This window comes from Pseudomonas sp. R3.Fl, from assembly GCF_023516765.1.
Classification (GTDB): Bacteria; Pseudomonadota; Gammaproteobacteria; order Pseudomonadales; family Pseudomonadaceae; genus Pseudomonas; species Pseudomonas citronellolis.
In genome coordinates this window covers 3428776-3654696 of sequence record NZ_JAMGSO010000001.1, presented here as the reverse complement: position 1 = coordinate 3654696, position 225921 = coordinate 3428776, and the positions used below count along the sequence as shown (strand labels likewise).

Genomic DNA, 225921 nt, shown 5'->3' with positions numbered 1-225921 from the left:
CGTTTATGCGGAAAACGGATTCAGAAACCCGCGCCGGGTCTCAGCGGAAAGACCGCCTCGGGATAACCCGCATCCTCGGGAATACACAGATGACGGATGCCGCCAATTTCCTCCAACCAAGGCTGCACGCTACGCCTTGGGCGCTGGCGGGCCATGTCCAGTGCCTGGGCGAGACTGTCGATGCCCAGCAGCAGACGAAGATTTTGAGCGGTGACAAAGACCAGACTGTGGCGCCCCGCTTCCCCCTCCTCCAGCGCCCGCCGCGGATTGATCCACAGCGAGTCCACCGCCTCGCCGCCGTCGTGGAGAGCAGCCTGTCCCGCCGGCGCCGGAGCGATGAAGAAGCGCGTGTCGAAGCGCTTGTCGAGGAAGGCCGGGGTGATCCAGTGGGCGAAGGGCTCCAGCAGGTCAATGGCCAGGTGCAGCGCTTCATCCTGCAGTAGGTCCAGAAAGCGACCTACGTCGCCCTGGAGGTGACCCTGCCAGCGGCTTTTCAGCTCGACCAGCTCGGCACCGTCGAGCAACTGTTCATTGCCCTTGCGCCGCGCCAGGAGGATGCCGCTCTCCTCGAACAGCTCGCGCAGCCCCGCCACCCGGAAACGCAGTTCGTCATCGTCCAGGGCATCTGCGCCTAGGCAATGCTGACGGAGCCGGGCATGGCCGTCAGCCTGTTCCACCTTGCCGCCGGGGAACACCAGGGCGCCGCCGCAGAAGGCCACCTGGGGATTGCGCAGCAGCATGAAGACTTCCAGCCCCGTGCCCTCCTCCGCTTCGCGCAGAAGCAGGATGGAGGTGGCTGGACGCGGTTCGATCGAAGGCATGGCGAGCGCTCTTCCCTGGGGCCTGCCCTTGAGCTTATAGGCCGCCTGGGACGCGCGTGGAGGGCGTATCGGACAAAATCCAGGGGATGGTTGCCGTAACGCCTTATCGTGCGCCAGAAACGAAAACAGGGCCCTTTGGGCCCTGTTCGCTACAGCTGGGTTATCCGCCTCAGGCCACGTCGGCCTTGGGGGTTGCCTGCGCCGGCAGCTCGCCCATCTCGCGCAGCGTCCGCGCCACCCATTCCTCGGCGCGCTGGTTGAGTTCGGCGATGGCGCGCGGGCCCTCGCCTTCGGCGTGCATCAGCGGGCCGATCACCACTTCGATGGTGCCCGGGTGCTTGGCCCAGCCGTTCTTCGGCCAGCAGTGCCCGGCGTTGTGGGCGATTGGCAGCACCGGCAGGCCGGCGTTCACCGCCAGGGCCGAGCCGCCGCGGGAGAACTTGCCCAGCTCGCCGGTGGGGATGCGCGTGCCTTCCGGGAAGATCAGCACCCAGGCGCCCTGCTGCAGGCGCTCGTGGCCCTGCTTGGCGAGCTGCTTGAGGGCCAGCTTGGGCTGGCTGCGGTCGATGGCGATGGGCCTGAGCAGGGCCAGGGCCCAGCCGAAGAAGGGCACGAACAGCAGTTCGCGCTTGAGCACCTGGCTCAGCGGCTCGAAGTAGCCGGAGAGGAAGAAGGTCTCCCAGGTGCTCTGGTGCTTGGAGAGGATCACGCAGGGCTTCTGCGGGATGTTCTCCAGGCCGCTCAGGCGGTAGCGCACGCCGACCATGTGCCAGGCCAGCCAGACGGCGAAGCGGCACCAGCGCTGGACCACGAAGCGGTAGCGCGCGCGGAACGGCAGGAAGGGCGCGATCAGCAGGCTGAGGGTGCCCCAGAGGAAGGCGCTGGCGGACAGCAGCAGGTAGAAAAGAACGGTTCTGATGGCCTGCACTGTCGACATGGTCAGCGGGTCCTTAGGGCAAGAGGTGGGAGGCGACGGCGGCCAGGTCGTCGAAGACCAGCGTGCCTTCGGGCAGCGGTTTGGCCAGGGTACGTTCGCCCTTGCCGGTTTTCACCAGCACGGGCTGACAGTCGACGGCCAGGGCGGCGTCCAGGTCACCCCGGGTGTCGCCGACGAACCATACGCCCTTGAGCGGAACGTCGTAGTGCGCGGCGATCTGCCTGAGCATACCCGGCTTCGGCTTGCGGCACTCGCAGCCTTCGTCGGGTCCATGGGGGCAATGGACGATCAGGCCCAGCTCACCGCCCTGCTCCGCCACCAGCTCGCGCAGCCGCGCGTGCATGCTTTCCAGCGTCGCCAGGTCGTAGTAGCCGCGGGCGATACCGGACTGGTTGGTGGCCACCGCGACCGTCCAGCCGGCCTTGCTCAGGCGGGCGATGGCGGCGATGGCGCTGGGAATGGGAATCCACTCGTCGAGGGATTTGATGTACGCGTCGGAGTCCAGGTTGATGACGCCGTCGCGGTCGACGATCAATAACTTCATAGCGGCAAGCTCCAGGCCGCAAGCCACAAGACTGCGTGCTTGCAGCTTGGGGCTTGCGGCTTTCGACTGGCTTCAGCCAAGCAGAGAGATATCGGCGACGCCGAGGAACAGCCCACGCAGCTTCGCCAGCAGGGCGTAGCGGTTGGCGCGCACGGCGCTGTCGTCGGCGTTGACCAGGACTTCCTCGAAGAAGGCGTCCACCGGGGCGCGCAGGGCCGCCAGGCGGGCCAGGGCGCTGCGGTAGTCGCGCGCCCGGGCCAACGGCGCCACTTCGCCTTCGGCGGCCGCCACGGCGCTGCCCAGGGCCTTCTCGGCGGCCTCGTTGAGCAGGCCGGCGTTCACGCTCTGCGGCACCTCCCCTTCGGCCTTGGCGAGGATGTTGGACACGCGCTTGTTGGCGGCGGCCAGGGCCTCGGCTTCGGGCAGTTGGCGGAAGGCCTGCACGGCCTGCACGCGCTGGTCGAAGTCCAGCGGCGCGGTCGGCGTCAGGGCGCGCACGGCCTGGTACACGGCGACGTCCACGCCTTCGTCCTCGTAGCGCGCGCGCAGGCGGTCGAAGATGAAGTCCTGCACCTGGGCGGCCAGGCCCTCGGCCTTGACCTTGTCGCCGTACTGGCCGACGGCGAAGGCGATGGCCTCGCCCAGGTCGAGGTCCAGCTGCTTCTCGATGAGGATGCGCAGCACGCCCAGGGCGGCGCGGCGCAAGGCGTACGGGTCCTTGCTGCCGGTGGGCAGCATGCCGATGCCGAAGATGCCGACCAGGGTGTCGAGCTTGTCGGCCACCGCCACCGCCGCACCGGTCAGGGTGCCCGGCAGCTCGGCGCCGGCGCCGCGCGGCATGTACTGCTCGTTCAGCGCCAGGGCGACGTCCTTGGCTTCGCCACCGGCGGTGGCGTAGTAGTAGCCGGCGATGCCCTGCATCTCCGGGAACTCGCCGACCATCTCGGTAGCCAGGTCGCACTTGGAGAGGATGCCGGCGCGGGCGGCGTTCTTCGCGTCACCGCCGATGCGCTCGGCGATGAAGGCGGCCAGGGCGGAGACGCGCTCGGCCTTCTCGAACACGGTGCCGAGCTGGGCCTGGAAGACCACGTTCTTCAGGCGCTCGTTGAAGCGCTCCAGCGGCTGCTTCTGGTCCTGCTTGAAGAAGAATTCGGCGTCGGTCAGGCGCGGACGCACGACCTTCTCGTTGCCCGAGACGATGTGCTCGGGGGCCTTGCTCTGCACGTTGGCCACGGTGATGAAGCGCGGCAGCAGCTTGCCGTTGGCGTCCAGCAGGCAGAAGTACTTCTGGTTGTCCTGCATGGTGGTGATCAGCGCTTCCTGGGGCACGGCGAGGAAGCGCTCCTCGAAGGAGCACACCAGCGGCACCGGCCATTCGACCAGGGCGGTCACTTCGTCCAGCAGGGCCGGCGGCACGATGGCGCTGCCGTTCTGCTCGGCGGCAAGCTCGGCGACGCGCTTGGCGATGATCTCGCGGCGCTCGGCGAAGTCGGCCAGCACGTGGGCGCTGCGCAGGTCTTCCAGGTAGTTGGCGGGGCTGGAGATCAGCACGTTGTCCGGGTTGTGGAAGCGGTGGCCGCGGGATTCACGGCCGGCTTTCTTGGTAAGAATCTCGCACTCCACCACCTCGTCGCCGAACAGCATCACCAGCCACTGCGTCGGACGCACGAACTCTTCACGGCGGGCGGCCCAGCGCATGCGCTTGGGAATCGGCAGCTCGTTCAGCGAGGCCTCGACGATGCCCGGCAGCAGGCCCACGGCCGGCTGGCCGGGGATGCTCTGGCTGAACTTCAGCTTGGGCCCGCTCTTGTCGACCTGCGCCAGGTCCACGCCGCACTTCTTGGCGAAGCCCAGGGCGGCTTGGGTCGGGTTGCCGCTGGCGTCGAAGGCGGCCTGCAGCGGCGGGCCGTCGAGGTTCACGGTGCGGTCGGGCTGCTGCACGGCGAGCTGGTCGATCTGCACGGCCAGGCGGCGCGGCGCGGCATAGCAACGGGCGGCCGAGTAGGTCAGGCCGGCGGCCTTCAGGCCCTTCTCGATGCCGGCCAGGAAGGCTTCACCGAGGCTCTTCAGGGCCTTGGGGGGCAGCTCTTCGGTGCCCAGTTCGACGAGGAAATCCTTCGCGCTCATTATTCGGCCTCCTTCAGCTTGGCCAGTACTTCGTCACGCAGTTCGGGGGTGGCCATCGGGAAGCCGAGGCGCGCGCGCGCCTGCAGGTAGCTCTGTGCCACGGCGCGGGCCAGGGTGCGCACGCGCAGAATGTAGCGCTGGCGCTCGGTCACCGAGATGGCGCGGCGCGCGTCCAGCAGGTTGAAGGTGTGCGAGGCCTTGAGGACCATCTCGTAGGTCGGCAGCGGCAGCTGCAGCTCGATCAGGCGGTTGGCTTCGCTTTCGTAGAAGTCGAACAGCTCGAAGAGCTTCTCGACGTTGGCGTGCTCGAAGTTGTAGGTCGACTGCTCCACCTCGTTCTGGTGGAACACGTCGCCATAGGTGACCTTGCCGAACGGGCCGTCGGCCCACACCAGGTCGTACACCGAGTCGACGCCCTGGATGTACATGGCCAGGCGTTCCAGGCCGTAGGTGATCTCGCCGGTGACCGGGTAGCACTCGATGCCGCCGACCTGCTGGAAGTATGTGAACTGGGTGACTTCCATGCCGTTCAGCCAGATTTCCCAGCCCAGGCCCCAGGCGCCGAGGGTCGGCGATTCCCAGTTGTCCTCGACGAAGCGGATGTCGTGCACCAGCGGGTCGATGCCGATGGCCTTCAGCGAGCCCAGGTAGAGCTCCTGGAAGTTCTCCGGGTTGGGCTTGAGCACCACTTGGAACTGGTAGTAGTGCTGCAGGCGGTTCGGGTTCTCGCCGTAGCGGCCGTCGGTGGGGCGGCGGCTGGGCTGCACGTAGGCGGCGTTCCAGGTCTCCGGGCCGATGGCGCGCAGGAAGGTGGCGGTATGGAAGGTGCCGGCGCCAACTTCCATGTCGTAGGGCTGCAGCACCACGCAGCCCTGGTCGGCCCAGTACTGTTGCAGGGCGAGGATCAGGTCCTGGAAGGTGCGCACGGCGGGCGTAGTCTGGCTCACGAATTTCACCTGTGCTGGGTATGCGACGAAAACCCCGCAGTATACCCGAAGCCGCGCACCGCTTGGGGTGCACGCACGTTTTCGGATGAATTCGCAAACGGCGGGAAGCGGGTATTTGACTGTATTTTCATACAGTGTTCCGGCTATAGTGGGACTTCCCTTCGCCCCGTCAGGACGACCGCCATGCCCCGCTGCTTCTGGTGCAACGACGACCCGCTGTACATCGCCTACCACGACGCCGAGTGGGGCGTGCCGCAGAGAGACCCGCAGGCGCTGTTCGAACTGCTGGTGCTCGAAGGCGCCCAGGCCGGGCTGTCGTGGATCACCGTGCTGCGCAAGCGCGAGCGTTACCGCGAGGTGCTGTTCGGTTTCGACCCCAAGCGCCTGGCGCGCATGAGCGACGAGGAGATCGAGCAGCGCATGCAGGATGCGGGCATCATCCGCAACCTGGCCAAGCTCAAGGCCGCGCGACAGAACGCCCGGGCCTGGCTGGAACTGCCCGAGCCGGTGGAGTTCCTCTGGTCCTTCGTCGGCGGCCAGCCGAAGGTCAACCACTTCAGCGGCCGCGGCGACGTCCCGGCGGTGACGCCCGAGGCCGAGGCCATGAGCAAGGCCCTGAAGAAGGCCGGCTTCACCTTCGTTGGGCCGACCATCTGCTACGCCTTCATGCAGGCCACGGGGATGGTGATGGACCACACCACCGATTGCGACCGCTACGCCGAGCTGTCCTGACGCCCTGCTTCTCGTAGGAGCGAGCTTGCTCGCGAATGGCCCCGCTGCGGCATTCGTTCGCGAGCAAGCTCGCTCCTACGAAGAGAAGAGCAGTGCGAAGGGCTGCTCTATCGCCCTGATCGACAGTCGCCTTTCGCCTTCGCCCATGCCCGCTGGTTAGAATGTGCGCATTCGGCTGAAGGAGCATTCCGTGGAGAAATTCAAAGGTGCCTTGGTGGTGGGTGGGCTGCGCCTGTTCGCCATGCTGCCCTGGCGGGCGGTGCAGGGGCTGGGGGCCGCCATCGGCTGGCTGATGTGGAAGCTGCCCAACCGTTCCCGCGAGGTGGCGCGCATCAACATCTCGCACTGCTTCCCCGAGCTGTCCGCCGCGGAGCTGGACAAGCTGCTGGGCCAGAGCCTGATGGACATCGGCAGGACCCTCACCGAGAGCGCCTGCGCCTGGATCTGGCCGCCGCAGAAGTCGCTGCAGTACATCCGCGAGGTCGAGGGCATGGAGGTGCTGGAAGAGGCCCTGGCCTCCGGCGACGGCCTGGTCGGCATCACCAGCCACCTGGGCAACTGGGAAGTGCTCAACCACTTCTACTGCTCCTACGCCAAGCCGATCATCTTCTACCGCCCGCCGAAGCTGAAGGCGGTGGACGAACTGCTGAAGAAGCAGCGCGTGCAGCTGGGCAACCGCGTGGCGCCGTCCACCCCCGAAGGCATCATCAGCGTGATCAAGGAAGTGCGGCGCGGCGGCTGCGTCGGCATCCCGTGCGACCCGGAGCCGGACCTGGGCTCGGGGCTGTTCGTGCCCTACCTGGGCACCACCGCGCTGACCAGCAAGTTCGTGCCCTCGCTGCTGTCGCGCGGCAAGGCGCGCGGGGTGTTCTTCCACGCGGTGCGCCTGCCCGACGGCAGCGGCTACAAGGTGATCCTCGAAGCCGCGCCGGCGGACATGTACGACAAGGACATGGAAGTCTCGGTCGCCGCCCTGAGCCGCGAGCTGGCCCGCTACGTGCGCGACTACCCGAGCCAGTACATGTGGACCATGAAGCGCTTCAAGAAGCGCCCGGAAGGCGAAGCCAGGTGGTATTGAACTGACATGTGGGGATTGCCGACTACCGCCACCGCGCCCTTCTGCCCTTCCGAGGTCAGGGGCAGCGTCGTCGTTTCGCCCAGCGCGCCGCTGTGGAAGCGCATCCTGCAGTTCGCCGGGCCTGGCCTGCTGGTGTCCATCGGCTACATGGACCCGGGGAACTGGGCCACGGCCATCGAGGCCGGTTCCGGCTTCGGCTACCAGTTGCTCTACGTGGTGCTGCTGTCCAGCCTCGCCGGCATGGTCCTGCAGTGCCTGGCCATGCGCCTGGGCATCGTCACCGGGCAGGACCTGGCGCAGCTCTCGCGGCAGCGCTACAGCCCGGCCATGGCCAAGGTCCAGTGGCTGCTGGCGGAGCTGTCGATCGTCGCCACGGACCTGGCCGAGGTGCTCGGTTGCGCCCTGGCCTTCCACCTGCTGCTGGGCGTGAACCTCACCGGCGGCATCCTTCTCACCGCCCTCGACACCCTGATCGTCCTCGGCCTCAAGGGCCAGCGCTTCCGCCACCTGGAGGCGATCATGCTGGGGCTGATCATCACCATCAGCGCCTGCTACGTGGTCGAGCTGGTGCTGATCAAGCCGTACTGGCCGGACGTCGCCGCCGGCTTCGTGCCCAGCCTGGACACCCTCAGCCAGCGCGAGCCGCTGTACCTGGCCATCGGCATCCTCGGCGCCACCGTGATGCCGCACAACCTCTACCTGCACTCCTCCATCGTGCAGACCCGCGCGGTGGCCGGCAGCCAGGGCAAGGCCTCGGCGATCCGCCTGGCGCGGCTGGACACCGTGGTCTCGCTGAGCCTGGCGCTGCTGATCAACGCCGCCATCCTGATCCTCGCCGCCGCGGCCTTCCACGAGACCGGGCACGCCGACGTCACCGAGATCCAGGACGCCTACCGCCTGCTCGAACCCCTGGTCGGCGCCGGCCTGGCCGCGATCCTCTTCGGCGTCGCCCTGCTCGCCTCCGGGCAGAGTTCCACCTTCACCGGCACCATCGCCGGCCAGGTGATCATGGAAGGCTTCCTGCAGATGAAGATCCCCTGCTGGCAGCGCCGCCTGATCACCCGCGCCCTGGCGCTGATCCCGGCGCTGCTGGGGGTGATGCTGATGGGCGACAGGGCGGTGGGCAAGCTGCTGGTGTTCAGCCAGGTGGTGCTCAGCCTGCAGCTGCCCTTCGCGCTCTGGCCGCTGATCCGCTTCACCAGCGACCGCGCGCTGATGGGCGAATTCGCCAACCGCTGGCCGACCCGCGCGCTGGCCTGGCTGCTGTTCGTGGTCATCAGCGGTGCCAACCTCTGGCTGCTGGGGCAACTGGCCGCTTGACCGGCGGCGGCGGATCGGGCCGACTATGCCGCTGACATTCCGGACGGATGCCGAGCATGGCGAATCAGAGGCAGTACCCGCGTACCCCGATGAAGTGCAGGATCAAGATCGTCCACCCCAGCTTCGGCGAGGTCATCGGCCACACCCGTGACCTCTCCGACGGCGGCGTCTACGTGCGTCACGCGGCGCTGGCCGGGCTTGCTCCCGGCACCCGCGTGCACGGCCAGGTGCAGGACCTGCCCATGGAAGCGCCGGTGCTGGAGATGGAAGTCATGCGCACCGACGCCGAAGGCGCCGGCCTGCGTTTCGTCGACTCCGACTGAAGTTCGCCGCGCCCGCGCTTGCCGCCGGCCCTGGCTGGGCCGTATATTCCGCCGCCACGACGTGAATGATAATTCTTATCAATTGAGCGGATGGGCGGCCCATGTCGGCGGCAACTGGTGCGAAGGAAACCCTGCAGCAGCTCTACCTCGACCACCATGGCTGGTTGCACGGCTGGCTGCGGCGGCGCCTGGGCGACCGCGAGCGCGCCGCCGACATCGCCCATGACACCTTCCTGCGCCTGCTGGTCTCCGGCCGCTACCCGGCCCGCGAGGAAGGCCGCGGCTACCTGGTGCAGATCGCCCGCAACCTGGTGGTCGACCAGTGGCGCCGGCAGCGCATCGAACAGGCCTACCTGGACAGCATCGCCCAGCTGCCCGAGCCGGAAACCCCGTCGCTGGAAACCCGCGCGATCATCGTCGAAACCCTGCTGCGCATCGACGCCATGCTCGAACGCATGCCCGCCAAGGTGCGCGCGGCCTTCCTCATGTCGCAGTTCGAGGGGCTGGGCTACGCGCAGATCGCCGAGCGCCTGGGGGTGAGCCTCAGCTCGGTGCAGAAGTACATGATCCGCGCCATCCAGGCCTGCTACCAGGTGCTCTACGAATGAGGCGGCCCGACGCGCCGGTGGCCCCGGCCGTGGTCGAGCGCGCCAGCGAGTGGCTGATGCTGCACTGGGGCGGCGAACTGGATGCCGGCCAGCGCGAGGCTTTCGCCGCCTGGCATGCCGCCGACCCCGAGCACCGCCGCGCCTGGCAGCGCCTGCAGCAGCTGCAGGGCACCCTGGCCAGCGTGCCCGCCGCCACCGCCCGCCAGGTGCTGGGCGAACTGCCGGACCGCCGCCGCCGCGACCTGCTGAAGACGCTCTGCCTGCTGCTGGCCGTCGGCGGCAGCGCCTACCTGGCCGGCGACCTGCCCTGGCGCGAGACCTTCGCCGACCAGCGCACCGCCAAGGGCGAGCGGCGCCACCTGCGCCTGGCCGACGGCAGCCAGCTGGACCTGAACAGCGACAGCGCCGTGGACATCCGCTTCGACGCCAGCCAAAGGCGCATCTGCCTGCTGGCCGGGGAAATCCTCTGCCAGGCCGTGCAGGAAGCGCGGCCGCTGGTGGTCGAGACCGCCGCCGGCGACATTCGCACCCATGGCGCGCGTTTCGCCGTGCGCGAGCTGGACGGCGGCAGCCGCGTCGACTTGTACCAGGGGCAGCTGGAAATCTTGCCGTGGCATGCCCCTGCCGCGCGCCTGGAAGCCGGCCAGCGCCTGTGGTTCAGCGCCGAGGGCGTCGGCGCGCTGCAGGCCGCCGACAGTAACGCCAGCGCCTGGAGCGAAGGCCGCTTGATCGCCGAGCGGCAGCCGCTGGGGCAGTTCCTCGCCGAACTGAGGCGCCACCGCCCCGGCCTGCTGCGCTGCTCCGACGACGCCGCCGGGCTGCTGCTCACCGGCGTGTTCCCGCTGGCCGACACCCGCCGCGTGCTCGATGCCCTGGAGCGCAGCCTGCCGGTGCGGGTGAGCTACCTCACGCGCTACTGGGTGACGGTGGAACGCCGCGCCTGATACGCCCGCCAGCGGCCTGACGAAAAAACTTCTGCGGCGCTTGTCGGTTTCGCCGGCTCGTCCGGGATACCTCTTGAACCCCCTGCAGCTTCCGCACAAGAGGAACCTCCCGCAATGCCCAGAATGCCCCTCGACCGCCTGGCCGCCGCCCTGCGCCCCGGCACCTTCGCCGCCGCGCTGGCCGTCACCCCGCTGCTCTGCCCGCCGGCCTGGGCGGCCGAGGCGCAGCAGCAGTACGCCATTCCCGCCGGCGGCCTGGACCAGGCCCTGAACCGCTTCGCCAGCCAGGCCGGGGTGCTGCTCTCGGTGGACGCCAACCTCACCGCCGGCAAGCGCAGCCCGGGGCTGCAGGGCGCCTACCCGGTGGAAACCGCCCTGGGCCGCCTGCTCGAAGGCACCGGGCTGCAGGCCGAACGCCAGGTCGACGGCAGCTACACCCTGGTGCCGCGGCCCGATGCGGCGCTGAAGATGGACGACACCGTGGTCTCGGGGCTGGCGCCGGATGCACCCAGTGAAGTCACCCGTTCCTACACCGCCGCCGCCAGCAGCACCGCCACCGGCCTCGGCTTGTCGCTGCGCGAGACGCCGCAATCGGTCAGCGTGATGACCCGCCAGCGCATCGACGACCAGGGCCTGCACAACCTCACCGACGTGCTGGAGCAGACGCCTGGCATTTCGGTGCAGCACTACGACAGCGAGCGCTTCAACATCTGGTCGCGCGGCTACGCGATAGACAGCTTCCAGTACGACGGTGTGCCCACCACCCTCATCCCCAGCACCACCGCCACGCCGCAGAGCCTGTCGGACATGGCCATCTACGACCGCGTGGAAGTGCTGCGCGGCGCCAGCGGCCTGATGACCGGCGCCGGCGACCCCTCGGGCACGGTCAACCTGGTGCGCAAGAAGCCCACCGCCGAATTCCAGGGCCACGTCAGCGCCGGCCTCGGCTCCTGGGACCTGTACCGCACCGAAGCGGACGTCTCCGGGCCGCTGACCGACAACGGCCGCCTGCGCGGGCGCAGCGTGGTCGCCTACCAGCAGAACAACAGCTACGTCGACCACTACCAGCAGGAAAAGCAGGTCTACTACGGCATCCTCGAAGCCGACCTGAGCGACAGCACCCTGCTCACCTTCGGCGTCGACTACCAGAAGTACGCGCCGCGTGGGGTCTCCTTCGGCAGCTTCCCGCTGTTCTACAGCGACGGCAGCCAGACCGACTTCTCCCGCTCGTTCAACCCGGCCTCGCGCTGGAGCCATCGCGACCAGGACACCCTCAGCACCTTCTACACCCTGGAGCAGCGCCTGGCCGGCGACTGGTCGCTGAAGCTCGCGCTCAACCAGCTCTACAGCACCCGCGAGCTGTCCCTGGCCTCGGCCAGCTGGGGCTATCCGGACAAAGTGAGCGGCGACGGCCTGCGTCTGTACGGCGGCGACGGCAGCGGCTGGCAGAGGCAGACCGGCGTCGACCTGATGGCCAAGGGGCCGTTCCAGCTGCTGGGCCGCGAGCACGAGCTGGTGCTCGGCTACAGCTGGTCGAAGTACGAGGACCACAACGACCCCGACCTCGACGACCTCGAAGGCCGCGAGGTGAACATCTACACCTGGGACAACCGCACGCCGCGCCCGGTGTCCGAGGGCCCGCTGATGGACAACGACACCCTGATCTACCAGCACGGCGTCTACCTGGCCACCCGCCTGCGCCCCACCGACGCCCTGTCGGTGATCCTCGGCGCCCGCGCCAGCGACTACAAGTACAGCTACTCGCTGGACTACGTAGTGCCCGCCTTCGCCGACTTCAGCAGCACCACGCGCATGCGCGAGAGCGGCCAGGTGACGCCCTACGCCGGCGTGGTCTACGACCTCACCGAGCAGCACTCGGTGTACCTCAGCTACACCAGCATCTTCCGCCCGCAGAGCGACCGCGACCGCACGGGCCGGCCTCTGGACCCGCGCGAGGGCGACAACTACGAAGTGGGCCTGAAGAGCGAATTCTTCGACGGCCGCCTGAACACCAGCATCGCCTACTACGAGATCAAGCAGGACAACCTGGCCGAGGCCGACCCCGGGCAGATCGTCCTGGGCACCGTCGACGAACCCGCCTACCGCGCCGTGCAGGGCGCCAGGACCAAGGGCTTCGACCTGGAGGCCGGCGGCGAACTGGCGCCGGGCTGGAACCTCACCGCCAGCTACAGCCACAGCGTCACCAAGGATGGCGAGGGCGAGCGCATCAACACGGTGGCGCCGGCGGAGATGTTCAAGCTGTGGACCACCTACCGCCTGCCCGGCGCCTGGAACCGCCTGACCGTCGGCGGCGGCGCCAACTGGCAGAGCGGCATCCACTTCAGCGACACGCCCTGGGACCTGGGCAAGACGGTCAAGGCCAAGCAGGAGCAGTACACGGTGGTCGACCTGATGGCGCGCTACCAGCTCAGCGAGCAGCTGTCGACGACGCTCAACGTCAACAACCTGTTCGACAAGAAGTACCTGAGCGCGCTGGATACCACCTTCTACGGTGGCTACTACGGCGAGCCGCGCAACCTGTTGCTGAGTGCGGAATATCGGTTCTGACACCGCGGGCCCTGCCCGAGAAATCGCGCGCAGGGCGCGCTCCTACAGGGTGGGGCAGCGTAGGAGCGGATCTCATCCGCGAATCGCGCCGGGACGGCCGGCTATCGCGGACAAGGTCCGCTCGGTGTGGGTGGGCATGGCTTTTCGTAGGAGCGAGCTTGCTCGCGAAGGGTGTTCCGTCGGCAGGAATTGGCCGGGGGGCCAAAGAACGCCCTCTCCCTAACCCTCTCCCTGAAGGGAGAGGGGACCGTTCGGCAGAGTTGGGTGTTCTGGAGTTAGCCGGCAACGCCGAAGGTTTCCAGCTGAAACCATATCTTCTCTCGGCACGGACAAGCCCCCTCTCCCTTCAGGGAGAGGGCTGGGGAGAGGGAGCGGAGCTGAGCCAACACACCGAAATCACAGTTGAGCACTGTTCGCGAGCAAGCTCGCTCCTACAAAAACCACCCCCCTCAACTCGCCTCGTTCACCGCGCTCAGGAAACACCGCGTCCGTTCATGCTGCGGGTGCCCGAACAGCTGCTCCGGCGTCCCCTGCTCCAGGATGCTGCCCTGGTGGAAGAAGCACACCCGGTCGGCGAATTCGCGGGCGAAGCCCATCTGGTGGGTGACCATCAGCATGGTCAGGTTGTGCTCGGTGCCGAGCCGGCGCACCACGTTGAGCACCTCGCCGCACAGCTCCGGGTCCAGCGCCGAGGTCACCTCGTCGAACAGCATCACCTTCGGCCGCATGGCCAGGGCGCGGGCGATGGCCACGCGTTGCTGCTGGCCGCCGGAGAGCTGCGAGGGGTAGTGCTCCAGCTTGTTGCCCAGGCCGACCATCTCCAGCAATTCCACGGCGCGCTCGCGGGCCTCGTCGCGGCGCATGCCCAGCACCTGCACCGGCGCTTCCATCACGTTCTTCAGCGCGCTCATGTGCGGGAACAGGTTGAAGCTCTGGAACACCATGCCGATCTTGCCGCGCACGCGGCGCACGTGGGCTTCCGAGGCGCGCACCGGCTCGCCGTTGCGCAGCTGGTGGGTGAGCGGGTCGCCGTCCACCTCGATCACCCCGCTGTCGATGCTCTCCAGGGTCATCAGGGCGCGCAGCAGGGTCGACTTGCCCGAGCCGCTGGGGCCGATGATGGCGACCTTCTCGTTGGCGCCCACCTCCAGGTTCAGGTGGTTCAGCACGCTGAAGCTGCCGTAGCTCTTGCACACGTCGCGGAAGCGCACCATCGGCTGGGCGGTCTGTGCCCGCGGGGCCTCGTCGGCCAGCGGCCGGGTGGTCATGGACAGGACGGTCATGGGGTTTCCTCCGGTGGGCGCTTTCATGGCAGTGCCGTGCGTTTTTCCACCTGGCGGACCACGCCGGCCAGGCTGATGCTGATGAGCAGGAAGAACACCCCGACCAGGGTGATCGGCTCCAGGTAGCGGAAACTGTCGGAACCGATGTTCTTGGCCTGCTGCATGATTTCCACCACGGTGATCGCCGAGAGCACCGGGGTGTCCTTGAACATGGCGATCAGGTAGTTGCCCAGGGCCGGCAGCACCGGGCGGATGGCCTGGGGCAGGATCACCTGGCGGTAGGCCCGCCACGGCGAGAAGTTCAGCGCCGTGACCGCCTCCCACTGCCCGCGCGGCACCGACTCCAGGCCGGCGCGGTAGACCTCGGCGGTGTAGCAGGCGTAGTGCAGGGCGATACCCAGGGTGCCGGCCACCAGCGAGGTCATGTTCAGCCCGTAGCTGGGCAGCACGTAGAACAGGAAGTACACCTGGATCAGCAGCGGCGTGCTGCGGATGAACTCGATCAGCCAGGCCGCCGGCCACGACAGCCAGAAGTGCCGGCTGCGCCGGGCCAGGGCGAAGAGCAGGCCGAAGACCACCGCCAGGGCGAAACCGACCAGGGTGATGCCGATGGTCTTGAGCGAGGCGTGCAGCAGCTGCGGCAGGATCTGCCAGGCGAATTGCCAGTCGAACAACTTCATCACAGGCCTCCCCGGATGCGCCCATGCCCCAGCCGGCGTTCCAGGCGGCGCATGAGGAAGACGATGGCCTGGGCCATGGCGAAGTACAGCACCAGGGTCAGGGTGAAGATCTTCAGCGTCTCGAAGGTCGCCTGGTCCAGCTGGCGGGCGCGGAAGGTCAGGTCCGAGAGGGTGATCAGCGACACCAGCGAGGTGTTCTTCAGCAGCTCGATCAGCAGGTTGGTGCCCGGCGGTATGGCGCACAGCAGCGCCTGCGGCAGGATGATCCGGCGAAAGCGCGTGAACGGCGTCATGTTCAGCGCCAGCGCGGCCTCGTACTGCCCCTTGGGCACCGAGCCGATGGCCCCGCGCATCACTTCCGCGCCATAGGCGCCGATGTGCAGGCCCAGGCCGAGGATGGCCACCGTGTAGGCGCCCAGTTCCAGGTTGAATGGCGGCAGCGGCAGTACGAAGAACAGCCAGAACAGCTGCACCAGCAGCGAGGTGCCGCGGAACAGCTCGATGTAGCCGATGGCCAGCCAGCGCACCGCCGGCCACGGCGCCAGGCGGCCGAGGGCGGCGACGATGGCCAGCGCCACCGCCAGCAGCGAGCCGAAGAAGGTGACCTGGACGGTGACCCAGGCGCCCTCCAGCAGCAGTGGAAGCAATTCACCCATGTTGCGCATCCCGTATCGACAGGTTCGACGGAACGGCCGAGGGGGCGGGGCCCCCTGCGGTCACTGTTTGCAGAGCTCGGCGGCGCTCTTGTCGGTCAGGTTGGACTTGTCGAAGCCGAACGGCTTGACCGTCTGCAGGTGCTCGTCGCTGCCCAGCCACTTCTTCAACTGCTGGTTCACCGCGTCGCGCAGGTCCTTGTCCTCCGGGCGGAAGGCCAGGGCGCCGTAGCCGATGTGCGCCGGGTCGTCCTTGAAGTCGGCGATGGCCTCGACGCTGTCGCCGCCCTTGGCCGCCAGGCCCTTCATGGTCAGCGCGGTGCCGACGCTGGCGTCGGCGCGGCCGGCGCGCACCGCCTGCAGCTGCGCGGTTGTGTCCGGCACCTGGACGATCTGATCGTCGCTCACCCCCTCGGCGCGGGCGTAGCCCAGCTCGGCGGTGCCGGACATGATCGCCAGGCGCACGTCCGGGTTCTTCGCGACGTCAGCGTAGCTGTGCAGGTTCTTCGGGTTGCCCCGCTTCACCAGCAGGGTGTCGGGGATCTGGTAGTGCGGGTCGGTGAAGATCACCTGCTGGCAGCGCGGCGGGGTGATGTACATGCCGGCGGCGATCACGTCGAAGCGCCCGGCGCGCAGCCCGGGGATCAGCGCGCCCCACTCGGTGAGCACCGGCTCGACCTTCTTCACGCCCATGGCGGCGAACACCTTGGTGGCGATCTCCGGCGACTCGCCGGTGACCTTGCCGGAGGTCTCGGTGTAGGCGAAGGGCGCCTCGTTGGCGTAGCCGATGCGCACCGTGCCGGTGCTCTGGATGCGTTCCAGGGTGGTCTCGGCCTGGCTGGCGAAGCTGGCCGCAAGGCCCGCCAGCAGGGTACAGGCCAGGCCCAGGCGATGGAGGGAAAGGGGGGCGGTACTCATCTTCGGATCTCCTGATCTTCTCGTGCCGGCCTTGTTGTGGTGTTGGGACGCGGCGGTGGATGGCAGGTAGCGATGTCGTGCGACTGTTGTTCTTATGTTGGGACCCGCCGGGCGGGCCTTCCGAAGTACTGCCCCGACAGAGGGCATTCGTTGCGTTGCAGACTAAGCCGTCCGGCCTTGCGGCTGTTCCCGATCGGCGCCGTCGCGGCGGAAAAAACCGCCTGTCGCGACGCGCCCATCCATGGCTTTTTTCTGCGCCGGCCCTGTGCCGCGGGGGCGGCGGCATGGGCGGCTGGTCGGCCCGAGCATACAAAAGGCTTTCCGGCGTCGGAATTGCACTAGGACAATCCATGGAAATGCCCTGATCCATCACCCTGTGCCGAGGTCGAAGGGGAATGCCCATCATGCAAAGCTGGCGCCACGCGCTGGCCGGCCTGCGGGTCGGCGAATCCAAGTACAAGACGCTGGTCCAGGCCATCGCCACGGAAATCGAACAGGGCCGCCTGCACGACGGCCAGCGCCTGCCGCCGCAGCGCCAGGTGGCCGACGGCCTGGGCATCAGCGTGCAGACGGTGACCAACGCCTACAAGGAGCTGGAGCGCCAGGGCCTGGTGCGCTGCGAGGTGGGCCGCGGCAGCTTCGTCTCGCGGCGCATGACCGAGGGCGTGTCGCGCTACATGCTCGACCACCCCGAGCGCGCGCTGGTGGACTTCTCCATCGCCAGCATCGTCCACACCGACGAGCACGACCGCCTGTGGCAGGACACCTGCCGCCAGCTGGCGCAGGAGGCGGACCAGCCGTGGATGCGCGCCTGCCGGCCGATCGCCGGTTTCGACGGCCACCGCGAGGCGGCGGCGCAGTGGCTGGCGCAGCAAGGCCTGCGCTGCGAGCGCGACGACCTGCTGATCACCAATGGCGCCGCCCACGCCGTATTCCTCGCCCTCGCCTCCCTGGCCGGGCCGGACGACGTGGTGCTCTGCGAGCAGCTCACCGACCACGGGGTGATCGGCAATTCCCAGGTGCTCGGCTTCACCTTGAAGGGCGTGGAGGTCGACCGCGAGGGCATCGACCCGGAGCACTTCGAGGACCTCTGCGCCAACGAGCGCATCACCGCGCTGGTGTGCACGCCCAACCTGAACAACCCCACCTCCAGCCTGATGAGCGACACCCGGCGCCGGGAGATCGCCACCATCGCCCAGCGCTTCGGCGTCTACGTCATCGAGGACGACGTCTACGGCCCGCTGCTGGGCGAGGACCGCGCGCCGCCGCTGAGCCACTACCTGCCGGAGCTGTCGTTCTACTGCACCAGCTTCACCAAGAGCGTGCTCACCGGCCTGCGCATCGGCTACCTGGTGGTGCCGCGGCGCCTGGCCCTGCGCACCGAGAGCATCCTGCGGGTGAACAGCTGGATGGCCGCGCCGCTGCTGGCCGAGGTGGCCACGCGCTGGATCCACAACGGCAACGCCCAGGCCCTGGTGGAGCGCCAGCGGCGCCTGCTGGCGGCGCGCCAGGCGCTGGTGTCCGAGCGTTTCGCCGAACACCTGCTGGGCCATGCGCCGCAATCCCTGAGCTGCTGGATGGGCATTCCCGAGCACTGGGAGCTGGACAGCCTGGTGCGCGAACTGCGCCACCGGCACATCGCCGTGACCTCGCCGGACCCCTTCATGGTCCGCGGCACGCCCCGCCCGCGCGCAGTGCGCCTGTGCATGGGCGCCGAATGCAGCGACGAACGCATGGCCCAGGCCCTGGACGACATGCGCGAGCTGTTCGAGCAGTACCCGAAGATCCACGATTTCTGAACGGGCCGCCGCCCCGTCCCCTTGTAGGAGCGCGCCCTGCGCGCGAATCGCGGGCAGGGCCCGCTCCTACAAGTTACTGGGAAGTACGGTATTTCTCCCCGTAGGAGCGGACCTTGTCCGCGATAGCCGGACGTCCCGGCGCGATTCGCGGATGAGATCCGCTCCTACAGGTGGGTTCGAGGCCCCGTAGGATGGGTTGAGCGAAGCGATACCCATCGCCCATTACCACGACGAATGACAATCTCCACGACATCGTCCTAGTACATTCATCGCGACAATTTCCCGCTCATACACTCGGCCCGACTGCATTGTCGGGAGGCCGCCATGGCCAACGAGATCCCCCTGATCGAGCTGTACCGCGCCCGCCAGCGCATCCGCGGCCTGGTGCGGCAGACGCCGCTGGAGCATTCGCCCAGCCTCTCCGCGCTGCTGGGCGCGCCGGTGTACCTGAAGCTGGAGTCGCAGCAGGCCACCGGCAGCTTCAAGCTGCGCGGCGCCAGCAACGCCATCGCCCAACTGGACGACGCGCAGAAGGCCCGCGGGGTGGTCGCCGCCTCCACCGGCAACCACGGCCGCGCCCTCGCCCATGCCGCCCGCGTGCTGGGCGTGCCGGCCACCATCTGCCTGTCGCAGTTGGTGCCGGCGAACAAGGTCGAGGCGATCCGCGCCCTCGGCGCCGAGGTGCGCATCGTCGGCAACAGCCAGGACGACGCCCAGGCCGAGGCCGAGCGCATCGCCCGCGAACAGGGCGCGGCGCTGCTGCCGCCCTTCGACCACCCGCAGATCATCGCCGGCCAGGGCACCCTGGGCCTGGAAATCCTCGAACAGTTGCCGCAGGTGCGCCAGGTGCTGGTGCCGCTCTCCGGCGGCGGATTGTTCGGCGGCGTGGCCGTGGCGCTGAAGGCGGCCGACCCGTCGATCCGCCTGCACGGCATCAGCATGCGCCGCGGCGCGGCCATGGCCGCCAGCCTGGAAGCCGGCCAGCCCGTGGAAGTGGAGGAACTGCCGAGCCTCGCCGACTCCCTTGGCGGCGGCATCGGCCTGGACAACCGCTACACCTTCGCCCTCGCCCGCGCTCACTGCGACGAGCTGCACCTGCTCGACGAACCCGCCATCGCCGCCGGCATCCGCCACGCCTACCGCGAGGAACGCCAGGTGGTCGAAGGCGCCGCGGCGGTGGGCATAGCCGCGCTGCTGGAAGGCCGCATCAGCGCCGAAGGGCCGGTGGTGGTGGTCGTCAGCGGCCGCAACATCGCCATCGAACAACACCAACGCATCATCGAGGAAGACCTGCATGGCTGACGTCACCCTGCTCAGCGAAGCCGACCTGCGCGCCTGCGTGGCGCTGGACACTGAAAGCCTCGACGCCGTCGAGCAGGCCTTCCGCCTGCTGGCCACGGCGGCGGTGGCGATGCCGCCGATCCTGCGCCTGGACATCCCCGAGCACAACGGCGAGGTGGACGTGAAGACCGCCTACCTGCCGGGCCTGCCGCGCTTCGCCATCAAGGTCAGCCCGGGCTTCTTCGACAACCCGAAGCTCGGCCTGCCCAGCCTCAACGGCATGATGATGCTGCTGTCCGCGCACACCGGCCTGCTCGACGCCCTGCTGCTGGACAACGGCTACCTCACAGCCGTGCGCACTGCCTGCGCCGGCGCCGTGGCCGCCAAGTGGCTGGCCCGTGAGGACGCCCGCCGGGTGGCCATCCTCGGCGCCGGCGAGCAGGCGCGCCTGCAGCTCAAGGCGCTGTGCCTGGTGCGGCCGATCGAGGGCGCCAGCCTCTGGGCCCGCGACGCGGCCAAGGCGCACCAGTGCGCCGCCGAGCTGAGCACCGCCCTGGGTATCCCGGTGGTCGCCTGTTCCAGCGTCGACGAAGCCCTGGAAGGCGCGGACATCGCCATCACCACCACGCCCAGCCGCGAGCCGCTGATCCAGAAGCGCCACCTGCGCCCGGGCCTGCACATCACCGCCATGGGCTCGGACGCCGAGCACAAGAACGAGATCGCCGCCGACGCGCTGGCGGCGCTGGACTGCTACGTCGCCGACCGCCTGAGCCAGACCCGCGTGCTCGGCGAACTGCACCACGCCATCGCGGCCGGGCTGGTGGAGGCGGGCGCCGACTTCGCCGAGCTCGGCCAGGTCATCGCCGGCCAGCGCCCGGGCCGCCGCAGCCCCCGGGACGTGACCCTCTGCGACCTCACCGGCACCGGCGCCCAGGACACCGCCATCGCCGGCCTGGCCTTCCAGCGCGCGCAGCGCATGGGCAAGGGGTTCAAGTTCCACAGCTGACCGCTTCATACCGGACAAACACCTGTAGGAGCGAGCTTGCTCGCGAACAGATTCTTCGGCCGCGCCGGCGCTGGGCGGATTCGCGAGCAAGCTCGCTCCTACAAGAGCCCCCGTGACACCACTCACCCAGAGGATTTCCGCATGCCCGAAATCGTCGTCAACCTCCCCTTCGCGCGGGAGGAATACGCCCAGCGCCTGGCCAAGGTCCGCGCCAGCATGCAGCAGCGCGGCATCGAGCTGCTGCTGGTCAGCGACCCGTCGAACATGGCCTGGCTCACCGGCTACGATGGCTGGTCCTTCTACGTGCACCAGTGCGTGCTGCTGGCGCTGGACGGCGAGCCGGTGTGGTTCGGCCGCGGCCAGGACGCCAATGGCGCGCGGCGCACCGTGTTCATGCAGGCCGACAACATCGTCGGCTACCCCGACCACTACGTGCAGTCCACCGAGCGCCACCCCATGGACTACCTGGCCCGCGAGGTCATCGCCGCGCGGGGCTGGGAAGCGCTGGCCATCGGCGTGGAGATGGACAACTACTACTTCAGCGCCGCCGCCTTCCGCTCGCTGCAGGCCCACCTGCCGCAGGCGCGCTTCGTCGACGCCACCGCGCTGGTCAACTGGCAGCGCGCGGTGAAATCCCCGCGCGAGATCGAATACATGCGCATCGCCGCGCGCATCGTCGAGAAGATGCACGCGCACATCCTCGAACGTATCGAGCCGGGCATGCGCAAGAACGAGCTGGTGGCGGAGATCTACAGCACCGGCATCCTCGGCGCCGACGGCCACGGCGGCGACTACCCGGCCATCGTCCCGCTGCTGCCCACCGGCGCCGACGCCAGCGCGCCGCACCTGACCTGGGACGACACGCCCTTCCAGCGCGGCGCCGGCACCTTCTTCGAGATCGCCGGCTGCTACAAGCGCTACCACTGCCCGCTGTCGCGCACCGTCTACCTGGGCAAGCCGCCGCAGCACTTCCTCGACGCGGAAAAGGCCGTGGTCGAAGGCATCGCCGCAGGCCTGGAGGCGGCCAAGCCGGGCAACACCACCGGCGACATCGCCCGCGCCTTCTTCGGCGTGCTGCAGAAGTTCGGCATCCACAAGGACAGCCGCTGCGGCTACCCCATCGGCATCAGCTACCCGCCGGACTGGGGCGAACGCACCATGAGCCTGCGCCCCAGCGACGAGAGCGTGCTGCAACCGGGCATGACCTTCCACTTCATGCCCGGCCTGTGGATGGACGACTGGGGCCTGGAGATCACCGAAAGCATCCTGATCACCGACGGCGGCGTGCAGACCTTCTGCGACTACCCGCGCCAGCTGTTCGTCAAGGAGTGAGGCCATGAACCAGTTGCGCGACAACCCCATCGCCGCCAGCGTCGACTTCGAGCGCGACGGCGTGCAGCACGGCCACCTCAAGCTGCCCTATTCCCGCGACGACTCGGCCTGGGGCGCGGTGATGATCCCCGTCTGCGTGGTGAAGAACGGCGCGGGCCCCACCGCGCTGCTCACCGGCGGCAACCACGGCGACGAGTACGAAGGCCCGGTGGCGCTCAGCCGCCTGGCCCAGGAACTGCGCGCCGAGGACATCCGCGGCCGGGTGATCATCGTGCCGTACATGAACACCCCGGCCTTCCTCGCCGGCAAGCGCACCTCGCCGGTCGACGCCGGCAACCTCAACCGCAGCTTCCCCGGCCGCCCGGACGGCACGGTGACGCAGAAGATCGCCGACTACTTCCAGCGCACCCTGCTGCCGCTGGCCGACCTGGTGCTGGACATCCACTCCGGCGGCCGCACCCTCGACTTCCTGCCCTTCGCCGCCTGCCACGTGCTGCCGGACAAGGCCCAGCAGGAAGGCTGCGAGGCGCTGATGCGGGCGTTCTCCGCGCCCTACGCCATGCGCATGCTGGAGCTGGACGCGGTGGGCATGTACGACAGCGCCGCCGAGGAGCAGGGCAAGCTGTTCGTCACCACCGAACTGGGCGGCGGCGGCAGCAGCACCGCGCGCAGCGTGGCCATCGCCCGCCGCGGCGTGCGCAACGTGCTGGTGCAGGCCGGCATCCTGCGCGGCGAGGTCGAGCACGCGCCCTCGGTGATGCTCGACATGCCCGACGGCGACTGCTTCGTCGCCAGCGAACACAATGGCCTGCTGGAGATGTGCCGCGACCTGGGCGAGCGCGTGGAGCGCGGCGAGGTGCTGGCGCGGGTCCACGACCTGCTGCGCACCGGCGCCGCGCCGGTGGAGTACCGCGCCAGGCGCAGCGGCATCCTCGCCGCGCGGCACTTCCCCGGCCTGGTGCAGAGCGGCGACACCCTGGCGGTGGTCGCCGAGGTGCTGGACTGATGCGCGCGCCACGGCGCCGGAGGTGGCGATGACCAAGCTTGACCGCTACGACCTGAAGATCCTGCGCATCCTCGCCGGCGACGGGCGCATCACCAAGTCCAGCCTGGCCGAGGCCATCAACCTCTCGGTCAGCCCGGCCTGGGAGCGCGTGCGCAAGTTGGAGGAGGCCGGCCTGATCAAGGGCTACCGCGCGCAGATCGACTGGCCGGCATTGTTCCGCCAGCAGCAGGTGCTGGTGGAAATCACCCTGGGCCGGCACACGGCCCAGGACATGCGCCGCTTCGAACAGCGCCTGCACCAGGCGCCGGAAGTGGGCTTCTGCTACGCCACCGGCGGCGGGGTGGACTACATCGCGATGATCCAGGCCCGGGATATCGACCATTACCAGCGCTTCATCGACCAGTTGCTGCTGGAGGACCTGGGGATCGAGCGGTATTTCACCTACATCGTTACCAAGGTGATCAAGACATTGGATACGGCGGTACCGGCGGAGGCGCTGGAAGGCGCCTGATGCCGCGCTGTTTTCTTTTCGTAGGAGCGAGCTTGCTCGCGAACAGCGTTTCCCGGCGGCTCTGGTGTGCTGGGTTGACTCCGCCCCCTCTCCCCAGCCCTCTCCCTGAAGGGAGAGGGGGCTTGTCCGTGCCGAGACAGGTCAGGGTTCCAACCTTGAATTACGTGCTTGCCGGCTAACTCCAGAACAGCCGTTTCTGCCCAACGGTCCCCTCTCCCATCAGGGAGAGGGTTAGGGAGAGGGCGCTCTCAATCCCAGCACCCACGACTCCCGGCAAAACTCCATTCGCGAGCAAGCTCGCTCCTACACCAACCCCCCATCCCCCTGCACAAAAAACATCCAAAAAAACCTGACTCCAAGTTCAATCTCCTATAAAATGCGCCCCGCTCGGCACAGGGCCGGGCATGGGTTCCCTCACCCCATCGACGAAAAAGGATCCAGCATGTCGGCGCTTTCCCCGGCGGCTCGGCGCGGCGCATTGGCCGGCCTGGTCGTCTTCCACCTCCTCGTCATCATCGCCAGCAACTACCTGGTGCAACTGCCCATGACCCTGTTCGGCTGGCAGACCACCTGGGGCGCGTTCAGCTTCCCGTTCATCTTCCTGGCCACCGACCTCACCGTGCGCCTGCTCGGCAAGAGCCCGGCGCGGCGCGTCATCGCCCGGGTGATGCTGCCGGCGCTGCTGGCTTCCTACGTGGTCTCGGTGCTGTTCCAGGATGGCGGCTACCGCGGCTTCGCCGCGCTGGGCGAGTTCAACACCTTCGTCGCGCGCATCGCCCTGGCCAGCTTCCTGGCCTACGTGCTCGGCCAGTTCCTCGACATCCAGGTGTTCGACCGCCTGCGCCGGCTGCGCCAGTGGTGGATCGCCCCGGTGGTGTCGACGCTGTTCGGCAACCTGCTGGACACCTTCGCCTTCTTCTCCATCGCCTTCTGGCGCAGCGACAACCCCTTCATGGCGCAGCACTGGGTGGAGATCGCCACGGTGGACTACGGCGTCAAGCTGGCGGTCATGCTGATCCTCTTCGTGCCGCTCTACGGCGTGCTGCTGCGCGCCATCCTCCAGGGCCTGGGCCGGCGCTCCGCCAGCGCCTGCTGAGGCGGGCGAAAAACCCGAAGCCGGCGGCGCATCTGCGGAAAGAATTGCCGCCGCCGCCCCGCCCTTAGGAAAAAAACGCCACGGCGCTCCCCCTAGGATGGTCCCCATGCCACCTGCGAGGAGACGCCGTCATGTCCTACGCCCATCCCCTGCTCTTCAAGTCGCTGTGCTACGTCAACGGCCAGTGGCTGCACAGCGCCAGCGGCGCCAGCATCGCCGTGGAGAACCCGGCCAACCGCGAAATCATCGGCCACGTGCCGCTGCTCGAACGCGAGCAGATAGTCGCCGCGGTGGATGCCGCCGCCGCGGCCTTCCCGGCCTGGCGCAAGCTGTCCCTGGACCGGCGCGCCGCGCCCCTGCTGCGCTGGGCCGAGCTGATCCGCCAGCACCGCGAGGACCTGGCGCAGATCCTTTCCCTGGAACAGGGCAAGCCCCTGGCCGAGGCCCGCGGCGAGATCGACTACGCCGCCAGCTTCATCCCCTGGTTCGCCGAACAGGCCCGGCGCCTGGACGGCCGCAACATCCCCAGCCATATTCCCGGCGCCCACCTGGGCACGGTGATGGAGCCGGTGGGCGTGGCCGTGCTGCTGACGCCCTGGAACTTCCCCTCGGCGATGATCACCCGCAAGGCCGCCGCCGCCCTGGCCGCCGGCTGCACGGTGGTGGTCAAGCCGGCCCACGAGACGCCCTACTCGGCCTTCGCCCTGGCCCAGCTGGCCGAGGAGGCCGGGCTGCCCGCCGGCGCCTTCAACGTGGTGCTGGGCGAGCCGCAGATGGCCATGGAAACCCTGGTGCAGGACAGCCGCGTGCGCGCGGTGAGCTTCACCGGCTCGACCCGCGTCGGCAAGCTGGTGCTGCAGGCCGCCGCCCAGGACGTGAAGAAGGTGGCGCTGGAGCTGGGCGGCAACGCGCCCTTCATCGTGCTGCCCGACGCCGACCTGGAGCAGGCGGTGAAATTCGCCATCGACGCCAAGTTCCAGACCTCCGGCCAGGACTGCTGCGCAGCCAACCGCCTGCTGGTCGCCCGCGAACTCTACGAGCCCTTCCTCAAGCGCTTCGCCGCCGCCGTGCGCGAACTGCGCGTGGGCCCGGCCAGCGACCCGCGCAGCGACATCGGCCCGCTGATGCACCAGGCGGCCTTCGACGCCACCTGCGAGCGCGTGCGCGATGCCATCGACAGCGGCGCGCGCCTGCTGGCCGGCGGCGAGCCCCATGCCCTGGGCGGCTGGTTCCACCAGCCGACGCTGCTGGCCGACGTCACCCCGGCCATGCGCATCTGGCGCGAGGAGAACTTCGCCCCCATCGCCGGGGTGATGGCCTACGACGACCTGGAGCAGGCCGTCGAACTGGCCAACGATAGCGAATACGGCCTGGCCGCCTACATTTGTGGGCAGCGCCTCGACCAGGTGTGGCCGCTGATGCGCCGCCTGGAATTCGCCATGGTCGCGGTGAACGGCGCCAGGTTCACCGGCCACCCCATTCCCTTCGGCGGCATGAAGGCCTCGGGCCTGGGCCGCGAGGGCGGCAGCGAAGGCTTCGAGCCCTTCGTCGAGACCAAGTACTTCTGCCTGCACCACGGCGCCATCTGAGGAGAACACCGCCATGACCGACTACGCCAAGCTGTTCGAACAGGACCGTGCGCACTTCATGCACCCCTCCACCCACGCCCACGACCACGCCAGCGGCGCCCTGCCCGGGCGCATCATCACCGGCGCCTCGGGCGTGCGCATCCGCGACCACCAGGGCCGCGAGCTGCTGGACGCCTTCGCCGGGCTGTACTGCGTGAACATCGGCTACGGCCGCACCGAGGTGGCCGACGCCATCCATGAGCAGGCCAAGCAGTTGGCCTACTACCACACCTACGTCGGCCACGCGTCCGAGGCGATCATCGAGCTGTCCGCGCGGATCATCCGCGACTGGGCGCCGGCGGGCATGAAGAAGGTCTACTACGGCCTCTCCGGCTCCGACGCCAACGAAACCCAGGTCAAGCTGGTGCGCTACTACAACAACGTGCTGGGCCGGCCGCAGAAGAAGAAGATCATCTCGCGCCAGCGCGGCTACCACGGCTCGGGCATCGTCACCGGCAGCCTCACCGGCCTGGCCAGCTTTCACCAGCACTTCGACCTGCCGGTGGAAGGCGTCAAGCACACCCTCTGCCCGCACTTCTACAAGGCCCCGGCGGGCATGGACGAGGCGGCCTTCGTGCGCCACTGCGCCCAGGAGCTGGAGAACCTGATCCTCGCCGAGGGCCCGGACACCGTGGCGGCCTTCATCGGCGAGCCGGTGATGGGCACCGGCGGCATCATCGTCCCGCCCAAGGGCTACTGGGAGGCGATCCAGGCGGTGCTGGCGAAGTACGACGTGCTGCTGATCGCCGACGAGGTGGTCTGCGCCTTCGGCCGCCTCGGCGACAAGATGGGCAGCCAGCGCCATGCCATGCGCCCGGACCTGATCACCACCGCCAAGGGCCTGACCAGCGCCTACGCGCCGCTGTCCGCGGTGATCGTCGGCGAAAAGGTCTGGGACGTGATCGACAGCGCCTCCACCCGCGAAGGCGCCATGGGCCACGGCTGGACCTACTCCGGCCACCCGATCTGCGCGGCGGCGGCGCTGGCCAACCTGGACATCCTCGAGCGCGAGAACATCACCGCCAACGCGGCGGACGTCGGCGGCTACCTCAACCAGCAGCTGCGCCAGGCCTTCGAAGGCCACCCGCTGGTGGGCGAGGTGCGCGGCGACGGCATGCTGGCGGCGCTGGAGTTCATGGCCGACCGCGAGGCGCGCACGCCTTTCGACGCGGCGCTGAAGGTGGGCCCGAAGGTCTCGGCGGCGTGCCTGGAGCGCGGCATGATTGCCCGCGCCATGCCCCACGGCGACATCCTCGGCTTCGCCCCGCCGCTGGTACTGAGCCGCGCCGAGGCCGACGAGGTGGTAGGCATCGCCAAGGCCGCGGTGGATGCGGTGGCGGCGGAGGTGCTTTGAGGCGCAGGAGCGTGTCCCTTGGTAGGAGCGGACCTTGTCCGCGATAGCCGGCCATCCCGGCGCGATTCGCGGATGAGATCCGCTCCTACGCTGCTCCACCCACGCCATTCCATGTAGGAGCGGGCCCTGCGCGCGAATCGCGGGCAGGGCCCGCTCCTACAGGGTGACGCTGAACTTCCCGTTCGTGCCGGACGGCCCCCTCTCCCTTCAGGGCGGGGCGCGCAGCCGAGGGTTGGGGAGAGGGAGCGGAGTCAGGCCATTGCACTGAAGCCGCCGGTAGGCACCGTTCGTGAGCAAGCTCGCTCCTACACAATGCCCAGCTCCGGCTTCACCTGTAGGAGCGCGCCCTGCGCGCGAATCGCGGGCAGGGCCCGCTCCTACAGGGTGACGCTGAACTTCCCGTTCGTGCCGGACGGCCCCCTCTCCCTTCAGGGCGGGGCGCGCAGCCGAGGGTTGGGGAGAGGGAGCGGAGTCAAGCCATTGCACTGAAGCCGCCGGTAGGCACCGTTCGCGAGCAAGCTCGCTCCTACACAATGCCCAGCTCCGGCTTCACCTGTAGGAGCGCGCCCTGCGCGCGAATCGCGGGCAGGGCCCGCTCCTACAAGGTGCCGCGGATTCAGCCGCCCTTGGCCTTGTCCAGCTTGCGCAGGAACACGGTCATTTCCTTCTCCGCCTGCTTGTCGCCATGGGCCTGGGCGGCGGCCAGGCCGTCGGTCCAGGCGGCGCGGGCGCCCTCGAGGTCGCCCTGGGCCTGCAGGGCCTTGCCCAGCAGCTTCCAGGCGGCGGAGTACTTCGCGTCCTGCTCCACGCAGCGGCGCAGGTGTTCGGCGGCCTTCGCCGCATCGCCGGCGTCCAGGTAGCCCTTGCCCAGGCCGAAGCGCAGCAGCGGGTTGTCCATGCCTTTGGCGAGGAGTTTTTCGAGGGATTGAGGATCGGTCATAGGGCTACAGGCTACAGGCTACAGGCTACAGGCTACAGGCTACAGGCTACAGGCTACAGGCTACAGGCGAACAGCATGCGGAGCCGTCGCCGCATGTCAAGCTCTTGCCTGCAGCCTATAGCCTGCCGCCTGCAGCCTAGAAGAACGTCAGACCGGCCTGGAACAGCCGCTCGACGTCACGGATACGCTTCTTGTCGACCACGAAGAGGATCACGTGGTCGCCGGATTCCACCACGGTGTCGCCGTGGGCGATCAGCACTTCCTCGTCGCGGATCACCGCGCCTATGGTGGTGCCCGGCGGCAGGTGCACCTCGCCGATGCGCTTGCCGATCACCTTGCTCGACTTGGCGTCGCCGTGGGCCACCACCTCGATGGCCTCGGCCGCGCCGCGGCGCAGCGAGTGCACGCTCTCGATGTCGCCGCGGCGCACGTGGGTCAGCAGGGTGCCGATGGTGGCCAGCTGCGGGCTGATGGCGATGTCGATCTCGCCGCCCTGCACCAGGTCGACGTAGGCCGGGTTGTTGATCAGCGTCATCACCTTGCGCGCGCCCAGGCGCTTGGCCAGCAGCGAGGACATGATGTTGGCCTCGTCGTCGTTGGTCAGGGCCAGGAACAGGTCGGTCTCGTTGATGTTTTCTTCCAGCAGCAGGTCGCGGTCCGAGGCGCTGCCCTGGAGCACGATGGTGCTGTCGAGGTTGTCCGACAGGTGCCGGCAGCGCGCCGGGTTCATCTCGATGATCTTCACCTGGTAGCGGTTCTCGATGGCCTCGGCCAGGCGCTCGCCGATGTTGCCGCCGCCGGCGATGATGATCCGCTTGTAGTTCTCCTCCAGCCGGCGCATCTCGCCCATCACCGCGCGGATGTGGGCCTTGGCGGCGATGAAGAACACCTCGTCGTCGGCCTCGATCACGGTGTCGCCCTGGGGGATGATCGGCCGGTTGCGCCGGTAGATGGCGGCGACGCGGGTGTCCGCGTTGGGCATGTGCTCGCGCAGCTGACGCAGCTCCTGGCCCACCAGCGGGCCGCCGTAGTGGGCCTTGATGCCCACCAGCTGGGCCTTGCCCTCGGCGAAGTCGATCACCTGCAAGGAGCCGGGGTACTCGACCAGGCGCTTGATGTAGTTGGTCACCACCTGCTCGGGGCTGATCAGCACGTCCACCGGGATGGCCTCGTTGTCGAACAGGCCGGTGCGCGTCAGGTAGGCCGCCTCGCGCACCCGGGCGATGCGCGTCGGCGTGTTGAACAGGGTGTAGGCCACCTGGCAGGCGACCATGTTCACCTCGTCGCTGTTGGTCACCGCCACCAGCATGTCGGCGTCGTCGGCGCCGGCCTGGCGCAGCACGGTGGGGAACGAGGCCTTGCCGTGCACGGTGCGGATGTCCAGGCGGTCGTTGAGGTCGCGCAGGCGCTGGCCGTCGGTGTCGACCACGGTGATGTCGTTGGCTTCGCTGGCCAGGTGCTCGGCCAGGGTGCCGCCGACCTGGCCGGCGCCGAGGATGATGATCTTCATGGGGTCGCGCTCGTCCGTGCAGTGCTAGCGGGCTGAGATCTTGATGAGCTTGGCATAGTAGAAACCGTCGTGCCCGCCCTCTTGCGGCAACAGCTGGCGCCCGTGCGCCTGCTTCAGGCCCCAGGGCCCGGCCAGGTCCAGCTCGCGGGCGCCGGGGGTGCGGGCGAGGAAGGCGGCGATCGACTCGCGGTTCTCCTGGGGCATCACCGAGCAGGTGGCGTAGAGCAGGATGCCGCCGACTTCCAGGGTTGGCCACAGCGCGTCCAATAGCTCGCCCTGCAGTTGCGCCAGGGCCGGGATGTCCTCGGCGGCGCGGGTCAGCTTGATGTCCGGGTGCCGGCGGATGACGCCGGTGGCCGAGCAGGGCGCGTCCAGCAGGATGCGCTGGAACGGCTTGCCGTCCCACCAGGCGACGGTATCGCGGCCGTCGGCGGCGAGCAGCGTGGCATCTAGTCGCAGGCGCTGCAGATTTTCGCGCACGCGCACCAGGCGGCTTTCTTCCAGGTCCACGCCGAGCACGCCAGCCAGGCCCGGCTCGGCCTCCAGCAGGTGGCAGGTCTTGCCGCCGGGGGCGCAGCAGGCGTCGAGCACGCGCTGGCCGGGGGCCAGTTCGAGCAGGTCGGCGGCCAACTGTGCGGCCTCGTCCTGCACGCTCACCCGGCCTTCGGCGAAGCCCGGCAGCTCGCGCACGTCGCAGGGCTGGGTTAGCTGGATGCCGTCGCGGCTGTAGGCGCAGGGCGCGGCCTCGATGCCGGCGGCCTGCAGTTCGGCCAGGTAGGCGTCACGGCTGCCCTGGCGGCGGTTCACCCGCAGGGTCATCGGCGGGTGGGCGTTGTTCGCCGCGCAAACGGCTTCGAACTGCTCCGGCCAGGCCTGCTTCAGCGCCTTCTGCAGCCAGCGCGGGTGGGCCAGGCGCGAGGCCGGGTCGCGGTCGACGTCGGCCAGCAGCACTTCGCCCTCGCGCTGGGCGCGGCGCAGCACGGCGTTGAGCAGGCCCTTGGCCCAGGACTTCTTCAGCTTGTCGGCGCAGCCGACGGTCTCGCCGATGGCCGCGTGGGGCGGAATGCGGGTGTAGAGCAACTGGTACAGGCCGACCAGCAGCAGCGCCTCGACGTCGCGGTCGCCGGCCTTGAACGGCTTCTGCAGCAGGCGCGCGGCCAGGGCCGCCAGGCGTGGTTGCCAGCGCGCGGCGCCGAAGGCCAGCTCCTGGGTCAGGCCGCGGTCGCGCGGGGCGACCAGCTCCAGCTGCGGCGGCAGCGAGCTGCCCAGCGAGGCGCGGCCGGCGAGCACGGCGGCCAGCGCGCGGGCCGCGGCGAGGCGCGGGCTGAGGCTCATTGGCCGAGCACCAGGCCGGTGGCGAACTGCTCGCGGCGGCTGTTGAACAGGTCGGCGAAGGCCAGCGGCTTGCCGCCGGGCAGCTGCACGCGGGTCAGCAGCAGGCTGCCTTCGCCGCAGCCCACCAGCAGGCCGTCACGGCTGGCGCCGAGGATTTTCCCCGGCTCGCCCCTGCTCTCGCCCAGGCGCGCGGCCCAGACCTTCAGCGGCTCGCCGTTCAGGGTGGTGTGGCACACCGGCCAGGGATCGAAGGCGCGCACGGCGCGCTCCAGTTCCACGGCAGGGCGGCTCCAGTCGAGCTTCGCCTCGTCCTTGCTGAGCTTGTGCGCGTAGGTGGCCAGGGCGTCGTCCTGCACTTCTCCCTTCAGCGTGCCGGCGGCCAGGCCGGCGATGGCCTCGACCACCGCCGGCGGGCCCAGGCGCGCCAGGCGGTCGTGCAGGCTGCCGCCGGTGTCCTCGGCGGAAATCGGCGTGCTCACCTTGAGCAGCATCGGCCCGGTGTCCAGGCCCGCTTCCATCTGCATCACGGTCACGCCGCTTTCCGCGTCGCCGGCCTGCACCGCGCGCTGGATCGGCGCCGCGCCGCGCCAGCGCGGCAGCAGCGAGGCATGGCTGTTGATGCAGCCCAGGCGCGGGATGTCCAGCACTGCCTGGGGCAGGATCAGGCCATAGGCGACCACCACCATCAGGTCCGGCTGCAGCGCGGCCAACTCGGCCTGGGCTTCTGGGTTGCGCAGGGTCGGCGGCTGCAGCACCGGCAGACCATGCTGCGCGGCGAGCTGCTTGACCGGGCTGGGCATCAGCTTCTGGCCGCGGCCGGCCGGGCGGTCCGGCTGGGTGTAGACGGCGACGATCTCATGCGGGGTATCGAGCAGGGCCTTGAGGTGCTCGGCGGCGAATTCCGGGGTCCCGGCGAAGACGATGCGCAATGCTTGGCTCATGCGTAGGCTCGCTTAAAGAAAAAAGGCTTGCCGGAGCAAGCCTTTGGGGAGGAGGGTGTCAGGCGCGCTGGCGGTGCTGCTTTTCCAGCTTCTTCTTGATCCGGTCGCGCTTGAGGTTGGACAGGTAGTCGACGAACAGCTTGCCGTTCAGGTGGTCGCACTCATGCTGGATGCACACCGCCAGCAGGCCCTCGGCGATTTCCTCGAAGGCCTTGCCGTCGCGGTCCAGCGCCTTGACGCGCACCCGCAGCGGGCGGTCGACGCTCTCGTAGAAGCCGGGCACCGACAGGCAACCCTCCTGGTACTCGCCCATCTCTTCGGTGAGCGCTTCCAGTTCCGGGTTGATGAACACGCGCGGCTCGGACTTGTCCTCGGACAGGTCCATCACCACGACGCGCTTGTGTACGTTCACCTGGGTGGCGGCCAGGCCGATGCCGGGCGCCTCGTACATGGTTTCGAACATGTCGTCGACCAGTTGGCGCACGTTATCGTCGACCACCTCGACAGGCTTGGCGATCGTGCGCAGGCGCGGATCGGGGAATTCGAGGATGTTCAGAATGGCCATATGCGTTTGTGATGCACTTGTGGAATAAAGTAAAAATCGGCTGCTAATATGCTGAGCAGCATCGAAAAACCCTGGAAGGCCCGGTAGGGGCGGCTTTCCGGCGTTTCATGTGTATACATAATAAAGGGATTCACCGCATGAGGAAAACACTACTCGCCGTGCTGCTGCTGGCGGCAGGAAGCATGGCGCAGGGTGCCGTGGAACTCAGGGACGGCCACCCGGACCGCTATACGGTGGTCAAGGGCGACACCCTCTGGGACATCTCCGGCAAGTTCCTGAGCAAGCCCTGGAAGTGGCCGGAGATCTGGCAGGTGAATCCGCAGATTCGCAACCCGCACCTGATCTACCCCGGCGACGTCCTCAGCCTGGTGTACATCGACGGCCAGCCGCGCCTGGTGCTCAACCGCGGCGCCTCCCACGGCACCATCAAGCTGTCGCCCAAGGTGCGCAGCACGCCCATGGCCGAGGCGGTGCCGACCATCCCGCTGGACAAGATCAACGCCTTCCTGCTGTCCAACCGCATCGTCGACAGCGAGGGTGACTTCAGCAACGCCCCCTACATGGTCGCCGGCGATGCCGAGCGCGTGGTCAGCGGCGCCGGCGACCGCGCCTACGCCCGCGGCGACTCCCTGGCCGAGGAAGGCAGCTACGGCATCTTCCGCCAGGGCAAGATCTACTCCGACCCGGACACCAAGGAAGTCCTCGGCGTCGACGCCATGGACGTCGGCAGTGCCCGGGTGACTGCCAAGGAAGACGACATCGCCACCCTCAACCTGACTCGCACCACCCAGGAAGTGCGGCCGGGCGACCGCCTGTTCCCCACCGAGGAACGCGCGGTGACCTCGATCTTCATGCCCAGCGAGCCGAAGACGCCGATCAAGGGCAGCATCATCGACGTGCCGCGTGGCGTCACCCAGATCGGCAAGTACGACGTGGTGACCATCGACAAGGGCAGCCGTGATGGCCTGGAGGAAGGCAACGTGCTGGCCATCTACAAGCTTGGCGAGACGGTGCGGGATCGTGTCAGTGGTGATCTGGTGAAGATTCCCGATGAGCGTTCCGGGCTGGTGATGATTTTCCGTACCTACAATCGTCTCAGCTATGGCTTGGTGCTTACCGCCAATCGTTCGCTGGAAGTGCAGGACAAGGTGCGCAATCCCTGACTTGCGTGCCTGTGTGAAGAGCCCCGCCATGGTGGGGCTCACTTAAGAAAGAATGCCGTTTCTCTGTATGGGGAAACGGCATTTTTCATATGGGGTGGGGCTTGGGCTTCGCTTGCGGCTCCTGATCCCGCGCTCCGATCCTCACCCCCGTCATTCCCGCGAACGCGGGACGCGGGAATGACGAGGGTGGAGTTAGGCGTTCCAGGATGACTCCAAACTCCCCACCCACTCCGAACAGCCCCCTCTCCCGCTTGCGGGAGAGGGCTGGGGAGAGGGTGCTCTTGAGCCCAGTGCCTAAAGTTCTCGAGAAATCCGTACGGCGTTATCCGCCGAATCGCGGACAGAGTCCGCTCCTACAGTTCCAGGAAGCTCGGGCGTAGGAGCGGACTTTGTCCGCGATTGGATTCACCGACCACGCCGGAAGCCCCGGTGGCACGAACATCCCCCTCTCCCTCCGGGAGAGGGCTGGGGTGAGGGGCGGAGCCAGGCTTGGCCACCTCCGATGAACCAACACATCGCTTGAATCAACAACATTGCTGCCACAGCGGCGTTCTTCGTTTCTGCCGGCCGGATCTTCCGAAGCGTCCGGCAGGCGTCAGCCGGCGGACGCGGCATAGTCGGGGTTCCCGCCAATGCGCCAAGGACTGCCGCCATGCCCCGCCAACCCTCCCCCGCCGAACTGGAAGCCCGCCTGCGCCTGCACGCCCTGCCCGAACTGGGGCCGCGGCGCTTCGCCGCCCTGCTGGCGGCCTTCGGTAGCGCCTCCGCTGCCCTCAGCGCGCCCGCCGCGGCCTGGCGCTCGCTGGGCTTGCCGGCGGCAAGCGCCGAGGCGCGGCGCAGCCAAGCCACCCGCCAGGCGGCGGCCGAGGCTCTGCGCTGGCTGGAAGGGCCCGAGCGGCACCTGCTGATGTGGGACGCCGAGGACTACCCCGCGCTGCTGGCGGAGCTGAGCGATGCGCCGCCGCTGCTGTTCGTCGAGGGCGCCCGCGCGGCCCTGGGCCGGCCGCAACTGGCGGTGGTCGGCAGCCGGCGCGCCAGCCGCCCGGGGCTGGACACCGCCCGCGCCTTCGCCCGCAGCCTGGCCGGCGGCGGCTTCGCCATCACCAGCGGGCTGGCCCTGGGCATCGACGGCGCCGCCCACGAAGGCGCGCTGGAAGCTGGTGGCGTCACCCTGGCGGTGCTCGGCACGGGCCTGCAATGCCTGTATCCCCGACGGCACCTGGGGCTGGCGCGGCGCATCGTCGAGGGCGGCGGCGCGCTGCTGTCCGAACTGCCGCTGGACTGCCCGCCGCGGCCGGACAACTTCCCGCGGCGCAACCGCATCATCAGCGGCCTGTCCCTGGGCGTGCTGGTGGTGGAGGCCAGCCCGGCCAGCGGCTCGCTGATCACCGCGCGGCTGGCCGCCGAGCAGGGCCGCGAGGTCTACGCCATTCCCGGCTCCATCCACCATCCCGGCGCGCGCGGCTGCCACGAGCTGATCCGCCAGGGCGCCACCCTGGTGGAGCGCATCGACGACATCCTCGAAGGCCTGAGCGGCTGGACTGCCGAGGCACCGGTCAGCAAACCGGCCCCGCAGCAGCAGACGCACCCACTGCTGGACCTGCTGCGCGCCGCCCCGCAGGGCAGCGAGGCGCTGGCCGCCGGCAGTGGCTGGGCGCTGCCACAGGTGCTGGCGGCGCTGACCGAGCTGGAACTGGAAGGCAAGGTGGCCTGCGAGGCTGGCGTCTGGGTGCATCGCGGCGGCTGAGCACGTAAACTGCCGCGCAATCGTTATTTCCCCGGAGTTTGCCGATGATCAGCAGCTGGCGTGTGCAGCGTGTGGCCAGGATAGTGCGCGAGGGCGGCGTCATCGCCTACCCGACCGAAGCCGTCTGGGGCCTGGGCTGCGACCCCTGGAACGAGGATGCCGTCTACCGCCTGCTGGCCATCAAGGCGCGGCCGGTGGAGAAGGGCCTGATCCTGGTGGCCGACAACATCCGCCAGTTCGACTTCCTGCTCGCCGACCTGCCGCAGGAATGGCAGGACCGCCTGGGCGCTACCTGGCCGGGCCCGAACACCTGGCTGGTGCCGCACCAGGGGCGCCTGCCGGAGTGGATCACCGGCCAGCACGACAGCGTGGCCCTGCGCGTCAGCGAACACCCGCTGGTGCGCGAACTCTGCGCGCTGACCGGCCCGCTGGTGTCCACCTCGGCCAACCCCGCCGGACGCCCGGCGGCACGCTCGCGGCTGCGGGTGGAGCAGTACTTCCGCGGCGAGCTGGACGGCGTGCTCGACGGCAAGCTCGGCGGCCGGCGCAACCCCAGCGTGATCCGCGACCTGGTCAGCGGCCGGACGGTGCGTCCGGCCTGACCTCGACGCTGCCCCGTACGTAGGGCGTATAACCGTTCGCGGTTATACGCCGCTACACCAACCTGATGCCCGGCTTCTCGGTCGAGCCCGAAGCGCTCTGCAACAGGCGCTCCGTGCCCAGCTCCGAAGCGCGCCCGGACCAAGGCCAAACGGCGTATAACGCGGAGCGTTATACGCCCTACCCAGGCCCGCCCGCCGCTGGTCAAGGCAACAGAATGGTCGACCCCGTGGTCCGCCGCGCCGCCAGTTCGGTCTGCGCCTTGGCCGCGTCGGCCAGGGCATAGCGCTGGTTGATCTCCACCTTGACCTTGCCGCTGGTGAGCATGCCGAACAGGTCCTCGGCCATCGCCTGCAGGCGCTCCGGGGTGTTGGCGTAGCCGAACAGCGTCGGCCGGGTGACGAACAGCGAGCCCTTCTGCGCCAGGATGCCCAGGTTGATGCCGTCCACCGGGCCCGAGGCGTTGCCGAAGCTGACGATCAGCCCGCGCGGCGCGGCGCAGTCCAGGGAGATCGGCCAGGTGTCCTTGCCCACCGAGTCGTAGACCACCGGGCACTTCTTGCCGTCGGTGAGCTGCAGCACGCGCTCCACCACGTTTTCCTGGCTGTAGTCGATGGTCGCCCAGGCGCCGTGGGCCTTGGCCAGCTCCGCCTTGGCGGCCGAGCCGACGGTGCCGATAAGCTTCACCCCCAGGGCCTTGGCCCACTGGCAGGCGATCAGCCCGACGCCGCCGGCGGCCGCGTGCCAGAGCACGGTCTGGCCGGGCTGGGCGTTGTAGGTCTGGCGCAGCAGGTACTGCACGGTCAGGCCCTTGAGCATCACCGCGGCGGCGGTCTCGAAGTCGATGGTGTCGGGCAGTTTCACCACGTTGGCCGCCGGCAGCACGTGCAGTTCGCTGTAGGCGCCCAGCGGGCCGGTGGCGTAGCCGACGCGGTCGCCGACCTTGACGTTGCTCACCTCGCTGCCCACCGCTTCCACCTCGCCGGCGCCCTCGGTGCCCAGCCCGGAGGGCAGCGCCGGGGCGGGATAGAGGCCGCTGCGGAAGTAGTTGTCGATGAAGTTCAGGCCGATGGCGCGGTTGCGTACGCGGACTTCCTTCGGGCCCGGCTCGGCGGGGGTGTAGTCGAGGTATTCGAGGACTTCGGGGCCGCCGGTGCGGGCGAACTGGATGCGCTTGGCCATGTCGATCTCCTGCTGCATGCGGCGTCGGAGGGGTCGGCGCCGCGTTGGGAAAAGTCTTTCATCCAAGCCGCCTTGTTGACCGCCGTCAAGCATGGCATGGCGGCCGGGAATGCTATGCTTGCGCCCCTCTCCCGGCCTGCAGCCCTGGCGCCGCAAGGCTTTCCCGCTCCAAGGTGATCCCGTGACCGACCCTATCCAGGCTGTGAAGGCCTACCTGCTCGACCTGCAAGACCGCATCTGCACCGCACTCGAAGCCGAGGACGGCGGCGCCCGCTTCATCGAGGACGCCTGGGAGCGTCCGGCCGGCGGCGGTGGCCGCACCCGGGTGATCGGCGATGGCGCGCTGATCGAGAAGGGCGGGGTGAACTTCTCCCACGTGTTCGGCGCCGGCCTGCCGCCATCGGCCAGCGCGCACCGTCCGGAACTGGCCGGGCGCGGCTTCCAGGCCCTGGGCGTGTCGCTGGTGATCCATCCGCGCAACCCGCACGTGCCGACTTCCCACGCCAACGTGCGTTTCTTCATCGCCGAGAAGGAAGGCGAGGAGCCGGTGTGGTGGTTCGGCGGCGGCTTCGACCTGACGCCCTACTACGGCAACGAGGAAGACTGCGTGCACTGGCACAAGGTCGCCCGCGAGGCCTGCGCGCCCTTCGGCGAGGACGTCTATCCGCGCTACAAGGAGTGGTGCGACCGCTACTTCCACCTCAAGCACCGCAACGAGCCGCGCGGCATCGGCGGCCTGTTCTTCGACGACCTGAACCAGTGGGACTTCGACACCAGCTTCGCCTTCCTGCGCGCCATCGGCGACGCCTACATCGAGGCCTACCTGCCCATCGTGCGCAAGCGCAAGGCCCAGGCCTGGACCGAGCAGCAGCGCGAGTTCCAGGAGTTCCGCCGCGGCCGCTACGTGGAGTTCAACCTGGTCTACGACCGTGGCACCCTGTTCGGCCTGCAGTCCGGCGGGCGCACCGAGTCGATCCTCATGTCGCTGCCGCCGCAGGTGCGCTGGGGCTACGACTGGAAGCCCGAGCCGGGCAGCGAAGAGGCGCGGCTGACCGAGTATTTCCTCCAGGATCGCGATTGGCTCGCCGGCCATTGATGGGTATCGCCTAGGCTCAACGCCATCCTACGAGTGCGTGCGTAGGATGGCGTTGAGCGCAGCGAAACCCATCGTCACACTCCCCCACAAGAAGAAACTTCCTCCAGGAATTCCCATGGACCGCTATTGCGTCTTCGGCAACCCCATCGGCCACAGCAAGTCGCCGCTGATCCACCGCCTGTTCGCCGAGCAGACCGGCCAGGCGCTCACCTACGACGCCCAGCTGGCGCCGCTGGACGACTTCGCCGGGGCCGCCCGCGCGTTCTTCGCCGAGGGCCTGGGCGCCAACGTCACCGTGCCCTTCAAGGAAGACGCCTACCGCCTGTGCGGTGAACTCACCGAGCGCGCCCGCCGCGCCGGCGCGGTGAACACCCTGAAGAGGCTCGACGACGGCCGCCTGCTGGGCGACAACACCGATGGCGCGGGGCTGACCCGCGACCTGGTGGTGAACAACGGCGTGGCGCTCAAGGGCCGCCGCGTGCTGGTGCTGGGCGCCGGCGGCGCGGTGCGCGGCATCCTCGAACCCTTCCTGGCCGAGGGCCCGGCGGCGCTGGTGGTGCTCAACCGCACCGCGGCCAAGGCCGAGCAGCTGGCCCGCGAGTTCGCCGACCTGGGCACGGTGCGCGCCGGCGGCTTCGACCTGCGCGACGAACCCTTCGACCTGATCGTCAACGGCACCTCGGCCAGCCTGGCCGGCGAACTGCCGCCCATCGACGCGGCGCTGATCCGCCCGGGGCATACCGTCTGCTACGACATGATGTATGGCAAGGAGCCGACCGCCTTCAACCGTTGGGCCGCTGAGCATGGCGCGGCGCGCTGCATCGATGGCCTGGGCATGCTGGTGGAGCAGGCGGCGGAGGCCTTCGTGCTGTGGCGCGGGGTGCGGCCGGATTCGCGGCCGGTGTTGGACGAGTTGCGGCGGCAATTGGCCGGCTAGGCTCTTCGTAGGAGCGAGCTTGCTCGCGAACGGTGCTCACCGGGAACGCTGGTGCTGGGTGGAGCGCCGTCCCCTCTCCCCAACCCTCTCCCTGAAGGGAGAGGGGGCTGTCCGGAGCGTGCTGCTAGCTCGAAGCTCGCCGGTAACGTAGGGCGTATAACCGTTCGCGGTTATACGCCGCTTAACCGGTCTCATCGCTCACTCCGAGGCTGAACTTTGCGCGCTCTGGGGCCACGGCCAATCGGCGCATAACGCCTTAGGCGTTATGCGCCCTACTCCACCCGCAATACCGCGCCTTCGCCCATCTGCCGCGCTAATTCCTCACGCACCCTCGGCCGCGCATGGCGCAGCACCAGGTGCCGCCCCTCGCCGGCCAGCCTGCGGGCTTCCTGCTGCAGCATGTGCGCCCCGGCGAAGTCGATGAAGTTCACGTGCCTGGCATCCAGCACCAGGCGCCGGCCCTGGCTGGCCTGGATCAGGCGCTGCAGGTAGTCGCAGGCGCCGAAGAAGATCGAGCCTTCCACCCGCAGCACTTCCTCCTCGCTGGCCTGCCAGCGTTCCACCCGTGGCTGCGAGGTGCGCCGCAGGTAGAGCAGCAGCGAGGCCAGCACGCCCAGGTAGATGGCGTTCTGCAGCGGTAGCAGCAGGGTCGCCGCGGCGGTCAGGGCCATCACTGCGAACTCGCTGCGGCTGCCACGCCAGAGGGCGCGCAGGGCCGGGCGGTCGACCAGGCCCCAGGCGATCAGCAGGATGCCGCCGGCCATGGCCGGCAGCGGGATGTGGGTGATCAGCCCGGCGCCGGCCACCGCCAGCACGGCGACCCAGGCGGCGGAGAACACCCCGGCCAGCGGTGTGCGCGCGCCGGCTTCGAGGTTGAGCCCGGAGCGGGTGAAGGAGCCCGCCGAGAGGCTGCCGGAGAACCACGGGCCGACCAGGTTGGACAGGCCCTGGGCGCGGATTTCCTGGTTGGCGTCCAGCACCTGCTGGCTGCGCGCGGCCAGGGCGCGGGCGATGGACAGGCTGGTGACCAGGCCGAGCAGGCCGCAGGCCAGGGCCCCGGGCAGCAGCGCGGCGATGCCGGCCGCATCGACTTGCAGCGGGCTGAACGGCGGCAGCGCGCTGGCGAAGGCCTGCACCCGCGCCACGCCGCCGAACCATGCGGGCAGCGCCCAGACCGTCAGGCTGGCCACCAGCAGGCCGAACATCAGCGTCGGCCAGCGCGGCCGCAGCCAGCGGCACAGCAGGCTCGCCGCCAGGCTGAGCAGGCCGATGGCCAGGGACGCCGGCTCGCACTCGCCCAGCCGCGCCAGCAGCAGGCGCGTGCCGTCCAGGGCGCTGCCGCGGCTGTGCACTTCCACGCCGAGCAGGTACGGCAACTGGCCCAGGGCGATGACCAGCGCCGCGCCCAGGGTGAAGCCGAGCATCACCGAGTGCGAGACGAAGTTCAGCAGCACCCCGGCGCGCATCGCCCCCAGGGCCCATTGCAGGATGCCGGCGAGGAAGGTCAGCAGCAGCACGTACTGGATGAAGGTCTCGCTGCCCGGCGGCGCCAGGGGCGCCACCGTGGCGTAGAGCACCACCGAGATGGCCGCGGTGGGCCCGCCGACCATGTGCCTGGAGGAGCCCCACAGGCAGGCCACCACCACCGGCAGCATGGCCGCGTACAGGCCGTACTGCGGCGGCAGCCCGGCGATCAGCGCGTAGGCGATGGACTGCGGCAGGGCCAGCACCGCGCCGGCCAGGCCGACCCAGGCTTCCCGTGCCATCGCCCGCGGGCCTAGGCCCGGCAGCCAGGCGAGGAACGGCAGCAAGCGATACAGGCGCTCCATCGGCGGTCAGAGCTTGGCCTGCACGGCGGCCAGGGCGTCGCTGCCGTCGCGGGTCTTCACCCCGTCCAGCCACTTGCCCAGGGCCTGCGGGTTGGCCCTGATCCAGGCCTTCACCGCGTCGGCGTTCTTCACGTTCTTCTCCAGCACCTCGGCCATGATGGCGTTCTCCATCTTCAGGTCGAAGCTCAGGTTGGCCAGCAGCTTGGCGCTGTTCGGGCACTGCTGGGCGTAGCCGTTGCGGGTGACGGTGTAGACGCTGCCGGTGCTGCCGAAGTACTTCTCGCCGCCGGCCAGGTACTTCATGTCGTACTTCACGTTCATCGGGTGCGGCGTCCAGCCGAGGAAGACGATCCAGCGCTCGCGCTTAACCGCCCGGCTGACCTCGGCGAGCATCGCCTGCTCGCTGGACTCCACCAGCTTCCAGTCGCCCAGGCCGAACTCGTTGCCGCCGATCATCTTCTGGATCGACAGGTTGGCCGGCGCGCCCGAGCCGATGCCGTAGACCTTGTGGTTGAACTGGTCGGCGTGCTTCTGCAGGTCGGCGAAGTTCTTCACCCCGGCGTCGTAGACGTAGGTCGGCACGGCCAGGGTGAACTCGGTGCCCTCCAGGTTCTTCGCCAGTTGCGTGACCTGGCCGCTGGCGATGAACTGGTCGTGGAAGCCCTGCTGCGCTGGCATCCAGTTGCCGAGGAAGGCGTCCACCTGGCCATCGCGCAGGCCGCCGTAGGTGATCGGCACCGAGAGGGTGTCGACCTTGGCCTGGTAGCCGAGGCTATCGAGCAGGAAGCTGGCCACGCCGTTGGTCACGGCGATGTCGGTCCAGCCCGGATCGGCCAGTTTCACCGTGGCGCAGGCTTCGTCCTCGGCCTGCGCGGCCTGGCCGGCCAGCACCATGGTGGTGGCCAGCAGCAATGCACTTAACTTGGTCATGCTTATCTCCCCTCGGCTTTTCTGGTTGTGGTTATCAGGGTCTGGGATAGCGGGCGCGGCGCTCCAGGTCGTCCAGGTCGATGTGGTTGCGCATGTATTGCTGGCTGGCATCGACGAACGGCTGGTGGTCCCAGCTGGTCAGCCTGCCGCGCTGCAAGGCGTCGGCGACGAAGCGCCGGCGGCGCTGGCTGGCCAGCACGCGGGCGGTGATCGCCGGGATGTCCCAACGCTGCCGGGCCTCGGCCAGGAAGGCGTCGAACAGCTCGCGGTGCGCCGCGGAGCCGGCCAGGTTCTCCAGCTCGCGCGGGTCGTTCTTCAGATCGTAGAGCAGGCATGGGTCCTGTTCGGAATAGACGAACTTGTAGTCGCCGCGGCGGATCATCATCAGCGGGCTGAGGGTGCCTTCGGCGGTGTATTCGCCGATCACCTCGTCGTGCCCGCCCTGGCCTTGCAGGTGCGGCAGCAGCGAGCGGCCGTCCAGCTCCAGGTCCGCCGGCAGCTCGCCGCCGGCCAGTTCCACCAGGGTCGGCAGCAGGTCGAGGGTGGACACCGACTCGGCCACATGGCGCGCGGCGAAGCGGCCCGGGGCGTGGATCAGCATGGGCACGCGGGCGGCCATCTCGAACCAGTGCATCTTGTACCAGAGGCCGCGCTCGCCAAGCATGTCGCCATGGTCGCCGGAGAACACCACCAGGGTGTTCTCGGCCAGGTCGCATTCCTCCAGGGTCCTGAGCAGCGCGCCGATCTGCGCGTCGACGTAGCTGCAGGCGCCGAAGTAGGCGCGGCGGGCGTCGCGGATCTTCTCCGGCGGCAGCGGCTTGCCCCACAGGTCGATGACCTTGAGCAGGCGCTGGGAGTGCGGGTCCTGCTCGTGCTGCGCCAGTTCCACCGACGGCAGCGGGATGTCCTCGTCGCGGTACAGGTCCCAGTACTCGCGGGGGATGGTGTAGGGGTCGTGGGGGTGGGTCATGGAGACGGTCAGGCAGAACGGCTGCTCGGCGTGCTCGCGGACGTGGTCGTAGAGGTACTGGCGCGCCTTGAACACCACTTCGTCGTCGAAATCCAGCTGGTTGGTGCGCACGCAGGGCCCGGCCTGCAGCACCGAGGACATGTTGTGGTACCAGCTCGGGCGCACCTCCGGCTCGTCCCAGTTCACCGCCCAGCCGTAGTCGGCGGGGTAGATGTCGCTGGTCAGGCGCTCCTCGTAGCCGTGCAGCTGGTCCGGGCCGCAGAAGTGCATCTTGCCCGACAGCGCCGTGCGGTAGCCCAGGCGGCGCAGGTGGTGGGCGTAGGTGGGGACGTCGGCGGCGAAGTCGGCGGCGTTGTCCCAGGCGCCGATCTTCGTCGGCAGCTGGCCGCTGACCAGGGTGAAGCGCGAGGGCGCGCACAGCGGGCTGTTGCAGTAGGCCGAATCGAACACCACGGCCTGTTCGGCCAGGCGCACCAGGTTGGGCATGCGGATCGGCGAGGCGGCGTCGTGCAGCGGCAGCAGGGGCGCGGCCATCTGGTCGGCCATGATGAAGAGAATGTTCGGACGTGGCATGGCGAGGCTTATCCTATGCACGGTTGTTATGGAATAGTGCGTGACAGCAGTGTCACGCCGCACCGGCAGGGGGTAAACCGCATGGCCATACATGCTTCGGATAATGTCAGCTTATGGGTGGCGAACCCATGAGCCTGCCCCTGGAACTGCTCCGCGTGTTCGAGTGCGCGGCCCGCGAGCAGGGCTTCACCGCGGCGGCCGCCGAACTGGGCAGCAGCCAGCCGGCGGTGAGCCAGCAGATCAAGCGCCTGGAGAAGCTGCTCGGCGCACGTCTGTTCGACCGGGTTCACCGCGGGATCGTTCTGACGGAAAGCGGCCAGTTGCTGCTGCGACACGTGCAGGCCGGGCTGGCGGAGCTGGAGGCCGGCGTCGAGGCGGTCAGCGCCCGGCGCACCCAGGAGGTGCTGCAGGTGGCCACCGACTTCGCCTTCGCCGCCTACTGGCTGATGCCGCGCCTGCCGCGCTTCCGCCAATTGCACCCGGAACTGGACGTCAGCCTGCTGAGCAGCGAGCGCAGCCCCAGCAGCCTGCGCAGCGACGTGGACGTGGCCATCGCCTTCGGCGACGGGCGCTTCAAGCATGGCGAGCCGCTGCTGCTGTTCGGCGAGGAAGTCTTCCCGGTGTGCAGCCCGCGCCTGTTGGGCGAGCGCCAGGCGCCGCTGCCGCTGGAGGAGCTGCAGCGCCTGCCGCTGCTGCACCTGAAGCCCGAGGCCCACAGCCGCTGGTTCGACTGGCCAGGGCTGTTCCGCGCCCTGGAGCTACCGCGCCCGCCGGAGGCTTCCGGGCTACGCTTCGACAACTACACGCTGCTGGTGCAGGCGGCCATCGCCGGCCAGGGCGTGGCCATCGGCTGGCGCCACCTGGTCGACGAACTGCTGGAGCAGGGGTTACTGTGCCGGCCCATCCGCGAGAGCGCCGCCTCGCGCTACGGCTATTACGCCGTGCTGCCCGAGCGCAAGCGCCGCGCCCGCCTGCTGCAGCCCTTCGTCGACTGGCTGCGCGCCGAACTGGAACAGGACCCATGAACGAGATCCACGGCTACCACGCCCACGTCTACTACGATGCCGACAGCCTGGAGCAGGCCCGCCAGCTGTGCGAGGAGGCGGTGCGCCTGTTCGGCGTGAAGATGGGCCGCATGCACCAGCGCCCGGTCGGCCCGCACCCGGACTGGAGCTGCCAGCTGGCCTTCGGCAACGACGCCTTCGCCGCCGTGGTGCCCTGGCTGGCGCTGCACCGCGATGGCCTGGTGGTGTTCATCCACCCGGACACCGGCGACGACCTGCGCGACCATCGCGACCACGCCATCTGGATGGGCGCGGTGCGGCCGCTGGACCTGTCGCTGTTCGGATGAGTTCGATAATGATTCTCGATTCGGTGTATGCTTGCCCGCTTTACCGGCGGCCCGCCCACGGCGGGCCGGTATTCCAGGGTATCGCGGTCATCATGCGGCGTTTCGCCTCCTCCCACCTCCTGCAGAGTTTCCAGGCGCACTATGCGGACCTGCTGCGCTTCCTCGCCCGCCGCCTGGGCGACAACCAGCGCGCCGCCGACGTTGCCCAGGACACCTGGCTGCGCCTGGCCGACCAGGCCCCGGAAGCCGAAGTGCAGGACCCGCGCGCCTACCTGTTCCGCGTGGCCGGCAACCTGGCCATCGACAACCTGCGCCGCGAAGGCCGGCTGGCCGAGCTGCACGTGGAGGAGACTGCGGCCAACGAGGTCAGCGACCCCGGCGCCGGCCTGGAGCGCAACCTGCTGGCCCGCGAGGCCCTGGAACAGCTCGACGCCGCCCTCGACCAGCTGCCGCCCAAGGCCCGCCAGGCGCTGCTGATGAACCGCCTGGACGGCCTGACCCACGCGCAGATCGCCCGCCGCCTCGGCGTTTCCGAAAGCATGGTGGGCAAGTACATCGTCCAGGCCATGCGCCATTGCCGCGACCACCTGCAACAGCGGGAGGCGCAGCCATGAGCCGCCAGGACCTGGAGAACCAGGCCATCGACTGGCTGGTGGAACTGCATTCCGGCCGCGTCGAGGCCGGCCGCCGCAGCGCGTTCGCCCAGTGGCGCGCGCAGAGCCCCGAGCACGAAAGCGCCGCGCGCAGCGCCGAGGCGCTGTGGGGCGCCCTGCCGGCCACCCGCACGGCGCGCCGCCACCGCCTGCTGCGCCCGCGCCGCCTCGTCGCTGTGGCAGCCGCCGCCTGTGTCGCCGCGCTGGCCGTGGCGCTGGCGCTGCCCACGCCGGTGGCGGGCCTGTACGCCGACTATGCCACCCGCACCGGCGAGCGGCGGATGATCGAGCTGGCCGACGGCAGCCGCGTCTGGCTGAACAGCGCCAGCGCGCTGTCGGTGGACTTCTCCGCCAGCCGTCGGAGCCTGCATCTGTATGGCGGCGAAGCGTTGTTCGAGGTGGCCAAGGACGCGCAGCGGCCCTTCGTGGTGCATGCCGGCGACGGCGAAGTCACCGCCGTGGGCACCCGCTTCGACGTCGATAGCCGCGGCCCGGAAGTGCAGGTGGCGGTCAGCGAAGGCGTGGTGCGGGTGGAGGCCGGCGGCAAACCGGCGGTACGCCTGGCCGCCGGCGAGCGCCTGGCCTATCGCGGGGAAGCCGCCCCCGGCCCGGTGCAGCCGCTGGACCTGGACAGCGCCAGCGCCTGGCAGCGCGGCAAGCTGATCTTCAACCAGCGCCCGCTGGGCGAGGTGCTGGCGGAACTGGAGCGCTACCTGCCGGGGCGCATCCTGCTGACCGATGCCAGCTTGCGGCGGCACAAGGTGAGCGGGGTGTTCGACCTGGATGATCCCGATGCGTTGTTGCAGACGTTGCAGCGGTTGCAGCCGGTGCAGATGACGCGGTTGCCTTGGTTGGTGGTGGTTAGGCCGGTTTCTTCGTAGGGCGCTGAAGAGCGCCCTCTCCCTAACCCTCTCCCTGAAGGGAGAGGGGACCGTTCGGAGCCTTTGGATATTCCTGAGTCAGCCGGCAGCGCCGTCGGTTTCCGGCTGAAACCATATCTTCTCTCGGCACGGACTAGCCCCCTCTCCCTTCAGGGAGAGGGCTGGGGAGAGGGTGCGGAGTCAAACCGAAGCACCCAGGCCGCCTGGAAACTCCGTTCGCGAGCAAGCTCGCTCCTACAAAATACAAAACAAAACCCCACGAAAAATTTTTTCCTTCCCCCACTGCAAGATCGCCCACCCCGTTTCGTCGTAGGCATGAACGCGAAGAATTCCCAACAAACGCGCCCTGCCCACAAGAACGGAACCCCCCGCATGCATCACCGCCTCTCCCCGCTGTACCGCGCCCTGGCCCTCGCCGCCCTGCTCGGCGGCGCCAGCCCCCTGGCCCTGGCCGCCGAGGACGTCGAGCTGCACATCGCGCCGCGCAGCCTGGACAGCGCCCTGACGCAGTTCGCCGACCAGGCCGGGCTGCACCTGCTGTTCAACTCCGAGGACGTCCAGGGCCTGAAGAGCCCCGGCCTGGACGGCCGCTACAGCCGCGAGGAGGCGCTGGACAAGCTGCTTTCCGGCAGCGGCATGCGCTGGAGCTTCAGCGACGAGCGCACCGTGCTGCTGCAGCGCGAGAAGGCCGCCGGCGGCGAGCCGCTGAGCATGGCGCCGACGCAGATCAGCGTGGCCGCGCGCACACCCACCGACATCAGCTCCATCCCCGGCACCGTCTGGGTGGTAGACCAGGCCCAGCTGCGCGAACAGCTGGACACCGGCGTCAGCCTCAAGGAAGCCGTGGGCAAGCTGGTCCCCGGCCTCGACCTGGCGCCGGAAGGCCGCACCAACTACGGCCAGAACATGCGCGGGCGCAACGTGCTGGTGATGATCGACGGCGTCAGCCAGAACAGCTCCCGCGGCCTGTCGCGGCAGTTCGACAGCATCTCGCCGTTCAACGTCGAGCGCATCGAAGTGCTCTCCGGCGCCAGCGCCATATACGGCGGCGGCGCCACCGGCGGCATCATCAACATCATCACCAAGAAGGGCGCGCCCGGCAGTGCCCGCTTCGAAAGCCAGCTGGGCGCCAGCAGCGGCTTCAACAACAGCGACGACCTCTCCACCCGCCTGGCCCAGTCGGTCAGCGGCGGCAGCGACCGGCTGAGCGGCCGCCTGGGCGTTTCCGCGGAGAAGAACGAAGCCTTCTACGACGGCGCCGGCAACCAGATCTTCATCGACAACACCCAGACCGACCTGCAGTACAACCGCACGGTCGACGTCATGGGCAACCTCACCGCGCAGTTCACCGACGAGCAGAGCCTGGACCTGCTCGCCCAGTACTACGACTCGGGCAACGACGGCAGCACCGGCATCTACTTTCCGCACCTGAACTACAAGGCGCCCTCGGACCTGGACGACGCGCAGATCCGCAGCGGCATGGACACCGACCTGGAGCCGCAGACGCGCCGCCTGCTGCTCAACGCCAACTACCACCACGCCAATCTGCTGGACCAGGACTTCTACCTGCAGGCCTACTACCGCAAGGAAGACGACAACTTCTACCCCTTCCCCTACTACAACGCCGGCAAGCCGGCCGGCAGCACCGGCGTGTACTTCGCCGCCTCGCAGCAGAACTTCGAGGTCAGCGGCCTCAAGGGCCTGTTCAGCAAGCAGTGGGACAAGCTGAAGCTCACCTACGGCGTGGACCTGGACCACGAGCGCTTCAACGCCGAGCAGAAGACCTTCGACCAGTTGGTCTCCTCGGAAAGCGGCGGCCTCGACCTGAGCACCGCCAGCAGCGCGCCGCGCTACCCCAGCTACGTGGTCGACGGCCTGTCGTTCTACGGCCAGCTGGACTACAAGCTGACCGACGCCCTGACCCTCTCCGGCGGCGCGCGGCACCAGAAGATGGACGTCGAGGTCGACGACTTCAAGGGCGTGCCCGGCGGCAACAACGACTACCAGGTCAACCTGTTCAACCTCGGCGCCATCTACGACTTCCACAACGGCCACCAGCTGTGGGGCAACTACAGCGAGGGCTTCGACCTGCCCGACCCGGCCAAGTACTACGGCAAGCCCGGGCTCTCGGTGGACGACAACCCGCTGGCCGGCATCAAGAGCCGCCAGGTCGAGCTGGGCTGGCGCTACGCGGACATGGACTGGCAGGCGCAGACGGCGGTGTACTACATCTGGTCGGACAAGGTGATCAGCGTCGACCAGGCCACCCTGACCATCGACGTCAACGACCAGAAGAGCCGCGACTTCGGCTTCGAGGGCGCGCTGACGCGCTACTTCCAGAACGGCTGGCAGGGCGGCACCACCCTGCACCTGGTGCGTTCCGAGGAAGAGGACGCCGACGGCGACTGGATCAAGCGCGACGCGCGCTACGCCTCGTTGTCCAAGGCCACCGCCTTCGTCGGCTGGAACGATGAGCTGAACAGCGCGCGCCTGCAGGCCAACCACGCCATGAGCCTGAAGGACGACGCCGACCACGAGATCGACGGCTACACCACCTTCGACCTGATGGGGGAACGCAAGACGGGCTTCGGCACCTTCAGCGCGGGCATCCAGAACCTGCTGGACCGCGAGTACAGCACCGTGTGGGGGCAGCGGGCGACGCTGTTCTATTCGCCGACCTACGGGCCGGCCTACCTGTACGACTACCAGGGCCGCGGGCGCACCTTCACCCTGGGCTGGCGCATGGAGTACTGAGGGGGCTCACGCCGCGCGGGATTCCTCGCGCGGCGCGTCCAGGTGGGTGTGCAGGCTGAGGGCGTGGTGCTGGAGGATTTCCCCCAGCAGTTGTTGCAGCGGCAGTTCCAGGTAGGCCTGCAGGCTTTGCGCATCGGCCCAGCGGCCGCGCAGGCGCCAGAAGTCGCTGCTGGTGGCCGGCAGCAGCACCTCGTAGGACTGGCAGCCGGGCAACTGGTGCGCGGCGCTGATCAGGCGGTCGAGCAGCTGCGCCAGCTCGGCCTCGTGGCCGGGGCGTGAGCGGATCAGCAGGTGGTGTTCGAATGGTTGTCGAATGGCCATGAGCGATTTCCTCCTGTCCCGGGCGCTGGAATGGGGGCTCGGCCCGGTTGTGCCAGAGTAGGAGACGGGCGTCTGCGGGCGGTAGACGGATGCTGTCGGCTTCTTGCCTGATCCTGCGTCATCCTCGCCGCCTTGCCCGAAGCGGCGGATTCCCTGGCCTGGCTGGCATGATGGGGGCTTCCCACGGCGGTTGGCTTGTACGATCCTGCCGATTGCTTGCCCGATCCTCCAGCGTCCGTCGTCCTGTCACACTTCCCGCGTGTGCCCGGGCGTAAGCTGGACGCCGCCACTCTCGGAGGCCCCCGTATGTCGCAGCCCCACGACCCCGTCGCCGCCAGCCGCCAGGAACTGGCCGACATCATCGAGCGCCACTGCAATGGCGTCTCCGGCGTCCACGACACCGCCGTCGAATCGCTGTCGCTGGCGCGCCTGGAGCAGCCCAGCGAAGGCCGCATGCCCACCCTGTACCGCCCGGCGCTGTGCGTCATCGCCCAGGGCAGCAAGGAAATCCGCGTCGGCCCGGAAATCTACCGCTACGACGAACTCAACCTGCTGGTGGTCTCGGTGACCCTGCCGGTGTGCGGCCAGGTGGTCGACGCCTCGCCGGACAAGCCCTACCTGTCGCTGCGCCTGGACATCGACCCGGGCGAACTGACGCGGCTGATCGCCGACGCCGGCCTGGCCGGCAGCACCCCGCGCCCGGCCAGCCGCGGCATCTACCTGCAGCGCCTGGACACCTCGGTGCTCGACGCCCTGCTGCGGCTGATGCGCCTGCTCGACAGCCCGCGCGACATCGCCATGCTGGCGCCGCTGTACATCCGCGAGATTCTCTACCGCCTGCTGCGCGGGCCCCAGGGCCACCTGCTGCACGACCTGGCGATGACCGACAGCCAGACGCACCGGGTGACCCGCGCCATCGAATGGCTCAACCGCAACTTCGACAAGGCCCTGCGCATCGACGACCTGGCCCGCGAGGTCAACCTCAGCGCTTCGACCCTGCACCACCGCTTCAAGGAAGTCACCGCGCTCAGCCCGCTGCAGTACCAGAAGCAGCTGCGCCTGCAGGAGGCGCGCCGGCTGATGCTCTCCGAGGGCCTGGAAGTGGCGGTGGCCGGCCACCGCGTGGGCTACGAGAGCCCCTCGCAGTTCAGCCGCGAATACAGCCGCCTGTTCGGCGCCCCGCCGCTGCGCGACCTGGCCAGCCTGCGCAACGCCCTGGGCGACGCGGCGATGCCGGCCTGACCTTGGCCGAGCCTCGCGCCATGGCGATGGGTATCGCTTCGCTCAACGCCATCCTACGAGAAGCCGTGCCTGCCCGTACGGAGGCGATTCTCGGCTGCTGGCTGGAGGGTCGGTGTCAGGTCTAAGAGCCCCTCTCCCCAGCCCTGGCTGCGCGCCCCGCTCCGAAGGGAGAGGGGGCTAGTCCGTGCCGAGAAGGGATATGGTTTCTGCTGGATACCACCGAGCTTGCCGGCGAGCGTCGAGATAACAGCGCATGCCGAACGGTCCCCTCTCCCTTCAGGGCGGGGCGCGCAGCCGAGGGTTAGGGAGAGGGCGCTCCAAAGCCCAACCCCAAAGTCCCAGGCAAGCACCATTCGCGAGTAAGCCGGCCGCCCTTACGGTAGGAGCGGATTCATCCGCGATTCCGGCCGACAGGCCGGCGGGCATCCATCAACGCTCATACAACTCCAACGGCAACCCATCCGGATCGGCGAAAAAGGTAAAGCGCTTACCGGTCAACCCATCGCAACGAATAGCCTCGCAACGCACCCCCTGCCCCTCCAGCTCGGCCACCGCCGCTTCCAGGTCCTCCACGGCGAAGGCCAGGTGGCGCAGCCCCAGAGCCTCCGGATAGGACGGCCGCGGCGGCGCGCCGGGGAAGGAGAACAGCTCCAGCTGCACCTCGCCCAGGGCCAGGTCGAGCTTCCAGGAATCGCGTTCGGCGCGGTAGGTCTCGGCGACCACCCGCAACCCCAACACCTCGGTGTAGAAGCGTTTTGAGCGTAGGTAATCGGAGCAGATCAGGGCAACGTGGTGAAGGCTGTGCAGGTTCATGGGCTGGGGCCGCTGCGGAAAAACACCCGACCCATTATGCAGCCTGCCCACCGCCCCCCGTAGGATGGCGTTGAGCGAAGCGATACCCATCGCTGGATATCGCCCCGCTCATGCAGCCGGGCCCTCAGCGCGCCTTGCGCACGCCCTCGGCCAGCTCGCGGCACAGGCCCAGCACGCCCTGCACGGCTTCGGCGGAGCTTCCCGCGTTGGCGATCTTGTCCACCAGCGCCGAGCCCACCACCACGCCGTCGGCCAGGCGGGCGACGCTGGCGGCGTGTTCCGGGGTGCGGATGCCGAAGCCGATGGCCACCGGCAGGTCGGTGTGGCGGCGCAGGCGCGCCACGGCCTGCTCGACGTGCTCCAGGGTCGCGGCTCCTGCGCCGGTCACGCCGGCCACCGAGACGTAGTAGACGAAGCCCGAGCTGCCCGCGAGCACCGTGGGCAGGCGCTTGTCGTCGGTGGTCGGGGTGGTCAGGCGGATGAAGTCCAGCCCGGCGGCCTGGGCCGGCTGGCACAGGTCCTCGTTATGTTCCGGCGGCAGGTCGACGATGATCAGGCCGTCGACGCCGGCTTCCTTGGCATCGGCGATGAAGCGCTCGACGCCGTAGTAGTGGATGGGGTTGAAGTAGCCCATCAGCACCAGCGGGGTGCTGTCGTTGCCGGCGCGGAATTCGCGGACCATCTTCAGCGTCCTGGCCAGGTTCTGGCCGTTGCCCAGGGCGCGGATGTTGGCCAGCTGGATCGCCGGGCCGTCGGCCATCGGGTCGGTGAACGGCATGCCCAGCTCGATCACGTCGGCGCCGGCCTCGGGCAGGCCCTTGAGGATGTCCAGCGAGGTGGAGTAGCCCGGGTCGCCGGCGGTGATGAAGGTCACCAGGGCGGCGCGGTTCTGCTGTTTCAGTTCGGCGAAGCGGGTCTGCAGGCGGCTCATGCTTGCGGCTCCTGTTGCATGTGGTGCATGACGGTCTGCATGTCCTTGTCGCCACGACCGGACAGGTTCACCACCATGATGTGGTCCTTGGGCAGGTTCGGCGCGCGCTTGAACACCTCGGCCAGGGCGTGGGAGGACTCCAGCGCCGGGATGATGCCTTCCAGGCGGCAGCAGGTGTGGAAGGCCTGCAGCGCCTCGTGGTCGGTGATCGAGGTGTACTCGACGCGGCCGATGTCGTGCAGCCACGCGTGTTCCGGGCCGATGCCGGGGTAGTCCAGGCCGGCGGAAATGGAGTGGGCGTCGATGATCTGGCCGTCCTCGTCCTGCAGCAGGAAGGTGCGGTTGCCGTGCAGCACGCCGGGCACGCCGCCGTTCAGGCTGGCCGCGTGCTTGCCGGTCTCGATGCCGTGGCCGGCGGCTTCCACGCCGATGATCTTGACGCTGGCGTCATCCAGGAACGGGTGGAACAGGCCCATGGCGTTGGAGCCGCCGCCGATGCAGGCGACCAGGGAATCGGGCAGGCGGCCTTCCTTCTCGGCCAGCTGCTCGCGGGTTTCCTTGCCGATCACCGCCTGGAAGTCGCGGACCATCGCCGGGTAGGGGTGCGGGCCGGCCACGGTGCCGATCAGGTAGAAGGTGTCGTGGACGTTGGTCACCCAGTCGCGCAGGGCTTCGTTCATGGCGTCCTTGAGGGTGCCGGTGCCGGCGGTGACCGGGATCACCTCGGCGCCCAGCAGGCGCATGCGGAAGACGTTGGCCTGCTGGCGGTCGATGTCGGTGGTGCCCATGTAGACCACGCACTTCATGCCGAAGCGCGCCGCCACGGTGGCGGTGGCCACGCCGTGCATGCCGGCGCCGGTCTCGGCGATGATGCGCTGCTTGCCCATGCGCCTGGCCAGGAGGATCTGGCCGATGCAGTTGTTGATCTTGTGCGCGCCGGTGTGGTTCAGCTCTTCGCGCTTGAGGTAGATCTTCGCCCCGCCGCAGTGCTCGGTCAGGCGCTCGGCGAAGTACAGCGGGCTCGGGCGACCGACGTAGTCGCGCTGGAAGTAGGCCAGTTCCTTGTGGAACTCCGGATCCTCCTTGGCCTTGTCGTACTCGCGGGCCAGGTCGTGGATCAGCGGCATCAGCGTCTCGGCGACGTACTGGCCGCCGAAGCTGCCGAACAGGCCCTTGGCGTCGGGACCGGTGCGCAATGTGGACATGGGAAGGCTCCTCTGGTGTCGGTAGGCAGGAGCGCCCCTGGGTGCGAAACACCTCCAGGGAAGCACGGCTTTTCGTAGGATGGCGTTGAGCGAAGCGATACCCATCAGCGCAACCGCATGGGTTTCGCAAGCTCAACCCATCCTACGAAGAGCACCTCGGCGCAAGGCCGTTGCTCCTACGGAATGTGCCGAGGATACGACTGCCGGGCGGGCGGGAAAAGCGATAAGATCGCCCGGACATGTCAGGAAAACTCACAGGTTGAACGCCATGAGCCGCGACCTTCCCCCGCTCAACGCCCTGCGCGCCTTCGATGCCGTCGCCCGTCTCGGCGGCGTAAGCCAGGCGGCAGCCGAGCTGCACGTCACCCACGGTGCGGTGAGCCGGCAGCTGCGGCAACTGGAGGAAGACCTCGGCGTGGCCTTGCTGGCCAAGGACGGGCGCGGCGTAAAACTCACCGATGCCGGGCGCCGCCTGGGCGAGGCCAGCGGCGACGCCTTCGAGCGCCTGCGCCGTGTCTGCGCCGAGCTGCGCCAGGCTGGCGGCGAGGCGCCCTTCGTGCTCGGTTGCCCGGGAAGCCTGCTGGCCCGCTGGTTCATCCCGCGCCTGGACCGCCTGAACCGCGAGCTGCCGGAACTGCGCCTGCAACTCTCGGCCAGCGAGGGCGAACTGGACCCGCGCCGCGGCGGCGTCGACGCCACCCTGCTGTTCGCCGAGCCGCCGTGGCCGGCCGACATGCAGGTGTTCGAACTGGCCGCCGAGCGCATCGGCCCGGTGCTCAGCCCGCGCCACCCGCGCTTCGCCGAACTGCAGCGGGCCGAACCCCGGGCGCTGCTGGGCGAGGCGCTGCTGCACACTACCTCGCGGCCCCAGGCCTGGCCGCAATGGGCGCTCGCCCAGGGCCTGGACGCCGGCGCGCTGCACCTGGGCCAGGGCTTCGAGCACCTGTACTACCTGCTGGAAGCGGCGGTGGCCGGCCTGGGCGTGGCCATCGCTCCCCAGGCGCTGGTGGCCGACGACCTCGCCGCCGGCCGCCTGGCTGCGCCCTGGGGCTTCGCCGAAACCGCCGCGCGCCTGGCGCTGTGGGTGCCGGCCCGGCGCGGCGACGCCCGCGCCGAACGCCTGGCCCGCTGGTTGCGGGGCGAGTTGGCCGGCGCGGCGCGCTGAGGGCTCAGAAGTCGTACTTGGCGGTGAGCATGTAGCTGCGCGGAGTGCCGTAGGTGTCGGTGGAGCCCCAGTAGATGTCGTAGCCGATGGCCGAGTAGTAGGTGCGGTCGAACAGGTTGTCGACGTTCAACTGCAGGTCCAGGTGCTCGTTGGCACGGTAGCCGGCCACCAGGCCCGCGATGGCATAGCTGCCCTGCTCCACCCGGTAGCGGCTGCCTTCGGCGAGGTCCACGTCGTTGTAGATGCGGCTCTGCCAGTAGAGGCTGCCGCCGACGCGCCATTTCTCCAGCGGGCCCTGCAGGTGATAGAGGCTGGTGAGCTTGAACAGCCGCTCGGGGGTATCGGTGCTGAAGCGCTGGCCTTCGTTGGCCGGGTCGGCGTCGTGCTTGTAGCGCGCACGGGTGTAGGTGAAGCCGGCGCCCACCTGCCAGTACTCGCTCAGCGCGCCCTGCAGTTCCAGGTCCAGGCCCTGGCTGCGCACCAGCCCGGCCGCCTCGTAGCAGGACTCGGACGGGAAGGTCGGGCAGGCGCTCTGGTCGTCCAGCAGGCTGGCGCGGTTCTTCTGGTCGATCTGGAAGACCGCGGCGCTGGCGTTGAGTGCGCCGTCGAAGTACTCGCCTTTCACGCCGATCTCGTAGTTCTTGCCCTCGATGGGCGCGAGCAGCGCGCCGCCGGTGTCCTTCTGCGTCTGCGGCTGGAAGATGTCGGTGTAGCTGGCGTAGAGCGAATGGTGTTCGTCCAGGTCGTAGACCAGGCCGGCGTAGCGGGTGACGTTGCGCACCACCTTGTAGTCGGCGTCGCTCTTGCGGTCGTCGTACTCGTACCAGTCCAGGCGGCCGCCGAGGATCAGCTTGAGCGGGTCGGCCAGGCTGAAGCGGCCGGTGAGGTAGCTGCCTTCCTGGGTGGTGACGTCATGCGCCTTGTAGGAACGGATGAAGTCGGGTTTCGCCGCGCCGATGGGGATTATGCCGCCGCCGCTGTAGTTCTGCGTGGTGCGGTCGGTTTCGCGGCGGCTGACGCCGGCGACGATCTCGTGCTCGCGGTCGAACAGCCGCACCGGCCCGCTGGCGTACAGGTCGAAGGCGTTCTGGTCTTCGTCGTAGCGGCCCTGGTAGGCCTGGTGGTAGAGGTCCAGGGCCGTGTCGCGGCGCAGGTAGGTGCCGGAGAACAGCCCGTCCTGCGACGCCGCCATGGCGGCCAGGCGCAGCGTCCAGCCATGGTCCAGGCGGTGCTCGAGGTTGCCGAACAGGGTGTTGGTCCTCTGCTCCTTGTTCTCCCAGTCGCTGCCCGGATAGGTGGAACGCGGCAGGTCCAGGTGATGGCCGTCGACGCCCAGCGGCAGGCCGCCCCAGAACAGGTTGGTCTTGTCCTCCTGGCGCGAGAAGCCCAGGGTCAGGGTGGTGTCCTCGCCCAGGTCCGCCTCGCCGACCGTGTAGAACAGCCCGTGGTCCTGTTCTTCCTCGTCGCGGAAGCTGTCGGCGTCGCGGTAGGAGCCGACCACGCGGCCGCGCAGGGTGCCGCTGTCATTGAGCGGCCCGGAGGCGTCGAGTTCGCCGCGGTAGTCGCCCCAACGGCCGGCGGCGCCGGTCAGGCTGACCTGCGGGGCGCTGGTGGGCCGCTTGCGCACCATGTTGATCGCCGCCGAGGGGTTGCCGCTGCCGGTGACCAGGCCGGTCGCGCCACGGATCACCTCGACGCGGTCGAACATCGCCAGGTTCGGTTGCACCCCGATGGTCCAGCCCTGGTAGGCGCTGGGCAGGCCGTCGTACATCACGTTGTCGATGTCGAAGCCGCGTGCGCTGAACGAAGGGCGGCCGGGGCCGTCGGCATGGCTGAGGAACAGGCCGGGGGTGTACTGCACCACGTCGGTGATGCTGGTCATCGCCTGGTCGTCCATGCGCTGGCGCGTCATCACGGTGACGGCCTGGGGCGTCTCGCGTATCGACAGCGGCAGGCGGGTGGCGGTCTGCATGTCGCCGGTGGTGTAGGAGCCGCTGTGCTCGGTGGTGGCGCCCAGGCCCTGGCCGGTCACGGTGGTGCTGCCCATTTCCAGCGCGCTGTCGGTGGGCGCGGGTTCCACGCTGTAGGCGCCGCTGGCGGTGACCTTCAATTGCAGGCCGCTGCCGCGCAGGGCACGCTCCAGCGCCTGCTCGGCGCTCAGCTCGCCGTGGATGGCCGGAGCGCGCTTGTCGCGGACCAGGGCCGGGTCCAGGGAAATCACCTGTCCGCTCTGCCGGGCGATGGCGTTGAGCGTCTCGGCCAGGCTGGCGGCGGGCAGTTCGAAGTGCAGGCGCTGGCCGTTGGCGGCGAACGACTGCGCACTGGCGACGGCCAGGACGAGGGTGGTGGCGAAGGCGCGGGGCCAGGGTGTGGGCACGGGATTCTCCTGAGAATGTGTCTTGTTTCAGGAGTTAGGTGCGATGGCGCGAAAAAACCGGACAGCCATGCGGCAAATTTTTTCGTCCTTCACTCGCGAAGACCGACCAGGGTCAGCCAGGGGCCATAGCGCTCGATGCGCAGCGGCAGGGTCTCGCCCAGCGCGGCGAGGGCGCGGGCCGGCTGGTCCAGCGGGAACACGCCCTGCACCCGCAGCTGCCGGGCGCGCGGCTCGACGCGGATGTAGCCGCGCAGGTACGGACGCAGTGCGTCGATCACCGCCTCCAGCGGTTCGTCGGCGACGCTCAGCTGGCCGCTGAGCCAGTCGGCGCGGCGTGCCTGGCCGCGCAGCGGCTGGATGCCTTCCGCCTGCAGCAAGGCGCCCTCGCCTTCGCGCAGGTCGCGCCAGTCCTGCCTGCCCGGCAGGCTGACGCGCACCGAATGCTCCAGCACCACCACGCGGGTGTCGGCGGCTTCCTGGCGCACCAGGAAGCGCGTGCCCAGCGCCCGCGCCTCGCCCTGGGCGGTGCGGACCACGAAGGGCCGCGCGGCGTCCGCGGCGACCTGCACGACTAGTTCGCCACGGCGCAGCAGGATCAGCCGCTGGCTGGCGTCGAAGGCGATGTCCACGGCGCTCTCGGCGTTGAGGTAGAGGTGGCTGCCGTCGGCCAGGACGAAGTCGCGGCGCTCGCCGGTGCCGGTGCGCAGGTCGGCCAGCAGGGCGCGCCCGGGGGTGCTGCGTGCGCCCAGCCAGAGGCCCGCGCCGAGCAGGCCGAGGCCGGCCAGGCCGCGCAGCAGGTCGCGGCGGCCGCCGTGCTGGCGCAGCAGCAGCTCGCTGGCGCCGGGCAGCCGGCGCAGTCTGTCGTAGGGGCTGCCAAGGCCGCGTTGCAGGCGCGCCCAGGCTTCGGCGTGGGCCGGGTCGCTGGCCAGCCAGGCGTCCAGCTGGCGTTGCAGTTCGGCGTCGGCGTGGCCGGCGCGCAGCCGCACCATCCAGTCGATGGCCTGCTCGCCGGCCGCATCCAGGCGCATGCCGCTCATGGCACCAGCTCATTGAGGTAGATCTGCCGCAGGGCCTGCTTCATGTAGCGGCCCACGGTGCGTTCCGACACCCCCAGGCGGTGGCCGATCTCGGTGTAGCCCAGGCCGTCGAGCTGGCTGTAGAGGAAGGCCTGCTTGACCTCCTGGGGCAGCCCGCTGAGGCTGCGGTCGACCAGGCTCAGCGCCTCCAGCAGCAGGGCGCGTTCTTCCGGCGATGGCTCCAGGGCCTCGGGCTGGCCGGCCAGGTAGTCGAGGTAGGCCTGCTCCAGGCGCCGGCGGCGGTGGCGGTCGTAGACCAGGCGGCGGGCGATGGTCGACAGGTAGGCGCGCGGTTGCTGGATGCCCTGCGGGTCGACGCGGGCGGCGAGCAGTTGGCAGAAGGTCTCGGCCGCGGTGTCCTCGCTGTCGGCGCGGTTGCCCAGGTAGCGCTGCACGTGCAGCAGCAGCCAGCGGTGGTGATCGCTGAAGAAACATTCCAGCTTGCTGGAGTAGGTGCCGGACACGGGCGTCATCCCAGATATGCGCAAATAAGAATGCTTCGCATTCTATAGATCCCGGGCCCCGGCCGGCAATTGGCCCCTGGCGGCAATTTGCTGCACCTCCAGGGCTCGGCTAGTGTCCTACGAGGACATTCAGCACTGCGCGCCGCCGGGCGCGCCCAAGGAGAAGCCGATGTCGAACCATCACACCTACAAGAAGATCGAGCTGGTCGGGTCCTCGCGCACCAGCATCGAGGACGCCATCAACAACGCCCTGGCCGAGGCCTCGAAGTCGTTGAAGAACCTGGAATGGTTCGAGGTGGTGGACACCCGCGGGCATATCGAGAACGGTGCGGTGGGGCATTACCAGGTGACGCTGAAGGTCGGCTTCAAGATCGCCGACAGCTGACCGGCATTCGCCGCCGCGCGCCCGCGGGCCGGGGCGCCGGGGGCTTTCGGGGGCCGCCGTGGGGCGGCCGTTTCACGGGCCCAGCGGGGCCCTTCGTCCATTCGTTCAACGGAGAGCATCAGCCATGAAGAACCTGTTGTTGGCCGCCGGCCTGCTGGCCATGGCGGGCAGCGTCCTGGCCGCCGGCAAGCCGTGCGAGGAGCTCAAGGCCGAGATCGACGCGAAACTCCAGGCCAAGGGCGTCTCGGGCTACACCCTGGAGATCGTCGACAAGGGCGCGGGTGGTGCTCGTCAGGTGGTCGGCACCTGCGAGGGCGGCAGCAAGGAGATCGTCTATTCGCGGCACTGAAGCCGCCGCGGGACCGCGAAGGGGCGCCATTGGCGCCCCTTCGTCGTTGGGCACTCTGTCGCCGCCGCGCTGTCTCTCGTTAGGATAGGGCGCCCCGTGGTGGGGCTGACGAGGGAATGCCATGACCGTGAGCAAGTTCGCCGTGCTGATGCTGGCCCTGGCCTGCGCGGGCGCCGCCCAGGCGAAGACCAAGCCGTGCGAGGAACTCAAGGCGGAGATCGAGACCAAGATCCAGTCCGCCGGGGTGACCGCCTACACCCTGGAGATAGTCACCAACGCCGAGGTGAAGGACCCGAGCATGGTGGTCGGCAGCTGCGAGGGCGGCACGCGCAAGATCATCTACCAGAAGAACGACGACTGAGCCGCGCGGCTCAGAACAGCCCGCAGTCCATCCGCCCCTGGAAATCGGTCTTGGCCACCAGTTGGCCATTGGCGTCGGTGAGCAGGGCCAGGGCCCTGCGCAGCTGCGGGCGCACCTCCAGGCGGTAGCGCTGGCCGGGGGCGAAGTTGTCGTAGGTCAGCCACACGCGGCAGGTGATCTGCGTGGTGTTGTCGCTCATCGCCAGGCCGCCGCCACCCCCGGGAATCTCGTACTGGTAGCGCACTTCCAGCTCGTGCTTGCCCGGCGGCACCTGGAAGAAGCGGCCGTCGCGCAGCACCTGCTTGTCCAGGCGCTCGGCGAGCAGGGTGTTGGCCGGCTGGGTGTAGAGGTCGACCCAGGCCAGCTGCGGGTCGTGGGCCGGCAGCGGGCCGGCGCAGGCGCTCAGCAGGGCCGGCAGGAACAGCAGCGGAAGTTTGCCCATGGCGGTGTCGCTCGAAGCGGGGAATCCGCCCAGCATACGCCCTGGGCGGCGCCGCGGCGCGTTCGCTCAGACCTTCTCGCAGCGCCCGGTGCGGCCGCGGGCGATTTCGTTGGCCTGCTGGTCGTACAGCCGGGCCCAGGGATAGAAGCCGATGCTGCCGGTCTCCAGGCGGTAGCGCTGGCCGGCGCCGAAGTCCTTGTACTTGAGGGTCAGCTGGCAGTCGCGCCACATCGCCTCGGAAACCGCGGCCTCGGAGCCGATGTTCTGCGGCTCGACCTGGAACTGGTAGCGCACGCGCAGCTCGTGCTGGCCGGGGTCGACTTCGAAGTAGCGGGTGCTGTGCCAGGGCTGGTCGTCCACCTGCAGGGCCGAGAGGTCGCTCTGGCCGTTGGTGTCGAGGTCGATCCAGGCACGGTTGGGGTCGGGTTGCGGCAGAATCAGCGAGCAACCGCTCAGGACGAGCAGGCCGGTGGCGAGCAGCAGCGGGCGCATGGGTACACTCCAGGGCAGTCTTGTTGTGTCGGCAGCGGCGGTTCGGGGCCTGTGCTAATGTGCCGCGCATGCCCGCCCGCCTGTGTATTGCGTTTCTCGACCGCCGATTGCCCCGCTGGGTTCCCTGCCTGGCGTTCTTCCTGCTGGGCGGTTGTTCCACAGCCGGCTATTACAGCCAGTTGGGCAACGGCCAGTTGCAGTTGCTGGCGGCCCGCGAGCCGGTGGCCGAGGTGGTCGCCGACCCCGCCCGCGACGCCAGGCTGCGCCAGCGCCTGGCGCTGTCCCAGGAGGCCCGCGCCTTCGCCAGCGCCGAGCTGGCCCTGCCGGACAACCGCAGCTACCGGCTGTACAGCGATATCCACCGGCCCTACGTGGTGTGGAACGTGTTCGCCACGCCGGAACTGTCGCTGCAGCCGCTCACCCACTGCTTCCCCATCGCCGGCTGCGTGGCCTACCGCGGCTACTACGCCGAGGCCGGCGCCAAGGCCGAGGCGCAGCGCCTGGAGGCGCAGGGCTGGGACGTCTACGTCGGCGGCGTGGAGGCCTACTCCACCCTCGGCTGGTTCGACGACCCGATCATCAGCAGCATGCTGCGCTGGGACGACCAGCGCCTGGCCGAGACGCTGTTCCACGAGCTGGCCCACCAGCGCTTCTACCTGCCGGGCGACACCGCTTTCAACGAGTCCTACGCCAGCTTCGTCGAGCAGGAGGGCGGCCGCCGCTGGCGCGCCTTCCGCGGCCTGCCGCCGGAGCAGGCCAGCCGCGTGCGCCAGCGCGAAGGCTTCACCCGCCTGGTGCTGGACACCCGCGAGCGCCTGAAGGAACTCTACGCCCGCGACCTGCCCGAAGCCGACAAGCGCGCCGCCAAGACCGCCGAGTTCGAGCGCCTGCGCCGCGACTATCGCGCGCTGTGCCAGCGCGAATGGGCCGGCAAGTGCCCCTACGACGCCTGGGTGAACGGCCCGCTGAACAACGCCAAGCTGCTGCCCTTCGGCCTCTACGACCAGTGGGTGCCGGCCTTCGCCACGCTGCTGCGCCAGGTCGGCGGCAACTGGCCGGCGTTCTATGCGCGGGTCGAGAAGCTCGGCGCGCTGCCCGCGGAAGAGCGGCAGGCAGCGCTGGCGCGACTGAAAACCGGCGAATTTGTCAGCCTGCGCTAGGCTCACCCGTAAAGAGTCGATTTTTTGACTTCGCGCGGGCCGCCATGGCCCCCCTGCCCCGGGTCAACGGGCATGGAGGTGCGCCATGGGCTTCGTCCATCGCGCCTTGGCCTGCCTGGGCCTGCCGTTGCTGGTGGCCTGCGCCGCCGGGAGCTACCAGGAGCAGTTGCACGAGGGCCAGCGGGAAGTGCTGGCCAACGCCCTGCCGGTGGCCGAGGTGCTGGCCGACCCCGGCACCGACGCGCGCACCCGGCGCCTGCTCGCCGCCGCCGTGGCCGCCCGCGAGTTCGCCAGCCGCCACCTGGACCTGCCGGACAACGCCAGCTACCGCCGTTACGCCGACCTGGGCCGGGACTACGCGGTGTGGAACCTGTTCGCCACCGACGAATTCTCCCTGCGGCCGCGCGACCGCTGCTTTCCCCGCGCCGGCTGCGTCAGCTACCTCGGCTTCTACGATCCGCATGCCGCCCGGCGCGCGGCGGCCGAGCTGCAGCGCCAGGGCCTGGACACCTGCATAGGCGCGGCCGCGGCCTTCACCATTCCCGGGCGCGAGGATGCGCCCATTCTCAGCACCATGCTCGGCGACGAGGCGCACCAGGCCGAGCTGATCTTTCACGAGCTGGCCCACCAGCGCCTGTACCTGCCCGGCGACAGCGCCTTCAACGAATCCCTGGCGGTCTTCGTACAGCGGGAGGGGCTGCGCCAGTGGCTGGCCTGGCGCGGGCAGCCGCTGCCGAAGGATTCCGGGCCGCGGCAGCGCGAGGAGCTGGCGGCCCTGGTGCTGGCGACGCGGGTGCGGTTGCAGGCGCTCTACGCCAGCGGCCTGCCGCCGGAGGCGATGCGGGCGCGCAAGGCCGCCGAGTTCGAGCGCCTGCGTAGCGAATACCGGCAACTGGTGGCCCGGCGCTGGGGTGGCAAGGGCCTGTTCGACGGCTGGATCGACGGGCTGCTGAACAACGCCACGCTGCTGCCCTTCGCGCTCTACGACCAGTGGGTGCCGGCCTTCGCCGCGCTATACCGCCAGGTCGACGGCGACTGGCCGGCGTTCTATGCCCAGGCCGCAAGGCTCGGCGCGCTGCCCGCGGCGCAGCGGCAGGCGGCGTTGGAGCAGCTTGCGGATGGGCGGTTTCGGTGGTTGTGAGGCATCGCCTGCGCCTAGGCGATCTTCGTAGGATGGGTTGAGCTTGCGAAACCCATCGGGCCGGGGTGATGGGTATCGCTTCGCTCAACCCATCCTACGATGGCGTTTCTCCTGTGCCTGCAGGAGCGGTTGCATTGGTGGTGAGGGGCTGGGGGCTCCATCCTCACCCCGTAGGATTTATCCGCGATTTCGCCGGCAGGGCCGGCGCTGGGCCTATCGCGGACGGAGTCCGCTCCTACGCCACCCCCACCCGCGTAGCTTCCCTGTAGGAGCGCGCCCTGCGCGCGAAATCGCGGGCAGGGCCCGCTCCTACCCTACGGACGGGCACGGCTTCTCGTAGGAGCGAGGGGGACGCCTAGTTCTTGCTCGCGAACAAATGTGGTGCCATGCGGTTCGCGAGCAAGCTCGCTCCTACGAAGAGCGGTTCGGCGCGGCCTGTAGGACAGTTGTTCTCAGTCCGCCGCATCCGGGGCGTGCAGCGGCAGGTCCAGTTGCACGCGGCGGCGCAGCCAGGGGCTGGGGCGGTAGCGCGGTTCGCCGTAGCAGGCCTGCAGGCCCTGGAGGATGGTGAGGATGCGCGCCGCGCCGTAGTGCTCGCCGAAGGCCAGCGGGCCGAAGGGGTAGCCCAGGGCCAGTTGGACCGCGCGGTCGAGGGTCACCGGGGTGGCGATGCCGCGCTGGGCGATCTCGCAGCCCAGGTTGACGATGCTGGCGATCACCCGCTGGGTGACGAAGCCGGCGGAGTCGTTGATCACTTCCACCGGCACGCCGTCGGCGCCCAGGGCCTGGCGCGCCTGGGCCTCCAGCTGCGGGTCGAGGGCCGGCTGGCGCATCAGCACGCGGCGCTTGTCGAGGTCGCCGAAGCTTTCCAGGGCCAGGCTGCGCTCCGCCGGCAGGCCGAGGGCGTCGATGCGGGTGCTGGCGTCTTCCCCCAGCGGGGTGACCAGGCAGATGGCGCGGGCCGAAGGCGCCTCGGCGCTCTCCAGCACCAGCCCGGCCTGGATCAGCAACTGGCCGACGTGGTGGCGCAGCTCCGGGTCCTGGCTGTCCAGCCAGAAGGGCCGGTCCAGCAGCACCGGCTCGGGTTGCGGCTCCGGCTCGCGCAGCGGCTGGCCGTCGCGGCAGCGGTAGAAGCCCTCGCCGCTCTTGCGCCCGAGCAGGCCGGCGGCCACCCGCTGCGCCGCCAGCGGCGAGGGCAGGTAGCGCGGGTCCTGGTAGAACTGCTGGTACAGCGATTCCATCACCGCGTGGGAGACGTCCAGCCCGGTCAGGTCGAACAGCTCGAAGGGCCCCATGCGGAAGCCGGCGCCGTCGCGCAGGATGCGGTCGATCTGCGCGGCGCTGGCGATGCCTTCGCCGAGGATGCGCAGGGCTTCGGTACTGTAGGCGCGGCCGGCGTGGTTGACGATGAAGCCGGGGCTGTCCGGGCTCACCGCCGGGAAATGCCCGGCCTGCTCGGCCAGGCGCGACAGGCGCGTTATCACTGCCTCGTCGGTGCGCTGGCCGCGCACCACTTCGACGATGCGCATCAGGGGCGCCGGGTTGAAGAAGTGGAAGCCCGCCACCCGCTCGGGGCGCCGGCAGCGCGCGGCGATACGGGTGATCGACAGCGACGAGGTGTTGCTGGCCAGCACCGCATCGTCCGCCACCCGCGCCTCCAGCTCGGCGAACAGCGCCTGCTTGGCGCCGAGGTCTTCGACGATGGCCTCGATCAGCAGGTCGCAGCCGGCCAGCTCGTCGAGGCTGTGTGCCGCTTGCAGGCGCTGCAGGGTGGCGGCCAGGGCGTCGGCGCCGAGCTTGCCCTTGGCGGCGGCGCGTTCGAGCAGCTCGCGGTTGAAGTCCAGGGCCTGCTGGATGCTCTCGGCGCGGCTGTCGTAGAGCTGCACCGGCACCCCGGCGCTGGCGAACAGCTGGGCGATGCCGCGGCCCATGGCGCCGGCGCCGATCACGCCGATGCGGCGGAACGCGGGAAGGTTGCTGGCTGGCATGGACGTGGCGTCCCCGTCTGGCTGGCTTGTCTTCACCATAGTCGCTGGGATCACGGCGTGGGGTTCCGTCGCTCTTCCAGGTCGCGCAGTTGGCGGCGGAGCATCTTGCCCACCGAGGTCTTGGGCAGCTCGTCGAGAATCTCGACGAAGCTCGGCACCTTGTAGCCGGTGAGGTGCTCGCGGCAGTGGGCGATGATCGCGGCGGCGTCCAGGGCCGGGTCGCGCAGGCTGACGAACAGCTTCACCGACTCGCCCTTGCGCGCGTCCGGCACGCCGATGGCGATGCACTCGCGGATGCCCGGGTGGCGCATCACCGCGTCCTCCACCTCGTTGGGGAAGACGTTGAAGCCCGACACCAGAATCATGTCCTTCTTGCGGTCGACGATCTTCAGCAGGCCGTTGGCGTCCTGCAGGGCGATGTCGCCGGTGCGCAGCCAGCCGTCGGCGTCCAGCACCTGGGCGGTTTCCTCCGGGCGGCCCCAGTAGCCACGCATCACCTGCGGGCCGCGCAGGCACAGCTCGCCGGGGACTTCCAGCGGGCACTGGTTGCCCTCCTCGTCGACGATGCGCACTTCGGTGTCGATCAGCGGCTGGCCGACGAAGCCCTCGCGGTAGGGCGTCAGCCGGGTGTTGGTGCACACCACCGGCGACGCCTCGGTGAGGCCGAAGCCCTCCAGCACCGGGGCGCCGGTGAGCGCCTGCCAGCGCCGGCCGACTTCCAGGTTGAGCGGCGCGCCGCCGCTGGTCACCCATTTCAGGTGGCTGAAGTCCAGGCTGGCGAAGGCCGGGTGGTTCATCAGCCCGACGAACAGGCTGTTCAGCCCGCTGAGCAGGGTGAAGGGGTAGCGGCGCATGGCCTCGATGATCTCATCGAGGTTGCGCCCGTCGCGGATCACCACGGTGTGCAGCCCCATGGCCACGGAGCTGAGGCAATTCGTGGAGAAGGCCATGATGTGGTACAGCGGCAGCGGGGCGATGCGCACGTCGCTGGCCGGGTCGAGCAGGCCCGGGCGCATGAACAGCTCCAGGGTCTGGATGACGTTGGCCAGCAGGTTGTAGTGGCTGAGCATGGCGCCCTTGGAAACCCCGGTGGTGCCGCCGGTGTACTGCAGCAGCGCCAGGCGCTCCAGGCCCGGCTCGGCGTCCAGCGGCGGGGCCCCGGCGCCCAGGCGCAGGGCCTGCATGAAGCGCGTGGCGTCGGGCTCGTCGCAGGTGTGCTGCGGGGCTTGCATGTCTTCCACCGAGGTCAGCAGCACCTGGCGCACTGCGCTGTCGCCCTGGACCTTGCGCAGCAGCGGCAGCAGGCGGTCGAGCAGCAGGATGGCCACGGCGCCGGAGTCGCGCAGCTGGTGGCTCAGCTCGCCGGCGGTGTACTGCGGGTTGGTGTTGACCAGCACCAGCCCGGCCTTGAGCGCGCCGAAGGCGGCGATGGGGTATTGCAGGGAGTTGGGCAGCATCAGCGCCAGGCGCTCGCCGGGTTGCAGGCCGGCGCAGTGGCGCAGGTAGCGGGCGAAGGCGTCGGCCTGGCGCTCCAGCTCGGCGAAGCTCAGGCAGCTGCCGGCGCAGGAGAAGGCGGGGCGCTCGGGGTGTTCGCGGCTGGCGTCGCGCAGCAGGTCGTGGACGTTGCGGTAACCGCGCGCGGCGAATTGCGCGGCGACATGGCTTTCGGCAGTGACGGGCATTGTCGCCCTCCATCAGTGAATTGTTATTCTGCTCTGCGAAACATGATGTCGAAATCGATGGTATGCGATAGCCTTTGCCTGTGCAACGGCCCGTCGCCCTGCTGTCCGCGGCATGCCGATCTGCTATCGTTCGCCCGCGCCGGACGCCGCTCCGGCCCTTATTTCCCCCATAGCCGAGGCAGCATGAGCGACGATTTCGAAGACCCCAGCGCACCCAAGGACCGCAAGTTCGTCGAGGCCCTGGCCCGCGGCCTGGACGTGCTGCGCGCCTTCACCCACGGCTCGGTGGTGCTGGGCAACCAGGAGATCGCGCGGATCACCGGCCTGCCCAAGCCGACCGTGTCGCGCATGACCTACACCCTGACCAGGCTCGGCTACCTCAGCTATTCGCAACAGCACGAGAAGTACCAGCTGGATTCCGGCGTGCTCGCCCTGGGCTACGCCTACGTGTCGAACCTGCGCGTGCGCCAGCTGGCCAAGCCCTACATGGACGCCTTCGCCCGCCGCACCAACACCACCGTGGGCCTGACCTGCCGCGACTGGCTGTCGATGATCTACGTGGAGAACTGCCGGCCGCCGGAGGCTACCTCGCTGCGTATGGACGCTGGTGTGCGCTTGCCGTTGGCTACCACTGCAGCGGGTCGTGCCTACCTGGCGGCGACTCCGGAGCAGGAGCGGGAGCATTTGCTGCAGGCCCTCGAAGCCCGTCATGAAGGCGATTGGGCGGCCATGCGTGCGTCGCTGGAGCGTTCCTTCGAGGAATATCGCGAGCATGGTTTCTGCCTGTCCCTTGGTGACTGGGACCGCAACGTGCGTGCGGCTGGTGTGCCGCTGCGTTTGGCTGATGGGGGGTTGATGGCGCTGACCTGTGGTGCGCCGTCGTTCCAGTTGAGCGAGGAAACGCTCAAGGGCTCGCTGGCCCATGAGCTGGAGATGCTGGCGCGGGATATCGAGAGCCTGGGGGCCTGAGGCGGGTTCGCGAGCAAGCTCGCTCCTACAAGGTGTGGGTCTGTTGGTGTTGGTGCTCGGGCTTTTCCCTCACCCCAGCCCTCTCCCAGAGGGAGAGGGGGCCGTCTGTGCCGGCTGGGAGTGGGGTTTCAGCCGGAAATGCTAGGGTTCTCGGCTGACTCCAATCTTCCCGCACACACCAAACGGTCCCCTCTCCCTCCGGGAGAGGGTTAGGGTGAGGGGGCCGCAGGCCTGCTCTGCGCCACCTCCATCAATTCCGCATGGGCCTTCGAGTCACGGGCTTCCCTCACCCCAGCCCTCTCCCAGAGGGAGAGGGAGCTGTCCGTGCCGGCTGGGAGTAGGGTTTCAGCCGGAAACGCCTGGGTTTCCGACTGACTCCAACCTCCCCCCACACGCCAAACGGTCCCCTCTCCCTCCGGGAGAGGGTTAGGGTGAGGGGGCCGCAGGCCTGCCCTACGCCACCTCCAGCAACCCCGCATAAGCCTTCAGGTGATGATCGTCATCGCCCAACTGGTGACCCAGCATCACCAGCCGCTTGGCATGGTGCGCCAGCACGTATTCCCAGGTCATGCCGATGCCGCCGTGCAGCTGGATCGCCTGCTCGGCGATGTAGCGCCCGGCGCGGGTGACGATGAACTTGGCCGCCGCCAGGGTGCGGCTGCGCTCGGCGCTGTCCGGCTGGTCCGCCACACAGGCAGCGAGGATGGCCATGGACGTGGCCTGCTCCAGCTCGCTGCGCATGTCCACCATGCGGTGCTGCAGCACCTGGAACTTGCCGATGGGCACGCCGAACTGCTTGCGCGTCTTCAGGTAGTCGAGGGTCAGGGCGCAGGCTTCCTGCATGCTGCCCAGGGCTTCCGCGCACTGCGCGGCGATGGCGCGGCCCTGCTGGTAGCGCAGCGCCGGCAATGCTTCGCCCGGTACGCCGACGGCCTCGCCGAGGGCGCCGTCGAGGAACAGCTCGCAAGCCTTCTGCCCGTCGATGGTCGGATAGGCACGACGCTGCACGCCGTTCTGCTGCGGATCGACCAGGAACAGGCCGATGCCCGCCTCGTCCCGCGCGTTGCCCGCTACCCGCGCCGAAACCAGGATCGCCGTGGCGCTCTGCCCGCCGATCACCACCGCCTTGCGGCCGCTGAGCTTCCAGCCGTCGCCGGCCTGTTCCGCGCGGGTCTGCACGTCGTGCAGCTGGTAATGGCTCTGCGGTTCTTCCAGGGCCACCGCCAGTTGCGCCTCGGCGCTGGCGATGCGCGGCAGCCAGCTGTCCTCCTGTGCCTGGCTGCCGAGCTGGGCGAGCAGCCCGCCGGCGTGCACCACCGATTGCAGGTAGGGCTCCAGGCACAGGCCGCGGCCCAGTTCGGTGAGCACCAGCATGCTGTCCACGCCGCCGCCGAAGCCGCCGTAGGCTTCCGGCAGCGACACCGAGGTCAGCCCCAGTTCGCCCAGCTGGCGCCAGAAGCCGGCGCTGTAGCCCAGCTCGCTTTTGCCGAAGCCCTCGCGCCTGTCGAAGGCGTATTCGTCGCGCACCAGGCGCGCCGCGGTGTCCTGCAGCATCTGCTGCTCTTCGCTGAGTTTGAAGTCCATGCTCACGCCCTCACAGCTCGAGAATCATCTTCGAGACGATGTTCTTCTGGATTTCGTTGGAGCCGCCGAAGATCGACAGCTTGCGCAGGTTGAAGTACTGGCTGGCCGGCGCCGAGGAGTAGTCGGCGTGCAGCGGCTCGGCGCCCAGCTCGAATTCCTCTTCGAGGAAGGGCAGCGCGTAGGGGCCGATGACCTTGCGCAGCAGGTGGCTGATGGCCTGGCGGATCTCGGTGCCCTTGACCTTGAGGATCGAGCTTTCCGCCCCCGGCACGCCGCCTTCGCGGGCGGCGGCGAGGATGCGCAGGGTGCTCATCTCGATGGCCATCAACTGCATCTCCACCTCGGCGACCTGGGCACGGAACAGCGGGTCTTCCAGCATCGGCCTGCCGTCGCACAGCTCGCGGCTGGCCACGCGCTTGAGGTGCGCCAGCACCGCCTTGGACGCGCCTATGCCGGCCAGGCCGGTGCGCTCGTAGGTGAGCAGGTACTTGGCGCAGGTCCAGCCTTCGTTCTCGCGGCCGACCAGGTTCTGCACCGGCACTTTCACGTTGTCGAAGAAGACTTCGTTGACCTCGTGCTCGCCGTCCAGGGTGATGATCGGCCGCACGGTGATGCCGGGGCTCTGCATGTCGATCAGCAGGAAGCTGATGCCGCGCTGCTGCTGGGCCTCCGGGTCGGTGCGCACCAGGCAGAAGATCCAGTCGGCGTGCTGGCCGAGGGTCGTCCAGGTCTTCTGGCCGTTCACCACGTAATGGTCGCCCTCGCGCACCGCGCGGGTTTTCAGCGAGGCCAGGTCGGAGCCGGCGCCCGGCTCGGAGTAGCCCTGGCACCACCAGTCGGTGCCGTCGAGGATGCGCGGCAGGTAGTGGGCCTGCTGCTCGGGCGTGCCGAACCTGATGATCACCGGGGCGACCATGTTCACGCCGAAGGGGATGGTGCGCGGCGCGCCGAAGGCGGCGCATTCCTCTTCGAAGATGTGCTTCTGCACGGCGTTCCAGCCGGTGCCGCCGAATTCCACCGGCCAGTGGCTGGCGTACCAGCCCTGCTCGCTGAGGGCGCGTTGCCAGCGCTGGTGGTCCTGCTTGTTCAGGTGCTTGCCCAGGCGCACCTTGCTGGCGATGTCGGCCGGCAGCTTGGCCTGGAGGAAGGCGCGGACTTCATCGCGGAAGGCCAGTTCGTCGGGTGTGAAGTGGATGTCCATGGCGGTTCCTTAGAGGTCGGCGAAACGGCGGCCTTCGGCCACCAGGCGTTCGAGCAGCGGCGCCGGCTCCCACCAGGCGCCGAAGCGCTGGTGGAATTCGCGGATGCGTTGCAGTACGTGGTCCAGGCCCAGGCGGTCGGCGTGGAACAGCGGGCCGCCGCGCCAGGCCGGGAAGCCGTAGCCGTTGAGGAAGATCAGGTCGACGTCGCTGGCGCGCTGGGCGATGCCCTCGTCGAGGATGCGCGCGGCCTCGTTGACCAGGGCGAAGAGGCAGCGCTCGACGATGTGCTCGGCGCTCTCCGGCTGGCGAGTGATGCCGCGGGCAGCAGCGGCTTGCTCCAGCATGGCCGGCAGCGCCGGGTTGTCCTGCGGGGTGCGCGAGCCTTGCGGGTAGAGGTAGAAGCCGGCGCCGGTCTTCTGCCCGAGCATGCCGGCGGCGAACAGGTGGTCGAGCACCGTGGGCAGCGTCTGCCCGGGCTCGAGGCCGGGGCGCTGGCGCTCGCGGATGGCGTGGCTGATGTCCAGCCCGGAGAGGTCGCGCACCGCCAGCGGGCCCATGGCCATGCCGAAGTCGCGCAGGGCGGCGTCCACCTGGGCGGGGCTTGCGCCCTCCTCCAGGAGGAACTCGGCCTGGCGGCCGTACTGGAAGATCATGCGGTTGCCGACGAAGCCGTCGCACACGCCTACCGCCACCGCGACCTTCTTCAGATGCTTGCCCAGCTGCATGGCGCTGGCCAGCACTTCGGCGGAAGTCTCGCGGCCGCGCACCACTTCCAGCAGGCGCATGACGTTGGCCGGGCTGAAGAAGTGCAGGCCGACCACGTCCTGCGGGCGCCGGGTGAAGGCGGCGATGGCGTCGAGGTCCAGCGACGAGGTGTTGCTGGCGAGGATGGCGCCGGGCTTGCACACCGCGTCCAGGCGCTCGAAGACCTGGCGCTTGACCTCCAGGCTCTCGAACACGGCTTCGATCGCCAGGTCCACGTCGGCCAGCGCGGCGTAGTCGAGCACGCCCTGGATCAGGCCCAGGCGTTTTTCCATCGCGTCGCTGGAAAGGCTGCCGCGCTCGACGCTGGCCTGGTAGGTGGCGCGGGCGCGTTGCAGGGCGCGGTCGAGGGCGGCGCCGTCGACTTCCAGCAGCTTCACCGGGATGCCGACGTTGGCGAAGCACAGGGCGATGCCCACGCCCATGGTGCCGCCGCCGATCACCGCGGCCGTGCGCACTTCGCGCACCGGGGTGTCGGCGGGCAGGCCGGCGATCTTCGCCGCTTCGCGCTCGGCGAAGAAGGCGTGGATGAGGGCGGCGCGCTGCGGCGACTCCAGGCATTCCTGGAACAGTTCGCGCTCGCGCTTCAGGCCCTCGGCCAGGGGCAGGCGGCTGGCGGCTTCCACCGCCGCCACGCAGCGCAGCGGGGAGAACAGGCCGGGCATGCGCTTCTGCACCTCGGCGTGCTTGGCGGCGATCAGCGCGGCGTCGCCTTGTACCTGGCGCTCGCCGCTGCGGCGCGGGCCGCGGCCCTCGTCCAGCAGGCGGCGGGCGTAGGCCAGGCCGGTTTCGGCCAGGTCGCCGTCGACGAGTTCATCGAGGATGCCGTATTCCAGGGCCTGCGGGGCTTTCACCGGGTTGCCGGAGACGATCATCTCCAGCGCCCGTGCCACACCGGCCAGGCGCGGCAGGCGCTGGGTGCCGCCGGCGCCGGGGAGCAGGCCGATCTTCACTTCCGGCAGGCCGACCTGGGCATCGGCCCGGGCGATGCGGTAATGGCAGGCCAGGGCCACTTCCAGCCCGCCGCCCAGGGCGGTGCCGTGGATGACCGCCACGCTGGGCTTGGCGGAGGCCTCGATGGCTTCCACCACCTCGGGCAGCGAGGGCGCCTGCGGCGGCTTGCCGAATTCCTTGATATCCGCCCCGGCCATGAAGGTGCGTCCGGCGCACACCAGCACCACCGCGCGCACCGCGGCATCCGCCTCGGCCTCGCGGAAGGCCCGCAGCAACCCGGCGCGCACCGCCAGGCCCAGGGCGTTGACCGGGGGATTGTCGACCTTGATCAGGGCCACGTCGGCGTGACGTTCGACCTGCACTACCTCGGACATGCTCAGCGTCTCCGTTGTAATTGTGGTTTTTAACGGAATTATGTTTCGCTGTGCAGAATATAAAGATCACTGGGGGTTGTCGAGGGTGTTGTGCTTTTCGTAGGAGCGAGCTTGCTCGCGAACGGATTTCCGGCCGGGCCTATGGTGTTTGTTCGAAGAGCGCCCTCTCCCCAGCCCTCGGCTGCGCGCCCCGCCCTGAAGGGAGAGGGGGCAGTCTGTGCCGAGAGAAGTGATGGTTTCAGCCGGAAACCGCTGGCGCTGCCGGCTAACTCAGGAATGCCCAAGCACTCCGAACGGTCCCCTCTCCCTTCAGGGAGAGGGTTAGGGAGAGGGAACGGAGTCAAGCCATGGCGCCGAGGCAGCCGGGAGGTACCGTTCGCGAGCAAGCTCGCTCCTACGAGAGCGCAAAGCGCGGGGTGTTGGAGCGGCGGGCGAAACGCAGACAAAAAAAGACCGCTCTCCCCTGCCTGAATCTGGAAAAGCGGTCTGTAAGCGAAAGAAGTCGTGGTAATACCGTTATAGCCCCCCGGCCGTTGCAGCTTGTTTACAGCCGCCAAGAAAAAAGCCGCGCCCTTGCGGGGCGCGGCTTCTTCAAAGGTGCGGTCGGCTATCAGAACGCCGGAACCACGGCACCCTTGTACTTCTCCAGGATGAACTGCTTCACCTCGGGGCTGTGCAGGGCGGCGGCCAGTTTCTTCATGGCGTCGCTGTCCTTGTTGTCCGGGCGGGCTACCAGGATGTTCACGTAGGGCGAGTCGGAACCCTCGATGGCCAGGGCGTCCTTGGTCGGGTTCAGCTTGGCTTCCAGGGCGTAGTTGGTGTTGATCAGCGCCAGGTCGACCTGGCCCAGCACGCGCGGCAGGGTCGCGGCTTCCAGTTCACGCACCTTGATGTTCTTCGGGTTGTCGGTGATGTCTTTCGGAGTGGCGGTGATGCTCTTCTCGTCCTTGAGCTTGATCAGGCCGGTCTTGGCCAGCAGCAGCAGGGCGCGGCCGCCGTTGGTGGCGTCGTTGGGGATCACCACGGTGGCGCCGGAGGGCAGCTCGTCGAGCTTCTTGTACTTGCTGGAGTAGGCGCCCAGCGGCTCGATGTGCACGCCGGTGACGGCTACCAGGCTGGTGCCCTTGGACTTGTTGAACTCATCCAGGTACGGCTGGTGCTGGAAGAAGTTGGCGTCCAGGCGCTTCTCGGCGACCTGGGTGTTGGGCTGCACGTAGTCGGTGAATTCCTTGACCTTCAGCTCCACCCCTTCCTTGGCCAGGATGGGTTTGACGAAGTTGAGGATTTCCGCGTGCGGCACCGGGGTGGCGGCCACGCTGAGGGTTTCGGTCGCGTGGGCGCCGGTGATCGACAGCGCCGCGGTGGCGGCGAAGGCGGCAAGCAGTTTCTTCATGGAGCGCTCCTTTTGGGATTTTCCTGTGGCCCGCGGGGCCTTGTGGTTATTTGCGGGAGAAGTGGACCACCAGCTTGTCGCCGACGGTCTGCAGAACCTGCACCAGCACCAGCAGCATGATCACGGTGACCACCATGACGTCGGTCTGGAAGCGCTGGTAGCCGAAGCGGATGGCCAGGTCGCCGAGGCCGCCGGCGCCGACCACGCCGGCCATCGCGGTGTAGGACACCAGGGTGATGGCGGTGACGGTGATGGCGGCGATGATGCCCGGGCGGGCCTCCGGCAGCAGGGCGTTGCAGATGATCTGGCGGGTGCTGGCGCCCATCGCCTGGGTGGCCTCGATGATGCCCTTGTCGACCTCGCGCAGGGCGGTTTCCACCAGGCGCGCGAAGAACGGCGTGGCGCCCACCACCAGCGGCGGGATGGCCCCGGCGACGCCCAGCGAGGTGCCGGTGATCAGCACGGTGAAGGGGATCATCACGATCAGCAGGATGATGAACGGCAGCGAGCGCAGCACGTTGACCACGAAGGACAGCAGGGCGTAGACCGCGCGGTTCTGGAACAGCTGCTTGGGCCCGGTGAGGAACAGCAGCACGCCCAGCGGCAGGCCGAGGATGACGGTGAACAGCAGCGAGCCGCCGAGCATCCAGAAGGTGTCGATGCTGGCCTGGAGGATTTCCGACCAGTCGATATTTATAAAGAAGTCGTTCATGCGCGCAGCACCTCCACATGTACCTCGGCCGCGTTCAGCTGGGCCATGGCCGCCTCCATGTCGCCGCCCACCAGGGCCAGGGTCAGCTGGCCGTAGGGCTGGTCCTTGATGCGGTCGATGCGCCCGGCGAGGATGCTGTAGTCCACCCCGGTCTGCCGCGCCACGGTGCCCAGCAGCGGGGCGTAGGTGGCTTCGCCGCGGAAGGTCAGGCGCAGGATGCGCCCGGGCACGTGGGCGAAGTCGTCGTGCTGCTCGTTCTCGTCGACGCGCTCGGCCTCGAAGACGAAGCGCCGGGTGGTCTCGTGCTGCGGGTGGAGGAAGACGTCGGCCACCTCGCCCTGTTCGACGATGCTGCCGGCGTCCATCACCGCCACGCGGTCGCAGACGCGGCGGATCACGTCCATCTCGTGGGTGATGAGCACGATGGTCAGCTTCAGCTCGCGGTTGATCTCCGCCAGCAGCTGCAGGACCTGGCCGGTGGTCTGCGGGTCCAGCGCGCTGGTGGCCTCGTCGCAGAGCAGCAGCTTGGGCCCGCAGGCCAGGGCGCGGGCGATGCCGACGCGCTGCTTCTGGCCGCCGGAGAGTTGCGCCGGGTACTTGCGGGCGTGGTCCTGCAGGCCCACGCGCTTGAGCAGTTCGTCCACCCGCGCGGCGATCTGTGTGGCGCTGAAGCTGCCGGCCAGCCTCATCGGCATGGCGATGTTCTCGGCCACGGTCTTGGAGGCCAGCAGGTTGAAGTGCTGGAAGATCATCCCGACGCGCTGGCGGAAGCGCCGCAGGCCGTCGGCGTCGAGGGCGGTGACGTCCTCGCCGTCGATGACGATGCGCCCGCCGCTGGGTTCTTCCAGGCGGTTGATCAGGCGCAGCAGGGTGCTCTTGCCGGCGCCGGAGTGGCCGATCAGGCCGAACACCTGGCCGGCGCCGATGGTCAGGCGCGTCGGCTGCAGGGCCGGGATGTCGCGGCCGGCGACGCGGTAGGTCTTGTGGACGTCGTGGAATTCGATCACGTGGCGAACCTTGTGGGTACGGCGAAGTGTGGGAATGGCGCGCTCTGCCGGGGTGTCCTGGCAAACGAGCGTAGGCGCTCGGCAAAAACCGCGCATTTTACCCTGCTTTCCTATAGCCGATTAATCCTTGTTCGGATAAGGGCCGAGCGAAATGGAATAAGACGGGCGGACGCGGGTTTCAGGGCTCGCACTTGACCGGGGCGGCGGCCTTGGGCTGGCCGATGTCCTTGACGTCGGCGGCCAGCGCCGGGGCGCGCGGCATCAGCGAGCGGGCGCGGGCCAGGGCGTTGCTGGCGCCGTTGACGTCGCCGGCCTGCAGGGCCTCGCGGCTGCGTTGCAGGTAGGCGTCGGCCAGGCGCTGGCGGCGTTCGGCCAGCTGCGCGGCGTCCTCGTGCTCCTGGCCCAGCTGCAGTTGCGCGGCTTCCAGCTGGCCGGCGGCCAGGCGGGCCTCGAAGCCGGAGCCGCTCGGCGCCTGGCCGGACAGGCTCTGGCACGCGCCCAGCAGCAGGGCGAGGGAGAGGACGGAAAGCAGACGGAGGGCAAGGGACTTCATGCCAGTCATTCTCGATTGATCAAAAAATCGACAAATTCTACACCGTCCGCCGCGGCAGGACAAAACTCAGCAGGAACAGCGCCGCCGCGCTGACCACGATGGACGGCCCGGCCGGGGTGTCCTTGAACCACGACAGCGCAAGCCCGGCGCACACCGCCACCAGGCCCACCAGGGTGGCGCCGAAGGCCATCTGCTCGGGGCTGCGGGCGTGGCGCTGGGCGGCGGCGGCGGGAATGATCAGCAGCGAGGTGATCAGCAGCACGCCGACGATCTTCATGGCCACGGCGATGACGATGGCGATCAGCAGCATCAGCGCCAGGCGGATGGCGGTGACCGGCAGGCCCTCGACCCGCGCCAGCTCCTCGTGCACGGTGATCGCCAGCAGCGGCCGCCACAGCCAGCAGATCAGCCCCAGCACCAGGGCGCTGCCGGCGACTATCCACATGAGGTCGGTCTGGCTCACCGCCAGCAGGTCGCCGAACAGGTAGGCCATCAGGTCCACCCGCACTTCCTTCATGAAGCTCAGGGTCACCAGGCCCAGGGACAGGGTGCTGTGGGCGAGGATGCCCAGCAGGGTGTCGGCGGCCAGTGGCTGGCGCTGCTGCAGGGTCACCAGCAGTACGGCCAGCAGCACGCAGCCGACGGTTACCGCCAGGGTCGGGCTGACGTCCAGCAGGAAGCCCAGGGCCACGCCGAGCAGCGCGGCGTGGGACAGGGTGTCGCCGAAATAGGCCATGCGCCGCCAGACCACGAAGGAGCCCAGGGGGCCTGCGACCAGCGCCAGGGACAGCCCGGCCAGCAGCGCGTAGAGAAGGAAATCAGCCATGGTTGCAGTCGGGGCCGTGCTTGTGGACCGGGGTCAGTTTGCCGTGGATCGCCAGGCCGGCGCCGCCCTGCGGCACCACTTCGCCGTGCAGGTCGTGGGCATGGTCGTGGTGGTGGTGGTAGACCGCCAGGCTGCGGGCGTCCTGGCCGAACAGCTCGACGAAGGCCGGGTCGCCGCTGACCTGCTCGGGGTGGCCGTGGCAGCACACGTGGCGGTTCAGGCAGACCACCTGGTCGGTGGTGCTCATCACCAGGTGCAGGTCGTGGGAGACCATCAGCACGCCGCAGCCCAGGCGGTCGCGCAGGCGGGTGATCAGGCGGTACAGCTCGGCCTGGCCGGCGACGTCGACGCCTTGCACGGGCTCGTCCAGCACCAGCAGCTGCGGCTTGCGCAGCAGCGCGCGGGCCAGCAGCACGCGCTGCAGTTCGCCGCCGGAGACGGTCTGCAGCGGGCTGTCCAGCACCTGCGCGGCGCCCACTTCCTTGAGCGCGGCCAGGGCCTGCTCGCGGCCCACGCCCGGCACCAGGCGCAGGAAGCGCAGCACCGAGAGCGGTAGGGTCGGGTCGACGTGGAGCTTCTGCGGCATGTAGCCGATGGTCAGCTTCGGCTGGCGCCACACCGTGCCGCTGTCGGGCTTGAGCAGCCCGAGCACGCTGCGCACCAGGGTGGTCTTGCCGGCGCCGTTGGGGCCGATCAGGGTGACGATCTCGCCGGCGCCGATGCTCAGGCTGACGTTCTGCAGCACCGCCTGCCCGGCATAGCGCACGCCCACCCCTTCGAGGCGGACCAGGGGCTGGCTCATCAGGCCTCCCGCTGCTTGGGCGCGCAGGCGGCGCAGAGGCCGACCACTTCGACGGTCTGCGTCTCGACGCTGAAGCCGACGCCCTCGGCGCCGGCGACTATGGCCGCGCTGATGGCCGGCTGCTCCAGCTCGATGGCGGTGTGGCAGGCGCGGCAGATGAGGAACTGGCCCTCGTGGGCGTGCTCGGGGTTGTTGCAGCCGACGAAGGCGTTGAGCGAGGCGATGCGGTGCACCAGGCCGTTTTCCAGGAGGAAGTCCAGCGCCCGGTAGACGGTGGGCGGCGCGGCGCGGCGGCCGTCCGCCTCGCTGAGCACGGCGAGGATGTCGTAGGCGCCCAGCGGCTTGTGGCTCTGCCACACCAGTTCCAGCACGCGCCGGCGCAGCTCGGTCAGGCGCACGCCCTGGCGCGCGCAGAGCGCGTCTGCCTCGGCCAGGGCACCGGCTACGCAGGTGGCGTGGTCGTGCGGGCGGCAGGCCAGCGGGGTGTTGGGCATCAACTTGTACATGCGGCGACGACGCTCGGGTACGGAGACGTTATTATATTACCCTTTACCTCCCTTCCCGTGTGAGTCCGCCGTGTCCCTGCGCCCATCCGCCCTGCTCCTCGCCTGCTGCACCCTGTTCCTGAGCCTTGGCGCCAGCGCCGAGGTCAAGGTGCTGACCAGCATCAAGCCGCTGCAACTGATCGCCGCCGCCGTCCAGGACGGCGAGGGCAGCCCCGACGTGCTGCTGCCGCCCGGCGCCTCGCCGCACAGCTACGCCCTGCGCCCCTCGGACGTGCGCCGCCTGCGCGAGGCCCAGCTGTTCTACTGGATCGGTCCGGACATGGAAGTGTTCCTCGGCAAGCCGCTGCAGGCCCGCCAGGCCCCCAGCGTGGCGGTGCAGGAGCTGCCGGGCATGCACCTGCGCAAGTTCGTCAACTTCGAGAACATGAGCCACGCCGACTACGAGGATCACGACCACGATCACCGCCCCGGCACCCTGGACGCGCACCTCTGGCTGCTGCCGGCCAACGCCCAGGCCATCGCCGCGCGCATGGCCGAGGACCTGGCAATCGCCGACCCGCTCAACGCCGGGCGCTACCAGGCCAACCTCAAGGCCTTCGACGAGCGCATGGAACAGCTCGACGCGCGCCTGAAGCAGCGCCTGGCGCCGCTGGTCGGCAAGCCCTACTTCGTCTTCCACGAGGCCTTCGACTACTTCGAGGAGGCCTACGGCCTGCGCCATGCGGGGGTCTTCGCCCTGTCCGCGGACGTGCAGCCGGGGGCGAAGCACGTCGCCGCGATGCGCGCGCAGCTGCAGAAGGCCGGCCCGTCGTGCATCTTCAGCGAACCGCCGCTCCGCCCGCGCCTGGCCGATACCCTCAGCGCCGGCCTGCCGGTGCAGCTGGCCGAGCTGGATGACCTGGGCGTGGCGGTCAAGGTCGATGCCAATGGCTATGAGAAGCTGCTGGGTAACCTGGCTGACGAGTTCGCCGGGTGTCTGGAGAAGCTCTGAGAGAGTGCTCTTGTAGGATGGGTTGAGCGAAGCGATACCCATCGGGCCATGCCATGGTGATGGGCCATGGTGCTGAATCGGGGTCCGCTCCCTCTCCCCAGCCCTCGGCTGCGCGCCCCGCCCTGAAGGGAGAGGGGGCTAGTCCGTGCCGAGAAAGGATTTGGTGTCAGCCGGCAACTCGGTACAAGCCGGCTAACGCGGAAATATCAGCGCACTCCGAACGGTCCCCTCTCCCTTCAGGGCGGGGCGCGCAGCCGAGGGTTAGGGAGAGGGCGCTCTTGCGCTCTTGCCCCCACCCCAACCCCTTCCTCCCGCCCCCGCTCACCTACACTTTCCCCCTGCGTCCCATCGCCTCATAGGCAAATACCTCTTCCGGGTACTAGAGTCTCCGACAGGACTAAATACACAATATGTAGTTTCGTGTATTTACTGGATAACTAGATATTGCGGTCTGCCCCAAGCCGGCCGCGCACCAACGGGAGGATCTTCAGCGGATGGCCAAGACCGATGCTCGCCCGCAGGGCACAGACCAGGCGGCACTCGAACTGCAGCCGGCGTCCCAGGACATCTGGGACAGCAAATACCGGCTCAAGCAGAAGGACGGCACGCCCATCGACGCCAGCGTCGACGAGACCTGGCAGCGGGTGGCCCGCGCCCTGGCCGACGTCGAGCCGGACGCGGCGACCCGCGAGCACTGGTACGAGCGCTTCCTCTGGACCCTGCGCCATGGCGCCATCCCGGCCGGGCGAATCATCTCCAACGCCGGCGCCCAGGGGCACAAGCCGGCCACCTCGACCATCAACTGCACCGTCTCCGGGATCATCCACGACTCCATGGACGACATCCTGCAGAAGGTCCACGAGGCCGGCCTGACGCTCAAGGCCGGCTGCGGCATCGGCTACGAGTTCAGCACCCTGCGCCCGCGCGGCGCCTACGTCTCCGGCGCCGGCGCGCACACCAGCGGGCCGCTGTCGTTCATGGATATCTTCGACAAGATGTGCTTCACCGTCAGCTCCGCCGGCGGCCGCCGCGGCGCGCAGATGGGCACCTTCGACGTCGTCCATCCGGACGTGCGCGAGTTCATCCGCGCCAAGCGCGAGGACGGCCGGCTGCGCCAGTTCAACCTCAGCCTGCTGATCACCGACGACTTCATGCAGGCGGTGCAGGCCGACGCCGACTGGCCGCTGCTGTTCCCGGTGCACCATAAGGAGCGCGACGAGGTCGACCTGGACGACCCGGCCCAGGTACTCTGGCGCGACTGGCCGATTCATGACGACTACCTGGTCGGCGAGGACGGCCGCGTCGCCTGCAAGGTCTACGGGCGCGTGAAGGCGCGGCACCTGTGGGACATGATCATGGTCTCCACCTACGACTACGCCGAGCCGGGCTTCATCCTCATCGACCGCGTCAACGAGCTGAACAACAACTGGTGGTGCGAGGCCATCCGCGCCACCAACCCCTGCGGCGAGCAGCCGTTGCCGCCCTATGGTTCCTGCCTGCTGGGCTCGGTGAACCTCACCGGCTTCGTCGTCGACCCCTTCGGCGACGAGCCGCACTTCGACTGGGAGCGCTACCGCGAGGTGGTGCGGGTGTTCACCCGCATGCTCGACAACGTGGTGGAGGTCAACGGCCTGCCGCTTGCGCAGCAGCGCGAGGAAATCCTCGGCAAGCGCCGCCACGGCATGGGCTTCCTCGGCCTGGGCTCGACGCTGACCATGCTCAAGCTGCGCTACGGCAGCCCCGAGGCCTGCGTGTTCACCGAGGAAGTGGCGCGCGAGATGGCCCTGGTGGGCTGGGAAGTGGCCCTCGACCTGGCCCTGGAGAAAGGCCCGGCGCCGGTGCTGGCGCAGGACTACGAAGTGACCGCGGAAATGCTGCGCAAGCGCCCGGAAATGGCCGCCGACGGCCTCAAGGCGGGCGACCGGGTGCCCGGGCGCGTCCTCCACGCCAAGTACTCGCGCTACATGCAGCGCATCGCCGAGCACGCCCCGCAACTGGTCGAGGCCCTGGCCCGCCACGGCGCGCGCTTCACCCACCACAGCTCCATCGCGCCCACCGGCACCATCAGCCTGAGCCTGGCCAACAACGCCTCCAACGGCATCGAGCCGAGCTTCGCCCATCACTACTCGCGCAACCTGATCCGCGCCGGGCGCAAGACCAAGGAGAAGATCTCGGTGTTCAGCTACGAGCTGCTGGCCTACCGCGCCAAGGTCGACGCCAAGGCCGTGCCCGACGCCGAGGACGGCAAGCACCGCCTGCCGGAGTACTTCGTCACCGCCGACGACATCACCCCGCAGCAGCACGTGGACATCCAGGCGGCGGCGCAGCGCTGGATCGACTCGTCGATCTCCAAGACCGCCAACGTGCCCACCGACTACCCCTTCGAGGACTTCAAGGACATCTACCTCTACGCCTGGCGCCAGGGCCTGAAGGGCTGCACCACCTTCCGCTTCAACCCGGCGGCCTTCCAGGGCGTGCTGGTCAAGGACTCGGACCTGGAGAAGACCCTCTACCGCTTCGAGCTGGAAGACGGCAGCACGGTGGAACTCAAGGGCAACGAGGAAGTGGAGTACGACGGCGAGACGCATACCGCCGCCAACCTGTTCGATGCCTTGAAAGAAGGCTACTACGGCAAGTTCTGAAGCCGCGGAGGAATTCCATGCCAGTGAAAATCAACCAGAAGATCCGCAGCTTCGAAGTGGTCGACGTCGCCGAGGAAAAGGCCCGCGCCGAGGCTGCCGCGGCGGCGGCCGTGGTGAAGATGGACGAAACCCTGCAGCGCCCGGAGATCCTGGTGGGCGCCACCTACAAGATCAAGTCGCCGCTGTTCGAGCACGCGCTCTACGTGACCATCAACGACATGGTGCTCAACCCCGACACGCCCTACGAGCAGCGCCGGCCCTTCGAGATCTTCATCAACTCGAAGAACATGGACCACTTCCAGTGGATAGTCGCCCTCACCCGCATCATGTCGGCAGTGTTCCGCAAGGGCGGCGATTGCACCTTCCTGGTGGAGGAAATGAAGGCGGTGTTCGACCCGCGCGGCGGCTACCTCAAGCGCGGCGGCATCTACATGCCCTCCATCGTCGCCGAGATAGGCGCGGTGGTGGAACGCCACCTGGTAGCCATCGGCCTGATGCAGGGCCCGCAGATCGACGAGGAACAACGCCTGTACCTGGCGGAAAAACGCGCGGCCTACGAAGCGGCCCAGGGCACCAACAAGGCCGAACCCGGCGAAGGCTTCCCCGCCGGTGCCCAGCTGTGCGGCAAGTGCAACACCATGGCGGTGGTGCAGATGGACGGTTGCGCGACCTGCCTGAATTGCGGGTATTCGAAATGTGGGTGAGCCGGAGTCTTTGCGAAGCATGCTTCGCCCGGCGAACGACTGACCATGGATGGTCAGGCCGGGGTTGAACTTGGGCAGAGGAGTATCGACAGGGATGTCTGCTCAAGATCGGATCTTCACTCCGTACGAGCATGCGTCGCGCCGGCGAACGACTGACCATGGATGGTCAGGCCGGGGTTGAACTTGGGCAGAGGAGTATCGACAGGGATGTCTGCTCAAGATCGGATCTTCACTCCGTACGAGCATGCGTCGCGCCGGCGAACGACCGGCCAAGGATGGCCGGGCCGGGGTTGAACTTGAGCAGAGGAGTATCGACAGGGATGTCTGCTCCGAATCAGATCTTCACACCCGCATGCGCCACGCTGGCACATCCCCTGTAGGAGCGAGCTTGCTCGCGAACCGTGTTTCCCGACGACTCTGGTGCGTTGGGTTGACTCCGCTCCCTCTCCCCAACCCTCGGCTGCGCGCCCCGCCCTGAAGGGAGAGGGGGCTGTCCGGCGCAGATGGGAAATTCGGCGTTAACCTGTAGGCCTGTAGGAGAAACACCCCCGTAGGATGGGTTGAGCGAAGCGATACCCATCGCCATGACTCGGCACGATCCCCCTTCGCGAGCAAGCTCGCTCCTACGAAAAGCCATGCCATCCGGCAGTTTGCAACTGTGGGGTGTCATTCCGCGATCGCGCGCAGGGCGTGCTCCTACAGGTGGGCATCGAGGCCCCTGGGATGCACGGACGTAGGAGCGGACTCCGTCCGCGATAGCGTATATACGCCGGCCCTGCCGGCGGAAATCGCGGATAAATCCGCTCCTACAAAAAATCGTACCGTCCGGCGGCGGCCCTACAACGCAAACGGCAGGTGTATGTCCACCTTCTGCCGCTTCGCCAGGCGCCGTTCGAACTCGCCCGGGTCGTGGATCAGCACGTCCTGCCCGGCGAAGGCCTCGGCGGCGATCAGGCGCGACAGCCAGAAGCGCACGCAGGCCACGCGCAGCATTTCCGGCCACAGCTCGGCCTCCAGGGCGGTGAACGGCCGGCGGCTGGCGTAGGCGGCCAGCAGCGCGCGGGCGCGCGGACCGTCGAGTTCGCCGTCGTCGTGGGAGCACCAGTCGTTCAGGGTGATCGCCAGGTCGTAGAGCATCCAGCCCGAGCAGGCGTTGTAGAAGTCGATCACCCCGGCCAGGTGCGGGCCGTCGAACAGCACGTTGTCGCGGAACAGGTCGGCGTGCAGGTTGGCGCGCGGCAGCTCGGGCTGTTCGGCGAGCAGCCGGGCGATTTCCTCCAGGGCGTTTTCCAGCAGTTCGCGCGGGGCCGGGGCCAGGTGCGAGGCGAGGTTCTCGCCCTGGTGCAGCATCCAGCTCAGGCCGCGGTCGCTGGGGCGTTCGATGATGCGCCCGCGGGTGGCCAGGTGCAGGCGCGCCAGCAGGGCGCCGACCTCGCCGCAATGGTGGGCGTTGGGCTGGCGCTCGTGGCGGCCGGGCAGGCGCGGCTGCAGCAGCGCCGGCTTGCCCTCCAGCTGGCGCAGGGCCTCGCCGGATTCGGTGCGCAGGGCGTAGGGCACCGGCAGGTCGGCCTCGTGGAGCACGTCGAGCAGTTCGACGAAGAACGGCAGGTCCTGCACCGGGCCGCGCTCGACCAGGGTCAGGACGAATTCGCCGCGCTCCAGGCTGACGAAGAAGTTGCTGTTCTCCGAGCCCTCGGGGATGCCGCGGAACTCGTGCAGGCGCCCCAGCCCGTAGGGCGCGAGGAAGCTTTCCAGGGTGGAACGCTCAAGAGGGGTGAATACCGACATGCTCAGGCCTCGTGAGCGCCATGGGGTTGAAGGTTTACCAGCTGAATATCTGCCACTGCGGGATCAGCTTGTCCGGCTGGTCGGAACGGATGAAATTGCCATCGCTGCCGTCCTGGCGCACCAGGAAATACGGCTTGCCATGCTTGGGCGTGACCTTGATGGCGTAGAGGAAGCCGTTGACCCGGTATTCCTGGATGGTCTTGTCGCCCTCCTGGCGGATGGTCACATCCGGTTCGGGCGTCGGCGCTTCCTCGTCCACCGCCATGGCGACCAGGGGGGATACGGCCAGCAGGGCGGCTAGCAACCAGCGTTTGCGACTGCGCATGATAACCTTGTTCCTTTGTCGATTCGGCTGGGGTCATTCTAGCCCCTGGCCTCCGGAAAAGGTTGATTCCACTCATGAGTCAAGCACCCCTCGTCCTCGTGGACGGCTCTTCCTACCTGTACCGCGCCTTCCATGCCCTGCCGCCGCTGACCACCTCCACCGGCATGCCCACCGGCGCGGTGAAGGGGGTGCTGAACATGCTCAAGAGCCTGCGCAAGCAGTACCCGGACAGCCCCTTCGCGGTGGTCTTCGACGCCAAGGGCCCGACCTTCCGCGACGAGCTGTTCGCCGAATACAAGTCGCACCGCCCGCCGATGCCGGACGAGCTGCGGGTGCAGATCGAGCCGCTGCACGCGGCGGTGCGCGCGCTGGGCCTGCCGCTGCTGTGCGTGGAAGGGGTGGAGGCCGACGACGTGATCGGCACCCTGGCCCGCAGCAGCGCCGCGGCGCAGCGCCCGGTGGTGATCTCCACCGGCGACAAGGACATGGCCCAATTGGTCGACGGGCACATTACGCTGGTCAACACCATGACCGGTAGCACGCTGGACGTGGATGGCGTTAAGGAGAAATTCGGCGTCGGTCCTGAGCTGATCATCGACTACCTGGCGCTGATGGGCGACAAGGTCGACAACATCCCCGGCGTGCCCGGGGTCGGCGAGAAGACCGCGCTGGGCCTGCTCACCGGCGTCGGCGGCGGCCTCGACGTGCTCTACGCCAGCCTGAACAAGGTGCCCGAGCTGCCGATCCGCGGCGCCAAGGGCCTGCCGGCCAAGCTCGAGGAAAACCGTGAGCAGGCCTACCTGTCCTACCAGCTGGCCACCATCAAGACCGACGTCGCCCTGGACGTCGAGCTGGACGCCCTGCACCCGGGCGAGCCGGACCGCGAGGCGCTGATCGAGCTGTACCGCCAGCTGGAGTTCAAGAACTGGCTGGACGACCTGCTGCGCGAGGCCAAGGACGCCGGCGAAAGCCCCGCCGAGAGCGCCCCGGCCCAGGACTCGCGCTACGAAACCGTGCTGGAGCAGGCCGCCTTCGACGCCTGGCTGCAGAAGCTGCAGGCCGCCGAGCTGATCGCCTTCGACACCGAGACCACCAGCATCGACGCCCAGCAGGCGCAGGTGGTGGGCGTGTCCTTCGCCGTCGAGCCGGGCGAGGCCGCCTACGTGCCCCTGGCCCACAGCTACATGGGCGTGCCCCAGCAGCTGGACCGCGACGCCGTGCTCAAGGCCCTCAAGCCGCTGCTGGAAGACCCGAGCAAGGCCAAGGTCGGCCAGCACGCCAAGTACGACATCAACGTCCTGGCCAACGCCAGCACGCCCATCGAGGTGCGCGGCGTGGCCTTCGACACCATGCTCGAATCCTACGTGCTCAACTCCACCGCCACCCGCCACGACATGGACAGCCTGGCGCTGAAGTACCTGGGCCACAGCACCATCCGCTTCGAGGACATCGCCGGCAAGGGCGCCAAGCAGCTGACCTTCGACCAGATCGCCCTGGAGCAGGCCGGCCCCTACGCCGCCGAGGACGCCGACGTGACCCTGCGCCTGCACCAGGCCCTGTGGGAGAAGCTGCAGGCCATCCCGTCGCTGGCCAAGGTCCTCACCGACATCGAGATGCCGCTGGTGCCGGTGCTGGCGCGCATCGAGCGCAACGGCGCGCTGGTCGACGCCAACCTCCTGGGGCTGCAGAGCCGCGAACTGGGGGAGAAAATGGTCGAACTGGAGCGCAAGTCCTTCGAACTGGCCGGCCAGGAGTTCAACCTCGGCTCGCCCAAGCAGCTCGGCGCCATCCTCTACGAGAAGCTCGGCCTGCCGGTGCTGGCCAAGACCGCCACCGGCCAGCCGTCCACCGCCGAGAACGTCCTCGCCGACCTGGCCGAGCAGGACTACGAGCTGCCCAAGGTGATCATGCAGTACCGCTCCCTGAGCAAGCTCAAGAGCACCTACACCGACAAGCTGCCGGAGCAGATCAACCCGCGCACCGGGCGCATCCACACCAGCTACCACCAGGCGGTGGCGGCCACCGGGCGGCTCTCCTCCACCGACCCGAACCTGCAGAACATCCCGATCCGCACCGCCGAGGGCCGGCGCATCCGCCAGGCCTTCGTCGCCCCCGCGGGCTGCCGGCTGCTGTCGGCCGACTATTCGCAGATCGAACTGCGCATCATGGCCCACCTGGCCCAGGACGAAGGCCTGCTGGACGCCTTCCGCCACGACCGCGACGTGCACCGCGCCACCGCCGCCGAGGTCTTCGGCCTGCCGCTTGAAGAGGTCACGCCCGAGCAGCGCCGCCGCGCCAAGGCCATCAACTTCGGGCTGATCTACGGCATGAGCGCCTTCGGCCTGGCCAAGCAGATCGGCGTCGAGCGCAAGGAGGCCCAGGCCTACATCGACCGCTACTTCGCCCGCTACCCCGGGGTGCTGGCCTACATGGAGCGCACCCGCGCCCAGGCCGCCGAGCAGGGCTACGTCGAGACGCTCTACGGCCGCCGCCTGTACCTGCCGGAAATCGGCTCGAAGAACGCCGCCATGCGCAAGGCCGCCGAGCGCACCGCGATCAACGCGCCCATGCAGGGCACCGCGGCGGACATCATGAAGCTCGCCATGGTCGCCGTGGACGACTGGCTGCAGGCCAGCGGCATCGACGCCCGGGTCATCCTCCAGGTACACGACGAACTGGTGCTGGAAGTGCGCGAGGACCTGGTCGAGGAGGTGGCGGCGAAACTGCGCGACCTGATGGGCAAGGCGGCGGAGCTGGCGGTACCGCTCATCGTCGAAACCGGCAGCGGTTCGAACTGGGACGAAGCCCACTGACGAACGGTCGCAGGGCCCGGGTGACGGGCCCTGCGGGGCGCCTCAGGAAACCCTGAAAAGGGCCTCGGGAAAATTTTTTCATCCACCACTGAACTTTCCCACCGCAGCCCGGGTCAGAACTCGTGAATGGCTGGAGAAGCCCTTCGATGCTCCTTTGCAGTGTTTAGTGTTGGCAGAATCCTGGACCCCGCCCTAGCGGTCCGGACTTAAACCCCGAACTTCCCCCTCCCCATACGAAGCTCGGGGTTTTTTTTGCCTGCGCAAAAGTGCCGGCAGCCAGCCGGCACCCTCTGCGTCGGCCCTTCAGGCCTGTTCGGCCTCCTCCCCGTCCTCTTCCAGCAGGCCCAGCCAGGCCGCCAGGACCTGTTGCGCCTCCTCCACCCCTTCGCGCTTGGGCGCCGAGAACAACTGCACGCTGGCGACGTCGCCCCAGCCCTGCTGGATTTCGCGGCGCACCTTGAGCAGCGCGTTCTTCGCCGCGCCGAAGGCCAGCTTGTCGGCCTTGGTCAGCAGCACGTGGATCGGCAGCCGGCTGGCCTGGGCCCAGTCGAGCATCAGGCGGTCGAATTCGGTCAGCGGATGGCGGATGTCCATCATCAGCACCACCCCGGCCAGCGACTCGCGGCTGCTCAGGTAGGCCTCCAGGTGCTGCTGCCAGTGCAGCTTCAGCGGGATCGGCACCTTGGCGTAGCCGTAGCCGGGCAGGTCCACCAGGCGGCGCTCGTCGTCCAGGCGGAAGAAGTTCAGCAGCTGGGTGCGCCCGGGGGTTTTCGAGGTTCGCGCCAGATTGGCATGGGTGAGTGCATTTAGCGCGCTAGACTTACCAGCGTTGGAACGGCCGGCGAAGGCGACTTCGCGGCCGCCGTCTTCCGGGCACTGCTCGACCTTGGCCGCGCTGATGAGGAAGGTTGCCTGCTGGCAAAGGCTGAGGATGGGGTTCTTGGCAGGGCTCTTGGGGGGCATGGGGGGCTTCCGCGGCGGGGTGCGACTCGGTGTCGCGGGGGCCGGTCTCGTTTTCGAACAGGCAGGCGAAGTATATAATGCCGCGGATTTTGTGTGCGCTTTATCCCCCAGGGTCGGGCGCCACGGGAACGCGATAATCAACCGGCCGCGCAATAGAACGCGGACGTTCCCTCCCGATGAGGACGATCATGAAGAAACTGCTGTTCGCAGCCGTAGCCGCCGCGATGGCTACCAGCGTGCAGGCCGCCCAGGACCCGGAAGCGGTATTCAACCGGGCCTGTGGCGCCTGTCATGCCGGCCAGTTGCCGATGGCCCCGAAGAAGGGCGACGCCGCAGCCTGGAAACCGCGCCTGGACAAAGGCATGGATACGCTGGTGCAGCACGTCACCAACGGTTTCAACGCCATGCCCCCGCGTGGCCTGTGCACCGACTGCAACACCGAGGACTACAAGGCAATCATCCAGTGGATGTCCAAGTAACCCGGGCTTTTCTCTTTCACCTATTAGCCGTAATGGATTAGCTGATGAACAAAATAATCGTGAGTCTGCTCTTGACCCTGGGACTGACCGGTATGGCCCACGCCGAAGTCGGCGATGCCAAGGCCGGCCAGGCGAAAGCCGCCGTGTGCGGCGCCTGCCATGGTGCCGATGGCAACAGCATGGCGCCGAACTTCCCGAAACTGGCGGGCCAGGGCGACAAATACCTGCTCAAGCAGATGCATGACATCAAGGACGGCAAACGTACCGTTCTGGAGATGACCGGCCTGCTGACCAACCTCAGCGACCAGGACCTGGCCGACATCGCCGCCTACTTCTCCAGCCAGAAGATGAGCGTCGGCGCCGCCGATCCCAAGCTGGTTTCCGCCGGCGAGGCCCTGTACCGCGGCGGCAAGCTCGCCGAGGGCATGCCCGCCTGCACCGGCTGCCACTCGCCCAACGGCGTGGGCAACGAGCCGGCCGCCTTCCCGCACCTGGGTGGCCAGCACGCGGCCTATGTGGCCAAGCAGCTGACCAACTTCCGCGAAGGCGACCGCACCAACGACGGCGACAGCATGATCATGCGCAGCATCGCCGCCAAGCTGTCCAACAAGGACATCGCCGCCGTCTCCAGCTACATCGAAGGCCTGCACTGAGGCCTTCGCCCCGCGGCACGGCTTGAAAAAAAAGGGTGGCTTCGGCCACCCTTTTTCGTATCCGGCACCACTACAATGCCTGGAACCGCCGCCGGCCTCCCCAGTCCAATCACAGCCGCGCCGCGGCGCCCCCGATCCAGCCAAGGAGTGAACCATGCGTAACCTGATTTTCACCGCCGTACTGGCCTTTGCCGGCCTGTTCGGTCTCAGCGCGCAAGCCGCCGAGTTCGAATCCGGCAAGCAGTACACCGAGCTGAGCACCCCTGTTCCGGTGTCCCAGCCCGGCAAGATCGAGGTGGTGGAGCTGTTCTGGTACGGCTGCCCGCATTGCTACGCCTTCGAACCGACCATCAACCCGTGGATCGGGAAACTGCCGGCCGACGTGCACTTCGTCCGCATCCCGGCCATGTTCGGCGGTATCTGGAACGTCCACGGCCAGCTGTTCCTGACCCTGGAAGCGATGGGTGTGGAGCACAAGGTGCACACCGCCGTGTTCGAGGCCATCCACAAGGAAGGCAAGAAACTGGCCACCCCGGAAGAGATGGCCGACTTCCTCGCCCCGCTGGGCGTGGACAAGGACAAGTTCCTCAGCACCTTCGACTCGTTCGCCATCAAGGGCCAGATCGAGAAGGACAAGAAGCTGGCCATGGCCTACCAGATCAGCGGCGTACCGACCATGGTGGTCAACGGCAAGTACCGCTTCGACATCGGCTCGGCCGGTGGCCCGGAGAAGGCCCTGGAACTGGCCGACTTCCTGATCGCCAAGGAACGCGACGCCGCCAAGGCCGCCCAGTGAGGTAACCCGCCATGCTGAGCAGGCTCCGCCAGCAGCGGGTGGTCGCATCCCGCCCCGCGCAGGTCAATCCGCAGGCCGCGGAATCCGGCTATCCCGCCGATGGCCGCCTGCGCCTGCTCAGCTTCAACATCCAGGTGGGCATCAGCACCGAACGCTACCGCCACTACCTGACCCGCGGCTGGCAGCACCTGCTGCCGGCCGCCGGGCGCGCCGGCAACCTGCAGCGCATCGGCGACCTGCTGTCCGGCTACGACCTGGTGGCCCTGCAGGAGGCCGACGGCGGCAGCCTGCGCTCCGGCTACGTCAACCAGGTCGAGCACCTGGCCCAGCTCGGCGCCTTCCCCTACTGGTACCAGCAGCTCAACCGCAACCTCGGGCGCATCGCCCAGCACAGCAACGGCCTGCTCAGCCGCCTGCGCCCGACCCTGCTGGAAGACCACCCGCTCCCCGGCCCGCCCGGCCGCGGGGCGATCCTCATGCGCTTCGGCGAGGGCGACAACGCCCTGGCCGTGGTGATGATGCACCTGGCCCTGGGCCCGCGCACCCGCACCCGCCAGCTCGCCTACATCCGCGAGCTGCTGCAGAACTACCGCCACCAGGTGCTGATGGGCGACATGAACACCCACGCCAGCGACCTGCTGGAGACTTCGCCGCTGCGTGATCTCGGGCTGATCGCCCCGCAGGTCCAGGCGACCTTTCCCAGCTGGCGCCCGCAGCGCTGCCTGGACCATATCCTGCTCAGCCCCGGGCTGACCCTGGAGCGGGTCAGCGTGCTGCCGGAGCCGATCTCCGACCACCTGCCGGTGGCCGTGGAGATCCGCCTGCCCGACGGCTGCCGGCAAGACTCCGCGCTTTCTCTCAAGGACGCTCGATGAGCCGCGACGACAACCAGCGCTGGAAGGAAAAGTACCTTGCCAACATCGACCAGCAGGAGCGCCTGGAGCGCCGCTGGGAGGTGCGCGTCGACCTGCTGCGCCGCGGCCTGGTGCGCAGCAGCCTGGCCGCCGAGGGCAGCGACAAGGCGGTCGACCAGTGCATGCAGGAACTACGCGAACTGCTGCGCCGCAACGATATTGACGCGGGCCTGGCGCGGCTGATCCCGCGCCTGGAAAAGACCGTGCTGGACTCCGAGCAGCGCCGCCAGCAGCGCATCCGCCAGAACATAACGGCGCTGCAGCAGATCGCCCAGCAGCTGCTGAACCTCGACCTGCCGCGGGACGTGCGCCTGCCGCTGAAACTGTTCGCCCGTGACCTGGAGGCGCGCGCCAGCCAGTCCCGCGAGCTGCCGGTGCTGCTCGGCGAGCTGGGCAACCTGCAGCGGCGCGTGCTGGAACAGCTTTCCGACGCCGAGGCGCCGCGCCCCGGCCTGCTGCAGCGCCTGTTCGGTGGCCGCGAAGACGGCGAGGACGGCCCCGCCCAGCCCGCGCCTGCCAGCAGCGGCACACCGGCCAGCGAGACGCCGGCGGCGCCGGCCAGGGCCGAGGCCGCCGTGGTCACCGAGGCTAGCGTGGCCGTCGTGGACGAAGAACCCCCGGCCATCCCGCAGCAGGCCGCTGCCGTGGCGCCGCAGGTCGACCCCGAGCCGCTGCCGTCACCCGCGCCGTCCGCCGCCCTGCTGGACAGCCTGCCGCTGCCCGCCGACCTCATCCCCAGCGCGCCGCGCCCGGTGCTGCTGGATGGCGAGGGCGAGCAGCACTACGCCCTGCCGCCGATGCCGGAGCCCGGTTACAGCGCGGTAGCGCCGCACATCGAGGCCAGCCTGCTGAACCTGCTCGACCAGCTGCAGCTGCCGGCCACCTACCGCCCGCAGGCCCAGGCCCTGCGCGAACGCATCAACGGCAGCCTGAACTGGTACGAACTGGTGCCGGTGCTGGACGACCTGGCGGTGCTGGTGCTGGCCCTCAACGACAGCGGCCAGGCCGCCTTCGAAGGCTACCTGCACCAGCTCAACGACCGCCTGAGCACCTTCCTCGACAGCCTCGGCGCGGTGCAGCAGGGCCAGGACGCCGTGTCCGACAGCGCGCGGCGCCTGGACGATGAACTGCGCGACCAGGTCAGCGGCCTGCAGAGCAGCGTGCAGCAGGCCACCGACCTGGACAGCCTCCGGCGCTCGGTGGATGAGCGCCTGGAAGGCCTGCTCGGCAGCATCGAGCGGCACCGCCAGGAACGCGAGGCCCGCGAGCGCGAGGCCGGGGAGCGCCTGCAGGCGCTGGTGGCGCGGGTTTCCTCGATGGAGGAAGAGGCGCGCAGCTTCCAGGCCAGCATCGAGGACCAGCGGCAGAAGGCCCTGACCGATCCCCTCACCGGCCTGCCCAACCGCGCCGCCCTGAGCGAGCGGCTGGAACTGGAAGTGGCGCGGGTGCAGCGCTTCGGCGGCGAACTGCTGCTGGCGGTGCTGGACGTCGACCACTTCAAGCGCATCAACGACGACTACGGCCACCTGGCCGGCGACAAGGTGCTGAAGATCATCGCCGGCGAGCTGGCCAAGCGCCTGCGCAAGACCGACTTCATCGCCCGCTTCGGCGGCGAGGAATTCGTCGTGCTGCTGCCCTCCACGCCGCTGGACGGCGGCCGCCAGCTGCTGGAAGCGCTGCGCGCGGCGGTGGAACGCATTCCCTTCCACTTCAAGGGCGAGCCGCTGACCATTACCTGCTCCGCGGGCCTTACCCAGTTCCGCGACGGCGAACGCAACGAAGCGGCCTTCGAACGCGCCGACCAGGCCCTGTACCGCGCCAAGCGCGGCGGCCGCAACCGCCTGGAGATGGGCTGAGGCGCTGCCCGGCTGATAACCGCGAACGATTAGTCCCACCCGTATCGCACCCCTGTAGGAGCGCGCCCTGCGCGCGAATCGCGGGCAGGGCCCGCTCCTACGTTGTTTTCTGGGTTCCCGCGTTCGCGGGAATGACGGGTGTGGGGAACCGTATTTTCCGATGTCATTCCCGCGAACGCGGGAACCCAATAGACAGCTGCTCCTACATCGCCCCAACCTCCCATCACCCGAACTTGACGAATGAAAGCTCTTGGGTTTTGATTCGCACCTATAACTTTCGAATCGAAACATAAGCCTTCATGTCGAAACGCAACACGCCCCAGCGCCGCCACGAGATCCTCGCCCTGCTCAACCAGCAGGGCGAGGTCAGCGTCGACGACCTCGCCCGGCGTTTCGCCACCTCCGAGGTGACCATCCGCAAGGACCTGGCCGCCCTGGAGAGCAACGGCCTGCTGCTGCGCCGCTACGGCGGCGCGGTGCCCATGCCACAGGAACTGCTGGCCGAGCCGAGTCCGCCGCTGTCGCCCTACAAGCAGGCCATCGCCCGCGCCGCGGCGGCCTGCATCCGCGAGCACGCGCGGATCATCATCGACAGCGGCAGCACCACCGCCGCGCTGATCCCGGAGCTCGGGCACAAGCCCGGCCTGGTGGTGATGACCAACTCGCTGAACGTCGCCAACGCCCTGCGCGAGCTGGAGCGCGAGCCGGTGCTGCTGATGACCGGCGGCACCTGGGACCCGCACTCGGAGTCGTTCCAGGGCCAGGTGGCGGAGCAGGTGCTGCGCTCCTACGATTTCGACCAGCTGTTCATCGGCGCCGCCGGCCTCGACCCCGCGCGCGGCACCACCACCTTCAACGAACTGCTCGGGCTGAGCCGGGTGATGGCCGAGGTCGCCCGCGAGGTGATCGTCATGGCCGAGGCCGACAAGCTCGGGCGGCGCATGCCCAACCTGGAGCTGCCGTGGAGCAGCATCCAGACCCTGATCACCGACGAGCGCCTCAGCGACGAGGCCTGTGCCCAGATCGAGGCGCGCGGCGTGAAAGTCATACGCGCGCGCTGCACGAACTAAGGAGAACGCCCCATGTGTGGAATCGTTGGCGCCATTGCCGAACGTAACGTCACCCCGATCCTGATCGAGGGCCTCAAGCGCCTCGAATACCGCGGCTACGACAGCGCCGGCCTGGCCCTGGTGGACGCCGCCGGCGAACTGCAGCGCCGCCGCCGCGTCGGCAAGGTGGCCAGCCTGGAGCAGGCCCTGGCCGAACAGCCGCTGGCCGGCCACCTGGGCATCGCCCACACCCGCTGGGCCACCCACGGCGCGCCCAGCGAGGCCAACGCCCACCCGCACTTCTCCCACGACCGCCTGGCGGTTGTGCACAACGGCATCATCGAGAACCACGAGGAGCTGCGCGAATACCTCAAGAGCGAGGGCTACGTGTTCACCTCGCAGACCGACACCGAGGTCATCGTCCACCTGCTGCACCTGCGCCTGCGCGAGCTGGGCGACCTGACCACCGCGCTGAAAGCCACGGTCCGGGAACTGCACGGCGCCTACGGCCTGGCGGCGATCAGCCTGGACCAGCCGGACCGCATCGTCGCCGCCCGCAGCGGCAGCCCGCTGGTGGTCGGCCTGGGCCTGGGCGAGAACTTCCTGGCCTCCGACCAGTTGGCCCTGCGCCAGGTCACCGACCGCTTCATCTACCTGGAAGAAGGCGACATCGTCGAGCTGCGCCGCGATAGCGTGCAGCTGTGGGACGCCGAAGGCCGCCCGGTGAAGCGCGAGGCGGTGCAGTACCACGAGGGCGCCGAGGCCGCCGACAAGGGCGAGTACCGCCACTTCATGCTCAAGGAGATCCACGAGCAGCCCAAGGTGGTGCAGCGCACCCTGGAAGGCCGCCTGGGCTCCGGCCAGGTGCTGGTGGAGAACTTCGGGCCGAACGCCGCCGAGCTGTTCGCCAAGGTGCGCAACGTGCAGATCGTTGCCTGCGGCACCAGCTACCACGCCGGCCTGGTGGCGCGTTACTGGCTGGAAGAGCTGACCGGCATCCCCTGCCAGGTGGAAGTGGCCAGCGAGTTCCGCTACCGCAAGGTGGCGGTGCAGCCCGACGCCCTGTTCGTCACCATCTCCCAGTCCGGCGAGACCGCCGATACCCTGGCCGCGCTGCGCAGCGCCAAGCAGCTGGGCTTCCTCTCCAGCCTGGCGATCTGCAACGTCGCCACCAGCTCGCTGGTGCGCGAGTCGGACATGACCCTGCTGACCCTGGCCGGCCCGGAGATCGGCGTGGCCTCGACCAAAGCCTTCACCACCCAGCTGGTGGCCCTGCTGCTGCTGACCCTGGCCATCGGCCGGGTGCAGAACCGCCTGGGCGAGGGCGTCGAGGCCGAACTGGTGGAAGCCCTGCGCCGCCTGCCGACGCGCCTGGAAGAAGCCTTGGCGATGGACAAGGTGGTGGAGAAGGTCGGCGAGCTGTTCGCCGAGAAGCACCACACCCTGTTCCTCGGCCGCGGCGCGCAGTACCCGGTGGCCATGGAGGGCGCGCTGAAGCTCAAGGAAATCTCCTACATCCACGCCGAAGCCTACCCGGCCGGCGAGCTCAAGCACGGCCCGCTGGCCCTGGTGGACGCCGACATGCCAGTGGTCACGGTGGCGCCGAACAACGAGCTGCTGGAGAAGCTCAAGTCCAACCTGCAGGAAGTCCGCGCCCGCGGCGGCGAGCTGATCGTCTTCGCCGAGGCCAACAGCGGCCTCGGCAACGGCCCGGGCACCCACGTGGTGAGCATGCCGCCGATCCATGACTGCCTGGCGCCGATCCTCTACACCGTGCCGCTGCAGCTGCTGTCCTACCACGTGGCCGTGCTCAAGGGCACCGACGTCGACCAGCCGCGCAACCTGGCCAAGTCGGTTACGGTGGAATAAGCCGCGCGGTTGGAATGTGGGGCGGTGTGGGACGAAAATAAAGTTTCATCCGTATAAATAAAGAATCACCCTTGTAAATAAAGTTTCATCCCAAGCCTGCATCCGCTATGTTGAGGTCATCGACACAGTGGGTGCAGGCTTTCTCATGTCTGGAACATTTAAGGGCCTGACCCAGGCCCAGATCGACAGAAGGCTCAAGGAGGGCCGTGGCCAAGGCCAGGGTCCAGACTACAAGCCGTTCATCTACATCAGGGACGTGTCCTCGCTGGGTCGCTCCCACCGTCTACCCGGCAGCAAGACCCGACGCCTACACCATCTTCTATCCGATCTTGAACTGGCTATCTTCCTCACCTTGGATCGGTCTCCCCATGTCACCGACATCCGTGAGCAGTTTCCGATGCGTGTCGAAGATACGGTGCGCATCGCCGAGGAGCTTGGTCTTGCCCATGGTCGTTACCAGGACACTCCGCAGATTCTGACCAGCGATTTCCTGGTGGATTTCGATGACCCCCAGCGCCCGACCGTCGCGATTCAGGCCAAGTACAGTGCTGATCTGCAGAAGCCTGAAGTCATCGAGAGGCTTGAGCTTGAAAGGCGCTACTGGCAGGAAAAAGGTATTCCCTGGGCCATCGTCACGGAGCGTGAGGTATCCAGGGTGGCATTTGCCAATATCCAATGGCTCTATCCTGCCCATGCTGAAGGCGATATTGATCAGGACGATCTCGCACACTACCAGCAACTGTTTTTGCGCGAGTTTCAGCGTCACCCAGACCGGAAGCTGACCGCTATTGCCCAGGGCCTGGATACCTCCGATCAATTGGAGACCGGTCAGGCGCTCTACTGGCTACGCCAACTGCTGGCTCGGCACTGTTTCCTTTTCAATCTTGACACCCCTTACCGGGAACTGAAGCCGAAAGACCTGGTTGCCAACCCTCATCAAATGCATCAGGAGCTGAGCAGTGCTGCCCGTTAATCAGGTGTTCCGGATCGGGGAACTGCGAAAGCGCCTGCTCTGGTCCGGTACCGAGCAGGCAGTCTGGATCGATATCGATTCGGACACGGCGCTGCCCGAGCCGATATCGGTTGCAGAGCTGGAGCGGCTGCTCATTGGGTGTGAGTTGGAGAGTATTGCCGATCCCTTCGAGGAGACAGTCCTGCGGGAGGTGGAGGAAGGTTCCCTTGATCAACTGAAGCGTGATGAAGCTTGGGCAATGCTGGCGGATTTTGTGCACGATCCCCAGCTTTTCGTGCGACGCCCCAGAGGGCACATTGTCAGAGGCATCATGGAGCGCCATGGTGTCACCAAGCAGACGGTGTACAGGTTACTGAGGCGCTACTGGCAGCGAGGCATGTGCAGGAACTCCCTCTTGCCGGACTATGTCAACTCGGGCGCCCGTGGTAAGCGCCGAAAGCCGAGCCAGGCTAAGCTGGGCAGGCCAAGAGTGGTGATGGAGGGGAAAGGGAGCAATGTCACTCCAGATATCGAGCGCATTTTTCGCCGCGTCATCGAAGAACGCTTGCTCAGGGAAAAACATCCGTCCATTCCTGATGCCTACGCCTCCGGGTTGAACCTGCTCCGTGCTGTTCTGCCGGAGCTGCCGATCTCCGAACTGCCTACATTGGGACAGTTCCGTTACTTCTATGGGCGCGAATATCACTTCACCGACACTTTGCCACGCAGGATGTCCGCAGTGGATTTTGCCAAGGACTTCCGGCCGATCAGCAGCACATCGACGACCGAGACATTGGGTCCCGGATACCGCTACCAGATAGATGCCACCATCGCCGATATTTATCTGGTTTCAGAACATGATCGCAGCCTTATCGTCGGCAGGCCTGTCGTTTACATGGTTATCGACGTGTTCAGCCGCATGGTGGTCGGTATGTGTGTTGGATTCGAGGGTCCTTCTTGGATAAGCGCCATGGTGGCATTGGCCAACACGGTTGCCGACAAGGTCGAATATTGTCGCCAGTATGGTGTGAAGATCGATGCCGGAGACTGGCCGGTCAAAGGCTTACCGGATGTGCTGCTGGCCGACAAGGGCGAACTGAACGGCACCAAGGTGGAAGCATTTTCCCAAGCCTTCGGTGTTCGCATTGAGAGCGCACCGGCCAGACGAGGGGATGCAAAGGGCATCGTCGAGCGTTATTTCCGGACGGTGCAGGAGCGTTTCAAACCCTACGCCTACGGTGTGGTCGAGAACACTACCAGCCGGAAACGAGGTGGCCACGACTACAGGCTTGACGCCAGTCTGACCTTGCCCGAGTTCACGCAGATCATCATTGCCGGGGTCCTCTACCACAACAACTTCCACACCTTGAGCAAATACGACAGGGCTGCGGGGATGCCGGGCGATGTGCCGGCCATCCCGGTCATGCTGTGGAACTGGGGCTTGGCCAACCTGACCGGCCGGTTGCGTACTGCGCCCGAGGAACTGGTGCGGATCAACCTGTTGCCCCATGAGTCGGCCACGGTTTCGGAGCTGGGAATCAGGCTATTCGGCTGCTTCTACACCTGTCAGGAGGCGCTCAGGGAGGGTTGGTTCCACCGAGGCCAGGGGCGCCGGCCGACAGGGGTAACGGTCGCATACGATCCGCGTAGCGCCGATCACATCTACCTGCGGCCATCCAATAGTCTCAAGGATTACTGGGTTTGCGATCTTGCTGACCGCAGTCGACGTTTTAGGGGGATGACCTTCTGGGATGTCTGGCTGCTGTCCAGAGAGGAGCGGCGTAGCGATGCCAATGCGGCGGCGGAAGCCTTGGTGGAGAGAGGAAAGCTTCTGGGGCAGATCGAGTCCATCGTTGCCCAGGCAGAGGATGCTAGTCCGGTCAAAACGGGTATGACCAAGAAGGATCTGGGAACGCAGATCCGCGAGAACAAGCAGCAGGAAAAGCGCCAGGAACGCCAGAAAACCGCATTCAAACCGAAGAAAGTGCAGCAGGAGAAGCCAGCCGAGGTGATCCATCTGCGGAGTGAGAAACAGGAAGACTATGCCTTCCCAGATCTCAGCGATCTGATATTCAAGGAGGAAGAGGGTGACTGAAGAACTCCAGCGCGAAGTCATTCCTCTGGCGCATTACCAGGAACAACAGTTGCCCGAGTATCAGGAAAATCCGCTCATCTGCGCATTGCCTCCAATTCCTGATCTGCAGGAGGTGGTCAACCTGTTGCAGCAGCTTCCTAGTTTCGCGCCGCAGGAGGCGCTTCTGGATGGTCGGCTCAGGGCTCATGCTATCGCCCGCCTGTTGCACGGTTTTTTCCAGCCACTGAGTCACCACCTGGAACTGGAGAGCAAGATTAGCTTGATGGTTCGTCAGGGCTACATTGGTCGGAATCCGGCCGGCGGCGCTTGGTATGCGCACATGCAGAATGGCTATCGCCGGGTAGAGGAAGAGGATCTAGATGCGGCGGTGTACCAGAGCGTTTCCTCCACGGCCAGCAGCCTGTCGCTGTTTGGCTGCTCAGGTTGCGGTAAGACGCGCACGCTAGAGCGGATTTTGGGTATGTACCCCCAGGCCCTCTATCACCCCGACTACAACATCACTCAATTGGTTTACCTGAAGATCGACTGCCCCATCGATGGCGACCTGGATGAGCTGTGCCTGAGCTTCTTCAACGAGGTAGACAAGATTCTGGGCACTCACTACAGCCGTAGCCACGGGCGCAAGAAGCTGGGAACCAAACGCCTGTTGGCATCCATGTGCCAAGTGGCCAACCTGCACGCACTCGGTGTATTGATAATCGACGAGGTTCAGAACCTCAACGAGGCACGCTCCGGTGGTGCCGAGAAGATGCATAATTTCTTCGTGTCGCTGGTGAATACTATTGGTGTTCCGATCATTCAGGTCGGCACTCACAGGGCTAGTAAGTTCTTTCAACGCACCTTCCGGGCTGCACGGCGGGTCTCCGGGCTGGGTAGCATCCGTTGGGATAGGTTGCCTCGGGATGAGCACTGGAAGCGCCTATTGAAGCGGCTCTGGAAGTACCAGTGGCTGCGAAATGTGGTGCCGCTGGACGACGAGTTGGAATCGACCATGTACGACCTCACCCAAGGGGTCATGGACATCGTCATTAAGCTGTTCGCGCTGGCGCAGATCCGGGCGATAGTGACAGGCGTCGAGTGCATCAAGCCGCTGTTGTTGCGGAAGGTTTTCGAGGACGAGTTCAAACCGGTCCATCCGATGCTGGCGGCCTTGCGGAGCGGTAGGCCCGAACTGATCGCCAAATATGACGACCTGCTGATGCCAGAAATCGAGGGGCGGTTGCTGACCCTGACTCGTTCTCTGGATAACGTCGCCCAATCGAAACCGCCGGCACCTCCGGCTGATGATAAGGCCAAGCGGATGGCCGCCCTGCTCGAAGAGATGGAAATCCCGAGGGATATCGCCATTCCTATGGCCGACGAACTGTTGGCGGAGAATCCGGGTATCCCGCTGGCGGCCCTGATCCACAAGGCCACGTCCTACCTCGCGCAGGAGGTTCCCAAGAAGCCCAGCATTTCCAGGGTTAAGCGGACGGAGTGGGGACGCCTATCCGAGGAGGATCTGCGTCGACGTTATGCCGATGGGCTTGTCAGTGACGTCTACGACAGCCTCAAACAGGCTGGCCTGATCCTCGATCTGCGGCCTCTGCTGAGAGCGAGTTGACATGTATTTCCCCAGGCTCTACCCGGACGAGCTGCTCTATAGTGGCATTGCTCGGTGCCGGGTACATCTGGGGATTGGCAGCCACAAGACTTTGCTGCACATGCTGTTCGGTGACAGCAAAGTCGCCGCGATCACCGACCTGCCTACGCATCTGATCGCTCTGGCAAACAATACTGGGCTGGATACGGCGACCGTGATCATGCATCACACGCTGTTTCCGCTCTACGCGCCATTCATTCCACAGGAGCGTCGTACTGACCTGTTCCAGGCCATGCTCGTCTCCGATCGGCCGACGATTGGTCTGGCCGGGGCCTCGGCGGCCTTGGTCAAGTGGCCCGAGTGGCTGCGTTACTGCCCTGTCTGTTTCGAGGACATGGCTGCTCGTTTCGGTGAGCCTTACTGGCGACGTAGCTGGCAGATTCAAGGGATAGGCGCCTGTCCCGAGCATGGCTGTCAGCTCCTGAACTCTCCTATCCCGTTCCGTCGAGCGCAGCGGCATGAGTTTCATCCAGCCTCTCCCCTGTTCTTGCCTCGTGATCTTCGCGTGAGCCCTGCGAGCGAAGAAGCTATTAGGCTCGCCAAGGCTGCTACGCAACTGCTGATGCTTGAAGAAACGCAGTCGCCTGGCTACGGGCGTTGGACCAACCTGTACCGCTCCTTGGCTACAAAGTGCGGCGCTAGGCGCGGCCGGCAGGTCAGGGCTGAAGTCATCTGGGAGAAGATCCTGGCATCCCACCGCCGGGACTGGCTTGCTGTGAACGGTCTGCTGACATCCGGAGAGCCTCCGCCCTGGCTGTTAGCGATGTTCAGGAAGCATCGCAAGGGATTCAGTGCGCTGCAGCATCTGATCGTCTGGACCAGCTTGCGCCCCGGCCAGCATGCTGGCGAACTGATCGGCGAGGCGAAGACTCGCCAGGCCGACCTTTCCACCGAGCAGTCAGCGCAGTTGCTCCCTGCTGAGTTAGAGCAAAAGCAGCAGTACCGAGCCGTTTGGCTGCAAGTACTGGATAACCACGGTGGAGCCAAGGCAGCCAGGCAAGACGGAGGGGAGGCATGTTACGCCTGGCTCTATCGTCATGACCGGTACTGGCTGATGGCTACGAACCAGGCTAGGCAGCGCCGACAGGGCAACAACAGCCACATCGACTGGCGAGCACGCGACAGGAAGTTGGTGCGCTTACTAATCCGAATTGGCAGAGACGGCGAAGAAGACCTAAGCCTGCCGCGCAGGAGCCGCAATTGGTTCCTACAGCAGTTACCCCATCGGGCATCAGTCGAGCACCACCTCGATCAAATGCCTCTATGCCGCACCTTCTTGGATCGCTACGCCGAGTCCGTCGGCGAGTATCAGATCCGTCGCCTGACTGCAGCGATGTTGGAGGATGTACAGACTGGCATGTCGTCCAGATGCTGGGAGCTGGAAAAGCGTTGTGGATTGGAAAAAAGCAGGGTGGCACCGCTGACCACTGCGTTCATTCGATTGATAGGAAGATGGATTGAATAGGACCTTATTCCGTCAGATCCAGATCGGATCTAGGCTGCTGGCTATTGGAAACTTGTTCAGAGCGCCCACTGCGGGGGCCCAGTGGCGCTTGGGGGCACTTTTTGAGCGTAACGGCCAGTTGCAATTGCAGCGGTTCCCGCTGGAGATGTCCTGTGTCCTTGCGGTTGGTCGCGAGTTTCCTGGCGAAGAAGGGGCTCCTTACCGTCCCAGTGGTTTCAAGACGACGGTGGTGCTTCCTGCAGTAGATACCTGGCGGGAAAGGCCGTTGGGCGAATGCCCGCGTCTAGCAAGAAGGCTGGCAGCAAACCCCGAGATATCTGAGCAGCGATGCTTTGTGTTCGAGATCGATGGTCTGACCGTCTGGCTGCCGAAATTCGAGCTGGCGCGCAAACTGTTCTTCCACGCGGCTTTCATCGTCCGTGCAGCCTTCGAACCGAATGGTCTGGACATGGCCTTCACGATCTACAGAGAGAATGATGCAGTTCATATCCATACGCCTACGAAGACGGGCGCGCCAAGTCAGCTTCTCAGAGTCAAGGGGTACAGAGACCATTTCAGTTGGCTGCTGCTGAATCAGGATGTGAAGCGATCCTTCGAGTCGATCTGGCAAAGTCTCAACCAAGAGCAAGAGCGTGTCTCGCAAGTTTCGGCGTATGCCAGGTGGAAGTTCGATTTCACCGCACCCATTTCCCTCGCGGGTACCACCATGCATGTGCGAGGCCCCTTTGACCCGAAAAGTAACGAGTTGCTGGTCTGGGAGATAGAAACCCTTCAGGGGCTTCGATTTACCCATCGTGGCGATGTTTTTTTCCATCACCCAGCTCTCAAGCTACCTGTCAGGGGAGAGAACACAGGCTGTGTACCGATTCCATCGGGAGCTGAAGAGGTGGAGGTGGATGCTGACGAAGAGCCGACTGCCGCCAAGGAACCGAGGTTGATTCATCTGCCCGTTGAGGGGATCAACTTTGATGGTCAGTTGATCAATAAGATCGCCTACAGCGGTGAGCGCGCCGGCACTCATGGGAAGAGAGTCGACGACGAACACCCATTGGGCGGAGAGAGCACGGTTTTCGGTGTAGCTGATCCCGTAAGTGGCGGCAGTATAGCGCCGGGAGAGTTCCAATTATTGGGAGATGGAGAGATCCAGCAACGGTTCTCCGAGCGATTCTCACAGCTCAGCGAGCTCATCAAGCAGATAACTCAAGAATCAGACATTGAGTTGCTATCTCTGGAGGTGGCACCGCTGCCGCAGGTTCCACGATGCAGATACCACATGATTGATGACGAGACACCGCGTTGCTATCTGCTAGCGAGGTTCAGGCTGGAAAACCGTAGTGAGCGCTACTTACTGGAAATAGAAACCTCAGACAACCGGAAGCGCATGTCGACGCGGATCATGGGCATCAAAGCGAGCATTGAAGACGCCAGACAATGCATAGACAGAATCTTGAGAGGGGTAGTGAAAGGCTCATTGCGCTGGCCGAGCACAATGGCGAGGTACTGTGAGCCTTTGCAATCGGTACACCACCCTAAAGATGATCCATCTGGCGTTAACCAGAACAGATCGGCTGACTGGAAGCAACGTATACGAGCCAGCCTCAATTAATGGTCGAGGCCACCTAGTCTGTCCTATTTCACACCCATGGGATGTGGGGTATCAGCATCCGTAATTCATACGTTGAGTATGATTATCAGGCAATGATAAAATTTAAGTTTTTGCTCCACTGGATTTACACCATGAAGCGCTGCATCGTTGGGGTTCGGAAGCCGAATGGCTCGCCTTCTAGTGGAGGTGATGCTCCTAGTATTTGGTTCCCATCTCTAGCATCTCTCGCGGCTGTGCTCTCGGATGAGAACCGCAGTCTGTTACGACTAATCGATGAAAAGCAGCCCAAGTCATTGACAGAGCTAGCCGAACTCAGTGGCCGCAAAGTGCCGAACCTGTCGCGTACTTTGCACCTGATGGCGGATTACGGGTTGGTCTCGCTGCAACGTAATGTAAGAGATGTCCAGCCCACGGCGCTGGCAACTGAGTTTCTGGTCGTGTTGGATTGACGGCTGTGAACATAAGAGGGAACACGATGGCACGGATGTGGATGGTACGTGGCGAAGGCGGCCGTCTGTACGACGCTTTTCGGGAGCGCGGTGTCGCCGCCGTGGGTTGGAAGCAGTTGGCCGCTCATGCCAAGCCTGGCGTTGAGCGCAAGCGGTTGGTTGCCTTGTACCGGTCTGCCGAGCCTCAGGCAAAACAGGGGGCTGTAGTCTCGGGGGCTTCTCAGGTCTGGCGCTTCGTCAACGACATCCAGGATGGTGATTGGATCGTCACTTATTCGCCAGCCAATCGCCTCTATTCGATCGGCAAAGTCACTGGCCCAGCCGAGCACCACCCCGAATGGGCTGAGCAAGACCTGCCTTTGGCGCGCAAGGTGCAATGGCAAGCACAGGAGCTGCCGCGGGATAGCCTGAGCACCAGTACCAAGAACAGCCTGGGCTCGACCCTGACCCTATTCGAAGTGCCATCCAGCGCTGCAGCCGAAGTGCTGGGAACGCTGAAGGGCAAGCCAACACCAGCGGTGGAGGAGTACGTTGAAGAAATCATCGCCGATCCGTTGGCTGACATTGAGGAGCGTGCCCGTGAGCAAATCAAGGATCTGATCATCAATCTGGACTGGAAGGAAATGCAGGAGCTTGTCGCCGGCATTCTGCGTGCTATGGGCTACAAGACCCAGGTCTCTCCGGATGGCTCAGACCGGGGTAAGGATATCGTCGCTTCGCCTGACGGCTTCGGCTTTGAACACCCGCGAATTGTCGTGGAAGTCAAACACCGCAAGGGGCAGATGGGCAGTCAGGAAATTCGCAGTTTCTTAGGCGGCCGCCACAAAGACGATCGAGGGTTGTATGTCAGCACAGGCGGCTTCAGCAAGGATGCTCAATACGAAGCTGATCGCGCCTCCATTCCGCTGGCGATGTGGACGCTGGATCATGTGGTCCGAGCACTGATCGAGCATTACGACGCTACCGATGCTGAAACCAAACGAATCGTGCCGCTGAAGCGGTTGTACTGGCCAGCGTGAGTTAAAAATGAATGACATAGGTCCAACAGCCGTACAACAGGCACTCAATCGACGCACGACAGTGCCACCTCAATACTTCATCAAGGTGAACACACATGGCGCAAGCTGATACCTTGGTCGCCCTGGTAAAAGCAGCCAGCAGCGGTGACCAACCGTCTTTCCGGAAGTCGACCGAAGCCTTGATTCAGGAGGAGCGCGGCAAGGGGCACCGCATCCTGGCAGATCGTTTAGAAAAAGCATTGCGAGCATCCTCTCACCAAGCAACCTTGTTCCAATCTTCTACTCCAGCAACACGCCAGACTCAAACTGGAGGCGTTGCGCAGAAGGATCTGGTTGCTGAATTGACACCAGAGCGCTCGCTGGACAGTCTAGTACTCGCCGACAGTATTCTCGGGCAGTTGCGGGAATTCGTGGAGGAGCAGCATCGTGCTGAATTGCTGCATGCTCATGGTTTGAGCCCGAGGCACCGTGTCCTGTTGGCGGGGCCGCCAGGGAATGGCAAAACATCGGTTGCTGAAGCCTTGGCATTCGAGTTGATGGTTCCGCTGATCGTTGTGCGTTACGAGTCGCTAATAGGCAGTTATTTAGGAGAAACGTCTGTCCGATTGAAGGCATTGCTTGATTACGCCCGGACGCGGCGTTGTGTGTTGTTCTTCGATGAATTTGAAACATTAGGCAAAGAGCGAGGCGACACTCATGAGACAGGGGAGATCAAACGCGTCGTCAGCTCTTTGCTGCTTCAGCTCGATGACCTTCCCGACTATGTCGTCGTGGTTGCAGCCAGCAACCATCCAGAGCTTTTAGACAGAGCCGTCTGGCGTCGCTTCCAGGTTCGGTTGGATATCCCCCTTCCTACGCGTGCGCAGTTAACCAAATTCATTGCGTTGATCAGCGAGCGCAGTAAAGTCAATTTCGGCTTGGCTGCTGAGACCGTCGCAAAGCGACTTCTAGGATTAAGTTTTTCAGAAGTGGAAGAATTCTGCCTAGGAGTAGTGCGACGAGCGGTTCTGGATCAGAAAGTGGATAATGCCAAGGCCATCGTTTTTTCTAGGCTGGAGCAATGGAAGAAGCGACTAAAGCCTAACAATAAAGAAGTGTTAGACGAATAAGGCACAAGGAGTTGGTATGCCTGCTGAGTACTTACCGTTGCTGGTTTTTCCTGAAAAGCGAATTCTTCAACCAGAAAAGGGGAACGGTTTCCCACCGGGCAAACAAAGCTTACCCGGTCGTGGCGCCCAAGTGGCCCGTATCGGCAGGCAGATCGAACAGCTAGAGCAAGACTTTGCACGCTATCAGGCAAACCTAACTGGCGCGCTAGCTGGGCTGGAACCTGAAATGGTCTTGGTTATCGAGATCGTTGGACGTCTTGACGACTTCAGGCAAGCCGTCGAAGCGGCTGGTTTGGAGTGGCTAGGAGAGACCGAGCTCGACGACTTGGAGGCCCAAGATGATGGTTTCTATGAGCGGGACACCGCTGGACAACGCACGGTTAAGCCGCTGAGCGGCCGCATGTTTCTGGCCATGAGCAACATGGCTGGCATGCAGGAGGTCCTCTCGCTTTGGGAGCAGTGGAAAGCAAATAGAAGCTTGCCCCACGGAAAAAACAAATGGAAAGCAGTCTTCGAACAGTTAAACGTGCTGCGGCGTTGGGGCATTGAAGAGACATTGGTCGAAACAGGAATGATCGACCGCTGGCGGGATCTGCTGGATCCCATCAACCCAGAGGAGAAGATTACCTTTCAGATCGAGCTTTTCTATCGCAGGAGAGATCAGAAGCGGCGAAATACTGAAGCAGTAGTCCGCTCCCTCCTTGAGGGCCTTGGAGGCCAGACGCTTTCTGGCTTTCTTGATATGCCCCAGATCGCATTCCACGCGGTCAAGGCCGAGTTACCTGCTCATGCCATTCAGTCGCTTCTTGATCAAGTGGCGGCGAGTGGAGTAGACATCGACATCGAATTGTTCAAATTCTCCGGCATCATGTATTTCCGCCCTACCGGGCAGAGTCTGGCGGTTTCAGAAGAAGGCGAGGGGGAGCCTGCCACTTTCCCTCAAAGCGTCAGCGACCTTTCGCCAGTCGCGGCGCTTCTCGATGGTGCTCCGTTGCAATTGCATGAGGCTCTGAAAGACCGGCTTCTGGTAGATGACGCCTTTGGCTTGGAGGCCGCTTATCAGCCTGGTGAGCGCAAACATGGTACTGCCATGGCCTCCTTAATTCTGCATGGAGACCGCAGCAACCCTGAGTCCGAGCCGCTGCGTCGCAAACTATATTGCATTCCAGTGATGCAGCCTGACCATCAAACGCGTGAGCATGATGAGCATATGCCGGACGAAGTCTTCTTTGAGGACCGAATCCACATTGCTGTTCGACGCATGTTCGAAGGCTCTGGTGATGTTCCTCCGCAAGCACCCACGGTCAAGGTCATCAACCTCTCCATTGGAGATATCGCCCGGGAATTCATTCATACGCCGAGTCCATGGGCACGGCTGCTCGATTGGCTAGCCTACCGCTATCGGGTGTTGTTCTGCGTCAGTGCCGGTAATTATTGCGAAGAGATTGACATTGGACTCAATCAGCAGCAGTTCGCCGCCCTGTCCGATGACGACAAGATAAAAACCACCCTCAAAGCGGTATCTCGCAACCTCTCTTCCCGGCGTCTGCTTTCGCCGGCTGAAGCCATGAATGCCATTACTGTGGGGGCTACTCACACCGATGATTCAGGGGATGCATATCCACAGTTTGGCCAGCGGGTCGATGTGCTGCCTTCGCAAGCACTGTTCAGTCCTGCCACTCGTCTAGGGTTCGGCTTTCGACGCTCCATCAAGCCGGACATCTTCATGCCGGGAGGACGGCAACTCTACAACGCCCCTTTACTAGCCAGATCATCCCAGTACAGCGTCAATAAATCTGTCCTAGCCCCTGGTCAGAAAGTAGCGATCGACAGCCAACAGCAAGGCGTACTAAGCAACGAAGCATTCTGGCGCGGCACCAGCAATGCAACGGCCTTGGCGACACGGGGAGCGGTCCGTTTGTATGACATGCTGGACAGGCTTCGCAGTGAAGAGGGGGAAGACATTCCCGAAGCGCTGATGTCAGTGTTGATGAAGGCGCTGCTGGTACATGGCGCCAAGCAAGACGACACTGGTAAGCACTATATCGAGCAAGCGCTGAAGGATGCGCGCAACTCGCGTCAGTTTAAGCAGGTCATCACACGCTACCTTGGTTATGGTGCTGTAGACATCGAGCGCGTGCTGACATGCACTGCGCAGCGGGCAACAGTTCTCGGCTGTGGAGAGATCCGGGAGAATGAGGTGCATGAGTACGCTTTCCCCATTCCTCCCGGTTTTTCCTCCCAGAAGATTTGGCGGCGGTTGGTCGTGACCCTGGCATGGCTGACACCTATCAATCCTGACCATCGCAACCATCGAGAAGCCAAGCTGACGCTGGAACCAGGCGGGGAGAATTGGTCCAACCAGGTCCTCAAGCTGGAACGTCAGGACGGAGACCACAATCAGGTTGAGCGTGGCACTGTGCAGCATGAGGTGCTGGAGGGCAAAAAGCAGGTCCAGGCATTCGAAGATGGTGAGACCCTTCGCATCCGCATCACCTGCAAAAAGGATGCGACCGCCCATCTCGATACCGTCATTCCCTACGGCCTTGCTGTCACGCTGGAAGCGAAAGAGGACATTCCGATCTATCAGCAGGTTCGTGCCCGCATCAAGCAGCCGGTGCGTATTGCACCTGGCATAGGTCGGTAATTGAGAAAATAGTGGGACGTGATGAAGAACTCTCACATAGTAATATCCTCAGCTCCGGAAGGGGCTGAGGGTGTGATGAAGAACTCCCAGGCTGTGCGTTTAGGAGGCCGAGCGATGACTACGACCGAACGCTTGGCGCGCTTTGAAGCTGCGCAAGAGGTCCTTGGATTCCTAATGGCTGCTTGTGCTGAATGGATCTACATCGAAAGCAAAAAAGCTCAGCCGGACGCTAGCAAAATCGCTCAGTGGGAAGCCGAGCGAACAGCTTTCTTCGATATTGAGGATGGGCTACGTCTTGATGATCAGGACAGCATCGAGCAGGTGATCACCACGTATGGACCGGTAGCGCGGAGAATCTTCGAGGCGCGGTAGCTGCTCTACGTTATGATCTATTAGGATGATTCTTTATTTTCAAATTTTTCATCTGAATTGCGCGTGCTCTAGCTTTTAGGATGATTCTTTAGCTAACGAAATTTCCATTCCCAGCTCCTTTTTCGACGCTTTAGGATGAAACTTTATTTTCATCCCACAGGCGGATAAGCATTTGTGGTTGTCCGCCGTTGGCCGTGCTTTCGAGGCATCCGGCGTGGCCGGTGAATCCAATCGCGAACGGAGTCCGCTCCTACGCCCGTGCTTCCTGGAACTGTAGGAGCGGACTCTGTTCGCGATTCGGCGGATGACGCCGTAGGCGTTATGCGCCCTACGCATTGTGGTTCAGGGAGCTTTGTGATTGCGCTTCACGCCGAACGGTCCCCTCTCCCGCTTGCGGGGGAGGGTTAGGGAGGGGGAGCGGAGTACAGGGTTGGCAATGGAGTGTCGGCGAAGTCCGTAACCCTCTCCCCAGCCCTCCGCTGCGCGCCCCGCCCTGAAGGGAGAGGGGGCTGTCCTGAGCGGTGTGTCGGTCAGGCGTTATCCTTCTACGCCTAACCCTACCTCGTCATTCCCGCGAACGCGGGAACCCAGTGGCAGCGGGGTTCGCGAGCAAGCTCGCTCCTACGAAAAGCAAAAGCGCGCCGCTCTTGCTTTTGGATTTCCAGAGAACCTCCGCGCACTCCGGAACGCCCCTTCAGAAGGCCGAGCGAAACCGGCGCTCAGGAGGTCATGCGACATGGATGTCGCGAGAGCCCCGCGGGCTACAGGGACGTACCCTCGGGGCGGGCCTCCGTGGCGGGGGAGTTCGTGAGGGTAGCCCGGCTTTATCGGGCCCGTATGTTGGGGCAAGCCTTTTTGGTTCCTTTTGTGGCGTTTGACAAAAGGGACTCGCCCGAGGGGGCGAAACAAGAAACATCCGAGCACGCCGAAGCGGCGCAAACACACCCAAACAAGAAGGCAGCTGGGTTCCCGCGTTCGCGGGAATGACGGGGTGGGAGGATGGTGCCTGACCAACAGGCCAAGAAGGACAGCCCCACCCCCTCGCCACCACCAACGGATAACCGAATCGTCATGCACGCCTCAGGCTCCCGTTAGGCCCCGCTGCTTAAGGTGAAGGCAGTTTCCACCACCACCGATGAGGTGACTGCCATGAACCTGTTCCGTCCTCTTCTGCTCGCCGGTCTGCTCGGCGTTTCGTCCCTGGCCCTGGCCGAGAGCGGGGGCGACCGTACCTTCGCGCGCATGGAGCAGAACCGCCTGGCGGCCATGGCCGTCGCGAACCCGACGGCGCAGGCCGATGACTTCCGCCGCTACGAATACGGCATGCGTCTGGACATCGCCCAGGTGCTGGAAGTGACGCCGGACCGGGGCTGCGGCGTGGTGCCGGTGCGCATGCGCTACCTGGACTCCGACGGCGCCGAGCAGCGCCTGGAATACCGTGCCGAGCGCGTCAGCTGCAACCGCGGCAAGTGATCAGGCAGCCGCGTTGGGAAAGCGCAGGTGGAAGCGCGTCGGGCCTTCCGCCGCGCTGTCCACCGCGACGCTGCCGTTGTGCAGGCTCATGATCGAGCGGACGATGGCCAGGCCCAGGCCGGTGCCGCCCTCCTGGCGCGAGCGGCCGCCATCGGCGCGGTAGAAGCGCTCGAACAGGTGCGGCAGGTGCTGCGGCTCGATGCCGGGGCCGGGGTTGCCGACGCAGAGCGCCACGCCCTCCGCGCCGCCCTTGATGTCGATGTCGACCTGGCTGCCGGCCGGCGCGTGGCGGATGGCGTTGGACAGCAGGTTGGAGATCGCCCGCTGCACCATCAGGCGGTTGCCGTGGACCCAGGCATCGCCGGACAGCTCGATGTCCACCCCCTTCTCCTCGGCGGCATACAGGAACAGCTCCGCCACGCGGCAGGCCTCGGCTCCCAGCGAGAGGCGCTCGAAAGGCACCTGCGCCTGGTTGACCTGGGCCAGGAACAGCATGTCGCTGACGATGCGCGACAGCCGCTCCAGCTCCTCGACGCCCGAGGCCAGCACCGCCTGGTATTCCTCCAGCGGCCGCTCGCGGGACAGGGTGACCTGCGCCTTGCCTAGCAGGTTGCCGATGGGCGAGCGCAGCTCGTGGGCGAGGTCGTCTGAGAACTGCGTCAGCTGCTGCACGCCCTGGTCCAGGCGATGCAGCATGACGTTCAGTGCCTGGGCCGCCTCGCCCAGTTCCAGCGGCAGCTTCTCCACCGGGATGCGGTGGCTGAGGTCCTCGGTGGAAATGCGCGTGGCCACCTTGCGGAAGCGCTGTAGCGGCGACAGCCCGCGGTGCACCGCGTACCAGGCGCCCAGGCCCACCAGCAGCAGAAGGAAGGGCACGCCGGCCAGCACCGACTGGCGGAAGGCGCCGAGCAGCGCATCGTCGTTGCCGCGTTCGAGGGTCAGCAGGGCGCGCACGCTGGCGCCGTTGGCCATCGGCACCCGGCTGCCGATGCTGAGCAGGCGCCGGCCGGCGTCGTCGGTCCAGGCGTGGTACTGCGCTTCGCTGCCCGGTTGCAGGCTGTCCAGGGTGGCCAGCCGCTGCGGCTTGCCGGTGTCGAGCAGCGGCGCCTGGCCCTCGTCCGGGGCCAGCAGCGTCAGCTCCAGGTTGTCGTGGCCGGCCACCACGTCCAGCAGTTCGTGCGGCCCGCGCGCCAGGGCGCGGTCGTCCAAGCCGGCATCCAGGGCGTGGCGGACCTGACCGAGCTTGTCGGCCAGCTCGTTGCGCGCGCGGCTCTGCAACTCGTGGTCGAGGGCCGTGTAGGCGAGCAGGGCGAACACCACCACCAGGCCGGCGCAGAGCAGGCCGATGCCCAGGGCCAGGCGGGTGGACAGGCTGGCCGGCTTCATTCGCGCGCCTCCAGCACGTAGCCGACGCCGCGCAGGGTGTGGATCAGCTTGCTGTCGAAGGGGTCGTCGACCTTCAGCCGCAGGCGGCGGATGGTGACTTCCACCACGTTGGTGTCGCAGTCGAAGTTCATGTCCCACACCAGGGAGATGATCTGGGTGCGCGTCAGCACCTCGCCGCTGCGGCTCATCAACAGGTGCAGCAGGGCGAATTCCTTGGTGGTCAGGTCGATGCGCCGGCCGTCGCGGTAGGCGCGGTGGCGCGCCGGGTCCAGCTCCAGGCCGGCGATGCGCAGCACCGGCGGCGCGCTCACCCGCTCGCTGCGGCGCAGCAGGGTACGCACCCGGGCGAGCAGCTCGGGGAACTCGAAGGGTTTCACCAGGTAGTCGTCGGCGCCCAGCTCCAGGCCGCGCACGCGCTCGGCCAGGCGGCCGCGGGCGGTGAGCAGCATGACCCGCGTGTCGCTCTCGCGGCGCAGTTGCTGCAGCACTTCCCAGCCATCCATCTGCGGCATGTTCACGTCGAGGATGACCAGGTCGTAGGTGCCCTGGCGGGCCAGGTGCAGGCCGTCCACGCCGTTGTCGGCGCGGTCCACCACGAAGCCGCTTTCGCTCAGGCCCTGGTGCAGGTAGTCGGTGGTCTTGGCTTCGTCCTCTACAACTAGGATTCGCATATGGGGAATGACCTTACTTATGGAGTCTGAAAATTCTGTACTTATCGGACGTGTGAATTCCGGATATGTAGGCAGGGAACTTTCCGATATTTAACTGGCCGGCGAGGCTAAGGGCTGTAGTCGCTTCAGGGTCAATGCCACTGGCTTCCAAAGGGTGTTTCCGGATATTGCCATTGCGGCGCATTAGTTATTCCAAATCATTGATAAGGCTGGCCTGGCCAGTGGTTTTCAGGGCCTGGTTCAGAGTGCCCTGGATAGCCGGATAAAGCCGATGCTAACGCAGGAAAATATGAACTTCGGTTGAATGACATATTTGTAATTGACGGGTCACCTTGCCGATAAAAGCAGGAAATTAACGTTGCGGCAGTTGGTGGAACTTCCCTGGAAGTTTCCGCCTGTCCATGGGGCGAAATCGCCGTCCCGGGCCGTTTCCTGAGGTGTGCCGTGTCCTACTTTCGTGGCCTGTTCCGCTGGCCGGCTGCGGGCCTGTGTCCGTGGCCGGCATCGTTGTCGCTGTTCCTGCTTCTGCTCGGCCTACCGGGCGTGCCGGCCGAGGCCCGCGCCCTGGGCTTCGACGAGGCCCTGCGCACCGCGCTGGAGGCCAACCCCGAGCTGGCCGCCGTCGCCCGCGGCCAGGGCATCGCCGCGGGCGAGCGGCGCCAGGCGGCGCTGCTGCCGAACCCGAGCCTGTCCTGGGAGACCGAGGACACCCGCCGCGACCGTTCCACCACCACCCTCGCCCTGACCCAGCCCCTGGAACTGGGCGGCAAGCGCGGCGCGCGGGTGGCCGTGGCCGAACGTGGCGAGGCGATCGCCGAAATGGAGCTGGAAGTGCGCCGCAACACGCTGCGCGCCGAGGTGCTGGAGGCCTTCCAGGCTGCCTTGCAGGCCCAGGAACGCCTGCGCCTGGGCGAGGAGTCGGCAACCCTGGCCCGGCGGGCCCTGCGCGCCGCCGAGGCACGGGTGCGCGCCGGCAAGTCGGCGCCGCTGGAGGCGACGCGGGCACAGGTGCAGCTGACCGAGGTGGAGCTGGAACTGCAGCGCGCGCGCATCGATCGTGACCAGGCCTACCGCGCCCTGGCTGGGCTCATGGGTGAGGCCGAGCCGGGCTTCGCCGAAGTGGCCGGCAACGCCGAGCTGCCGGCGCCGCCCCAGGCCGCGCAGTTGCTGCGGCGCCTGGAGCAGACCGCCGAGCTGCGCCTGGCGCTGCTCCAGGTCGACCAGCGCGAGGCCGCCATACAACTGGCGCGGGCCGAGCGCGTGCCCAACCTCGACGTCACCCTGGGCAGCCAGTACGACCACGAGGCCCGTGAGCGGGTGAACCTGGTCGGGCTGTCCATGCCGCTGCCGCTGTTCGACCGCAACCAGGGCCGCCTGCTGGCCGAGGCGCGCAGGGCGGACCAGGCCCGCGACCTGCGCAACGCCACCGAGCTGCGCCTGCGCCGCGAGACGCAGCAGGCGCTGGACCTGTGGGGCACTGCGCAGCACGAGGCGCAAACCCTGAGCGACAGCCTGCTGCCGGCTGCGCGCCAGGCCCTGGACGCCGCCACCCGCGGTTTCGAGATGGGCAAGTTCGGCTTCCTCGAGGTGCTCGACGCCCAGCGCACCCTGCTCGCTGCGCGCGACCAGTACCTGCAGGCGCTGGCCCGCCTCGCCGAGGCGCGCGCTCGCACCGAGCGCATTTTCGGCGACCTGGCGCCGGGCTGATGGCCGGGCGCTCCCTGCGCGCCCGGCTGTCGTCGGCCCTGTTGGTGGCGGCGTCGCTGGCCACTTGCAGCCACCTTCCCTACCAGGCCTACGGCTCCGCCGCCGGGCACTGGTGCATCCATGACCTGTTCCGCGCCCTGGGCGCGCTGTCGAGCCTGATCGGCGCCTGAGGCGCGGGGCCATCCGGGAGAGTCCATGAAGTCGAGAGAAATGAAGATCGCCGCCGCCGTGCTGTTCCTGCTGGCGCTGGGCGGCGCCGCCACGCTGTTGCCGGGCGGGGCCGCGCAGGCGCCGGAAGGGCATGGCGAGGCGGCCGCGCACCAGGATGGCGAACACCACGGCGAAAGCGCCGCCAAGGCCCATGGCGAGGCCGCTGGCCATGGCGACGACGAGCACCACGCCGATAGCGAAGAACACGGCGAGGAAGACGCCGGCCTGCGCCTGAGCGACGAGCAGTTGCGCGTCGCCGGCGTGGAGCTGGAGCACGCCGCGCCGGCCGAGTTGTCCGCGCGCCTGAGCCTGCCCGGCGAGATCGCCTTCGACGCCGACCGCACCGCGCACCTGGTGCCGCGCGTGGCCGGGGTGGTGCAGCAGGTGGCGGCCGAACTGGGCCAGGCGGTGAAGCGCGGCGAGCTGCTGGCGGTGATCGCCAGCCCGCAGCTGTCCGACCTGCGCAGCGAACTGGCGGCGGCGCAGCGGCGCCTCGAACTGGCGCGGGTGACCTACGAGCGCGAGCGCCAGCTGTGGCAGGAGAAGGTCTCCGCCGAGCAGGACTACCTGCAGGCGCGCCAGGCCCGGCAGGAGGCTGAGATCGCCCTGGCCAACGCCCGGCAGAAGCTCGGCGCCCTGGGCGCCGGCGGCGGCGATCGCTACGAGCTGCGCGCGCCCTTCGACGGCGTGGTGGTGGAGAAGCACCTGGTGCGCGGCGAGGTGGTGGACGAGAACACCGCCGCCTTCACCCTTTCCGACCTGTCGCGGGTCTGGGCCACCTTCGCCGTGGCGCCGCGCGACCTGGCCTGGGTGCAGCTGGGCAAGGCGGCGCAGGTCGAGGCCACGGACCTGGGCATGAGCGCCGGGGGCCGCGTCGCCCAGGTCGGCAACCTGCTGGGCGAGCAGTCGCGCATGGCCAGCGCGCGGGTGGTGGTGGAGAACCCCGGCGGCGCCTGGCGGCCGGGCCTGCCGGTGCAGGTGACGCTGGCCGGCGTGCCGCGCGCTGCGGCGGTCAGCGTGGCGGAGGCGGCCATCCAGCGCGTGGAGGAGCAGGACGTGGTGTTCGTCCGCCGCGACGGCGCCTTCGTCGCCCAGCCGGTGCGCCTGGGCGCGCGCGGCCAGGGCCGGGTGGAGGTGCTGCAGGGCCTGGCCGCCGGCGAGCAGGTCGCCGCCGCCGGCAGCTTCGTCCTCAAGTCGGAGCTGGGCAAGGCCAGCGCCGAGCACGCCCACTGACCGCGAGAGCAACCCATGTTCGAACGCATCATCCGTTTCGCCATCGAGCAGCGCTACCTGGTGCTGCTCGCCGTGCTGGGCATGGCCGCCCTCGGCGTGGCCAGCTACCAGAAGCTGCCGATCGACGCGGTGCCCGACATCACCAACGTCCAGGTGCAGATCAACACCGCCGCCCCCGGCTACTCGCCGCTGGAGACCGAGCAGCGCATCACCTACCCCATCGAGACTGCCATGGCCGGCCTGCCGGGCCTGCAGCAGACGCGTTCGATCTCGCGCTCGGGGCTGTCGCAGGTGACGGCGATCTTCGCCGACGGCACCGACATCTACTTCGCCCGGCAACTGGTCAACGAGCGCCTGCAGCAGGCCCGCGAGCAGCTGCCCGAAGGCGCCGAGGCGGCGCTGGGGCCGATCTCCACCGGCCTGGGCGAGATCTTCCTGTGGACCATCGAGGCCGCCGAGGACGCCCGCAAGGAGGACGGCACGCTTTACACGCCCACCGACCTGCGGGTGATCCAGGACTGGATCGTCAAGCCGCAGCTGCGCAACGTGCCCGGCGTGGCCGAGATCAACACCATCGGCGGCCAGGCCCGGCAGTACCAGGTGGCGCCCGACCTGCAGCGCCTGGCCGCGCACCGCCTGACCCTGGCCGACCTGCTGGCGGCGCTGGAGCGCAACAACGGCAACGTCGGCGCCGGGTACATCGAGCGCAACGGCGAGCAGCTGCTGGTGCGCGCGCCGGGGCAGCTGTCCGGCCTGGAGGACATCGGCAACGTGCTGGTGGCCAACCTGGAAGGCACGCCGATCCGCGTGCGCGACGTGGCGCAGGTGCAGATCGGCCGCGAACTGCGCAGCGGCGCGGCCACCGAGAACGGCCGCGAGGTGGTGCTGGGCACGGTGTTCATGCTGATCGGCGAGAACAGCCGCAGCGTCGCCGCCGCCGTGGCGGAGCGCCTGGAGCAGGTCAACCGCAGCCTGCCGGCGGGCGTGCGCGCGGTGCCGGTGTACGACCGCACGCAGCTGGTGGACAAGGCCATCGCCACGGTGAAGAAGAACCTGGTGGAGGGCGCGGTGCTGGTCATCGCCGTGCTCTTCCTGTTCCTTGGCAACCTGCGCGCGGCGCTGATCACCGCCATGGTCATCCCGCTGGCGATGCTGTTCACCTTCAGCGGCATGTTCGCCAACCGCGTCAGCGCCAACCTGATGAGCCTGGGTGCGCTGGACTTCGGCATCATCGTCGACGGCGCGGTGGTCATCGTCGAGAACGCCATCCGCCGCCTGGCCCACGCCCAGCAGCACCACGGCCGCCTGCTGACGCGCAGCGAGCGCCTGCACGAGGTGTTCGCCGCGTCGAAGGAGGCGCGTCGCGCGCTGATCTTCGGCCAGCTGATCATCATGGTGGTGTACCTGCCGATCTTCGCCCTCACCGGCGTGGAAGGGAAAATGTTCCACCCCATGGCCTTCACCGTGGTCATCGCGCTGTTCGGCGCGATGCTGCTGTCGGTGACCTTCGTACCGGCGGCCATCGCCCTGTTCGTCAGCGGCCGCGTGCGCGAGGAGGAGAACTGGCTGATGCGCGGCGCGCGGCGCGGCTATGAGCCGGTGCTGGGCTGGGTGATGGGCCACCGCGCGCGGGTGTTCGCCGGCGCCGCGCTGCTGGTGCTGGGCGCGGGCCTGCTGGCCACGCGCATGGGCAGCGAGTTCGTGCCCAGCCTCAGCGAGGGCGACTTCGCCCTGCAGGCGCTGCGCGTGCCGGGCACCAGCCTGACGCAGTCGGTGGAGCTGCAGGAGCGCCTGGAGCGCCACATCCTCGCCAGGGTGCCGGAGGTGAAACGGGTGTTCGCCCGCACCGGCACCGCCGAGATCGCCTCCGACCCCATGCCGCCGAACATCTCCGACAGCTACCTGATGCTGCGCCCGCAGCAGGACTGGCCGGACCCGCGCAAGCCGCGCGCGCAGCTGGTGGAGGAAATCCAGCGCGCCGCCGCCGAGGTGCCGGGGAGCAACTACGAGCTGTCGCAGCCGATCCAGCTGCGCTTCAACGAGCTGATCTCCGGGGTGCGCAGCGACGTGGCGGTGAAGGTCTTCGGCGATGACATGGCGGTGCTGGAACAGACCGCCGGGAAGATCGCCGAGGCCCTGCGCCAGGTGCCCGGCGCCTCCGAGGTGAAGGTCGAGCAGACCGGCGGCCTGCCGGTGCTGACCGTCGACATCGACCGCGACCGGGCGGCGCGCTTCGGCCTGGCCGTGGGCGACGTGCAGGACTTCGTCGCCATCGCGGTGGGCGGGCGCCAGGCCGGCACGCTGTTCGAGGGCGACCGCCGCTTCGACCTGCTGGTGCGGCTGCCCGAGGCGCAGCGCAGCGACATCGACGGCCTGTCGCGCCTGCTGCTGCCGTTGCCGGCCGGCGCCGACGGGCGCATCGCCTTCATCCCTCTCGGTCAGGTGGCGCAACTGCAATTGCTGCAGGGGCCGAACCAGGTCAGCCGGGAGAACGGCAAGCGCCTGGTGGTGGTCAGCGCCAACGTGCGCGGCCGCGACATCGGTTCCTTCGTCGCCGAGGCCGAACAGCGCCTGGCCAATGAGGTGCAGGTGCCGGCCGGCTACTGGACCGCCTGGGGCGGCCAGTTCGAGCAGCTGCAATCGGCGGCCAAGCGCCTGCAGGTGGTGGTGCCGGTGGCGCTGCTGCTGGTCTTCGTGCTGCTGTTCATGATGTTCGGCAACGTCCGCGACGGCCTGCTGGTATTCACCGGCATCCCCTTCGCCCTCACCGGCGGAGTGGCGGCGCTGTGGCTGCGCGACATCCCGCTGTCGATCTCCGCCGGGGTGGGCTTCATCGCGCTGTCCGGGGTGGCGGTGCTCAATGGCCTGGTGATGCTCGCCTTCATCCGCAACTTGCGCGAGGCGGGTCGTGGGCTGGATGCGGCCATCCACGAGGGCGCCCTGACGCGGCTGCGCCCGGTGTTGATGACGGCGCTGGTGGCTTCGCTGGGTTTCGTGCCCATGGCGCTGGCCACAGGGACTGGCGCCGAGGTGCAAAGGCCGCTGGCTACGGTGGTGATTGGGGGCATTCTCTCCAGCACTGCGCTCACGCTGCTGGTGTTGCCGGCGCTGTATCGCTGGGCGCATAGGCGGGATGAGATGGGCTGAGCAGGGACGTAAAAAAAGGTTCTTCGCGGAGTCTGGGGAAAGAGCGGATTGACAGTCAGGGAAGCGGGTAGATTGGCAGTCGCCAAACGAACCAACCCCCACCCCCTGCTGTCGCCGTGCATCCTATTGATCTTGCTGCTTTCTGGCCAGGCTACGAAGTCATCGCCTGCCACCCATCTGCCGACAGCACCCTGCTGATCGAGCTCAAGCCTCACGCCAGCGCTGTCCCCAAATGCGGGCGCTGCGGTCAGGCCAGTCCATTAATCCACGAACGGCGGATTCGCCGGGTGCGTGATCGCGATCTGTTCGACCAGCGCGTCCTGCTCCAACTGCCGGTGCGCCGCGTCGACTGCCTGCGCTGTGGTCGGGTGACCGAGCGGATCGACTGGCTGGAGCCAGCGTCGCGCTTGACCCAGCGCTTGCGCATCTGGCTCGAGGCTTTGCTGCAATTACTGCCCATCAGTCACGTCAGTCGCCTCGTCGGTCTGCATTGGCACACGCTCAAGCAGCTCGACAAACGTCGTCTAGAGGCCGCAGTCGGTGCTTTCGAGCCGGGTGACGTTCGCCGTCTGGTGATGGACGAGTTCGCTCTTCACAAAGGACATCGTTACGCCACCGTGATCATGGATGCGCAGCGGACACGCGTGCTGTGGGTCGGGCATGGCAACAGCCGCGAGGCGATTCAGCCGTTCTTCGAACTGCTCGGTGAGCGCTGCCAGCAAATCGAGGCCGTGGCGATGGACATGAACACCGCCTTCGATCTGGAAGTAAAACAGCATTGCCCCCGTGCCGAAGTGGTCTACGACCTATTCCACGTGGTGGCTCGCTATGGCCGGGAGGTGATCGACCGCATCCGTGTCGATCAGGCCAACGCGCTACGCCAGGACAAAGCGGCACGCAAGGTAATCAAGCAGAGTCGTTGGTTGCTGCTGCGCAATCGCGAAAACCTCAAGGATCAGCAAGCCGTGCAGTTGCAGGAAATCCTCGAGGCCAACCAGCCACTGGCCACGGTCTACGTGCTCAAGGATACGCTCAAGGAAATCTGGTACGCCCCCAGCGTGCGGGAGGGTTGGCGCCGCTGGCGGGACTGGTTGCGCCACGCCAGGGACAGTGGCCTGGCCCCGCTGCAACGCTTCGCTCGCAATCTGCGCAAATACGTCCGAGGCATCCTGGCCAGCGCTCGCTTCCCCATGCACACCAGCCTGCTGGAAGGGGTAAACAACCGCATCAAGGTGATCAAGCGCATGGCCTATGGCTTCAGGGACTCCGCCTACTTTTTCCTGAAAATCAAGGCCGCCTTCCCCGGGAAAGCGCGATGAACCTAAAAAAAGGCGCCCGCGGGGGGCGCCTCAGGGGCCATCCCTCACCAAAGGAGCTTTCGCTGCCGGGACGGCCGTCAGTTCACACAAGTGGGGCTGACGGGGGTTATTGGAACCTGTCGTCGGTAACAGGATGCTGAGGTGGGGATGACGATTTTGATAGGGAGGGGGTTGGGCTTTTGTGTAGGAGCGAGCTTGCTCGCGAACGGAGTTCCCCGGTTGCAACGGAGCCTTGGATTGACTCCGTTCCCTCTCCCCAGCCCTCTCCCTGAAGGGAGAGGGGGCTAGTTCGTGCCGAGAGGCGGTGTGGTTTCATCCTGATACCCGTGGAGTAGCCGGCTAACGCCGAAATACCCGAGCACACCGAACGGTCCCCTCTCCCTTCAGGGAGAGGGTTAGGGAGAGGGCGCTCTTCAGGCCAGGCACCGAAGCCACCTGGAAACACTGTTCGCGAGCAAGCTCGCTCCTACGAAAAGCAAAACCACGCCCGCAAACGAAAAAGGCCACCACAGGCCTTTCTCCACACCCGAACCTCAAAGCACCCGCAACGGGTACTCGACGATCAACCGCACCTCATCCAGGTCCGACTCGAAGGCCGTGGCCCGCGTCGTCGCCTGGCGCAGGCGGAAGGACAGGTCCTTCAGGTTGCCGTTCTGCACCACGTACTTCGCCTCGACGTCGCGCTCCCAGCGCTTCTGGTCGGTCAATGGATCGCCATTCCCGTCGCGGCGCATGTAGACCGCGTTGGCGTGGCTGTAGTCGGCGTCGCTGCCGCGGGCGTAGCGGGTCATGAAACTCAGGCCAGGGATGCCGTAGGCCTGCATGTCGAGGTCGTAGCGGAGCATCCAGGAGCGCTCCTTCGGCGAGTTGAAGTCGGTGTACTGGATGGAGTTGTCCAGGTAGATCGAGTCCGACTGGCGCAGGTAGTCGAAGTCGTTATTGCCGTTGTTGCGCTGGTGGCTCAGGGCCAGGGTGTGGGCGCCGAAGCGCACGCCGAGCTTGCCGCTCCAGATGTTGGTGTTGAACTCGCCGAGCAGCTCGCGGCCGCCGTCGTCCACCGACTTGTAGTAGGTGAAGCCGCCGATCAGGTCCAGGCCGTCGGCCAGCGGATAGGTCGCCGAAGTAGCCGCGTAGTACTGCTTCCAGGTGTCCTTCAGGCGGCTGCCGTAGAGGCTCACGCTGACCTCCTCGGTGAGCGCGTAGTCGCCGCCCAGGTAGGCGACCCAGGGGGCGTCGACGGGGCCTGCGTAGAAGGTCGAGAAGCCTTCGCTCATCTTGCGGTCGTTGGGCTGGCTCATCGAATGCAGGCGCCCGGCCTGCAGGTCCAGGCCCTCGATGCTGGCGTTGTTCAGGGTCACGCCGCGGAAGGATTCGGGCAGCAGGCGCGAGTCGCCGTAGTGCACCACCGGCGTCTGCGGGAACACGTCGCCGATCCTCACCTCGGTGTCGAACAGGCGCAGCCTGGCGGCGCCGCCGGCCTTGGCGTATTCGTCCTGGGTGCGGCCCCGGGCGTCCACCGGCAGCACGTCGAAGGAGCTGTGCCCGCCGTTGCGGCCGTCGCCGCTGTCCAGCTGGATGCCGAGCATGGCGAAGGCGTCTACGCCGAAGCCCACCGTGCCCTGGGTGTAGCCGGACTGGTAGCGGGCGAAGAGGCCCTGGGCCCAGGCCTCGGAATAGCCGTTGCCCTTGGGGCTGGACTGGCCGTGGCGCTCGTCGCGGTTGAAGTAGAAGTTGCGGTTGAGGATGTCCAGGCGCTGGCCTTCGAGGAAGCCTTCGGCGCTTTCCTCGGCGCCGACCAGGGGGCTGGCCAGCCCGGCGGCGAGCAGGGAGAGGGCCAGGGGAATGTTCCGCTGTGTCATCGATCGCTCCATGGGGTGTTGGGCGGCTGCCGGGGAGGCGCCGCATCGTTGTTGTGCGCCCACGGCGACGGGAGCCGCGCGCAGGCAGGCTCCATCCTGATGACGGCGGAATGACGCGGAGATGAGGCGGACATGACAATTCCGTCAGCCGGCGAACGGCGAACGGCGAACGGCGGACGAAGACGGCAACGGCACGAAGGATGGGGAAGGCGGGGGGACCATTATCCCCCCGGTGCCTGCGCGTCCGGGGGTGTGGACGGGGCACCGAGGCTTTGCGGCAGGAGCCGCCCTGCGAGGGGAAGGTAATCGACCTTGTCTTGTGGACAAGGTCGGACCCTGCGGCCCACCGAGGGGTACCTGACAAGTAGTCCCGGCAGGCACGCGTGGGTGGCGAAACGATAGAAGCTGGCCTTGTGCCGGTCAATCGGAAATGCCGAACGGACGTTCGATATTCGCCCTTTCAATGGGGAGCGGCCCGTCGATCGGCAGGATTTATCGTTAGCTGGCTATCGGCATGGGGCTATACTCTTGTAACAGATTGTGTCGGCAAGCCGCCCGAGGGCGGCCTGCCGCACCTCGTCCGGTGGCGACAGGGACGGCCGCCGTACAACGCCAACAACAGTGTCATCGACGAGAGAGCCCCATGAACGCACCCGCTCCGCACTACACTGCCGAAGAACGCACCCGACGCATCTTCGCCATCGTCGGCGCCTCCTCCGGCAACCTGGTGGAATGGTTCGACTTCTACGTCTACGCCTTCACCGCCATCTACTTCGCCCACGCCTTCTTCCCCTCGGGCAACCCCACGGTGCAGTTGCTCAACACCGCCGGAGTGTTCGCCGCCGGCTTCCTGATGCGCCCCATCGGCGGCTGGATGTTCGGCCGCATCGCCGACAAGAAGGGCCGCAAGACGGCGATGATGATCTCGGTGCTGATGATGTGCGGCGGCTCGCTGGCCATCGCCGTGATGCCCACCTACGAGACCATCGGCGTGCTGGCGCCGGCGGCGCTGCTGCTGGCGCGGCTGTTCCAGGGCCTGTCGGTGGGCGGCGAGTACGGCACCAGCGCCACCTACATGAGCGAGGTGGCGCTCAAGGGCCAGCGCGGCTTCTTCGCCTCCTTCCAGTACGTGACGCTGATCGGCGGCCAGCTGCTGGCGGTGCTGGTGGTGGTGATCCTGCAGCAGCTGCTGAGCAACGAGGAGCTGCGCGCCTGGGGCTGGCGGATTCCCTTCGTGGTCGGCGCCATCACCGCGGTGATCGCCTTCTACCTGCGCCGTTCGCTGAGCGAGACGGCCAAGGACGAGAACCTGCACCGCGCCGAGTCCGGCACCCTCACCGAGCTGTTCGCCCACCACAAGCGCGCCTTCTTCACCGTGCTCGGCTTCACCGCCGGCGGCTCGCTGATCTTCTACACCTTCACCACCTACATGCAGAAGTACCTGGTCAACACCGTGGGCATGGACGCCAAGGTGGCCAGCGGCGTGATGACCTTCGCGCTGTTCGTCTACATGTGCATGCAGCCGCTGTTCGGCGCCCTCTCCGACCGCATCGGGCGCAAGACCTCGATGCTCTGGTTCGGCCTGCTGGGCATGCTCTGCACCTGGCCGATCCTCTCCGCGCTCAAGACCACCACCAGCCCCTACATGGCCTTCGTGCTGATCATCGTGGCCATGGCCATCGTCAGCCTATACACCTCCATCAGCGGGCTGATCAAGGCCGAGATGTTCCCGCCGCAGATCCGCGCCCTGGGCGTGGGCCTGTCCTACGCGGTGGGCAACGCCATCTTCGGTGGCTCGGCGGAATACGCGGCCCTGGGCCTGAAGAGCCTCGGCGTGGAGTCGTACTTCTACATCTACGTCTCGGTGATGTGCGGCGTGGCGCTGGTGGTCTGCCTGCTGCTGCCGGACCTGCGCAAGGTCAGCTACCTCAACGACGAGGACTGACGGTGCGCGGGCGGTGGAGGCTCAGTCCTCCACCTTGCCGCGCAGGCGGCTGTTGGGCAGCGCCAGGGCGATGAGCAACGCCAGCACGCCGACGCCGGCGTTGACCAGGAACAGCCGGCGGAACACCTCGTCCAGCAGCAGGCGGCGGTCCTCGTGGCCGGGGCCGGCGAGGCTGGCGAGCAGTTCGTTGGCGGAGATGCCGTGGCCGAAGCCCTCCCCGGCCGCCAGTGGCTGCAGCATGGCCAGGAGGATCGCCGACATCAGGGCGACGCCCACCGCCCCACCGAGGGAGCGGAACAGCGTGGTGTTGCTGGTGGCGACACCCAGGTGGCTATGCGACACGGCGCTCTGCGCGGCCACCAGGCTGGTGGGGAACTGGGTGCCGGCGGCGGTGCCGCAGAGCAGCATGAACAGCCCCGACAGCCAGAAGCTGGACGGCGTGGCCAGGGCCAGGCCGGCCACCGCGCAGGGCAGCAGCAGCGCGCCGGCGACTATCTGCGGCTTGTAGCGGCCCAGTATGGTGGTCAGGCGCCCGCAGCAGTAGGCGCCGATCGGCACGCCCATGGCCAGCGGCAGCATGTGCAGCGCGGCGCTGTCGGCGCCGGCGCCGGTCACCGACTGGAAGCGCAGCGGCACCAGCACCGACAGCGAGATGATCTGGAAGCTGGCGAAGAAGCCGACCATCCAGCTCAGCGTCGCCGCGCGGATGGCGAACAGCTGCATGGGCACCAGCGGCTCGGCGGCGCGGCGCTCCTGCAGGACGAACAGCACCAGCAGCACCAGGGCCGCGGCGAACAGCCCGAGCAGCTGCGCATCGCGCCAGTCGGCGCCCTGGCCGACGTCGGTGATGGCCAGCAGCAGGCTGCCCAGGCCTGCGATCATCAGCAGCGTGCCCAGGTAGTCGATGCGCGGCCGCCGGCCCGGCACCGGCAGGCCCACCAGGGTGCGCCGCGACACCACGAAGGCCACCAGGCCCACCGGCAGGTTGATCAGGAACACCCAGCGCCAGGACAGGTACTCGGTGAGCAGCCCGCCCAATACGGGGCCGGCGATGCTCGCCACCGCGTACATGCTGCTGAAGTAGCCCTGGTAGCGGCCGCGTTCGCGCGGCGGGACTATGTCGCCGATGATCGCCTGGCTCACCGACATCAGCCCGCCGGCGCCCACGCCCTGCAGCACCCGCGCCAGCACCAGCTGCTCCATGCTCTGGGCCAGGCCGCAGAGCAGCGAGGCGAAGGTGAACAGCGCGGTGGCGAAGAGCATCAGCCGGCGCCGCCCGTAGAGGTCGCCGAGCTTGCCGTAGATGGGCATGGAGATGGTCATGGCGACCATGTAGCCGGAGATCACCCAGGCCAGCAGGTCGAAGTTGGCGAAACCGGCGGAGATGGCGGGCAGCGAGACGGCGACGATGGTCTGGTCGAGCGCGCCGAGGAAGATCGCCAGCATCAGCCCGATGAGGATGGTGCGCACCGGCGGACGCGGGTGGCTCAGGGTATTCAAGCAACCCCCTTGAGGACGAGCGGATTGAATGGGACGGGATGGATGCTTAGCAGTCTAACGGATTGTGCCTGCGGCGCGCTGCCGCACTTTTGCAATCCGGTAAAGGCTCTATCTCGATATGGACACGCTGACTGTCAGAAATCTCCTGCTACGCTTTTGCAGCGCTCCGTTCGCACCTGCCGCCGAATCCACCGATAGACGAAGGGCGGGAACACCCATAGGCGAAGGCTATGAGGGTCCTGTTCTATAGTTTTTCTGTTCGTGACCAGGAGGAATGCATGAAAGCCAACCTGCCCTCTGAGTTGCTGTCCCTGCAATTGCCGTTGCGCATCCGTATCGGCGATGTCCAGGCCTTCGACCTCGGCCCGGACCCGCAGGTGACGCTGATCGTCCGCGATCCGACGCTGCTGGCCGAGATCACCCAGCCCAGCCTGGACGCCCTCGGCCGCGCCTACGTCGAGAAGCGCATGGATATCGAGGGGCCGATCGGCGACGTCATCGCCATGGGCGATGCCCTGAGCGAGGCCCTGGGCGTCGACGACGGCCCCGCCGACTTCGTCCGCGAAAGCCACGACAAGCGCACCGACGCCGAAGCCATCCACTACCACTACGACCTCTCCAACGACTTCTACAAGCTCTGGCTGGACCCGGAGATGGTCTATTCCTGCGCCTACTACGAGACCGGCACGGAAGACCTGGCCACCGCCCAGCTGGCCAAGTTGCGCCACCTGTGCCGCAAGCTGCGCCTGAAGCCCGGCGAGCGTCTGCTCGACGTCGGTTGCGGCTGGGGCGGCCTGGCCCGCCTGGCGGCGCGCGAGTTCGGCGCCGAGGTCTACGGCATCACCCTCAGCGAAGAGCAGCTCAAGCTCGGCCGCGAACGGGTCAAGGCCGAGGGCCTGGAAGGCAAGGTGAAGCTGGAATTGCTGGACTACCGCGACCTGCCGCGCGACGGCCGTTTCGACAAGGTGGTCAGCGTGGGCATGTTCGAGCACGTCGGCCATGCCAACCTGGGCCTCTACTTCCAGCAGCTGTACGACGCGGTGCGCCCGGGCGGCCTGGTGATGAACCACGGCATCACCGCCCGCTACACCGACGGCCGCCCGGTGGGCCGCGGCGCCGGCGACTTCATCGACCGCTACGTGTTCCCCCACGGCGAACTGCCGCACCTGTCCCTGGCGGTGGCGCGCATGAGCGAGGCGGGCCTGGAAGTGGTCGACGTCGAGGGCCTGCGCCTGCACTACGCGCGCACCCTGGACTTCTGGAGCGCCAGCCTGGAAGCGAAACTGGCCGAGGCCGCCAAGCTGGTGCCGGAGCAGGCACTGCGCATCTGGCGCCTGTACCTGGCCGGTTGCGCCTACGGCTTCAAGAAGGGCTGGATCAACCTGCACCAGATCCTGGCGAGTAAGCCGCACGCGGACGGCAGCCACGAGGTGCCGTGGAGCCGGGGGGATATCTACGCCTGAGGCGCGGCCACCTGTAGGAGCGGGCCCTGCCCGCGATTCGCGCGCAGGGCGCGCTCCTACATGGAATGGCGTAGGTGGGGCGGCGTAGGAGCGGATCTCATCCGCGAATCGCGCCGGGACGTCCGGCTATCGCGGACAAGGTCCGCTCAGGCTCCGGCAAACACAACGCCCGTAGGATGGTGTTGAGCGAAGCGATACCCATCGCCATCACTGCCGGGTGGGTTTGGTGCGTGCCCTGAAGAGCGCCCTCTCCCTAACCCTCGGCTGCGCGCCCCGCCCTGAAGGGAGAGGGGACCGTTCGGAGTGCGCTGATGTTTCGGCGCTAGCCGGCTTGTACCGATTACCCGGCTGACACCAAATCCCTTCTCGGCACGGACAAGCCCCCTCTCCCTTCAGGGAGAGGGCTGGGGAGAGGGAGCAGAGTCACCCCAAAGCACTACTGCATCCGGCATGCTCCATTCCCAAGCAACCCTGCTTCCTCTGCGGCACAATACGCCCCCTCCAGCCCCCGCCCGGATGCCCTCCCGTGCCCACCCTCCAGGAACTCCCCCTCACCCAAGCCCCCTGGCCCCTGCTCCTGCTCGCCGATCCCAGCCGCGACCAGATCGAACGCTACCTCCCGCAATCCCGCCTGCTGGCGCTGGTCGAAGGCGAGGCAGTCCGCGGAGTCCTGGCGCTGACGCCGGTGAGCTGGGGCGTACTGGAAGTCACCAACCTCGCCGTGGACGAGGCCTGGCAGGGGCGTGGGCTGGGCAAGCGCCTGCTGGCCGCGGCCATCGACGCGGCGCGGGCGGCCGGGGCGTTGCGGCTGGACATCGCCACCGGCAACTCCAGCCTGGCGCAGTTGGGGCTCTACCAGCGCATGGGCTTTCGCATCTGCGCCGTGGAGAGCGACTACTTCAGCCTCAACTACCCCGAGCCCATCGTCGAGAACGGCATCCCCTGCCGCGACCGCCTGCGCCTGAGCCTGGTGCTCTAGTCGGCCAGCGCCTGATAGAGGGTGTCGACGTTGCTGCGGTACAGGCCCAGGTAGGTGCTGGCCGGGCCTTCGCTGGCCAGCGCGTCCGAGTGCAAGGTGCCTCCGATCTTCGCGCCGCTTTCCTCGGCGATCCGCTGCATCAGCCGCGGGTCCTTGATGTTCTCCACGAACACCGCGCGGATGTGCTGCTCGCGGATCTGCCGGATCAGTTCGGCGACCTCGGTGGCCGAGGCTTCGCGCTCGGTGGACAGGCCCTGGGGCGCCAGCAGCTTCAGGCCGTAGGCCTGGCCGAGGTAGCCGAAGGCGTCGTGGGAGGTGACCAGGGTGCGGCGGTCGGCGGGCAGGTTGCCGAGCTTGCCCTTGGCGTAGGCGAGCAACTCGTGGGCTTGCTTCAGGTAGGCCTCGGCGTTGCGCCGGTAGTCGGCGGCATTGGCCGGGTCGAGCTTCTCCAGCGCCTTGGCGATGTTGTCGACGTAGATGTCGGCGTTGGCCAGGTTGTTCCAGGCGTGCGGGTCGGGGATGGTCTGGCCATCCTCCTCCAGGCTGCGCGGGATCACGCCGTGGCTGGCCTGGATCACCTGTGCGCGGGTCTCGGTGCTCTTCACCAGGCGGTCGAGCCAGGGTTCGAAGCCCAGGCCGTTCTCCACCACCAGCTGCGCCTGGCGCACGGCGCGGGCGTCGTCCGGGGTGGTCTCGTAGGTGTGGGCGTCGCTGTCGGGGCCGACCAGGTTGTTCAGTTGGATGTGTTCGCCGCCGACCGCGCGGGTCATGTCGGCGAGGATGCTGAAGCTGGTCACCACGCGCGGCTTCTCGGCGGCGGACAGCGACAGGGGCAGGCAGAACGCAAGCAGGAGCAGCAGGACACGCATGGTGGCTTTCCTCAAGGGGGATGTCATTGCGGGATGGGCAGCAGGCCGCGGCGCAACAGGCCGTGCACCGGGCCGAACAGCACGGAGAACAGGTAGAACAGGCCGGCGAGCAGGACGATGGCCGGCCCGCTGGGGAGCGACCAGGCGTAGGACGCCGCCAGGCCCAGCCACACCGAGAGCGCGCCGATGCCCGCGGCCAGGGCCAGCAGCGCCGGCAGGCGGCGGCTCCAGAAGCGTGCGGCGGCGGCCGGCAGCATCATCAGGCCGACCATCATCAGCGCGCCCAGGGCCTGGAAGCCGATCACCAGGTTGAGCACCACCAGGCCGAGGAACAGCCCGTGGGCGAAGGGCCCGAGGCGGCTGACGCTGCGCAGGAACAGCGGGTCGAGGCTGTCCAGCAGCAGGCTGCGGTAGATCAGCGCGAGCACGCCGAGGCTGAGCACGGCCACGCCGAGCATGCCCAGCAAGGTCGTGCGGTCCACCGCCAGGGCCGAGCCGAACAGCAGCTCCAGCAGGTTCAGGCGCTTGCCGGCCAGGCCCAGCAGGAGCACGCCGCTGGCCAGGGAGATGGGGTAGACCGCGGCCAGGCTGGCGTCCTCGCGCAGCCCGGTGTGGCGCGTCACCCAGGCTGCCAGGCCGGCCACCGCCAGGCCCGCGCCGAGGCCGCCGAGGGTCAGCGCCGGCAGCGACAGCCCGGCCAGCCAGAAGCCGATGGCGGCGCCGGGAAGAATGCCGTGGGCGATGGCGTCGCCGATCAGGCTCATGCGCCGCAGGATCAGGAACACCCCCAGGGGCGCCGCGCTCGACGCCAGGACCACGCCGCCGAGCAGCGCGCGGCGCATGAAGGCGAATTCGACGAAGGGCTGCCACAGCGCGTGCAGGACCATCACGCCACCCGCGCCAGGCAGCGGCTGGCAATCAGCTCGCGGCTGCTGCCGTGGCGGCAACCCTCGGCAGCCACGCGCAGGCAGTCGGGGACGCGCTCGCGCACCGCGCCCAGGTCGTGGCAGACCAGCAGTAGGGTGCGGCCTTCGCGGTGCCAGGCGTCGATGTGCTGCCAGAGCAGCGCCTGGCCGGCCTCGTCGAGGCAGGCGTCGGGCTCGTCGAGCAGCAGCAGCGGGCTGTCCAGCAGGCTCAGGCGGGCCAGCAGGGCGCGCTGCAGCTGGCCGCCGGAGAGCGCCGCCAGCGGGCGCTGCTCCAGTCCCTCCAACTGCCAGTCGGCCAGCACTTGGCGCAGCTTCTCGCGGCGCTCGGCGGTGCTCAGGCGGCTGTTCCAGAAGCCGGCGCCGACCAGCTCGCCGAGGCCGATGGGGAATTGCCGGTCGAGGGCCTGCTGCTGAACCAGGTAGCCGATCTCCCGCGGCCGCAGCTGGACGCGCACGCGCCCGGCCAGGGGCTTCTGCAGCCCGGCGATGACCTTCAGCAGGCTGCTCTTGCCGCAGCCGTTGGCGCCGACGATGGCGGTCAGGCTGCCGGCGCCCAGGTCGAGGTTCAGCGGCGGCGTCAGCGGCAGGCGCGGCGGCCCCCACTGCAGGGCCTGGCAATGGATCATGGGGCCTCCCTGCGCCACTGGCTGCGGGCCACGGCGTCGTGGGCGTGGAGGCTTTCGGCGTGCACCACGCTCAGCGCGAAGGCCGCCAGCTCCCCGCGTTGCGCCAGGGCGCGGTGCAGGCGGCGGGCGGCGTCTTCGCAGAACATCAGGTTCTGCCCGTTGGCCAGGGCGAAGGCCTGCTCGTCGGCGCGCTTCACCGCGGTCTGCACGGCGGTGCCCAAGGCGGCCTCGGCGCAGTCGAGCAGCTCGCGCAGCGGCAGGCCGTCCAGGCCCTCGCGCAGGTGCAGATGCAGGTCGGCGAAGCTGCGCTGGCTGTGGGGCGTGGCGACTATGCCGGCGCTGCTGCCGAGCCAGGTGTGGACTTCCTGGTGGCTGGGCGAGCGGCCGGCGAACTCCTCGGCGAAGCGCTGCTGGATCAGTTGGCGCGCCAGGGCCGCCGAGCAGGGGCAGGTGGAGGAATAGGCCAGGCGCAGGCGCAGCTCCAGGCGCAGGCCCTGGTCGTCCAGGCGCGCGTGGACCTCGCAGGGGTACTGCTTCCAGCCGCTCAGCGGGCTGACCAGCGCCGGGCGGCTGAGCAGGGCGTCGAAGGCCAGGCGCAGGCTGGCGCGGCGCGACAGGCCGGCGTGGCTGGCGAGGAAGTCGTCGAGCACTTCGCGCAGTAGCTGCGGGCCCAGCTCGGCCTGCTCCAGGCGGGCCAGGGCCAGGTACAGGCGCGACATATGGATGCCGCGGGCGGCGGCCGCGTCCAGGCTGACGCCGGCGTCGGCCAGCGCGTTCAGGCGTTCGCCGTGCAGGCGCAGCGGCAGGGCGATGCCCTGCATGCCGACCCAGTCCAGGGCGAGGGTGTCGGACGCGGCCTGGCTGGCGACGTCGGGGAGAAAGGCGGTCATGGGAATGGCTGGTGCTGGTGGATGTTATAATATAACGTATTGTTTCCTACTCCTTCCTGCAAGCGCCATGAATCGACGCCGCCTGCTGCAAACCTTGCTCGCCAGCGCCGCCTGGCTGCCCGCCCTGGACGTTTTCGCCGGCCCGCGCCTGCTCGGCGCGCGCAGCGAGGCCATGGCCGGAGGCCTGCGCCTGGTCCTCGACCTCGACGGGCCCTTCCACTACCGCACCTTCACTCTTTCCGCGCCGGAGCGCCTGGTGGTCGACCTGGACGGCGCCAGCCTGGGCGTTCCCCTGGCCTCCCCTGCCCCGTCCGGCCCGCTGCGTGGCCTGCGCAGCGGGCGCCTGGCCGACGGCGGCACGCGCCTGGTGCTGGACCTGGCCGAGCCGGTGCAATTGCAGGCCTTCGCCCTGGGGCCCCAGGCCGGCAGGGGCCATCGCCTGGTGCTCGACCTGCATCCGGCGGGGGCACCTGTCCCGGTCGCCACGGCGAAGGCCGCTGGCAAGGGCCGCGACATCCTCGTGGTGGTGGATGCCGGCCACGGCGGCAAGGACCCCGGCGCCCTCGGCTCGCGCGGCGAGCGGGAGAAGGACGTGGCGCTGCTGATCGCGCAGAACCTGGCGCGGCGCATCGACCGCCAGAGCGGCTTCAAGGCGCGCCTGGTGCGCAACGTCGACGTGTTCATCCCGCTGCGCCAGCGCGTGGAAGTGGCGCGGCGCTGCAACGCCGACATGTTCGTCTCGGTACACGCCGACGCCGCGCCCCGGCGCACGGCCTCCGGCGCCTCGGTGTTCGCCCTTTCCGAGCACGGCGCCACCTCCACCCTGGCGCGCTTCATGGCCGAGCGCGAGAACGGCGCCGACCTGATCGGCGCCACCGGCAACCTGCCGCTGCAGGACAAGGACCCGGCGCTGGCCAAGGTGATCCTCGACATGTCGCTGAGTTCCACCATCGCCTCCAGCCTGGACCTGGGCCACAGCGTGCTGCGCAGCCTCGGCGGCATCACCCGGCTGCACCAGGAACGCGTCGACCAGGCCGGCTTCGCCGTGCTCAAGTCGCCGGACATCCCCTCGATCCTGGTGGAGACCGGCTTCATCTCCAACAACGCCGACTGCCGCCGCCTGCACGACGCGCGGCACCAGCAGGAGCTGGCCGGAGCGATCTTCGATGGATTGCACGGCTACTTCCGCCAGCGCCCGCCGGTGGGGAGCCTGTTGGCGGCGTTGCGGGAGCAGGGCAAGGCGTAGGGCGAGGAGCGGATTCATCTGCGATTTCGCGGCGGGGCTCGGCCTATCGCGGACGGAGTCCGCTCCTACGAGGAAACTCCGTGCTTCACGACAATTGTAGGAGCGGGCCCTGCCCGCGATTCGCGCGCAGGGCGCGCTCCTACAGGGGAATGGCGTGGGTGGCGCAGCGTAGGAGCGGATCTCATCCGCGAATCGCGCCGGAATGTGGAATACCGTGCTGCCCCGCGAACCGTAGGAGCGGACTCCGTCCGCGATTCCCCATGCGTCCGGCTGTGGCGTGGCCGGGCGCCTACCGCACCTGCTGGCTGCACCCGCTGACACGCCCGCAGGTCAGCTTCGCCTGGCCGCCGCTGGAGCTGCTGAAGCGACTGATGTGCGTCCAGCCGATGCCGCGGCTGGTGCCCAGCCACACCTGGCCGTCGCTGCTCACGCCGCTGAAGAAGGTCAGGCGCCCGTAGCGCGTGCCGGTCTGCGCCCAGCGCTGGCCGCTGGCGGCGTCGAAGCCGCGCAGGTAGGTGTCGTGGCCCTGGGTGGCGACGCTGTAGTGGCTGCCGTCGCGGTCCATGCAGGCCAGCACGTTGGCCAGCCAGGCGCAGGCCGCCGGCGGCAGGCCGGGGAAGGCCTGCGGCGGCTCGCCAGCGGCCTGCGCCAGGGGCGCCAGGAGCAGCAGGCAGAGCGTCAGGGCGGCGGCTTTCATCGGGACCTCGGGGCGGGCTGGATGGGCCTCCATGGTACGCCGGCGGATTGTCGAATACGAAATGTTATATTATAACAATTCTATCCCGTCCTTCCGGAGACCGCCATGTCCCTGCAATCCGAACCGGTCCTCAGCGAACGGCAACTGCTGGCGCAACCCGCCAGCGCCTACATGAACGAGGCCCAGCAGGCCTTCTTCCGCGACCTGCTGCTGCGCCAGCGCGCCGAGCTGCAGGCGCGCATCGACGGCGAATTCGACGCGCTGCGCGAGGTGGAACGGCCCGGCGACGAGGCCGACGTCGCCAGCCGCGAGGAACAGCGCCAGTGGCAGCTGCGCCTGCTGGAGCGCGAGAAGAAGCTGCTGGACAAGATCGACCAGGCCCTCGAGCGCCTGGCCCGCGGCGACTACGGCTGGTGCGCCGAGACCGGCGAGCCGATCGGCCTGCGCCGCCTGCTGCTGCGCCCCACCGCCAGCCTCAGCGTCGAGGCCAAGGAACGCCAGGAGCGCCGCGAACTGCACCTGCGCGACGCCTGAAGAATCCATAACAGAGAGCCACCACCGTGAAGCAACGCCTACCCGTCACCGTCCTTTCCGGCTTCCTCGGCGCCGGCAAGAGCACCCTGCTCAACCAGGTGCTGAAGAACCGCGAGCACCGCCGCGTCGCAGTGATCGTCAACGACATGAGCGAGATCAACATCGACGGCAGCGAGGTGCAGCGCGACGTCAGCCTCAACCGCGCCGAAGAGAAGCTGGTGGAGATGAGCAACGGCTGCATCTGCTGCACCCTGCGCGAAGACCTGCTGCAGGAAGTGGCGAAGCTGGCCGCCGAAGGCCGCTTCGACTACCTGCTGATCGAGTCCACCGGCATCTCCGAGCCGCTGCCGGTGGCCGAGACCTTCACCTTCCGCGACGAGCAGGGCCGCAGCCTGTCCGACCTGGCGCGGCTGGACACCCTGGTCACCGTGGTCGACGGCCTGAACTTCCTGCGCGACTACCAGGGCAGCGACAGCCTGGCCAGCCGCGGCGAGAGCCTGGGCGAGGAAGACCAGCGCTCCATCGCCGACCTGCTGATCGACCAGGTGGAGTTCGCCGACGTCATCCTGCTCAGCAAGGTCGACCTGATCTCCAGCGCCGAGCGCGAAGAGCTGCTGGCGATCCTCCGCGGCCTCAACCCCGACGCCGAGATCCGCCCCATGCTCATGGGCCAGGTGCCGCTGGAATGGATCCTCGACACCGGCCGCTTCGACTTCGAGCGCGCCGCCCAGGCCCCCGGCTGGCTCAAGGAACTGCGCGGCGAACACGTGCCGGAGACCGAGGAATACGGCATCGCCTCCCGCGCCTACCGCGCGCGCCGGCCCTTCCACCCGCAGCGCTTCCACGACTTCCTTGCCACGCCCTGGAGCAACGGCCGCCTGCTGCGCTCCAAGGGCTTCTTCTGGCTGGCCAGCCGCTACCGCGAGGCCGGCAGCTGGTCCCAGGCCGGCGGCCTGATGCGCCACGGCCTGGCCGGGCGCTGGTGGCGCTTCGTGCCGAAGGAACGTTGGCCGCAGGACGAGGACGGCCTGCGCCAGGTGATGCGCCACTGGAGCGCGGAGACCGGCGATTGCCGCCAGGAACTGGTGTTCATCGGCCAGGGCATCGACTTCGCCCGCCTGGAGGACGAGCTGGACGCCTGCCTGCTGGACGACGCCGAATTCGCCGCCGGGCCCCAGGCCTGGGCGCGCCTGGCCGATCCCTTCGAGTTCTGGACGGAGGACGCCTGATGCTCGCCCGGCCATTGCAATGCACGTCGCGCCAGGTGCTCGGCGACGACCCGCAGGTGCTCGCCGAGGTACTGCACGACGGCGTGAACCTGGCGGTCTGGCGCCGCCGCCTGTTCCCCGAGCTGGCGGCCTATGCCGAGGCGCTGGTGCAGGGCGAGGCGCTTTACGCCCGCCACGCGACCCTGGAACTGGACGAGGCCGGGCGCAGCGACCAACTGCGCGGCCTGTTCGACGAGAGCCCGGGCGCCACGCTCTTCGCCAACGACCTGGCCTGGCTGGTGGAAGCCTTCGCCTGCCTGACCGGCGCGCGCCGCGTGGGCCTGCGCCTGCGCAGCCTGGAGCGGGCCATGTGCCCGCGCTTCCACGTCGACCACGTGGCGCTGCGCCTGGTCACCAGCTACGCCGGCTGCGCCAGCGAATGGCTGGAGGAAGGCGCCCTGCCCCGCGACCGTCTCGGCGAGGCCGAGCCGGCGCGCATCCAGCGCCTGGAAGTGGGCGACGTGGGCCTGTTCAAGGGCGAGAAATGGATCGGCAACGAGGGCGCCGGCATCGTCCACCGCTCGCCCGCCCCGGCGCCGGGCACGCGGCGCCTGCTGCTGACCCTGGACTGGCTCTAGGCCGGGCGGCGCATGTCGATGTGCGGGATGTCGTCTTCCAGGTACACCTCGCCCTCGGCGACGAAGCCGTAGCGGCCGTAGTAGCCCTGCAGGTGCGCCTGCGCCGAGAGATACACCGGGCTGCCCGGCCAGCGCCGCGCCGCCTCGTCCAGGGCGCGCTGCATCAACTGGTGGCCGAGGCCGCGACCGCGCCCGGCGGTGGCGGTGATGACGCGGCCGATGACCACCTCGCCGTCGTGCGTCGCCGGGTCGAGCAGGCGCAGGTAGGCCAGCAGCTGGCCGCCCTCGTGGGCCATCAGGTGGCAGGTGTCGCCGGACAGGTCCTGGTTGTCGATGTCCTGGTAGGGGCAGTTCTGCTCCACCACGAAGACCTCGCAGCGCAGGCGCAGGAGGGCGTACAGCGTCTCCTTGCTCAGTTCGCTGTGGTGTTGGCAGCTCCAGGTGAGGTCCATGGCGTGAGGCTCCGGCGGCAGGTGGAAAAGGCCGCCCATCCTCTCACGCCCGGGCGTTTCACACAGCCACCCGCGGCCCGGTCGGCGACAGCCCGCCGAGGTGCCGGCGCAGCGCCTCGATGGCCACCCGCACCTTGGCCGGCTGGGCGTCGCGCCGTGGCGTGACGGCGTAGATGCCGTAGGTGGGCAGGCGCCATTGCGGCAGCAGGCGCAGCAGCCTGCCCTCCTCCAGCGCCTCGCGCACTTCCGGCTCCGGCTGCAGCGACACGCCCAGGCCGTCGAGGGTGAACTGGCGCAGGGCGAGCATGCTGTTGGCCGCCACCCGCGGTTCCAGGCGCAGGCGGCAGCTCTCCCCGTCCGGCCCGTCGAACTGCAGCGCCTGGCCGTGACCGCGGGTGTTCAGCGCCAGCCAGTCGACCTGCTGCAATTGCTCGGGATGGTCGATTGCCCCGCAGCGGCGCAGGTAGGCCGGGGCCGCGCAGACTAGGTTCTGCCAGTCGCCCAGGTGGCGCGCCACCAGGCTGGAATCGGCCAGGTTGCCGACGCGGATGGCCAGGTCGATGCGCTGCTCGATCAGGTCGATCTGCTCGTCGTGGAAGAACAGTTGCAGGCGCAGCTGGCGGTGGTTCTCCAGCAGCGGACGCAGCGCCTCGGTGATCAGCCGCCCGGAGAAACCCACCGGCGCCGCCAGGCGCAGTTCGCCAACAGGTGCCTCGCGCCACTCGCCCAGGCGCTGCTCGGCTTCCTCGGCGATGGCCAGCATCTGCGCGCAACTGCGGTAGAAGGCCTCGCCGGCCTCGGTCAGCGTCAGCCTGCGGGTGGTGCGGTGCAGCAGGCTCACCTGGGCCTGCGCCTCCAGCTTGCGGATCTGCTGGCTGACCGCCGAGGGGCTCATGCCCAGGGCCTCGGCGGCGGCGGCCATGGAGCCGCGGGCGACCACGGTGGCGAACACGACCATGCCTCGGAGGTTGTCCATTGTGAAGCTCCGCTTAAGAGTGAAAGGCACGATAGCCGGTTTTTCCCGGGCTTTCTCCTGCCTAGCATGCGAAGTATCTGAAAGAAGAGGATGAACGATGCCGACTTCCCGTGCCGACGTGCCCACCCCCGATGGCGCCCGTTACCTCAAGCGCCTGTGCAACCACTTCGCCCACAAGCTGCCGGTGGAACTGAGCGAGGACAGCGGCGTGCTGAACTTCGAGTTCGGCACCTGCCGGCTCAAGGCCGACGCCGCCGCACTGCACCTGCAGGCCGAAGCCGAGGACGCCGAGCGCCTGGCGCGCGTGCAGCAGGTGGTGGTCAGCCACCTCGACCGCTTCGCCTGGAAGGAAGGCCAGCTGCCGGTGAACTGGAGCTGAGCCCCCTGCCCTTTTCTTTTGCCGCCGTGGCCGCTGCGGTTCAGCGCTGGCCGTTGAGAATCTGCTGGATCAGGCCGCTGGCCAGTTCGATCAGCAGGTAGTCGCCGTCCACTTCCTGCCACTGGTAGCCGTAGGCTGGCGGCGGCAGCTGGCGGCTACGCCAGTCTTCCACGTAGTAGCGCCGCTCGCGGTATTCCGGCGGCAGGTACTGGCCGGTCTGCCAGTGCCGGCGCTCGGCCTCCTGGCGGCGCATGGCGTCTTCCCATTCGCGTTGCCGCTGCTCCTGCTGGCGGCGTTGCGCCTCTTCCCACTGACGCTGGCGCTCATCGGCCTGGCGGCGCTGCTCGTCCTGCCACTGGCGGTCGCGCTCGGCCTGCTGGCGCTGTTCTTCCTGCCAGCGCCGCTGCTGTTCCTGCTGGCGGCGCTGGGCTTCCTGGCGCTGCTGTTGCTCGGCCTGGCGGCGCTGTTCATCGCGCTGGCGCTGGAACTCCTGTTGCTGGCGCTGCCGGTCCTCCATCTGCCGACGTTGCTGCTCGGCCATCTGCCGCTGCTGTTCCTGCTGCTGGCGTTGCTGCTCCTGCTGGCGGCGCTGCTGTTCCTCGTTCTGCCGGCGCTGCTGCTCGGCCATCTGGCGTTGCTGTTCCTGTTGCTGGCGCTGTTGCTCCTGCCATTGCTGCTGTTGCTGGGCGTCGTTGGCGTTCCAGGCGAGGGCCGCGCCGGCGGGCAGCAGCAGGCCCAGGCAAAGGGCGCGGAGGGAGGCGGTGTTGGGCATGGTCGGGTCGTCGGGCAGGGCGGCGAAATGGCCGGGAAAGTCAGGAAAGTGGACAGGGAAATGCCGGGAAAAGTTCCGATCTCGGAAAAAACGCGTCGCCGCATGAAAAGACGATTGGTCATTATTCGGTCGTAACTAGATCGATATTTCAATTTATGGTCGCAAATAGACCAAATTATCTTGAATGATGCATTTGATCTATTTTTGTACAAAATCAATAAGTCAATACTTTGAAATATTTTGTAACCGTGTGACCACTTTTACCCCGGGTTATCCACAGAATCGATGCGCAAAATTTGTACATCGCGGCCTTTCACCCGGTAGGCGGCCTGGTAAGGCCAGCGTTCCAGCGGCAATTCGCGCACGCCGGGCACCTCGCTGGGCCGGCCGACGCTGCTCAGGCTGAGGTCGGCCAGCGCCTTCACCTGGCCGACCACGTCCTGGATGGCCTTCAGCGCCTTCTCCGGGCCGATCAGCACCACGTAGTGGTCGTACAGGCCGTCCAGGTCGGCCGCCGCCTTGTGCGTCCACTGCAGGCTCATGCCAGCCCCCACTTGGCTTCTATCTCCGCGTGCGGCAGCAGGTGCCCGGCGTTGGCGTCGGCCAGGCCTTCGTCGATGGCCGCCACGTGCCAGCTCTGGCGCTCCAGGTACTGCGCCAGGGCCTGGCGCAGGTGGTAGGGGCGGTCCCGGTGGGTGGCCCGGGCCAGTTGGTCCAGGGCCTTGGCCAGGGCGTCATCGGCGCGGAAGGAGATTACGGTGGTCAATTTCTGAGCAGTCCGTTTACGCTGTATACAGAGTTTACAACGATAACATAAGTATACGAATCAGGCACTTGGCGTTGGCGAGAAGGGCAATGGGAAGGAGAGGGCGCGCGTGCGGCTGGGCGCTGGCGCGGAACTGGCCAGGAAGGCGGAAAGGCCCGGCTGGCGAGGCTTGCAGGGCACTTTCGCGGCGGCGCAAGTTGGCTTGCCGCTTTCGGGATTTGCCGCCGCCGCGGGGCGGTCCAGGCTGGCGGGGCAGCCCCTTTCCCGCCAGGAGACGCCCATGCCCCATGACTTCCCGCAACCGGTGGACGCCGCCGAGGTCCCGCGCTTCGCCGGCATCCCCAGCTTCATGCGCCTGCCCATCTTCGAGGACCCGGCCCAGGTGGACATCGCCCTGGTCGGCGTGCCCTGGGACGGCGGCACCACCAACCGCGCCGGTGCCCGCCACGGCCCGCGCGAGGTGCGCAACCAGTCCAGCCTGATGCGCAAGGTGCACCACGTCAGCCGCATCGCGCCCTACGACCTGGCGCGCGTCGGCGACGTGGGCGACGCCCCGGTGAACCCCATCGACCTGCTCGATTCGCTCAAGCGCATCGAGGGCTTCTACCGGCGCATCCACGCCGCCGGCGCGGTGCCGCTGTCGGTGGGCGGCGACCACCTGGTGACGCTGCCGATCTTCCGCGCCCTGGCCGCCGAGCGGCCCATCGGCATGGTCCACTTCGACGCCCATTCGGACACCAACGACCGTTACTTCGGCGACAACCCCTACACCCACGGCACGCCGTTCCGCCGCGCCATCGAGGAGGGCCTGCTGGACCCGCGGCGCACCGTGCAGATCGGCATCCGCGGCTCGGTGTATTCGGCGGACGACGAGGCCTTCGCCAAGGAGTGCGGCATCCGCGTCATCCACATGGAGGAGTTCGCCGCGCTGGGCGTCGAGGCGACCCTCGCCGAGGCGCGGCGGGTGGTGGGCGAAGGGCCGACCTACGTCAGCTTCGACGTCGACGTGCTCGACCCGGCCTTCGCCCCCGGCACCGGCACCCCGGAGATCGGCGGCATGACCACGTTGCAGGCGCAGCACCTGGTCCGCGGCCTGCAGGGCCTGGACCTGATAGGCGCGGACGTGGTGGAGGTGTCGCCGCCGTTCGACCTGGGCGGCGCCACGGCGCTGGTCGGCGCGACCATGATGTTCGAGCTGCTGTGCATCCTCGCCGACGCGCGGGCCGGGCGCCGCTGACCGCCGCGGGGGTTCACGCGGCGGCGCCCGCGGGGCTATAACGAAGGCCTGCCCCCGCCGCCGCGAGAACCCCCATGCTGGGCAACCTTTCCGACATCGACCTGCGCCTGCTGCGCACCTTCTGCGCCATAGTCGAGGCCGGCGGCTTCACCGCCGCCCAGGTGCGCCTGAACACCAGCCTGTCGCGCCTGAGCGTGCTGGTGCGCGACCTCGAACTGCGCCTGGGCTACTCGCTGTGCCGGCGCGGCAGCAGCGGCTTCCAGCTCACCGAGGAGGGGCAGCAGCTGTACGACGCGGCCCAGGGCCTGTTCGTCGACATCGAGCGCTTCCGCGAGCAGGTCACCGGCCTGGGCGGGCGCGACCGCGAAACCCTGCACCTGGGCTGCGTCGACGGCGTGGTCGGGCAGCACTGCTGGGCGCTGCCGCTGGCCCTCCGCCTGTTCCGCCAGGGCAACCCCGGCGTGCGCCTGAACCTGCACACCCTGCGCCCGGACGAGCTGGAGAACGCCGTGCTGGAAGAGCGCCTGCAACTGGCCATCGGCGCCTTCCACCATCGCCTGTCCGGGCTGCGCTACCAGTTGCTGTTCAGCGAGGAACAGAACCTCTACTGCGCCCCCGGCCACCCGTTCTTCGCCCGCGCCGACGACGAGCCGGGCCTGGAGGCGATCTGCGCCGCCGACTACGTCGGCCGCGGCTACATGGCCGAAAGCCGGCGCCCCCACGGCCTGGTGTTCAACCGCACGACCACCGCCTACAGCATGGAGGCCATCGCCAACCTGGTGTTCAGCGGCACCTTCATCGGCTACCTGCCGACGCCCTACGCCGCCGCCTGGGTCGCCGAGGGGCGGCTGCGGGCGATCCGCCCGGCGCAGCTGGCCTACCACTCGGAATTCCACTGCGTGACGCGCCAGGGCGCCGAGCCGGGCGAAGCCCTGGGCGCCTTCCTCGGCGCGCTGGAGCAGGCCCAGGCGCAACTGGGGCGGGGAGGGCTGGGCTCATGAACGCACTGCACGCATTGCACGAGGACGGCTTCGTGCTGCTGCCCGACCTGCTGGATGCCGCGCAGGTCGCCGAGGTGCGCGGGCTGATCGACGCCCTGCGGCCGATCCACTGGGACTACGAGGGCCTGGTGGACCACTACAAGTGCGTGTTCAACCGCTCGCCGCGCTGGCTGCCCTACCTCGACCCGCCGGGGTTGATCGAGGTGGCCGAGGCGGCCCTGGGCGAGGACTGCCACGTGATCGGCCAGACCGCCTGGCGCTGCCACCCCGGCTTCATTGGCGGCGACATGCACCAGGACTACCTGCCGTTGCGCCTGCCGGAAGCGCTGCTGCTAAGCGGCTTCGAGCTGCCGATGTTCATCTGCACGGCGCAGGTCTACCTCGACGATATCGACCACGAACTCTGCCCGACCTGGGTGATCCCCGGCAGCCACCGCGCCGGCTGCGCACCACACCCGGACGAGCGCAGCTGGCGAGGCAGGGCGGCCGAGCCGGTGCTGTGCCGCGCCGGCGACTGCCTGGTGTTCCGCAGCGACCTGTGGCACTCCGGCAGCCGCAACCTGAGCCAGCGCACGCGCTACCTGTTGCAGGTGCACTACGGCCGGCGCATGGTTGCGCAGAAGTTCTCGCCCTATCTCGACTGGCGCTTCGAACCCGAAGTGCTGGCCGCCTGCACGCCCCGCCAGCGCCGCCTGCTGGGCGACCACGAGGCGGCGGAATACGACTGAGGAGCCCGGCCATGAGCCAGACCCACCAAGGGGGCTGCCATTGTGGTGCCCTGCGTTATGAGTTCACTGCGGAGCTGGACGATGTCGGTCATTGCCATTGTTCGATCTGCCGGCGTAGCAGTGGGGGCATGGTGGTGACTTGGGCGACGGTGCCGCGTAGTAGCTTTCGTTGGTTGAAGGGGGAGCCGGCCTGCTATGTGTCGAGTCCGGGTAATCGGCGGTTGTTCTGTGGGAACTGTGGGGCGCAGGTGGTGTTCGAGACGGAGCGGACGCCGGAGACGCTGGATGTGACTGTTGCGACCTTCGATCATCCGGAGGTGGCGCCGCCGCAACGGCATGTCTGGGTGAAGAGCCGGGTTGCTTGGTTGCATCTGGATGAGCAGTTGCCGGGGGAGGATGAGGAGGTTTTGTAGGAGCGAGCTAGCCGGCGGCTCTTGTGCGCTGGATCGGTTCCGCGCCCTCTCCCTAACCCTCTCCCTTCAGGGAGAGGGTTAGGGAGAGGGCGCTCTTCAGCTGAAGCACCGACCCCTGCCGGTAGAACCCTTTACCAGTCGTAGGGCGTACAACCGTTCGCGGTTGTACGCCGCTACACCGGACTTGTCTCTAACTCCGAGGCCGACCTGGGCGACGGTCGAAGTTCACCCCAGGTCGACCCTGGCTCGTGGCTGGGCCAAGGTGAAACGGCGTATAACCGCGAACGGTTATACGCCCTACGCGGCATTTTAGAACGCCATCTGCCACTGCGCGATCAGCGCATGGTTCTGCGCCTGGCTGCCTTTCTCGCCGCTGTAGGCCAGGCCGACGCTGTGGCGGGCCGACAGGCCCAGGTCCAGGCCCAGGTCCAGCAGCAGGCTGTTGCGGTCCAGCGCCGTGCCCTGGACGCTGAAGGCGCCGCCGCCGGCGAGGAAGGCCTGGCGGGTGCTGCTGTCCAGGTCGCCGTAGGTGTGGCGCCAGCCCAGGCCCAGGCGCGGGGTCAGGCTCATGCCGTTGTCCAGGCTGGTGAGCCAGGCCGTGCGCACGCCGAGGGTGCTGCTGAGGTTGTGCTGGCTTTGCTCGTCCACGTGCAGGGCCGCGGCGCCGCCTTTTTCGTCGTAGGCGTCGCGCTTGTAGTACTGGTAGCCGAGGTTGGCGTAGGGCTCGGCGCTCAGGCGGCCGTCGCCGAGCTGGTAGCCGGCTTCGGCGAAGGCCTGCCAGCTGTGGGCGTCGTAGTCGCCCTTGGGGCGGTCGCTGAAGCCGTCGAACTCGACGCGGCGTTTGCTTTCGCCGTCGTGGCTGCTGTAGGCCGCGCCCAGGCGCAGGGCCAGCGGGCCGTCCTGGCGCAGGGCGTAGGTGCCCAGGTGCCAGCTGTCGATGTCGCCGGAGGTGCCGCCCTGGCCGTCGAGGTCGGTGTGCGAGTAGCCGCCCAGCACGCCCAGGCGCCATTGGCCGTCCAGCGCCCAGTCGGCGCCCAGCAGGGTGCCGCCGGTGTTCTGGTCGAGGTCGCCGCTGCCGTGCTCGCCGTCCAGTTGGCCGTGGCTGCCGATGCCTTGCAGCCAGAGGCGGCCGGCGGCGTTCGGGTCGTTCAGGTTGCGCGCCTCGCTGGGCACGCCGAGGGCGGCCAGCTGCGGGGTGTCGCGGTCGTCGCTGGCCACCAGCAGGCCGCCGCCGAGCTGGCGCAGCGCGCCGAGCATGGCGCCGCCCACCGCCTGGCTGCCGGCCAGGGTGGCGGCGGCCAGGTTGGCGTTGCTGGCGCCGGCCAGCTGTTCCACGGCGCGGCCGGCGTTGCCGGCGTCGCTGGTGATCAGCGCGTTGTACAGCTGGCCCATGCCCTGGCCCTGCAGGGCGCTGGCGGCGTTGCGGCCGTTGCCGCTGCTGGCCAGGTCGGCGAACTGCACGTCGTTGCGCGTCAGTTGCAGGTCCACGCTGTTGGCGCCGTAGCCGAGGCTCGGGGTGAGGAAGGCGAAGTTGCTGCTGACCTCGGCGAACCGGCCGCTGACGCCGCCGCTGGCGTCCAGCACCTGGTAGCTGCTCTGCCAGGGATAGTTGCCGGGCCCGGCCTGCAGGGCCAGGCGCGCGCCGTCCAGGGTCGCGCTGCCATCCACTTGCAGGGTGGCGTGGCTGCCGTCGGCCTCCACGCCATAGACCAGGGTCGATCCGCTGCGCAGGGCCAGGTCGCCGGTCACGTGGGTGGCGCCCTGCTGCGGGTTGGCCAGCAAGGTGCCGCTGACGTCCAGGCCGCCGACGCTGCCGCTGCCGGCGTAGCTGGCGCCGCTGTCCACCAGCAGGCTGCCGGCGATGCCGCCCTGGTTGATCAGTTGGGCGCCGGCGAAGACTTCGCCGCCTTCGCTGAAGTCGCCGCTGCCAGTGAGGGTCCAGGCGCCCTGGCGCACCTCCAGGCGCTCGAAGTTGCGGCTCTGGCCGAAGCTGCCGCCGCGGGCGTCGTCGAAGCTCACCCGGTCATGGCCGTCTCCACCGTCCACCAGGCCTTCGAAGCGGCTGCCGGCGAGCAGCGTCAGGCTGTCGTCGCCGCCGCCCAGTTCCAGGGCGATGCCGTTGCCACCGTGGATCAGGCCGTCGTTGATCACGCTGTCGGCGAAGTCGCCGACGAGAGTCGCGCCGCTGGAAGCCAGGCCTTCGATGGTGCCGTGGTTCTCCAGGGTGGTGGCGCCGTAGCCGCTGCCGGCGGAGCCGTCGTCCACCAGGATGCCGCGGCTGGCGCCGCTGATCAGCGCGCCGGCGGCGTTGTAGACGCTGCCGCCGCCCATGGCGATGCCCTCGCTGCCGTTGGGCTGGCCGCCCTTGTCGACGCCGGCCGCGCCTATGCCTTCGATGATCCCGTGGTTCTCGATGTGGCCGATCAGGTCGATGTCCACGCCATCGCCGTCGCCATCGGGCACCAGGCCGTTGTAGGCGCCGGTGATGCGCCCGTAGTTGGTGACCGTGCCGTTGCCGTCGGAGCCGTAGCCCGAGCCATTGCGGCCGATGATCACGCCGTCGGCGTAGTTGACCAGGGTGGCGCCGACGTCGGTGGTGATGCCGTGGCGGCCGCCGGAGATCAGCCCGTGGTTGTAGACGCTGCCGCCCTCGGCATCCTGGAAGTCGATGCCGTCGTTCTTGGCGTCGGCGTCGACCATGTCGCCGCTGCTGATCTCGCCGTAGTTGGTGATGCTGGCGTTGGCGCCGGGGCGGATGCCGTCGTTGCCGTCGCCGTGGATGACGCCGGTTTCGCGGTTGATGATGGTCACCGGCACGCCGCTGCGCAGGTCGTCGAAGTCCACCGCCTGGCCGCTGGCCGAGCGGATGCTGCCGGCGTTGTCCAGCAGCAGGCTGCCGCTGTCGAAGCCGTCCTTCACCCGCACCGCGTCGTCGCTGGCGCTGATGCTGGCGCCTACGCGGTTGTAGATCTGGTAGTCGCGGGTGGTCGCGGTGCTGCCCGAGCTTTCGATGGCGCGGCCGCTGGTGGCGGTGATCTGCCCGCTGTTGTCGACCACCACGCCGGCGCCGCTGGTGGCGTCCTTCAGGGCGACGGTCTTGTCGCTGGCGGTGATGCTGCCGCTTGCGGTGACCTGCAGGCTGGTCTCGCCGGAGAGCGTCTGCTTGCTGGTGCTGGGCGTGCTGATGACGATGGGGCCGGCGGGCGCGGCGTGGGCGCCGGCGCTGAAGACGAGGGCGATGCTGAACGCCAGCGGGGAAGGCTTGAACGACATGGCGACGACCTTTTTTCTTCTGGAAGTGGCCGTCGTTTATAGCGATGCAATCTTACGTTTTTGTAACCATGCTGGCTTTTTGCCAAGGCCGGGCGGGGGCGCCCGGCCTTGCCGTCACTGCTTGTAGTAGACGATCTGGTTGCTGGTGGCGAGCAGTTCGCCGGCCTCGCTCCACAGCTCCGCGGCCTGGTCGAAGTAGCCGTTGCGGAAGGCCTGGCCGCGGGCCTCGCCGAGCAGGTAGCCGCTGCCCACTTCGGCCAGCTGCGCGGCGTCGGTGTGGAAGTAGGTGGTGATCGACACGGTGCCGGCGGGCACCGGGGTGGCGCGGCGCAGCCACACGCGCGGGTAGAAGATATCGCTCATCGCCGCCAGGGCCGGGAAGTCCAGCGCCCGCGGCTGGGCGTCGCGCAGCCAGAGGCGGGTGCGGCTGTGCTCGCCGCTGCCGTCCCAGGTGCTGGGGAAGGCGCCGTCGATGGCGCGCATCTCGTACTGCTGCACCCAGGCCACGCCCTTGCCGCTGGTGTTCAGCGGCGGCGTCTGCGCCGGCGCCGTGGCCTGCGGGCGCGCCAGGTCGAGTTCGCTCCAGGTCTCGCGGCGCAGGGCGGTGACCGCGGTGCCGGTGGTGGAGACCTGCTCCACGCCGTCGGCGTCCACCTGGCTCAGCTGCAGCAGCCAGTGCTGGGTGGAGCGGTTGGTGCGGATCGGCGTGGCGCGCACGGCGAAGGCGCCGGCCTCGATGGCGGCGGCGAAGTTCACCGTCAGCGCGACGGGCGCGCCGAGCAGCCGCGGGTGGCACAGCACGGCCTGCAGCAGGGTGGCGGCGGTGATGCCGCCGAAGGGCCCGACCATGTTCCAGTAGTCGGCGCTGGTGTGGCCATGGAACAGGTCGGCGTCGCGGGCGTCGGCCTCCAGGGCCAGGGCGCGGTCGAAGGGGTGCAGGGCGGAGTCGGTCATGCTCGGTGCTCTCGGCGCGGGTATCCGGTCCTTTTAGGGGAGCGGCCCGGGCGCGGTCAAGCGAACCGGGCGGTCAGGGCGTGACCTCGAAACGCAGGGTGCCGATCACCTGGCCGACCTCGGTGATCACCTGCACCTGCCAGCGCCCGGTCGGGTCGGCGGGGAAGTTCTGCTTGTGCGTCCAGGCGCGGTAGCCGGCCTCGCGGCCGCCGTGGATGTCCAGGGCGATGCGGTCGACTTCCTGGCCGTTGTGCAGCCACACGTGGAAGATGCGCTCGTCCAGGCCGCGCGGCGCGCTGATGGCGGTGTAGGCGTAGAGGCCCTGGGCGCGGATCTGCGCGGCGCCGACCTGCTCGACGCTGTCGCCGGGGGTGCGCTGGCTGTTGTCGAACTGCTCGGTGACCGCCATTTCCGCCAGCCACAGGGTGGAGGGCGGCACCCAGGCGCGGCCGAACCAGCCGACCACGCCGATGCACAGGGTCAGGCCGAGCAGGGCGAACCAGCGCCACCACTTGTGGATGCCCACCGACACCACCAGGCTGGGGAAGGACAGCGCCACGGCGATGCCCAGGGCCCAGCGGTAGCTTTCCGGGGTGCTCAGCTGGAGGATCAGCGGCAGCGCGGTGAGCAGCACGGCGAACAGCGTCAGGGTGTGGTAGCCGAGGAAGGTCCAGCGCCGCGGCGCCAGCCACTTGTAGTAGACCGGGTCGGTGATGGCAATCAGCCCGGCCAGCCCCAGGGCGCCGGTGAACAGGGCCTGGCCGCTGTTCCAGGTGGTGGTGACGAAGAAGAACGGTAGGACGAAGAACAGGCTTTCCTGGTGGATCAGCTGGGTCGCGTAGCGCAGCAGCCCCGGCGGCACCGACCAGCCGAAGCGCTCCTTGAAGCGCTGGGTGAGCAGGTTCTCGAGCATCAGCCAGAGCCAGCTGACCAGCATGACGATGGCCATGGCGCGGGCGAAGCCGGCGCGGTGGCGGTCGACCATCATGAAGCTGAACAGCCCGGAGCAGAAGCCGAACAGGGCGACCAGCCGCGGGTAGCGTTCGAGGAGCGAGAGGGCCAGCGCGATCAGGCGCTGCACGCGGGATTTCAACACAAGCATGACGAAGGGCCGAAGCCGGACAACCGGAAGGGCGGGGATTGTAGCGCTTGTGCCGGGCGCGGGGCAGCGGCGCTGGACGGAGGGTAGGGTGGCCGGCGGCTCTTCGTAGGAGCGAGCCATGCCGCCTGAGACGTAGGAGCGGACCTTGTCCGCGATAGCCAGGGGTTTCGGCGCGATTCGCGGATGAGATCCGCTCCTACGCCGCCCCACCCGCGCCATTCCCCTGTAGGAGCGCGCCCTGCGCGCGAATCGCGGGCAGGGCCCGCTCCTACAAGGGTTGGCATTCAGCCCCGTAGGATGGGTTGAGCGGAGCGATACCCATCGCCACGACCGCATGGGTTTCGCAAGCTCAACCCATCCTACGAAGGCTTGTGTGCGGGCTCTGACGCCACCCCGCCACTCAACTCCTCGCGGGCATAGTCGACGAACAGCCGCGCCGGCTTGGTCAGCTGCGCGCGCTTGAGCCAGGCGGCCACCAGGCCGGAGGCGCTGACGTCTTCGGCGATGTTCACCATCACCACCTTCTTGCCGTCGTAGGTGCATTCCGAATGCGGCCGGGTGACCAGCACCGAGAAGCCGAAGCCCTGGCCGACCATGCCGCGCACCATCTCGATGGAGGGCGAGCTGAAGGCGATGTTCGGCGTCAGCCCCAGTTCCTCGAAGATGCTCACGAAGTAGGTGCGGCTGGGCTGCACGTCGAGCAGGATCATCGGCTCCAGCGCCAGGTCGCGCAGCGACACCTGGGCCTGGCGGGCAAAGCGGTGGTCGGCCGGGAGCAGGGCGTAGGGGCGCTGCGCCGGCATCAGCGGCTCGGTCTCGATGGTGCCGTCGAGGTCGTGGCGGTACAGCAGGGCCAGGTCGAAGCGTCCGGAGGTCAGGCCCTGCACCAGTTCCTGCTGCTCGCCGTCGCGGATGCGGATCTCCACCCCCGGGTAGCGCTCGCGGAAGCCGGCGATCAGCCGCGGCAGGTACAGCGGCGCCACCGTCTCGAAGCAGGCCAGGTCGATCTGCCCGGCCACCACGTCGTTGTCGGCCAGGGCGTTCTGCTCGAACTCGTGGGCCATGCGCAGCAGTTCCTGGGCCTTGCGGTAGAAGCGCGCGCCGCTGGGGGTGAGGGACACGCCCTGGGCGTGGTGGCGGATGAACAGCTGCACGCCGAAGCTCTCTTCCAGGCCCTTGATCGCCGTGGAGATCGACGGTTGGGCGATGTAGAGCTTGCGCGAGGCCTCGGCCACGCTGCCGCATTCCACTGTGGTCACGAAATACTTCAATTGCCGCAAGGTATAGGAAGCCACTGCAAGACCTCTATGGCGCGGCTTCGCCGGTGGCGTGCGCGCTCTCGTTGTGTCATCGGTTCATCGGGAAGCAAGGATCGGGCCCGCCGGCCTGCGCCGGGGAGCGTCGAGGCGCCTCCAGGTGCCGCACCATAACCCAGCATGGCGCACTTTGCCGGTGCGCGCCTGCCCAGCTTTTTCATATACCCCGAAGACATATTTAATATTTTTCCTCCGCCGGGGCATGCGCGACCATCAGCGGTACCACAGAACAAAACAATAATTGCTCGTGAGCAGGAGTGCCCTGGTGTATCAACTCAGCGACTGGCAGCAGCGTGCAGCCCGCCAGACCTTCATCGACGCCGCCCTGATCGATGGCCGCCGCATGGCCGCCGCCGACGGCGCCACCTTCGCATCCATCGACCCGGCCACCAACCGCCTGCTGGCCAACGTCACCGCCTGTGGCGCGACCGAAGTCGACGCCGCCGTGCGCAGCGCCCGCCGTGCCTTCGAGCAGGGCCCCTGGGCGCGCATGGCGCCGCGCGAGCGCAAGGCCGTGCTGCTGAAGCTGGCCGAGCTGATGCTGGCCCACCGCGACGAGCTGGCCCTGCTGGACTCGCTGAACATGGGCAAGCCGGTGATGGACGCCTGGAACATCGACGTGCCCGGCGCCGCCGGCGTCTTCTCCTGGTACGCCGAGGCCCTGGACAAGCTCTACGACCAGGTCGCCCCGACCGCGCCCAACGCCCTGGCCACCATCACCCGCGCGCCCCTGGGCGTGATCGGCGCCGTGGTGCCGTGGAACTTCCCCCTCGACATGGCCGCCTGGAAACTGGCCCCGGCCCTGGCCGCCGGCAACTCGGTGGTGCTCAAGCCGGCCGAGCAGTCGCCGTTCTCGGCCCTGCGCCTGGCCGAACTGGCTCTGGAGGCCGGCCTGCCCGAAGGCGTGCTGAACGTGGTGCCGGGCCTCGGCGAGCACGCCGGCAAGGCCCTGGGCCTGCACCCGGACGTGGACTGCCTGGTGTTCACCGGCTCCACCGAAGTGGGCAAGTACTTCATGCAGTATTCCGCCCAGTCCAACCTCAAGCAGGTATGGCTGGAGTGTGGCGGCAAGAGCCCGAACCTCGTGTTCGCCGATTGCCGCGACCTCGATCTTGCGGCTGAAAAAGCGGCATTCGGCATTTTCTTCAACCAGGGCGAGGTCTGCTCGGCCAACTCGCGGCTGCTGGTGGAGCGCTCCATCCACGACGAATTCGTCGAGCGCCTGATCGCCAAGGCCCGCGACTGGGCCCCGGGCGACCCGCTGGACCCGGCCAGCCGCGCCGGCGCCATCGTCGACGCCAAGCAGACCGCCAGCATCCTGCGCTTCATCGAGGAAACCCGCGGCAGCGCCGCTACCCTGGCTTGCGGTGGCCGCCAGCTGAGCTTCAATGGTTCGGGCAACTTCATCGAGCCGACCATCTTCACCAACGTCGACCCGCAGCAGCACCTGGCCCGCGAGGAAGTCTTCGGCCCGGTGCTGGCGGTGACCGCCTTCGACAGCGAGGACGAAGCCCTGCGCCTGGCCAACGACAGCCCCTTCGGCCTGGCCGCCTCGGTGTGGAGCGACGACCTCAACCGCGCCCACCGCGTGGCCGGCCGGCTGAACGTCGGCACCGTGTCGGTGAACACCGTGGACGCGCTGGACCCGGCCATCCCCTTCGGCGGCGGCAAGCAGTCCGGCTTCGGCCGCGACCTGTCGCTGCATTCGTTCGACAAGTACACCCAGCTGAAAACCACCTGGTTCCAGCTGCGCTGAGGGCAGCCGCGGGGCCGGCGCACCGCCGGCCCGTGCTGCCCCGGCGAACCGCTCGAGACGGCCGGTGAGACTGCCCAGGTAAGTCCGTCGCCCTCGATCCCCTGCAAACCCCTCAGGCCGGCTGCCGGAGCACCGCCGAGGGAACTAGGAGAAAGTCGATGACCGACAACACCAAAGCGCAACGCGAAACCCGCGACTACCAGGCGGCCGACGCGGCCCACCACATCCACGCCTTCCTCGACCAGAAGGCGCTGAACGCCGAAGGCCCGCGGGTGATGGTGCGCGGCGAGGGCCTGTACCTGTGGGACAACGACGGCAACCGCTACCTGGATGGCATGTCCGGCCTGTGGTGCACCCAGCTGGGCTACGGGCGCAAGGACCTGACCGCCGCGGCCGCCGCGCAGATGGACCAGCTGTCGTACTACAACATGTTCTTCCACACCACCCACCCGGCGGTGATCGAGCTGTCCGAGCTGCTCTTCAGCCTGGTGCCGGGCCACTACAGCCACGCTATCTACACCAACTCCGGCTCCGAATCCAACGAGGTGCTGATCCGCACCGTGCGCCGCTACTGGCAGATCCTCGGCAAGCCGCAGAAGAAGATCATGATCGGCCGCTGGAACGGCTACCACGGCTCGACCCTGGCGGCCACCGCGCTGGGCGGCATGAAGTTCATGCATGAGATGGGCGGGATGATCCCGGACATCGCCCACATCGACGAACCGTACTGGTTCGCCAACGGCGGCGACCTCACCCCCGAGGAATTCGGCCGCCGCTGCGCACAGCAGCTGGAAGACAAGATCCTCGAGCTGGGCGCCGAGAACGTCGCCGGCTTCATCGCCGAGCCGTTCCAGGGCGCCGGCGGCATGATCTTCCCGCCGGAGAGCTACTGGCCGGAAATCCAGCGCATCTGCCGCAAGTACGACGTGCTGCTGTGCGCCGACGAAGTGATCGGCGGCTTCGGCCGCACCGGCGAATGGTTCGCCCACCAGCACTTCGGCTTCGAGCCGGACACCCTGTCCATCGCCAAGGGCCTGACCAGCGGCTACATCCCCATGGGCGGCCTGGTGCTGAGCAAGCGCATCGCCGAGGTGCTGGTGGAGCAGGGCGGCGTGTTCGCCCACGGCCTGACCTACTCCGGCCACCCGGTGGCGGCGGCGGTGGCCGTGGCCAACCTCAAGGCGCTGCGCGACGAGGGCATCGTCACCCAGGTCAAGAACGACACCGGCCCCTACCTGCAGCAGTGCCTGCGCGAGGTGTTCGGCAACCACCCGCTGATCGGCGAGATCCAGGGCGCCGGCCTGGTGGCGGCGCTGCAGTTCGTGCAGGACAAGGCCACCCGCAAGCGCTTCGACAACGAAAACGACCTGGCCTGGCGCTGCCGCACCATCGGCTTCGAGGAAGGCCTGATCATCCGCTCCACCCTCGGCCGCATGATCATGGCCCCGGCCCTGGTGGCCGGCCGCGCCGAGCTGGACGAGCTGGTGGACAAGACGCGCATCGCGGTGGACCGCACCGCGAAGGAGATCGGCGTGCTGTAAGGCACGACACGACCTTGTAGGAGCGAGCTTGCTCGCGAAGTCCGGCGTAAGACGGATTCCCTCTCCCCCCGCCCTCTCCCTGAAGGGAGAGGGTTAGGGAGAGGGGGGCTTTCCGGCCCTTCGCGAGCAAGCTCGCTCCTACGAAAAGCAAACAAACAACAACGCCGCGGGCCCACGCAGGCCCGCGCCGTGGAACCTTTTTGCCGCCCGTTCGGCAACTGCCCAGCAATCCAAACCAACAACGCCAACCGGCTGTGGGAGTTCGTTCCATGAAATCGTCCTTGCATTGCATCCTTGCCTGCGCGGTCCTCGCCGCCACCGGCGCCGCCCAGGCGCAGGATCTCACGGTGATCTCCTTCGGCGGCGCCACCAAGGCCGCCCAGGACAAGGCCTACTTCAAACCCTTCGATGCCAGCGGCGCCGGCAAGGTGATCGCCGGCGAGTACAACGGCGAGATGGCCAAGGTGAAGGCCATGGTCGACGTCGGCAAGGTCACCTGGGACGTGGTCGAGGTGGAAAGCCCCGAGCTGCTGCGCGGCTGCGACGAGGGCCTGTTCGAGCGCATCGACCCGGCCGCCATCGGCGACGAGTCGCAGTTCGTCCCCGGCACCTTCAGCGAGTGCGGCGTGGCCACCTACGTCTGGTCGATGGTCATGGCCTACGACAGCAAGCGCCTGGCCAAGGCGCCGACCTCCTGGGCGGACTTCTGGAACGTCAAGGACTACCCGGGCAAGCGCGGCCTGCGCAAGGGCGCCAAGTACACCCTGGAAGTGGCCCTGCTGGCCGACGGCGTGAAGCCCGAGGACCTGTACAAGGTGCTGGGCACCCCCGAGGGCGTCAGCCGCGCCTTCAAGAAGCTCGACGAGATCAAGCCCTACATCCAGTGGTGGGAAGCCGGCGCGCAACCGCCGCAGTGGCTGGCCGCCGGCGACGTGGTGATGAGCGCCGCCTACAACGGCCGCATCGCCGCCGCGCAGAAGGAAGGTGTGCCGCTGGCCATCGTCTGGCCGGGCAGCCTCTACGACCCGGAATACTGGGCGGTGGTCAAGGGCACGCCGAACAAGGCGCTGGCCGAGAAGTTCATCGCCTTCGCCAGCCAGCCGCAGACGCAGAAGGTGTTCTCCGAGAACATCCCCTACGGCCCGGTGCACAAGGGCACCCTGGAACTGCTGCCGGCCGACGTGCAGGCCGCGCTGCCCACCGCCCCGGCCAACCTGCAGGGCGCCCGCTCGGTGGACTCGGCCTTCTGGGTCGACCACGGCGAGGAACTGGAACTGCGCTTCAACGCCTGGGCGGCCCGCTAAGGCCCCCGGCCAACCCGAGTGCCCGGCGTGCCGGGCACCGCTTTGCCTTGCGAGAACCACAATGACAACGACGCAAACCCCGGCGGCGACCCTGGAGCTGAGCACCATCCAGCCCATCGCCCGGCACGAACGCCACGGCCGCGCCCGCGACCTCTTCACCATCTGGTTCGGCAGCAACATCATGCTGCTCACCGTGGTCACGGGGGCGCTGGCCGTCACCGTGTTCCAGCTGTCCTTCGTCGCCGCGCTGCTGGCGCTGGTGCTGGGCAACCTGGTGGGCGGGGTGTTCATGGCCCTGCACTCGGCCCAGGGCCCGCAGCTGGGCGTGCCGCAGATGGTGCAGACGCGCGGCCAGTTCGGCTCCTTCGGCTCGCTGCTGGTGGTGGCCCTGGTGGTGATCATGTACCTGGGCTTCTTCGCCTCCAACCTGGTGCTCGGCGGCCAGACACTGCACGCGCGCTTCCCGGCCGTGGCCACCAACGCCGGCATCCTGCTGGTGGGCCTGGTCAGCGTCGTCGCCACCGTCTTCGGCTACCGCCTGATCCACGGCTACACCCGGCTGATGTCCTGGCTGTCCGGCGCGGTGCTGCTGGTCAGCTTCGCCTGGGTACTGTTCATCCACGGCCTGCCGGCGGACTTCCTGCAGCGCAACGGCTTCAACCTGCCGGGCTTCCTCGGCGCGCTGTCGATCGCCGCGCTCTGGCAGCTGGCCTATGCCCCCTACGTTTCCGACTACTCGCGCTACATGCCGCAGGACACCGGCGCGCGCACCGCGTTCTGGTCCAGCTACTGGGGCTGCTGCCTGGGATCGATCCTGCCCATGGTCCTGGGCGTGATCGTCGGCCTGTGCCTGGACGGCGGCGACGTGGTCGCCGGGCTGATCGGCATGACCGGCGGCTTCAGCGCCGTGCTGGTGGCGGTGTTCTCCATCGGCATCGCCGCCACCAACGCCATGAACCTGTACTGCGGCACGCTCTCGGCGATCACCGTCGGCCAGACGCTGATCCCGGCCTGGGCGGCCGGCGCCGGCTGGCGCGCGCTGATCGCCCTGAGCCTGTTCGGCGGCTCGCTGGCCATCGCCCTGCTCGGCCAGGACAACTTCATGGCCAACTACACCAACTTCATCCTCCTGCTGCTCTACGTGCTGGTGCCCTGGAGCGCGATCAACCTGGTCGACTACTACCTGGTCGCCCACGGCCAGTACGACGTGCTGTCGTTCTTCCGCCGCGACGGCGGCATCTACGGCACCTTCAACTGGACCGCGGTGAACTGTTACGTGCTGGGCATCCTGGTGCAGGTGCCGTTCATGTCCACCGAGCTGTACACCGGGGTGGTGGCGCGCGCCATGAACGGCGCCGACATCTCCTGGATCGTCGGCCTGGGTGTGGTCTCGCCGGTCTACTGGCTGTTCAGCCGCAAGCGCCAGCGCGCCCTGGCGGAGGCCCGCGCATGAGCCGCCGCACCGGGTTCTTCTTCGACGAACGCTGCTTCTGGCACGCCGCCGGGCTGCACGCGCTGATCCTCCCGGTGGGCGGCTGGCTGCAGCCGCCGGCCGGCAGCGGCCACGCCGAGTCGGCGGAGAGCAAGCGGCGGCTGAAGAGCCTGATGGATGTCTCGGGCCTGAGTGCGAAGCTCAGGCTCGCCAGCGCGCCGTTGGCCAGCGAGGAAGACCTGCTGCGCGTCCACCCGCTGGACTACCTGCAACGCTTCAAGGCCATGAGCGACGCCGGCCATGGCGAGCTGGGCGAGGAGGCCATGGTCGGCCCCGGCACCTACGAGATCGCCCGGCAGTCCGCCGGGCTGGCCATCGCCGCGGTGGACGCGGTGCTCAGCGGCGAGCTGGACAACGCCTACGCGCTGTCGCGGCCGCCGGGCCACCATTGCCTGGCCGACCGCGGCATGGGCTTCTGCTACCTGGCCAACATCGCCGTGGCGGTAGAGGCGGCGAAGGCGCGTCACGGCATCCGGCGCGTCGCCGTGCTGGACTGGGACGTGCACCACGGCAACGGCACCCAGTCGATCTTCTATGGCCGCGACGACGTGCTGACCCTGTCGATCCACCAGGCCGACTGCTTCCCGGTAGGTTCCGGCGCTGTGGAAGAGCAGGGCGAAGGCGCCGGCCTGGGCGCCAACGTCAACGTGCCGCTGTACCCCGGCAGTGGCGACGACGCCTATAGCCACGCCATGGAACGCATCATAGTGCCGGCCCTGGAGCGCTTCCGCCCGGAACTGATCGTGGTCGCCTGCGGCTTCGACGCCAACGGCGTGGACCCGCTGGCGCGCATGCTCGCCCACAGCGAGACCTTCCGCGCCCTCACCCGCAGCGTGCGCGAGGCCGCCGAGCGCCTGTGCGATGGGCGCCTGGTGCTGGTCCACGAGGGCGGCTACGCCGAAGCCTACGTGCCCTTCTGCGGCCACGCGGTGATCGAGGAACTGGTCGGGGTGGCCACCGAGGTGGTCGACCCCTTCCTGCCGATGCTCGAAGGCCAGCAGCCGGACGCGGACTTCCGCGCCTTCCAGCGCCAGGCTATCGAGCGCATGGCGCAGAAGCTCGGCCTGTAGGCCGGCATCAAGCCTGCGGCAGCGTGCCCGGGCGCAGGTAAGTCAGCACGTGCGCGACGTAGTCGGCCTTGCCCAGTTCGACGCCCAGGCTGCGCAGGATGGCGTAGGCGGTGATGCAGTGGAAATAGAACTGCGGGAACGACCAGTCGCGGGCGTACTGCTGGCTGTCCATGTCGAAGATGATGCCGTTGGGCAGGTCGAGCGCGATCGGCGCCTCGGGCCGGCCATCGAGCGCATCGCCGGGCAGATCGGCGAGCGCCGCCAGCGCTTCGGCGATGCAGGCCCGGGCCTCGGCCAGGGTGCCCGGCCGCTCGTTCGACGCCCAGCCGTCGTTGCGCACCTGCAGCCACGCCTGCGGAACGGCCAGGCCGCGTAGGCGGTAGGTCGGCTCCAGCGCCTGGAAGCAGGCGAAGCGCACCTGCGCGGCCAGCGGGTACATGTCCGGCGCCAGGCGTTGCGCCATCAGTTCGTCGACGTCGTTGCCGGCAGCGCTTTCATGGGCGGCGGCCTTGTCGAGCCATTGCGACAGGTTCGTGAGCATGTGGGTGAACGAGGGGACGAGAAGGCTGGTCAGCGACATGGCGGGCTCCGGGAAAGGGGAGCCGTCAGCTTAGTCCGGGCTCGCCGGCCGTGCCGCGCCATGAAGTCCCTGTCGTACTCGGCCTGCTGTGGATATCGCGGACGGAGTCCGCTCCTACACCTCCAGGGAAGCACGGCTTTTCTACCAAGAGCACCTGGCGCGTACCGGCTGTGGGTCCTTTGTCTCCGGCTGACCCCAGCCTCCCCGCACACGCCGAACGGCTCCCTCTCCCTCCGGGAGAGGGTTAGGGTGAGGGGCCATTGAGGCACGGAGTCTCCCTGTAGGAGCGGATTTATCCGCGATTGCGCCGGCAGGGCCTTGCTCGCGAACAAACGCGGTGCCATGCGGTTCGCGAGCAAGCTCGCTCCTACGAAGAGCATGCGGCGCGGAGTCCTTTGTCTCCGGCTGACCCCAGCCTCCCCGCACACGCCGAACGGCTCCCTCTCCCTCCGGGAGAGGGTTAGGGTGAGGGGCCGTTGAGGCACGGGGCGTCATGTTTACCGTAGGAGCGGGCCCTGCCCGCGATTCGCGCGCAGGGCGCGCTCCTACAGGGGAATGCCGCGCAAAAAAAAAGAGGGAGCCCGAAGGCTCCCCTGGAGAGAAACCGCGGCGGGGACGCCGCGGTTGGAGCGCTGGCCGCGGCTCAGGCGGCGCGGAACAGGTTGTGCGGGTCGATGACGAATTTCTTCGGCACGCCGGCATCGAACTCGCCGTAGCCCTTGGGCGCTTCGTCCAGGGTGATGACTTCCACCCCGACGATGTCGGCGATCTTGATGCGGTCCCACATGATCGCCTGCATCAGCTGGCGGTTGTACTTCATCACCGGGGTCTGGCCGGTGTGGAAGCTGTGCGACTTGGCCCAGCCCAGGCCGAAGCGGATGCTCAGCGCGCCGTGCTTGGCGGCGTCGTCCACCGCGCCCGGGTCCTCGGTGACGTACAGGCCCGGGATGCCGATCTGGCCGGCCACCCGGGTGATGCCCATCAGCGAGTTGAGCACGGTGGCCGGGGCCTCGTGCTGCGAACCGGAATGGCCGTGGCCGCGGGCCTCGAAGCCCACCGCGTCGACCGCGCAGTCCACTTCCGGCTCGCCCAGCAGGTCGGCGATCTGCTCGTGCAGCGGGGTGTCCTTGGACAGGTCGGCGATCTCGAAGCCCTGGGCCTTGGCGTGGGCCAGGCGGGTCGGGTTGACGTCGCCGATGATCACCACCGCGGCGCCCAGCAGGCGGGCGGAGGCGGCAGCGGCCAGGCCGACCGGGCCGGCGCCGGCGATGTACACGCTGCTGCCCGGGCCGACGCCGGCGGTGACCGCGCCGTGGTAGCCGGTGGGCAGGATGTCGGACAGGCAGGTCAGGTCGCGGATCTTCTCCATGGCCTTCTCGCGGTCCGGCAGCTTCAGCAGGTTGAAGTCGGCGTAGGGCACCAGCACGTATTCGGCCTGGCCGCCGACCCAGCCGCCCATGTCGACGTAGCCGTAGGCGCCGCCGGCGCGGGCCGGGTTGACCGTCAGGCAGACGCCGGTGTGCTGCTCCTTGCAGGTGCGGCAGTGGCCGCAGGCGACGTTGAAGGGCACCGAGACCAGGTCGCCGATCTTCATGGTTTCCACGCCGCGGCCGATCTCCACCACCTCGCCGGTGATCTCGTGGCCCAGCACCAGGCCGGTGGGCGCGGTGGTGCGGCCGCGCACCATGTGCTGGTCGGAGCCGCAGATATTGGTGGAGACCACCCGCAGGATCACCCCGTGGTCGATCTGCTTGCCTTGCGGGTCCTGCATCTTGGGATAGGGGATGTTCTGAACCTCGACCTTACCTGGGCCGAGATAAACCACACCACGATTGCCAGACATACGCATTCCTCTTTGTCGTTGTGGGTACAAATGCGCGGCGCGGCGGCCACGCGGCTTTGCACTGGGATGTCGTCTGTTGCGCGACAGGGCCGGGGTACTGCTGGCAGCCGGCGGGTCTGTCGGTGTTGCCTGTTGCTGGTTCCCCGCGTTCGCGGGGATGACGGGGGAGGGTGGCGATCCCTCTTTTCGTCATTCCCGCGAACGCGGGAACCCAGTGGCTTTCGGGGGGAGCCTCCAAGAGCCCCTCTCCCCAACCCTGGCTGCGCGCCCCGCTCCGAAGGGAGAGGGGGCCGTCCTGAGCGGGGCTTGGGCTCCGGCTTTTTCCTTTAGCTTCCGGCTTCCAGCCTCCAGCGGCTCTTTAAAGCACCACCGTCCGATTCGCGTTGAGGAAAACCCTCCGCTCAATGTGATAACCAACGGCCCGCGCCAACGTCAGACATTCGACGTCGCGGCCCTTGGCGATCAGGTCCTCGGGGTAGTGGGCGTGGTCCACGGCCTCGACGCCCTGGGCGATGATCGGGCCCTCGTCGAGGTCGTTGTTGATGTAGTGAGCGGTGGCTCCGACCAGCTTGACGCCCTTCTGGTACGCCTGGTGGTAGGGCTTGGCGCCCTTGAAGCCGGGCAGCAGCGAGTGGTGGATGTTGATCGCCCAGCCGTCCAGCCTGCGGCACAGCTCGGGGGAGAGCACCTGCATGTAGCGGGCGAGGATCACCAGTTCCGCGCCGCTTTGCTCGATCACCTGCCACACCTTGGCTTCCTGGGCGGCCTTGTCCTGCGGGTCGAGGGCGAAGTGGTGGTAGGGGATGCCGTGCCAGCGCGCCAGGGGCTCCAGGTCCGGGTGGTTGGAGACCACCGCCACCACGTCCATCGGCAGCTGGCCGATGCGCTGGCGGTAGAGCAGGTCGTTCAGGCAGTGGTCGGCCTTGGAGACCATGATCACCACCTTGCTGCGGTAGCCCGGCGGGGTCAGTTCGGTCTTCATCTGGAAGGGCTCGACGCGCTCGGCCAGGCTGGCGCGGAAGGCCGCCTCGTCGAAGCCGGCCGGGGCGCGGAACTCCACACGGATGAAGAAGCGCTGGGCCAGGCGGTCGTCGAAGGAGTGGTGCTCGGTGACGTAGCACTGCTGTTCGAACAGGTGGCGCGTCACCACGTCGACGGTGCCGAGCAGGCTCGGGCTGTCGGCGGTGAGGATCCAGGTATCGGGGGTGCGGCTCATGACGTGGCTCCGGTGGCGACGCGGGAGGGCGGGCCGGGTGGCCCGCCCGCCGGGATCAGGCGGCGATCTGCAGGCCGTACTCGGCGCTGGCGTCCTGCAGCCACAGCCAGAAGTAGTCGGCGAAGCTGCGGCGCACCACCAGTTCCCAGGTGTCTTCGCCGGTGTGGCGGATCACGCACTGGGACTTGGCGAAGATGCTGCCCACCGCCTTGCCCACCGGGAAGTTGCTCGGGTGCACGTCGTAGCTGGTGGACTTCATCAGCAGCTCGCGCACCTTCGGCCCGGTCAGTTCCAGCAGGGTCTGCCCGCCGCCGACGTTGACCACCGAGTAGTGCAGGTCTTCGCCGAGGGTTTCGCGCAGCTTCTTCTCAACAGTGAATTCCTCGCCGCCGGGGACGATCAGCAGCCACTCGTCCGGGCCCAGCCACTGCAGCGAGACCTCGCCCTTGGCCACCAGGGTCAGGGCCACCGGCAGTTCCAGGCCCAGGGCCTTGTGCACGCCCTCGGCGAAGGCCGCGTCATGGGCGCTGCCGCGCAGGGTCAGGTGGCCCAGCAGCTTCTTCTCGCGCAGGGTGATGCCCGCGTTGGCGACGCTGCGGCTGGCGAGCTTGTCCAGCTCGGCGTGGTGCAGCGGGGTCTCGACTTTCACCCCGGCTTCGGGGCATTGCTGGTAGAGGTTTGCCTTGCTCATTCGTATTCACCTTGGGGCGCCGTGCGCCCTGGAAGCCTCTTGCCCTCTCCCCGGCCCTCTCCCTGAAGGGAGAGGGGGCGGAGCGGCGTTCGCTTGCAGCCTCTGCGCTGCCGGTCAGTCGACGTTCTGCCGTTCGCCTTTCGGGTCGTAGAACACCGAGCTGCAGATTTCCGCCTCGATCACCCGGCCGTCGACCAGGGGCGCGTAGACCTTCTCGCCCATGCGCTTCAGGCCGCCCTTGACCACCGCCAGGGCGAAGCCGTAGCCGAGGCTGCTGCTCATGTAGCTGGAGGTGACGTGGCCGACCATGTTCATCGGGATCGACTGCTGGGTGGTGAACACCAGCTGGGCGCCTTCGGGCAGCACGTCCATGGGGTTGGTGGGCTTGAGGCCGACCAGCTGCTTGCGGTCTTCGCGCAGGCAGTCGGCGCGGTTCATGCCGCGCCAGCCGATCCACGAGAAGGGCTTGGTGCGGCCCACGGCCCAACCCATGTTGAGGTCGTCCGGGGTCACCGAGGCGTCGGTGTCCTGGCCGACGATGATGAAGCCCTTCTCGGCGCGCAGCACGTGCATGGTCTCGGTGCCGTACGGGGTCAGGTCGTACTTCTTGCCGGCCTCGACTATGGCTTCCAGCACGCCCATGGCGTAGTTGGCCTGGATGTTCACCTCGTAGGAGAGCTCGCCGGTGAAGGAGATGCGGAATACCCGCGCCGGCACGCCGGCCACCTTGCCTTCCTTCCAGGTCATGAAGGGGAAGGCGTCCTTGTCCAGGTCGATGTCGGTGACCTCGGCCAGCAGCTTGCGGCTGTTGGGGCCGGACAGGGTCAGGGTGGCCCAGTGGTCGGTGACCGAGGTGAAGTACACCTTCAGCTCCGGCCATTCGGTCTGGTGGTACAGCTCCAGCCACTCCAGCACGCGGGCGGCGCCGCCGGTGGTGGTGGTCATGACGAAGTGGTTGTCCGCCAGGCACGCGGTCACGCCGTCGTCGAAGACCATGCCGTCTTCCTTGCACATCAGGCCGTAGCGGGCCTTGCCCACGTCCAGCTTGGTCCAGGCGTTGGTGTAGACGCGGTTGAGGAACTCGCGGGCGTCCGGGCCCTGGATGTCGATCTTGCCCAGGGTCGAGGCGTCCAGCAGGCCCACCGACTCGCGCACCGCGCGGCATTCGCGGGCCACGGCGGCGTGCATGTCCTCGCCGGCTTTCGGGAAGTACCAGGGGCGCTTCCACTGGCCGACGTCCTCGAACTCGGCGCCGTTCTTCACGTGCCAGGCGTGCAGGGCGGTGAAGCGCACCGGCTCGAACAGGTGGCCGCAGTGGCGGCCGGCCACGGCGCCGAAGGTCACCGGGGTGTAGTTCGGGCGGAACATGGTGGTGCCGGTCTCGGCGATGCTCTTGCCTTGGGCGCGGGCGGCGATGGCCAGGCCGTTGATGTTGCCCAGCTTGCCCTGGTCGGTGCCGAAGCCCAGCGCGGTGTAGCGCTTGACGTGCTCGATGGACTCGAAGCCCTCGCGGCAGGCCAGCTCGATGGCCGCGGCGGTGACGTCGTTCTGCGGGTCGACGAACTGCTTGGGCGCACGGGAAGTGGGCTTCTCGTGGGGCACCTGGAACAGCGCCACGGTCGGCTCCTCGACACGCTCGGAAGCCTTCGGCAGCTCGCCTGCGACGGCCTTGAAGCCGGCGTCCTCGGCGGCCTGGGTGCCGGCGTTGTAGCCGTCCTGCAGGTTGTCGGCGAGGCGGAACACGCCGTTCACCGAGCCTGCGCAGATGCGCTTCTGCAGGCCCTCGCCGGGGACGAAGGCGAGGATGTCCTCGCGCCACTCGGGCTTGCCGCCCAGGTGCGAGGCCAGGTGCACCACCGGGCTGTAGCCGCCGGAGCTGGCGATCAGGTCGCAGTCCAGCCAGTCGCCGGGGGCGGTGACCTTCAGGCGGATGGGGTCGATGGCGGCGATTTTCGCGCCGCTCACGCGCTTGCTGCCGCGCGCTTCGATCACCGCGCTGCCGGTGATGACGCGCATGCCGCGCTTGCGGGCTTCTTCCACCCACTCGCCGCGCGGGTTGGCGCGGGCGTCGGCGATGGCCACCACTTCCAGGCCGGCTTCCTGCCAGTCCAGGGCCACGCGGTAGGCGTAGTCGTTGTTGGTGGAGAGCACCAGCTTCTTGCCCGGCGCCACGCCGTAGCGGCGCACGTAGGTGGAGACCGCGCCGGCCAGCATGTTGCCCGGCAGGTCGTTGTTGGCGTACACCAGCGGCCGCTCGTGGGCGCCGGCGGCGAGCACCACGCGCTTGGCGCGCACCCGGTGCACGCGGTGGCGCACCTGGCCCAGCGGCGCGGTTTCGCCGAGGTGGTCGGTCAGGCGCTCGTGGATGGTGAGGAAGTTGTGGTCGTGGTAGCCGTTCACCGTGGCGCGCGGCAGCAGCACGACTTCCGGCAGCGACTTCAGCTCGGCCAGCACCTGCGCCACCCATTCGGCGGCGGGCTTGCCGTCGAGGGTCTCGCGGGTGTCCAGCAGGCTGCCGCCGAACTCTTCCTGCTCGTCGGCCAGGATCACCCGGGCGCCGGTGCGCGCGGCGGCCAGGGCCGCGGCCAGGCCGGCGGGGCCGGCGCCGACCACCAGCACGTCGCAGTGGCGGTTCATCCAGTCGTAGCTGTCCGGGTCGACCTCGGTGGGCGCGCGGCCCAGGCCCGCGGCCTTGCGGATGTACTTCTCGTACGTCAGCCACATGGACTGCGGGTACATGAAGGTCTTGTAGTAGAAGCCGGGGGGCATCATCTTGCCGCCGACCTTGCCGAACACGCCCATCAGGTCGTTCTGCACGTTCGGCCAGCCGTTGGTGCTGCTGGCCACCAGGCCCGGGTACAGGGCCTGCTGGGTGGCGCGCACGTTGGGCACCTGGGTGGCCTCGCGCGAGCCGATCTGCAGGATGGCGTTGGGCTCCTCGGCGCCGGCCGCGACTATGCCGCGGGCGCGGGAGTACTTGAAGCTGCGGCCGACCACGTCGACGCCGTTGGCCAGCAGGGCGGCGGCCAGGCTGTCGCCGGCGAAGCCCTGGTATTGCTGGCCGTTGAAGGTGAAGGTCAGCGGCTTGCTGCGGTCGATGCGACCGCCACGGGAAAGGCGATTGATCTGGCTCATGTTCAGGCCTTCGCGACTGCGGGCTGGGCGGCGGGTTTCTTCTCGGCGCTGGTCACGCTGGGTTTCTCGCCGATCTTGTAGGTTTCGAGTATCTCGTAGGTCACGGTGTGGCGGGTGGCGTTGAAGTACTGCCGGCAGCCGGCGGCGTGCACCCACAGCTCGTGGTGGATGCCGCGCGGGTTGTCGCGGAAGAACATGTAGTCGCCCCACTCCTCGTCGGTGCAGGCGCCGGGGTCCAGCGGGCGCGGGATGTGCGCCTGGCCCTTGGCGTGGAATTCCTCTTCGGAGCGCAGCTCGCCGCAATGGGGGCAGAAGATATGAAGCATGGTCTAAACCTCCGGGGTTGCCTTCCGTGGGAGGCGGGGCGCCGGCTCTTCGCCGAACCACCCTCTCCCGCCCTTCGGGCACCCTCTCCCGCAAGCGGGAGAGGGGAATCAGTTGTCGCCCTGCGGGCGAGTGTTCAATGAGCTACTGCCGCAGCACCGTGCTCGTCGATGAGCGCGCCACTGTGGAAACGTTCGATGGAGAAGGGTGCGGCCAGCGGGTGCGGCTCGCCGGTCGCCAGGGTGGCGGCGAAGACGTTGCCCGAGCCCGGGGTGGCCTTGAAGCCGCCGGTGCCCCAGCCGCAGTTGAAGAACAGGTTCTTCACCGGCGTCTTGCCGATGATCGGGCAGGCGTCCGGGGTGGTGTCGACGATGCCGCCCCACTGGCGGTTCATGCGCACGCGGGAGAGCACCGGGAACATCTCGACGATGGCCTGCAGGGTGTGCTCGATCACAGGATAGGAGCCGCGCTGGCCGTAGCCGTTGTAGCCGTCGATGCCGGCGCCGATGACCAGGTCGCCCTTGTCCGACTGGCTGATGTAGCCGTGCACGGCGTTGGACATGATGACGCTGTCGATGATCGGCTTCAGCGGCTCGGAAACCAGGGCCTGCAGCGGGTGCGATTCGATCGGCAGGCGGAAGCCGGCGAGCTTGGCCATGTGCCCGGAGTTGCCCGCGGTGACCACGCCGACGCGCTTGGCGCCGATGAAGCCGCGGTTGGTCTCGACGCCGATCACCGCGCCGTCCTGCTTGCGGAAGCCGATGACCTCGGTCTGCTGGATCAGGTCCACGCCCAGGGCGTCGGCGGCGCGGGCGAAGCCCCAGGCCACCGCGTCGTGGCGGGCCACGCCGCCGCGGCGCTGCACGGTGGAGCCCATGATCGGGTAGCGGGCGCTCTTGGTGCAGTTCAGGTAGGGGATTTCCTCGGCCACCTGCTGGGCGTTCAGCAGCTCGCCGTCCACGCCGTTGAGGCGGTTGGCGCTGACGCGGCGCTCGCCGTCGCGCATGTCCTGCAGGGTGTGGCAGAGGTTGTAGACGCCGCGCTGGGAGAACATGACGTTGTAGTTGAGGTCCTGGGACAGGCCTTCCCACAGCTTCATGGCGTGCTCGTAGAGCTGCGCCGACTCGTCCCACAGGTAGTTGGAGCGGACGATGGTGGTGTTGCGCGCGGTGTTGCCGCCGCCCAGCCAGCCCTTCTCCACCACCGCGATGTTGCGGATGCCGTGTTCCTTGGCCAGGTAGTAGGCCGTGGCCAGGCCGTGGCCGCCGCCGCCGACGATGACCACGTCGTACACCGGCTTGGGCGTGGGCGTGCGCCACATGCGCTGCCAGTTCTCGTGGTGGCTCAGTGAGTGCTTTAACAGGCCGAAGCCGGAGTAGCGTTGCATGTGGGGTGCTCCTGAAAATCTCGTGTCGCGGCGTTCTACCTGTAGGAGCGGGCCCTGCCCGCGATGCTTTCGGCCATTCGCGGGCAGGGCCCGCTCCTACGGAGCAAGGGCCGCGGGAATCTCAACGATAGACCGGGAAGTCGGCGCACAGGCCGGCGACCTGGGTGGCCACCTTGGCCTCGACGTCGGCGTCGCCCAGGTGGTCGAGCACGTCGCAGATCCAGCCGGCCAGCTCGCGGCTCTGTTCTTCCTTCAGGCCCCGGCTGGTGATGGCCGGGGTGCCGACGCGGATGCCCGAGGTGACGAACGGGCTCTGCGGGTCATTGGGCACGGCGTTCTTGTTCACCGTGATGCCCACGCGGCCGAGGGCGGCGTCGGCTTCCTTGCCGGTCAGGCCCTGCTTGACCAGGCTGATCAGCATCAGGTGGTTGTCGGTGCCGCCGGAGACCACGTCGTAGCCGCGGTCGATGAAGACTTCGGCCATGGCCTTGGCGTTCTTGATCACCTGGGCCTGGTAGTCCTTGAACTCCGGCTCCAGCGCTTCCTTGAAGCACACCGCCTTGGCGGCGATCACGTGCATCAGCGGGCCGCCCTGGGCGCCGGGGAACACCGCGGAGTTGAGCTTCTTCTCGATCTCCTCGTTGGAACGCGCCAGGATCAGGCCGCCGCGCGGGCCGCGCAGGGTCTTGTGGGTGGTGGTGGTGACCACGTCGGCGTAGGGCAGCGGGTTCGGGTACAGGCCGGCGGCCACCAGGCCGGCGACGTGGGCCATGTCGACGAACAGCAGCGCCCCGACCTTGTCGGCGATGGCGCGGAAGCGCGGGAAGTCGAGGGTCTTGGAGTAGGCGGAGAAGCCGGCGACGATCATCTTCGGCTTGTGCTCCACGGCCAGGCGCTCGACCTCGTCGTAGTCGATCAGCCCGGTGGCGGTGTCCAGGCCGTACTGCACGGCGTTGTACAGCTTGCCGGAGGAGGAGACCTTGGCGCCGTGGGTCAGGTGGCCGCCGTGGGCCAGGCTCATGCCCAGGATGGTATCGCCGGCGTTGAGCAGCGCCAGGTACACCGCCGAGTTGGCCGAGGAGCCGGAGTGCGGCTGGACGTTGGCGTAGTCGGCGCCGAACAGCTGCTTGGCGCGGTCGATGGCCAGCTGCTCGACTTTATCCACATGCTCGCAGCCGCCGTAGTAGCGTTTGCCCGGGTAGCCTTCGGCGTACTTGTTGGTCAGCCCGCTGCCCTGGGCCTGCATGACGCGCTTGCTGGTGTAGTTCTCCGAGGCGATCAGCTCCAGGTGGTCTTCCTGGCGTTCTTCCTCGGCGGCCATGGCGGCGAAGAGTTCGTCGTCGTAGCCCTGGATCTGGTCATGCTTGCTGAACATCGCGGTCTCCGTGCGACAGGCGCGTCGCTTGTGGGTGGAGGCTGCCCTGACCGCCCGCGCCGGGAGCCTGGCGGGGCTCGGCGCGAAGGGGTCGGTATTAGCCAGTTGCGATCGATTGTGCGCAATAGCCAGCCCCCCCATTTGCCTGTTTGCGACGTCAAAATGCCCAAACCTACCCGCGCGCTGCACCGCCCGTCCCTGCTTCGTCTGCGCCGGGCCCGCGACGGCCGCGAAGGCGTCGGCGCGACATCGACAGGGGTGCAAGCCGAGGCCCGGCGGCGCCCCCCGCGCATGTCGCAGAAGAACAAGAAAAGCAGGCTGCCCCGACTGCCGTCGCTTTCCGGCTGCCTGGCCGGGGAAAAGCCGTCTGCCGCCGACCTGAAAATGCACCGGGCTGCCACCGGGCCACTGCTGCACGCCGCGCCGCCCAGCGGCTAGAATGCCGCCACTGTCAAACCCGAGGACGCCATGAAACGCTCCCTGATCCTGCTCAGCGCCCTGATGCTCGGCGCGACCCTCCACGGCTGCGGCGGTGGCGACGACAAGGCCAAGGCCGAGAAGGCCGCGGCCGCCGCGGCGCCGGCCGACAGCTGCACCGGCCACCCGCTGGAAAAGGCCCTGCCGCCGAGCAAGGAAATGTACGGCTACCCGTTCATCTCCCGCGAATGCGGCTACAACGACGCCAAGCTGGTGTACGGCACCGCCGACGGCAGCCGCCACCTGGAGATCAGCCTGATCGACACCGGCATGCCGGCGCCGGCCCAGGATGCCAATAGCGAGCAGGCCATCGCCTACCGTGGTGCGCAGGACAAGCTGCGCGACATGACGCATTCCAGCCTGACCTTGCTGAACAAGACTCGCGAGACTGCGATCAAGAATGGCACTGCCGACAAGTTCGGTGGCGAGGACTACCTGCCGGTGATCGACACCACCCGCATGGGCGATCCCCTGGGCGTAGTCGCCCCGGCCAAGGGCGAGGCCGGTGAGTCCAGCCTGACCGGGCTGATCAAGGGGCGCTACGTGCTGACACTGAGCAGCCCGGACAAGCCCAACGGCGGCAGCACCCAGTCCATGCGGCAGTTGTTCGTGCCTATCGTCGAGCAGATGAAGCTGACGGCGTTGCCCTGACCGGCCGCCTCCGGCGTTATCCGCCGAATCGCGGACAGAGTCCGCTCCTACGGTTACAGGGAAGCACGGGCGTAGGAGCGGACTTTGTCCGCGATTGGCCCCGGCCACGCCGGACGCCTCGGTGGCACGGCGAACCGCCGTAGGATGGCGTTGAGCGAAGCGATACCCATCATCACCACCGCATGGGTTTCGCAAGCTCAACCCATCCTACGACGAGCACCTCGGCGCAGCCTGAAAGACAGTTGCTACGGTTCCAGGAAAGCACGGGCGTAGGAGCGGACTTTGTCCGCGATTGGATTCCCGGCCACGCCGGACGCCTCGGTGGCACGAACGATCCCCTTCGCGAGCCGTCGTAGGATGGCGTTGAGCGAAGCGATACCCATCACCCCGGCCGCATGGGTTTCGCCAAGGCTCAACCCATCCTACGAAAAGCGCCTTGGCGTAGCCGGCAAGACTGTTGCTCCTACAAAAGCTGCGATTTCGCTACGCTGCCTGTGGATGACTCTTATCTTCCCGAGGCAGCTTTCGATGTTCGACATTTCCCAGCAATTCGCCAGCGACAACTATTCCGGCATCTGCCCGGAGGCCTGGGCCGCCATGGCCGAGGCCAACCGCGGCCATGAGCGGGCCTACGGCGACGACCAGTGGACGGCGCGCGCCTCCGACCACTTCCGCGAGCTGTTCGAGACCGATTGCGAAGTGTTCTTCGCCTTCAACGGCACCGCCGCCAACTCCCTGGCCCTGGCCGCCCTGTGCCAGAGCTACCACAGCGTGATCTGCGCCGAGACCGCCCACGTCGAGACCGACGAGTGCGGCGCCCCGGAGTTCTTCTCCAACGGCTCCAAGCTGCTGCTGGCGCGCACCGACGAGCAGGGCAAGCTGACTCCCGCGGCTATTCGCGAAATCGCCCTGAAGCGCCAGGACATCCACTATCCCAAGCCGCGGGTGGTGACCCTCACCCAGGCCACCGAGGTCGGCACCGTCTACCGCCCGGACGAACTGGGCGCGCTCAGCGCCACCTGCCGCGAGCTGGGCCTGCACCTGCACATGGATGGCGCGCGCTTCTCCAACGCCTGCGCCTTCCTCGGCGCCACCCCGGCGGAGCTGACCTGGAAGGCCGGCGTCGAGGTGCTGTGCTTCGGCGGCACCAAGAACGGCATGGCGGTGGGCGAGGCCATCCTGTTCTTCGACCGCGAACTGGCCGAAGGCTTCGACTACCGCTGCAAGCAGGCCGGCCAACTGGCCTCGAAGATGCGCTTCCTCGCCGCGCCCTGGGTCGGGGTGCTGCAGGATGACGCCTGGCTGCACTACGCCAACCACGCCAACCAGTGCGCACGCCTGCTGGCGCAGCGGGTGGCTGACGTGCCGGGCATGCAGCTGATGTTCCCGGTGGAGGCCAACGGGGTGTTCCTGCAGATGTCCGAGCCGGCCCTGGAGGCCCTGCGCCAACGCGGCTGGCGCTTCTACACCTTCATCGGCGCCGGCGGCGCGCGCTTCATGTGCTCCTGGGACACCGAGCTGGAGCGTGTCGAGGCCCTGGCGCAGGACATTCGCCAGGTGATGGGCGCCGACACCTGAGTTGTCCACCGAATCTGTCGAAAACCCTGTGCGCAGCCTGTGGCCGGGCTGTGTGCAGGCGGCTGGCATATCGTGTGCGGAGCATTCGTCACCGTAGTCCTGGGTCTGGTCATGCAGGCTGAACATCGCGGTCTCCGTGCGGCGCACATTTGCGACACGCCTGTCGCTGACGAAACGGCGTACTTGCTAATCGGATGCACCTGACATTGGCGAGGGGGGCTATTTGACAAGGTACATGGGTTCCCAATGATGGAGTCCTGCCATGTCCAAGCCTGCCGCCCGCCAGACCGACATCGACGCCTGCCCGCTACCAGGGCATGGCTCCAACCCCACGGTCACGGGCTCACCCGACGTACTGATCAATGGCCTGCCGGCGCTTCGCGTTGGCGACAGCAGTGCCTGCGGTGACGTGGTTGTCGAGGGGATGGCCAGCATCCTGGTTAATGGCCGGCCGCTCGCCTTCCAGGGAAGCACTACCGCCCATGGCGGCGTGATCATTTCCGGATCTGGCGATGTGCTCATTGGTAACCAGCACACGCCGGCGCCTTTCGTGCCGCCGGCGCCCATGCCCAATACCTTTCAGGACAGGTTTCAGCTGGTCTGTTCGCAGACCGGTGAACCGCTGCCTCATTACCCCTACGTCATTCGTCGTGCCAATGGCGCAATGGAGAAGGGCGTATCCGATGACCAAGGATTCACCCACCTGCTCAGATGCGTGGGCGAAGCGGAGAAGGTCCAGATTCTCGCGGGAGGTGACGCATGAGCGGCGAGGCCGATGCCGCTCTTAAAGCGCCCAGGGTCGCCGATACACGAGAACTGACCCCGGCGGCAGACCAGGCGGTGAAAAAGATTCCAGTGGTCGTGAAAACGGCGGTGGTGTTTTTTATCGGTGGTGCGGCGGACAGGGAGTCCTATTACTTCCAGGGGCCGAACGACAACGTCGATGAGGCCAAGAAGATACTGGACGCCGATTTTGAAATGCAGAAGCAGGCAGGTGCGTACGCCTCCTATCATGTGGGCTACAGCGACGTGCGAGGCGGCAGGGACATCAGAAAGTACGTGCTGAGCAAGATTGTCTCCAAGGCCATGCCCGTCTACCTGGTGGGGCATAGTCTGGGTGGCTGGAACGGCGCACACCTTTCGCAGATCCTCAGCGACAAGGGCTACAAGGTGAAGGCGCTGATAACGCTCGACCCGGTCGGGGAGGGTTCCATTGTCTGGGTGGGTTCGGACATCTACATGAACAAGCCAACGCCGCAGGCCGAATTCTGGATCAATGTTCGCGCCAATGCCGAGAGTCCGGACGCGTCGGACCGCGTTGCCGAATTCGGTGAACGCTGGATTCCCCAGGGCGCCAACATCAGCGTTGTAGCGAACATCCACCACGCCAATGCCGGCCGGATGTTCACGGTCATGATGCCGCAGGGCTTCTCGCCCTATGACTATCTCAGGCGCTCCATCCAGGAGTACCTGGCGAAATGAACAAGGTGCGGGTGTTCGCTTCGCTGCTTATCGTCTCGCTCTGTTCGGCCTGCATGAGAGACCATCACCAGCCGATCGCCAACCTGGCCTACCTTCGTTCGCAACCGGTGGAAGGTCGTATCAGCTTCCATCTTTACTTCGCCTCCGATCTGGATCTCGACGAGGTCTATTCCCATCTGGAGGGGAGCGGCAAGATCGGGCAGCGGCTTTACTGCTCCCTCGAGCGTGAGCCGCAGTTCAGCATGGGCCATGTGATCCCGGCGTTCGGCGAGGGTACTGTCGAACGCATTGGCCAGGACGGCGGCCGTTATCTCTATCTCTCCAGCCTGCACTTCGCGGAAACCAGTGACGGGGGCCGGTCGGATCGGTTTATTGACCAGCGGCGTTTCAAGGAGATTCTTGCCGGGCGTAGGAGCGTCCCGTGCAAGGTGGTGATGACTGCCTACGGCTACAAGGCCTATTTCTCCAACACCCTCCTGCTGCCTGCAGACGACCTGCTGCCCATGCTGCCGGAGCAATAACGAGCCCGCGGGGCGACGCAGTGCGTCCCTTTGGCGCCTCCATACCTGCATCGGCGCCTGCAGCGTGCTCCTGGGACACCGAAGTCGAGCGTGTCGAGGCCCTGGCGCGGGACATCCGCGAGGTCATGGGCGCCGCCGCCTGAGTTGTCCACCGAATCTGTCGAAAACCCTGTGCGCAGCCTGTGGCCGGGCTGTGCGCAGGCGGCTGGCAGCCGCATGGCCGCTGGGCCGGGCCAGGGCGCTCGGCGTTTGCTCGGTGGGCTGGATTCTGCCCCCGGAATCTGTTGGCCGCACTGTGGATAAAGTGTGAATGAACACTCTCGCGCCAGGCCTGGCGGGGCCTGCGCACGGCTGTACGTTTTTTGACCTTGTTTCCGCTGCGCGCCTTGATTTTCAAGCACTTGCCGTGACCTTCCGGTGACCGACAAGTTGCCCACAATGGCTGTGGAGCGAGGCGCTGGAAAGCTGTGGAAAAGCTGTCGGTGAATGGCTGTACGAGCGAAGCGGCGGGGCCTGCCAGGCATTGCTGGTTTTTTCGCCAATGGCCCTGTCTCCGGGCGCTGCGGAAAAAACCGGCGGCCAATCGTCGCGGGCTGTCCACGGCTTCTGTTGACCGGCTTGTGACAAAGCTGTGGATAAACTGCCGCTGGACAGGCGTTCCGGGGCTTGCGCAGCGGTGCCCAAAAAATCACCAGCGCTGCGCTTGAGGCCCCGTGGCGCAAGGCCTTCCGGCATCCCGGAGCGTTTCCCGAACTGTCCACAATGGCTGTGGAGGCGACCTTCAGCAAGCTGTGGAAAAGCTGTGGTGAAACGGCTGCGGCAGGCATGCCCGCTGGGCTCGTGGCGCCTGGCTGTTTTTTGCCCAGAGAGTCCCGAGGTGCTACCTATACTTGCCGTTACCCTGCCTGGGAGGTGCCCCATGTCGAACTACTCGGTCGAACAGATCCGCACGGTCGCCCTGGTCGGCCATGGCGACAGCGGCAAGACCCTGCTCGCCGAAGCCCTGCTGCAACGCAGCGGCGCCATCCCCGCGATGGGCTCGCTGGAACGCGGCGACACCCTGTGCGACGCCGACCCGCTGGAGCGCGACTACCACCACTCGCTGTCCGCCGCGCTGGCGCACTTCGAGCACGAGGGCGCGCACGTCCAGCTCATCGATACCCCCGGCCTGCCCGACTTCATCGGCCACGCGCTGCCGGCCCTGGCGGCGGTGGAGACTGCGCTGGTGGTGGTCAACGCGCAGAACGGTATCGAGCTGAACACCCACCGCATGATGGACTGGGCCGCCGAGCGCGGGCTGTGCCGGATGCTGGTGGTGAACAAGATCGACGCCGAACGCGTCGACCTGCCGACGCTGCTGGCCGACCTGCGCGAAGCCTTCGGCAAGGAGGTGCTGCCGCTGAACCTGCCGGCCGGCGGTGCGACTCGGGTGGCCGACTGCTTCTTCGCGCCCGCCGGCGAGGCGGACTTCTCCTCGGTGGAGGAGGCGCACCAGGCGCTGGTCGACCAGGTCGTGGAGGTCGACGAGGAGCTGATGGCGCGCTACCTGGAGCAGGGCTCGATCCAGCCGGAGGAACTCCACGAACCCTTCGAGCGGGCCCTGCGCGAAGGCCACCTGATTCCCCTGTGCTTCGTCTCGGCGCGCACCGGCGTCGGCGTCGACGAGTTGCTGGCGGCGCTGGCGCGGCTGGCGCCCAACCCCGCCGAAGGCAACCCGCCGCTGTTCGAGCGGCTGGACGAGCAGGGCGGCGCCAGGCCCTTTCGCTCGCAGCCGGACCCCGAGGCCCACGTGCTGGCCCATGTGTTCAAGGTGGTGATCGACCCCTTCGTCGGCCGCCTGGCGGTGTTCCGCGTGCACCAGGGCACCGTGCGCCGTGACATGCAGCTGTTCGCCGGGGACGGCCGCAAGCCGTTCAAGGTCGGCCACCTGCTGCGCCTGCAGGGCAAGCGCCACGAGGAGGTGCCGCAGCTGATCCCCGGCGATTTCGGCGCGCTGACCAAGGTCGAGGAGCTGGAGTTCGACGTGGTCCTGCACGACTCCCACGACGAGGACCACATCCGCCTGGCGCCGCTGGACTTCCCCACGCCCATGCAGGGCCTGGCCATCGAGGCCGGCCGCCGCGGCGACGAGCAGCGCCTGGCCGAAGTGATGCAGCGCCTGCTGGCCGAGGACCCCTGCGTGCGCCTGGACTACAACGCCTCCACCCAGGAAACCGTGCTGCGCGGCATGGGCGAACTGCACCTGCGCTACCTGCTGGAGCGCCTGACCGGCAGCTACAAGCTGGAAGTGAACACCCGAGCGCCCAGCGTGCCCTACCGCGAGACGGCCACGCGCCCGGCCGAGGGGCACTGCCGGCACAAGAAGCAGACCGGCGGCGCCGGCCAGTTCGGCGAGGTGTTCCTGCGCGTGGAGCCCTTGCCGCGCGGGGCCGGCTTCGAGTTCGTCGACGCCATCAAGGGCGGGGTGATTCCGGGGCAGTTCATCCCCTCGGTGGAAAAGGGCGTGCGCGCGGCGCTGGCCGCCGGGCCCCTGGCCGGCTTCCCGGTGGAGGACGTGAAGGTCACGGTGTTCGACGGCAAGAGCCATTCGGTGGACTCCAAGGACATCGCCTTCCAGGCCGCCGGGCGCAAGGCCATGTTCGACGCCCTGCGCAACGCTGGCGGCATGCTGCTGGAGCCGGTGGTGAACATCGCGGTGACGGCGCCGGAAGCACGCCTGGGCGACATCACCGCCGACCTCACCGGCCGCCGCGGCCAGGTGCTGGGCACCGAACCGCTGTCGGCCCGCGCCACCCTGGTGCGCGGCCAGGTGCCGCTGGCGGAGCTGGAGGGCTACGCCAACCGGCTGAAGGCGATCACCGCCGGGCAGGGCTTCTTCACCCTGGAGGCCAGCCACTACAACCCCGTGCCGCAGGACGTGCAGCAGCGCCTGGCCAGTGGGTACAAGGCGGTGCAGGAAGAAGACTGAGGAGGCCGGGTCCTGTCTTGCCGGCAGCGCCGGAGCGCTCTTCGTAGGAGCGAGCCGTGCCCGCCGGTATGGCAGGAGCAACTGTCTTGCGCCGAGGTGCTCTTCGTAGGATGGGTTGAGCTTGCGAAACCCATGCGGTTGCGCTGATGGGTATCGCTTCGCTCAACGCCATCCTACGGAAAGCCGTGCTTCCTGGAACCGTAGGAGCGGGTTTATCCGCGATGCTCTGTGCGTGGGCTCGGCTTATCGCGGACGGAGTCCGCTCGTTGTTTCTGGGTTCCCGCGTTCGCGGGAATGACGGGTAAGAATCGTGTTTTCCGACGTCATTCCCGCGAACGCGGGAACCCTATGGACGAGGGTGTTTCGCCGGCCCCTGTAGGAGCGGGCCCTGCGCGCGAATCGCGGGCAGGGCCCGCTCCTACAGGGGCCCCAGGCGCATCAATTCAGATGCAGTTCCACCCCGAAGCGCCGCGACAGGCACGGCCACTGCTTCCAGGCGGTGACCGTCTGCGGGTCGCTCAGGCGGGCGCGGTAGGCCTGCGCCGCCGGGCTGGCGAAGACGCTGTCGTCGAGCATCGAGTCCACCGCGTGGTGCACGGCCTCGTCCAGCTGGTTGGCGAAGGGCTCGCCGATCAGCTGGTGTGCCACCAGGTTGGCCACGGTGGTGTCCAGCGGGATCAGCGGCTGGCCGAAGTGGGCGATGTAGCGGTCGTTCACTTCCTCCACCAGGCGGTGCGCCAGGTAGGCCTCGTCGAGCAGCGCGTCCAGGCCGTCGTGGCCGGCCAGCAGGTCGGGCGGGGTCAGGAAGAAGTGCTCGGCGACCTTCAGCACCGGCTTGATCCTTTCCTCTATGCCGGCGTTGCGCGCCACGCTGGTGGCGGCTTCGAGGAACTCGGGGACCTGCTCGATATAGGCGTGGACGAAGCGGGTGAGCACCTGGACGGCATCGTCGCCGCTCAGGTTGATGCTCGGGTGCAGGCCCGCCATCTGGCTGTGGATGAGCCGCGCCAGGTGCCCGTTGCGCGTCTCGAGCTGGTGGGCCTGCTGAATCAGTTCGCGCAGTGCTGCGATATTCATGACAACTCCAAGACAACTCGATTTGGAAAGTGAAGAAAGACCTTAGCCGGGCGGGTCGGCGAGCTAAGACGCGATCGTCATAATCACGCAACCTTTATGAGGTTCGGGCATATCAAGCCGCCACCATGGTAGCGCAAAGCCGCAGGCGGCGTGGCTTTGAGAGCACCTTTCGCAATTGCGGAGGAGTTTTTTGCGCTGCGTTGTTATGTCGCAACCCCTGGCTATACTCCGATTCGACACACCTGAACCTGATGAACCCGGCCTGCCTTGAACGTGCCGAGGCTCGGCGGTCAAAGTTTGCTGTCTTGGCGGTCGCTCCCTTGGCCGCTGGCGTTTGCCGGCGGGATAAGAACAACGATAAGGGGAACCCGAATGCTGCGACATCCGCGTACCTGGATGGGCTTGCTGTCGCTCCTCGTGTTCGCTCCGGCGCACGCCGCCTGGACGGTGAACATGACCCCGGGGGCGACCGAGGTCAGCCGTAACGTGTTCGACCTGCACATGACCATTTTCTGGATCTGTGTGGTCATCGGCATCATCGTCTTCGGTGCCATGTTCTGGTCGATGATCGTCCACCGCCGTTCCACCGGCCAGCAGCCGGCGCATTTCCACGAGAGTACCGCAGTGGAAATCCTCTGGACCGTGGTGCCGTTCCTGATTCTGGTGGTGATGGCCATTCCCGCCACGCGCACCCTGATCCACATGTACGACACCTCCGAGCCGGAGCTGGACGTGCAGGTCACCGGCTACCAGTGGAAGTGGCAGTACAAGTACCTGGGCCAGGACGTGGAGTTCTTCAGCAACCTGGCCACCAGCCAGGAGCAGATCCACAACAAGGATCCCAAGGACGAGCACTACCTGCTGGAGGTGGACAACCCGCTGGTGCTGCCGGCCGGGGTCAAGGTGCGCTTCCTGGTGACCTCCAGCGACGTCATCCACTCCTGGTGGGTGCCGGCCTTCGCGGTCAAGCGCGACGCCATCCCCGGCTTCGTCAACGAGGCCTGGACCAAGATCGACGAGCCCGGCGTCTACCGCGGCCAGTGCGCCGAGCTGTGCGGCAAGGACCACGGCTTCATGCCCATCGTGGTCGACGTGAAGTCCAGGCCGGACTTCGACAAGTGGCTGGCCGAGCGCAAGGAAGAGGCCATCAAGCTCAAGGAGCTGACCAGCAAGGAATGGACGAAGGAAGAGCTGGTCGCCCGTGGCGACAAGGTCTACCACACCATCTGCGCCGCCTGTCACCAGCCCGAGGGCCAGGGCATGCCGCCGATGTTCCCGGCGCTCAAGGGCTCGAAGATCGTCACCGGGCCCAAGGAGCACCACCTGGAAACCGTGTTCAACGGCGTCCCGGGCACGGCCATGGCGGCCTTCGGCAAGCAGCTCTCGGAAGTGGACATCGCCGCGGTGATCACCTTCGAGCGCAACAGCTGGGGCAACAACGACGGCGACATGGTCACTCCGCAAGACGTAGTGGCCTACAAGCAGAAGCAAAAATAACGAGGAGCCTGCGATGAGCGCTGTGATCGACCATCCCGAGCATTCGTACGCCGGCGAGCACCACCACGGCCCGGCCAAGGGCCTGATGCGCTGGGTCCTGACCACCAACCACAAGGACATCGGCACCCTGTACCTGTGGTTCAGCTTCTGCGCCTTCCTCCTCGGCGGCTCCTTCGCCATGGTGATCCGCGCCGAGCTGTTCCAGCCGGGGCTGCAGATCGTCGAGCCGGCCTTCTTCAACCAGATGACCACCATGCACGGCCTGGTGATGGTCTTCGGCGCGGTGATGCCGGCCTTCGTCGGCCTGGCCAACTGGATGGTGCCGCTGATGATAGGCGCGCCGGACATGGCCCTGCCGCGCATGAACAACTTCAGCTTCTGGCTGCTGCCGGCGGCCTTCGGCCTGCTGGTCAGCACCCTGTTCATGCCCGGCGGCGGCCCCAACTTCGGTTGGACCTTCTACGCCCCGCTGTCCACCACCTTCGCCCCGCACAGCGTGACCTTCTTCATCTTCGCCCTGCACATGATGGGGATGAGCTCGATCATGGGCGCGATCAACGTGATCGCCACCATCCTCAACCTGCGCGCCCCGGGCATGACGCTGATGAAGATGCCGCTGTTCGTCTGGACCTGGCTGATCACCGCCTTCCTGCTGATCGCGGTGATGCCGGTGCTGGCCGGCTGTGTGACCATGATGCTGATGGACATCCACTTCGGCACCAGCTTCTTCAGCGCGGCCGGCGGCGGCGACCCGGTGCTGTTCCAGCACGTGTTCTGGTTCTTCGGCCACCCCGAGGTGTACATCATGATCCTGCCGGCCTTCGGCGCGGTCAGCGCGATCATCCCGGCGTTCAGCCGCAAGCCGCTTTTCGGCTACACCTCGATGGTCTACGCCACCGCCTCGATCGCCTTCCTCTCGTTCATCGTCTGGGCGCACCACATGTTCGTGGTCGGCATCCCGCTGGTGGGCGAACTGTTCTTCATGTACGCCACCATGCTGATCGCCGTGCCCACCGGGGTGAAGGTGTTCAACTGGGCCTCGACCATGTGGCAGGGCTCGCTGACCTTCGAGGCGCCGATGCTGTTCGCCGTGGCCTTCGTCATCCTCTTCACCATCGGCGGCTTCTCCGGGCTGATGCTGGCCATCGCTCCGGCGGACTTCCAGTACCAGGACACCTACTTCGTGGTGGCGCACTTCCACTACGTGCTGGTGCCCGGGGCGATCTTCGGCATCTTCGCCTCGGTGTACTACTGGATACCCAAGTGGACCGGACACATGTACGACGAGACCCTGGCCAAGCTGCACTTCTGGCTCTCGTTCATCGGCATGAACATGGCCTTCTTCCCCATGCACTTCCTGGGGTTGGCTGGCATGCCGCGGCGGATTCCGGACTACAACCTGCAGTTCGCCAACTTCAACATGGTCTCGTCGATCGGCGCCTTCCTGTTCGGCACCACCCAGCTGCTGTTCCTGTTCATCGTCATCAAGACCATCCGCGGCGGCAAGCCGGCCCCGGCCAAGCCCTGGGACGGCGCCGAAGGCCTGGAGTGGACGGTGCCCTCGCCGGCGCCCTACCACACCTTCAGCACCCCGCCGGAAGTGAAGTGAACCGCCCTTCGTAGGAGCGAGCTTGCTCGCGAACGACTCCGCAGCGGGGCTGGTTCGCGAGCAAGCTCGCTCCTACAGGAGACCCGACATGAGCGACGGCAATATCGAGACGCGCAAGCTGGTCACCCGCCTGGTGGTGGTGGTGGTGGCCATGTTCGCCTTCGGCTTCGCCCTGGTGCCGATCTACAACGTCATGTGCAAGGCCCTGGGCATCAACGGCAAGACTTCCGGCAGCGCCTACCAGGGCGGCCTCCAGCAGGTGGACATGGCGCGCCAGGTAAAGGTGGACTTCGTGGCGAACAACAACATCGACATGGTCTGGGAATTCCGCCCCGAGAGCGAAATGATCGTGGTGCACCCCGGGGCGGTGAACCAGATGCTGTTCGTCGCGCAGAACCCCACCAACAAGCCGATGACCGCCCAGGCCATCCCCAGCATCGCGCCCTCCACGGCCGCGCGCTACTTCCACAAGACCGAGTGCTTCTGCTTCACCCAGCAGGTCCTGCAGCCCGGCGAGCGCATCGAGATGCCGGTGCGCTTCATCGTCGACCGCGACCTGCCGGCGGACGTCCACCGCATCACCCTCGCCTACACGCTGTTCGACATCACCGCACGCAAGCCACCGGTGGCCAGCAACGACCGCTGACCGGCCCAGGAGAACAAGAATGGCAACCCACGATCCGTACTATGTCCCCGCGCAGAGCAAATGGCCGATCATCGCCACCATCGGCCTGCTCACCACGTTGTTCGGCGTCGGCACCTGGATGAACGACTACAGCGCCGGCAAGGAAGCCTCCCACGGGCCCTGGATCCTCTTCGCCGGCGGGCTGATCGTCGCCTACATGCTGTTCGGCTGGTTCGGCAACGTGATCAAGGAGAGCCGCTCCGGGCTCTACAGCCCGCAGATGGACCGCTCGTTCCGCTGGGGCATGAGCTGGTTCATCTTCTCCGAGGTGATGTTCTTCGCCGCCTTCTTCGGCGCGCTCTTCTACATCCGCCACTTCGCCGGGCCCTGGCTCGGCGGCGAGGGCCACAAGGGCATCGCCCACATGCTCTGGCCGGAGTTCCAGTACACCTGGCCGCTGCTGAGCAACCCGGACAACAAGCTGTTCCCGCCGCCCAAGGAAGTCATCGAGCCGTGGAAGCTGCCGCTGATCAACACCATCCTGCTGGTCACCTCCAGCTTCACCGTGACCTTCGCCCACCACGCGCTGAAGAAGAACCACCGCGGCCCGCTGAAGCTTTGGCTGGCGATCACCGTGGCGCTGGGCGTGGCCTTCCTGTTCCTGCAGGCCCACGAATACCACGAGGCCTATAGCGAACTGGGCCTGACCCTCGGCTCGGGCATCTACGGCACCACCTTCTTCATGCTCACCGGCTTCCACGGCGCCCACGTGACCATAGGCGCGCTGATGCTGAGCATCATGCTGATCCGCATCCTGCGCGGGCACTTCGACGCCGAGCACCACTTCGGCTTCGAGGCGGCCAGCTGGTACTGGCACTTCGTCGACGTGGTGTGGATCGGGCTGTTCATCTTCGTGTACGTGCTTTGAGGCGGCACGGCCTGTAGGAGCGAGCTTGCTCGCGAACGGCTCCGCAGCGGGGCTGGTTCGCGAGCAAGCTCGCTCCTACGAAGAGCAAGAGCAGGAACTCAGAAGGTGGCGGAAGTGACCAACTGCCCGGAGTAGAAGCCCCAGGCGACCAGGGCGAGGGTGAGGGCGGCGAGGATGACCCGCACGGTAAGGGCGTTGACCACACGGGAACCGTGGCCCTCGTCCTTGACCAGGAAGAACAACCCGCTGAACAGGCTGGCCACGGTGGCCAGCAGCAGAACGACGATCGCGGCCTTGAGCATGACCTGGCTCCGATTGCTGAGGGGGTAACTTGCAGTATAGCCAGCACGCCATCGACTCCCGCCCGCGCCACGGCGTGGCGGCGGTCTTCCGGCCGGGCCTGGCGCCGACCCTGGTGGTCCTGGCGCTGCTCCCGCTGCTGGTGGCCCTGGGCTGCTGGCAGCTTTCCCGCGCCGCCGAGAAGCGCGTGCTACTGGCCGCCGCCGAAGCGCGCCGCGAGGCCGCGCCCATCCCCGCCGCCCAGCTCGAACGCCTGGCCGACCCCGCCTACGTGCGGGTGCGCCTGCAGGGCCGCCTGGACGCCGAACATACCCTGCTGCTGGACAACCGCACCCGCGACGGCGCCGCCGGCGTCGAGGTGCTGCAGCCCTTCCACGACAAGGCCAGCGGCCTGTGGCTGCTGGTCAACCGCGGCTGGCTGCCCTGGCCCAACCGCCGCGTGCCGCCGACCTTCGACACGCCCGCCGGCGACCTGCTGCTCGACGCCTGGGCCTACGTCCCGCCGCCCGGCGGCCTGCAGCTGGCCGATGCGCGGCAGCAGGCCTGGCCGCAACTGATCACCCGCGTCGACCCGGACGCCACCTGGCAGGCCCTGGACCGCAACGGCCTGGCCCTGGAGCTGCGCCTGGAACCGGGCGACGCCGCCTTCGAGACCAATTGGCCGGTGGTCGCCATGGCCCCGGAACGCCACACCGGCTACGCCGTGCAGTGGTTCGCCATGGCCACCGCCCTGCTCGCCCTCTACCTCTACCTCGGCATCCGCCGCGCACGGGAGAAGCCCGCCCATGACCAGCCTGACCCTCGATGAAACCCAGCTGCGCCGCCGCAACCGCGGGCGCCTGCAGCTGCTGCTGATCCTCGCCGTGGTATTCGGCCCGATGCTGCTGGCCACCGGCATGTACAAGTTCCGCTTCTGGGTGCCGGAAAGCCGCAGCTACCACGGCGAGCTGATCGCCAACGGCAGCACGCCCGCCGACCTGGGCGTGCAGGCCGACGCGAGCGACCGCTGGCAACTGCTGGTCACCGCCCCCGCTACCTGCGCCGCCGACTGCCAGCAATTGGTGTACCTGGCGCGGCAGATCAACATAGGCCTGAACCGCGACGCCAACCGCGCCGAGCACGCCCTGGCCGCCGCCCAGGCGCTGCCGGCGGACTTCCAGGCGCAGCTGGACAAGGACTACCCGCGCCTGAAGCGCTACGCCCTGCAACCGGCCGCCGGCGAGCAGGCACCGCAGCTGTGGATAGTCGATCCCCACGGCAACCTGGTGCTGCGCTACGCCGCCGGCGCCAACGGCAAGCAGATCCTCGGCGACCTGCAACTGCTGCTGAAGCTCTCCCACATCGGCTGAGCGCAGGCCACGACAACAACAAGAACGGGGGCTGTGCATGACGAACACACCGCGTAAACCCGGCTTCTACGTCGCCGCCTTCGCCACCGCCCTGGCGCTGGTGGTGGTGCTGCTCGGCGCCTACACCCGGCTCACCCACGCCGGCCTGGGCTGCCCGGACTGGCCCGGCTGCTACGGCTTCATTCACGTGCCCAGCAGCGAGGCGCAGCTGGCCCACGCCGAGCAGCACTTCCCCGAGGCCCCGGTGGAAGCGCAGAAGGGCTGGAACGAGATGATCCACCGCTACTTCGCCGGCACCCTGGGCCTGCTCATCGCCGGCCTGGCGGTACACGCCCTGCTGCGCCGCGGCCGCGACGGCCAGCCGCTGCGCCTGCCGTTGCTGCTGCTGGGCGTGGTGATCGCCCAGGCCGCCTTCGGCATGTGGACGGTGACCCTCAAGCTGTGGCCGCAGGTGGTCACCGCGCACCTGCTCGGCGGCTTCACCACCCTGTCGCTGCTGTTCCTGCTCAGCCTGCGTCTGTCCGGCGCCGTGCAACCGCTGCAACGCGCCGGCGCGCCGCGCCGCCTGGCAGCCTTCGCCCTGGCCCTGGTGGTGCTGCAGATCGCCCTGGGCGGCTGGGTGAGCAGCAACTACGCGGCGGTCGCCTGCATCGACCTGCCCATGTGCCACGGCCAGTGGTGGCCGCAGATGGACTTCGCCAACGGCTTCCACCTGACCCAGCACATCGGCCCCAACTACCTGGGCGGGCAGCTCGACAGCGACGCCCGCACGGCCATCCACATGACCCACCGCATGGGCGCCTTCTGCGTGGTGGCGGTGCTGCTGGTGCTGGCCTGGCGCATGCAGCGCGTCGGCCTGATCTACCCCACCGCGCTGATGTTGCTGGCGCTATCGCTGCAGGTCGGCCTGGGCATCAGCAACGTGCTGCTGCACCTGCCGCTGCCGGTGGCGGTGGCGCACAACGGCGGCGGCGCCTGCCTGCTGCTGAGCCTGGTGCTGGTCAACTACCGCCTGCGCGCGCCGGTCAGCGTCGCCAAGGTCGCTGCGGCCGGCAGGGCGCGCACACTGCCGGCGCTGGAGCGGCCGGCGGCCTATCCCTCGCAAGGCTGAACCTCATTCAACGAACGGAGAGTCGAACATGGCCAGCGTACTGAGCGGCACCCGCAGCCAACCCGGCTGGCGCGATTACCTGGAGCTGACCAAGCCCAAGGTGGTCCTGCTGATGCTGATCACCTCGCTGATCGGCATGCTGCTCGCCACCCGCAGCGGCATGCCCTGGACGGTGCTGCTGTTCGGCAACCTGGGCATCGGCCTGTGCGCCGGCGCGGCGGCGGCGGTGAACCACGTGGTGGACCGGCGCATCGACTCGATCATGGCGCGCACCCACCGCCGCCCGCTGGTGGAGGGGCGGCTCTCGCCCAGCGTGGCCCTGGGCTTCGCCCTGCTTCTGGCGCTGGCCGGGATGAGCCTGCTGCTGACCTTCACCAACGCCCTCACCGCCTGGCTGACGCTGGCCTCGCTGCTGGGCTACGCGGCGCTCTACACGGGCTTCCTCAAGCGTGCCACGCCGCAGAACATCGTGATCGGCGGCCTGGCCGGCGCGGCCCCGCCGATGCTCGGCTGGGTGGCGGTGACCGGGCACCTGTCGGCCGAGCCGCTGCTGCTGGTGCTGATCATCTTCGCCTGGACGCCGCCGCACTTCTGGGCCCTGTGCCTGCACCGCAAGGACGAGTACGCCAAGGCCGAGATTCCGATGCTGCCGGTGACCCACGGCGAGCGCTACACCAAGCTGCACATCCTGCTCTACAGCCTGGTGCTGTTCGCCGTGAGCCTGATGCCCTTCGCCATCCACATGAGCGGCCTGGTCTACCTGCTCGCCGCGCTGGCCCTGGGCGCTCGCTTCCTCGACTGGGCCTGGGCGCTGTACCGTGACAGCAAGCCCCATGCGGCCATCGGTACCTTCAAGTACTCTATCGCCTACCTGTTCCTGTTGTTCATCGCCCTGCTGGTGGACCATTACCTGCCCATCCACATGGCGCTGTAACGGCCAGGGGTTCGCGAGCAAGCTCGCTCCTACGAAGAGCCCCGCAGGACCGACCTGTAGGAGCGAGCTTGCTCGCGAACGCTCTTCCACCCGCTCCCGACCACGAGAACCCCATGTCCCGAGTCAACAAGACCGTCCTCATCCTGGTAGCCATAGTCGCCGTCATCCTCGGCCTCACCGTGCAGAAGGTCCTCACCGAGAAACACCGCCTCGACCCCGCTGCGCTGCTCGACGCCGGCATCGTGCTGCTGCCGCAGAGCCGCGAGGTGCCGGCGCTGACCTTCCAGGACCAGGACGGCAAGCCGTTCGACACCGCCAGCCTCAAGGGCCGCTGGAGCCTGCTGTTCTTCGGCTACACCTTCTGCCCGGACGTCTGCCCCACCACCCTGGCGCAGCTGCGCGAGCTGCAGGGCAAGCTGGCCCCCGAGGCGCGCGAGAAGCTGCAGGTGGTATTCGTCAGCGTCGACCCGCACCGCGACACCCCGGCACGCCTGAAGGAATACCTGGGCTTCTTCAACGCCGGCTTCCAGGGCCTGGTGGGCAGCGACGAGGCCATCCAGAAGCTGGCCAACGCCATGAGCATCCCCTACATCCCGGCCGACACCAGCAAGCCCAACTACACCGTCGACCACAGCGGCAACCTGGTCATCATCGGCCCGGACGGCACCCAGCACGGCTTCATCCGCGCCCCGCTGAACAACGCCAAGCTCGCCGAACAGCTGCCCAAGGTGCTCGCCGACCAGGGCTGAGCCATTCGCCGGCGCGCAGCCGGCCCATTCACCGCGCTGCTTTGTCGCAGCCAGGCAACGGCCACCCTCGGGTGGCCGTTCTTTTTTTTCATCACCCGCCTGCACAGCCTTGGACTAGTCTGTTTTTCAAGGCCTGCCCCGACGCCCGCCCGAAAGCCAGGAAACATGCGCTGTGAGGCGGTCGCCAGGGATTTCCTGACTCTGTAGTCAATGTAAAAAATCTGCTACGGAATTCCAGGCATCAGTGATCACTCATATTTCGGATTAAAAACATTAATTAACACCTATAGATACGCCTGAGGCAGGATTGACGGGCCTCTCACCGGGTTGCCGGGGGTTCTGATGAGCAAACATTCACACCAGGGATAGCGTTTTCCCCCGGTCACAATAGGCAATTAGGCTAAAAGCCAGGGCGCACGCGCCCCTTGCCGGGACGGGGGAACTACGGGTCCCAACGTGACTTGTAGTCCTTTTTCAGTACTACTTCAGAACTTCTTGCCGACCCAGTGGCTCGATTGCACAATGCCGACGCCCAGCGGGTTCTGGACCCGCCCTTTCGCGGCATGCGTTGCCAGTTCGACAACCCGGCCGCCTTCCGGCGCCGGACTACTCAAGGATCACGCAGGAGATTTGTGAGTGCAGATCGGTGTCCCTCTCGAGACCCATGCCGGTGAAACACGGGTCGCCGCCACCGCTGAAACCATCAAGAAACTGGTTGGCCAAGGCCACCAGGTGATCGTTCAGAGTGGCGCCGGTATCAATGCCTGTCAGCCGGACAGCGCCTTCGAGGCCGCCGGGGCGAAGATCGGCTCCGCCGCCGACGCCCTGGGCGCCGAACTGGTGCTCAAGGTGGTCGCCCCCAGCGCCGAGGAACTGGCGCAGATGAAGCCGGGCGCCGTGCTGATCGGCATGCTCAACCCCTTCGACAGCGACAACATCGCGCGCATGGCCGAACGCGGCATCACCGCCTTCGCCCTGGAAGCCGCCCCGCGCACCTCGCGGGCGCAGAGCCTCGACGTGCTGTCGTCCCAGGCCAACATCGCCGGCTACAAGGCGGTGATGCTCGCCGCCAACCACTACCCGCGCTTCATGCCCATGCTGATGACCGCCGCCGGCACCGTTAAGGCCGCCCGTGTGCTGATCCTCGGCGCCGGCGTCGCCGGCCTGCAGGCCATCGCCACGGCCAAGCGCCTGGGCGCGGTGATCGAGGCCTCGGACGTGCGCCCGGCGGTGAAGGAGCAGATCGAATCCCTCGGCGCCAAGTTCGTCGACGTGCCCTACGAGACCGACGAGGAGCGCGAGTGCGCCGAAGGCGTCGGCGGTTACGCCCGCCCCATGCCGGCCTCGTGGATGGAGCGCCAGGCCAAGGCGGTGCACGAGCGCGCCAAGCAGGCCGACATCGTCATCACCACCGCGCTGATCCCGGGCCGCAAGGCGCCGACCCTGCTGCACGAAGCCACCGTGCAGGAGATGAAACCGGGCTCGGTGGTCATCGACCTGGCCGCGGCCCAAGGCGGCAACTGCCCGCTGACCGAAGCCGGGCAGGTGGTGGTCAAGCACGGCGTGACCCTGGTCGGCCACACCAACCTGGCCGCCATGGTCCCGGCGGACGCCTCGGCCCTGTATGCGCGCAACCTGCTCGACTTCCTCAAGCTGACCCTCTCCGCCGAAGGCTTCAAGGTCAACCTGGAAGACGACATCGTCGCTGCCTGCCTGATGTGCCGCGACGGCCAGGCCGTGCGCAAGAACGGCTGAGCCCTCCTTAATAAAGAAGAACCCGCCGGGCTCCTGCCCGGCCTAGAGACCGGTGAAAGACGATGGAAGAAATGCTGATCTCCCACGGGATCTACAACCTGATCATCTTCGTGCTGGCCGTGTACGTCGGCTACCACGTGGTATGGAACGTCACCCCCGCGCTGCACACCCCGCTGATGGCGGTGACCAACGCCATCTCGGCGATCGTCATCGTCGGCGCCATGCTGGCCGCCGCCCTGACCGTCACCCCGCTGGGCAAGATCATGGGCACCCTGGCCGTGGCCCTGGCCGCGGTCAACGTGTTCGGTGGCTTCCTGGTCACCCGCCGCATGCTGGAAATGTTCAAGAAGAAAGCGCCGAAAGCGCCGGCGGAGAAGCACTGACCATGAGCATGAACCTCGTCACTCTCCTTTACCTGATCGCCTCGGTCTGCTTCATCCAGGCCCTGAAGGGCCTGTCGCACCCGACCAGCTCGCGGCGCGGCAACCTGTTCGGCATGGTCGGCATGGCCATCGCCGTGCTCACCACCGTGGGCCTGGTGTTCAAGCTCGGCGCGCAACTGGCCGAGGGCGGCAACGCCGCCGCCGGCATCGGTTACATCCTGGTCGGCCTGCTGATCGGCGGCAGCGCCGGTTCGATCATGGCCAAGCGCGTCGAGATGACCAAGATGCCCGAGCTGGTCGCCTTCATGCACAGCATGATCGGCCTGGCCGCGGTCTTCATCGCCATCGCCGCCGTGGTCGAGCCGCAGTCGCTGGGCATCGTCCAGCACCTGGGCGACACCATCCCCACCGGCAACCGTCTGGAGCTGTTCCTCGGCGCGGCCATCGGCGCCATCACCTTCTCCGGTTCGGTGATCGCCTTCGGCAAGCTGTCGGGCAAGTACAAGTTCCGCCTGTTCCAGGGCGCACCGGTACAGTTCGCCGGCCAGCACCTGCTCAACCTGGTGCTGGGCCTGGCCACCCTGGGCCTGGGCCTGGTGTTCATGTTCACCGGCAACCTCGCCGCCTTCGCCCTGATGCTGGCCCTGGCCTTCGTCCTCGGCGTGCTGATCATCATCCCCATCGGCGGCGCCGACATGCCGGTGGTGGTCTCGATGCTCAACTCCTACTCCGGCTGGGCCGCAGCGGGCATCGGCTTCTCGCTGAACAACTCGATGCTGATCATCGCCGGCTCGCTGGTGGGCTCCTCGGGCGCGATCCTCTCGTACATCATGTGCAAGGCGATGAACCGCTCGTTCTTCAACGTCATCCTCGGTGGTTTCGGCGCCAGCGCCGACGACGCCGGCCCGGCTGGCTCCAAGGAAGCCCGCCCGGTGAAGTCCGGTTCGGCCGACGACGCCTCCTTCCTGCTGACCAACGCCGACAGCGTGATCATCGTCCCCGGCTACGGCCTGGCGGTGGCCCGCGCCCAGCACGCGCTGATGGAGCTGGCGGAGAAGCTGACCCACCGCGGCGTCACCGTGAAGTTCGCCATCCACCCGGTCGCCGGTCGTATGCCGGGCCACATGAACGTCCTGCTGGCCGAGGCCGAGGTGCCTTACGAGCAGGTGTTCGAGATGGAGGACATCAACTCCGAGTTCGGCCAGACCGACGTGGTGCTGGTGCTCGGCGCCAACGACGTGGTCAACCCGGCGGCGAAGAACGATCCGAAGTCGCCGATCGCCGGCATGCCGATCCTCGAGGCCTACAAGGCCAAGACCGTGATCGTCAACAAGCGCTCGATGGCCAGCGGCTACGCCGGCCTGGACAACGAACTGTTCTACCTGGACAAGACCATGATGGTCTTCGGCGACGCCAAGAAAGTCATCGAAGACATGGTCAAGGCCGTCGAATAACGACAGCCGTCGATCCACAAGACACCGGCCGCGCGCCGGTGTCTTGCTTTGCCGCAAAGGAAAACCCTCTGGACTTTGGTAGTAAGTAAGGCGGTGGCGGGGCGGTTTTTCGACCTTGGTATAAGGGCGAAAAATCGCCGAATCCCTAGACTGGCCGCCTTGCACTCCCCATAAAGCCTGAGGTTTTTCCATGTACCGTGATCGCGTGCGCCTGCCTTCCCTGCTCGAGAAGGTGATGACTGCTGACCAGGCCGCAGCCCTGATCCAGGACGGCATGACCGTCGGCATGAGCGGCTTCACCCGCGCCGGCGAAGCCAAGGCCGTGCCGGAGGCCCTGGCCCAGCGCGCCAAGCAGCAGCCGCTGAAGATCAGCCTGATGACCGGCGCGAGCCTGGGCAACGACCTCGACAAGCACCTGACCGAGGCCGGCGTGCTGGCCCGGCGCATGCCCTTCCAGGTCGACAGCACCTTGCGCAAGGCGATCAACGACGGCTCGGTGATGTTCATCGACCAGCACCTGTCGGAAACCGTCGAACAGCTGCGCAACCATCAGCTCAAGCTGCCGGACATCGCGGTGATCGAAGCCGTGGCCATCACCGAGCAAGGCCACATCGTGCCGACCACCTCCGTGGGCAACTCGGCGAGCTTCGCGATCTTCGCCAAGCAGGTGATCGTCGAGATCAACCTGGCGCACAACACCAACCTGGAAGGCCTGCACGACATCTACATCCCGACCTACCGGCCGACCCGCACGCCCATCCCGCTGACCAAGGTCGACGATCGCATCGGCAGCACCGCCATCCCGATCCCGCCGGAGAAGATCGTCGCCATCGTCATCAACAACCAGCCCGACTCGCCCTCCACCGTGCTGCCGCCGGACAGCGAGACCCAGGCCATCGCCAACCACCTGATCGACTTCTTCAAGCGCGAAGTGGACGCCGGCCGCCTGGCGAAGAACCTCGCGCCGCTGCAGGCGGGCATCGGCAGCATCGCCAACGCGGTGATGTGCGGCCTGATGGAATCGCCCTTCGAAGACCTGACCATGTACTCCGAAGTGCTGCAGGACTCCACCTTCGACCTGATGGACTCGGGCAAGCTGCGCTTCGCCTCGGGCAGCTCCATCACCCTGTCGAGCCGCCGCAACGCCGACGTCTTCGGCAACCTGGAGCGCTACAAGGACAAGCTGGTGCTGCGCCCGCAGGAAATCTCCAACCACCCCGAGGTGGTGCGGCGCCTGGGCATCATCGGCATCAACACGGCGCTGGAGTTCGACATCTACGGCAACGTCAACTCCACCCACGTCGGCGGCACCAGGATGATGAACGGCATCGGCGGCTCGGGCGACTTCGCCCGCAACGCCCACCTGGCCATCTTCGTCACCAAGTCCATCGCCAAGGGCGGCAACATCTCCAGCGTGGTGCCCATGGTCAGCCACGTCGACCACACCGAGCACGACGTCGACATCCTAGTCACCGAGCAGGGCCTGGCCGACCTGCGTGGCCTGGCGCCGCGCGAGCGCGCCCGGGTGGTCATAGAGAACTGCGTGCACCCGTCCTACCGCGACGCCCTGGCCGCCTACTTCGAGGCCGCCTGCCAGCGCGGCGGGCACACCCCGCACATCCTGCGCGAAGCCATGAACTGGCACATCAACCTGGAAGAACGCGGCCACATGCTCGCCGCCAGCTGATCCGGCATGCCTGGCGGGCCATTCCACAAAGAATGGCCCGCCAGGGTGGACAGTCGGAAAAAAACCACGTAAAAACACTTCCGAACAGTTTTTTATCCCACAGCGACTGTTCCACTTCTCCTACTGCCATCCCCGGCAGACCTGCTGAAAATCCTCAATCCCCCGCCGCCTGTGCACCACAATGGAGCGCAGCGGTACAGTTCGCCCCAAAATCGCCATTACAGTTCGCTGAAACAATTCGCTGACGCTATTTAATTCAAGGCAACTGTACCTATCGCGGCTGACCAAAAAGTCAGAAGATACTCCTCAACAACTTCCGCAACCCCACTACCCGCCAAAAGCGGGAAGGACGAAAATCATGGAACGTACCCTCGGTTCCGCCACTGTCAGCAACATCCGTTCTTCCTCCACCGCCCACCGCAGCCTGGTCGGCACCGTCCGCCTGTGGCAGCGCCGCATCGAGAGCCGCCGCCAACTGGCCCGCCTCGACTCGCGCCTGCTGGCCGACGCCGGCATCAGCGAAGCCCAGCGCTACGCCGAGCTGAACAAGCCGTTCTGGAAGTAAGCGGAAGCGCTGAACTGTCAGGCGGTAGATAGACAGTTCGAAACTGTACTGGTGAAAGGCCGCTAGATTGAGCGGCCTTTCTGCTTTTCCAGGCCCGGATCGGCGAACAGCAGTTCCCGATACAGACCGGCCCAGCGCCGTCCCATGGTCTCGGCGGTGAACAGTTCCTCGTAGCGCGCCTCGGCCTTCCTGCCCATCTCGGCTGCGCTCTCCGGGTGCTCCCATATCCAGCGCATCGCCTCGCGGAACGCCTTCGGCTCGCTGGGCGGCACCACCAGCCCCGTCACCCCCTGGATATTGATGTAGCTGGTGCCCGTCCCGATCTCGCTGGAAATCATCGGCTTGCCGTACATCGCGCCTTCCAGCAGGGAGATGCCGAACGCCTCCGAACGCAGGTGCGAAGGAAACACGATGGCGCGGCTCAGTTGCAGCAGCGCCACCTTGTCCACCTCGCTGACCCGCCCCAGGAAGCGCACGTGGCCCTCCACCCCAAGGGCGGCGGCCTGCGCCTTCAACTCAGCTTCCAGCGGCCCGGCGCCGACCACCACCAGCGGGTAGCCGGTCCCCTGGATCGCTTCCAGCAGGATGTGCAGGCCCTTGTAGTAGCGCATCACCCCGACGAACAGGAAGAAACCCTCTCCCACACGCTGGCGCCAGCCGTCCAGGCAGTTCGCATCGGGCTGTGGATAACCCGTCTTGTCCAGACCGTAGGGAATCACTTCGGTCTTGCCCGGGAAGCGCCGCAACACCTCGCTGGTGGCCAGGTAGTTGGGCGAGGCCGCCACTATGCGGTCGGCGCAGCCGAGAAAGCTGTTCATCAGCGGCTGGTACAGTTTGAGCAGGTGGCGCTGGCGGACGATGTCCGAGTGGTAGGTCACCACCATCGGCTTGCGCACCCCGGACAGGAAATGCACCAAGTCCATGAACGGCCAGGGGAAGTGGAAATTGATGATGTCGGCCTCGGCGGCCAGGGCGCGGAAGCGCGGCAGCACGCTGTAGGAGAAGCCCGTCGAGGCCAGTTGCAGATCCAGGCGCGCACGGTGCACCCGGTGTCCATCGACCTCCAGCAGCGCCGGCTCGGGATTGGCGCTCAAGGTGAGCACCTCGTTCTCGATGCCGTGGGCCTCGCCGCTACGGCAGAGCTGGTTGATCACCTGTTCGATCCCGCCCACGGAGTCGGGCAGGTAGGTCTTGAAGAAATGTAGAACGCGCATTCAGCCTCCCATGGCCTGGCGATAGGCCTCGACGGTGGCGCGGGCGCACGCCTGCCAGCTGAAAGCCCCGGCGCGGTCCAGCCCCAGGCGCCGCAGACGTGCCCATTCGTTCCCGTCCTCCAGCAGCCGCTGGATGGCATCGGCCATGCCCTGCTCATCCTGCGGCTCGACGAAACAGCCGGCCTCGCCGGCCACTTCCGGTAGTGACGAGGTGCGCGCCAGCACCGTCGGTATGCCGCTGGCCATGGCCTCCAGCACCGGCAGCCCAAAGCCCTCGTAGAGCGACGGGAACAACAGCAGGCGCGCGCCGGCGAGCACGCACGCCAGGGTGTCGTCGTCCAGGTAGCCGAGCAGGCGCACCTGGCCGCCGGCCAGCGCCACGGCCAGTTCCGCGTCCAGCTGTTCCTGGCGCCAGCCGGCCATGCCGGCGATCAGCAGCGGATAGCGTTCGCGCAGCGTCGGCGGCAACAGGGCATGGGCGCGCAGGGCCTGCTGCAGGTTCTTGCGCGGCTCCAGCGTACCCACGCAGATCAGATAGCCCCCGGCTTCCAGAGCCAGTGGCGCCAGTACAGTTCGCAACTGTTCCGCCGTGCGCGGCCGGAAGCGCGGCGCACACCCCAGGGGCGCGACCATCACCCGCTCCGCCGGCAGGCCGAAATACGCACGCAGCTCCTCGCCGACGAAGTGCGAATCCACCAGGATGCGCCCGGCCCGGGCCACGCCTTCGCCGACACGCCGCTCGATCTCCGCCAGGCGGTCACGCGGCTGGGTCTGGGGATAACGCACGTGGGTCAGGTCATGCACCGTCATGACCATGGGGCCGTCGAACGTCAGCGGCCACAGGCTCGGCTCGTGGTACAGCTGCACATCCCGATCGCGCAGGCCGCGATCGAAGCGCTGCTGCTCCAGCCAGCGGCGGATCCGGTAGGCGCCCGGCACCCGCCTGGCCGCGGCACTCCAGCGCGAATAGCCCGGCAACGCCGCCTGCGGCAGCGCCTGTGACCAACCCCAGCCATGGAAATAGTCCAGACCCACGCCGGGCTGCTCGCCCAGGGCCTGCGCCAGCGCCGCCACGTACTGGCCGATGCCGGTTCGCGGGGCCTGGAGGATGCGGGTGTTAAGCGCAACCTTCACGCTGTTCGTCCTTTTCCGGCGCCCCTCCCAAAGGCGGTTGCCTCTGCGCCCGCACTACGCGTGCGATGAGTTGCTGGCTGGCCTCACGCCATCCGATCCAGCGCCATTCGGAAACCGGTCGCTCCGCCGGGAACCGACCCGATTCTTCGAAGCGCTCCACGAGCGCAGCGAGGGAGTCCGGCTGGTCCAGATCGAAATAGGCCATGAAGTCGCCGCCGATCTCACGGAATACCGGGATATCGCTGGCCATGGCCGGCAACTGGCGTTGCATGGCCTCTACCAGCGGCAGGCCGAAGCCTTCGACAAAGGACGGGAACACCAGTGCCTTGGCGTTCGCATAGGCGCGCTCCAGGCCTCGATCGTTGAGCTTGTGGAAAACATGCAGGCGTTTGTTCAATTCCGGATGTCGGCGGATGCGGGCGATCAGATCCTCGCACTTCCAGCCGACGCGCCCGATGATGCACAGGTGGGCCGGGGAGCCGCGGGCCCAGAGACGCTCGAAGGCATCCAGCAGATAGGCGTGGTTCTTTCGTGGCTCTATGGTGCTGACCATCAGGTACACCGGCGCACCCGCCTCGAACAGCCGCAGCAGGCGCGGATCGATACGACCGGGGCGGTCAGCCAGGTCCAGCTCCGAGCCCAGGTAGAAGTGGTCGAACCAGATCTGCCCGGCCACCGCCTCGCCCCGACGGCGGACGATCTCTGCACGCAACTGGTCGCGGATGGTGGTGGAGATGCACATGAATCCATCGGCCATCTCGGCGATCCAGTCGAACCAGCGATCGAAGACACGGACCAGGCCGGCGTCGCAATACTGCGGGTGCGTAGAGGGGATCAGGTCGTAGATCACTGAGACGATTCCTACCCCTTGTGCCTTGAGACGCTCGGCGACGGGGAAGAAATCGGCATGCCAGGACGAGTCGAGCAACAGCAACTGGTCTCCCGGCTGCACCTCCATCGCCTGCATGCGTTCAGGCACCACGTGGTTGCGCGAAGCATAGGTGGCGAACCGCAGCGGCAGGGTGAAGCTCAGGCTGGCCAGTTTGCAGCACACATAGAGTGCCCGCCGCGCATTGTGCCAACGGTTCATCGGCCAGCGCCGCTCCAGTCGCGCGTGCCACATCCAGTAGTCGTTGCGCAGTTGCTCCAGGGCCACGCGCATGCGGCTGTGCCAGGGTAGATCGCGGCCGGACAGGGGAGCCAGCGCCAGTACCCGGAACATCCGCCCGCGCTGGAAAACCACGGGTATGCATTCGACCCCGGCCTGGACCGCATCGAGATTGCGGATGACATTGCGCACGACGCGCTGGATACCCGAGTTTACCTCGGGGTGTTCGAAGACGTACGTGCATTCGATGAGTATGCGCGTCATGGCAGGCTACGCCTCAGTTCGAGAGCTTCCGCTGTAGCGTCCAGGCGCTCGACCGCAAGCTCCGCCCCCAGCCAGGAATAGCCGACGAAGTTCTCATGGCTGGCGTTGGCCACCTGGAACAGCATGGCGCAGTCGCGCCATTCGTAGCTGCCGTCCAGGTGCGAGTCACGCCTGGAAAGGCTCAAGGAAACTGAGTAGTTGCCTGGTCCCAGGCGCATCGGGAAGCTGTATCGATACAGGATGCGCTCACCTGCCCGGATATTCTCCAGCGTCTGCTTCAGGCGGTAGGAGTTGATGCCGTACATGGCCTGGCCCAGGCGGTCCTTGAGCATGAACCCCAGCACCAGTTGGCTAATGTCCTGGGTCGCGCGGACCACCACCTCCAGCGTCACCTCGCAGCCCACTTCGATGATTTCCACCGAGGTATCCTGCTCCAGCAGGCGCACCGACTCGACCTCGACCTCCCCGGTACCGGAGATGGTTCGCGCCTTGCCGTTGGCCAGCATCTCCTGGCGTACCCGATAGTTGAGGCCGGCGGTCATGCGCGCGTGGTAATAGTCCATGACCATCTCCGGGTCGCCCTGCTGCACGACCCTGCCGAACTCCAGCAGCACAGCGCGATCACAGATGGACTGGATGGCGAAGCGGTCATGGGACACGATCAGCAACGTGGTGCCGTCGCGACGGAAGCTGCGGATGCGCTCGAAACTCTTGTGCTGGAAGTAGGCATCGCCCACCGACAGCGCCTCGTCGACGATCAGCACGTCGGGGCGGCGCGCGGTGGCGACGCTGAATGCCAGGCGCATCTGCATGCCACTGGAATAGGTGCGCACCGGCTGGTCGATGGCGTCGCCGATCTCGGCGAAGGCCTCGATGGCCGGCATCAGCTCCTCGATTTCCTCGCGCTGCAGCCCCTGCAGCTGCGCGGCCATGAATACGTTCTGGCGGCCGGTGAATTCCGGGTGGAAGCCCATGCCCAGCTCCAGCAGCGCCGAGACCCGCCCACCGACACTGCAGCTGCCGTGGGTGGGCAGGGTGGTGCCGGTGATGATCTTGAGCAGTGTGCTCTTGCCGGCGCCATTGGAACCGACCAGCCCTACTGCCTCGCCGGGCGCGATGTCCAGGTCGATATCCTGCAGCACCCATTTTTGCTGGTGGCGTGGTCGGGTGCCGGGAGACAGCCATTCGAGCAGCCGGGCCCAGCGCGAGGGGTACTGGCGGTAGGCCTTGCCGAGTTGCTGGATACGTATGTGGCCCATCAGAGTTCGTCCACCATCTCGCCGGAACGGCTACGGAACAGCGCCAGCGCCAGGACGCACAGCACCAGGGCCGAGAGCAGCAGCGGCAGCAGGTCAGTCCATACGGGCCAGCGGCCATATAGGAAGAGGTTCTGGTAAGACTGGATCAGCGGCGTCATCGGATTGAACTGGATCAGCCCGCGGATGCTCTCCGGCAGGATGCTGGTCGGGTAGACGATGGGCGTGAACCAGAACCAGAACTGCAGGAGGATGCCGAACAGTTGCCCGACGTCGCGGAAGAACACGTTGAGCACGCCCAGCAACATGCCCAGCCCGCAGGCGAACAGCAGTTGCAGCAGGAGCAGGGCGGGGAAGGCCAGCAGGGCGATGCCGGGCAGCCGGCCGGAGATGGCCAGGAAGCCGCAGAACAACGCGAAGATGATGGCGAAGTTCACCAGGGCGTTGAGCACGCTCACCACCGGCAGGCAGATACGCGGGAAGTTGAGCTTCTTCAGCAGGTTCGCGTTGTCCAGGAACATCGTCAGGCTGCGCCCGATCACCTCGGAGAACAGGCCCCAGGTGAGCAGCCCGGAACAGATGAACACGCCGAACGCCATGCGGTCATCGACGCCCGGCAACCGAGCCCGCATCACCTCGGAGAAGATCACCGTGTACACCAGGATCATCGCCAGCGGGTTGAGCACCGTCCATGCCGCGCCCAGCATCGAGCCGCGGTAGCGCGACTCGAACTCGCGGCGCACACTGCCGGCGACGAAGCCACGGTACTGCCAGATTCCCTGGAACATCCTCGCCAACATCTAGCAGGCCCTGCCGTACTGGTCCTCGAAGCGGACGATGTCGTCCTCCCCCAGGTATTCGCCGCTTTGTACCTCGATCATCACTAGGTCGATGACACCGGGGTTCTCCAGACGGTGCTTGTGCCCTGCAGGGATGTAGGTGGACTCGTTGCTGTTCACCAGGCGCACGCCCTCGCCATTGGTGACCTTGGCCATGCCACGCACCACTATCCAGTGTTCGCTGCGGTGATGGTGCATCTGCAACGACAGTGAGGCCCCCGGCTTGACCACGATGCGCTTGATCTTGAAGCGCGGCCCTTCCTCCAGCACCGTGTAGGTTCCCCACGGACGGCTCACGGTGCGGTGCAGGCGATAAGCCTGGTGCTCGCTGTCCTTGAGCTGCTTGACCACCTTGCGCACGTCCTGGGCGCGCTCGGCGTGGGCGACCAGGATGGCGTCCGCGGTATCGATGACGATCAGGTCGGATACGCCCACGGTGGCCACCAGGCGGTCGTCGCTCTGCACGTAGGTGTTGCAGGTATCGACGAACACCGCGTCAGCGGCTGCGCGATTGTTCTGCGCATCGGGCTCGACCAGCGCGCTCAGCGCCCCCCAGGAGCCGATGTCACTCCAGTCGAAGGCCGCCGGAACCACCGCGACGCGCTCTGAGCGCTCCATCAGTGCGTAGTCGATGGAAATGTCGGGGAAGGCGGCGAAATGCTCGCCGCTCAGCTCCTGCTGCACCACCTGACCCAGTTCGTCGCCGCTGCTGGCTTCGTGGCAGGCGATGGCGCTGGCGAGGATTTCCGGAGCGTGGCGTTCCAGCTCACTAAGCAGCGTGGCGACGCTGAAGCAGAACATGCCCGAGTTCCAGAGGAAATCACCGCTGTCGAGGAATTGCCGGGCAGTCTCCAGGTCGGGCTTCTCCACGAAACGCCGGACAATGGCACCGCGGCCCTCGCCCAGTGGCTCGCCCATCTCGATGTAGCCGAAACCGGTTTCCGGCGCCGTGGGCACCACGCCGAAAGTGACCAGGTGACCGGCCTCGGCCAGGGCGGCCGCACGCTCGACCGCCCGGCCGAAGGCCTCGAGGTCGCGGATCAGGTGGTCCGCCGGCATCACCACCAGCAATGCCTGGTCGCCGTGCCTGGCGCGTACGGCCAACGCCGCCATGGCGACCGCAGGCGCCGTATTGCGCCCCACCGGCTCCAGGACGAAATGTCCGCGCTGGCGCAGCTTGGCGGCAAGGAAGTGGTCCTTGCTCTGGAAGTAGTAGTCACGGTTGGTCACCGTGACGATCTCGCCATCGCCGGGCAGAAGACTGGCAGCACGGCAATAGGTCTTGTGCAGGAGGGTCTGGCCGTCGGGAAGCGCCATGAAGGGTTTGGGCTGCCCCTCGCGGGAAACCGGCCACAGACGCGTCCCGGCACCACCGGAAAGAATCACAGGAACCAGCATGGCGCTACTCCTTGTCGACTCGCCGCAGGTCGGCATCCACCATCATGTGAATCAGATTCTCGAGGCTGGTACGCGGGCTCCAGCCCAGCACCCGCTCGGCCTTGGCCGGGTTGCCCAGGAGCACGTCGACCTCCGCGGGGCGGAAGAAGGCCTGATCGACCACCACGTGGTCCTGGTACTTCAGGCCGACGTAGTCGAAGGCGATGCGGCACATTTCCCGCACCGTGGTGGTCACGCCAGTTGCCACCACATAGTCATCGGGCTTTTCCTGCTGCAGCATCAGCCACATGGCCTCGACGTAGTCGCCAGCGAAACCCCAGTCGCGCTTGGCATCGATGTTGCCTAGGCGCAACTCCTTCTGTTTGCCGAGCTTGATCCGCGCCACGGCATCGGTGACCTTGCGGGTCACGAACTCGATGCCACGCAGCGGCGATTCGTGGTTGAAGAGGATGCCGCTGGAGGTGTGCAGGCCGAAGCTCTCGCGGTAGTTCACCGTGATCCAGTGGCCGTACAGCTTGGCCACGCCATAGGGGCTGCGCGGGTAGAAGGGCGTGTTCTCGTCCTGCCGCTCGGCCTGGATCAGGCCGAACATCTCGCTGGTGGAGGCCTGGTAGAAGCGCGTCTGCGGACTGAACTGGCGGATCGCCTCGAGCAGGTGGGTAACCCCCAGGCCGTCGACCACGGCGGTGGTGATCGGCTGGTCCCATGAGCTGCCGACGAAGCTTTGCGCCGCCAGGTTGTAGATTTCATCCGGCTTGGCCTTGATGACCGCGCGCTGGATGGACGAGGCATCAGCCATATCGCCATCCAGATAGACCAACTCCGATTCGATGTCCAGCTCGCGCAAACGCCAGCGGGTATCGGAGCTACGCCGGGCCACCAGGCCGTGCACGCGGTATCCCTTTTCGAGCAGCAGTTTTGCCAGGTAGGCACCGTCCTGGCCCGTCACTCCCGTGATGAGTGCGTTTCTTGTCATTGTCGCTACACCCGTGATGCCCAGTCCGACAGGATCGCCGTCAGGGTCTGATTTATCGTTATGTCCGGCTTCCAGCCGGTCGCCTCGTGCAGCTTGGAATGACTGCCGCATACTCGGCGTTGTTCCGCACGGCGCATGCGTGCGGGGTCCTGCACCAGTTCGATCTCCACCTGGGCGAGATCGGCCAGTTGCTGGATCAGGTCGCGAATCCGCCGTTCTTCACCGGAGCAGACGTTGTAGACCTGTCCGGGCCGGCCTCGTTCAAGCAAGGCGAAGTAGGCCGACACCACATCGCGGACATCCAGGAAGTCGCGACTGACGTCGATGTCGCCAACCAGCAGCCGAGGCTCCTGCAGGCCTGCACGAATCAGAGCGATCTGTCGCGCAGCACTGGCGATGACGAAGCTCTCTTTCTGCCCGCTGCCCACGTGATTGAAGGGCCGCGCGACCATCACTCGCCAGCCTTCGGTCATGCCCCACTGCAAGCAGAGCTGTTCGGCCGCCAGCTTGCTGACGGCGTAGGGGTTGCGAGGCGCAGGCAGAAGGTCTTCGCGGATGGGAAGACGTGCTTCGTCCACCTGACCATAGATGTCCCCGGAACTGACGTAGAGGAAGTCCCCGGAGAAATCGAGGGCCTTGAGCGCCTGCAGCAGGTTGAGGGTGCCCAGGAGATTGACCTGCAGCGTACCCGCGGGATCGCGAAACGCTTCCGGGACGAAGGTCTGCCCGGCGAGATGGATGACGGCATCCGGCCGCTGACTGTAACCGGCACGCACCGCTTCCGGATCGGTGAGGTCGGGGCGTTCGGGCACCTCGAGCAGTTCCCACACGCTCTCGTGCTGATCAAGCCAGGTTCGGATGTGGTGTCCGACGAATCCCGTGAGGCCGGTGACCAATAGGCGCTTTCTCAAGAGAACCCCTTGTCATGAGCACCCAGGGAACATCCGGCAGGTGCTACGAGCTGGAAAGGTGCCTGCAGAAGTCGCGAAAATGATGCGATTAGGATTCTTCTGCTGTTGTACTTGTCTCGTTAACCTGTAGTAAATGAATGACAAATTCAACCTAAAGCTGAGTGACCGGTCGGTTCTGCTTCAATTTTTCATACATGGTACTTAAGCACTTTTCGAAGCCGGCTGCGCTGTGTTTAGAATGCGGCCGCCAGCGCTTGCAACCTGCCCAGCCCGACAACCCGGTCGTCGATCTGGACAGAAGCCCCACCCCGGCCGCCAGGGTGGTAACAAGAACAATACACAGGCAACGGCCTGTGAGGCGCTGCCGGCAGCGCCTTCGCAGTGTTGTAGGACCGTATGGACTTCATCCTGTTTTCGGATATTGGCGAGAGCACCATCGACAGCAGTCTCGGCACTCCCGAGTACAGCTATTTCTTCGTTCTCAAGGCCTATCTGCCGGTTCTGCAGGCGCTTGGCGAAGTGCATCGCCCGCAGAGCCTGCAGGAACTGGAAGCCACCGCCCATCGGCTGCGCACGGCCGGGCGTGATTGCCTGGCACTGTTCTTCGGCCCACCGCACAAGGCTCCGCTTTCCCTCGCCTGCCCCATCCTCTGCGTCATCGCCTGGGAATACGACAGCATCCCCAACGAAACCTGGAACGATGATCCGCGCTCGGACTGGCGCTACGTGCTCAGCCGGCATGGCGGGGCGATCAGCCTGTCGTCGCACACTGCCCGGGCGATCCGCGCCTCGATGGGCGAGGGCTTCCCGGTGATTCCCCTGCCGACACCGCTCTGGGAGACCTATGCCAGCCTCGGCGGACAAGCGCCGGCCAACGCCATCATCGAGCCGACGAAACTGCAGATTCGTGGCTGCATCCTCGATACCCGCCTGCTGGGCCTGTCTGCCGACGGACTCATCGCACCGATACATGATATTCCCGCCACCGCAGACGAGCCCATCGAGCCCATTATCGAAGCCGTGCCGGCACTCACCTGGCAACGGCGCGCGCTGATCACCCGGCATTACCTCCTGATGTGGTATCGCGAGGCCGTGCGCGACCTCGTGCCTGCCGCATTGCGCCGGGGCCTGAGCCGACTGCTGCGGCGCCCCAGCCCGCCAGCGCCGGCCGAGCCGCCCGCGGCATCCTCCACAGCCGTGATCGAGGAGCATCCCCAGGCGCAGTTGCCGGATACCTCACAGCTGGTCGAGGTCCAAGTGGAAGGCGTGGTCTACGTTTCGGTATTCAACCCTGCGGATGGGCGCAAGAACTGGGAGAACCTGGTCACGGCTTTCTGCTGGGCGTTCCGCGACACTGCAGACGCGACCCTGGTACTCAAGATCACCCAGAAGGACCTGGCCAGCTACTACGTGCACATGCTGACCCTGTTGTCGCAGCTGGCCCCCTTCGCTTGCCGTGTTGTAGTCATGCACGGCTTCCTCGACGACAAACAATTCCAGCGCCTGCGCGAGGCCACCAGCTACTACGTCAATGCCTCGCGCTGCGAAGGCCTGTGCCTTCCGCTGATGGAGTTCCTGGCCTGCGGCAAGCCGGCCATAGCCCCGGCGCACACCGCGATGGAGGACTACGTCGACGGCGACCTGGCCTTCGTCGTCCCCGCTTGCCGCGAACATGCCGTATGGCCCCAGGACACCCGCCTGAGCTACCGGACCGTACGCTACCGTCCGGACTGGGGCGCACTGAAGCAGGCCTACCTGGACAGCCACGAGATTGCCCGGCAGGCACCGGAGCGTTATCAGGCGATGTCCGCAGCGGCACGCCAGCGGATGCGCGAATTCGCCGGCGAGGAGCGTTTCGCGAACGAACTGGGAGAGTTCCTCGGCACCTTCCTGGGCACCGGTAGGCTGGACAAAGCCGTCGCGGGAGACGCGGCATGCTGATCCTCATCCATTCGGAAACCAACCGCAGCAACATCCGCGAGAACCTCGGCAAGCCCGAGTACAGCTATTACTTCGTGCTCAAGGAGTTCCGCCCGTTACTCGAGCGCCTGGGGCAAGTAATGGAAATCAGCGACCCGGACGACCTCGTCGATCGGATCTACGCCGACTGCCAGCGCCGCGGCGAGGAGTGCATCTTCCTATCCTTCTCGCCACCGCACCGCACCCCCATTCATTACCGTTGCCCGACCATCCCGGTGTTCGCCTGGGAGTTCAGCGTCATCCCTTACGAAAGCTGGTACGGCGAACCTCGCCACGACTGGCGCCTGGTGTTCGACCGGCTGGGGGCGGCCATCACCCATTCCAGCTTCACCGTCGACTCGGTACGCCAGTCCATGGGCCCGGACTTCCCGGTGGTGAGCATCCCCGCCCCGGTCTGGAACCGCTTCGCCGCCCTGGCGGCCCGTCTGCAACGCAGGCCGGTGGCCGAGCAACTGGAATTGCAGGTCGACGGCCTGGTGATCGACAGCCGTGTGGACGACGTGGGCGGCTATGCCCCCGAACCCCATCGCGATGCGCCACGCATTGACTTCGAGGCCTCGCGCGAAAGGCAGAAACTGCGCCTGGACGGGGTGATCTACACCTCGGTGTTCAACCCCTACGACGGCCGCAAGAACTGGATCGACATGCTCGGCGCCTTCTGCTGGGCCTTCCGCGATTGTGAAGACGCCACCCTGGTACTCAAGCTCACCCACCACTGCATCGACGATGCGCTGGCGGACATGCTCCACCACCTCTACAAGCTCAGGCCCTACCGTTGCCGCTTCGTGCTGATCCACGGCTACCTCGAGGATGCCGACTACGAACGCCTGGTGGAGGCCACCAGCTACGTGGTCAATACCTCCTACGGCGAGGGGCAGTGCCTGCCGCTGATGGAGTTCATGTCCTGCGGCAAGCCGGCCATAGCCCCGCGCAATACGGCGATGCTCGATTACATCGACAGCGACAATGCCTTCGTGGTGGATTGCACCGAGGAACTCACTGCCTGGCCCCATGACCCGCGGGCGGCCTACCGTACCCTGCGCTACATCACCAACTGGGACTCGCTGCTTGCGGCCTACCAGGAAAGCTACCGGGTGGCGAAGGAAGACCCCCAGCGCTATGCGCACATGAGCGAGGCCGCAGTGAACGCCCTGCAGGCGTTCTGCAGCCTGGAACAGGCGCAGGCCCGGCTGTCCGCCTTCCTCGCTGCCCTGCAGGCTCGCAGGGCGATAACGGGCGATGAGCTATGCGCAAGTCTGTGACCATGGCATTGCCATGCCGATCATCTGCTCGCCCCGGACAGGGCCAGCCGGCAATGGCGGAGGGTGTGTCATGCATCGGTTACCGATGACGGACCGCCAGGGCCACACTCCCGGCCGGCGTATCCAGGACATCGAGTTGTTGCGGGCGCTCGCCGTGGTCAGCGTGGTCGTGCACCATGCCCATGGCAATCTGTTCCACTGGCCCACGCCGCTGTTGGATGCCTTCTTCCGGCGCTTCGAGCTGTGGTGGGGCGTCGATCTGTTCTTCGCCATTTCCGGCTTCGTCATCGCCCGGGACCTGATTCCCCGCCTGCAGGGCTGCAACGGTATCGCCGAGTTCTGGCGCAACAGCGTGCAGTTCTGGGTCAGGCGCGCCTTCCGCCTTTTACCCTCGGCCTGGCTCTGGCTGCTGCTGATGCTGCTGGCTTGCCGCTTCCTGAACGAATCGGGCGCCTTCGGTACCTTGTCCGCCAACCTCGCCGCAACACTCGCGGGGATACTGCAATACGCGAACTTCCGTTTCGCCGACAGCTTCTTCCGCTACGAGTATGGCGTCAGCTTCGTCTACTGGAGCCTGTCGCTGGAGGAGCAGTTCTATCTCCTGCTGCCGCTGCTGATATTCGTCTCGCGCCGCTTCCTGCCCTGGATCCTGGTAGGGGTGATAGCCGCCCAGTTCTTCGTCTGGCGCACACCGTTGCTGATGGTGCTGCGTACCGACGCGCTGGCCTGGGGCGTACTTCTGGCCCTGGCCAGCCACAGGCCCTTCTATGCACGCCTGGAGCCGACCTGGCTGTTGCGCTGGCGCCCCCTGGGGCTGATCCTGGCGGCACTGCTGGTGCTGGGGTTGACGCGGGTGTCCACCGAGCAGCACCTCTGGTCCGTCTGGCGTATCGGGGTGATCGCCCTGTTCAGCGCGGCCCTGGTCTGGCTGGCCTCCTATGATCGCGGCTACCTGGCCCTTCCCGCGCCCCTGCAACGCCTTGGCCTCTGGCTGGGCAGCCGCTCCTACGGCATCTACCTCATCCATATCCCGGCATTCTTCCTGACCCGGGAAGTTGCCTTCCGTCTGTATGGCGACAGCGCCCTGGACGGCACCCATACCCTGCTGTTCCTGGCCCTGGCTACCGGCACCATCGTCCTTTGCAGCGAAGCGAACTACCGCTATATCGAGTTGCCGCTCAGAACCCGTGGCGCCGCCATTGCCCGGCGTTTCTCGACCGAAACGCGACATGCCGCAGGAGACGTCCGCAATGAGGCAGCCTAGCCTTAGCCGCGCTCCCTTCGTGTATCCCGGACACGCAGATACATCCCGCATATCTCTGTTCGGAAAGCTCCTGGAGAACTGGCCATGCTGAACCGGCTGAAGAACTTCCTGACCACCCCAGCCACTCCGCCTGCGATTGAAGACCCCGGCAGCCCCCCGGAACCGCGCGTCGACCCGTACATGCTCGGCCTCAAGGATGCAGCCCTGAGCGGCTGGTTCGACCAGCAGAACGGCGAGCTCTACCGAGGTTTTCCCGTGGGCCCCGAGGACACCGTGCTGGATGTCGGTTGCGGCAACGGCGGCAATGTGCACTTCTGCGCCATGCGTGGCGCGCGCATCATCGTGGCCGACATCGACGCCGAAAAGATCGAGGCCACCCGTCAGCGCCTGCAGGAAAGCGCGGCCCGCAGCGTCGAGTGTCTGGTCACCGACAGCGCTCCACTGCCGATTCCGGATGCCTCCGTCAGCCGCGTGGTCAGCACCGAAGTCATCGAGCACGTGGATGACCCCCGAGCCTTCCTCGCCGAGTTGGTCCGCGTGGGGCAGCCCGGCGCCCTCTACCTGCTTTCCGCCCCCCATCCCTCCTCGGAGGAGCTCCAGCGGGGCTTCGCCGCCGACGATTATTTCCGCAAACCCAACCACGTGCGGGTGATCGACGAGCAGCAGTTCAGGGACTGGGTGACGGAAGCGGGCCTGGAAGTCGTCAGCCATGGCCAATACGGCTTCTACTGGTCATTGTGGATGCTGTTCTTCTGGGAAGCCGGCGTCGGGTTCGAGAATCCAGATCATCCACTGCTGCACAACTGGACCAGGACCTGGGACGTCCTGCTCGATTCGCCCCGCGGCGCCGCCATCAAGGAAGCGCTGGACCAGGTAGTCGCCAAGAGCCAGGTGATAGTGGCACGCAAGCCATGATGCAAGCGCCTCACCGCCGACAGGGAATGTGAAGGATGAGAAGCCCGGCATTATCGAGCAAGCGGAATCTTGGCCTGGAATGGCTGTGGAGCCCTGCGCGTCGCAGCATCGCCTACGCTCTGCCGTTGCTCATGGCCGTGGCCCTGGTGCTGTATCTGTATCCGGGTACCTTCCTGGCCGGACACGGCAGGTTCTTCGAGGGCGGCGATGCGGCCTCGCATGTGTCGGGATGGCTGTTCTTCGAACAGGACCACTGGCATTTACCGCTGCTGAAGACGGATCGCCTCAACTATCCCGACGGCATCAGCATCGCCTTCACCGACAGCATCCCGCTGCTGGCCCTGCCACTCAAGCTGTTCGCCGGGGTGTTGCCCGCGGGCTTCCACTACTTCGGCCTGTGGCACGCCATCTGCTACCTGCTGCAGGCAGCCGCAGCGGTCTTCGTGATTCGCTCACTGGGCATCCGGCATCTGCCAGGCGCCCTGCTCGCGGCAGGCTTCGCACTGATCTGGCCAGCCCTGACGCACCGCCTGGGGCATACCGCACTCATGACCCAGGGCCTGCTCCTGCTGGCCCTGGGCACCTATCTGAGGGGCCATTCGAGAACATGGTCCATCCGCCGAACCTGCACGGCATTCATCGCGATCACCGCCAGCGCCCTGCTGGTCCACCCCTACCTGCTCGCCATGAGCTATCCGCTCCTGCTCGTCTATCTGGTGAGCCAGTGGAGAGTGGGAAGCCTGGACCTGAAACGCGCCTGCCTCTGGCTCGCAGGCTCGCTCGCGGTGCTGTTCGCCATCCTCCTGACGGGCGGCTATCTCATCGGCAAGGGTGCCACCGCCGGCGGCTTCGGCATCTATTCGCTGAACCTGCTCTCGCCTTTCTGCGGTGGCCTGCTATGTCCCAGCCACTACGCGACCCCGGGCCAGGACGAAGGCTTCAACTACCTGGGCGCGGGCGTGCTGCTGTTGCTGGCCACCAGCATGCTGCTGGAACCACGGGCGTTCCTCAACGCCGCGACACGCCATCGCTACCTGCTGCTGGCCTTGCTGGCCCTGACTCTCTACGCGGCCAGCAACAAAGTGTTCGTTGGCCAGCATGAGTTGCTGGACATCCACCTGCCCCGCTTCGCCGAAGCGCTGGCCGGCATCTTCCGGGTGAGCGGCCGTTTCTTCTGGCTGGTGGGCTACAGCATCCTGTTCTTCGTCCTGGCCATACTGCTGCGCCGTCGCAGCTTCGCGCTGTTGCTGCTGATGACCGGGGCGCTGGCATTACAGTGGTACGACACCCGCCCGCTACGCGACCGTGTCCTGTCCCAGACGCGCCTCCCCACCACCGTCGACATCGCGCCCTGGCGTACGGCGCTGGCCGGCTTCGAGGAAATTGACGTCTATCCCGCCTATGGCTGCAGCCTCCCACCCACCACGGACGACGACTACGTGCGCTACCAGTACCTGGCGGCGCAACTGGGCCTTCGGATCAATACCGGCTATACCGCCCGCGCCGCGACGGACTGCACGAAAAAGAACAGGCTGGTCGAGGGGCCCGCACTGCCCGGCCATCTGTACGTGAAGCTGGGGCACCTGCACAACCCGCTGGATCTACCGCCGCTGTTCCGCACTGCGCTCAATGCCGGGCGCTGCATGCTCGACAGCCAGCATCTCATCTGCATGAACACCCGGCCCACGCAAAGCTGGGCTACCGTGGCGGCACCGCTGGACAGGCGGAATTCAGACCTCAGGATACGCTGGAAGGCTGAACAACTGCCCAGCCTGATCGGCCAACTGCGCAACGGGCGCCTGGTCCCGCGCCAGCCGGGCGAGGCGGGATATCTCAGCTATGGCCCCTACATCGCCCTGAGCGAAGGCGTCTATTCGTACCGGATCAACTACCTGAGCGAAGCTGACGAGGCCACGACCGTCGGTACCTGGGATATCGTCGGGCAAGACGCTGGCGGGCACTTCGTCGCCCTCTCCAGCGGTCCGTTGGCCGGCACCCACGGCGAACTCCGGTCGACCGCCGGGATGGTGGCCTTGAAGGCCCCACTGCAGAAAGTCGAGTTGCGCCTGTTGAGCAATGGCGCAGACCTGCAACTCTCCGATCTGGAGATTTCTTCGGACCCGCCCACGCCACAAACCGCCCAGCGTGCGGCCGATTGAGGCCGCGCCTGCCATGTCCCGAATAACAAGAGCGACACGAGCCACGGACGAAACGACATGACCAGTGAACTCCACGCTGCGCCCCGGCAGAGCCTCATCCACCGCCCGCAGCTCGACACGCCGCTGGCATTGTCGCTGGTGGTGCCCGTCTACAACGAGGCAGAGACCGTTGCGCTGTTCGTCGAGCGCGTCGAGCAGGTGTTCGCCGATCCTGATGCCGTGCGAGTGGAATACGTCTTCGTCAACGACGGCAGCGAGGACGATACGCTCGATGTACTCCTGCTGCTGCAACGACGCATCGCACGGATCAGGATCGTCGACCTGAGCCGCAATTTCGGCAAGGAAGCGGCCCTGAGTGCCGGTCTGCGTTGCGCCACGGGCCAGGTGGTAGTGCCGATCGACGTCGATCTCCAGGACCCGCCCGAGCTGATCCCGACCATGATCGAACACTGGCGGGAAGGCTATGACGTGGTGCTCGGGCATCGCATCGATCGCGCCTCCGACTCCTGGGCCAAACGGGCGTCGGCCAACTGGTTCTATCGCATCCACAACAAGATCGCCGATCCGGCGATTCCCGAGAACGTCGGCGACTTCCGCCTGATGGACCGCCAGGTCGTGGATGCGCTGAATGACCTGCCCGAGTCCCGGCGTTTCATGAAGGGCCTGTTCGCCTGGGTCGGGTTCCGTACCACCCATATCGACTACAGCCGCCCGGAAAGAGTGGCCGGAACCAGCAAGTTCAATGGCTGGCGCCTGTGGAACTTCGCCCTCGAAGGCATCACCAGTTTCAGCACCGATCCCCTGAAGATCTGGACCTACCTCGGCATCGCCGTGTCCTTGAGCGCCTTCCTGTTCGCCATGCTGATCGTCCTCAAGGTGGTGATCTTCGGCATCGACGTGCCTGGCTATGCCTCGCTGATGGTCGCCGTGACCTTCCTCGGCGGCCTGCAGCTCATCGGCATCGGGGTGCTGGGCGAGTATCTCGGCCGCACCTACCTGGAATCCAAGCGCAGGCCCGTGTATCTCGTCCGGCGCATCTACGAAGCAGAGGACTGAGCATGGACCTCAAGGAAACCGACATCCTGGGCGAGCACATCGCCGACCACTGGTATTACCGATCCAAGCGGGCCGCCGTACAGCAGTTTCTCGGTGACATACGCCCCTCGAGCATCCTAGACGTGGGCGCCGGCTCCGGCTTCTTCTCCCGCGCCCTGCTGGCCGAAGGTAGCGCCGGCGAAGCCTGGTGCGTGGACATCAGCTACCCGGCGGACTCCGATGCCAGCGAGGCTGGGAAGCCGATCCGCTTCCGTCGCTCGGTGGACCGCCTGGACTCCGACCTGGTGCTGCTGATGGATGTCCTGGAGCATGTCGACGACGATGTCGGCCTGCTTCGCCACTACGTCGAGAAGGTGCCCCACGGTGCGCACTTCCTGATTTCCGTACCGGCCTTCCAGTTCCTCTGGAGCGATCACGATGTATTCCTCGAGCACAAGCGTCGCTACCGGCTCACCGATATCGAACGGGTCGCAGAGCAGGCCGGGCTCGAGGTGCTGAAAGGCGCCTACTACTTTGGCGGCGTGTTCCCGATAGCCGCCACCCTGCGCCTGCTCGAGCGGCTCCGGGGTGGTGCCGCGCGCCAGCCCAGGTCGCAGCTCAAACGACACAACGGTGTGGTCAACGCCGCCCTGCAGGCCGTATCCATGGCAGAGCTGCCGGTACTGCGCTTCAATCGTGTCGCCGGTTTGACAGCATTCTGCCTGGCTCGGCGCCCATGACCCACGACGAGAGCCTGCCCGTGCGCCGCCCACTTCGCAGCCGCCTGCTGAAGGAGATGCTGCTCGCCGCCCGCTTCGGTGTCGTCGGCATAGGCGCCACCGCACTGCACATCGGCATCGTCTGGCTGCTGCTATCCCATACGACATGGCCGGCGCTGCTCGCCAACCTGGTCGCCTTCCTCTGTGCGTTCGGCCTGTCGTTCTCCGGCAACTACATCTGGACCTTTTCCGCACCGGGCTCGCCGCGCAGGGCGATGCGCCGCTTCTTCCTGATTTCCCTGAGTGCCTTCCTGGTCAACAGCGGCTTGCTGGCTGCTCTGCTGGCCGCCGGCTGGCTTTCGCCGCGCCTGTCCGCCATCGCGTCGGCCGCCGTGGTACCGGGCATCACCTTCCTGGCCAGCCGACTCTGGGGGTTCAGACACTAGCCATGGAACGGACATTGAAAACCGCCGGAACCAACCTCGCGATGCGCACCTCAACCGATTCGCGTCATTCGCTGTGGATCCCCGTACTGCTGGCCTGCCTGCTGTTCCTGGCCCTCGGGGGCCAGTCCATTCTGTTGCCATCGAACACCGGCTGGCTGATGCGTGGCTTCTTCGACCCACCGACCAATCTGCTGGGGTGGGAGTTCTTCCGTGAAACCCCCTTGCTGCAATTCCCGCTGGGCGCCAATCCACGCTATGGCATGGAACAGGGAAGCTCCATCGTCTTCTCCGACTCGCTGCCACTGTTCGCCCTGCCATTCAAACTGATCGGCCCGCTGCTGCCCGACAGCTTCCAGTACTTCGGCCTGTGGGTGCTGACCTGCATGGTGCTGCAGGGGGTATTCGGCTACCTGACGCTATCGCGCTTCGTCGAAGACCGGCGTCAGCTGTGCCTGGGCACCGGCCTGCTGTTACTGCTGCCACCCTACCTGATGCGCTTCTCGATCCACCTCGCGCTGGGTGGCCAGTGGCTGCTCATGGCTGGGCTGTATCTCTATTTCGACAAGGCCTACCGGGCGCGCTTCTGGTTGGTGCTGCTGGCGGCCGCCACCCTGACCCACGCCTACCTGCTGATCATGCTCGGCGCGATCTGGGGCGCCGATCTGCTGCAACGCCTGCTGCGACGCGAAGCAAGTCTTGCCAGATGCATCGTGCGCGGGCTGACCGGTTGCGCCCTGGTCCTGACGACCATGTGGCTCCTGGGCTACTTCATGCTTGGCTCGTCGCCGGCAGCGACGGGCTCTTACGGGCGAATGAACCTGTTGTCGCTGATCGACTCCCGAGGGGCCTGGTCGCGGCTGCTGCCCGGACTACAGCTCCCCTTCATCGAAGGCGACGGTTTCGCCTACATGGGCGTGGGTATGCTGGGGCTGCTGGCCATCGCCTGCCTCCTGACAATCGGCCGCCGCGGGCAATGGAGCCACACGCGCATCTGGCCCCTGATCGTGATGAGCGTTCTCCTGCTGTTGGTATCGCTGACCAATACGGTGAGCATCGGCCACCATACCCTGGTCCAGTTCGAGATACCGGACTGGGCAGTGCGTCTGTACCAGATATTCCGCTCGCCGGGCCGGATGTTCTGGCCGGTGTTCTATCTGCTCAGCGTGACGACCATCGCCATCGTCTGCACTCGTACCCGGCCGCAGGTCGCCCTGGGCCTGCTCGCCATTGCCCTGGCCGCGCAGGTCTACGACCTGTCCAACGTGCTTGCCGGTACGCGCAATTACTTCCAAGGGCAATGGAACAATCCCCTGACCTCCAGGTTGTGGACCGAACTCGGTTCCCGCTACGACAAGGTGCTCTACATTGCGCCAACCAACCTTCCGCCGGACTTCATCCCCCTTTCGAACTTCGCCCTGCACCACGGCATGTCGATCAATGCCGCCAACTTCGCCAGGGTTGACACCGACGCCCAGGCAAGGACCCAGGCAGCCCTGGCAGCCCAGGTGCAGGCAGGTACCTACGACCCCAAGGCCCTCTACGTCTTCAATGATCTTGCGCTCTGGGACCAGGCATTGCAGTCACATGGTGCGGACGACGCGATGGGTGAACTCGATGGCATCAAACTGCTGCTCCCGGGCATGGGCCAATGCGAAGGCTGCCGGGATGCCGGCTTCGTGCCTCTGCGCTGGGGCTTCTGGCCGGCCGAACGTCTGCCCACGCTCATCGGCCAGCTGCGCGATGGCCGCCTGGTGGTCCAGCCCGGCATCTCGGGCTACCTGAGTTATGGTCCATACACCCACATTCCCCAGGGTAAGCTGCGCTACCGTGTCACCTACAGCGCCAGCAGTAGTCCGTCCCAGCCGGTGGGCAACTGGGACGTCGTCAGCAATGCGGCGACCCAGGTGACCACCCTGGCCCAGGGCCCGCTGATGGGGACCGAAGGCGAACCCAGGACGCTGGAGGGCATTCTCGATGTGGCAACGGCCAGTTCGAGCGCGGAAATCCGCATCTTCAGCAATGGAGCCAGCGAACTGGCGTTGATCAGCGTCGAACTCCTGCCTGAGCGCTAGGGAATATTCGCCCGCACAGTAAGGCGCCGGAACGGCATAACAGTGCCCCTGGCGGTCTAGACTGTGCCGGAATGATCGTCGGCGCTTGTGTCTGTTAGGGCCACGCCCGGGGCGTGCATCCTGTCCTTCCGTCGCCAGAAGGACAGCCACATGAACCGGGTTCTTGCTCCTTTCCGTTCGTCTGCCGGTTCGCGCCTGGACGCCCGAAGCCCGTGGCGAAAGGTCGCTGGTTGGATCGCCATGTACCTGCAAAACGCCCGCACCCGCCACCAGCTCGCCCAGCTCGGCGAACGCGAGTTGGCCGACGCCGGCATCGACCGTTGCCAGCGCGAGCGGGAACTTTCGAAACCTTTCTGGCGCTGAGCGGCTGGCCGCCAGGGGCGGGCTCCGCTAGTCTGCATCGGTAGCGCGCGGCAGCTTTGGCCGCGCGGTTTCATCTCGACTGGGAGTGTCCATCCATGAATCGTCTGCGCCTGCTTACCGCCGCCGCCCTGATCACCTGCGCCAGCGGCGCCTTCGCCAGCAGCTTCATCGTCACCACCGATGCGCTGGTCGGCGCCACCAAGGCCACCTCCGACGGTACCACCGACATCACCAATTCCTTCCGCGACGACAAGATCGTCCTGGACGCCCGCGACGATGCCGCCACCTTCGTCGCCACCCAGGGGCAGGTGCGCGGCGCGCACCTGGAAGCGGCGCTGCGGCACATCCGCGGCAAGCTGCCGAGCCTGGCCGCCAACGACCTGCAGCTGGCCCAGGCGATCCTGGTCATCTGACTTCCCCCTCGGCCCGGAGGCGCCTTTTCAGAGCGTCTACCGGGCCTGCAAGGCTGGCTCTTGCCGGCACATTCCGTTAGCCTTGTCGGCTGTGCTTTTCCGATCGCCATAGCCCATGCGCAGCCTGCTATTCCTGCTCACCGGCCTCTGCCTGGCCACCCCCGTGCTGGCCTTCGAACAGACCACCATGTTCGTCGCCGGCAGCAGCTACGTGACCAGCAAAGTCACCAGTACGCCTTTCGAGAACAAACTGCTCGGTGCCGCCCGCGATGATGCCGCCAGCTACATCGCCACCGACGGCCGGGTGCGCGGAGCGCGCCTGGAACAGGCGTTGCGCTGGCTGCGCAAACAGCATCCGGAGCTCGCGGCGAACGATCGGGAACTGGCCGAAGCCATTCTTGCCCAATAGTCAGTCGTGAGCAGCGCCCGCTGCCGTTTCGGAGACTCCCATGCGCCTCAGCTCGATCCCCAAGAGCCCCCTGATCCTCGGCCTGCTGCTGGCCGCCTGCGCCTCCAGCGCCCAGGCCCAGTCGGTCATCCGCCTGTTCAACATCACCACCAACGCCATCGGCCGCAGCGTGGACTTCACCTCCGACACCACCACCTCGATCCGCGACATGAAGATCGTCCGCGAGGCCCGCGACGACGCCGCCAGCTTCGTCGCCAGTGAAGGCGCCATCCGCGGCGCGCAGCTGGAAGCGGCGCTGAAGGTGGTCCGCGAGAAGGTGCCGGATGCGCGCGACGCCTCCGACCAGCAGTTGGCTGAAGCCATTCTCGCTCTGTGATCCCCCGCGGCCGCCGCGCTCTGGCGGCACTGGGCCTGCTCGTCGCCGCCGGCGCCCAGGCCGACCTGCGCCTTGAGCTGCTGCCCGACGGCCTCGCCCCGGCGCAGCACCAGGCCAGCCAGCAGCTGCTGGATGACGTCCGCCAGGCGCTGCCGCCACTCTTCGTCCAGGGCCTGGACCGCCGCGTCGAGGTGCAATGGCGCGACGACCTGCCGGGCAACGGCATGGGCCAGGCCCTGCGCCCCGGCGCCATCGCGCTGAACCGCAAGTACCTGGCCGCCCTCACCGACGGCAGCGCCGCCACTATCAAGACCGGCCGCAGCCACGGCACCCTGCGCCGCGAACTGCAGGCCACGGTGGTCCACGAGCTGACCCACCTGTACGACCGCGGCCGCCTCTGGCTGCCTGCCGAGGCCCGGCTGATCCAGCGTTGCACGCGCCAGCAGGACAGCATCGGACGCATCGGCGAGGGCGCCGAGTGCCGCGGCCAAGCCAACCGCCGCTTCACCCTCTCCGACGACCCGCGCCTGCTCGACCTCGCCGGCTGGCCGCAACTGGCCGGCAAGCGCGGCCAGCGCGAGCACGACAACCGCTTCGTCCTGCGCAGCCCGGACCGCTACGAGCTGAGCAACCCGCGCGAGTTCGTCGCGGTGAACATGGAGTACTTCGTCCTCGACCCCAGCTACGCCTGCCGTCGCCCGGCGCTGTACCGCTACTACGCCGAGCGCTTCGGCGAGCGCCCGCAGCGCCAGGCCTGCGCGCCGTCCTTCGCCTACCTCAATGCCGGCCGCGACTTCGGCCACCAGCCGCTGGGCAGGCTGGACCCGGAGCGCGTCTACGAGGTCGACTACTTGCTGGCCGAGGCCAACGACCAGTGGATGAGCCGCTGGGGCCACGCCATGCTGCGCCTGGTGGTCTGCGCCCCGGGCCGGCCGCGCGGCTCGGATTGCCGGCTGGACCTGGACCAGCACCTGGTGCTGTCCTACCGCGCCTTTGTCGGCGACCTGCAGCTGTCCAGCTGGGATGGCCTGACCGGCTCCTACCCGTCGCGGCTGTTCGTCCTGCCGCTGTCCCAGGTGATCGAGGAATACACCAAGATCGAGCTGCGCAGCCTGGCCTCGATCCCGCTCAAGCTCAATCGCCAGCAGATCGACGAGCTGGTGGAGCGGGCCATGCAGGTGCACTGGGGCTACGACGGCAACTACTACTTCATCTCCAACAACTGCGCGGTGGAAACCCTCAAGCTGCTGCGCAGCGGCGTCCCCGACCCGCGCCTGCAGGACCTCGACAGCATCACCCCCAACGGCGTGGTGCAGATCCTGGAGAACCGCGGCCTGGCCGACGCCAGCGTGCTCGACGATCCCAAGCGCGCGCTGCGCCTGGGCTACCGCTTCGACTCCTTCCGCGACCGCTACCAGGCGATGTTCGAGGTGCTGCGCCAGCGCCTGGACATTCCCCAGGCCAAGGTCGAGGACTGGCTGGCCCTGCCCGCCAGCGAGCGCCGCGCCTGGTTCGACAAGGCCGACCTGCGCGCCAGCGCCGCCATGCTGCTGCTGGAACAGGCTTCGCTGCGGCGCCAACTGCAACTGGCCCAGGACGAGCTGAAGCGCCTGTACCTGGGCCACCGCGACGACGCCCGCGCCGACCCCAAGATGGTGGCGGCGGGCAAGACGCTGCAGCAGATCCTCGACGACAGCGGCTTCCTCAGCCAACCGGCGGAGCTGCTGGACAGCGGCTACGGCCTGCCGCAGCCGGGCGAGTCGACGCGCCTGGAACAGCAGACCCAGGCCCGCCAGGCCCGCCTGCGCCAGCTCAGCGACAACCTCGACCAGGAGGTCCGCGCGCTGCTGGAGCCGCAACGCCGCGAGGAGTTGCAGGCGCTGGAGGCCAATCTCAAGCAGCTTGGTGCGCACCTGCGGGCGCTGCACAAGGCGGCGGGTGGGTTTGAGTTGCCTTGAGGGGCTGTTTCTGTAAGACCGACTGCGCCAAAGCGCTTTTCGTAGGATGGGTTGAGCTTGCGAAACCCATCGGAGCCTGGTGATGGGTATCGCTTCGCTCAACCCATCCTACGGGCTGCAGGGGAGCACGTTGTAGGAGCGAGCTTGCTCGCGAATGGAACGCTGCCTGATGGTTTCGGTGCGTGTCCTGAAGAGCACCCTCTCCCCAGCCCTCTCCCTTCAGGGAGAGGGCTGGGGAGAGGGTAAAGGCTCACTCGACGCACCCGAGCAACCGGGTGGCACCATTCGCGAGCAAGCTCGCTCCTACAACACCCACCACCCCAAACAAAAAACGCGCCCAAAGGCGCGTTTTTTTCACCAGCAGAAGACCCCCTCAGCGGCGCCCCTCCAGCTTGAAGTAGAAGACCTTGGTCGCCTGTCGCGCGACGATCCGGCCGCCGCTGATGCGCGGCTCGAAGCGCCAGGTGTCCATGGCCTGGCGCACGGCGTTGTCGAACATCCGCGGCGGCGAGGAGTCCAGCACCTGGATGTCGTCGATGCGGCCGTCGGCGGTGATGGTGAACAGCACCTTCACGTGGCCTTCGATGCCGCGGCGCTGGGCCATCAGCGGGTATTTCGGCGACTCCATGCGCAACGGCTTGATGTCGCTGTCGTTGAGGCTGCCGGTGGGCAGGCCGGCCGGGCCCTGGGTGCCGGTCGGGGCGGCCTGGGCGCCCGGGGTGCTCTGGCCCACGGTCGGCGCGGCCGGAGGCGGCGGCGGGGCGGGCGGCGTCGGCTCGGCCTGGGCTTCCTCGGCCGGCTCGGGTTCGGGCTTGGGTTTCGGCTTGGGCTTGGGTGCCTTCTTCGGCACCGCCTTTTCCACCGGCTTGGGCTTGGGTTTCGGCGGCTCTGGCTTGGGCGGCTCGACCACCGGCTCCGGCGGCGTGGGTTGCGGCGGCTGCGGCTCGGGCGCGGCGGCCGGCGGTTCTTTCACCGGTTCAGGCTTGGGCGGCAGTTGCACCACGCTGACCTGCATGGTCGGCACTTCGCCACGGCCGAGGTTGAGCTCGTCGGGGCTGGGCACGGCCCAGACCAGGCCGGCGACCACGGCCAGGTGCAGCACCACGGACAGCCCGGAAGACTTCCACCAGCCCGCCTGCTGGGGCGGCTGCTCCGCTTCTTCCACGCCCTCCACCGGCGCGGCGTAGGGGATCAGCAGTTCGGAGACGGGCACTTCCTCGTCGCGGCGGGCGCCGGAGCAGTCCACCAGACGCAGGTTGGCTTCATTGCCACGCTGGGCGCTGACGCAGGGCAGCGAGAGTCCTTCGTCGCTGTCGGAAGACGAAGGAAGTTCCGCGGCGGACGCGACGAGCGCGGAGCCCGCCGGCGAGCGCGATTGCGATGGCGCCATGGGAGAAGCCTGTGGGGAAATGACCAGAATCTGATAATTATTATCATTCGCCCCGGGTATGGCAACCTTATTGGCCATCCGGCAACCAGGCACAGGTCAACATTTGCTGCTGCAGCGCCTGCAAATCCTGCTCTTCGGCGAAGATCAGCTCCAGCCGATTGTCCCGTCGCCAGGCGCTGGGCCGCCAGGGCTCGGCGCCCGTGACCCGGTTGCAGGCCTGCCAGCCGTCCTCGCAATGCAGCACCGCCTTGGCCCGCAGCAAGCCGTCCAGGCCGGTCAGCCAGGCCTCCACCGCCGCGCGGCGGAAGCGCCAGTCGGCGTGCAGGCGCCAGCCGACAGCCTGGTGCCCGCCATCGCTGTGCACCTGCCGCAGGGGCGCGGCGCGGGTGAGCAGCACCGGCAGTTCGGCCGCGGGGGCCGGCAGTTCCGTCGTCGTTGCCGAATCGAACCCAGCGACGAACGGCAGGCTCGCGAAGGGCAGGCGCCCCTGCTCGGTCCACACCAGCGGCAACGCCGGCAGGCTGGCTTGCAGACGCTCGCGGGCCTCTTCATCCAGACCTTCGCTCTTGTTCAGCACCAATAGCGCGGCATCGGCCAGGGCGTCCTGCTGCGCCTCCGGCAGCGAGGCCCCGGCGGCCAGCGCCGCGGCATCCAGTACCAGCAGCAGCGGCTGTGGCGCCAGCACGCCGCGCCAGGGCGCCTCGCCCAGTTGGCGCAGCAGGGTACGCGGGTGGCCGAGGCCGGAGGGCTCGATGAACAACCGCTGCGGCTGCGCCTTGCGCAGCAGGCGGGCGAGGCCGACCTGGAAAGGCGCGCCGTTGACGCAGCACAGGCAGCCGCCGGCCACCTCGCCTATGGCCACGCCGTCGGCGTCGGTGGCCAGCAGCGCGGCGTCCAGGCCGACCTGGCCGAATTCGTTGACCAGCACCGCCCAGCGCTCGCCAGGCGGGCGCTGGGCCAGCAGGTCGCGGATCAGGCTGGTCTTGCCGGCGCCCAGTGGGCCGCCGATCACATGGGTGGGAATCTGTTCGAGCATGGCGCCATGTTGCCGCCTGACGAGGGCGGGGAAAAGCGCTAGAGTCGGCCCTTCGCTCAAAGGACCCCGTTTTCATGCGTCTGCCGGCCCTGTTCCTGTCGTCCTGCCTCGCCCTGCCAGCCCTTGCCCACGCCGAAGCCTGCGTGGTGCACAGCCGCGGCAAGAACCTCGACGTGAAGGTCTGCCAGCAGAACCGCAGCATCCCGGCGAAGCTGTTCCACGAGGGTTTCTGCCAGCCGCAGCTGAAGGACCAGCAGGTCGAGGTGACCTACGCCGACGCCTGCCCCAGCGGCGCCTTCGGCGTCTGCAACAACGCCCAGGTGCCCAACAGCCCCTACCGCCAGGACATCCACTACTACGGCGTGGCCAGCGACGCGCGCTTCCTCCAGCCGTTCTGCGAAAGCCAGAGCAAGGGCCAATGGCACGCCGGCAAGTGACCGTCATGCGCCTGTCATGGGCGGCTGTTCTACTGCTGGTCGGGTACCTCACACCCACTGGCACCCCACGCCAGCAAAGATCTTGGTGATAGGGCCGCCCCGCGCGGCCCTCTTTTTTCCGACTCTATTTCCCGCGTTTTCGCCATCCGGACCGGCGGTATCGCCGTTCGTCCGCGCAAAGGTGTCTTGCGCAGTTGGCCCTTCTGTCAAAAGGTCACATCCGCTAAGTTTTCAGAGCGTGAGGTACCTTTGGGGGTTACGCATGAGCACGTCTATGAACCTGGACGGCCCCTTCTATCCACCGGCGCTGGGGGCGCCGGAACGACTCAGCGCGGAGCAGTTGCGCGCCTCGCTGGAAATCACCATGGCCGAGCACGACGGCGGCGCCGTCTGGCTGTTCGCCTACGGCTCGCTGATCTGGCGCCCGGAGTTCCCGGTGGCCGAGGCCAGCCGTGCGCGGGTGCACGGCTACCACCGCGGACTCTACCTGTGGTCGCTGACCCACCGTGGCACCCCGGAGATGCCCGGCCTGGTGCTCGGCCTTGACCGCGGCGGCTCCTGCGGCGGCTTCGCCTACCGGCTGCCCGACGACGGTCTGGACGCCAACCTGTTCGCCCTCTGGCAGCGCGAGATGCCCTACGCCTCCTACCGCCCGGAATGGCTCAGCTGCCGCCTGGAGGATGGCCGCCGGGTGCGCGCCCTGGGCTTCGTCCTCGAACGCCACCTGCCCAGCTACGCCGGCTCGCTGCCGGACAGCGTCGTGCAGCGCGTGTTCGACAGCGCCCAGGGGCACTTCGGCACCACCCGCGAATACGTCGAGCAGACGGTCAGCGCGCTGCGCGCCTGCGCCATGCCCGACCTGAACCTGGAAGCCTTGCTGGCGCGTTGCTGCGCCAAGGCTTCCGGCTGAATCAGGGCGCCGGCTGGCGCACCTCGATCGGTTGTGCGGGCGTCTCGTCCAGGCCCCAGGCGGATTCGTCCGCCCAGTCCTCGCCGAAGATCTCGACGGGGTGCTGGGTGCGGCTGGAGCCGTTGCCGCAGCCCATGGCCGAGGCCGGGCAGTAGCGGTCGCAGCCCCAGCAGATGCGTTCGGGGTGGGCGGGGTGCAGGGGGAATTTCTTCGCCATGGGGAATTGCCTGGAGGGAGTGGGCCCAGCGTCGATTCAACGCCTTCCAGCCCCCTGCGTACTTGTCGCGAATCAAGAAGTGCGGGAATAAGCAAATGCGGCATAAGCAAAGCATTTTTTATTCCTTAATTTATTGACGAAGCCCACCTACACTGCCTCCCCATGACGACTTTCAGGGGGATGAACCCATGCGCAGCGAACGCGTCCGCTATGTCCTGGTGCCCGGCTGGCACGGCTCGGAGGACGAGCACTGGCAAAGCCACTGGCAGCGCGCGCTGCCCAACGCCTCGCGGGTGGAACAGCGCGACTGGGTGACGCCGCGGCATGTCGACTGGGTTGCCGAACTGGACCGCGAGATCCGCCGCCAGCCCGGCCGCGTGGTGCTGATCGCCCACAGCCTGGGCTGCGTCACCGTCGCTTCCTGGGCCCGCCGCGCCGGGCCCAGGGCCCTGGCCCAGGTGGCAGGCGCCCTGCTGGTGGCGCCCGCCGACGTCGAGCGCGAGACCTGCCACGCGGCGCTGCGCAACTTCGCCCCCATCGCCCTGGACGCCCTGCCTTTTCCCAGCGTGCTGGTGGGCTCGGACAACGACGCCGCCTGCAGTCCGCAGCGCGCCTTGCAGTTGGGCCGCGCCTGGGGCGCCGAGACGTTGATCCTGCCGGATGCCGGGCACATCAATGTGAAGTCCGGTCATGGGGCCTGGGAAGCCGGCTACCGTCACCTGTTCCGCCTGCAGTACCTGATCGACCAGCGCGAACGCCGCCGGGCCTGAGCGAGACGGAATGTAGGGGCAACTGTCTTTCCAGCTGCGCCGAGGTGCTTTTCGTAGGATCGAGGGGGACGCCTAGTTCTTGCTCGCGAACAAGCGCGGTGCCATGCGGTTCGCGAGCAAGCTCGCTCCTACGAGAGGCCGTGCCTTGCCCATACGGTAGGAGCAACTGTCTTGCGCCGATGTGCTCTTCGTAGGATGGGTTGAGCTTGCGATACCCATGCTGCCGTGGTGATGGGTATCGCTTCGCTCAACACCATCCTACGAAAAGCCGTGCTTCCCTGGAGGTGTAGGCGGGCCCTGCCCGCGATTTCGCGCGCAGGGCGCGCTCCTACATGGGAATGGTGCTCGGGCTTGCCCTCTCCCGGAGGGAGAGGGGACCGCAGGCTCCGAAGAGAATGGCGCTCGTAGAGCGGTGTAGGAGCGGATCTCATCCGCGATCCGGCCGCCAGGCCGGTGTCATGCGTGTCGCGGCATGACAGCAGAAACCCATCCTACGAGCCTGCCGCTCCCGCCTCGCGCCGTGCGCGGCCTTCGAGGCGGCGGCGCAGGCCATGGTTTTCCAGGCTCAGCCGGCAGCCCTTGGCCGCCGCGGCGCGGCCCCAGTCCTCCAGCAGTTCCATGCAGGCGTGGTCGATGTAGCGCAAGTGCTGCAGCGGCACGTGCAGCGTGGTGCCCGGCTTCACCTGGTCCAGCAGGCGCGCCAGCTGCGGTACCCGCAGGAAGGTGGCGGCGCCCACCAGGCGCAGCTCGGCTTCGTCGCCGGCGCCGTTGTAGTGCAGGCTGGCCTTCAGCCGCGCGGCCTTCAGCGCCAGCTTGAGCAGGGTCAGGGCGAAGCCCACCAGTACGCCGGTGAGCAGGTCGGTGAGGACGATGCCCAAAGCCGTGGCCAGGTACACCAGCGCCGGCATCCGCCCGTAGCGCAGCAGGCCGGTGAGCGCCTTGGGATCGGCCAGCTTGAGCCCGGTGTAGACCAGCACCCCGGCCAGGCTGGCGATGGGGATCTGCCGCAGCAGCCCGCCGAGCAGGGCGACGAAGGCCAGCAGCCAGAGGCCGTGGAGGATGGCGGACAGGCGGCTGCGGGCGCCGGCCTGCACGTTGGCCGAGCTGCGCACGATCACCCCGGTCATCGGCAGCGCGCCGAGAAGGCCGCAGATCAGGTTGCCGACGCCCTGGGCGGACAGCTCACGGTCCATGTCCGAGCGCGGCCCCTGGTGGATGCGGTCCACCGCGGCGGCGGAGAGCAGCGTCTCGGCGCTGGCGATGAAGGCCACCGCCAGGGCCGCCAGCAGCAGCTCGGGTTCGGCCAGGCGCAGCAGGTCGGCCGGGCGGACCCAGTCGATGGCCTGGCTGAGCTGTTCCGGCACTTCCACCCGCAGTACGTCCATGGGCAGCGCCAGGCTCGCCAGGGTCGCCGCGCTCACCCCGAGCAGGGCGCCGGGCAGGAAGCGCAGGCGCGCCGGGCGGAAGCGTTCCCAGCTCCACCTCAGCGCCATGGTGCCGAGGCCCAGGGCCAGGGCCTGCGGGCCGTTGCCCAGCGAGGCGGCGAGGGCGCCGGGGAAGGCCAGCAGGTTGTCCAGCCCTGATGCCTGTGGCTGGAGGTCGAGCATCACGTGGATCTGCGACAGCACGATGAGGATGCCGATGCCGGCGAGCATGCCGTACACCACCGCCGGCGCGGTGACGCGGAACCAGCAGCCCAGGCGCAGGCGCCCGGCGATCAGCTGGATCAGCCCGGCCAGCAGCAGGATCGGCCCGAGCATGGCCATGCCGTGGCTGCGCACCAGTTCGAAGACCAGCACCGCCAGGCCCGCCGCCGGCCCGCTGACCTGCAGCGGCGAGCCGGCCAGCAGGCCGACCACCAGGCCGCCGACGATGCCGGTGAGCATGCCCTTGGCCGGTGGCATGCCGGAGGCGATGGCGATGCCCATGCACAACGGCAGGGCGACGAGAAAGACCACCACCGAGGCCAGCAGGTCGCGGGGCAGGTTGTCCTTGAGGGCGCGCAGGGGCGCATGAAGGGGTTGGGGAACGGGCATGGCGCTGTCCTCCTTGGCTTTTTCGGGCGCGAGAAAGCCCACGACGCCGGGTCAGCGGCATCGACACGCGCAGGTTGTCAGGACGCGCCGGCGGGCCGGCGCGGGGTTCGGGCAGGTGTCAGGTCAGGAAGCGGGCACGGCTGCCGTTGTGGAGGTGGGCGCCGTGCCCGTGAGGGTCAGGATTGCGAGTAGCGCGGGCGCGGCGTCGCCATGGGCATCGGGCCTTCGCCGTCCAGCGGGCGGAAATGGCCCACCTCGGCGTCGTAGGCCTTGATCTGGCTGGTCTCGATGTCATAGACCCAGCCGTGGATGAACAACTGCCCGCTGGCCAGGCGCGCGGCCACCGAGGGGTGGGTCTTCAGGTGGTCGAGCTGGGCCACCACGTTCTCCTCGGTGAGGATGTCCAGGGTGTCGTGGCTGGCGCAGCCGCAGTTCTGCTCGACCACCGTCTTGGCCACTTCGGCGTGGCGCAGCCAGGCCTTCACCGTGGGCATGCGCTCCAGCGTCTGCGGGTCGAGCACGGCCTTCATGGCGCCGCAGTCGGAGTGGCCGCAGACGATGATGTGCTGCACGCCCAGGGCCATCACCGCGAATTCGATGGCGGTGGACACGCCGCCGTTCATCTGCCCGTAGGGCGGCACCACGTTGCCGACATTGCGGGTGACGAAGAGGTCGCCCGGCGAGCTCTGGGTGATCAGTTCGGGGACGATGCGCGAATCCGCGCAGGTGATGAACATGGCGCGCGGGTTCTGCGCATGGGCGAGCTTCTTGAACAGCGCTTCCTGTTGCGGGAAGACTTCCTGGCGGAACTGGCGGAAACCTTCGACGATGCGCCGCAGGGCCTCGTCGGCATTCTCCGTGATGTGCTCCTCACCGTGCGATTTGTCGTTCATTGCATGAGCCTCGAAGAGTGTCGATGGATTTTCCCATGCTTGCCGACGTCTCGCGCCTGGCGAAAAGGCACAAACGATGGGAAATGACTTTCGTGACCGTGGGGTCATCCTGTTCACGCAACCCTAGACAAGGAAGATTAATCAAAAATTAAATAATCGCTCTATCTCGCACGTTACAGATGTTTTTGAGGCAAGATCGCCGATGATGCCGACAAGCTATCATGGCCCGATGATGTGAATGCGCCGCCTCAGAACAGGCTCATCTGCGCCCGGGGGACCTGGAACAGCGAGCAGTCCAGCCCACCGTAGTCGCGGCGGTCCAGTCCGAGGCGGCGGGCGGCCAATTGGAAGCGCTTGGCCAGCAGTTCGGCGAACACGCCTTCCCCGCGCATGCGCGTGCCGAAGCGGCTGTCGTAGTCCTTGCCGCCGCGGCTCTGGCGGATCAGGCTCATCACGTGCTCGGCGCGGTCGGGGAAGTGCGCCTGCAGCCATTGCTGGAACAGCTCGGAAATCTCCAGCGGCAGGCGCAGGAGGATGTAGCCGGCCGAACGCGCGCCGTTGTCGCGGGCGGCTTCCAGCAGGCGCTCCAGCTCCATGTCGTTGACTATCGGGATCATCGGCGCCAGCACCGCGCTGACCGGCACGCCGTGCTCGTGCAGGGTGCGCATGGCGCGCAGGCGCGCGCCGGGGCTGGCGGTGCGCGGCTCCATGATGCGCTTGAGCTCGTTGTCCAGGGTGGTGAGGCTGAAGGCCACGCTGACCAGGTTGAGGCTGGCCAGTTCGCCCAGCAGGTCGAGGTCGCGCAGGATCAGCGAGCCCTTGGTGATGATGTGCAGCGGGTGGCGGAAGCGCAGCAGGATTTCCAGCGCCTGGCGCGTCAGGCGCTGCTCGCGCTCCAGCGGCTGGTAGGCATCGGTGTTGATGCCCAGGGCGATCGGCCGCGGCACGTAGCCGGGCTTGCTCAGCTCCGCTTCCAGGCGTTCGGCGAGGTTGGTCTTGGCGATCAGCCGCGTCTCGAAGTCGATGCCCGGCGACAGGTCCCAGTAGGCGTGGCTGGGCCGCGCGAAGCAGTAGATGCAGCCGTGCTCGCAGCCGCGGTAGGGGTTGATCGAGCGGTCGAAGCCGACGTCCGGCGACTGGTTGCGGCTGATCACCGTCTTCGCCTGCTCCATCCGCACCTCGGTGGCGCGGCAGGGCGGCGCCTCGTCCTGGTACCAGCCGTCGTCCTCGGCCTCGCTGCGGGTCGGCGCGAAGCGGTTGTGCGGATTGCTGGCGGTGCCGCGGCCACGCGGCGGCAGGGGAGAGGACATGGGCTGACTCCAGAGTTTACTGTATATAAATACAGTATTCCGGAAAGAATGGCAGCCCATCGGCGATGGATGGTGCGAGGTTCGCGAGCAAGCTCGCTCCTACGAAAAGCGGCGGTGCCATGCCCGCTCCTGTAGGAGCGAGCTTGCTCGCGAACCCCCGCCGACCTCAGATCAACACCCGCAACAACCAGTACAGCAACGCCGCCAGGCAGATCGCCGCCGGCAGCGTCAGCACCCAGGCCAGCAGCATGTTGCGGATGGTCTGCCATTGCAGGCCGCTGCCGTTGGCGGTCATGGTCCCGGCGACGCCGGAGGAGAGCACCTGGGTGGTGGACACCGGCAGGCCGTAGATGTCCGCCGCGCCTATGGTGAGCATCGCGGTGAGCTGCGCGCTGGCGCCCTGGGCGTAGGTCAGCGGCTGCTTGCCGATGCCCTCGCCGACGGTGGTGACGATGCGCCGCCAGCCCACCAGGGTGCCCAGGCCGAGGGCCAGGGCCACCGCCACCTTGACCCACGGCGGGATGAACTGGACGGTGTCCAGGCTGCGGTCGCGCAGGGCCTGCAGGGTGCTCCAGGTGTCGACGTCGAAGACCTGCTCGGTGCGGTCGAGCTGGCGGATGGTCTCCACGCTCAGGTACAGCTCGTTGTGCAGCGCCAGCACCTCGTCGTCGGGCAGCCCGCTCAGGTCGCCGTGGCCGCGCAGGCGCGTGCCTATGTTGTGCAGTTGCGCGGCCAGCGCCGGCAGCACCTCGGGGGTCAGGCGCTGCTCGCTCTGGTAGTCCAGCAGCACCCGGCGCGGGGCCATGGGGATATCTTCCGGGGCCAGCCGGCGCAGCTGCAGTTCGGCCCGGTGCGCCAGTTCGCGCAGCTGCTGCACCTGGGCCGGCGCCTGGCCGCGGTCGACGGCGAAGCTCAGCGGCATCAGCGCGGCGAGGATCAGCATGATCAGGCCGATGCCCTTCTGCCCGTCGTTGGAGCCATGGGCGAAGGACACCCCGGTGCAGGTCAGCACCAGCAGTGCGCGGATGCCCAGTGGCGGCGGCTGGCGCCCCTGGGGCGCGCTGAACAGCGTCTTGCGCCGTGCCACCGCGCGCATGCCCAGCAGTAGCAGGCCGGCGCCGAGGAAGCCCAGCAGCGGCGACAGCAGCAGCGCGTAGCCGACCTTCTGCAGCTGCTCCCAGGCGCTGCCGTCGATGCCCAGTTCGCCGCTCAGCACGCCGTGGGCCAGGCTCACGCCGACGATGGAGCCGATC

201 protein-coding genes and 1 pseudogene (1 of these 202 only partly in view) are annotated in these 225921 nt (G+C 67.4%); 117 read left to right on the top strand and 85 right to left on the bottom strand.

Going from position 1 to position 225921, the window contains the following annotated elements:
- Positions 1 to 20: 20 nt before the first annotated feature.
- The 5 genes from M8R19_RS16075 to glyQ all read right to left on the bottom strand — a co-directional run bounded on the left by M8R19_RS16075 (position 21) and on the right by glyQ (position 5376).
- On the bottom strand, positions 21 to 821 hold the full coding sequence (locus tag M8R19_RS16075) for an NUDIX hydrolase (RefSeq protein ID WP_249918309.1): 801 nt from the start codon (positions 819 to 821) through the stop codon (positions 21 to 23).
- Between the two features lie 169 nt (positions 822 to 990).
- Positions 991 to 1758 (bottom strand): lysophospholipid acyltransferase family protein, encoded by a 768-nt coding sequence (locus tag M8R19_RS16070; RefSeq protein ID WP_249918308.1) that lies wholly within the window; start codon positions 1756 to 1758, stop codon positions 991 to 993.
- Positions 1759 to 1771: 13 nt separating this feature from the next.
- A complete protein-coding gene (gene gmhB / locus M8R19_RS16065) occupies positions 1772 to 2302 on the bottom strand; it encodes a D-glycero-beta-D-manno-heptose 1,7-bisphosphate 7-phosphatase (protein WP_074980768.1) in 531 nt (176 codons plus the stop codon).
- A gap of 72 nt (positions 2303 to 2374) precedes the next feature.
- A complete protein-coding gene (glyS, locus tag M8R19_RS16060; RefSeq protein WP_249918307.1) occupies positions 2375 to 4429 on the bottom strand; it encodes a glycine--tRNA ligase subunit beta in 2055 nt (684 codons plus the stop codon).
- The gene (gene glyQ / locus M8R19_RS16055; RefSeq protein WP_074980770.1) at positions 4429 to 5376 is read right to left on the bottom strand and encodes a glycine--tRNA ligase subunit alpha; all 948 of its coding nucleotides are present in this window, start codon (positions 5374 to 5376) and stop codon (positions 4429 to 4431) included. The genes glyS and glyQ overlap by 1 nt, the downstream gene beginning before the upstream one ends.
- 183 nt (positions 5377 to 5559) lie before the next feature.
- Between glyQ and M8R19_RS16050 the strand changes: the two genes are divergently transcribed.
- The 7 genes from M8R19_RS16050 (at position 5560) to M8R19_RS16020 (ending at position 12949) form a co-directional block, all read left to right on the top strand.
- The gene (locus M8R19_RS16050; RefSeq protein WP_249918306.1) at positions 5560 to 6108 is read left to right on the top strand and encodes a DNA-3-methyladenine glycosylase I; all 549 of its coding nucleotides are present in this window, start codon (positions 5560 to 5562) and stop codon (positions 6106 to 6108) included.
- Positions 6109 to 6298: 190 nt separating this feature from the next.
- Positions 6299 to 7186 (top strand): lysophospholipid acyltransferase, encoded by an 888-nt coding sequence (locus tag M8R19_RS16045; RefSeq protein WP_009614460.1) that lies wholly within the window; start codon positions 6299 to 6301, stop codon positions 7184 to 7186.
- A gap of 6 nt (positions 7187 to 7192) precedes the next feature.
- A complete protein-coding gene (locus M8R19_RS16040; RefSeq protein WP_074980772.1) occupies positions 7193 to 8506 on the top strand; it encodes an Nramp family divalent metal transporter in 1314 nt (437 codons plus the stop codon).
- Positions 8507 to 8562: 56 nt separating this feature from the next.
- Positions 8563 to 8829 carry a PilZ domain-containing protein gene (locus tag M8R19_RS16035; protein ID WP_009614462.1) on the top strand — a complete coding sequence of 89 codons (267 nt, stop codon included), beginning with the start codon at positions 8563 to 8565 and terminating at the stop codon, positions 8827 to 8829.
- A 101-nt stretch (positions 8830 to 8930) separates the two neighbouring features.
- Positions 8931 to 9437: a sigma-70 family RNA polymerase sigma factor gene (locus M8R19_RS16030; RefSeq protein ID WP_116425833.1), complete on the top strand. Its 507-nt coding sequence runs from the start codon at positions 8931 to 8933 to the stop codon at positions 9435 to 9437.
- Positions 9434 to 10381, top strand: a complete 948-nt coding sequence (locus M8R19_RS16025) for a FecR domain-containing protein (protein ID WP_249918305.1) — start codon at positions 9434 to 9436, stop codon at positions 10379 to 10381. The genes M8R19_RS16030 and M8R19_RS16025 overlap by 4 nt, the downstream gene beginning before the upstream one ends.
- A gap of 114 nt (positions 10382 to 10495) precedes the next feature.
- Complete coding sequence (locus tag M8R19_RS16020; RefSeq protein ID WP_249918304.1) at positions 10496 to 12949, top strand: TonB-dependent siderophore receptor; 2454 nt, start codon at positions 10496 to 10498, stop codon at positions 12947 to 12949.
- A gap of 449 nt (positions 12950 to 13398) precedes the next feature.
- Here the strand turns inward: M8R19_RS16020 and ehuA are convergent, their stop codons facing one another.
- From ehuA to ehuB, 4 genes are read right to left on the bottom strand one after another with little or no spacing between them, the layout of a single operon-like run.
- The gene (gene ehuA, locus M8R19_RS16015; protein ID WP_283939472.1) at positions 13399 to 14232 is read right to left on the bottom strand and encodes an ectoine/hydroxyectoine ABC transporter ATP-binding protein EhuA; all 834 of its coding nucleotides are present in this window, start codon (positions 14230 to 14232) and stop codon (positions 13399 to 13401) included.
- Positions 14233 to 14255: 23 nt separating this feature from the next.
- Complete coding sequence (gene ehuD, locus M8R19_RS16010) at positions 14256 to 14912, bottom strand: ectoine/hydroxyectoine ABC transporter permease subunit EhuD (protein ID WP_009614464.1); 657 nt, start codon at positions 14910 to 14912, stop codon at positions 14256 to 14258.
- On the bottom strand, positions 14912 to 15568 hold the full coding sequence (gene ehuC / locus M8R19_RS16005) for an ectoine/hydroxyectoine ABC transporter permease subunit EhuC (protein ID WP_009614465.1): 657 nt from the start codon (positions 15566 to 15568) through the stop codon (positions 14912 to 14914). The genes ehuD and ehuC overlap by 1 nt, the downstream gene beginning before the upstream one ends.
- A 60-nt stretch (positions 15569 to 15628) precedes the next feature.
- A complete protein-coding gene (gene ehuB / locus M8R19_RS16000) occupies positions 15629 to 16483 on the bottom strand; it encodes an ectoine/hydroxyectoine ABC transporter substrate-binding protein EhuB (protein ID WP_074980778.1) in 855 nt (284 codons plus the stop codon).
- Positions 16484 to 16887: 404 nt separating this feature from the next.
- Between ehuB and ehuR the strand changes: the two genes are divergently transcribed.
- The 9 genes from ehuR to M8R19_RS15955 all read left to right on the top strand — a co-directional run bounded on the left by ehuR (position 16888) and on the right by M8R19_RS15955 (position 27496).
- Complete coding sequence (ehuR, locus tag M8R19_RS15995; protein WP_249918303.1) at positions 16888 to 18282, top strand: MocR-like ectoine utilization transcription factor EhuR; 1395 nt, start codon at positions 16888 to 16890, stop codon at positions 18280 to 18282.
- A 324-nt stretch (positions 18283 to 18606) separates the two neighbouring features.
- The gene (gene eutB, locus M8R19_RS15990) at positions 18607 to 19584 is read left to right on the top strand and encodes a hydroxyectoine utilization dehydratase EutB (RefSeq protein ID WP_074980779.1); all 978 of its coding nucleotides are present in this window, start codon (positions 18607 to 18609) and stop codon (positions 19582 to 19584) included.
- Positions 19577 to 20569, top strand: coding sequence for a cyclodeaminase (locus tag M8R19_RS15985; protein WP_074980780.1), 993 nt, complete (start codon positions 19577 to 19579; stop codon positions 20567 to 20569). Before eutB ends, M8R19_RS15985 begins: the two co-directional genes overlap by 8 nt.
- A 141-nt stretch (positions 20570 to 20710) precedes the next feature.
- Complete coding sequence (doeA, locus tag M8R19_RS15980) at positions 20711 to 21901, top strand: ectoine hydrolase DoeA (RefSeq protein ID WP_074980781.1); 1191 nt, start codon at positions 20711 to 20713, stop codon at positions 21899 to 21901.
- A gap of 4 nt (positions 21902 to 21905) precedes the next feature.
- A complete protein-coding gene (doeB, locus tag M8R19_RS15975; RefSeq protein WP_074980782.1) occupies positions 21906 to 22907 on the top strand; it encodes a N(2)-acetyl-L-2,4-diaminobutanoate deacetylase DoeB in 1002 nt (333 codons plus the stop codon).
- Positions 22908 to 22935: 28 nt separating this feature from the next.
- Positions 22936 to 23418: an Lrp/AsnC family transcriptional regulator gene (locus M8R19_RS15970; protein WP_074980783.1), complete on the top strand. Its 483-nt coding sequence runs from the start codon at positions 22936 to 22938 to the stop codon at positions 23416 to 23418.
- A gap of 442 nt (positions 23419 to 23860) precedes the next feature.
- Entirely contained in the window at positions 23861 to 24514 is a 654-nt protein-coding gene (locus M8R19_RS15965; protein ID WP_116425840.1) for a 7-cyano-7-deazaguanine/7-aminomethyl-7-deazaguanine transporter, read from the top strand.
- 131 nt (positions 24515 to 24645) lie between these two features.
- Positions 24646 to 26103 carry an NAD-dependent succinate-semialdehyde dehydrogenase gene (locus tag M8R19_RS15960; protein WP_249918302.1) on the top strand — a complete coding sequence of 486 codons (1458 nt, stop codon included), beginning with the start codon at positions 24646 to 24648 and terminating at the stop codon, positions 26101 to 26103.
- Positions 26104 to 26116: 13 nt separating this feature from the next.
- Positions 26117 to 27496: an aspartate aminotransferase family protein gene (locus M8R19_RS15955; RefSeq protein WP_249918301.1), complete on the top strand. Its 1380-nt coding sequence runs from the start codon at positions 26117 to 26119 to the stop codon at positions 27494 to 27496.
- 616 nt (positions 27497 to 28112) lie between these two features.
- Here M8R19_RS15955 and M8R19_RS15950 read toward each other — a convergent pair.
- From M8R19_RS15950 to def, 5 genes are all read right to left on the bottom strand, one after another.
- The gene (locus tag M8R19_RS15950) at positions 28113 to 28436 is read right to left on the bottom strand and encodes a tetratricopeptide repeat protein (protein ID WP_074980787.1); all 324 of its coding nucleotides are present in this window, start codon (positions 28434 to 28436) and stop codon (positions 28113 to 28115) included.
- Between the two features lie 136 nt (positions 28437 to 28572).
- Positions 28573 to 29946 carry a Trk system potassium transporter TrkA gene (gene trkA / locus M8R19_RS15945; protein ID WP_058487932.1) on the bottom strand — a complete coding sequence of 458 codons (1374 nt, stop codon included), beginning with the start codon at positions 29944 to 29946 and terminating at the stop codon, positions 28573 to 28575.
- 24 nt (positions 29947 to 29970) lie between these two features.
- Positions 29971 to 31281 (bottom strand): 16S rRNA (cytosine(967)-C(5))-methyltransferase RsmB, encoded by a 1311-nt coding sequence (gene rsmB, locus M8R19_RS15940; RefSeq protein ID WP_249918300.1) that lies wholly within the window; start codon positions 31279 to 31281, stop codon positions 29971 to 29973.
- On the bottom strand, positions 31278 to 32222 hold the full coding sequence (gene fmt, locus M8R19_RS15935) for a methionyl-tRNA formyltransferase (protein ID WP_249918299.1): 945 nt from the start codon (positions 32220 to 32222) through the stop codon (positions 31278 to 31280). The genes rsmB and fmt overlap by 4 nt, the downstream gene beginning before the upstream one ends.
- Positions 32223 to 32280: 58 nt before the next feature.
- A complete protein-coding gene (def, locus tag M8R19_RS15930; RefSeq protein ID WP_249918298.1) occupies positions 32281 to 32787 on the bottom strand; it encodes a peptide deformylase in 507 nt (168 codons plus the stop codon).
- 137 nt (positions 32788 to 32924) lie between these two features.
- On the opposite strand from def, the gene M8R19_RS15925 reads away from it, so the two are divergent.
- From M8R19_RS15925 to tsaC, 3 genes are all read left to right on the top strand, one after another.
- A complete protein-coding gene (locus M8R19_RS15925; protein WP_116425847.1) occupies positions 32925 to 33950 on the top strand; it encodes a LysM peptidoglycan-binding domain-containing protein in 1026 nt (341 codons plus the stop codon).
- Positions 33951 to 34602: 652 nt separating this feature from the next.
- Complete coding sequence (gene dprA / locus M8R19_RS15920; RefSeq protein ID WP_116426179.1) at positions 34603 to 35697, top strand: DNA-processing protein DprA; 1095 nt, start codon at positions 34603 to 34605, stop codon at positions 35695 to 35697.
- A gap of 44 nt (positions 35698 to 35741) precedes the next feature.
- The gene (tsaC, locus tag M8R19_RS15915) at positions 35742 to 36299 is read left to right on the top strand and encodes an L-threonylcarbamoyladenylate synthase type 1 TsaC (protein ID WP_249918297.1); all 558 of its coding nucleotides are present in this window, start codon (positions 35742 to 35744) and stop codon (positions 36297 to 36299) included.
- A 202-nt stretch (positions 36300 to 36501) separates the two neighbouring features.
- Here the strand turns inward: tsaC and M8R19_RS15910 are convergent, their stop codons facing one another.
- Positions 36502 to 37479, bottom strand: a complete 978-nt coding sequence (locus M8R19_RS15910; RefSeq protein WP_249918296.1) for a quinone oxidoreductase family protein — start codon at positions 37477 to 37479, stop codon at positions 36502 to 36504.
- 181 nt (positions 37480 to 37660) lie between these two features.
- Here M8R19_RS15910 and hemF point away from each other — a divergent pair, with 181 nt between their 5' ends.
- Together hemF and aroE are read left to right on the top strand one after the other, a co-directional pair.
- A complete protein-coding gene (hemF, locus tag M8R19_RS15905; RefSeq protein ID WP_116426177.1) occupies positions 37661 to 38575 on the top strand; it encodes an oxygen-dependent coproporphyrinogen oxidase in 915 nt (304 codons plus the stop codon).
- Between the two features lie 115 nt (positions 38576 to 38690).
- Positions 38691 to 39512: a shikimate dehydrogenase gene (gene aroE, locus M8R19_RS15900; RefSeq protein ID WP_116426176.1), complete on the top strand. Its 822-nt coding sequence runs from the start codon at positions 38691 to 38693 to the stop codon at positions 39510 to 39512.
- Between the two features lie 272 nt (positions 39513 to 39784).
- Here the strand turns inward: aroE and M8R19_RS15895 are convergent, their stop codons facing one another.
- The 3 genes from M8R19_RS15895 to betC are packed head-to-tail and all read right to left on the bottom strand — an operon-like array spanning position 39785 to position 43814.
- Entirely contained in the window at positions 39785 to 41341 is a 1557-nt protein-coding gene (locus M8R19_RS15895) for a SulP family inorganic anion transporter (protein WP_249918295.1), read from the bottom strand.
- 6 nt (positions 41342 to 41347) lie between these two features.
- Entirely contained in the window at positions 41348 to 42271 is a 924-nt protein-coding gene (locus M8R19_RS15890; RefSeq protein ID WP_249918294.1) for a choline ABC transporter substrate-binding protein, read from the bottom strand.
- 34 nt (positions 42272 to 42305) lie between these two features.
- Positions 42306 to 43814 carry a choline-sulfatase gene (gene betC / locus M8R19_RS15885; RefSeq protein WP_074980799.1) on the bottom strand — a complete coding sequence of 503 codons (1509 nt, stop codon included), beginning with the start codon at positions 43812 to 43814 and terminating at the stop codon, positions 42306 to 42308.
- Between the two features lie 128 nt (positions 43815 to 43942).
- Here betC and M8R19_RS15880 point away from each other — a divergent pair, with 128 nt between their 5' ends.
- From M8R19_RS15880 to M8R19_RS15860, 5 genes are all read left to right on the top strand, one after another.
- Entirely contained in the window at positions 43943 to 44839 is an 897-nt protein-coding gene (locus M8R19_RS15880) for a choline sulfate utilization transcriptional regulator (protein WP_074980822.1), read from the top strand.
- Positions 44836 to 45165 carry a DOPA 4,5-dioxygenase family protein gene (locus tag M8R19_RS15875; protein WP_043313885.1) on the top strand — a complete coding sequence of 110 codons (330 nt, stop codon included), beginning with the start codon at positions 44836 to 44838 and terminating at the stop codon, positions 45163 to 45165. The genes M8R19_RS15880 and M8R19_RS15875 overlap by 4 nt, the downstream gene beginning before the upstream one ends.
- A 92-nt stretch (positions 45166 to 45257) precedes the next feature.
- Positions 45258 to 45779, top strand: a complete 522-nt coding sequence (locus tag M8R19_RS15870) for a sigma-70 family RNA polymerase sigma factor (protein ID WP_024128852.1) — start codon at positions 45258 to 45260, stop codon at positions 45777 to 45779.
- Positions 45776 to 46699: a FecR family protein gene (locus tag M8R19_RS15865; protein ID WP_249918293.1), complete on the top strand. Its 924-nt coding sequence runs from the start codon at positions 45776 to 45778 to the stop codon at positions 46697 to 46699. The genes M8R19_RS15870 and M8R19_RS15865 overlap by 4 nt, the downstream gene beginning before the upstream one ends.
- Positions 46700 to 47071: 372 nt before the next feature.
- On the top strand, positions 47072 to 49453 hold the full coding sequence (locus M8R19_RS15860; RefSeq protein ID WP_116426172.1) for a TonB-dependent receptor: 2382 nt from the start codon (positions 47072 to 47074) through the stop codon (positions 49451 to 49453).
- 6 nt (positions 49454 to 49459) lie between these two features.
- Here M8R19_RS15860 and M8R19_RS15855 read toward each other — a convergent pair whose 3' ends face one another.
- Positions 49460 to 49774, bottom strand: a complete 315-nt coding sequence (locus tag M8R19_RS15855) for an antibiotic biosynthesis monooxygenase family protein (RefSeq protein ID WP_074980802.1) — start codon at positions 49772 to 49774, stop codon at positions 49460 to 49462.
- Positions 49775 to 50080: 306 nt separating this feature from the next.
- Between M8R19_RS15855 and M8R19_RS15850 the strand changes: the two genes are divergently transcribed.
- Positions 50081 to 51016, top strand: coding sequence for an AraC family transcriptional regulator (locus M8R19_RS15850; protein ID WP_064987650.1), 936 nt, complete (start codon positions 50081 to 50083; stop codon positions 51014 to 51016).
- Between the two features lie 429 nt (positions 51017 to 51445).
- On the opposite strand, the gene gloA2 is transcribed toward M8R19_RS15850, so the two are convergent.
- The 3 genes from gloA2 to trpB form a co-directional block, all read right to left on the bottom strand.
- Positions 51446 to 51829: an SMU1112c/YaeR family gloxylase I-like metalloprotein gene (gene gloA2 / locus M8R19_RS15845; RefSeq protein ID WP_249918292.1), complete on the bottom strand. Its 384-nt coding sequence runs from the start codon at positions 51827 to 51829 to the stop codon at positions 51446 to 51448.
- A gap of 124 nt (positions 51830 to 51953) precedes the next feature.
- Complete coding sequence (trpA, locus tag M8R19_RS15840; protein ID WP_249918291.1) at positions 51954 to 52760, bottom strand: tryptophan synthase subunit alpha; 807 nt, start codon at positions 52758 to 52760, stop codon at positions 51954 to 51956.
- Entirely contained in the window at positions 52757 to 53965 is a 1209-nt protein-coding gene (gene trpB / locus M8R19_RS15835) for a tryptophan synthase subunit beta (RefSeq protein ID WP_249918290.1), read from the bottom strand. Before trpB ends, trpA begins: the two co-directional genes overlap by 4 nt.
- Positions 53966 to 54233: 268 nt before the next feature.
- On the opposite strand from trpB, the gene M8R19_RS15830 reads away from it, so the two are divergent.
- Positions 54234 to 55130 (top strand): LysR family transcriptional regulator, encoded by an 897-nt coding sequence (locus tag M8R19_RS15830; RefSeq protein WP_074980804.1) that lies wholly within the window; start codon positions 54234 to 54236, stop codon positions 55128 to 55130.
- A gap of 4 nt (positions 55131 to 55134) precedes the next feature.
- Here the strand turns inward: M8R19_RS15830 and M8R19_RS15825 are convergent, their stop codons facing one another.
- The 3 genes from M8R19_RS15825 to M8R19_RS15815 all read right to left on the bottom strand — a co-directional run bounded on the left by M8R19_RS15825 (position 55135) and on the right by M8R19_RS15815 (position 59056).
- Positions 55135 to 57507, bottom strand: coding sequence for a TonB-dependent siderophore receptor (locus M8R19_RS15825; RefSeq protein WP_249918289.1), 2373 nt, complete (start codon positions 57505 to 57507; stop codon positions 55135 to 55137).
- 89 nt (positions 57508 to 57596) lie between these two features.
- Entirely contained in the window at positions 57597 to 58544 is a 948-nt protein-coding gene (locus M8R19_RS15820; protein ID WP_116426167.1) for a FecR family protein, read from the bottom strand.
- Positions 58541 to 59056, bottom strand: a complete 516-nt coding sequence (locus M8R19_RS15815; RefSeq protein WP_249918288.1) for a sigma-70 family RNA polymerase sigma factor — start codon at positions 59054 to 59056, stop codon at positions 58541 to 58543. The genes M8R19_RS15820 and M8R19_RS15815 overlap by 4 nt, the downstream gene beginning before the upstream one ends.
- Positions 59057 to 59216: 160 nt before the next feature.
- Here M8R19_RS15815 and M8R19_RS15810 point away from each other — a divergent pair, with 160 nt between their 5' ends.
- The 3 genes from M8R19_RS15810 (at position 59217) to M8R19_RS15800 (ending at position 60142) form a co-directional block, all read left to right on the top strand.
- Positions 59217 to 59432, top strand: a complete 216-nt coding sequence (locus M8R19_RS15810; RefSeq protein ID WP_009614515.1) for a dodecin — start codon at positions 59217 to 59219, stop codon at positions 59430 to 59432.
- A gap of 124 nt (positions 59433 to 59556) precedes the next feature.
- Positions 59557 to 59781: a DUF1161 domain-containing protein gene (locus M8R19_RS15805; protein ID WP_043270087.1), complete on the top strand. Its 225-nt coding sequence runs from the start codon at positions 59557 to 59559 to the stop codon at positions 59779 to 59781.
- Positions 59782 to 59929: 148 nt separating this feature from the next.
- Positions 59930 to 60142 carry a DUF1161 domain-containing protein gene (locus M8R19_RS15800; RefSeq protein WP_099049091.1) on the top strand — a complete coding sequence of 71 codons (213 nt, stop codon included), beginning with the start codon at positions 59930 to 59932 and terminating at the stop codon, positions 60140 to 60142.
- Between the two features lie 10 nt (positions 60143 to 60152).
- On the opposite strand, the gene M8R19_RS15795 is transcribed toward M8R19_RS15800, so the two are convergent.
- Both M8R19_RS15795 and M8R19_RS15790 read right to left on the bottom strand, forming a co-directional pair.
- On the bottom strand, positions 60153 to 60584 hold the full coding sequence (locus tag M8R19_RS15795) for a PA0061/PA0062 family lipoprotein (RefSeq protein WP_249918287.1): 432 nt from the start codon (positions 60582 to 60584) through the stop codon (positions 60153 to 60155).
- Positions 60585 to 60650: 66 nt separating this feature from the next.
- Positions 60651 to 61076, bottom strand: coding sequence for a PA0061/PA0062 family lipoprotein (locus M8R19_RS15790; RefSeq protein ID WP_043270085.1), 426 nt, complete (start codon positions 61074 to 61076; stop codon positions 60651 to 60653).
- A gap of 68 nt (positions 61077 to 61144) precedes the next feature.
- On the opposite strand from M8R19_RS15790, the gene M8R19_RS15785 reads away from it, so the two are divergent.
- Positions 61145 to 62236 carry an aminopeptidase gene (locus tag M8R19_RS15785; RefSeq protein WP_249918286.1) on the top strand — a complete coding sequence of 364 codons (1092 nt, stop codon included), beginning with the start codon at positions 61145 to 61147 and terminating at the stop codon, positions 62234 to 62236.
- Positions 62237 to 62321: 85 nt separating this feature from the next.
- Positions 62322 to 63377, top strand: coding sequence for an aminopeptidase (locus M8R19_RS15780; RefSeq protein WP_249918285.1), 1056 nt, complete (start codon positions 62322 to 62324; stop codon positions 63375 to 63377).
- 452 nt (positions 63378 to 63829) lie between these two features.
- On the opposite strand, the gene M8R19_RS15775 is transcribed toward M8R19_RS15780, so the two are convergent.
- Together M8R19_RS15775 and M8R19_RS15770 are read right to left on the bottom strand one after the other, a co-directional pair.
- Positions 63830 to 65365, bottom strand: coding sequence for a 3-hydroxyacyl-CoA dehydrogenase (locus M8R19_RS15775; RefSeq protein WP_249918284.1), 1536 nt, complete (start codon positions 65363 to 65365; stop codon positions 63830 to 63832).
- Positions 65366 to 65415: 50 nt separating this feature from the next.
- Positions 65416 to 67047, bottom strand: coding sequence for an AMP-binding protein (locus tag M8R19_RS15770; RefSeq protein ID WP_249918283.1), 1632 nt, complete (start codon positions 67045 to 67047; stop codon positions 65416 to 65418).
- 183 nt (positions 67048 to 67230) lie between these two features.
- Here M8R19_RS15770 and M8R19_RS15765 point away from each other — a divergent pair, with 183 nt between their 5' ends.
- The gene (locus M8R19_RS15765; RefSeq protein ID WP_249918282.1) at positions 67231 to 68016 is read left to right on the top strand and encodes an IclR family transcriptional regulator; all 786 of its coding nucleotides are present in this window, start codon (positions 67231 to 67233) and stop codon (positions 68014 to 68016) included.
- Between the two features lie 453 nt (positions 68017 to 68469).
- On the opposite strand, the gene M8R19_RS15760 is transcribed toward M8R19_RS15765, so the two are convergent.
- The 10 genes from M8R19_RS15760 to zur form a co-directional block, all read right to left on the bottom strand.
- Complete coding sequence (locus M8R19_RS15760; RefSeq protein ID WP_249918281.1) at positions 68470 to 69600, bottom strand: acyl-CoA dehydrogenase family protein; 1131 nt, start codon at positions 69598 to 69600, stop codon at positions 68470 to 68472.
- Positions 69601 to 69610: 10 nt separating this feature from the next.
- Positions 69611 to 70801, bottom strand: a complete 1191-nt coding sequence (locus tag M8R19_RS15755; protein WP_249918280.1) for an acyl-CoA dehydrogenase family protein — start codon at positions 70799 to 70801, stop codon at positions 69611 to 69613.
- A 9-nt stretch (positions 70802 to 70810) separates the two neighbouring features.
- The gene (locus M8R19_RS15750) at positions 70811 to 72892 is read right to left on the bottom strand and encodes a 3-hydroxyacyl-CoA dehydrogenase NAD-binding domain-containing protein (protein WP_249918279.1); all 2082 of its coding nucleotides are present in this window, start codon (positions 72890 to 72892) and stop codon (positions 70811 to 70813) included.
- A 610-nt stretch (positions 72893 to 73502) separates the two neighbouring features.
- Positions 73503 to 74285 (bottom strand): MetQ/NlpA family ABC transporter substrate-binding protein, encoded by a 783-nt coding sequence (locus tag M8R19_RS15745; RefSeq protein ID WP_249918278.1) that lies wholly within the window; start codon positions 74283 to 74285, stop codon positions 73503 to 73505.
- 46 nt (positions 74286 to 74331) lie between these two features.
- Positions 74332 to 74997, bottom strand: a complete 666-nt coding sequence (locus M8R19_RS15740) for a methionine ABC transporter permease (RefSeq protein ID WP_061560296.1) — start codon at positions 74995 to 74997, stop codon at positions 74332 to 74334.
- Positions 74994 to 76004 carry a methionine ABC transporter ATP-binding protein gene (locus tag M8R19_RS15735; protein ID WP_249918277.1) on the bottom strand — a complete coding sequence of 337 codons (1011 nt, stop codon included), beginning with the start codon at positions 76002 to 76004 and terminating at the stop codon, positions 74994 to 74996. The genes M8R19_RS15740 and M8R19_RS15735 overlap by 4 nt, the downstream gene beginning before the upstream one ends.
- Positions 76005 to 76182: 178 nt before the next feature.
- Positions 76183 to 76557 (bottom strand): hypothetical protein, encoded by a 375-nt coding sequence (locus M8R19_RS15730; protein WP_074980815.1) that lies wholly within the window; start codon positions 76555 to 76557, stop codon positions 76183 to 76185.
- Positions 76558 to 76594: 37 nt separating this feature from the next.
- Complete coding sequence (gene znuB / locus M8R19_RS15725) at positions 76595 to 77383, bottom strand: zinc ABC transporter permease subunit ZnuB (protein WP_009614550.1); 789 nt, start codon at positions 77381 to 77383, stop codon at positions 76595 to 76597.
- Positions 77376 to 78185 (bottom strand): zinc ABC transporter ATP-binding protein ZnuC, encoded by an 810-nt coding sequence (znuC, locus tag M8R19_RS15720; RefSeq protein WP_074980816.1) that lies wholly within the window; start codon positions 78183 to 78185, stop codon positions 77376 to 77378. The genes znuB and znuC overlap by 8 nt, the downstream gene beginning before the upstream one ends.
- Positions 78185 to 78691, bottom strand: a complete 507-nt coding sequence (gene zur, locus M8R19_RS15715; RefSeq protein WP_116425980.1) for a zinc uptake transcriptional repressor Zur — start codon at positions 78689 to 78691, stop codon at positions 78185 to 78187. Before zur ends, znuC begins: the two co-directional genes overlap by 1 nt.
- Positions 78692 to 78761: 70 nt before the next feature.
- Between zur and M8R19_RS15710 the strand changes: the two genes are divergently transcribed.
- The 3 genes from M8R19_RS15710 (at position 78762) to M8R19_RS15700 (ending at position 83028) form a co-directional block, all read left to right on the top strand.
- The gene (locus M8R19_RS15710) at positions 78762 to 79682 is read left to right on the top strand and encodes a zinc ABC transporter substrate-binding protein ZnuA (RefSeq protein ID WP_074980818.1); all 921 of its coding nucleotides are present in this window, start codon (positions 78762 to 78764) and stop codon (positions 79680 to 79682) included.
- 494 nt (positions 79683 to 80176) lie between these two features.
- Complete coding sequence (locus M8R19_RS15705; protein ID WP_249918276.1) at positions 80177 to 82324, top strand: adenosylcobalamin-dependent ribonucleoside-diphosphate reductase; 2148 nt, start codon at positions 80177 to 80179, stop codon at positions 82322 to 82324.
- A gap of 17 nt (positions 82325 to 82341) precedes the next feature.
- The gene (locus tag M8R19_RS15700) at positions 82342 to 83028 is read left to right on the top strand and encodes a TSCPD domain-containing protein (protein WP_043270067.1); all 687 of its coding nucleotides are present in this window, start codon (positions 82342 to 82344) and stop codon (positions 83026 to 83028) included.
- An 837-nt stretch (positions 83029 to 83865) separates the two neighbouring features.
- Here M8R19_RS15700 and M8R19_RS15695 read toward each other — a convergent pair.
- The gene (locus tag M8R19_RS15695; RefSeq protein WP_249918275.1) at positions 83866 to 84816 is read right to left on the bottom strand and encodes a homoserine kinase; all 951 of its coding nucleotides are present in this window, start codon (positions 84814 to 84816) and stop codon (positions 83866 to 83868) included.
- A gap of 34 nt (positions 84817 to 84850) precedes the next feature.
- The gene (locus M8R19_RS15690) at positions 84851 to 85141 is read right to left on the bottom strand and encodes a DUF2782 domain-containing protein (protein WP_009614560.1); all 291 of its coding nucleotides are present in this window, start codon (positions 85139 to 85141) and stop codon (positions 84851 to 84853) included.
- A gap of 74 nt (positions 85142 to 85215) precedes the next feature.
- Here M8R19_RS15690 and polA point away from each other — a divergent pair, with 74 nt between their 5' ends.
- The gene (gene polA, locus M8R19_RS15685) at positions 85216 to 87954 is read left to right on the top strand and encodes a DNA polymerase I (protein WP_249918274.1); all 2739 of its coding nucleotides are present in this window, start codon (positions 85216 to 85218) and stop codon (positions 87952 to 87954) included.
- A 303-nt stretch (positions 87955 to 88257) separates the two neighbouring features.
- Here the strand turns inward: polA and yihA are convergent, their stop codons facing one another.
- On the bottom strand, positions 88258 to 88917 hold the full coding sequence (gene yihA / locus M8R19_RS15680; protein ID WP_074980483.1) for a ribosome biogenesis GTP-binding protein YihA/YsxC: 660 nt from the start codon (positions 88915 to 88917) through the stop codon (positions 88258 to 88260).
- 188 nt (positions 88918 to 89105) lie between these two features.
- On the opposite strand from yihA, the gene M8R19_RS15675 reads away from it, so the two are divergent.
- From M8R19_RS15675 to M8R19_RS15590, 18 genes are all read left to right on the top strand, one after another.
- Positions 89106 to 89396, top strand: coding sequence for a c-type cytochrome (locus M8R19_RS15675; RefSeq protein ID WP_009614563.1), 291 nt, complete (start codon positions 89106 to 89108; stop codon positions 89394 to 89396).
- Between the two features lie 44 nt (positions 89397 to 89440).
- Positions 89441 to 90049: a c-type cytochrome gene (locus tag M8R19_RS15670; RefSeq protein ID WP_074980484.1), complete on the top strand. Its 609-nt coding sequence runs from the start codon at positions 89441 to 89443 to the stop codon at positions 90047 to 90049.
- A 154-nt stretch (positions 90050 to 90203) separates the two neighbouring features.
- Complete coding sequence (dsbA, locus tag M8R19_RS15665; RefSeq protein WP_009614565.1) at positions 90204 to 90845, top strand: thiol:disulfide interchange protein DsbA; 642 nt, start codon at positions 90204 to 90206, stop codon at positions 90843 to 90845.
- Positions 90846 to 90856: 11 nt separating this feature from the next.
- On the top strand, positions 90857 to 91720 hold the full coding sequence (locus tag M8R19_RS15660) for an endonuclease/exonuclease/phosphatase family protein (RefSeq protein WP_074980485.1): 864 nt from the start codon (positions 90857 to 90859) through the stop codon (positions 91718 to 91720).
- Complete coding sequence (locus tag M8R19_RS15655) at positions 91717 to 93615, top strand: diguanylate cyclase (protein WP_249918273.1); 1899 nt, start codon at positions 91717 to 91719, stop codon at positions 93613 to 93615. Before M8R19_RS15660 ends, M8R19_RS15655 begins: the two co-directional genes overlap by 4 nt.
- A 299-nt stretch (positions 93616 to 93914) precedes the next feature.
- Positions 93915 to 94685 (top strand): DeoR/GlpR family DNA-binding transcription regulator, encoded by a 771-nt coding sequence (locus M8R19_RS15650; RefSeq protein WP_009614568.1) that lies wholly within the window; start codon positions 93915 to 93917, stop codon positions 94683 to 94685.
- Between the two features lie 12 nt (positions 94686 to 94697).
- Positions 94698 to 96533, top strand: coding sequence for a glutamine--fructose-6-phosphate transaminase (isomerizing) (glmS, locus tag M8R19_RS15645; protein ID WP_249918272.1), 1836 nt, complete (start codon positions 94698 to 94700; stop codon positions 96531 to 96533).
- A gap of 145 nt (positions 96534 to 96678) precedes the next feature.
- The gene (locus M8R19_RS15640; protein WP_249918271.1) at positions 96679 to 97506 is read left to right on the top strand and encodes a TnsA endonuclease N-terminal domain-containing protein; all 828 of its coding nucleotides are present in this window, start codon (positions 96679 to 96681) and stop codon (positions 97504 to 97506) included.
- Positions 97493 to 99580, top strand: coding sequence for a TnsB C-terminal domain-containing protein (locus tag M8R19_RS15635; protein ID WP_249918270.1), 2088 nt, complete (start codon positions 97493 to 97495; stop codon positions 99578 to 99580). Before M8R19_RS15640 ends, M8R19_RS15635 begins: the two co-directional genes overlap by 14 nt.
- The gene (locus tag M8R19_RS15630) at positions 99573 to 101183 is read left to right on the top strand and encodes an ATP-binding protein (RefSeq protein ID WP_249918269.1); all 1611 of its coding nucleotides are present in this window, start codon (positions 99573 to 99575) and stop codon (positions 101181 to 101183) included. The genes M8R19_RS15635 and M8R19_RS15630 overlap by 8 nt, the downstream gene beginning before the upstream one ends.
- A gap of 1 nt (position 101184) precedes the next feature.
- On the top strand, positions 101185 to 102687 hold the full coding sequence (locus M8R19_RS15625; protein ID WP_249918268.1) for a TnsD family Tn7-like transposition protein: 1503 nt from the start codon (positions 101185 to 101187) through the stop codon (positions 102685 to 102687).
- Positions 102680 to 104293: a Tn7-like element transposition protein TnsE gene (locus M8R19_RS15620; protein WP_249918267.1), complete on the top strand. Its 1614-nt coding sequence runs from the start codon at positions 102680 to 102682 to the stop codon at positions 104291 to 104293. The genes M8R19_RS15625 and M8R19_RS15620 overlap by 8 nt, the downstream gene beginning before the upstream one ends.
- Before the next feature lie 131 nt (positions 104294 to 104424).
- Entirely contained in the window at positions 104425 to 104742 is a 318-nt protein-coding gene (locus M8R19_RS15615; RefSeq protein ID WP_502942888.1) for an HVO_A0114 family putative DNA-binding protein, read from the top strand.
- Positions 104743 to 104768: 26 nt separating this feature from the next.
- The gene (locus tag M8R19_RS15610) at positions 104769 to 105761 is read left to right on the top strand and encodes a restriction endonuclease (protein WP_249918266.1); all 993 of its coding nucleotides are present in this window, start codon (positions 104769 to 104771) and stop codon (positions 105759 to 105761) included.
- A 95-nt stretch (positions 105762 to 105856) separates the two neighbouring features.
- Complete coding sequence (locus tag M8R19_RS15605) at positions 105857 to 106870, top strand: AAA family ATPase (protein ID WP_249918265.1); 1014 nt, start codon at positions 105857 to 105859, stop codon at positions 106868 to 106870.
- 16 nt (positions 106871 to 106886) lie between these two features.
- Positions 106887 to 109517, top strand: coding sequence for a S8 family peptidase (locus M8R19_RS15600; RefSeq protein ID WP_249918264.1), 2631 nt, complete (start codon positions 106887 to 106889; stop codon positions 109515 to 109517).
- Between the two features lie 114 nt (positions 109518 to 109631).
- Entirely contained in the window at positions 109632 to 109889 is a 258-nt protein-coding gene (locus M8R19_RS15595) for a hypothetical protein (protein WP_249918263.1), read from the top strand.
- A gap of 1149 nt (positions 109890 to 111038) precedes the next feature.
- Entirely contained in the window at positions 111039 to 111362 is a 324-nt protein-coding gene (locus M8R19_RS15590; protein ID WP_074980489.1) for a co-regulatory protein PtrA N-terminal domain-containing protein, read from the top strand.
- Here M8R19_RS15590 and M8R19_RS15585 read toward each other — a convergent pair whose 3' ends face one another.
- A complete protein-coding gene (locus M8R19_RS15585; RefSeq protein WP_249918262.1) occupies positions 111363 to 112748 on the bottom strand; it encodes a heavy metal sensor histidine kinase in 1386 nt (461 codons plus the stop codon).
- On the bottom strand, positions 112745 to 113419 hold the full coding sequence (locus M8R19_RS15580) for a heavy metal response regulator transcription factor (protein ID WP_249918261.1): 675 nt from the start codon (positions 113417 to 113419) through the stop codon (positions 112745 to 112747). Before M8R19_RS15580 ends, M8R19_RS15585 begins: the two co-directional genes overlap by 4 nt.
- A gap of 444 nt (positions 113420 to 113863) precedes the next feature.
- Here M8R19_RS15580 and M8R19_RS15575 point away from each other — a divergent pair, with 444 nt between their 5' ends.
- The 5 genes from M8R19_RS15575 to M8R19_RS15555 all read left to right on the top strand — a co-directional run bounded on the left by M8R19_RS15575 (position 113864) and on the right by M8R19_RS15555 (position 121035).
- A complete protein-coding gene (locus tag M8R19_RS15575) occupies positions 113864 to 115126 on the top strand; it encodes a TolC family protein (protein WP_249918260.1) in 1263 nt (420 codons plus the stop codon).
- Positions 115126 to 115296, top strand: a complete 171-nt coding sequence (locus M8R19_RS15570; protein WP_249918259.1) for a hypothetical protein — start codon at positions 115126 to 115128, stop codon at positions 115294 to 115296. Before M8R19_RS15575 ends, M8R19_RS15570 begins: the two co-directional genes overlap by 1 nt.
- Before the next feature lie 25 nt (positions 115297 to 115321).
- On the top strand, positions 115322 to 116569 hold the full coding sequence (locus tag M8R19_RS15565) for an efflux RND transporter periplasmic adaptor subunit (RefSeq protein WP_249918258.1): 1248 nt from the start codon (positions 115322 to 115324) through the stop codon (positions 116567 to 116569).
- 15 nt (positions 116570 to 116584) lie between these two features.
- Complete coding sequence (locus tag M8R19_RS15560) at positions 116585 to 119716, top strand: CusA/CzcA family heavy metal efflux RND transporter (protein ID WP_249918257.1); 3132 nt, start codon at positions 116585 to 116587, stop codon at positions 119714 to 119716.
- Positions 119717 to 119832: 116 nt separating this feature from the next.
- Positions 119833 to 121035, top strand: a complete 1203-nt coding sequence (locus M8R19_RS15555; protein WP_249916914.1) for an ISL3 family transposase — start codon at positions 119833 to 119835, stop codon at positions 121033 to 121035.
- Positions 121036 to 121568: 533 nt separating this feature from the next.
- On the opposite strand, the gene M8R19_RS15550 is transcribed toward M8R19_RS15555, so the two are convergent.
- Entirely contained in the window at positions 121569 to 122894 is a 1326-nt protein-coding gene (locus M8R19_RS15550; protein WP_249918256.1) for an OprD family porin, read from the bottom strand.
- 643 nt (positions 122895 to 123537) lie between these two features.
- Between M8R19_RS15550 and M8R19_RS15545 the strand changes: the two genes are divergently transcribed.
- Positions 123538 to 124839 (top strand): MFS family transporter, encoded by a 1302-nt coding sequence (locus tag M8R19_RS15545; RefSeq protein WP_074980495.1) that lies wholly within the window; start codon positions 123538 to 123540, stop codon positions 124837 to 124839.
- Positions 124840 to 124860: 21 nt separating this feature from the next.
- Here the strand turns inward: M8R19_RS15545 and M8R19_RS15540 are convergent, their stop codons facing one another.
- Complete coding sequence (locus tag M8R19_RS15540; protein ID WP_249918255.1) at positions 124861 to 126339, bottom strand: MDR family MFS transporter; 1479 nt, start codon at positions 126337 to 126339, stop codon at positions 124861 to 124863.
- A gap of 278 nt (positions 126340 to 126617) precedes the next feature.
- On the opposite strand from M8R19_RS15540, the gene cfaB reads away from it, so the two are divergent.
- Both cfaB and M8R19_RS15530 read left to right on the top strand, forming a co-directional pair.
- Positions 126618 to 127802, top strand: a complete 1185-nt coding sequence (gene cfaB / locus M8R19_RS15535; RefSeq protein ID WP_074980497.1) for a C17 cyclopropane fatty acid synthase CfaB — start codon at positions 126618 to 126620, stop codon at positions 127800 to 127802.
- 526 nt (positions 127803 to 128328) lie between these two features.
- Complete coding sequence (locus tag M8R19_RS15530) at positions 128329 to 128781, top strand: GNAT family N-acetyltransferase (protein WP_074980498.1); 453 nt, start codon at positions 128329 to 128331, stop codon at positions 128779 to 128781.
- Here M8R19_RS15530 and M8R19_RS15525 read toward each other — a convergent pair.
- Genes M8R19_RS15525 through folE2 form a run of 4 tightly spaced genes read right to left on the bottom strand, consistent with a single transcriptional unit; the run spans position 128778 to position 132092 of the window.
- Positions 128778 to 129650 (bottom strand): metal ABC transporter substrate-binding protein, encoded by an 873-nt coding sequence (locus M8R19_RS15525; RefSeq protein ID WP_249918254.1) that lies wholly within the window; start codon positions 129648 to 129650, stop codon positions 128778 to 128780. The genes M8R19_RS15530 and M8R19_RS15525 overlap by 4 nt on opposite strands.
- A gap of 23 nt (positions 129651 to 129673) precedes the next feature.
- Entirely contained in the window at positions 129674 to 130537 is an 864-nt protein-coding gene (locus M8R19_RS15520; RefSeq protein ID WP_009614616.1) for a metal ABC transporter permease, read from the bottom strand.
- Positions 130537 to 131202 carry an ATP-binding cassette domain-containing protein gene (locus M8R19_RS15515; RefSeq protein ID WP_249918253.1) on the bottom strand — a complete coding sequence of 222 codons (666 nt, stop codon included), beginning with the start codon at positions 131200 to 131202 and terminating at the stop codon, positions 130537 to 130539. Before M8R19_RS15515 ends, M8R19_RS15520 begins: the two co-directional genes overlap by 1 nt.
- Positions 131199 to 132092 carry a GTP cyclohydrolase FolE2 gene (gene folE2 / locus M8R19_RS15510; RefSeq protein WP_249918252.1) on the bottom strand — a complete coding sequence of 298 codons (894 nt, stop codon included), beginning with the start codon at positions 132090 to 132092 and terminating at the stop codon, positions 131199 to 131201. The genes M8R19_RS15515 and folE2 overlap by 4 nt, the downstream gene beginning before the upstream one ends.
- Positions 132093 to 132159: 67 nt before the next feature.
- On the opposite strand from folE2, the gene M8R19_RS15505 reads away from it, so the two are divergent.
- On the top strand, positions 132160 to 133338 hold the full coding sequence (locus M8R19_RS15505) for an N-acetylmuramoyl-L-alanine amidase (protein ID WP_249918251.1): 1179 nt from the start codon (positions 132160 to 132162) through the stop codon (positions 133336 to 133338).
- Between the two features lie 289 nt (positions 133339 to 133627).
- Here the strand turns inward: M8R19_RS15505 and M8R19_RS15500 are convergent, their stop codons facing one another.
- Positions 133628 to 134035 carry a hypothetical protein gene (locus tag M8R19_RS15500; RefSeq protein ID WP_249918250.1) on the bottom strand — a complete coding sequence of 136 codons (408 nt, stop codon included), beginning with the start codon at positions 134033 to 134035 and terminating at the stop codon, positions 133628 to 133630.
- A gap of 105 nt (positions 134036 to 134140) precedes the next feature.
- On the opposite strand from M8R19_RS15500, the gene dksA reads away from it, so the two are divergent.
- The 3 genes from dksA to M8R19_RS15485 are packed head-to-tail and all read left to right on the top strand — an operon-like array spanning position 134141 to position 136415.
- Entirely contained in the window at positions 134141 to 134569 is a 429-nt protein-coding gene (gene dksA / locus M8R19_RS15495) for an RNA polymerase-binding protein DksA (RefSeq protein WP_249918249.1), read from the top strand.
- Positions 134570 to 134595: 26 nt separating this feature from the next.
- On the top strand, positions 134596 to 135798 hold the full coding sequence (zigA, locus tag M8R19_RS15490; RefSeq protein ID WP_249918248.1) for a zinc metallochaperone GTPase ZigA: 1203 nt from the start codon (positions 134596 to 134598) through the stop codon (positions 135796 to 135798).
- Positions 135798 to 136415: a DUF1826 domain-containing protein gene (locus M8R19_RS15485; protein WP_249918247.1), complete on the top strand. Its 618-nt coding sequence runs from the start codon at positions 135798 to 135800 to the stop codon at positions 136413 to 136415. The genes zigA and M8R19_RS15485 overlap by 1 nt, the downstream gene beginning before the upstream one ends.
- Here M8R19_RS15485 and M8R19_RS15480 read toward each other — a convergent pair.
- Together M8R19_RS15480 and M8R19_RS15475 are read right to left on the bottom strand one after the other, a co-directional pair.
- Positions 136412 to 136867, bottom strand: coding sequence for a GNAT family N-acetyltransferase (locus M8R19_RS15480; RefSeq protein ID WP_116425958.1), 456 nt, complete (start codon positions 136865 to 136867; stop codon positions 136412 to 136414). The genes M8R19_RS15485 and M8R19_RS15480 overlap by 4 nt on opposite strands.
- Positions 136868 to 136925: 58 nt before the next feature.
- A complete protein-coding gene (locus M8R19_RS15475) occupies positions 136926 to 137843 on the bottom strand; it encodes a LysR family transcriptional regulator (protein ID WP_249918246.1) in 918 nt (305 codons plus the stop codon).
- 97 nt (positions 137844 to 137940) lie between these two features.
- On the opposite strand from M8R19_RS15475, the gene M8R19_RS15470 reads away from it, so the two are divergent.
- Positions 137941 to 138222 carry a DUF2218 domain-containing protein gene (locus M8R19_RS15470; protein ID WP_069862794.1) on the top strand — a complete coding sequence of 94 codons (282 nt, stop codon included), beginning with the start codon at positions 137941 to 137943 and terminating at the stop codon, positions 138220 to 138222.
- 40 nt (positions 138223 to 138262) lie between these two features.
- On the opposite strand, the gene M8R19_RS15465 is transcribed toward M8R19_RS15470, so the two are convergent.
- From M8R19_RS15465 to M8R19_RS15455, 3 genes are all read right to left on the bottom strand, one after another.
- Positions 138263 to 138994, bottom strand: a complete 732-nt coding sequence (locus tag M8R19_RS15465; protein WP_249918245.1) for an RcnB family protein — start codon at positions 138992 to 138994, stop codon at positions 138263 to 138265.
- Positions 138995 to 139254: 260 nt separating this feature from the next.
- Entirely contained in the window at positions 139255 to 139536 is a 282-nt protein-coding gene (locus M8R19_RS15460) for a type II toxin-antitoxin system RelE/ParE family toxin (protein WP_009614629.1), read from the bottom strand.
- Positions 139533 to 139760 (bottom strand): CopG family ribbon-helix-helix protein, encoded by a 228-nt coding sequence (locus M8R19_RS15455; protein ID WP_009614631.1) that lies wholly within the window; start codon positions 139758 to 139760, stop codon positions 139533 to 139535. Before M8R19_RS15455 ends, M8R19_RS15460 begins: the two co-directional genes overlap by 4 nt.
- 280 nt (positions 139761 to 140040) lie before the next feature.
- Here M8R19_RS15455 and speB point away from each other — a divergent pair, with 280 nt between their 5' ends.
- From speB to M8R19_RS15435, 4 genes are all read left to right on the top strand, one after another.
- Positions 140041 to 140997, top strand: coding sequence for an agmatinase (speB, locus tag M8R19_RS15450; protein ID WP_249918244.1), 957 nt, complete (start codon positions 140041 to 140043; stop codon positions 140995 to 140997).
- Positions 140998 to 141071: 74 nt separating this feature from the next.
- Complete coding sequence (locus tag M8R19_RS15445; RefSeq protein ID WP_249918243.1) at positions 141072 to 141998, top strand: LysR family transcriptional regulator; 927 nt, start codon at positions 141072 to 141074, stop codon at positions 141996 to 141998.
- Positions 141995 to 142726: a phytanoyl-CoA dioxygenase family protein gene (locus tag M8R19_RS15440; RefSeq protein ID WP_249918242.1), complete on the top strand. Its 732-nt coding sequence runs from the start codon at positions 141995 to 141997 to the stop codon at positions 142724 to 142726. Before M8R19_RS15445 ends, M8R19_RS15440 begins: the two co-directional genes overlap by 4 nt.
- A gap of 11 nt (positions 142727 to 142737) precedes the next feature.
- Positions 142738 to 143139 (top strand): GFA family protein, encoded by a 402-nt coding sequence (locus M8R19_RS15435; protein ID WP_058487878.1) that lies wholly within the window; start codon positions 142738 to 142740, stop codon positions 143137 to 143139.
- Positions 143140 to 143448: 309 nt separating this feature from the next.
- On the opposite strand, the gene M8R19_RS15430 is transcribed toward M8R19_RS15435, so the two are convergent.
- The 4 genes from M8R19_RS15430 to M8R19_RS15415 form a co-directional block, all read right to left on the bottom strand.
- Entirely contained in the window at positions 143449 to 146412 is a 2964-nt protein-coding gene (locus M8R19_RS15430) for an autotransporter outer membrane beta-barrel domain-containing protein (RefSeq protein ID WP_249918241.1), read from the bottom strand.
- A gap of 114 nt (positions 146413 to 146526) precedes the next feature.
- On the bottom strand, positions 146527 to 147366 hold the full coding sequence (locus M8R19_RS15425; RefSeq protein WP_249918240.1) for an acyl-CoA thioesterase: 840 nt from the start codon (positions 147364 to 147366) through the stop codon (positions 146527 to 146529).
- Between the two features lie 73 nt (positions 147367 to 147439).
- On the bottom strand, positions 147440 to 148468 hold the full coding sequence (locus tag M8R19_RS15420) for a DUF5924 family protein (RefSeq protein ID WP_043312483.1): 1029 nt from the start codon (positions 148466 to 148468) through the stop codon (positions 147440 to 147442).
- A gap of 359 nt (positions 148469 to 148827) precedes the next feature.
- Positions 148828 to 149763, bottom strand: coding sequence for a LysR family transcriptional regulator (locus tag M8R19_RS15415; protein ID WP_009614641.1), 936 nt, complete (start codon positions 149761 to 149763; stop codon positions 148828 to 148830).
- Between the two features lie 286 nt (positions 149764 to 150049).
- Between M8R19_RS15415 and M8R19_RS15410 the strand changes: the two genes are divergently transcribed.
- The 6 genes and pseudogenes from M8R19_RS15410 to M8R19_RS15390 all read left to right on the top strand — a co-directional run bounded on the left by M8R19_RS15410 (position 150050) and on the right by M8R19_RS15390 (position 156947).
- Positions 150050 to 151540, top strand: coding sequence for an aldehyde dehydrogenase (locus M8R19_RS15410; RefSeq protein WP_249918239.1), 1491 nt, complete (start codon positions 150050 to 150052; stop codon positions 151538 to 151540).
- 45 nt (positions 151541 to 151585) lie between these two features.
- Positions 151586 to 151659: pseudogene (locus M8R19_RS33445) on the top strand (hypothetical protein); the annotation flags it as partial.
- Between the two features lie 39 nt (positions 151660 to 151698).
- Positions 151699 to 153081 (top strand): aspartate aminotransferase family protein, encoded by a 1383-nt coding sequence (locus M8R19_RS15405; protein WP_249918238.1) that lies wholly within the window; start codon positions 151699 to 151701, stop codon positions 153079 to 153081.
- Between the two features lie 269 nt (positions 153082 to 153350).
- Positions 153351 to 154385, top strand: a complete 1035-nt coding sequence (locus M8R19_RS15400; protein WP_116425945.1) for a gamma-aminobutyric acid-binding protein — start codon at positions 153351 to 153353, stop codon at positions 154383 to 154385.
- A 61-nt stretch (positions 154386 to 154446) separates the two neighbouring features.
- Complete coding sequence (locus M8R19_RS15395; protein WP_116425944.1) at positions 154447 to 155838, top strand: purine-cytosine permease family protein; 1392 nt, start codon at positions 154447 to 154449, stop codon at positions 155836 to 155838.
- Entirely contained in the window at positions 155835 to 156947 is a 1113-nt protein-coding gene (locus M8R19_RS15390) for a histone deacetylase-like amidohydrolase (RefSeq protein ID WP_249918237.1), read from the top strand. Before M8R19_RS15395 ends, M8R19_RS15390 begins: the two co-directional genes overlap by 4 nt.
- Positions 156948 to 156954: 7 nt before the next feature.
- On the opposite strand, the gene M8R19_RS15385 is transcribed toward M8R19_RS15390, so the two are convergent.
- From M8R19_RS15385 to glyA, 8 genes are all read right to left on the bottom strand, one after another.
- Positions 156955 to 157527: a DUF1993 domain-containing protein gene (locus M8R19_RS15385; protein WP_009614651.1), complete on the bottom strand. Its 573-nt coding sequence runs from the start codon at positions 157525 to 157527 to the stop codon at positions 156955 to 156957.
- Positions 157528 to 158170: 643 nt separating this feature from the next.
- The gene (fdhA, locus tag M8R19_RS15380) at positions 158171 to 159370 is read right to left on the bottom strand and encodes a formaldehyde dehydrogenase, glutathione-independent (protein WP_249918236.1); all 1200 of its coding nucleotides are present in this window, start codon (positions 159368 to 159370) and stop codon (positions 158171 to 158173) included.
- Positions 159371 to 159728: 358 nt separating this feature from the next.
- The gene (purU, locus tag M8R19_RS15375; RefSeq protein ID WP_249918235.1) at positions 159729 to 160586 is read right to left on the bottom strand and encodes a formyltetrahydrofolate deformylase; all 858 of its coding nucleotides are present in this window, start codon (positions 160584 to 160586) and stop codon (positions 159729 to 159731) included.
- 55 nt (positions 160587 to 160641) lie between these two features.
- Complete coding sequence (locus M8R19_RS15370) at positions 160642 to 161277, bottom strand: sarcosine oxidase subunit gamma (protein ID WP_116425939.1); 636 nt, start codon at positions 161275 to 161277, stop codon at positions 160642 to 160644.
- A 114-nt stretch (positions 161278 to 161391) separates the two neighbouring features.
- The gene (locus M8R19_RS15365; protein ID WP_249918234.1) at positions 161392 to 164412 is read right to left on the bottom strand and encodes a sarcosine oxidase subunit alpha; all 3021 of its coding nucleotides are present in this window, start codon (positions 164410 to 164412) and stop codon (positions 161392 to 161394) included.
- Positions 164413 to 164414: 2 nt separating this feature from the next.
- The gene (locus M8R19_RS15360) at positions 164415 to 164738 is read right to left on the bottom strand and encodes a sarcosine oxidase subunit delta (protein WP_009614657.1); all 324 of its coding nucleotides are present in this window, start codon (positions 164736 to 164738) and stop codon (positions 164415 to 164417) included.
- 134 nt (positions 164739 to 164872) lie between these two features.
- Positions 164873 to 166123 carry a sarcosine oxidase subunit beta gene (locus tag M8R19_RS15355; RefSeq protein ID WP_009614658.1) on the bottom strand — a complete coding sequence of 417 codons (1251 nt, stop codon included), beginning with the start codon at positions 166121 to 166123 and terminating at the stop codon, positions 164873 to 164875.
- 121 nt (positions 166124 to 166244) lie between these two features.
- Positions 166245 to 167498 carry a serine hydroxymethyltransferase gene (gene glyA / locus M8R19_RS15350; RefSeq protein ID WP_043269972.1) on the bottom strand — a complete coding sequence of 418 codons (1254 nt, stop codon included), beginning with the start codon at positions 167496 to 167498 and terminating at the stop codon, positions 166245 to 166247.
- Positions 167499 to 167789: 291 nt separating this feature from the next.
- On the opposite strand from glyA, the gene M8R19_RS15345 reads away from it, so the two are divergent.
- The 7 genes from M8R19_RS15345 to fusA all read left to right on the top strand — a co-directional run bounded on the left by M8R19_RS15345 (position 167790) and on the right by fusA (position 175175).
- Positions 167790 to 167936, top strand: coding sequence for a hypothetical protein (locus M8R19_RS15345; RefSeq protein WP_249918233.1), 147 nt, complete (start codon positions 167790 to 167792; stop codon positions 167934 to 167936).
- Positions 167937 to 167966: 30 nt separating this feature from the next.
- Positions 167967 to 168626, top strand: coding sequence for a hypothetical protein (locus M8R19_RS15340; protein WP_249918232.1), 660 nt, complete (start codon positions 167967 to 167969; stop codon positions 168624 to 168626).
- 528 nt (positions 168627 to 169154) lie between these two features.
- Positions 169155 to 170204 (top strand): threonine aldolase family protein, encoded by a 1050-nt coding sequence (locus M8R19_RS15335; protein ID WP_249918231.1) that lies wholly within the window; start codon positions 169155 to 169157, stop codon positions 170202 to 170204.
- A 262-nt stretch (positions 170205 to 170466) separates the two neighbouring features.
- Positions 170467 to 170967: a PAAR domain-containing protein gene (locus tag M8R19_RS15330; protein WP_249918230.1), complete on the top strand. Its 501-nt coding sequence runs from the start codon at positions 170467 to 170469 to the stop codon at positions 170965 to 170967.
- A complete protein-coding gene (locus M8R19_RS15325; protein ID WP_249918229.1) occupies positions 170964 to 171686 on the top strand; it encodes an alpha/beta hydrolase in 723 nt (240 codons plus the stop codon). The genes M8R19_RS15330 and M8R19_RS15325 overlap by 4 nt, the downstream gene beginning before the upstream one ends.
- Positions 171683 to 172207 carry a hypothetical protein gene (locus M8R19_RS15320; protein WP_249918228.1) on the top strand — a complete coding sequence of 175 codons (525 nt, stop codon included), beginning with the start codon at positions 171683 to 171685 and terminating at the stop codon, positions 172205 to 172207. The genes M8R19_RS15325 and M8R19_RS15320 overlap by 4 nt, the downstream gene beginning before the upstream one ends.
- Before the next feature lie 919 nt (positions 172208 to 173126).
- Positions 173127 to 175175 carry an elongation factor G gene (fusA, locus tag M8R19_RS15315; RefSeq protein WP_249918227.1) on the top strand — a complete coding sequence of 683 codons (2049 nt, stop codon included), beginning with the start codon at positions 173127 to 173129 and terminating at the stop codon, positions 175173 to 175175.
- 438 nt (positions 175176 to 175613) lie between these two features.
- Here the strand turns inward: fusA and M8R19_RS15310 are convergent, their stop codons facing one another.
- Complete coding sequence (locus tag M8R19_RS15310) at positions 175614 to 176252, bottom strand: hypothetical protein (RefSeq protein ID WP_074980526.1); 639 nt, start codon at positions 176250 to 176252, stop codon at positions 175614 to 175616.
- A 372-nt stretch (positions 176253 to 176624) separates the two neighbouring features.
- Between M8R19_RS15310 and coxB the strand changes: the two genes are divergently transcribed.
- The 4 genes from coxB to M8R19_RS15290 all read left to right on the top strand — a co-directional run bounded on the left by coxB (position 176625) and on the right by M8R19_RS15290 (position 180911).
- Complete coding sequence (coxB, locus tag M8R19_RS15305; protein WP_249918226.1) at positions 176625 to 177749, top strand: cytochrome c oxidase subunit II; 1125 nt, start codon at positions 176625 to 176627, stop codon at positions 177747 to 177749.
- A gap of 13 nt (positions 177750 to 177762) precedes the next feature.
- Entirely contained in the window at positions 177763 to 179358 is a 1596-nt protein-coding gene (gene ctaD, locus M8R19_RS15300; protein ID WP_249918225.1) for a cytochrome c oxidase subunit I, read from the top strand.
- Between the two features lie 88 nt (positions 179359 to 179446).
- Positions 179447 to 180004 carry a cytochrome c oxidase assembly protein gene (locus tag M8R19_RS15295; protein WP_249918224.1) on the top strand — a complete coding sequence of 186 codons (558 nt, stop codon included), beginning with the start codon at positions 179447 to 179449 and terminating at the stop codon, positions 180002 to 180004.
- Positions 180005 to 180023: 19 nt separating this feature from the next.
- Positions 180024 to 180911, top strand: a complete 888-nt coding sequence (locus tag M8R19_RS15290; RefSeq protein ID WP_009614695.1) for a cytochrome c oxidase subunit 3 — start codon at positions 180024 to 180026, stop codon at positions 180909 to 180911.
- Positions 180912 to 181009: 98 nt separating this feature from the next.
- Here the strand turns inward: M8R19_RS15290 and M8R19_RS15285 are convergent, their stop codons facing one another.
- The gene (locus tag M8R19_RS15285) at positions 181010 to 181213 is read right to left on the bottom strand and encodes a twin transmembrane helix small protein (RefSeq protein WP_009614697.1); all 204 of its coding nucleotides are present in this window, start codon (positions 181211 to 181213) and stop codon (positions 181010 to 181012) included.
- 29 nt (positions 181214 to 181242) lie between these two features.
- Between M8R19_RS15285 and M8R19_RS15280 the strand changes: the two genes are divergently transcribed.
- The 10 genes from M8R19_RS15280 (at position 181243) to M8R19_RS15235 (ending at position 191198) form a co-directional block, all read left to right on the top strand.
- The gene (locus tag M8R19_RS15280; RefSeq protein WP_283939470.1) at positions 181243 to 182019 is read left to right on the top strand and encodes an SURF1 family protein; all 777 of its coding nucleotides are present in this window, start codon (positions 181243 to 181245) and stop codon (positions 182017 to 182019) included.
- The gene (locus tag M8R19_RS15275; RefSeq protein ID WP_249918223.1) at positions 181997 to 182560 is read left to right on the top strand and encodes a PA_0111/PP_0108 family redox-active disulfide protein; all 564 of its coding nucleotides are present in this window, start codon (positions 181997 to 181999) and stop codon (positions 182558 to 182560) included. Before M8R19_RS15280 ends, M8R19_RS15275 begins: the two co-directional genes overlap by 23 nt.
- Before the next feature lie 37 nt (positions 182561 to 182597).
- On the top strand, positions 182598 to 183671 hold the full coding sequence (locus M8R19_RS15270) for a COX15/CtaA family protein (RefSeq protein ID WP_249918222.1): 1074 nt from the start codon (positions 182598 to 182600) through the stop codon (positions 183669 to 183671).
- Positions 183672 to 183699: 28 nt separating this feature from the next.
- Positions 183700 to 184605, top strand: a complete 906-nt coding sequence (gene cyoE, locus M8R19_RS15265) for a heme o synthase (RefSeq protein WP_249918221.1) — start codon at positions 183700 to 183702, stop codon at positions 184603 to 184605.
- 113 nt (positions 184606 to 184718) lie between these two features.
- A complete protein-coding gene (locus tag M8R19_RS15260) occupies positions 184719 to 185354 on the top strand; it encodes an SCO family protein (RefSeq protein ID WP_009614707.1) in 636 nt (211 codons plus the stop codon).
- 636 nt (positions 185355 to 185990) lie between these two features.
- The gene (locus M8R19_RS15255; RefSeq protein WP_249918220.1) at positions 185991 to 187109 is read left to right on the top strand and encodes a Re/Si-specific NAD(P)(+) transhydrogenase subunit alpha; all 1119 of its coding nucleotides are present in this window, start codon (positions 185991 to 185993) and stop codon (positions 187107 to 187109) included.
- Between the two features lie 62 nt (positions 187110 to 187171).
- A complete protein-coding gene (locus M8R19_RS15250; protein WP_009614711.1) occupies positions 187172 to 187492 on the top strand; it encodes an NAD(P) transhydrogenase subunit alpha part 2 in 321 nt (106 codons plus the stop codon).
- A gap of 2 nt (positions 187493 to 187494) precedes the next feature.
- On the top strand, positions 187495 to 188946 hold the full coding sequence (locus tag M8R19_RS15245; RefSeq protein ID WP_249918219.1) for an NAD(P)(+) transhydrogenase (Re/Si-specific) subunit beta: 1452 nt from the start codon (positions 187495 to 187497) through the stop codon (positions 188944 to 188946).
- Positions 188947 to 189136: 190 nt separating this feature from the next.
- The gene (scpC, locus tag M8R19_RS15240; RefSeq protein WP_074980536.1) at positions 189137 to 190633 is read left to right on the top strand and encodes a succinyl-CoA:acetate CoA-transferase ScpC; all 1497 of its coding nucleotides are present in this window, start codon (positions 189137 to 189139) and stop codon (positions 190631 to 190633) included.
- A gap of 358 nt (positions 190634 to 190991) precedes the next feature.
- Positions 190992 to 191198 carry a DUF1127 domain-containing protein gene (locus tag M8R19_RS15235; protein ID WP_009614715.1) on the top strand — a complete coding sequence of 69 codons (207 nt, stop codon included), beginning with the start codon at positions 190992 to 190994 and terminating at the stop codon, positions 191196 to 191198.
- Between the two features lie 62 nt (positions 191199 to 191260).
- Here the strand turns inward: M8R19_RS15235 and M8R19_RS15230 are convergent, their stop codons facing one another.
- From M8R19_RS15230 to M8R19_RS15195, 8 genes are read right to left on the bottom strand one after another with little or no spacing between them, the layout of a single operon-like run.
- Positions 191261 to 192412: a glycosyltransferase family 4 protein gene (locus tag M8R19_RS15230; RefSeq protein ID WP_249918218.1), complete on the bottom strand. Its 1152-nt coding sequence runs from the start codon at positions 192410 to 192412 to the stop codon at positions 191261 to 191263.
- Positions 192413 to 193546, bottom strand: coding sequence for a glycosyltransferase family 4 protein (locus M8R19_RS15225; protein WP_249918217.1), 1134 nt, complete (start codon positions 193544 to 193546; stop codon positions 192413 to 192415).
- Positions 193530 to 194918, bottom strand: coding sequence for a glycosyltransferase family 4 protein (locus M8R19_RS15220; protein WP_249918216.1), 1389 nt, complete (start codon positions 194916 to 194918; stop codon positions 193530 to 193532). Before M8R19_RS15220 ends, M8R19_RS15225 begins: the two co-directional genes overlap by 17 nt.
- On the bottom strand, positions 194915 to 196177 hold the full coding sequence (locus M8R19_RS15215) for an ABC transporter ATP-binding protein (RefSeq protein WP_249918215.1): 1263 nt from the start codon (positions 196175 to 196177) through the stop codon (positions 194915 to 194917). Before M8R19_RS15215 ends, M8R19_RS15220 begins: the two co-directional genes overlap by 4 nt.
- Positions 196177 to 196974 carry an ABC transporter permease gene (locus M8R19_RS15210; protein ID WP_283939469.1) on the bottom strand — a complete coding sequence of 266 codons (798 nt, stop codon included), beginning with the start codon at positions 196972 to 196974 and terminating at the stop codon, positions 196177 to 196179. The genes M8R19_RS15215 and M8R19_RS15210 overlap by 1 nt, the downstream gene beginning before the upstream one ends.
- The gene (locus tag M8R19_RS15205) at positions 196975 to 198411 is read right to left on the bottom strand and encodes a mannose-1-phosphate guanylyltransferase/mannose-6-phosphate isomerase (protein WP_249918213.1); all 1437 of its coding nucleotides are present in this window, start codon (positions 198409 to 198411) and stop codon (positions 196975 to 196977) included. It abuts the gene before it with no gap.
- A gap of 4 nt (positions 198412 to 198415) precedes the next feature.
- On the bottom strand, positions 198416 to 199387 hold the full coding sequence (gene gmd, locus M8R19_RS15200; protein WP_249918212.1) for a GDP-mannose 4,6-dehydratase: 972 nt from the start codon (positions 199385 to 199387) through the stop codon (positions 198416 to 198418).
- 5 nt (positions 199388 to 199392) lie between these two features.
- Complete coding sequence (locus tag M8R19_RS15195) at positions 199393 to 200298, bottom strand: GDP-mannose 4,6-dehydratase (protein WP_249918211.1); 906 nt, start codon at positions 200296 to 200298, stop codon at positions 199393 to 199395.
- A gap of 396 nt (positions 200299 to 200694) precedes the next feature.
- Between M8R19_RS15195 and M8R19_RS15190 the strand changes: the two genes are divergently transcribed.
- The 14 genes from M8R19_RS15190 to M8R19_RS15125 all read left to right on the top strand — a co-directional run bounded on the left by M8R19_RS15190 (position 200695) and on the right by M8R19_RS15125 (position 215669).
- Positions 200695 to 202239: a glycosyltransferase gene (locus tag M8R19_RS15190; RefSeq protein WP_249918210.1), complete on the top strand. Its 1545-nt coding sequence runs from the start codon at positions 200695 to 200697 to the stop codon at positions 202237 to 202239.
- Positions 202233 to 203540: a glycosyltransferase gene (locus M8R19_RS15185; protein WP_249918209.1), complete on the top strand. Its 1308-nt coding sequence runs from the start codon at positions 202233 to 202235 to the stop codon at positions 203538 to 203540. The genes M8R19_RS15190 and M8R19_RS15185 overlap by 7 nt, the downstream gene beginning before the upstream one ends.
- A 70-nt stretch (positions 203541 to 203610) precedes the next feature.
- Complete coding sequence (locus M8R19_RS15180) at positions 203611 to 204804, top strand: acyltransferase family protein (protein ID WP_249918208.1); 1194 nt, start codon at positions 203611 to 203613, stop codon at positions 204802 to 204804.
- Between the two features lie 84 nt (positions 204805 to 204888).
- Entirely contained in the window at positions 204889 to 205719 is an 831-nt protein-coding gene (locus M8R19_RS15175; RefSeq protein WP_249918207.1) for a class I SAM-dependent methyltransferase, read from the top strand.
- A 35-nt stretch (positions 205720 to 205754) separates the two neighbouring features.
- Positions 205755 to 207878: a DUF6311 domain-containing protein gene (locus M8R19_RS15170; RefSeq protein ID WP_249918206.1), complete on the top strand. Its 2124-nt coding sequence runs from the start codon at positions 205755 to 205757 to the stop codon at positions 207876 to 207878.
- A 57-nt stretch (positions 207879 to 207935) separates the two neighbouring features.
- Positions 207936 to 208934, top strand: a complete 999-nt coding sequence (locus tag M8R19_RS15165; RefSeq protein WP_249918205.1) for a glycosyltransferase family 2 protein — start codon at positions 207936 to 207938, stop codon at positions 208932 to 208934.
- Positions 208935 to 208936: 2 nt separating this feature from the next.
- Positions 208937 to 209653, top strand: coding sequence for a class I SAM-dependent methyltransferase (locus M8R19_RS15160; RefSeq protein WP_249918204.1), 717 nt, complete (start codon positions 208937 to 208939; stop codon positions 209651 to 209653).
- Positions 209650 to 210078, top strand: coding sequence for a GtrA family protein (locus tag M8R19_RS15155; protein WP_249918203.1), 429 nt, complete (start codon positions 209650 to 209652; stop codon positions 210076 to 210078). Before M8R19_RS15160 ends, M8R19_RS15155 begins: the two co-directional genes overlap by 4 nt.
- A 14-nt stretch (positions 210079 to 210092) precedes the next feature.
- Positions 210093 to 212150 carry a DUF6311 domain-containing protein gene (locus M8R19_RS15150; protein WP_249918202.1) on the top strand — a complete coding sequence of 686 codons (2058 nt, stop codon included), beginning with the start codon at positions 210093 to 210095 and terminating at the stop codon, positions 212148 to 212150.
- Positions 212151 to 212300: 150 nt separating this feature from the next.
- Positions 212301 to 212513 (top strand): DUF1127 domain-containing protein, encoded by a 213-nt coding sequence (locus M8R19_RS33195; RefSeq protein WP_283939468.1) that lies wholly within the window; start codon positions 212301 to 212303, stop codon positions 212511 to 212513.
- A gap of 95 nt (positions 212514 to 212608) precedes the next feature.
- Complete coding sequence (locus tag M8R19_RS15140) at positions 212609 to 212926, top strand: DUF2388 domain-containing protein (RefSeq protein ID WP_249918201.1); 318 nt, start codon at positions 212609 to 212611, stop codon at positions 212924 to 212926.
- 115 nt (positions 212927 to 213041) lie between these two features.
- The gene (locus tag M8R19_RS15135) at positions 213042 to 213335 is read left to right on the top strand and encodes a DUF2388 domain-containing protein (protein ID WP_009614749.1); all 294 of its coding nucleotides are present in this window, start codon (positions 213042 to 213044) and stop codon (positions 213333 to 213335) included.
- 40 nt (positions 213336 to 213375) lie between these two features.
- Positions 213376 to 213711 carry a DUF2388 domain-containing protein gene (locus M8R19_RS15130; RefSeq protein WP_009614751.1) on the top strand — a complete coding sequence of 112 codons (336 nt, stop codon included), beginning with the start codon at positions 213376 to 213378 and terminating at the stop codon, positions 213709 to 213711.
- Complete coding sequence (locus M8R19_RS15125; protein ID WP_249920183.1) at positions 213711 to 215669, top strand: DUF7844 domain-containing protein; 1959 nt, start codon at positions 213711 to 213713, stop codon at positions 215667 to 215669. Before M8R19_RS15130 ends, M8R19_RS15125 begins: the two co-directional genes overlap by 1 nt.
- Positions 215670 to 216042: 373 nt before the next feature.
- Here the strand turns inward: M8R19_RS15125 and M8R19_RS15120 are convergent, their stop codons facing one another.
- Both M8R19_RS15120 and M8R19_RS15115 read right to left on the bottom strand, forming a co-directional pair.
- Entirely contained in the window at positions 216043 to 217059 is a 1017-nt protein-coding gene (locus M8R19_RS15120) for an energy transducer TonB (RefSeq protein WP_249918200.1), read from the bottom strand.
- A gap of 67 nt (positions 217060 to 217126) precedes the next feature.
- The gene (locus M8R19_RS15115; protein ID WP_249918199.1) at positions 217127 to 218095 is read right to left on the bottom strand and encodes a CobW family GTP-binding protein; all 969 of its coding nucleotides are present in this window, start codon (positions 218093 to 218095) and stop codon (positions 217127 to 217129) included.
- Between the two features lie 74 nt (positions 218096 to 218169).
- Here M8R19_RS15115 and M8R19_RS15110 point away from each other — a divergent pair, with 74 nt between their 5' ends.
- Together M8R19_RS15110 and M8R19_RS15105 are read left to right on the top strand one after the other, a co-directional pair.
- Positions 218170 to 218532: an NADH:ubiquinone oxidoreductase gene (locus M8R19_RS15110; RefSeq protein WP_249918198.1), complete on the top strand. Its 363-nt coding sequence runs from the start codon at positions 218170 to 218172 to the stop codon at positions 218530 to 218532.
- 262 nt (positions 218533 to 218794) lie between these two features.
- Positions 218795 to 219442 carry a gamma-glutamylcyclotransferase gene (locus tag M8R19_RS15105; protein ID WP_249918197.1) on the top strand — a complete coding sequence of 216 codons (648 nt, stop codon included), beginning with the start codon at positions 218795 to 218797 and terminating at the stop codon, positions 219440 to 219442.
- A gap of 1 nt (position 219443) precedes the next feature.
- Here M8R19_RS15105 and M8R19_RS15100 read toward each other — a convergent pair whose 3' ends face one another.
- The gene (locus M8R19_RS15100; RefSeq protein WP_249918196.1) at positions 219444 to 219659 is read right to left on the bottom strand and encodes a DUF3079 domain-containing protein; all 216 of its coding nucleotides are present in this window, start codon (positions 219657 to 219659) and stop codon (positions 219444 to 219446) included.
- A gap of 188 nt (positions 219660 to 219847) precedes the next feature.
- Here M8R19_RS15100 and M8R19_RS15095 point away from each other — a divergent pair, with 188 nt between their 5' ends.
- Complete coding sequence (locus M8R19_RS15095; protein WP_061560337.1) at positions 219848 to 220429, top strand: alpha/beta hydrolase; 582 nt, start codon at positions 219848 to 219850, stop codon at positions 220427 to 220429.
- Between the two features lie 491 nt (positions 220430 to 220920).
- Here the strand turns inward: M8R19_RS15095 and M8R19_RS15090 are convergent, their stop codons facing one another.
- From M8R19_RS15090 to M8R19_RS15075, 4 genes are all read right to left on the bottom strand, one after another.
- Positions 220921 to 222465 carry a SulP family inorganic anion transporter gene (locus tag M8R19_RS15090; protein ID WP_249918195.1) on the bottom strand — a complete coding sequence of 515 codons (1545 nt, stop codon included), beginning with the start codon at positions 222463 to 222465 and terminating at the stop codon, positions 220921 to 220923.
- A gap of 176 nt (positions 222466 to 222641) precedes the next feature.
- A complete protein-coding gene (locus tag M8R19_RS15085) occupies positions 222642 to 223358 on the bottom strand; it encodes a carbonic anhydrase (RefSeq protein ID WP_043269908.1) in 717 nt (238 codons plus the stop codon).
- Positions 223359 to 223606: 248 nt separating this feature from the next.
- A complete protein-coding gene (locus M8R19_RS15080; RefSeq protein WP_249918194.1) occupies positions 223607 to 224668 on the bottom strand; it encodes a PA0069 family radical SAM protein in 1062 nt (353 codons plus the stop codon).
- 166 nt (positions 224669 to 224834) lie between these two features.
- Positions 224835 to 225921 carry the 3' portion of an inorganic phosphate transporter gene (locus M8R19_RS15075; RefSeq protein ID WP_283939641.1) on the bottom strand. It continues 485 nt past the right edge of the window, so 1087 of the gene's 1572 nt are visible here — the last part of the coding sequence; its start codon lies beyond the right edge, outside the window; it ends in the stop codon at positions 224835 to 224837.

What these genes read in the sequence shown, in the direction of transcription:
- M8R19_RS15605 (WP_249918265.1), top strand. Translation starts at nt 105,857, where the DNA reads ATGGCGCAAGCTGATACCTTGGTCGCCCTGGTAAAAGCAGCCAGCAGC.
- M8R19_RS15810 (WP_009614515.1), top strand. Translation starts at nt 59,217, where the DNA reads ATGTCGAACCATCACACCTACAAGAAGATCGAGCTGGTCGGGTCCTCG.
- znuC (WP_074980816.1), bottom strand. Translation starts at nt 78,185, where the DNA reads ATGAGCCAGCCCCTGGTCCGCCTCGAAGGGGTGGGCGTGCGCTATGCC.
- M8R19_RS15690 (WP_009614560.1), bottom strand. Translation starts at nt 85,141, where the DNA reads ATGCGCAGTCGCAAACGCTGGTTGCTAGCCGCCCTGCTGGCCGTATCC.
- M8R19_RS15080 (WP_249918194.1), bottom strand. Translation starts at nt 224,668, where the DNA reads ATGTCCTCTCCCCTGCCGCCGCGTGGCCGCGGCACCGCCAGCAATCCG.
- tsaC (WP_249918297.1), top strand. Translation starts at nt 35,742, where the DNA reads ATGATCAGCAGCTGGCGTGTGCAGCGTGTGGCCAGGATAGTGCGCGAG.
- M8R19_RS15525 (WP_249918254.1), bottom strand. Translation starts at nt 129,650, where the DNA reads ATGCGTGTCCTGCTGCTCCTGCTTGCGTTCTGCCTGCCCCTGTCGCTG.
- ehuA (WP_283939472.1), bottom strand. Translation starts at nt 14,232, where the DNA reads ATGACCGTCCTGTCCATGACCACCCGGCCGCTGGCCGACGAGGCCCCG.
- M8R19_RS15090 (WP_249918195.1), bottom strand. Translation starts at nt 222,465, where the DNA reads ATGCCCGTTCCCCAACCCCTTCATGCGCCCCTGCGCGCCCTCAAGGAC.
- znuB (WP_009614550.1), bottom strand. Translation starts at nt 77,383, where the DNA reads ATGGCTGATTTCCTTCTCTACGCGCTGCTGGCCGGGCTGTCCCTGGCG.
- M8R19_RS15290 (WP_009614695.1), top strand. Translation starts at nt 180,024, where the DNA reads ATGGCAACCCACGATCCGTACTATGTCCCCGCGCAGAGCAAATGGCCG.
- gmd (WP_249918212.1), bottom strand. Translation starts at nt 199,387, where the DNA reads ATGACAAGAAACGCACTCATCACGGGAGTGACGGGCCAGGACGGTGCC.
- M8R19_RS15220 (WP_249918216.1), bottom strand. Translation starts at nt 194,918, where the DNA reads ATGACGCGCATACTCATCGAATGCACGTACGTCTTCGAACACCCCGAG.
- M8R19_RS15130 (WP_009614751.1), top strand. Translation starts at nt 213,376, where the DNA reads ATGCGCCTCAGCTCGATCCCCAAGAGCCCCCTGATCCTCGGCCTGCTG.
- M8R19_RS15960 (WP_249918302.1), top strand. Translation starts at nt 24,646, where the DNA reads ATGTCCTACGCCCATCCCCTGCTCTTCAAGTCGCTGTGCTACGTCAAC.
- M8R19_RS15805 (WP_043270087.1), top strand. Translation starts at nt 59,557, where the DNA reads ATGAAGAACCTGTTGTTGGCCGCCGGCCTGCTGGCCATGGCGGGCAGC.
- M8R19_RS15925 (WP_116425847.1), top strand. Translation starts at nt 32,925, where the DNA reads ATGAGGAAAACACTACTCGCCGTGCTGCTGCTGGCGGCAGGAAGCATG.
- M8R19_RS15595 (WP_249918263.1), top strand. Translation starts at nt 109,632, where the DNA reads ATGACTACGACCGAACGCTTGGCGCGCTTTGAAGCTGCGCAAGAGGTC.
- M8R19_RS15345 (WP_249918233.1), top strand. Translation starts at nt 167,790, where the DNA reads ATGTCGCAGAAGAACAAGAAAAGCAGGCTGCCCCGACTGCCGTCGCTT.
- M8R19_RS15335 (WP_249918231.1), top strand. Translation starts at nt 169,155, where the DNA reads ATGTTCGACATTTCCCAGCAATTCGCCAGCGACAACTATTCCGGCATC.
- M8R19_RS15765 (WP_249918282.1), top strand. Translation starts at nt 67,231, where the DNA reads ATGAGCGACGATTTCGAAGACCCCAGCGCACCCAAGGACCGCAAGTTC.
- M8R19_RS15400 (WP_116425945.1), top strand. Translation starts at nt 153,351, where the DNA reads ATGAAATCGTCCTTGCATTGCATCCTTGCCTGCGCGGTCCTCGCCGCC.
- M8R19_RS15615 (WP_502942888.1), top strand. Translation starts at nt 104,425, where the DNA reads ATGAAGCGCTGCATCGTTGGGGTTCGGAAGCCGAATGGCTCGCCTTCT.
- M8R19_RS15500 (WP_249918250.1), bottom strand. Translation starts at nt 134,035, where the DNA reads ATGAAAGCCGCCGCCCTGACGCTCTGCCTGCTGCTCCTGGCGCCCCTG.
- cfaB (WP_074980497.1), top strand. Translation starts at nt 126,618, where the DNA reads ATGAAAGCCAACCTGCCCTCTGAGTTGCTGTCCCTGCAATTGCCGTTG.
- M8R19_RS15325 (WP_249918229.1), top strand. Translation starts at nt 170,964, where the DNA reads ATGAGCGGCGAGGCCGATGCCGCTCTTAAAGCGCCCAGGGTCGCCGAT.
- M8R19_RS15160 (WP_249918204.1), top strand. Translation starts at nt 208,937, where the DNA reads ATGGACCTCAAGGAAACCGACATCCTGGGCGAGCACATCGCCGACCAC.
- M8R19_RS15860 (WP_116426172.1), top strand. Translation starts at nt 47,072, where the DNA reads ATGCATCACCGCCTCTCCCCGCTGTACCGCGCCCTGGCCCTCGCCGCC.
- M8R19_RS15800 (WP_099049091.1), top strand. Translation starts at nt 59,930, where the DNA reads ATGCTGGCCCTGGCCTGCGCGGGCGCCGCCCAGGCGAAGACCAAGCCG.
- M8R19_RS15565 (WP_249918258.1), top strand. Translation starts at nt 115,322, where the DNA reads ATGAAGTCGAGAGAAATGAAGATCGCCGCCGCCGTGCTGTTCCTGCTG.
- M8R19_RS15105 (WP_249918197.1), top strand. Translation starts at nt 218,795, where the DNA reads ATGAGCACGTCTATGAACCTGGACGGCCCCTTCTATCCACCGGCGCTG.
- purU (WP_249918235.1), bottom strand. Translation starts at nt 160,586, where the DNA reads ATGAGCCGCACCCCCGATACCTGGATCCTCACCGCCGACAGCCCGAGC.
- rsmB (WP_249918300.1), bottom strand. Translation starts at nt 31,281, where the DNA reads ATGAGCCTCAGCCCGCGCCTCGCCGCGGCCCGCGCGCTGGCCGCCGTG.
- M8R19_RS15590 (WP_074980489.1), top strand. Translation starts at nt 111,039, where the DNA reads ATGAACCTGTTCCGTCCTCTTCTGCTCGCCGGTCTGCTCGGCGTTTCG.
- M8R19_RS15270 (WP_249918222.1), top strand. Translation starts at nt 182,598, where the DNA reads ATGACGAACACACCGCGTAAACCCGGCTTCTACGTCGCCGCCTTCGCC.
- M8R19_RS15700 (WP_043270067.1), top strand. Translation starts at nt 82,342, where the DNA reads ATGCCAGTGAAAATCAACCAGAAGATCCGCAGCTTCGAAGTGGTCGAC.
- dksA (WP_249918249.1), top strand. Translation starts at nt 134,141, where the DNA reads ATGTCCCTGCAATCCGAACCGGTCCTCAGCGAACGGCAACTGCTGGCG.
- M8R19_RS15310 (WP_074980526.1), bottom strand. Translation starts at nt 176,252, where the DNA reads ATGAATATCGCAGCACTGCGCGAACTGATTCAGCAGGCCCACCAGCTC.
- M8R19_RS15390 (WP_249918237.1), top strand. Translation starts at nt 155,835, where the DNA reads ATGAGCCGCCGCACCGGGTTCTTCTTCGACGAACGCTGCTTCTGGCAC.
- M8R19_RS15695 (WP_249918275.1), bottom strand. Translation starts at nt 84,816, where the DNA reads ATGTCGGTATTCACCCCTCTTGAGCGTTCCACCCTGGAAAGCTTCCTC.
- M8R19_RS15260 (WP_009614707.1), top strand. Translation starts at nt 184,719, where the DNA reads ATGTCCCGAGTCAACAAGACCGTCCTCATCCTGGTAGCCATAGTCGCC.
- M8R19_RS15880 (WP_074980822.1), top strand. Translation starts at nt 43,943, where the DNA reads ATGAGCCTGCCCCTGGAACTGCTCCGCGTGTTCGAGTGCGCGGCCCGC.
- M8R19_RS15480 (WP_116425958.1), bottom strand. Translation starts at nt 136,867, where the DNA reads ATGGACCTCACCTGGAGCTGCCAACACCACAGCGAACTGAGCAAGGAG.
- glyS (WP_249918307.1), bottom strand. Translation starts at nt 4,429, where the DNA reads ATGAGCGCGAAGGATTTCCTCGTCGAACTGGGCACCGAAGAGCTGCCC.
- M8R19_RS15895 (WP_249918295.1), bottom strand. Translation starts at nt 41,341, where the DNA reads ATGGAGCGCCTGTATCGCTTGCTGCCGTTCCTCGCCTGGCTGCCGGGC.
- M8R19_RS15100 (WP_249918196.1), bottom strand. Translation starts at nt 219,659, where the DNA reads ATGGCGAAGAAATTCCCCCTGCACCCCGCCCACCCCGAACGCATCTGC.
- dprA (WP_116426179.1), top strand. Translation starts at nt 34,603, where the DNA reads ATGCCCCGCCAACCCTCCCCCGCCGAACTGGAAGCCCGCCTGCGCCTG.
- doeB (WP_074980782.1), top strand. Translation starts at nt 21,906, where the DNA reads ATGAACCAGTTGCGCGACAACCCCATCGCCGCCAGCGTCGACTTCGAG.
- M8R19_RS15440 (WP_249918242.1), top strand. Translation starts at nt 141,995, where the DNA reads ATGAACGCACTGCACGCATTGCACGAGGACGGCTTCGTGCTGCTGCCC.
- M8R19_RS15580 (WP_249918261.1), bottom strand. Translation starts at nt 113,419, where the DNA reads ATGCGAATCCTAGTTGTAGAGGACGAAGCCAAGACCACCGACTACCTG.
- M8R19_RS15705 (WP_249918276.1), top strand. Translation starts at nt 80,177, where the DNA reads ATGGCCAAGACCGATGCTCGCCCGCAGGGCACAGACCAGGCGGCACTC.
- M8R19_RS15185 (WP_249918209.1), top strand. Translation starts at nt 202,233, where the DNA reads ATGCTGATCCTCATCCATTCGGAAACCAACCGCAGCAACATCCGCGAG.
- M8R19_RS15330 (WP_249918230.1), top strand. Translation starts at nt 170,467, where the DNA reads ATGTCCAAGCCTGCCGCCCGCCAGACCGACATCGACGCCTGCCCGCTA.
- M8R19_RS15235 (WP_009614715.1), top strand. Translation starts at nt 190,992, where the DNA reads ATGGAACGTACCCTCGGTTCCGCCACTGTCAGCAACATCCGTTCTTCC.
- M8R19_RS15275 (WP_249918223.1), top strand. Translation starts at nt 181,997, where the DNA reads ATGACCAGCCTGACCCTCGATGAAACCCAGCTGCGCCGCCGCAACCGC.
- M8R19_RS16040 (WP_074980772.1), top strand. Translation starts at nt 7,193, where the DNA reads ATGTGGGGATTGCCGACTACCGCCACCGCGCCCTTCTGCCCTTCCGAG.
- M8R19_RS16030 (WP_116425833.1), top strand. Translation starts at nt 8,931, where the DNA reads ATGTCGGCGGCAACTGGTGCGAAGGAAACCCTGCAGCAGCTCTACCTC.
- M8R19_RS15950 (WP_074980787.1), bottom strand. Translation starts at nt 28,436, where the DNA reads ATGACCGATCCTCAATCCCTCGAAAAACTCCTCGCCAAAGGCATGGAC.
- aroE (WP_116426176.1), top strand. Translation starts at nt 38,691, where the DNA reads ATGGACCGCTATTGCGTCTTCGGCAACCCCATCGGCCACAGCAAGTCG.
- M8R19_RS15230 (WP_249918218.1), bottom strand. Translation starts at nt 192,412, where the DNA reads ATGCGCGTTCTACATTTCTTCAAGACCTACCTGCCCGACTCCGTGGGC.
- M8R19_RS15655 (WP_249918273.1), top strand. Translation starts at nt 91,717, where the DNA reads ATGAGCCGCGACGACAACCAGCGCTGGAAGGAAAAGTACCTTGCCAAC.
- ehuC (WP_009614465.1), bottom strand. Translation starts at nt 15,568, where the DNA reads ATGGGTGAATTGCTTCCACTGCTGCTGGAGGGCGCCTGGGTCACCGTC.
- M8R19_RS15175 (WP_249918207.1), top strand. Translation starts at nt 204,889, where the DNA reads ATGCTGAACCGGCTGAAGAACTTCCTGACCACCCCAGCCACTCCGCCT.
- M8R19_RS16050 (WP_249918306.1), top strand. Translation starts at nt 5,560, where the DNA reads ATGCCCCGCTGCTTCTGGTGCAACGACGACCCGCTGTACATCGCCTAC.
- polA (WP_249918274.1), top strand. Translation starts at nt 85,216, where the DNA reads ATGAGTCAAGCACCCCTCGTCCTCGTGGACGGCTCTTCCTACCTGTAC.
- M8R19_RS15760 (WP_249918281.1), bottom strand. Translation starts at nt 69,600, where the DNA reads ATGGACTTCAAACTCAGCGAAGAGCAGCAGATGCTGCAGGACACCGCG.
- M8R19_RS15865 (WP_249918293.1), top strand. Translation starts at nt 45,776, where the DNA reads ATGAGCCGCCAGGACCTGGAGAACCAGGCCATCGACTGGCTGGTGGAA.
- M8R19_RS15245 (WP_249918219.1), top strand. Translation starts at nt 187,495, where the DNA reads ATGAGCATGAACCTCGTCACTCTCCTTTACCTGATCGCCTCGGTCTGC.
- M8R19_RS15505 (WP_249918251.1), top strand. Translation starts at nt 132,160, where the DNA reads ATGAATCGACGCCGCCTGCTGCAAACCTTGCTCGCCAGCGCCGCCTGG.
- M8R19_RS15770 (WP_249918283.1), bottom strand. Translation starts at nt 67,047, where the DNA reads ATGCCCGTCACTGCCGAAAGCCATGTCGCCGCGCAATTCGCCGCGCGC.
- M8R19_RS15890 (WP_249918294.1), bottom strand. Translation starts at nt 42,271, where the DNA reads ATGACCAAGTTAAGTGCATTGCTGCTGGCCACCACCATGGTGCTGGCC.
- glyA (WP_043269972.1), bottom strand. Translation starts at nt 167,498, where the DNA reads ATGTTCAGCAAGCATGACCAGATCCAGGGCTACGACGACGAACTCTTC.
- M8R19_RS15210 (WP_283939469.1), bottom strand. Translation starts at nt 196,974, where the DNA reads ATGTTGGCGAGGATGTTCCAGGGAATCTGGCAGTACCGTGGCTTCGTC.
- yihA (WP_074980483.1), bottom strand. Translation starts at nt 88,917, where the DNA reads ATGCCCCCCAAGAGCCCTGCCAAGAACCCCATCCTCAGCCTTTGCCAG.
- ehuB (WP_074980778.1), bottom strand. Translation starts at nt 16,483, where the DNA reads ATGAGTACCGCCCCCCTTTCCCTCCATCGCCTGGGCCTGGCCTGTACC.
- M8R19_RS15585 (WP_249918262.1), bottom strand. Translation starts at nt 112,748, where the DNA reads ATGAAGCCGGCCAGCCTGTCCACCCGCCTGGCCCTGGGCATCGGCCTG.
- ehuR (WP_249918303.1), top strand. Translation starts at nt 16,888, where the DNA reads ATGCAAAGCTGGCGCCACGCGCTGGCCGGCCTGCGGGTCGGCGAATCC.
- M8R19_RS15360 (WP_009614657.1), bottom strand. Translation starts at nt 164,738, where the DNA reads ATGCTTCATATCTTCTGCCCCCATTGCGGCGAGCTGCGCTCCGAAGAG.
- M8R19_RS15750 (WP_249918279.1), bottom strand. Translation starts at nt 72,892, where the DNA reads ATGTCCGAGGTAGTGCAGGTCGAACGTCACGCCGACGTGGCCCTGATC.
- M8R19_RS33195 (WP_283939468.1), top strand. Translation starts at nt 212,301, where the DNA reads ATGAACCGGGTTCTTGCTCCTTTCCGTTCGTCTGCCGGTTCGCGCCTG.
- M8R19_RS16020 (WP_249918304.1), top strand. Translation starts at nt 10,496, where the DNA reads ATGCCCAGAATGCCCCTCGACCGCCTGGCCGCCGCCCTGCGCCCCGGC.
- M8R19_RS15355 (WP_009614658.1), bottom strand. Translation starts at nt 166,123, where the DNA reads ATGCAACGCTACTCCGGCTTCGGCCTGTTAAAGCACTCACTGAGCCAC.
- M8R19_RS15430 (WP_249918241.1), bottom strand. Translation starts at nt 146,412, where the DNA reads ATGTCGTTCAAGCCTTCCCCGCTGGCGTTCAGCATCGCCCTCGTCTTC.
- M8R19_RS16070 (WP_249918308.1), bottom strand. Translation starts at nt 1,758, where the DNA reads ATGTCGACAGTGCAGGCCATCAGAACCGTTCTTTTCTACCTGCTGCTG.
- M8R19_RS15205 (WP_249918213.1), bottom strand. Translation starts at nt 198,411, where the DNA reads ATGCTGGTTCCTGTGATTCTTTCCGGTGGTGCCGGGACGCGTCTGTGG.
- M8R19_RS15520 (WP_009614616.1), bottom strand. Translation starts at nt 130,537, where the DNA reads ATGGTCCTGCACGCGCTGTGGCAGCCCTTCGTCGAATTCGCCTTCATG.
- def (WP_249918298.1), bottom strand. Translation starts at nt 32,787, where the DNA reads ATGGCCATTCTGAACATCCTCGAATTCCCCGATCCGCGCCTGCGCACG.
- M8R19_RS15785 (WP_249918286.1), top strand. Translation starts at nt 61,145, where the DNA reads ATGCCCGCCCGCCTGTGTATTGCGTTTCTCGACCGCCGATTGCCCCGC.
- trkA (WP_058487932.1), bottom strand. Translation starts at nt 29,946, where the DNA reads ATGAAGATCATCATCCTCGGCGCCGGCCAGGTCGGCGGCACCCTGGCC.
- M8R19_RS15120 (WP_249918200.1), bottom strand. Translation starts at nt 217,059, where the DNA reads ATGGCGCCATCGCAATCGCGCTCGCCGGCGGGCTCCGCGCTCGTCGCG.
- M8R19_RS15730 (WP_074980815.1), bottom strand. Translation starts at nt 76,557, where the DNA reads ATGAAGTCCCTTGCCCTCCGTCTGCTTTCCGTCCTCTCCCTCGCCCTG.
- glmS (WP_249918272.1), top strand. Translation starts at nt 94,698, where the DNA reads ATGTGTGGAATCGTTGGCGCCATTGCCGAACGTAACGTCACCCCGATC.
- M8R19_RS15855 (WP_074980802.1), bottom strand. Translation starts at nt 49,774, where the DNA reads ATGGCCATTCGACAACCATTCGAACACCACCTGCTGATCCGCTCACGC.
- M8R19_RS15515 (WP_249918253.1), bottom strand. Translation starts at nt 131,202, where the DNA reads ATGATCCATTGCCAGGCCCTGCAGTGGGGGCCGCCGCGCCTGCCGCTG.
- M8R19_RS15465 (WP_249918245.1), bottom strand. Translation starts at nt 138,994, where the DNA reads ATGCCCAACACCGCCTCCCTCCGCGCCCTTTGCCTGGGCCTGCTGCTG.
- ehuD (WP_009614464.1), bottom strand. Translation starts at nt 14,912, where the DNA reads ATGAAGTTGTTCGACTGGCAATTCGCCTGGCAGATCCTGCCGCAGCTG.
- M8R19_RS15740 (WP_061560296.1), bottom strand. Translation starts at nt 74,997, where the DNA reads ATGAACGACTTCTTTATAAATATCGACTGGTCGGAAATCCTCCAGGCC.
- M8R19_RS15780 (WP_249918285.1), top strand. Translation starts at nt 62,322, where the DNA reads ATGGGCTTCGTCCATCGCGCCTTGGCCTGCCTGGGCCTGCCGTTGCTG.
- M8R19_RS15475 (WP_249918246.1), bottom strand. Translation starts at nt 137,843, where the DNA reads ATGGACAACCTCCGAGGCATGGTCGTGTTCGCCACCGTGGTCGCCCGC.
- M8R19_RS16075 (WP_249918309.1), bottom strand. Translation starts at nt 821, where the DNA reads ATGCCTTCGATCGAACCGCGTCCAGCCACCTCCATCCTGCTTCTGCGC.
- M8R19_RS15170 (WP_249918206.1), top strand. Translation starts at nt 205,755, where the DNA reads ATGAGAAGCCCGGCATTATCGAGCAAGCGGAATCTTGGCCTGGAATGG.
- M8R19_RS15155 (WP_249918203.1), top strand. Translation starts at nt 209,650, where the DNA reads ATGACCCACGACGAGAGCCTGCCCGTGCGCCGCCCACTTCGCAGCCGC.
- M8R19_RS15790 (WP_043270085.1), bottom strand. Translation starts at nt 61,076, where the DNA reads ATGCGCCCGCTGCTGCTCGCCACCGGCCTGCTCGTCCTGAGCGGTTGC.
- M8R19_RS15965 (WP_116425840.1), top strand. Translation starts at nt 23,861, where the DNA reads ATGTCGGCGCTTTCCCCGGCGGCTCGGCGCGGCGCATTGGCCGGCCTG.
- M8R19_RS15815 (WP_249918288.1), bottom strand. Translation starts at nt 59,056, where the DNA reads ATGACGCCCGTGTCCGGCACCTACTCCAGCAAGCTGGAATGTTTCTTC.
- M8R19_RS15545 (WP_074980495.1), top strand. Translation starts at nt 123,538, where the DNA reads ATGAACGCACCCGCTCCGCACTACACTGCCGAAGAACGCACCCGACGC.
- M8R19_RS15340 (WP_249918232.1), top strand. Translation starts at nt 167,967, where the DNA reads ATGAAACGCTCCCTGATCCTGCTCAGCGCCCTGATGCTCGGCGCGACC.
- scpC (WP_074980536.1), top strand. Translation starts at nt 189,137, where the DNA reads ATGTACCGTGATCGCGTGCGCCTGCCTTCCCTGCTCGAGAAGGTGATG.
- fusA (WP_249918227.1), top strand. Translation starts at nt 173,127, where the DNA reads ATGTCGAACTACTCGGTCGAACAGATCCGCACGGTCGCCCTGGTCGGC.
- betC (WP_074980799.1), bottom strand. Translation starts at nt 43,814, where the DNA reads ATGCCACGTCCGAACATTCTCTTCATCATGGCCGACCAGATGGCCGCG.
- M8R19_RS15445 (WP_249918243.1), top strand. Translation starts at nt 141,072, where the DNA reads ATGCTGGGCAACCTTTCCGACATCGACCTGCGCCTGCTGCGCACCTTC.
- M8R19_RS15095 (WP_061560337.1), top strand. Translation starts at nt 219,848, where the DNA reads ATGCGCAGCGAACGCGTCCGCTATGTCCTGGTGCCCGGCTGGCACGGC.
- M8R19_RS15140 (WP_249918201.1), top strand. Translation starts at nt 212,609, where the DNA reads ATGAATCGTCTGCGCCTGCTTACCGCCGCCGCCCTGATCACCTGCGCC.
- M8R19_RS15650 (WP_009614568.1), top strand. Translation starts at nt 93,915, where the DNA reads ATGTCGAAACGCAACACGCCCCAGCGCCGCCACGAGATCCTCGCCCTG.
- M8R19_RS15165 (WP_249918205.1), top strand. Translation starts at nt 207,936, where the DNA reads ATGACCAGTGAACTCCACGCTGCGCCCCGGCAGAGCCTCATCCACCGC.
- M8R19_RS15675 (WP_009614563.1), top strand. Translation starts at nt 89,106, where the DNA reads ATGAAGAAACTGCTGTTCGCAGCCGTAGCCGCCGCGATGGCTACCAGC.
- eutB (WP_074980779.1), top strand. Translation starts at nt 18,607, where the DNA reads ATGGCCAACGAGATCCCCCTGATCGAGCTGTACCGCGCCCGCCAGCGC.
- M8R19_RS16025 (WP_249918305.1), top strand. Translation starts at nt 9,434, where the DNA reads ATGAGGCGGCCCGACGCGCCGGTGGCCCCGGCCGTGGTCGAGCGCGCC.
- M8R19_RS15600 (WP_249918264.1), top strand. Translation starts at nt 106,887, where the DNA reads ATGCCTGCTGAGTACTTACCGTTGCTGGTTTTTCCTGAAAAGCGAATT.
- M8R19_RS15485 (WP_249918247.1), top strand. Translation starts at nt 135,798, where the DNA reads ATGCTCGCCCGGCCATTGCAATGCACGTCGCGCCAGGTGCTCGGCGAC.
- gloA2 (WP_249918292.1), bottom strand. Translation starts at nt 51,829, where the DNA reads ATGAACCTGCACAGCCTTCACCACGTTGCCCTGATCTGCTCCGATTAC.
- M8R19_RS15570 (WP_249918259.1), top strand. Translation starts at nt 115,126, where the DNA reads ATGGCCGGGCGCTCCCTGCGCGCCCGGCTGTCGTCGGCCCTGTTGGTG.
- M8R19_RS15180 (WP_249918208.1), top strand. Translation starts at nt 203,611, where the DNA reads ATGCATCGGTTACCGATGACGGACCGCCAGGGCCACACTCCCGGCCGG.
- M8R19_RS15830 (WP_074980804.1), top strand. Translation starts at nt 54,234, where the DNA reads ATGAGCCGCGACCTTCCCCCGCTCAACGCCCTGCGCGCCTTCGATGCC.
- speB (WP_249918244.1), top strand. Translation starts at nt 140,041, where the DNA reads ATGCCCCATGACTTCCCGCAACCGGTGGACGCCGCCGAGGTCCCGCGC.
- M8R19_RS15110 (WP_249918198.1), top strand. Translation starts at nt 218,170, where the DNA reads ATGCGTCTGCCGGCCCTGTTCCTGTCGTCCTGCCTCGCCCTGCCAGCC.
- M8R19_RS15295 (WP_249918224.1), top strand. Translation starts at nt 179,447, where the DNA reads ATGAGCGACGGCAATATCGAGACGCGCAAGCTGGTCACCCGCCTGGTG.
- coxB (WP_249918226.1), top strand. Translation starts at nt 176,625, where the DNA reads ATGCTGCGACATCCGCGTACCTGGATGGGCTTGCTGTCGCTCCTCGTG.
- M8R19_RS15875 (WP_043313885.1), top strand. Translation starts at nt 44,836, where the DNA reads ATGAACGAGATCCACGGCTACCACGCCCACGTCTACTACGATGCCGAC.
- M8R19_RS15460 (WP_009614629.1), bottom strand. Translation starts at nt 139,536, where the DNA reads ATGAGCCTGCAGTGGACGCACAAGGCGGCGGCCGACCTGGACGGCCTG.
- ctaD (WP_249918225.1), top strand. Translation starts at nt 177,763, where the DNA reads ATGAGCGCTGTGATCGACCATCCCGAGCATTCGTACGCCGGCGAGCAC.
- M8R19_RS15775 (WP_249918284.1), bottom strand. Translation starts at nt 65,365, where the DNA reads ATGCCAGCCAGCAACCTTCCCGCGTTCCGCCGCATCGGCGTGATCGGC.
- M8R19_RS15395 (WP_116425944.1), top strand. Translation starts at nt 154,447, where the DNA reads ATGACAACGACGCAAACCCCGGCGGCGACCCTGGAGCTGAGCACCATC.
- trpA (WP_249918291.1), bottom strand. Translation starts at nt 52,760, where the DNA reads ATGAGCCGCCTGCAGACCCGCTTCGCCGAACTGAAACAGCAGAACCGC.
- M8R19_RS15135 (WP_009614749.1), top strand. Translation starts at nt 213,042, where the DNA reads ATGCGCAGCCTGCTATTCCTGCTCACCGGCCTCTGCCTGGCCACCCCC.
- M8R19_RS15190 (WP_249918210.1), top strand. Translation starts at nt 200,695, where the DNA reads ATGGACTTCATCCTGTTTTCGGATATTGGCGAGAGCACCATCGACAGC.
- trpB (WP_249918290.1), bottom strand. Translation starts at nt 53,965, where the DNA reads ATGTCCACATTGCGCACCGGTCCCGACGCCAAGGGCCTGTTCGGCAGC.
- zur (WP_116425980.1), bottom strand. Translation starts at nt 78,691, where the DNA reads ATGTACAAGTTGATGCCCAACACCCCGCTGGCCTGCCGCCCGCACGAC.
- M8R19_RS15755 (WP_249918280.1), bottom strand. Translation starts at nt 70,801, where the DNA reads ATGGACATCCACTTCACACCCGACGAACTGGCCTTCCGCGATGAAGTC.
- M8R19_RS15250 (WP_009614711.1), top strand. Translation starts at nt 187,172, where the DNA reads ATGGAAGAAATGCTGATCTCCCACGGGATCTACAACCTGATCATCTTC.
- fdhA (WP_249918236.1), bottom strand. Translation starts at nt 159,370, where the DNA reads ATGTCTGGCAATCGTGGTGTGGTTTATCTCGGCCCAGGTAAGGTCGAG.
- M8R19_RS15660 (WP_074980485.1), top strand. Translation starts at nt 90,857, where the DNA reads ATGCTGAGCAGGCTCCGCCAGCAGCGGGTGGTCGCATCCCGCCCCGCG.
- M8R19_RS16035 (WP_009614462.1), top strand. Translation starts at nt 8,563, where the DNA reads ATGGCGAATCAGAGGCAGTACCCGCGTACCCCGATGAAGTGCAGGATC.
- doeA (WP_074980781.1), top strand. Translation starts at nt 20,711, where the DNA reads ATGCCCGAAATCGTCGTCAACCTCCCCTTCGCGCGGGAGGAATACGCC.
- M8R19_RS15115 (WP_249918199.1), bottom strand. Translation starts at nt 218,095, where the DNA reads ATGCTCGAACAGATTCCCACCCATGTGATCGGCGGCCCACTGGGCGCC.
- M8R19_RS15910 (WP_249918296.1), bottom strand. Translation starts at nt 37,479, where the DNA reads ATGGCCAAGCGCATCCAGTTCGCCCGCACCGGCGGCCCCGAAGTCCTC.
- M8R19_RS15405 (WP_249918238.1), top strand. Translation starts at nt 151,699, where the DNA reads ATGACCGACAACACCAAAGCGCAACGCGAAACCCGCGACTACCAGGCG.
- M8R19_RS15850 (WP_064987650.1), top strand. Translation starts at nt 50,081, where the DNA reads ATGTCGCAGCCCCACGACCCCGTCGCCGCCAGCCGCCAGGAACTGGCC.
- M8R19_RS15385 (WP_009614651.1), bottom strand. Translation starts at nt 157,527, where the DNA reads ATGTCGCTGACCAGCCTTCTCGTCCCCTCGTTCACCCACATGCTCACG.
- M8R19_RS15625 (WP_249918268.1), top strand. Translation starts at nt 101,185, where the DNA reads ATGTATTTCCCCAGGCTCTACCCGGACGAGCTGCTCTATAGTGGCATT.
- M8R19_RS15745 (WP_249918278.1), bottom strand. Translation starts at nt 74,285, where the DNA reads ATGAAGAAACTGCTTGCCGCCTTCGCCGCCACCGCGGCGCTGTCGATC.
- M8R19_RS15795 (WP_249918287.1), bottom strand. Translation starts at nt 60,584, where the DNA reads ATGGGCAAACTTCCGCTGCTGTTCCTGCCGGCCCTGCTGAGCGCCTGC.
- M8R19_RS15435 (WP_058487878.1), top strand. Translation starts at nt 142,738, where the DNA reads ATGAGCCAGACCCACCAAGGGGGCTGCCATTGTGGTGCCCTGCGTTAT.
- M8R19_RS15085 (WP_043269908.1), bottom strand. Translation starts at nt 223,358, where the DNA reads ATGAACGACAAATCGCACGGTGAGGAGCACATCACGGAGAATGCCGAC.
- gmhB (WP_074980768.1), bottom strand. Translation starts at nt 2,302, where the DNA reads ATGAAGTTATTGATCGTCGACCGCGACGGCGTCATCAACCTGGACTCC.
- M8R19_RS15420 (WP_043312483.1), bottom strand. Translation starts at nt 148,468, where the DNA reads ATGCTTGTGTTGAAATCCCGCGTGCAGCGCCTGATCGCGCTGGCCCTC.
- M8R19_RS15370 (WP_116425939.1), bottom strand. Translation starts at nt 161,277, where the DNA reads ATGAGCAAGGCAAACCTCTACCAGCAATGCCCCGAAGCCGGGGTGAAA.
- M8R19_RS15820 (WP_116426167.1), bottom strand. Translation starts at nt 58,544, where the DNA reads ATGAGCGGCATGCGCCTGGATGCGGCCGGCGAGCAGGCCATCGACTGG.
- M8R19_RS15560 (WP_249918257.1), top strand. Translation starts at nt 116,585, where the DNA reads ATGTTCGAACGCATCATCCGTTTCGCCATCGAGCAGCGCTACCTGGTG.
- M8R19_RS15670 (WP_074980484.1), top strand. Translation starts at nt 89,441, where the DNA reads ATGAACAAAATAATCGTGAGTCTGCTCTTGACCCTGGGACTGACCGGT.
- M8R19_RS15640 (WP_249918271.1), top strand. Translation starts at nt 96,679, where the DNA reads ATGTCTGGAACATTTAAGGGCCTGACCCAGGCCCAGATCGACAGAAGG.
- M8R19_RS15970 (WP_074980783.1), top strand. Translation starts at nt 22,936, where the DNA reads ATGACCAAGCTTGACCGCTACGACCTGAAGATCCTGCGCATCCTCGCC.
- M8R19_RS15215 (WP_249918215.1), bottom strand. Translation starts at nt 196,177, where the DNA reads ATGGGCCACATACGTATCCAGCAACTCGGCAAGGCCTACCGCCAGTAC.
- M8R19_RS15425 (WP_249918240.1), bottom strand. Translation starts at nt 147,366, where the DNA reads ATGACCGACTCCGCCCTGCACCCCTTCGACCGCGCCCTGGCCCTGGAG.
- M8R19_RS15550 (WP_249918256.1), bottom strand. Translation starts at nt 122,894, where the DNA reads ATGACACAGCGGAACATTCCCCTGGCCCTCTCCCTGCTCGCCGCCGGG.
- M8R19_RS15610 (WP_249918266.1), top strand. Translation starts at nt 104,769, where the DNA reads ATGGCACGGATGTGGATGGTACGTGGCGAAGGCGGCCGTCTGTACGAC.
- M8R19_RS15955 (WP_249918301.1), top strand. Translation starts at nt 26,117, where the DNA reads ATGACCGACTACGCCAAGCTGTTCGAACAGGACCGTGCGCACTTCATG.
- dsbA (WP_009614565.1), top strand. Translation starts at nt 90,204, where the DNA reads ATGCGTAACCTGATTTTCACCGCCGTACTGGCCTTTGCCGGCCTGTTC.
- fmt (WP_249918299.1), bottom strand. Translation starts at nt 32,222, where the DNA reads ATGAGCCAAGCATTGCGCATCGTCTTCGCCGGGACCCCGGAATTCGCC.
- M8R19_RS15320 (WP_249918228.1), top strand. Translation starts at nt 171,683, where the DNA reads ATGAACAAGGTGCGGGTGTTCGCTTCGCTGCTTATCGTCTCGCTCTGT.
- cyoE (WP_249918221.1), top strand. Translation starts at nt 183,700, where the DNA reads ATGGCCAGCGTACTGAGCGGCACCCGCAGCCAACCCGGCTGGCGCGAT.
- M8R19_RS15285 (WP_009614697.1), bottom strand. Translation starts at nt 181,213, where the DNA reads ATGCTCAAGGCCGCGATCGTCGTTCTGCTGCTGGCCACCGTGGCCAGC.
- M8R19_RS15470 (WP_069862794.1), top strand. Translation starts at nt 137,941, where the DNA reads ATGCCGACTTCCCGTGCCGACGTGCCCACCCCCGATGGCGCCCGTTAC.
- M8R19_RS15365 (WP_249918234.1), bottom strand. Translation starts at nt 164,412, where the DNA reads ATGAGCCAGATCAATCGCCTTTCCCGTGGCGGTCGCATCGACCGCAGC.
- M8R19_RS15985 (WP_074980780.1), top strand. Translation starts at nt 19,577, where the DNA reads ATGGCTGACGTCACCCTGCTCAGCGAAGCCGACCTGCGCGCCTGCGTG.
- folE2 (WP_249918252.1), bottom strand. Translation starts at nt 132,092, where the DNA reads ATGACCGCCTTTCTCCCCGACGTCGCCAGCCAGGCCGCGTCCGACACC.
- M8R19_RS15870 (WP_024128852.1), top strand. Translation starts at nt 45,258, where the DNA reads ATGCGGCGTTTCGCCTCCTCCCACCTCCTGCAGAGTTTCCAGGCGCAC.